Origin of the sequence: Bremerella cremea (assembly GCF_003335505.1) — a bacterium.
GTDB lineage: Bacteria > Planctomycetota > Planctomycetia > Pirellulales > Pirellulaceae > Bremerella > Bremerella cremea_A.
The window spans coordinates 230687-461372 of sequence record NZ_QPEX01000045.1 but is presented as its reverse complement, the minus strand read 5'-3'; the positions used below and the strand labels follow the sequence as shown (position 1 = coordinate 461372).

General features: G+C 53.7%; 187 protein-coding genes and 1 tRNA gene (2 of these 188 cut by a window edge). 121 read left to right on the top strand and 67 right to left on the bottom strand.

Annotated features, from left to right (window positions below; all coding sequences use genetic code 11):
- The 10 genes from DTL42_RS22705 to DTL42_RS22660 form a co-directional block, all read left to right on the top strand.
- Positions 1 to 448: the 3' portion of a motility protein A gene (locus DTL42_RS22705; RefSeq protein WP_114372499.1), read on the top strand. Its footprint begins 329 nt before the window's first position; only the last 448 of its 777 coding nucleotides appear in the window; its start codon lies off the left edge, out of view; its stop codon occupies positions 446 to 448.
- A 12-nt stretch (positions 449 to 460) separates the two neighbouring features.
- Positions 461 to 1228, top strand: coding sequence for an OmpA/MotB family protein (locus DTL42_RS22700; RefSeq protein ID WP_114372498.1), 768 nt, complete (start codon positions 461 to 463; stop codon positions 1226 to 1228).
- A 76-nt stretch (positions 1229 to 1304) separates the two neighbouring features.
- Positions 1305 to 1862 carry a hypothetical protein gene (locus DTL42_RS22695; protein WP_114372497.1) on the top strand — a complete coding sequence of 186 codons (558 nt, stop codon included), beginning with the start codon at positions 1305 to 1307 and terminating at the stop codon, positions 1860 to 1862.
- A gap of 33 nt (positions 1863 to 1895) precedes the next feature.
- On the top strand, positions 1896 to 2537 hold the full coding sequence (fliN, locus tag DTL42_RS22690; RefSeq protein WP_114372496.1) for a flagellar motor switch protein FliN: 642 nt from the start codon (positions 1896 to 1898) through the stop codon (positions 2535 to 2537).
- A gap of 309 nt (positions 2538 to 2846) precedes the next feature.
- Positions 2847 to 3542 carry a FliO/MopB family protein gene (locus DTL42_RS22685; protein WP_158545519.1) on the top strand — a complete coding sequence of 232 codons (696 nt, stop codon included), beginning with the start codon at positions 2847 to 2849 and terminating at the stop codon, positions 3540 to 3542.
- An 11-nt stretch (positions 3543 to 3553) separates the two neighbouring features.
- Positions 3554 to 4480: a flagellar type III secretion system pore protein FliP gene (locus DTL42_RS22680; protein ID WP_234824320.1), complete on the top strand. Its 927-nt coding sequence runs from the start codon at positions 3554 to 3556 to the stop codon at positions 4478 to 4480.
- A gap of 15 nt (positions 4481 to 4495) precedes the next feature.
- Positions 4496 to 4771: a flagellar biosynthesis protein FliQ gene (fliQ, locus tag DTL42_RS22675; RefSeq protein WP_114372493.1), complete on the top strand. Its 276-nt coding sequence runs from the start codon at positions 4496 to 4498 to the stop codon at positions 4769 to 4771.
- Between the two features lie 20 nt (positions 4772 to 4791).
- Positions 4792 to 5592 carry a flagellar biosynthetic protein FliR gene (locus DTL42_RS22670; protein WP_114372492.1) on the top strand — a complete coding sequence of 267 codons (801 nt, stop codon included), beginning with the start codon at positions 4792 to 4794 and terminating at the stop codon, positions 5590 to 5592.
- Positions 5593 to 5595: 3 nt separating this feature from the next.
- Complete coding sequence (gene flhB / locus DTL42_RS22665; RefSeq protein ID WP_114372490.1) at positions 5596 to 6705, top strand: flagellar biosynthesis protein FlhB; 1110 nt, start codon at positions 5596 to 5598, stop codon at positions 6703 to 6705.
- A gap of 252 nt (positions 6706 to 6957) precedes the next feature.
- Entirely contained in the window at positions 6958 to 9651 is a 2694-nt protein-coding gene (locus DTL42_RS22660; RefSeq protein ID WP_158545518.1) for a tetratricopeptide repeat protein, read from the top strand.
- 21 nt (positions 9652 to 9672) lie between these two features.
- On the opposite strand, the gene DTL42_RS22655 is transcribed toward DTL42_RS22660, so the two are convergent.
- The 3 genes from DTL42_RS22655 to DTL42_RS22645 all read right to left on the bottom strand — a co-directional run bounded on the left by DTL42_RS22655 (position 9673) and on the right by DTL42_RS22645 (position 13790).
- Complete coding sequence (locus DTL42_RS22655; RefSeq protein ID WP_114372486.1) at positions 9673 to 10035, bottom strand: hypothetical protein; 363 nt, start codon at positions 10033 to 10035, stop codon at positions 9673 to 9675.
- Between the two features lie 206 nt (positions 10036 to 10241).
- Entirely contained in the window at positions 10242 to 12596 is a 2355-nt protein-coding gene (gene rnr / locus DTL42_RS22650; RefSeq protein WP_114372484.1) for a ribonuclease R, read from the bottom strand.
- A 225-nt stretch (positions 12597 to 12821) separates the two neighbouring features.
- Positions 12822 to 13790, bottom strand: a complete 969-nt coding sequence (locus DTL42_RS22645; RefSeq protein WP_114372481.1) for a 3'-5' exoribonuclease YhaM family protein — start codon at positions 13788 to 13790, stop codon at positions 12822 to 12824.
- Positions 13791 to 14187: 397 nt separating this feature from the next.
- Here DTL42_RS22645 and proS point away from each other — a divergent pair, with 397 nt between their 5' ends.
- Entirely contained in the window at positions 14188 to 15711 is a 1524-nt protein-coding gene (gene proS, locus DTL42_RS22640; protein ID WP_114372479.1) for a proline--tRNA ligase, read from the top strand.
- Between the two features lie 124 nt (positions 15712 to 15835).
- Here the strand turns inward: proS and DTL42_RS22635 are convergent, their stop codons facing one another.
- Complete coding sequence (locus DTL42_RS22635) at positions 15836 to 16933, bottom strand: DUF1559 domain-containing protein (RefSeq protein ID WP_114372938.1); 1098 nt, start codon at positions 16931 to 16933, stop codon at positions 15836 to 15838.
- A gap of 563 nt (positions 16934 to 17496) precedes the next feature.
- Here DTL42_RS22635 and DTL42_RS22630 point away from each other — a divergent pair.
- The 7 genes from DTL42_RS22630 (at position 17497) to DTL42_RS22600 (ending at position 26642) form a co-directional block, all read left to right on the top strand.
- Positions 17497 to 18861 carry an outer membrane beta-barrel protein gene (locus tag DTL42_RS22630; protein ID WP_114372477.1) on the top strand — a complete coding sequence of 455 codons (1365 nt, stop codon included), beginning with the start codon at positions 17497 to 17499 and terminating at the stop codon, positions 18859 to 18861.
- 175 nt (positions 18862 to 19036) lie between these two features.
- Entirely contained in the window at positions 19037 to 19576 is a 540-nt protein-coding gene (locus DTL42_RS22625) for a DUF4416 family protein (protein WP_114372475.1), read from the top strand.
- Positions 19577 to 19699: 123 nt separating this feature from the next.
- The gene (locus DTL42_RS22620) at positions 19700 to 20866 is read left to right on the top strand and encodes an MraY family glycosyltransferase (protein WP_114372936.1); all 1167 of its coding nucleotides are present in this window, start codon (positions 19700 to 19702) and stop codon (positions 20864 to 20866) included.
- Positions 20867 to 23125, top strand: a complete 2259-nt coding sequence (locus tag DTL42_RS22615; RefSeq protein WP_114372473.1) for an O-antigen ligase family protein — start codon at positions 20867 to 20869, stop codon at positions 23123 to 23125.
- A gap of 99 nt (positions 23126 to 23224) precedes the next feature.
- A complete protein-coding gene (locus DTL42_RS22610) occupies positions 23225 to 24403 on the top strand; it encodes a DUF1573 domain-containing protein (RefSeq protein ID WP_114372470.1) in 1179 nt (392 codons plus the stop codon).
- 98 nt (positions 24404 to 24501) lie between these two features.
- Positions 24502 to 26157 (top strand): multiheme c-type cytochrome, encoded by a 1656-nt coding sequence (locus DTL42_RS22605; protein ID WP_158545517.1) that lies wholly within the window; start codon positions 24502 to 24504, stop codon positions 26155 to 26157.
- Between the two features lie 80 nt (positions 26158 to 26237).
- A complete protein-coding gene (locus DTL42_RS22600; protein ID WP_114372466.1) occupies positions 26238 to 26642 on the top strand; it encodes a zinc ribbon domain-containing protein in 405 nt (134 codons plus the stop codon).
- A 47-nt stretch (positions 26643 to 26689) separates the two neighbouring features.
- Here the strand turns inward: DTL42_RS22600 and DTL42_RS22595 are convergent, their stop codons facing one another.
- From DTL42_RS22595 to DTL42_RS22580, 4 genes are all read right to left on the bottom strand, one after another.
- Entirely contained in the window at positions 26690 to 27235 is a 546-nt protein-coding gene (locus DTL42_RS22595; protein ID WP_147274409.1) for a hypothetical protein, read from the bottom strand.
- Between the two features lie 364 nt (positions 27236 to 27599).
- Positions 27600 to 28565, bottom strand: coding sequence for a c-type cytochrome domain-containing protein (locus tag DTL42_RS22590; protein WP_114372461.1), 966 nt, complete (start codon positions 28563 to 28565; stop codon positions 27600 to 27602).
- 188 nt (positions 28566 to 28753) lie between these two features.
- Entirely contained in the window at positions 28754 to 29743 is a 990-nt protein-coding gene (locus tag DTL42_RS22585; RefSeq protein ID WP_114372459.1) for a DHH family phosphoesterase, read from the bottom strand.
- Between the two features lie 29 nt (positions 29744 to 29772).
- Entirely contained in the window at positions 29773 to 30723 is a 951-nt protein-coding gene (locus tag DTL42_RS22580; protein ID WP_114372457.1) for a bifunctional riboflavin kinase/FAD synthetase, read from the bottom strand.
- 297 nt (positions 30724 to 31020) lie between these two features.
- Here DTL42_RS22580 and DTL42_RS22575 point away from each other — a divergent pair, with 297 nt between their 5' ends.
- A complete protein-coding gene (locus DTL42_RS22575) occupies positions 31021 to 32226 on the top strand; it encodes a hypothetical protein (RefSeq protein ID WP_147274408.1) in 1206 nt (401 codons plus the stop codon).
- 16 nt (positions 32227 to 32242) lie between these two features.
- Here DTL42_RS22575 and DTL42_RS22570 read toward each other — a convergent pair whose 3' ends face one another.
- The gene (locus tag DTL42_RS22570; RefSeq protein ID WP_114372453.1) at positions 32243 to 33553 is read right to left on the bottom strand and encodes a Gfo/Idh/MocA family protein; all 1311 of its coding nucleotides are present in this window, start codon (positions 33551 to 33553) and stop codon (positions 32243 to 32245) included.
- Between the two features lie 207 nt (positions 33554 to 33760).
- Between DTL42_RS22570 and larB the strand changes: the two genes are divergently transcribed.
- The 6 genes from larB (at position 33761) to DTL42_RS22535 (ending at position 40044) form a co-directional block, all read left to right on the top strand.
- Positions 33761 to 34558 (top strand): nickel pincer cofactor biosynthesis protein LarB, encoded by a 798-nt coding sequence (gene larB, locus DTL42_RS22565; protein ID WP_114372934.1) that lies wholly within the window; start codon positions 33761 to 33763, stop codon positions 34556 to 34558.
- A 28-nt stretch (positions 34559 to 34586) separates the two neighbouring features.
- Positions 34587 to 35474: an NAD(P)H-hydrate dehydratase gene (locus DTL42_RS22560; protein WP_114372451.1), complete on the top strand. Its 888-nt coding sequence runs from the start codon at positions 34587 to 34589 to the stop codon at positions 35472 to 35474.
- A 295-nt stretch (positions 35475 to 35769) separates the two neighbouring features.
- Positions 35770 to 36003, top strand: coding sequence for a hypothetical protein (locus tag DTL42_RS22555; protein WP_114372450.1), 234 nt, complete (start codon positions 35770 to 35772; stop codon positions 36001 to 36003).
- A 174-nt stretch (positions 36004 to 36177) separates the two neighbouring features.
- On the top strand, positions 36178 to 36960 hold the full coding sequence (locus tag DTL42_RS22550; protein WP_114372448.1) for an MBL fold metallo-hydrolase: 783 nt from the start codon (positions 36178 to 36180) through the stop codon (positions 36958 to 36960).
- 490 nt (positions 36961 to 37450) lie between these two features.
- Complete coding sequence (locus DTL42_RS22545) at positions 37451 to 38962, top strand: ammonium transporter (RefSeq protein ID WP_234824319.1); 1512 nt, start codon at positions 37451 to 37453, stop codon at positions 38960 to 38962.
- A 734-nt stretch (positions 38963 to 39696) separates the two neighbouring features.
- Positions 39697 to 40044, top strand: coding sequence for a P-II family nitrogen regulator (locus DTL42_RS22535; RefSeq protein WP_105330529.1), 348 nt, complete (start codon positions 39697 to 39699; stop codon positions 40042 to 40044).
- Positions 40045 to 40074: 30 nt separating this feature from the next.
- Here the strand turns inward: DTL42_RS22535 and DTL42_RS22530 are convergent, their stop codons facing one another.
- Positions 40075 to 40746: a TlpA family protein disulfide reductase gene (locus tag DTL42_RS22530; RefSeq protein ID WP_114372444.1), complete on the bottom strand. Its 672-nt coding sequence runs from the start codon at positions 40744 to 40746 to the stop codon at positions 40075 to 40077.
- Between the two features lie 274 nt (positions 40747 to 41020).
- Here DTL42_RS22530 and cyaB point away from each other — a divergent pair, with 274 nt between their 5' ends.
- Both cyaB and DTL42_RS22520 read left to right on the top strand, forming a co-directional pair.
- Positions 41021 to 41569: a class IV adenylate cyclase gene (cyaB, locus tag DTL42_RS22525; protein ID WP_114372442.1), complete on the top strand. Its 549-nt coding sequence runs from the start codon at positions 41021 to 41023 to the stop codon at positions 41567 to 41569.
- A 251-nt stretch (positions 41570 to 41820) separates the two neighbouring features.
- Positions 41821 to 43191 carry an MFS transporter gene (locus tag DTL42_RS22520; protein WP_114372440.1) on the top strand — a complete coding sequence of 457 codons (1371 nt, stop codon included), beginning with the start codon at positions 41821 to 41823 and terminating at the stop codon, positions 43189 to 43191.
- A gap of 103 nt (positions 43192 to 43294) precedes the next feature.
- On the opposite strand, the gene DTL42_RS22515 is transcribed toward DTL42_RS22520, so the two are convergent.
- The 3 genes from DTL42_RS22515 to DTL42_RS22505 are packed head-to-tail and all read right to left on the bottom strand — an operon-like array spanning position 43295 to position 46052.
- A complete protein-coding gene (locus tag DTL42_RS22515; RefSeq protein ID WP_114372438.1) occupies positions 43295 to 44152 on the bottom strand; it encodes an ABC transporter permease in 858 nt (285 codons plus the stop codon).
- 9 nt (positions 44153 to 44161) lie between these two features.
- Positions 44162 to 45010, bottom strand: coding sequence for an ABC transporter permease (locus tag DTL42_RS22510; protein ID WP_114372435.1), 849 nt, complete (start codon positions 45008 to 45010; stop codon positions 44162 to 44164).
- Positions 45011 to 45026: 16 nt separating this feature from the next.
- A complete protein-coding gene (locus DTL42_RS22505; protein WP_114372433.1) occupies positions 45027 to 46052 on the bottom strand; it encodes an ABC transporter ATP-binding protein in 1026 nt (341 codons plus the stop codon).
- A 170-nt stretch (positions 46053 to 46222) separates the two neighbouring features.
- Here DTL42_RS22505 and ispF point away from each other — a divergent pair, with 170 nt between their 5' ends.
- The 6 genes from ispF (at position 46223) to DTL42_RS22475 (ending at position 52049) form a co-directional block, all read left to right on the top strand.
- The gene (gene ispF / locus DTL42_RS22500) at positions 46223 to 46699 is read left to right on the top strand and encodes a 2-C-methyl-D-erythritol 2,4-cyclodiphosphate synthase (protein ID WP_114372431.1); all 477 of its coding nucleotides are present in this window, start codon (positions 46223 to 46225) and stop codon (positions 46697 to 46699) included.
- A 66-nt stretch (positions 46700 to 46765) separates the two neighbouring features.
- Positions 46766 to 48307: a cysteine--tRNA ligase gene (gene cysS / locus DTL42_RS22495; RefSeq protein ID WP_114372429.1), complete on the top strand. Its 1542-nt coding sequence runs from the start codon at positions 46766 to 46768 to the stop codon at positions 48305 to 48307.
- A gap of 258 nt (positions 48308 to 48565) precedes the next feature.
- A complete protein-coding gene (ruvC, locus tag DTL42_RS22490) occupies positions 48566 to 49060 on the top strand; it encodes a crossover junction endodeoxyribonuclease RuvC (protein WP_114372427.1) in 495 nt (164 codons plus the stop codon).
- Between the two features lie 13 nt (positions 49061 to 49073).
- A complete protein-coding gene (gene ruvA / locus DTL42_RS22485) occupies positions 49074 to 49703 on the top strand; it encodes a Holliday junction branch migration protein RuvA (RefSeq protein ID WP_114372425.1) in 630 nt (209 codons plus the stop codon).
- 193 nt (positions 49704 to 49896) lie between these two features.
- Positions 49897 to 51024, top strand: a complete 1128-nt coding sequence (locus tag DTL42_RS22480; RefSeq protein ID WP_234824318.1) for a zinc ribbon domain-containing protein — start codon at positions 49897 to 49899, stop codon at positions 51022 to 51024.
- A gap of 32 nt (positions 51025 to 51056) precedes the next feature.
- On the top strand, positions 51057 to 52049 hold the full coding sequence (locus DTL42_RS22475; protein ID WP_114372423.1) for a hypothetical protein: 993 nt from the start codon (positions 51057 to 51059) through the stop codon (positions 52047 to 52049).
- Positions 52050 to 52399: 350 nt separating this feature from the next.
- On the opposite strand, the gene DTL42_RS22470 is transcribed toward DTL42_RS22475, so the two are convergent.
- Positions 52400 to 52906 carry a TspO/MBR family protein gene (locus DTL42_RS22470; RefSeq protein WP_114372421.1) on the bottom strand — a complete coding sequence of 169 codons (507 nt, stop codon included), beginning with the start codon at positions 52904 to 52906 and terminating at the stop codon, positions 52400 to 52402.
- A 138-nt stretch (positions 52907 to 53044) separates the two neighbouring features.
- Between DTL42_RS22470 and ruvB the strand changes: the two genes are divergently transcribed.
- A complete protein-coding gene (gene ruvB, locus DTL42_RS22465) occupies positions 53045 to 54037 on the top strand; it encodes a Holliday junction branch migration DNA helicase RuvB (protein WP_114372419.1) in 993 nt (330 codons plus the stop codon).
- 20 nt (positions 54038 to 54057) lie between these two features.
- Here ruvB and DTL42_RS22460 read toward each other — a convergent pair whose 3' ends face one another.
- Positions 54058 to 55224: a hypothetical protein gene (locus tag DTL42_RS22460; protein ID WP_114372417.1), complete on the bottom strand. Its 1167-nt coding sequence runs from the start codon at positions 55222 to 55224 to the stop codon at positions 54058 to 54060.
- Positions 55225 to 55550: 326 nt separating this feature from the next.
- On the opposite strand from DTL42_RS22460, the gene DTL42_RS22455 reads away from it, so the two are divergent.
- From DTL42_RS22455 to DTL42_RS26445, 3 genes are all read left to right on the top strand, one after another.
- Complete coding sequence (locus DTL42_RS22455; RefSeq protein ID WP_114372415.1) at positions 55551 to 56264, top strand: ZIP family metal transporter; 714 nt, start codon at positions 55551 to 55553, stop codon at positions 56262 to 56264.
- A 299-nt stretch (positions 56265 to 56563) separates the two neighbouring features.
- Positions 56564 to 58501, top strand: a complete 1938-nt coding sequence (locus tag DTL42_RS22450) for a hypothetical protein (protein WP_114372413.1) — start codon at positions 56564 to 56566, stop codon at positions 58499 to 58501.
- A gap of 166 nt (positions 58502 to 58667) precedes the next feature.
- A complete protein-coding gene (locus DTL42_RS26445) occupies positions 58668 to 60770 on the top strand; it encodes a membrane dipeptidase (RefSeq protein ID WP_158545516.1) in 2103 nt (700 codons plus the stop codon).
- Here DTL42_RS26445 and DTL42_RS22440 read toward each other — a convergent pair.
- Positions 60760 to 62166, bottom strand: a complete 1407-nt coding sequence (locus DTL42_RS22440) for a sulfatase-like hydrolase/transferase (RefSeq protein WP_114372411.1) — start codon at positions 62164 to 62166, stop codon at positions 60760 to 60762. The two genes, DTL42_RS26445 and DTL42_RS22440, sit on opposite strands and share 11 nt — an antisense overlap.
- Positions 62167 to 62846: 680 nt before the next feature.
- Between DTL42_RS22440 and DTL42_RS22435 the strand changes: the two genes are divergently transcribed.
- The 7 genes from DTL42_RS22435 to DTL42_RS22405 all read left to right on the top strand — a co-directional run bounded on the left by DTL42_RS22435 (position 62847) and on the right by DTL42_RS22405 (position 69341).
- Complete coding sequence (locus DTL42_RS22435) at positions 62847 to 63791, top strand: DUF1559 domain-containing protein (RefSeq protein ID WP_114372409.1); 945 nt, start codon at positions 62847 to 62849, stop codon at positions 63789 to 63791.
- 56 nt (positions 63792 to 63847) lie between these two features.
- Positions 63848 to 64339, top strand: a complete 492-nt coding sequence (locus tag DTL42_RS22430) for a carboxypeptidase regulatory-like domain-containing protein (RefSeq protein ID WP_114372407.1) — start codon at positions 63848 to 63850, stop codon at positions 64337 to 64339.
- A gap of 16 nt (positions 64340 to 64355) precedes the next feature.
- Positions 64356 to 65555, top strand: a complete 1200-nt coding sequence (locus DTL42_RS22425) for a PepSY-associated TM helix domain-containing protein (protein WP_114372405.1) — start codon at positions 64356 to 64358, stop codon at positions 65553 to 65555.
- A 145-nt stretch (positions 65556 to 65700) separates the two neighbouring features.
- On the top strand, positions 65701 to 66753 hold the full coding sequence (locus DTL42_RS22420; RefSeq protein WP_234824317.1) for an ABC transporter substrate-binding protein: 1053 nt from the start codon (positions 65701 to 65703) through the stop codon (positions 66751 to 66753).
- On the top strand, positions 66746 to 67816 hold the full coding sequence (locus DTL42_RS22415) for a FecCD family ABC transporter permease (protein ID WP_114372400.1): 1071 nt from the start codon (positions 66746 to 66748) through the stop codon (positions 67814 to 67816). Before DTL42_RS22420 ends, DTL42_RS22415 begins: the two co-directional genes overlap by 8 nt.
- Positions 67807 to 68601 (top strand): ABC transporter ATP-binding protein, encoded by a 795-nt coding sequence (locus DTL42_RS22410; protein ID WP_114372398.1) that lies wholly within the window; start codon positions 67807 to 67809, stop codon positions 68599 to 68601. Before DTL42_RS22415 ends, DTL42_RS22410 begins: the two co-directional genes overlap by 10 nt.
- A complete protein-coding gene (locus tag DTL42_RS22405; protein ID WP_114372396.1) occupies positions 68598 to 69341 on the top strand; it encodes a class I SAM-dependent methyltransferase in 744 nt (247 codons plus the stop codon). The genes DTL42_RS22410 and DTL42_RS22405 overlap by 4 nt, the downstream gene beginning before the upstream one ends.
- A 276-nt stretch (positions 69342 to 69617) precedes the next feature.
- Here DTL42_RS22405 and DTL42_RS22400 read toward each other — a convergent pair whose 3' ends face one another.
- A complete protein-coding gene (locus tag DTL42_RS22400) occupies positions 69618 to 70214 on the bottom strand; it encodes a hypothetical protein (RefSeq protein WP_147274407.1) in 597 nt (198 codons plus the stop codon).
- Between the two features lie 323 nt (positions 70215 to 70537).
- Between DTL42_RS22400 and DTL42_RS22395 the strand changes: the two genes are divergently transcribed.
- The 3 genes from DTL42_RS22395 (at position 70538) to DTL42_RS22385 (ending at position 73390) form a co-directional block, all read left to right on the top strand.
- Positions 70538 to 70948, top strand: a complete 411-nt coding sequence (locus tag DTL42_RS22395; protein WP_114372392.1) for a hypothetical protein — start codon at positions 70538 to 70540, stop codon at positions 70946 to 70948.
- A 309-nt stretch (positions 70949 to 71257) separates the two neighbouring features.
- A complete protein-coding gene (locus DTL42_RS22390) occupies positions 71258 to 73003 on the top strand; it encodes a sodium-dependent bicarbonate transport family permease (RefSeq protein WP_199590199.1) in 1746 nt (581 codons plus the stop codon).
- Between the two features lie 57 nt (positions 73004 to 73060).
- The gene (locus DTL42_RS22385) at positions 73061 to 73390 is read left to right on the top strand and encodes a hypothetical protein (RefSeq protein ID WP_114372390.1); all 330 of its coding nucleotides are present in this window, start codon (positions 73061 to 73063) and stop codon (positions 73388 to 73390) included.
- Between the two features lie 278 nt (positions 73391 to 73668).
- On the opposite strand, the gene DTL42_RS22380 is transcribed toward DTL42_RS22385, so the two are convergent.
- A complete protein-coding gene (locus tag DTL42_RS22380; RefSeq protein WP_114372388.1) occupies positions 73669 to 74244 on the bottom strand; it encodes an HdeD family acid-resistance protein in 576 nt (191 codons plus the stop codon).
- A 237-nt stretch (positions 74245 to 74481) separates the two neighbouring features.
- Complete coding sequence (locus DTL42_RS22375; RefSeq protein ID WP_114372386.1) at positions 74482 to 75411, bottom strand: acyl-CoA desaturase; 930 nt, start codon at positions 75409 to 75411, stop codon at positions 74482 to 74484.
- 591 nt (positions 75412 to 76002) lie between these two features.
- Here DTL42_RS22375 and DTL42_RS22370 point away from each other — a divergent pair.
- The gene (locus DTL42_RS22370; protein WP_234824316.1) at positions 76003 to 76461 is read left to right on the top strand and encodes a ferritin-like domain-containing protein; all 459 of its coding nucleotides are present in this window, start codon (positions 76003 to 76005) and stop codon (positions 76459 to 76461) included.
- 78 nt (positions 76462 to 76539) lie between these two features.
- On the opposite strand, the gene DTL42_RS22365 is transcribed toward DTL42_RS22370, so the two are convergent.
- Positions 76540 to 76896 carry a hypothetical protein gene (locus DTL42_RS22365; protein WP_114372384.1) on the bottom strand — a complete coding sequence of 119 codons (357 nt, stop codon included), beginning with the start codon at positions 76894 to 76896 and terminating at the stop codon, positions 76540 to 76542.
- A gap of 339 nt (positions 76897 to 77235) precedes the next feature.
- Between DTL42_RS22365 and rpmF the strand changes: the two genes are divergently transcribed.
- The 5 genes from rpmF (at position 77236) to fabF (ending at position 81063) form a co-directional block, all read left to right on the top strand.
- Positions 77236 to 77442: a 50S ribosomal protein L32 gene (gene rpmF, locus DTL42_RS22360; protein WP_114372381.1), complete on the top strand. Its 207-nt coding sequence runs from the start codon at positions 77236 to 77238 to the stop codon at positions 77440 to 77442.
- A gap of 131 nt (positions 77443 to 77573) precedes the next feature.
- The gene (fabD, locus tag DTL42_RS22355; protein ID WP_114372379.1) at positions 77574 to 78482 is read left to right on the top strand and encodes an ACP S-malonyltransferase; all 909 of its coding nucleotides are present in this window, start codon (positions 77574 to 77576) and stop codon (positions 78480 to 78482) included.
- Between the two features lie 67 nt (positions 78483 to 78549).
- Positions 78550 to 79320, top strand: a complete 771-nt coding sequence (gene fabG, locus DTL42_RS22350) for a 3-oxoacyl-[acyl-carrier-protein] reductase (RefSeq protein WP_114372377.1) — start codon at positions 78550 to 78552, stop codon at positions 79318 to 79320.
- 215 nt (positions 79321 to 79535) lie between these two features.
- Positions 79536 to 79772: an acyl carrier protein gene (gene acpP / locus DTL42_RS22345; RefSeq protein ID WP_105350808.1), complete on the top strand. Its 237-nt coding sequence runs from the start codon at positions 79536 to 79538 to the stop codon at positions 79770 to 79772.
- A gap of 49 nt (positions 79773 to 79821) precedes the next feature.
- Entirely contained in the window at positions 79822 to 81063 is a 1242-nt protein-coding gene (fabF, locus tag DTL42_RS22340; protein WP_114372374.1) for a beta-ketoacyl-ACP synthase II, read from the top strand.
- A 106-nt stretch (positions 81064 to 81169) separates the two neighbouring features.
- On the opposite strand, the gene DTL42_RS22335 is transcribed toward fabF, so the two are convergent.
- A complete protein-coding gene (locus DTL42_RS22335; protein ID WP_114372372.1) occupies positions 81170 to 82378 on the bottom strand; it encodes an MJ0042-type zinc finger domain-containing protein in 1209 nt (402 codons plus the stop codon).
- A gap of 281 nt (positions 82379 to 82659) precedes the next feature.
- Between DTL42_RS22335 and DTL42_RS22330 the strand changes: the two genes are divergently transcribed.
- The 10 genes from DTL42_RS22330 to DTL42_RS22285 all read left to right on the top strand — a co-directional run bounded on the left by DTL42_RS22330 (position 82660) and on the right by DTL42_RS22285 (position 97336).
- Positions 82660 to 83592 carry a hypothetical protein gene (locus DTL42_RS22330; RefSeq protein WP_147274406.1) on the top strand — a complete coding sequence of 311 codons (933 nt, stop codon included), beginning with the start codon at positions 82660 to 82662 and terminating at the stop codon, positions 83590 to 83592.
- A gap of 143 nt (positions 83593 to 83735) precedes the next feature.
- The gene (locus DTL42_RS22325; protein ID WP_114372368.1) at positions 83736 to 84998 is read left to right on the top strand and encodes a hypothetical protein; all 1263 of its coding nucleotides are present in this window, start codon (positions 83736 to 83738) and stop codon (positions 84996 to 84998) included.
- Positions 84999 to 85208: 210 nt separating this feature from the next.
- Positions 85209 to 86555: a beta-ketoacyl-[acyl-carrier-protein] synthase family protein gene (locus tag DTL42_RS22320; RefSeq protein ID WP_338065631.1), complete on the top strand. Its 1347-nt coding sequence runs from the start codon at positions 85209 to 85211 to the stop codon at positions 86553 to 86555.
- 160 nt (positions 86556 to 86715) lie between these two features.
- The gene (locus tag DTL42_RS22315) at positions 86716 to 87942 is read left to right on the top strand and encodes an ABC transporter ATP-binding protein (protein ID WP_114372364.1); all 1227 of its coding nucleotides are present in this window, start codon (positions 86716 to 86718) and stop codon (positions 87940 to 87942) included.
- Between the two features lie 154 nt (positions 87943 to 88096).
- Entirely contained in the window at positions 88097 to 89311 is a 1215-nt protein-coding gene (gene nusA / locus DTL42_RS22310) for a transcription termination factor NusA (protein ID WP_114372362.1), read from the top strand.
- A gap of 260 nt (positions 89312 to 89571) precedes the next feature.
- On the top strand, positions 89572 to 92562 hold the full coding sequence (gene infB, locus DTL42_RS22305) for a translation initiation factor IF-2 (protein ID WP_114372360.1): 2991 nt from the start codon (positions 89572 to 89574) through the stop codon (positions 92560 to 92562).
- Positions 92563 to 92607: 45 nt separating this feature from the next.
- A complete protein-coding gene (rbfA, locus tag DTL42_RS22300; protein ID WP_114372357.1) occupies positions 92608 to 93045 on the top strand; it encodes a 30S ribosome-binding factor RbfA in 438 nt (145 codons plus the stop codon).
- A 62-nt stretch (positions 93046 to 93107) separates the two neighbouring features.
- Positions 93108 to 94001 (top strand): hypothetical protein, encoded by an 894-nt coding sequence (locus tag DTL42_RS22295; protein WP_114372355.1) that lies wholly within the window; start codon positions 93108 to 93110, stop codon positions 93999 to 94001.
- Between the two features lie 267 nt (positions 94002 to 94268).
- A complete protein-coding gene (locus DTL42_RS22290; protein ID WP_158545515.1) occupies positions 94269 to 96488 on the top strand; it encodes a tetratricopeptide repeat protein in 2220 nt (739 codons plus the stop codon).
- Between the two features lie 98 nt (positions 96489 to 96586).
- A complete protein-coding gene (locus tag DTL42_RS22285; protein ID WP_114372351.1) occupies positions 96587 to 97336 on the top strand; it encodes a YebC/PmpR family DNA-binding transcriptional regulator in 750 nt (249 codons plus the stop codon).
- Between the two features lie 6 nt (positions 97337 to 97342).
- Here DTL42_RS22285 and DTL42_RS22280 read toward each other — a convergent pair whose 3' ends face one another.
- Complete coding sequence (locus DTL42_RS22280; protein ID WP_114372349.1) at positions 97343 to 97669, bottom strand: Rieske (2Fe-2S) protein; 327 nt, start codon at positions 97667 to 97669, stop codon at positions 97343 to 97345.
- 133 nt (positions 97670 to 97802) lie between these two features.
- On the opposite strand from DTL42_RS22280, the gene DTL42_RS22275 reads away from it, so the two are divergent.
- From DTL42_RS22275 to DTL42_RS22260, 4 genes are all read left to right on the top strand, one after another.
- Positions 97803 to 100640: a tetratricopeptide repeat protein gene (locus DTL42_RS22275; protein WP_114372346.1), complete on the top strand. Its 2838-nt coding sequence runs from the start codon at positions 97803 to 97805 to the stop codon at positions 100638 to 100640.
- Positions 100637 to 100987, top strand: a complete 351-nt coding sequence (locus DTL42_RS22270) for a MazG nucleotide pyrophosphohydrolase domain-containing protein (protein ID WP_114372344.1) — start codon at positions 100637 to 100639, stop codon at positions 100985 to 100987. The genes DTL42_RS22275 and DTL42_RS22270 overlap by 4 nt, the downstream gene beginning before the upstream one ends.
- A 233-nt stretch (positions 100988 to 101220) precedes the next feature.
- Positions 101221 to 103494 (top strand): hypothetical protein, encoded by a 2274-nt coding sequence (locus DTL42_RS22265; protein WP_147274405.1) that lies wholly within the window; start codon positions 101221 to 101223, stop codon positions 103492 to 103494.
- The gene (locus tag DTL42_RS22260) at positions 103491 to 104444 is read left to right on the top strand and encodes an ABC transporter ATP-binding protein (RefSeq protein WP_114372340.1); all 954 of its coding nucleotides are present in this window, start codon (positions 103491 to 103493) and stop codon (positions 104442 to 104444) included. Before DTL42_RS22265 ends, DTL42_RS22260 begins: the two co-directional genes overlap by 4 nt.
- 26 nt (positions 104445 to 104470) lie before the next feature.
- Here the strand turns inward: DTL42_RS22260 and DTL42_RS22255 are convergent, their stop codons facing one another.
- On the bottom strand, positions 104471 to 105268 hold the full coding sequence (locus tag DTL42_RS22255; protein ID WP_114372338.1) for an HpcH/HpaI aldolase family protein: 798 nt from the start codon (positions 105266 to 105268) through the stop codon (positions 104471 to 104473).
- A gap of 212 nt (positions 105269 to 105480) precedes the next feature.
- Between DTL42_RS22255 and DTL42_RS22250 the strand changes: the two genes are divergently transcribed.
- The 9 genes from DTL42_RS22250 to DTL42_RS22210 all read left to right on the top strand — a co-directional run bounded on the left by DTL42_RS22250 (position 105481) and on the right by DTL42_RS22210 (position 115284).
- Entirely contained in the window at positions 105481 to 106704 is a 1224-nt protein-coding gene (locus tag DTL42_RS22250; RefSeq protein WP_114372336.1) for a protein-L-isoaspartate(D-aspartate) O-methyltransferase, read from the top strand.
- 243 nt (positions 106705 to 106947) lie between these two features.
- Positions 106948 to 108075: a TIGR03000 domain-containing protein gene (locus DTL42_RS22245; RefSeq protein ID WP_114372334.1), complete on the top strand. Its 1128-nt coding sequence runs from the start codon at positions 106948 to 106950 to the stop codon at positions 108073 to 108075.
- A gap of 151 nt (positions 108076 to 108226) precedes the next feature.
- A complete protein-coding gene (locus tag DTL42_RS22240; protein WP_114372332.1) occupies positions 108227 to 108895 on the top strand; it encodes a hypothetical protein in 669 nt (222 codons plus the stop codon).
- On the top strand, positions 108892 to 109863 hold the full coding sequence (locus tag DTL42_RS22235; RefSeq protein ID WP_114372330.1) for an HTTM domain-containing protein: 972 nt from the start codon (positions 108892 to 108894) through the stop codon (positions 109861 to 109863). The genes DTL42_RS22240 and DTL42_RS22235 overlap by 4 nt, the downstream gene beginning before the upstream one ends.
- 265 nt (positions 109864 to 110128) lie before the next feature.
- Positions 110129 to 111142, top strand: a complete 1014-nt coding sequence (locus DTL42_RS22230; protein WP_114372328.1) for an aspartate-semialdehyde dehydrogenase — start codon at positions 110129 to 110131, stop codon at positions 111140 to 111142.
- Positions 111143 to 111156: 14 nt separating this feature from the next.
- A complete protein-coding gene (gene truA / locus DTL42_RS22225) occupies positions 111157 to 111951 on the top strand; it encodes a tRNA pseudouridine(38-40) synthase TruA (RefSeq protein ID WP_114372325.1) in 795 nt (264 codons plus the stop codon).
- A gap of 24 nt (positions 111952 to 111975) precedes the next feature.
- The gene (locus DTL42_RS22220) at positions 111976 to 113151 is read left to right on the top strand and encodes a glycosyltransferase family 4 protein (RefSeq protein ID WP_114372323.1); all 1176 of its coding nucleotides are present in this window, start codon (positions 111976 to 111978) and stop codon (positions 113149 to 113151) included.
- A 36-nt stretch (positions 113152 to 113187) separates the two neighbouring features.
- The gene (locus DTL42_RS22215; RefSeq protein WP_114372321.1) at positions 113188 to 114240 is read left to right on the top strand and encodes a serine/threonine protein kinase; all 1053 of its coding nucleotides are present in this window, start codon (positions 113188 to 113190) and stop codon (positions 114238 to 114240) included.
- Between the two features lie 51 nt (positions 114241 to 114291).
- On the top strand, positions 114292 to 115284 hold the full coding sequence (locus DTL42_RS22210; RefSeq protein WP_114372319.1) for an acetyl-CoA carboxylase carboxyltransferase subunit alpha: 993 nt from the start codon (positions 114292 to 114294) through the stop codon (positions 115282 to 115284).
- Positions 115285 to 115677: 393 nt separating this feature from the next.
- On the opposite strand, the gene DTL42_RS22205 is transcribed toward DTL42_RS22210, so the two are convergent.
- On the bottom strand, positions 115678 to 116556 hold the full coding sequence (locus DTL42_RS22205) for a CvpA family protein (protein ID WP_114372317.1): 879 nt from the start codon (positions 116554 to 116556) through the stop codon (positions 115678 to 115680).
- Positions 116557 to 116807: 251 nt separating this feature from the next.
- Here DTL42_RS22205 and DTL42_RS22200 point away from each other — a divergent pair, with 251 nt between their 5' ends.
- Entirely contained in the window at positions 116808 to 117575 is a 768-nt protein-coding gene (locus DTL42_RS22200; protein ID WP_114372315.1) for a metal-dependent hydrolase, read from the top strand.
- A 3-nt stretch (positions 117576 to 117578) separates the two neighbouring features.
- On the opposite strand, the gene dtd is transcribed toward DTL42_RS22200, so the two are convergent.
- The gene (gene dtd, locus DTL42_RS22195) at positions 117579 to 118028 is read right to left on the bottom strand and encodes a D-aminoacyl-tRNA deacylase (RefSeq protein WP_114372313.1); all 450 of its coding nucleotides are present in this window, start codon (positions 118026 to 118028) and stop codon (positions 117579 to 117581) included.
- The gene (locus DTL42_RS22190) at positions 118028 to 118897 is read right to left on the bottom strand and encodes a hypothetical protein (protein ID WP_114372310.1); all 870 of its coding nucleotides are present in this window, start codon (positions 118895 to 118897) and stop codon (positions 118028 to 118030) included. Before DTL42_RS22190 ends, dtd begins: the two co-directional genes overlap by 1 nt.
- A gap of 300 nt (positions 118898 to 119197) precedes the next feature.
- On the opposite strand from DTL42_RS22190, the gene DTL42_RS22185 reads away from it, so the two are divergent.
- From DTL42_RS22185 to DTL42_RS22175, 3 genes are all read left to right on the top strand, one after another.
- Positions 119198 to 120352 carry a hypothetical protein gene (locus DTL42_RS22185; protein ID WP_425305531.1) on the top strand — a complete coding sequence of 385 codons (1155 nt, stop codon included), beginning with the start codon at positions 119198 to 119200 and terminating at the stop codon, positions 120350 to 120352.
- A gap of 202 nt (positions 120353 to 120554) precedes the next feature.
- Complete coding sequence (locus tag DTL42_RS22180; RefSeq protein WP_114372308.1) at positions 120555 to 121424, top strand: hypothetical protein; 870 nt, start codon at positions 120555 to 120557, stop codon at positions 121422 to 121424.
- A gap of 19 nt (positions 121425 to 121443) precedes the next feature.
- Positions 121444 to 122901 (top strand): DUF11 domain-containing protein, encoded by a 1458-nt coding sequence (locus tag DTL42_RS22175; RefSeq protein WP_114372306.1) that lies wholly within the window; start codon positions 121444 to 121446, stop codon positions 122899 to 122901.
- Positions 122902 to 122910: 9 nt separating this feature from the next.
- Here DTL42_RS22175 and DTL42_RS22170 read toward each other — a convergent pair whose 3' ends face one another.
- Positions 122911 to 125205, bottom strand: coding sequence for an ABC transporter permease (locus DTL42_RS22170; RefSeq protein ID WP_114372304.1), 2295 nt, complete (start codon positions 125203 to 125205; stop codon positions 122911 to 122913).
- 53 nt (positions 125206 to 125258) lie between these two features.
- Positions 125259 to 126212, bottom strand: a complete 954-nt coding sequence (locus DTL42_RS22165) for an ABC transporter ATP-binding protein (RefSeq protein ID WP_114372301.1) — start codon at positions 126210 to 126212, stop codon at positions 125259 to 125261.
- 272 nt (positions 126213 to 126484) lie between these two features.
- Here DTL42_RS22165 and DTL42_RS22160 point away from each other — a divergent pair, with 272 nt between their 5' ends.
- The gene (locus DTL42_RS22160) at positions 126485 to 126712 is read left to right on the top strand and encodes a hypothetical protein (RefSeq protein WP_147274404.1); all 228 of its coding nucleotides are present in this window, start codon (positions 126485 to 126487) and stop codon (positions 126710 to 126712) included.
- 153 nt (positions 126713 to 126865) lie between these two features.
- On the opposite strand, the gene DTL42_RS22155 is transcribed toward DTL42_RS22160, so the two are convergent.
- The 4 genes from DTL42_RS22155 to DTL42_RS22140 all read right to left on the bottom strand — a co-directional run bounded on the left by DTL42_RS22155 (position 126866) and on the right by DTL42_RS22140 (position 133001).
- Positions 126866 to 127717, bottom strand: coding sequence for a hypothetical protein (locus DTL42_RS22155; RefSeq protein WP_114372297.1), 852 nt, complete (start codon positions 127715 to 127717; stop codon positions 126866 to 126868).
- Positions 127718 to 127902: 185 nt separating this feature from the next.
- Positions 127903 to 130584, bottom strand: a complete 2682-nt coding sequence (locus tag DTL42_RS22150; protein WP_114372294.1) for a patatin-like phospholipase family protein — start codon at positions 130582 to 130584, stop codon at positions 127903 to 127905.
- A 292-nt stretch (positions 130585 to 130876) separates the two neighbouring features.
- The gene (locus tag DTL42_RS22145; RefSeq protein WP_114372292.1) at positions 130877 to 132109 is read right to left on the bottom strand and encodes a cytochrome-c peroxidase; all 1233 of its coding nucleotides are present in this window, start codon (positions 132107 to 132109) and stop codon (positions 130877 to 130879) included.
- Positions 132110 to 132407: 298 nt separating this feature from the next.
- Positions 132408 to 133001 (bottom strand): peroxiredoxin, encoded by a 594-nt coding sequence (locus DTL42_RS22140; protein ID WP_114372290.1) that lies wholly within the window; start codon positions 132999 to 133001, stop codon positions 132408 to 132410.
- A 233-nt stretch (positions 133002 to 133234) separates the two neighbouring features.
- On the opposite strand from DTL42_RS22140, the gene DTL42_RS22135 reads away from it, so the two are divergent.
- Entirely contained in the window at positions 133235 to 133702 is a 468-nt protein-coding gene (locus tag DTL42_RS22135) for a hypothetical protein (protein WP_114372288.1), read from the top strand.
- A gap of 8 nt (positions 133703 to 133710) precedes the next feature.
- Here the strand turns inward: DTL42_RS22135 and DTL42_RS22130 are convergent, their stop codons facing one another.
- Positions 133711 to 134829 (bottom strand): ADP-ribosylation factor-directed GTPase activating protein isoform b, encoded by a 1119-nt coding sequence (locus DTL42_RS22130; protein WP_114372285.1) that lies wholly within the window; start codon positions 134827 to 134829, stop codon positions 133711 to 133713.
- A gap of 309 nt (positions 134830 to 135138) precedes the next feature.
- On the opposite strand from DTL42_RS22130, the gene DTL42_RS22125 reads away from it, so the two are divergent.
- The 5 genes from DTL42_RS22125 to DTL42_RS22105 all read left to right on the top strand — a co-directional run bounded on the left by DTL42_RS22125 (position 135139) and on the right by DTL42_RS22105 (position 140212).
- On the top strand, positions 135139 to 135816 hold the full coding sequence (locus tag DTL42_RS22125; RefSeq protein ID WP_114372283.1) for a zinc metallopeptidase: 678 nt from the start codon (positions 135139 to 135141) through the stop codon (positions 135814 to 135816).
- Positions 135817 to 136034: 218 nt separating this feature from the next.
- The gene (locus DTL42_RS22120; protein ID WP_114372281.1) at positions 136035 to 137156 is read left to right on the top strand and encodes a hypothetical protein; all 1122 of its coding nucleotides are present in this window, start codon (positions 136035 to 136037) and stop codon (positions 137154 to 137156) included.
- A gap of 138 nt (positions 137157 to 137294) precedes the next feature.
- Positions 137295 to 138413 (top strand): leucine-rich repeat domain-containing protein, encoded by a 1119-nt coding sequence (locus DTL42_RS22115; RefSeq protein ID WP_114372279.1) that lies wholly within the window; start codon positions 137295 to 137297, stop codon positions 138411 to 138413.
- A 179-nt stretch (positions 138414 to 138592) separates the two neighbouring features.
- Positions 138593 to 139714, top strand: coding sequence for a leucine-rich repeat domain-containing protein (locus tag DTL42_RS22110; RefSeq protein WP_114372277.1), 1122 nt, complete (start codon positions 138593 to 138595; stop codon positions 139712 to 139714).
- Between the two features lie 9 nt (positions 139715 to 139723).
- On the top strand, positions 139724 to 140212 hold the full coding sequence (locus DTL42_RS22105) for an MEKHLA domain-containing protein (protein WP_234824314.1): 489 nt from the start codon (positions 139724 to 139726) through the stop codon (positions 140210 to 140212).
- An 8-nt stretch (positions 140213 to 140220) separates the two neighbouring features.
- Here the strand turns inward: DTL42_RS22105 and DTL42_RS22100 are convergent, their stop codons facing one another.
- Together DTL42_RS22100 and DTL42_RS22095 are read right to left on the bottom strand one after the other, a co-directional pair.
- On the bottom strand, positions 140221 to 141537 hold the full coding sequence (locus tag DTL42_RS22100; protein ID WP_147274403.1) for a hypothetical protein: 1317 nt from the start codon (positions 141535 to 141537) through the stop codon (positions 140221 to 140223).
- Positions 141538 to 141648: 111 nt separating this feature from the next.
- On the bottom strand, positions 141649 to 143205 hold the full coding sequence (locus tag DTL42_RS22095) for a UxaA family hydrolase (RefSeq protein WP_114372273.1): 1557 nt from the start codon (positions 143203 to 143205) through the stop codon (positions 141649 to 141651).
- A gap of 176 nt (positions 143206 to 143381) precedes the next feature.
- On the opposite strand from DTL42_RS22095, the gene DTL42_RS22090 reads away from it, so the two are divergent.
- The 9 genes from DTL42_RS22090 (at position 143382) to DTL42_RS22050 (ending at position 159178) form a co-directional block, all read left to right on the top strand.
- A complete protein-coding gene (locus DTL42_RS22090) occupies positions 143382 to 144467 on the top strand; it encodes a hypothetical protein (RefSeq protein WP_114372270.1) in 1086 nt (361 codons plus the stop codon).
- A gap of 217 nt (positions 144468 to 144684) precedes the next feature.
- Positions 144685 to 146079 carry a leucine-rich repeat domain-containing protein gene (locus DTL42_RS22085; protein WP_114372268.1) on the top strand — a complete coding sequence of 465 codons (1395 nt, stop codon included), beginning with the start codon at positions 144685 to 144687 and terminating at the stop codon, positions 146077 to 146079.
- Between the two features lie 227 nt (positions 146080 to 146306).
- Positions 146307 to 150200 carry a hypothetical protein gene (locus DTL42_RS22080; protein ID WP_114372266.1) on the top strand — a complete coding sequence of 1298 codons (3894 nt, stop codon included), beginning with the start codon at positions 146307 to 146309 and terminating at the stop codon, positions 150198 to 150200.
- Positions 150201 to 150336: 136 nt separating this feature from the next.
- Complete coding sequence (gene nadB / locus DTL42_RS22075) at positions 150337 to 151947, top strand: L-aspartate oxidase (protein ID WP_114372264.1); 1611 nt, start codon at positions 150337 to 150339, stop codon at positions 151945 to 151947.
- Positions 151948 to 152116: 169 nt separating this feature from the next.
- Positions 152117 to 152899, top strand: coding sequence for an ABC transporter ATP-binding protein (locus DTL42_RS22070; protein ID WP_114372262.1), 783 nt, complete (start codon positions 152117 to 152119; stop codon positions 152897 to 152899).
- 76 nt (positions 152900 to 152975) lie between these two features.
- Entirely contained in the window at positions 152976 to 155945 is a 2970-nt protein-coding gene (locus DTL42_RS22065) for a Gldg family protein (protein ID WP_158545513.1), read from the top strand.
- A gap of 69 nt (positions 155946 to 156014) precedes the next feature.
- The gene (locus DTL42_RS22060; protein WP_114372258.1) at positions 156015 to 157775 is read left to right on the top strand and encodes a DUF4340 domain-containing protein; all 1761 of its coding nucleotides are present in this window, start codon (positions 156015 to 156017) and stop codon (positions 157773 to 157775) included.
- A gap of 105 nt (positions 157776 to 157880) precedes the next feature.
- The gene (ahr, locus tag DTL42_RS22055) at positions 157881 to 158888 is read left to right on the top strand and encodes an NADPH-dependent aldehyde reductase Ahr (RefSeq protein ID WP_114372256.1); all 1008 of its coding nucleotides are present in this window, start codon (positions 157881 to 157883) and stop codon (positions 158886 to 158888) included.
- Between the two features lie 216 nt (positions 158889 to 159104).
- A tRNA-Arg gene (locus DTL42_RS22050) sits at positions 159105 to 159178 on the top strand.
- Between the two features lie 379 nt (positions 159179 to 159557).
- Here DTL42_RS22050 and DTL42_RS22045 read toward each other — a convergent pair.
- The 3 genes from DTL42_RS22045 to DTL42_RS22035 all read right to left on the bottom strand — a co-directional run bounded on the left by DTL42_RS22045 (position 159558) and on the right by DTL42_RS22035 (position 164537).
- Positions 159558 to 160367 (bottom strand): hypothetical protein, encoded by an 810-nt coding sequence (locus tag DTL42_RS22045; protein WP_114372254.1) that lies wholly within the window; start codon positions 160365 to 160367, stop codon positions 159558 to 159560.
- A gap of 246 nt (positions 160368 to 160613) precedes the next feature.
- Complete coding sequence (locus DTL42_RS22040; RefSeq protein WP_114372252.1) at positions 160614 to 161309, bottom strand: hypothetical protein; 696 nt, start codon at positions 161307 to 161309, stop codon at positions 160614 to 160616.
- Between the two features lie 3 nt (positions 161310 to 161312).
- Positions 161313 to 164537: an HsdM family class I SAM-dependent methyltransferase gene (locus DTL42_RS22035; RefSeq protein ID WP_114372249.1), complete on the bottom strand. Its 3225-nt coding sequence runs from the start codon at positions 164535 to 164537 to the stop codon at positions 161313 to 161315.
- Between the two features lie 632 nt (positions 164538 to 165169).
- On the opposite strand from DTL42_RS22035, the gene DTL42_RS27255 reads away from it, so the two are divergent.
- From DTL42_RS27255 to DTL42_RS22020, 3 genes are all read left to right on the top strand, one after another.
- Positions 165170 to 165391: a helix-turn-helix transcriptional regulator gene (locus DTL42_RS27255; protein WP_114372247.1), complete on the top strand. Its 222-nt coding sequence runs from the start codon at positions 165170 to 165172 to the stop codon at positions 165389 to 165391.
- Positions 165392 to 165955: 564 nt separating this feature from the next.
- Positions 165956 to 166198, top strand: a complete 243-nt coding sequence (locus DTL42_RS27250) for a helix-turn-helix domain-containing protein (RefSeq protein WP_114372245.1) — start codon at positions 165956 to 165958, stop codon at positions 166196 to 166198.
- 3 nt (positions 166199 to 166201) lie between these two features.
- Positions 166202 to 167752: a tyrosine-type recombinase/integrase gene (locus tag DTL42_RS22020; RefSeq protein WP_114372243.1), complete on the top strand. Its 1551-nt coding sequence runs from the start codon at positions 166202 to 166204 to the stop codon at positions 167750 to 167752.
- Positions 167753 to 167801: 49 nt separating this feature from the next.
- Here DTL42_RS22020 and DTL42_RS22015 read toward each other — a convergent pair whose 3' ends face one another.
- Entirely contained in the window at positions 167802 to 168698 is an 897-nt protein-coding gene (locus DTL42_RS22015; RefSeq protein WP_147274402.1) for a hypothetical protein, read from the bottom strand.
- Between the two features lie 310 nt (positions 168699 to 169008).
- Here DTL42_RS22015 and larE point away from each other — a divergent pair, with 310 nt between their 5' ends.
- A complete protein-coding gene (gene larE / locus DTL42_RS22010; protein WP_234824313.1) occupies positions 169009 to 169956 on the top strand; it encodes an ATP-dependent sacrificial sulfur transferase LarE in 948 nt (315 codons plus the stop codon).
- A gap of 122 nt (positions 169957 to 170078) precedes the next feature.
- On the opposite strand, the gene DTL42_RS22005 is transcribed toward larE, so the two are convergent.
- Together DTL42_RS22005 and DTL42_RS22000 are read right to left on the bottom strand one after the other, a co-directional pair.
- Complete coding sequence (locus DTL42_RS22005) at positions 170079 to 170981, bottom strand: sugar phosphate isomerase/epimerase family protein (RefSeq protein WP_114372239.1); 903 nt, start codon at positions 170979 to 170981, stop codon at positions 170079 to 170081.
- Positions 170982 to 171136: 155 nt separating this feature from the next.
- Positions 171137 to 172357 carry a DUF4912 domain-containing protein gene (locus DTL42_RS22000; RefSeq protein ID WP_199590197.1) on the bottom strand — a complete coding sequence of 407 codons (1221 nt, stop codon included), beginning with the start codon at positions 172355 to 172357 and terminating at the stop codon, positions 171137 to 171139.
- Between the two features lie 862 nt (positions 172358 to 173219).
- On the opposite strand from DTL42_RS22000, the gene DTL42_RS21995 reads away from it, so the two are divergent.
- From DTL42_RS21995 to DTL42_RS21935, 13 genes are all read left to right on the top strand, one after another.
- On the top strand, positions 173220 to 173408 hold the full coding sequence (locus tag DTL42_RS21995; RefSeq protein WP_114372237.1) for an AtpZ/AtpI family protein: 189 nt from the start codon (positions 173220 to 173222) through the stop codon (positions 173406 to 173408).
- Between the two features lie 36 nt (positions 173409 to 173444).
- Complete coding sequence (locus tag DTL42_RS21990; protein WP_147274401.1) at positions 173445 to 173894, top strand: hypothetical protein; 450 nt, start codon at positions 173445 to 173447, stop codon at positions 173892 to 173894.
- A gap of 3 nt (positions 173895 to 173897) precedes the next feature.
- Positions 173898 to 175109, top strand: coding sequence for a F0F1 ATP synthase subunit A (gene atpB, locus DTL42_RS21985; RefSeq protein ID WP_114372233.1), 1212 nt, complete (start codon positions 173898 to 173900; stop codon positions 175107 to 175109).
- Positions 175110 to 175269: 160 nt separating this feature from the next.
- Positions 175270 to 175512, top strand: a complete 243-nt coding sequence (gene atpE / locus DTL42_RS21980; RefSeq protein WP_425305533.1) for an ATP synthase F0 subunit C — start codon at positions 175270 to 175272, stop codon at positions 175510 to 175512.
- 70 nt (positions 175513 to 175582) lie between these two features.
- Positions 175583 to 176401: an ATP synthase F0 subunit B gene (locus tag DTL42_RS21975; protein WP_114372230.1), complete on the top strand. Its 819-nt coding sequence runs from the start codon at positions 175583 to 175585 to the stop codon at positions 176399 to 176401.
- 62 nt (positions 176402 to 176463) lie between these two features.
- Complete coding sequence (atpH, locus tag DTL42_RS21970) at positions 176464 to 177096, top strand: ATP synthase F1 subunit delta (protein WP_114372228.1); 633 nt, start codon at positions 176464 to 176466, stop codon at positions 177094 to 177096.
- Between the two features lie 20 nt (positions 177097 to 177116).
- Complete coding sequence (gene atpA / locus DTL42_RS21965) at positions 177117 to 178643, top strand: F0F1 ATP synthase subunit alpha (protein WP_114372226.1); 1527 nt, start codon at positions 177117 to 177119, stop codon at positions 178641 to 178643.
- Between the two features lie 36 nt (positions 178644 to 178679).
- Positions 178680 to 179579, top strand: a complete 900-nt coding sequence (atpG, locus tag DTL42_RS21960; RefSeq protein WP_114372224.1) for an ATP synthase F1 subunit gamma — start codon at positions 178680 to 178682, stop codon at positions 179577 to 179579.
- A 104-nt stretch (positions 179580 to 179683) separates the two neighbouring features.
- Positions 179684 to 181135 (top strand): F0F1 ATP synthase subunit beta, encoded by a 1452-nt coding sequence (gene atpD / locus DTL42_RS21955; protein ID WP_114372222.1) that lies wholly within the window; start codon positions 179684 to 179686, stop codon positions 181133 to 181135.
- A 2-nt stretch (positions 181136 to 181137) separates the two neighbouring features.
- Positions 181138 to 181536, top strand: a complete 399-nt coding sequence (atpC, locus tag DTL42_RS21950; protein WP_114372220.1) for an ATP synthase F1 subunit epsilon — start codon at positions 181138 to 181140, stop codon at positions 181534 to 181536.
- Between the two features lie 271 nt (positions 181537 to 181807).
- Entirely contained in the window at positions 181808 to 182344 is a 537-nt protein-coding gene (locus tag DTL42_RS21945) for an FHA domain-containing protein (RefSeq protein WP_114372218.1), read from the top strand.
- Positions 182345 to 182381: 37 nt separating this feature from the next.
- A complete protein-coding gene (locus tag DTL42_RS21940; protein ID WP_114372217.1) occupies positions 182382 to 182579 on the top strand; it encodes a hypothetical protein in 198 nt (65 codons plus the stop codon).
- Positions 182580 to 182646: 67 nt separating this feature from the next.
- Entirely contained in the window at positions 182647 to 185292 is a 2646-nt protein-coding gene (locus DTL42_RS21935; RefSeq protein WP_114372215.1) for a YfhO family protein, read from the top strand.
- On the opposite strand, the gene DTL42_RS21930 is transcribed toward DTL42_RS21935, so the two are convergent.
- The 17 genes from DTL42_RS21930 to DTL42_RS21850 all read right to left on the bottom strand — a co-directional run bounded on the left by DTL42_RS21930 (position 185289) and on the right by DTL42_RS21850 (position 207734).
- Complete coding sequence (locus tag DTL42_RS21930) at positions 185289 to 186263, bottom strand: serine O-acetyltransferase (RefSeq protein WP_114372213.1); 975 nt, start codon at positions 186261 to 186263, stop codon at positions 185289 to 185291. The two genes, DTL42_RS21935 and DTL42_RS21930, sit on opposite strands and share 4 nt — an antisense overlap.
- A gap of 364 nt (positions 186264 to 186627) precedes the next feature.
- Complete coding sequence (locus DTL42_RS21925) at positions 186628 to 188724, bottom strand: elongation factor G (protein WP_114372211.1); 2097 nt, start codon at positions 188722 to 188724, stop codon at positions 186628 to 186630.
- A gap of 263 nt (positions 188725 to 188987) precedes the next feature.
- Complete coding sequence (locus tag DTL42_RS21920) at positions 188988 to 189692, bottom strand: hypothetical protein (RefSeq protein ID WP_114372209.1); 705 nt, start codon at positions 189690 to 189692, stop codon at positions 188988 to 188990.
- A 14-nt stretch (positions 189693 to 189706) separates the two neighbouring features.
- On the bottom strand, positions 189707 to 190420 hold the full coding sequence (hisA, locus tag DTL42_RS21915; protein ID WP_114372207.1) for a 1-(5-phosphoribosyl)-5-[(5-phosphoribosylamino)methylideneamino]imidazole-4-carboxamide isomerase: 714 nt from the start codon (positions 190418 to 190420) through the stop codon (positions 189707 to 189709).
- Between the two features lie 115 nt (positions 190421 to 190535).
- Entirely contained in the window at positions 190536 to 191144 is a 609-nt protein-coding gene (hisH, locus tag DTL42_RS21910) for an imidazole glycerol phosphate synthase subunit HisH (protein ID WP_114372912.1), read from the bottom strand.
- Between the two features lie 221 nt (positions 191145 to 191365).
- Positions 191366 to 192166, bottom strand: coding sequence for an OmpA/MotB family protein (locus DTL42_RS21905; protein WP_114372205.1), 801 nt, complete (start codon positions 192164 to 192166; stop codon positions 191366 to 191368).
- Between the two features lie 63 nt (positions 192167 to 192229).
- Positions 192230 to 192835, bottom strand: coding sequence for a hypothetical protein (locus tag DTL42_RS21900; protein ID WP_114372203.1), 606 nt, complete (start codon positions 192833 to 192835; stop codon positions 192230 to 192232).
- 67 nt (positions 192836 to 192902) lie between these two features.
- Positions 192903 to 194198, bottom strand: coding sequence for a prepilin peptidase (locus DTL42_RS21895; protein ID WP_114372201.1), 1296 nt, complete (start codon positions 194196 to 194198; stop codon positions 192903 to 192905).
- A 25-nt stretch (positions 194199 to 194223) separates the two neighbouring features.
- Entirely contained in the window at positions 194224 to 194772 is a 549-nt protein-coding gene (locus DTL42_RS21890) for a shikimate kinase (RefSeq protein ID WP_158545512.1), read from the bottom strand.
- The gene (gene aroE / locus DTL42_RS21885) at positions 194769 to 196259 is read right to left on the bottom strand and encodes a shikimate dehydrogenase (RefSeq protein ID WP_114372196.1); all 1491 of its coding nucleotides are present in this window, start codon (positions 196257 to 196259) and stop codon (positions 194769 to 194771) included. Before aroE ends, DTL42_RS21890 begins: the two co-directional genes overlap by 4 nt.
- 91 nt (positions 196260 to 196350) lie before the next feature.
- Entirely contained in the window at positions 196351 to 198294 is a 1944-nt protein-coding gene (mutL, locus tag DTL42_RS21880; RefSeq protein ID WP_114372194.1) for a DNA mismatch repair endonuclease MutL, read from the bottom strand.
- Between the two features lie 39 nt (positions 198295 to 198333).
- On the bottom strand, positions 198334 to 199782 hold the full coding sequence (locus tag DTL42_RS21875) for a sigma-54-dependent transcriptional regulator (protein ID WP_114372192.1): 1449 nt from the start codon (positions 199780 to 199782) through the stop codon (positions 198334 to 198336).
- A 159-nt stretch (positions 199783 to 199941) separates the two neighbouring features.
- Positions 199942 to 200736: a two-component system sensor histidine kinase NtrB gene (locus DTL42_RS21870; protein WP_114372190.1), complete on the bottom strand. Its 795-nt coding sequence runs from the start codon at positions 200734 to 200736 to the stop codon at positions 199942 to 199944.
- A gap of 66 nt (positions 200737 to 200802) precedes the next feature.
- On the bottom strand, positions 200803 to 202044 hold the full coding sequence (locus tag DTL42_RS21865) for a hypothetical protein (protein ID WP_114372187.1): 1242 nt from the start codon (positions 202042 to 202044) through the stop codon (positions 200803 to 200805).
- A 118-nt stretch (positions 202045 to 202162) separates the two neighbouring features.
- Positions 202163 to 204418 (bottom strand): polyribonucleotide nucleotidyltransferase, encoded by a 2256-nt coding sequence (locus DTL42_RS21860; protein ID WP_114372185.1) that lies wholly within the window; start codon positions 204416 to 204418, stop codon positions 202163 to 202165.
- A 355-nt stretch (positions 204419 to 204773) separates the two neighbouring features.
- On the bottom strand, positions 204774 to 205043 hold the full coding sequence (rpsO, locus tag DTL42_RS21855; RefSeq protein WP_114372183.1) for a 30S ribosomal protein S15: 270 nt from the start codon (positions 205041 to 205043) through the stop codon (positions 204774 to 204776).
- Positions 205044 to 205283: 240 nt separating this feature from the next.
- The gene (locus tag DTL42_RS21850) at positions 205284 to 207734 is read right to left on the bottom strand and encodes a ComEC/Rec2 family competence protein (protein WP_147274400.1); all 2451 of its coding nucleotides are present in this window, start codon (positions 207732 to 207734) and stop codon (positions 205284 to 205286) included.
- A gap of 308 nt (positions 207735 to 208042) precedes the next feature.
- Between DTL42_RS21850 and DTL42_RS21845 the strand changes: the two genes are divergently transcribed.
- Positions 208043 to 209407, top strand: a complete 1365-nt coding sequence (locus DTL42_RS21845) for a sulfatase family protein (protein WP_114372179.1) — start codon at positions 208043 to 208045, stop codon at positions 209405 to 209407.
- Between the two features lie 23 nt (positions 209408 to 209430).
- Here DTL42_RS21845 and DTL42_RS21840 read toward each other — a convergent pair whose 3' ends face one another.
- Positions 209431 to 210129 (bottom strand): class I SAM-dependent methyltransferase, encoded by a 699-nt coding sequence (locus tag DTL42_RS21840; protein WP_114372177.1) that lies wholly within the window; start codon positions 210127 to 210129, stop codon positions 209431 to 209433.
- 111 nt (positions 210130 to 210240) lie between these two features.
- The gene (locus tag DTL42_RS21835; RefSeq protein ID WP_114372175.1) at positions 210241 to 211851 is read right to left on the bottom strand and encodes an FMN-binding glutamate synthase family protein; all 1611 of its coding nucleotides are present in this window, start codon (positions 211849 to 211851) and stop codon (positions 210241 to 210243) included.
- Between the two features lie 235 nt (positions 211852 to 212086).
- On the opposite strand from DTL42_RS21835, the gene DTL42_RS21830 reads away from it, so the two are divergent.
- On the top strand, positions 212087 to 212623 hold the full coding sequence (locus DTL42_RS21830) for a hypothetical protein (RefSeq protein ID WP_114372173.1): 537 nt from the start codon (positions 212087 to 212089) through the stop codon (positions 212621 to 212623).
- A 27-nt stretch (positions 212624 to 212650) separates the two neighbouring features.
- On the opposite strand, the gene pyk is transcribed toward DTL42_RS21830, so the two are convergent.
- Positions 212651 to 214117 (bottom strand): pyruvate kinase, encoded by a 1467-nt coding sequence (pyk, locus tag DTL42_RS21825; protein ID WP_114372170.1) that lies wholly within the window; start codon positions 214115 to 214117, stop codon positions 212651 to 212653.
- Positions 214118 to 214602: 485 nt separating this feature from the next.
- Here pyk and DTL42_RS21820 point away from each other — a divergent pair, with 485 nt between their 5' ends.
- The 5 genes from DTL42_RS21820 (at position 214603) to DTL42_RS21800 (ending at position 221512) form a co-directional block, all read left to right on the top strand.
- Positions 214603 to 216021, top strand: a complete 1419-nt coding sequence (locus tag DTL42_RS21820; protein ID WP_234824310.1) for a Gfo/Idh/MocA family protein — start codon at positions 214603 to 214605, stop codon at positions 216019 to 216021.
- A 102-nt stretch (positions 216022 to 216123) separates the two neighbouring features.
- Complete coding sequence (locus DTL42_RS21815) at positions 216124 to 216933, top strand: SDR family NAD(P)-dependent oxidoreductase (protein WP_158545511.1); 810 nt, start codon at positions 216124 to 216126, stop codon at positions 216931 to 216933.
- A gap of 223 nt (positions 216934 to 217156) precedes the next feature.
- Complete coding sequence (locus DTL42_RS21810) at positions 217157 to 218497, top strand: sulfatase family protein (protein WP_199590196.1); 1341 nt, start codon at positions 217157 to 217159, stop codon at positions 218495 to 218497.
- A gap of 61 nt (positions 218498 to 218558) precedes the next feature.
- A complete protein-coding gene (gene xylA / locus DTL42_RS21805; RefSeq protein ID WP_114372164.1) occupies positions 218559 to 219869 on the top strand; it encodes a xylose isomerase in 1311 nt (436 codons plus the stop codon).
- Positions 219870 to 219991: 122 nt separating this feature from the next.
- Positions 219992 to 221512 carry a PAS domain-containing sensor histidine kinase gene (locus DTL42_RS21800; RefSeq protein WP_158545510.1) on the top strand — a complete coding sequence of 507 codons (1521 nt, stop codon included), beginning with the start codon at positions 219992 to 219994 and terminating at the stop codon, positions 221510 to 221512.
- Positions 221513 to 221671: 159 nt separating this feature from the next.
- Here the strand turns inward: DTL42_RS21800 and DTL42_RS21795 are convergent, their stop codons facing one another.
- The 4 genes from DTL42_RS21795 to DTL42_RS21780 form a co-directional block, all read right to left on the bottom strand.
- The gene (locus tag DTL42_RS21795; RefSeq protein WP_114372160.1) at positions 221672 to 223861 is read right to left on the bottom strand and encodes a chemotaxis protein CheA; all 2190 of its coding nucleotides are present in this window, start codon (positions 223859 to 223861) and stop codon (positions 221672 to 221674) included.
- A 37-nt stretch (positions 223862 to 223898) separates the two neighbouring features.
- Positions 223899 to 224372: a response regulator gene (locus DTL42_RS21790; RefSeq protein ID WP_114372158.1), complete on the bottom strand. Its 474-nt coding sequence runs from the start codon at positions 224370 to 224372 to the stop codon at positions 223899 to 223901.
- Between the two features lie 146 nt (positions 224373 to 224518).
- Complete coding sequence (locus DTL42_RS21785) at positions 224519 to 225139, bottom strand: HAD family hydrolase (RefSeq protein ID WP_114372156.1); 621 nt, start codon at positions 225137 to 225139, stop codon at positions 224519 to 224521.
- Between the two features lie 27 nt (positions 225140 to 225166).
- Positions 225167 to 225799, bottom strand: a complete 633-nt coding sequence (locus DTL42_RS21780) for a 3-keto-disaccharide hydrolase (RefSeq protein ID WP_114372154.1) — start codon at positions 225797 to 225799, stop codon at positions 225167 to 225169.
- Positions 225800 to 226032: 233 nt separating this feature from the next.
- On the opposite strand from DTL42_RS21780, the gene ilvD reads away from it, so the two are divergent.
- Positions 226033 to 227712 (top strand): dihydroxy-acid dehydratase, encoded by a 1680-nt coding sequence (gene ilvD, locus DTL42_RS21775; protein ID WP_234824309.1) that lies wholly within the window; start codon positions 226033 to 226035, stop codon positions 227710 to 227712.
- A 48-nt stretch (positions 227713 to 227760) separates the two neighbouring features.
- Here the strand turns inward: ilvD and DTL42_RS21770 are convergent, their stop codons facing one another.
- Together DTL42_RS21770 and DTL42_RS21765 are read right to left on the bottom strand one after the other, a co-directional pair.
- Positions 227761 to 230112: an alpha/beta hydrolase-fold protein gene (locus tag DTL42_RS21770; protein ID WP_114372149.1), complete on the bottom strand. Its 2352-nt coding sequence runs from the start codon at positions 230110 to 230112 to the stop codon at positions 227761 to 227763.
- A gap of 339 nt (positions 230113 to 230451) precedes the next feature.
- A protein-coding gene (locus tag DTL42_RS21765; protein WP_114372147.1) for a DUF1559 domain-containing protein crosses the window boundary here: on the bottom strand, positions 230452 to 230686 show its 3' end. It continues 683 nt past the right edge of the window; only the last 235 of its 918 coding nucleotides appear in the window; its start codon lies off the right edge, out of view; its stop codon occupies positions 230452 to 230454.

The following is a 230686-nucleotide window of genomic DNA, read 5'->3' as shown; positions in this document are numbered from 1 at the left end:
CACCGGCCTGCAAATGGCCGTGGATGGTACGCGTCCAGATGCGATTGAGGACATCATGCGTACCGAAATGGATGCCGTGGCCACGCGTCATCGCGACGCTAAAGCCGTTTCCGACCAAATGGGACGCTTTGCACCGGCCTATGGAATGATCGGGACGCTGCTGGGGCTGATTATCATGCTGGGGAACATGAGCGATCCAAGCTCGATTGGCTCTGGGATGGCGGTGGCCCTGCTTACGACCTTGTACGGTGCAATTGTCTCGAATGTTCTTTTTCTCCCCTTTTCCGAAAAGCTAGGCTTTTTGAACAAGCAAGAACTCCTGGGGATGGAGATTATCATTCGCGGGATCATGGCGATTCAATCTGGGGAAAACCCCCGTGTGATCGAACAGAAGCTGCGTACATTCTTGCCGCCAGCCGTTCGGGCCAAGATGGACGCTGAGAAGTAATGGGAGCCAGCAATGGACGATGATGATGGAGATCCTGGCATCCCAGAATGGGTTGTGACCTTTGGCGATATGATGTCGCTTCTGCTCACATTCTTCATCATGCTGGTGTCGATGAGCGAAATCAAAAAAGATGAGCAGTACCAAGCTCTCGTCGAATCGTTTCGACGCCAATTCGGCCACGATTCTTCAATGGAAAGCGTGATTGCAGGCAACGCCAAACCACGCAATTCTAACTTGGCCAAACTAGCCACCATGGGACGCGCTAAACGTTTTTCGACCCATGCTGGCGGCGATAAAGTGAAAGCTCCGGTCGGAGATAGTCCGCAGGTACGGATTATTCGACCTGGTTCAAAAACAGCGGTGGGGACGGTTGTCTACTTCAAGGAAGACAGCGATAAGCTGGATGAAACCGCGATCCAAGCGTTACAAGCTCAGAGTCTCGAATTCGGCGGAAAGCCCCAGAAGATCGAGATTCGTGGGCATACGTCGCTCCGCCCGTTACCCCCCGATAGCCCCTTCAAATCGCACTGGGAACTGGCCTACGATCGCTGTATGGCCGTAAAAGAGTATCTGCTTTCGCTGGGCATCGACGAACGGAGAATTCGGATCTCGGTTTCTGGCAAGAACGAGCCATTTCATATCGGGACCGATCCGCTTCTGCTTAAACAGAATTCGCGGGTTGAAGTGTTTTTGCTGGATGAAGTGATCGACGACTTGGTCGGTACAAAGACCGAGCAAGCCAATCGCGAGGCTCCCCCCGTAGAAGTCCCGTCGAAGTAGCTTCGAATAGGCGCGCTTTTGCATGCTACGCTTTTTGAAGTAGACAACCACGCCCAACTTCATTAAAGCAATACTCATGGCTGATGCAGCCCCCAACAGCAATCAAGAAGCCACCAAGGGACCCTCTATGAAGGCCAAGATCCAAATCCTTGGCGGGATTTTAGTACTTGTAATTTTGGAATGTGCCGTAGCTTATTTGGTCATTCCCAGCCAGCAAGATGTTATTCGCGCTGCGGAATCCGAGGGGCAAGCTGGCGAGACGGCTGGTGTTGAAACGGCCAACGAGGTCGCTCCTTTGGCGGCTAACGAGGAAACGATCGAGGTCGATCTGGGCGATCCGTTTGGGATTACTGCCTATCGTCCTTTGAGCGAATCGACGATGCGGATCGATTTCCATCTGTATGCCACCATCCGGCTCAGCGATGAAGCGGATTTCAAGTCTTTGATGGAAAAGAATAAGAATCGTTTCCGTGAACAAGTGATTGTTACCGTTCGCAGCAGCGACGAAGGAGAGCTGACCGATCCCAGTTTGGGGTTGCTCAAGCGGAAAATTTTAGAGAAAACCAACCAAATCATAGGCAGACCGATGGTTCACTCCATCGTGTTCAGCGAATTTTCCTTCGTCGAACAGTAAGCGACGACGACCTCTCATCTGGAATGGAATCCGATGACCAACGACGATCAAATGGGACAGGACGAGATCGAGGAACTGCTTCGCCAGGCCCAATCCGGCGGCATGGGTGCTAGCGAGGCGGCTCCGGAGAAAGCATCCCAAGATCTCGAGGCACTCGACCAGAGCGAGATAGAAGCCTTGTTTTCGACCCCCGGAGCCTCTGAAGCACCTAAGCCCAAGCCAAAGCCCCAGGCCGCACCTGCCGCGACGGCAACCCAGCCAAGCGCAGCGCCAGCAGCCGGTGGTGAGGCGCACGACGATATGGAATATCTCCTGAATCAAGCCGAAGCTGCTTTGGCTTCACTCGATTCGCCCAGCCAAAACATGCCGGCGGGGATTTCGCCTTTCACGCTCCGCGATTTTGGTGGTTCCCCCGCGAGCACTGATAAGACAACAATCGATCTGGTTCGTGATGTTGAACTGGATGTCAAAATCGAACTCGGCCAGGCCGAAATGTACCTCGAAGAGGTGCTGCAGATGAAGAAGGGCTCGGTCGTTCCGCTGGACAAGCTGGCTGGCGATCCGGTCGATATCTTCGTAAACGGTCGCTTGATTGCCAAAGGGGAAGTCTTGATCCTCAACGACAACTTCTGCGTGCGAATCACCGAGTTGATCGTGGGCGATTCTGTGATCTAACGCCTCGGGGAACGAGGATGCATCCATGTCGATGTCATGCCGTCGTCTTCATGGGCATGGCTTTTCCGTTTTGCCTGGTCACCAAGAAGTGGGCCTTGGCACGCGCAAGCTGGAAATCAACTTTCACACTGCTTGCTAGCAGTTTCGGAGATCTTTGCTCCGATTCGTCTTGAGCCGTACGACGCTTGTTTCTAAGATGCCACCCCGTCAGTTTTGTGTGGGGCCAGGGAAGTGGCAGGAAGCTAATTCCCCATTGTCTTTTTCGGCAGAATCGATTTCGCGACTTGAGTGAAAATCAGGATGTTTTTCATGCGGAACGCCATCGTCATTGGATGCCTCGTTGGATGGGGGCTGGTGATTGCCCACGCAAGCCAAGGCTACGGCAATGGGCTTTCCGGCAGTCAAGCACCTCCGAACCAGCCGATGCAGATCCGCGCCCCGCAGGCCGAACCGCCTCGGTTCCCCCCGTTGGCTCAAGCGTTGCATGTAGAAGAAGTAGCCCAACAACCGGCGGCTAACCCGCAGCTTCCTGCGGTTGCACCGCCTGCCGATTCAGGCGAGGCATTGCCTTTGCCTCGCAAGCTCAGCCATGACACGGACGAAGCCTCTGCGATTCCTACGTTTAACTTTCAAAGTAATAAAACGGCCAGTATCGCGGCCAGCTTGTTTGTGGTGATCGGCTTGTTTCTGGTTTTTGCTTGGGTCGGCAAGAAGAACATGAAGCCTGGCAGTGGCCGGCTTTCCAAAGAGATTATTCAGGTGCTTGGTAAAAGCCAACTTAGTGGCAAGCAGCAGTTAGAACTTGTTCGCGTGGGGCAGAAACTTCTGTTGCTGTGCGTCACACCTCATAGTGTTGAAACCTTGACTGAGATCACTGAACCAACGGAAGTCGAACGCCTACTGGCCATTGTTCGCCAAGACTCGCCTGGCAGCATGAGCTCGTCCTTTCAGGAAGTGTTATCGCAGATGGGGCATAAACCAGCACGCGGATTCCTTGAGGCTTAACCATGCGAAACATGCGATCTAAAACGCTCGCACTGCTGGGGCTGGCCTTGGTTGTTTGGGCAATGGCTCCGAGTTGGGGCTTGGCTCAGCAAGCGACTTCACTGCCCGACGTCCTTATCGACACGCCGCTCGATCGACCTGTGCAAAAAGAGGTCGAGCAGTTCAGCGACTTCGTGAAAGCAGGCCCCGAGCATTGGACTAGTCCTCAGGGGCTTTCCAGTACGATTCAAATCATGGTCTTGCTAACCGTGATCAGCCTGGCTCCGGCCTTGTTGATCATGACGACCAGCTTCATCCGTATCACGATTGTGCTCGGGTTGCTGCGGCAAGCGATCGGTACACAGCAGCTACCTCCAGGCCAGGTGATTACCGCCCTGGCAATGTTCATGACCTTCATGGTAATGCACCCGTACTGGCAGGAAGTTTACGACGAAAGCATTCGCCCTTATACCCAGCAAGAGATTAATCCCGAAACAGGCGTTACTTTCAAACTATTCGCCGAGAAAGACCCCGTCACTGGGATTGTCGGGCCAGACGAAGCTTGGGAGCGGGCGGTCAAACCGATCCGCCGTTTTATGTCAAAGCAGATCGATATCGCCGGCAACAGTGACGACGTTTGGATGTTCTTCGAGTTTCTCCCGAAGAAAACCCGCGACGAGATCGGCGAGCCCAAGTCGTACGACGATGTGCCGCTGCAGGCCTTGGTTCCGGCGTTCATGTTAAGCGAACTGAAGACGGCATTCTTGATTGGTTTTCAGATCTACTTGCCGTTTCTGATTCTCGACATTGTGATTGCCAGCGTGACCATCTCGATGGGGATGATGATGCTGCCGCCGGTGATGATTTCACTTCCTTTTAAAATTTTGCTCTTCGTGCTGGTCGACGGTTGGACGTTGATTATTGGCATGCTGATGCAAAGTTTTGCTCCTACCTTGTAACGGAAGAATCTCCCTATGGACCCCACAATGGTCATCGACCTGACTCGCAACGCGATGATAATGTGCCTGATCATTGGTGCCCCGGTGCTGATTGTGGGGATGTTGGTTGGTCTGTTGATTGGCTTTCTGCAGGCGTTGACGCAAGTGCAGGATCAAACGGTTTCGTTTGTGCCCAAGATCTTGGCCATGGCGGTGACATTGGCTTTCACGTTACCGTGGATCTTTCAAAAGCTGGTCAGCTACAGTGCTGAGTTGTTCTCGAACATTCCCGATCGCATCGCAGGCGGTTAAGCCGAAAGAAGAGCCACGCGATGGAATTGCTTCGCTATCTGGAGCCAACCCTTGAGCAACTGCTGATCTTCGCGGCGATTGTCACGCGGGTTGGTGGTTTGATCGCGACCGCCCCGGTCTTGGGGGCAAACTATGCTCCGATGCGAATCAAAGCCTTTCTGGCGGTCGCCATCTCGTTGATGCTGACACCCGTGTTTTGGGAGTACGACTTCCCCATGCCGGGCAATGCGGCAGCGTTGCTGGTAGTGATGGTGGGCGAACTGTTGATCGGTTTGTCGCTGGGACTGGGAATCAAAATTCTTTTTGCTGGGGTACAGATCACTGGGCAACTGTTAGGGCAGATCGGTGGTTTGTCGATTGCCGATGTCTTTAACCCGGCGTTCGACGACAACGTGCCAATGCTGTCGATCATTTTCGACTTGGTAGTATTGGCCGTGTTCCTCGTGATTGGCGGACATCGTTTTCTGATGGCGGCGCTGCTAAACACGTTTACAGAGATCCCGCCAGGCATCGCGGCGGTGGATGTCAACATTGTGTCGGTCATTCGCGAAACATTGTCCACCTCGTTGGTTCTCGGCGTGCAAGCTGCTGCCCCTGGAACGGTGGCGCTGCTGATTGGCGTGCTGGTGATGGGCGTGATCAGCCGCACGTTGCCGCAGTTGAATTTGATGGCGATTGGTTTCAGCATGAACACGATGCTGCTGATGGCCTTCATCATGCTGACGATTGGTAGCGTGGTTTGGATCTTTCAAGATTCGGTCGAGCCAACCGTCGACAAGATTCGGTCGATGTTTCATACCATCGAGGCGGTAGCGACTTAAGCGATGTCGGATCAGGAAAAAACAGAAGAAGCAACCCAGCATCGCCGCGACCAGGCTCGGGAAAAGGGACAGATTCCCAAGAGCCAGGACTTGGTCTCGGCAGTCATGCTGACCGTCGCTTTGGGCGCGCTGATGTATCTTGGCCGCGACCTGATCGATTTTCTGGGGCAGCTTACCCGTGACGAGCTGGGAACTGTGCCCCCTTTGAATCCCACGCAAATGTGGGCAACCCATCACAGCGCGTTGGTGGTGTGGCGGTTGGCGACGGTGATGGCGCCGATATTGCTGGTCCTTTTTATTGCCGGCATCGTGATCAACATGGCCCAGACTGGCGTGATGTTTCTGCCAGATAAGTTGGGCTTCGATTGGAACCGGGTGAATCCGGCATCTGGTTTTAAACGGCTCTTTTCATTAACGAACTTGATGAAGCTGATCTTCGGGATCGGCAAAGTCGCGATCATTTCGATCGTGGCTGGCGTGACCATCTGGTACGAGATGGACGAAATTCTTGGGCTCGCCGCACTGAGCACCATTGAGGTGGCCAGTTACTTGCTGGACACGGCCTTGTGGACCTCGATGAAAATTGCGATCTGTCTGGTGGTTCTCGCTTTGTTGGACTACGGCTACCAATTGTGGAAGGCTGAGCAAGACCTGATGATGACCAAGGAGGAGATTCGCGAGGAAATCAAAAACATGCAGGGTGATCCTCAGGTCGCCGCTCGGCGTCGCCAGGTTGCTCGGCAACTGGCCATGAGCCGGATGGCAAACGATGTCCCTAAGGCCGACGTGGTCGTGACCAATCCCACGGAACTCGCGATTGCCTTGAAGTACGATCCCTACGAAATGTCTGCCCCGGTAGTGGTGGCCAAAGGAGCCGGCTCGGTTGCGCAGCGTATTCGACGTTTGGCCCTAGAGAACAACATTCCGGTGGTCGAACGCAAAGAACTGGCCCGGGCCTTGTACGCCGAAGCGGAGCTAGGCCGACCCATTCCTGCCGAACGATACGCTGCCGTAGCCGAAGTGCTGCGTTATGTTTACGAACTACAAGGCAAACAAATGCCAACCATGTCGGACTTGGAACGCGCCGACCGCGAACGGGGTAGGGCGGCTTAGTCGGAGCGTTTGCTTGGGATGTTAGCCGAGCTATAAAGCCAAGTATTCGCGTATGGAGTGCTTGAAGGAATCTCAACCGAATTCAGCGGTAAGCCCTTAGTGCAATCTTGGTCTCGCTACTGCGGCTATCTTGCCGCGCTGGGGAGGTTGCTCCAATTTAAAGCCTCATTTTTTGTTTGCTGCGTAGGATAGAATCCGCTACTTTGGGGACTTCCTTTACTCTCTCTTTAAATGCTTCGGGAGTCTTCTCTGGTGGGTGATTTTCTACGGCTGCCGTCGTTGGGGTTTGTGCTGTTACTGGGTTTGTTTCTGGGGGGCACCAACTTTGTGGATTGCACGGTTGTGCTTGGTGCCAACTGCGAGGCTGACCTCGAGACCACCGCGCCGATTGAAAAGTTGTTTGGGCCCGTCGATCCCATTCGCCAGGAACGCGCCCCAGAAGAAAAGGAAGCGGCCAACCAGAAACGGATCGCCGAGCAGAAGGCCAAGCAAGAGGAAGAGGAGCTTCAACAGGAGTTGAAGTCGGTAACCGATCAGTTGCAAGTTTCGCTTGACGATGTGAACTTGTGGCTACGGCGGGCAGAGCTTTATGAACAGCTCGACAAACGCGAAGCGGCGATAAGCGACCTGAACGAAGTGCTCAAACGCCAAGGGGAATCGGCGAGCATCTTGCTGCGGCGAGCCCGACTTTGGCTGAAGATGAACGAAAACGAGAAGGCCGAGACCGACGCCAAGCAGGCCATCAAGTTAGAGCCAAAAAACGTAGAGACCTATTTTGCGTTAGGAGAAATCTACCGCGAGCAATGGAAGCTGGAAGAGGCGTACAAATGCTTTGCGTACGCAGTCAAACTAGCCCCTGAGCATGTCCAGGCTCGCTACAACCGTGCTTATGTCGTTTCCGGAGCCAACTATGGCAAGCCGGGCTTAGAGCTTGCTGCCAATGATCTAAAAAAGGTCTTAGAGCTTGATCCGGAAATGGACAAAGCGCACTATCGCTACGCCGAAGTCCTGCATGCTTTGGGACGCTATGAAGAGGCTGAACGAGAAGCGACTTACGTGCTTACCAAACACCCGGACCTCGAGTGCATGGTACTGCTGCGCTGGAAGATCTACATGATGCAGCAAAAATACGATCCAGCCCTGGCCGATGCCCAACGCTGGATGGAATTCGCCCCCGCCAGAAAAGGACGAATCGAGTTGCGGGCCAAAGCGTACGACGGCCTACGAAAATATGAAGAAGCGATCGCCGATTGGAATGTTTTCCTCGAAATCTACCCCGAAAACATCAACGGTCAGCAGATGCGTGCGCAAGCCTATCGAAGATTGAAACGCTACGAAGAAGCCGCCGCTTGCTATACGAAGTTGATGGAGCTAGATCCTGAGGAAAGCCGGTGGCTGCAGGATCGGGCCCAAGCTAGGATTAAATTAGGCCAGTTTGACGAGGCGATGGCCGATATCAACGGTGCCGCTGCGCTGCAACCAACCTACCCGCAGTTCTACTCCATGCGGGCCGACCTTTACAAAGCGATGGGGGAACCGGCAAAAGCGCGAGCGGAAATGATCGCCTATCGAAAAGTGATCGCCACACGTTCGCTACGCAATTCGGATTCTTCCAAGTATGACCAGCAACGGACTGAAATCGAAAATAATATCACCGAGCAATTTGCCAAGATCCGCTCAGGCGAAACCCCATTTGGATCGAAGTTTCGGTTGCGGCTAAACGATGAGCACGAGGACTGGGGGAAGCTGTGGTTAGCGGCACTGGCTCAACTGCTGGCAGAGCCTGGCGAAGCGACCTTGGAAAACCGCTTGAAGTACATTCGGGTCTTTATCGAACAAATGGATACCTATCCGTTACCGAAGCAGGAAACGGATGAAGTGATCGCGCAGCTCAACGCCATTGCCGCCAGCGAGGAGCCAGAAGCACTACGGGAAAAGGCCCGTACGGATGCCATTCTGCTGGATGTTTTTCAGAAGGCGAATGATCCTACCCAAAGCATCGGCGAGCCAGGAAGTCTTACGATCGATCGCGTTAACTTTGCGACCGACGCGTTAGGCAGCGATCAAAGCTTCCGCCGGCACAACCAGCCCCATCAATGGTTGAAATACAACCAAGAAAGTACATCGGGAACGTTCTATTATCGAGAAATCAAACGAACGCCAGAGTACATCGAATTGATAGCGATCCGGGACGCCACGCGGGTGCGGATTAGCCCCGATCAAGTCCTTCAATCGCCTGACGGGAAGGCTTGGTTTTCGATTAACGAGTTTCCTGGCCGTTTGGCAATTGTGGAACGGAATGAGCTGACCAAGCACGTTCAAGAGCAAGTCGCCCAGCTCAAACAAGGTAATTCGGTCGATCGCAAGGCCCTTTATGTCCAATACACAAATCCCATCTGGGTGCGGTTGTGGCTCGATGGATTGACATCGGTTTTGGCCACCGAGAACCAACCGGCCCAAAAACGGGCCCTAGCTGCTTTGCTGCTGTTGACCCAAAACGTCAACTACAACATTTTGCCTGCTGCTGAAACCAGCCACGCACAAGACGCATTGGCTGCCATCGTTAAGGGCCAATTCCCTCAGGAAATGAAGAACGATGCGAAGCAGGCATCCAGAGTACTAGAGGTTTTATCGCGCGTGAATGCGCCGGGCTATTCCGGCGACGAACCGAACGCCTTGAACGGAACGCAGTTTAGTTATCCCGCTGATGAGCAAGGTCGGCCGGGAATGCTGAAAAAACTTCGATCTAGAACGCCGGTATGGCAGTCAACCAAGAATGATCGCTTTTGGGCCAGCTTGCGAGAAGTTCGCAGAACGAGCGAATTCATCGAGTTGTTCGATCCCAACCGAGGCCTTTGGACCCGCATCGAACCAACCCAGGCTTTCTGGTCGTTCGATCAGGAGAACTGGCAACTGATTGGTAAGGGGGAGCTAACCGAGCAATAGTCGCTGGCCTCTATGGGATGACTAATCGTGATGGCCATGCACATGCCGAATGACGCGATAGATCATCAAAAAGATACCGCTGGCGAAGACCCCCAGGACCATCCCAGCGAAACCGCCAATCAAAGCGCCACCATACCAGGGCAATTGCCACGAAGGATTGGCCCCAGTAGCAACGGCACCCATGATCGCCACGATCAGGGTGGCGACGAAGGTGAATTTCATCTGAAAAACATTGTCTGACTTACGGACATTTACGCCGACGACCGTATCCGAAACAAGGTTGTACGCCTCTTTCAACTCGCTATGGCGGTTGGAAGAACCGGCGGAAGTCTGGCTTTCCGATTCTTCTGGTGGATCGGAGAAGATGTTAGGTTCGTTTTTCATGAGAGCTTCGAAGTCAAACTGGCGAGATAAAACAATTCCGCCGCTGGAATAGAATTAACGAATGGCAAATCAACATCGTAAATCAACCGCCGGTCTGTCGGTTAACTCGGGGTGTTGCTGGGTTACGCTGCGCAAACGCCAGCCTGGCAGACGGCGTAAGATTTAAGACGCCGTCTAAGCGAATCTGTAAAACGGCTGCGGTCAGGTTATCGACCGCGGCGTTTCGAGCGTTTGTCTTTTTTCGGCTTCGAGGGGGGCGTTCCCTTTTGTGATTTAGCTTTTCCGCGATCAGAGCTCTTTTTGGGGCGGCTTGATTGGGCTGAGAACTTGGTGCTCGAACCTTGCACTTTGGGCTTCCAGCGGCCACCACCACCTCCTCCGCCAAGCGATTTGGCAGGAGGCTTGGTGCTTTGCTGTCCGGTCTTCTCGACGAATTGGTAATCGAGTTCCCGGCGATCGAGATCGACCCGGGCGATACGAACGGTGACCACGTCGCCGAGGCGGAACGAGTTCCCTTCGTGGTTGCCGACCAGGCTATGGGTTGTCGCATCGTAGTGATAATAGTCGTCACTGAGCGAGTCGATGCGGACCAGCCCGTCGGCAGGAATGTCGAGCGATTGCACGAACAGTCCGAACGGTTCGACGCCGGTAATGACCGCGTCGACTTCCTCGCCGATGCGAGTGCTCATGTAGGTGAGCAGTTTGATCTTGATCAGCTCGCGCTCGGCATTGGCGGCTCGTTGTTCGCGTTCGCTACAATGTTCTCCTTCGACCTGCATCTGACCGAAGTCTTGCGGTGGGCGGACGCCTTGTTCGATCAGGTCGAACATGCGGTGGATGGTCAGGTCGGGGTAGCGGCGAATGGGGGACGTGAAGTGACAATAGTTGTCGCTGGCCAGGGCGTAGTGACCAATCTCTTCCGGGCTGTAAACGGCCTTCTGCATGCTGCGGAGCACGGCGTAATTAACGGCGGCCTGTTCCGGCTTGTTCTTCACTTCGTTCAGCACGCGGATAATCTCGAAGCGGCTATTGAGGCTTTCGCATTCGATTCCTAGCTCGCGGACAAACTCGGTCAGGTTGGCCAGCTTCTTCGGATCAGGCGAGGCGTGGGCGCGGCGAAGGAAGAAGAGCTCGCGATCGACTAGCGCTTCGGCGACCGCTTCGTTGGCGGCCAGCATAAACTCTTCAATGATTTGGTGGCTCTCGGTGTTTTCGACCGTGTGAGCGCCAATCACTTCACCGTCAGTATTTAGATCGAGCTTGACTTCCGGCATGCTCAGTTCCATCGAACCGCGGGCAAACCGGCGCTGACGAAGCATCATCGCCAACTCGTGCATACGCCCCAGCAGGGCATGAACCTCTGGCGTCAGCTTTTCTTTCCAGGGTTCGCGATCGGCGAGGTACTCGTCGACTTCTTCGTAGGCGAAGCGGCGTTTGCTGCGAATCGCTCCTTTGCAAACTTCCGTATGAACGCGGGCACCTTCCGGCGTGAACTCGATGATGGCCGTCCGCGTGTAGCGAACCCGGTCGGGCTGCAAGCTGGCTAGGTTGTTGCTAATGGTTTCCGGCAACATCGGAATCACTTTGTCCGGCAAGTAGACGCTGGTCGCTCGGTTGCGGGCTTCATCGTCCAGGGCACTTCCTTCCGGGACGAAGTGCGACACATCGGCGATATGGACACCTAAGACCCAGTGGCCGTTTTCTAAACGTTCCAAACTGATTGCGTCGTCGAAGTCGCGGGCATCGATAGGGTCGATGGTAATGACCGTGTCGGCGGTGAAGTCGCGGCGACCTGCGGGAATCGATTCGTCGAACGCATCGGCTTGATCACGCGCGACCTGCAGGGCTTCTTCAGGGAATTCGCGGGGAAGATCGTATTCGACGATGATCGAAAGGAGATCAACGCCTGGCTCGCCACGCTTACCGAGGACTTCGGTAATGACTGCCTCGCCATCGTGGGCGTGCGAAGGAAAGCGGACCATTTCGATCACGACTTTGTCTTCCGGCTGAGCGTTCTTGGCGCCAGGATCGCCCACCGAAATCGGCTGAGCGAAAATGCGACCGTCGACTTGGACCAACGCCATGCCGTGTGTTTCGTGGTAGGTACCAACGAAACGATGCGTTTCGCGCTCGACGATCTCGACGACTTCGCCGCAGAGGCGTTTGTCGCCGCTCGGTCCGCGTCCAAAGTAAGTGCGGATCAGCACCAAGTCGCCGGTGGCCGCGTCCATGCCACGTCGCGGTGGGATGAAGATATCGTCCTGCTTGTCTTTCGACGCCGCAGCATATTGCGGGCGGACGAAGCCAAATCCCTTGGCATTGCGTTGATAGCGACCGGTAATCCGTTTATCGCCATCTTCGACCGAAGGTTTCTTGACCAGATGGTTGGAACCGTAGCGAACCAACCCTTTGCGAATGAGACGTTTCAGAGCACGTTTGAAAGGTCGCTTGTCGTCGTCGGTAATGCCAAGCTTCTTGGCGATGACTTTCGGTTTGACCGGTTGGTAATTCGGTTGATTAACGTGAGACAGTAACTTTGCTTCAATTTCTTCTATTTCCATAATCCAAAGTGTACGATGGGCGCGATGGGGGGGCAATCGGCAGAAATGCCAGAAGTGGCAATTTTTATGCCAAGATCACGAAGGGAATGATTTATTGGGCAGATTACGGGGAAATCGATGAGACCCGGGAAGACGTTTCGCCAATGGGCATAAAAAAGTGGCCCCTCGCGAAATTGAATCGAGAGGGGCCACCGAGATGCTGGAAGGGTAACTGGTTTGATCTGTTTAGCTGCCAGAGCCCTTATACAACTTGCGACCGAACTGCGGGCTGTACGACGTCCAGTTGCTATCCGAGTTGGCGTCGTCGGCCAAGAGCTTGTCGAAGCCGTGCATATGGGCATCGAGGCTATCGAGATAGTGCAGGGCCAACGCTTCGGCGGTCATCGGAACTTTGGGGCTGCCATATTCCAGGCGGCCATGGTGGCTGACGACCATGTGTTTGATACGCAGGGCCAACTCTGGCGGGAAAGGTTCGCCGGAGAATTTTTCTGCTTCGACGATCAGGCGATCGACAATGCTTACGCCACTGACCAGGTGCCCGATCAGCTGTCCTTCGTCACTGTAGGCAAGCCCTTTGTCGGTGCTCAGTTCGTCGACCTTGCCCAAATCGTGGAAAAGAACGCCCATCACTAGCAAGTCTTCATCGACCTGAGGGTAAAAAGGAGCGATTGCTTTGGCGATTTGAATCAGGTTGACGACATGCTCCAGCAAGCCACCTTCGTAAGCGTGATGGTTTTTGATGCCGGCTGGTACCGTGCGAAAACGGGAAATCAGCGGCTCGTCGATCAAGAAGCATTCAGCCAGGTTACGCAGGTGAATATTGCGGATCGCACGTAGTTGAACGGCCAGATCTTTCAGTAGTTCTTCAACCTGTTGCGGCCCAAGCTGCATGAAATCGGATTCGTCCACTTGGCTTGGGTCGACTTTTTCGACCTGGGTAACGATGACCTGCATCGAACCGTTGTAGAACTGGGAAGTTCCTTGAATGCGGACGTAATCGCCATCCTCGAAACGTTTGTAGATGGAATCGTTGGCGTTCCACATCATCGCGTTGACGATGCCGGTTTTGTCGGACAATTGCATCTGCAAGTAAAGATTGCCCTGGCGATTAGGACGTAATTGCTTGCTGGAGGCGATGTAAATTTCGTTGACGCTTTCGTTCTCTCCCAATTGCGAGACGCTTCTTCGAGCCATTCCTGTTATCTTTCCAATTATCTTATCGATCTTCGTAGTATTGCGTATTTGCAATACGCCCCCACGGTCGGGATGCCGGTGCGATTCTAGAGGGCACCTGAAACTACAACAAGGACCCACGCTGTACGTTACCCAGAACCACATCGCTACCTCGGCTGTCCCCACTATCGAGATTTTTTTAGAATGCGACTCTGAAGTTAACAGCCTGTTGAATTTCTCAGATCGGCTACGTTATTGAGCTTGGGCCGATTGCGGCGTTGTGAATTCCTCGACATATCTTGTGGATATGCCTGCGGATTCACGCCTTGCACTCGCTCCAATCTCAATCACTCGCTCACGAAGCAGAAAATCAACAGACTGTTAGACGAGTTAAAGTTACCCCAACTTAGGCAGAATCATGGCCAAAGCGCCGCAAAATGCGATTTCCCCGACCCGAGAGGTCGACTATCCCGAATGGTATCAACAGGTCATCAAAGCGGCCGATCTGGCTGAAGTGTCACCCGTTCGGGGGTGTATGGTGATTAAACCCTGGGGATGGGGTATCTGGGAAAACATGCAGCACGTCCTCGATGGCATGTTTAAGGATACGGGGCACGAAAACGCCTATTTCCCTTTGTTTATCCCGATGAGCTTTCTGGAAAAGGAAGCCGAGCATGTCGAGGGGTTTGCTAAAGAGTGCGCGGTGGTAACGCATCACCGTTTAGAGCCTGGCCCGGATGGCGGGCTGGTACCGGCGGGCAAGTTGGACGAACCGTTGATCGTGCGCCCTACGAGCGAAACGATCATCGGCGCAATGTACGCCAAATGGGTTCAGTCTTACCGTGATTTGCCGATCTTGATCAATCAGTGGGCCAATGTGGTTCGCTGGGAATTGCGCACGCGGATGTTTCTGCGGACGGCCGAGTTTCTGTGGCAGGAAGGGCACACGGCCCACGCGACCAAGGAAGAAGCCTTGGCTGAAACCCGCCTCATGCTCGACGTCTATGCCGACTTCGCCGAAAACTACATGGCAATGCCGGTTATCAAAGGGGAAAAGCCTTCTTGGGAGCGGTTCCCCGGGGCGGACATGACGGTCAGCATCGAGTCGATGATGCAAGACCGCAAGGCACTGCAAGCAGGCACCTCGCACTTCCTCGGACAGAACTTCTCGAAGGCGCAGGAAATCAAGTTCCAGTCGGCGGAAGGAACCGAAGAGTTTGCCTGGACGACCTCGTGGGGTGTTTCCACGCGGCTGGTCGGTGGGCTGATTATGACCCATAGCGATGACGACGGGCTGGTGTTGCCTCCGCGTTTGGCACCCAGGCATGTGGTGATCTTGCCGATTTACCGTAACGACGAAGAGAAGGCGACCGTTTTGGCGTACTGCCAAGATCTGGAAGCGAAGCTGAAAGGCCAGATGTACGATAGCTCGGCAGTCCGCGTGATGATCGACGATCGTGACCTGCGTGGCGGCGAAAAGACCTGGCACCACATCAAGCGGGGCGTGCCGATCCGCGTGGAAGTGGGACCGCGTGACGTTGCTTCTGGCAGCGTGTTTGTTGGGCGTCGCGACCAGGGCCCCAAAGAGAAGAAGGGGATTCCAGTCGAGCAATTCGTCACCGAGATTGCCGTCACGCTGAAGGAGATCCAAGACGGACTCTTCGAGAAGGCCAAGCAGCTACGCGAAGAGAACTCGCGCAAGATCGACAATGTCGAAGAACTCGCCAAGTGGTTTACACCCAAAAAGGGTGGTGATAAGCCAGAGATTCACGGCGGCTTTGCCTATGTCCATTTGGCTGACCTGCCAGAAGTGGAAGAAGAACTGAAGAAGTTGAAGCTAACAGCCCGCTGTATTCCTCTCGATGGTGAGGATGAGCCTGGTAAGTGCCTGTTCACCGGGCAAGAGGTGGCTCGCCGAATGCTGGTTGCCAAGGCATACTAAGACAGGCGAAGCGATTTCAAGCTTCACTATGATCAACAAAAAAAGCGGGTGCGATTATTCGCACCCGCTTTTTTTTATATCTTGTTTGGGAATCGAAAGCTGAAGTTGCTTTCGTGTGCCGCCACTAGTTCGAGTTCTGAATGACGGTACCGTCGTTCATGGCACACATTTGCTTCCAGACGGTGTTGTCGATCGTCAGGCTGACGCCTCGGACCGAGCGATCACCCATCACGCACTGCATGGTGCTGTGCGCAGTCGAAGCACCACCCCAGTCACTATTGATTGCCCAGTACGATTGAAACACTGGGGCAAACAATTGAGCCGAAGCTCCCTGCGGTTGGAAACCGTTTGCTTGATACATCAAGCCGAGCCCCAGCGAGCTTGCATTTGGATTCTTGCCGGTGTCGCCGTAGTAGCCGATCAAGGCGGCGCGTGTTTTACCGGTGGTAATGAAGCGAGGTTCGCCCGAATTCGTTTTGCTGGCATTGAATTCAGTGCGATCGATATTGCTAGGCAGCGTGTAGCCACCGCCAGTTACTTCTGCCACAAACACGGTGTTGGATAGCCCGTCACGAACTTTAGCCAGCTTGGTCGAGCGACCTGGCAAAAATGGACCAGACATATCGAGCGGCTTGGTATTGTTAGCCGTAAAACCAAGGGGACGTGTGTTGGAAGTGCCGTCGGCCGAGTCATTTGAGCCAGCGTTCCACTGTTGCCCTTGAATGTGCGAAATCCAACCTTCGTTGCCAGCATAGTTGGTAATGCCAATGCCACCGACGGAATCAGGGTCGTCGTTTTCTGGGTCGCTGGGGCAGGTCAAGAGTTCAATCTGATTTTTAAGGTAGGCGAAATTTTGAGAGCTGGCAGTGTCTTCAGCGGCATAGCTGAAATTGAAATTGTCGTAGATGTTGCCTTGTTCCATCTGCGGCAAGATCTTGGCAATCCAGGTGAAGTGATTCGTCACCGGTGCAGCTTTTGTGCCGAGGTTGGTCGGATCGACGGCAGGAGGCAGCGAGCCTTTGGACGTCTCGAAGTTGATGAGAGCCAAGCCAATATTGCTGAGATTGTTCTGACATTCAGCACGGCGTGCGGCTTCCCGTGCCATTTGCACGGCAGGAAGGGTAAGCCCGACCAAAATACCGATGATCGCGATCACGACCAAGAGTTCCACAAGCGTAAAGCCACGACGAACGCCGGTGGGGCGTGGGAGAGAGTGTTTCATAACTAGTTAGACCTTCCGGGCGAAACGAGAGCCGGCACAGACAAGTGGTTTTGGTGCGAAAGCTGGCATGTTCCATTACCAATCGCAATTCTTACCTATAGGCGCCCAAAACTCAAGTGATTTGTTGGGTTGTACAAATTTCGAGCTAACTTTATCGGAAATACGGGGGGTGGTAGCCACTGTGAGGGGGTTTCCATAGCAAGGTGGGTGTTAGAGCCCGGCTTTACGGATGAATGGGGTAAATGGGTTGAGAATGCCGGTATGGCAAAGCTACCGGCCCAAAGATTCCGTTGTGAATTCTAGCGATGCTTGTATCGATAAAGCAATTAAACCTGGACTAGCTGCGAACGCTACGCAGGCCATTTCGTATCTCTGGCGGCGATGGGTCACCTTGGGCTGCTCTAACCGGCGGATACCAAGTTGATCAATAAGAGATGCGATTGGGCGGCGTCAGTTTTTTTACCCGCTCCGACGGACACGGGCGATTAGGCAACTGAGCGGCGGGTTGGGTAATTCGCGTCTAAGACGCTCACGAATTCCTGGGAATTGGAGGGATTTTAACGATGAAAATGGATTGGAAGGCCGCCATGTTGGCAGCCGCAATGATGGTGGGCGGTTCGTCCGCTGCATCGGCTCAGGAAGCTGGATACTACGGTGCCAGCCCCGTGAGCTATAACGCAATCGCATCGGATTGCGGTGATGCCACTGTGTGTGGCGACGACGTACTTTCCTGTGGTTCGGCTTGTGGAGATGGTTGTGGCTGCGGAAGCGGCTCTAGCCTGTTTGGATGCTGTGACCACGGCGATCCTTGGACTTTATTCGGTGAAAACGACTGTGGCGTGACCATTGGTGGTTGGCTCTCAGGTGGTTACTACGGTAACTTCCGCGGTGTCTATACCAACAACGGTAATGCTCCGGTTCCTTTCCGCCAGATCTCGAACGCCCCGACGCTCAACCAAGCTTGGTTGTACGCCGAAAAGGTCGCTGACGCTGAAACCTACTGTTTCGACTTAGGTTACCGCGTTGACGCCATGTTCGGTGCCGATGGTCCTGATACGCAGGCTTTCGGTTACGGTGCTCGTCATCGCTGGGACAACCGCTGGGATTCGGCTGTGACTTCTGACGGAGAACAGTTGTACGGTTCTGCGATTCCTCAGGCTTACCTCACCGCTGCTTGGGGTGACTGGGAAATCAAAGCTGGTCACTTCTTCACCATCATTGGTTACGAAGTGGTTGCTGCTCCGGACAACTTCTTCACCTCGCACGCCTACACGATGAACTACGGCGAACCGTTTACTCACGGTGGTGTTCTCGCTACCTACAACGGTATCGAAAATACCACGGTTTGGGGTGGTTACACCAACGGTTGGGACACGGCTTTCGACAACTGGGAAGGTCAAGCGACGTTCCTGGGTGGTTTCAGCCGCAACCTGTCTGACAGCACCACGTTTACTTGGGCCGTCAACACCGGCGACTGGGGTAAAACCAACCTCGGTGGTGGCAACATCCAAAACAACGGCAACATCTACATGAACAGCTTCGTGCTGACCCACGACATGGGTTGTGGATGGAGCTACGTTTTCCAGCATGACTTGGGCGTTCAAATGAACCTGCCAGGTGGTGCTACGAACAACTACTGGTACGGCGTGAACCAGTACCTGTTCAAGGAAATCAACGAGTGCTGGAGTGCTGGTGTTCGTGCTGAATGGTTCTGCGACGAAGACGGTGCTCGCGTTGGTTTCGGTCCTGGTAGCTACTACGCTACGACCGTCGGTTTGAACTGGAAGCCAACTGCGAACCTGATTGTTCGTCCTGAAGTTCGCTTCGAGAAGTTCGACGGCATCTACGGCAATACGGCTACCCCGTACGCCGATGGTACACACGACGATTGTGTGTTCGCCGGTTTCGACGCGATCCTCAAGTTCTAAGACTTGAAGCACGTCGAAAGACGAAAGTTACAAAAATGCCGCAGGTGGCAACGCCTGCGGCATTTTTTATTTCTTGTAAAATAAGGTTTCAATTGCGAGATACGAAACGTGACGCTCGTAAGAGACTTGCAGCCATAATGCTAGATCGACTTGATTCAACCGTGGGAGAGTTCATTTGGGAGACCTGACAACGCCTAAGCCAGTGCTGCGGATCGTGGCTGCGTTTAGTTGCTATCCGGAATCTTTGGCATGGGGAGCAGCCCAGGCCGAAAGTTGCTGGGGGGCGATCGCCCTCAAGAGCGAACCTTTTCTGTTGACCGAAACGACCTATTACGACCAAGAGATGGGACCTGGGCAGAGCAAGCAGTTTTGGGCGTTTGCCGATCTGCAATCTCCCGGAGACCTGCCTGATTGGAAGCGGCAAACGAACCAATGGGAACAACAGCATGCCGAGGAGCAGTCGTGGCCCGTCGCCCGTCCGTTGAATCTGGACTCTGGCTACATCTCGGAAGCGAAGCTCGTTTTGGCGACCACGAAGGATCGTGATCATCGGATATATCTCCGCGATGGCATCTTTGCCGAGGTGACTCTGCATTACCGCCGCAAAGTCTGGGAAGCCTGGCCTTGGACCTACCCTGACTACCAGCGTGCTGAATTTCACGAATTCTTCAATCGCTGCCGTGAATATTTGCGAAAGTCGTTGCAAACGCTTTAATCGCCCCAATCGGGCGGGGGATTTCCTCGGGGGAATGGTTGGGCTCTTCGCTCGTGCCGATCTTGAAATAGAATGGCGGTTTTACTGCCTGCTTCTCGAACCCCTAATCAAACGGGAAATTACGTGGCCTGGAGCCCCTTTATCGCGTGTGTCTTTGTTCTGGCGGCCATCCTGCCTGGTCTGATTATCGCCGGGATTTCAACCGCAGTGATAAGACGCTTAGCCCCTCGGCTGGGATTGGTCGATCAGCCTGGCGCGCGAAAGGTACACGTCGTTCCGACTCCGCTAGGAGGGGGCATTGGAATTTGGTTGGGGCTGGTCGTTCCCTTTGCTCTCGCCCAGTTGCTGGTTTGGTACGGGGCGAATCATCCCGAATTGAGCTTTGGTTGGCCGCCGCTGGAGAAGGCCTGGCAGTTCGCTCAGCCGCACTTGTCTGGCTACTTGGCCAAGACGGTTTCTCTCTGGATTTTATTGGCGTTAGCAACCGTTTTGGCTGTGGTTGGCTTGTTGGACGACCTGCTGGGGCTGGGCTGGAAGATTCGTCTTGCGATTCAATTTATTGTGGCAGGCGTGGTTGTGTGGGGGCTGGGCTGGAAGCTTAGTTTCTTCGTCGATATTCCAGTGATTCCTGACATTGTCACCGTTTTTTGGATTGTCGCGTTAATTAACTCGTTCAACATGCTCGACAACATGGACGGACTCTCGGCGGGGATCGCGGGCATCGGTTCATTTATGCTGGCCTCGGTATTGCTTCTCGCACCTGACCCAATCACGGCCGGCCCCCAATTGTTTGTTGGTGGCTTCTTATTGGTGCTGACTGGGTCGATTCTCGGTTTTCTGTTTCACAATCGCCCCCCGGCTAAGATTTTTATGGGGGACGCCGGTAGTTATTTGATTGGTTTCTGCATGGCAGTGATGACCATTCTGGCGACCTTTGGTAGCTACGAAGAGAACCGTCAGCATGCGATTTTGGCCCCACTGTGCATCTTGGCAGTTCCGTTGTACGACCTGGTGACGGTGCTTTACATTCGAATTCGCCAAGGCCGCAGTCCGTTTCAGCCAGATAAGTGTCACTTCTCGCATCGCCTGGTCGAGATCGGTTTCTCGAAGACCACTGCTGTGCTGGTGATTTATTTGTTAACGGTAACATGCGGATTGGGGGCGTTGCTGCTGCATCGTGTCGACGGGATTGGGGCTGTTCTGGTTTTGCTGTTAGTATTTTGCGTGCTTTGTTTGATTGCCCTGATCGAACAAGCTGCACGCCGTAAAGAACGGGATCGAACCGAATAGATGGCCGCCAAAAACAAACGCGAAAAACGTCCCGTCTCGCCCGAGCCTAATTTGTTGGACAAGGTGATTGCTGGTGGGATCGCGTTTCTGGCGGTGACCGCGCCACTGGTCTCGAGCGAAGGCTCGCCCGAGCGAGGGGCCGAACTTTGGTTGGCAGTTGCGTGGTGCTTTTTGCTTGTGTTATGGGGAGTTCGCGCGATCGCGCAGCCGAAGCTTGAGGTCCGCTGGACGTGGATCGAAAGCTGCTTGGCCGCTTTTCTGGTCTGGCTGGCCCTGTCGACCTGGATGGTCTCTGACGACATCAACCTCCGGGCTGCTTTCAACGGATTTTGGGATTATGCCCAACTGCTGGTGGGCTATTTTCTGATACGCCAATGCATCATTACTCCGCAGCAACGTCACGCGTTGTTGACGTCGATGGTGTGCGTGGCCGTATTGATTTCCGCGTATGCGCTTTATCAATACCGAGAAATCATCCCCGCGAACCAAGCCGCCTACCGCGCGAACCCTGAGCAGATTCTGATCGATAACGGAATCGACACCACCGAAGGTAGTCCGGTACGAACCTTGTTTGAGTCTCGTTTGAACAGCACCGAGCCGACCGGAACGTTCACGCTGACCAACTCGTTGGCTGGCTTTCTAGTGCCGTGGTTCTTGCTGGCGGTTGGCTGGCTGAAGTGTTCGTATGGTGCATCCATCGATTGGAAGCGAGTGGGCGGTTTGACCTTGGTGATTATGTTGGTCGGTATCTGCTTGCTCCTAACCAAAAGCCGCACGTCATGGTTAGCGGTCTTGTTTGGGCTTGGCTTGATCGGGTTTTATGGTTCGTCGATCGGGAAACGGATTTCGTGGGTGATTCCTGCGATTACTTTGAGCGCGTTTCTGCTGCTGTTCATGCTGGCGTTTGTCACCGGTGTGCTCGATGTCGAAGTGCTAAGCGAAGCCCCGATGTCGGTTTTGTATCGACTTCAGTATTGGCAAGGGGCGGCTGAAATCATTGCGCATCATCCGATTTTCGGTTGCGGGCTGGCCAATTTTCAGGGGTACTATCCCCAGTTCATGTTGCCGATGGCCAGCGAAACGGTTGCCGATCCGCACAATTTTGTGTTCGAAATCTGGTCGACCGTAGGCACCCCAGCGATTTTATTGTTTTTCGCCGCGATGGTGCTTTGGGCACGGCAGATTGGTCAGGCCAGGGGGGCCGAAGAAGCGGAGTCCTCAGGCGATGCAAACGTGTCCGTTGAGGCGGAACGCTCGGATCGCCCGATTTGGCTCGGTGCGTTGATCGCGCCGTTTGTCGCTCCTTTTCTGCAGATGATCATGCAGGAAGTGATGCTTGATTTCACGCCACTGCTGATCGGCTTGGTTCCGGCAGTGGTGGTGGCCGCCGTGCTGGTTCAATCCCCCATCGTCCAGCAGCAACGGTTGTGGTTGGTGATTGCCGTTACGGCGATGGTGATTAACTTGATGGCCGCCGGAGGTATTAGCTTCCCCAGTGTGGGCGGCTCGCTCTTTTTGTTGTGCGCGATTGCCTTGCCTGCGCGGCCGGTGGTTGTCTGGGAAGACATCAAGCCGAAAGCCGCAGGGTTATTGATCGGCCTAGCTGCTTTGTGGGTGGTGTCTTACTGGGGAATTCAACCGATTGCGGATCGGCAAACGCAAATGGCTTTGGCAACCGATGCGGCACGACGCGGAGATTGGTTGCGGATGGAGCAGCATGCCCAAGCGGCGACTTCGGCCGATCCTTGGAGCAAAGATGGGCCGGCGATGTTGGCTAATGTTTACTTTCAAGGCTGGATGAACAACCCTGACGCGCCGCCAGAGGCGAGGCAGCAATTGCTGGATAAACTTGAAAAGGCGCTCGACGAAGAGTTCAATCGAGCTGGGCACTCTTTTCCGTTGCATTTTTCGACCGGCAATTGGTTTCTCGATATGTATCGGCAATCGGGCAATCCCGAGTTTTTGCTCGAAGCGATCGACCATTATCGCGAAGCCGTTCGCTTATACCCCAATCGAGCGATTCACCATGCTCAGTTAGCCTGGGCATTGCATTTGGCGGGAATGCCGCAAGAAAGTGCTACGGAAGCAGAAGAGGCGTTGCGTTTGGATGAACTCAACCCTCACGCAGAACGGAGGTTAGAGATCTTGAAGATTTATGATGTCCCGGTCGGCAAAGCGGCGACCGAAGAGCTACCTCCCCCCGATCCTGAACTTTCTGCCAAACAAGTCATGGAAAATTTGCGTACAATAAAAGACTGAAGCCATTCCCTGCGCGGACGGGGCAATTTTCTTTCCTCCGCGTAGCTCGATTTCGTTTTCAAATCTTATCCCTTTCATTATCTTCCCCCCCTGACAACCATGAAACCTATTGTCTTGCTTCTGGTTTGTTTGTTGGTTGGTTCTGCCGCTGGTTACGCAATCGCCGTGCGGGACATCAACACTCCCAATGATTTTGGTGCGATCACCGATCCATCTTTGATGTGGAAAGATGTCGAGATCAAAGAAGACTCGCCCATGGCAGTGGTCGAGGGGGGAAGCGTTTATGCGTTTGGCCGAATGGAATTGAATTCGGTCGGCAAACATACGTTTTTCGTGAAGAACGAAGGGAAGCAAGAGTTGGAATTGACCATGGAAGGAACGACTTGCAAATGCACCATGGCTGATTTGAAAGAAGGGGACATTCTGAGGGTTGCTCCTGGTGAGACAACCGAGATCAAATTGGAATGGCGTCCCAAGGCATACCAAGAAGACTTCGCTCAAACGGCGACCATTGCCACGAACGATCCACGCAAGCCTACGCTCGAACTACGGATCACCGGTTCGGTGGTTCAGGCCGTCGTCCTTGAACCTTCGGAGATTCGGCTTTCGAACATGGCTGCTGGCGAGACGCGTAAAGCGGCTACCAAGGTTTTGTCGTACAAGGATGCCGACTTTAAGATCAACGATTTGAAGGTGACCGGTGACGGAGCCGATTTGTTCACCGTGACCCAGCGCCCGCTGACGACGGAAGAATTGGAAAGCTCTTCTGGGGCCTTGGCTGGCTACCTGGTGCAGTTGGAGGTCAAGCCTGGCCTGCCTTTGGGGACCAATCGTAATAGCATTGTGGTTGACACCAACAGCGAGTTCGCCCCAGAGCTTGATATCTCGGTGGTGAGCTTTGTCGTGGGCGATATCTCGGTCATCGCGATTAAGAAGTACGATCGCGACAAAGGGGTGCTTTACCTGGGCAAGTTAAAGCAAGATCAAGGGATTTCCACCAAGCTCTTCTTGATTGTCAAAGGTTCCCACCGCAACGAGGTTTCAATCAAGCCTAAGCAAACGATTCCAGACTATATGAAGGTGGAAGTAGGCGAGCCAGAATCGATCAACAACGGCAACGTTCGTAAGTTCCCCATTACGCTGGATGTTCCCGAAGGGGTTCCTGCGGGGAACTACCTGGGGCCAGGCCGAGAAAAGCTGGGCAAGATCGTGCTAGCGGTGGAAGGGCATCCCGAGATCAAAGAGGTTGATATTTTCGTTTACTTCTCGGTCGAGTAGAGTTTGGCATTGGATACTCACTTCATCATGGGCCGCTTTGCGCAGGCGGCCCATGCATTGTCCGTACCAACTTCCCACCCCACACAGATAGAATGCGAATGGTTTCTGGAAATTCGACCGTCGGTCTCGTCACTGCATGTTTCATCTTGGGGAGCGTGCTGGGCTGCTCGGAAACCAAACCGGCTTCGGTTAGTCGAGCCGAGGATACGCAAGTCGAGTCCTCTTCGCATACCACAGCGAACCAGCAGCCAGGTCAATTGCCTGCCCTGCAAGACGACGCGGCTCGGTTAGCCAAGCCAGCCGCAGGGGAAGCCGCGTCCACAGACGTTCGCCAGGTCGCGCACGAAGAACCTAGCAACGGCACCAGTACCGTGGCCATCGAGCGTGAATTGTTTCAAGGGTGGCCCAAGCCTGACGTGGCGTTGTTTCTCACCGGCGAGCAGCATGGCTACATCGAGCCTTGCGGTTGTACCGGCTTGGCCAATCAAAAAGGGGGCCTGATGCGTCGGCAAACGTTCCTCAATCAGTTGCGAGACGATCGTGGCTGGGACGTTGTGGCCTTAGATGTCGGTAATCAGGTGCGCCGCTTCGGTCGCCAGGCGGAAATCAAATTTCAGACAACCGCCGAAGGCCTGCGCAAGATGAAGTACGACGCGATCGGCTTTGGGCCGGATGACCTGCGACTTTCGATTGACGAAGTTTTCGCCGCCGTCGCTTCCGAAGACCCCGACAATATCAAGTTTCTTTCCAGCAATGCCGTCTTGCTCGACTACACGCCACGTTATCGCGTGATCGAAACAGGGGGCAAGAAGATTGGTGTGACTGGGGTTCTGTGCGAGAAAGAACTACAACGTATCTCAAACAGCGACGTGGGCCTTTCGGACCCGGTCGAAGGTTTGAAGGAAAGCTGGCAAGCGCTGAAGGCCGAGAACTGTGATTTGTACGTTTTGTTGTGTGAAGGAACATTGAGCGAAAGCCGCGAAATCGCTCGGCAGTTTCCTGGTTTCCAACTTGTGGTCACCGCTGGCGGAGCTGGCGAACCAGAACTGAAGCCGGAAGTGATTGAAGGCACACAAACGCGTTTGATTCAAGTGGGTACCAAGGGAATGTACGTGGGGGTCGTGGGCCTGTTTAACGATCCACGTAATCCAATCCGTTACGAACGTGTAGCCCTGGACGATCGTTTCAAAGATTCAGATGAGATGTTCAAGCTGTTGGCTTCGTATCAGCAGCAATTGGAAACGCTTGGTCTGAGCGGGCTTGGCATTCGCCCTCAGCCCCATCCCAGCGGGCACAAGTTTGTTGGTTCCCAATCATGTGCCGAATGCCACGAAGACGCCTACGAGGTGTGGAAGGGCTCGAAGCATAGCCATGCTACCGAAACGCTCGTTCATCCTCCGGAACGCTTCCAGGTTTCGCGGCACTTTGATCCTGAGTGCTTAGCCTGTCACGTTACCGGCTGGAATCCTGCGACCTATTTGCCGTACGAGTCAGGCTACTTAGGCCTAAAGGAAACGCCCAAGATGCACAACGTCTCGTGCGAAAACTGCCATGGGCCGGGCTCGGCTCACGTGGCCTCTCAAAATGGGGACGGCAACTTTACTGCCGAGCAAACGGCTCTTTTCACCGAGCAAATGAAGCTTCCTTTGGATAAGGCCCGCGATACCTGCCTCAAATGCCACGATCTGGACAACAGCCCTGATTTCCACGTGCCAGGGGCGTTCGACAAGTATTGGGACCAGATCGCTCATTAATCCGTTGTGAAAGCGTTTCATGGAAAGGTAAACTGGTAGGGTGGTTGGGACCTTACCTTTCTTGTTGGGCGGCATTTCCCATGGCGACGACAACTTGTCGAGATTGTGGCAACGAAGTTAGTTTTTCCGCGAGAAGTTGCCCTCAGTGCGGCGCTCCCGAGCCAGCTAAGCCCAATTGGGATGGTTACGGCTACGAGTATAAGTCGAAGACGACTTTGTTTGGTTTGCCTCTGATTCACATTTCGTTTAAGTATCGCCGCAATCGTACGCCCGTGGTGGCCAACGGTGTTATTGCGATTGGGCAGTTTGGCTTTGGCGTGATTACGATTGCCCAGTTCGGCATGGGGCTAGTGACGCTTGGCCAGTTTACTTTCGCCGCAGCCACCATCGCCCAGATTACGCTGGCCGCTTATGCGGTCTGCCAGGTCGGAGCGGTTTATGAAGGGATCGGGCAGAAGCTGTTTTTTCTCGATAAGATTCTTTGAACCGTCGTCACCCGAAGGCGAAAACGAGACAACGACTCTCCAGAAAACTAGCGAGAACGTGATTCGTTTAGACGACGTCGAATCTCTTTCAGCCGCTCTTCTGATTGAGCGAGTGAGTTGTTCGCCGGGGAAGAGGCCGACGTTGGTAGTTCGGGGATCGAACCGAGCGGATGCCGGCTGTCGGCGGCAATCTGGCGGATGCCGCCTAATTGGTTTTGAACATCGGCCAGCCACTTTTGCGTTTCGGCTTGTTTGCCGGAAGCGTCTTGAAAAAACAAACATGCGGCCAGGGCCATGCACGCCAGCGAGATAACCGAGATCGGAAATCCAATGCTGAACAAGTCCGGCCGCCGAGCAATGACGCTCCAGACGATTAAGAAACAGCCACAGACCAGAAGCATGACACCAGCGGCAAGGCTTAACGTAGCCAGCCAGGGAAAGCTTGTGACAGGGGTGATCGGTTCTGCCAAATTCTCGCGGGCAGAGGAAGATACAGAGGAACTCGCGGTGCCAATGGGTTGCTCTTCCTCGAACAGATCCGGTTCGCCAAAGCGTTGAACCAAACGTTCGATCCGGCTCAGGGTGGCTTGCATGCGGTGCGAATCTAATTGCAGGCCTGGCAGTGGTGCTGAAGTAGACGCAGACGCCGTTTTTTTCGGCGATTTCGTCGCTTCTGGGTTCATATGCGTTTGGCACTTCGCGCAGACCAAGCCCGCACGCTTCTTCTCAGAGGCAACTCCGGCAACTTGGGTCTGACAATTGTGGCACCACATCTGCTAGCACTTTCCAGGGAATCAGAACTGGGTTTGTCATCTTATCGGCTGCGTAGGAGATGCGGATTGAATTGTTTTGGGTAAATAGAGAAAGATTGCCGGGGTCGATACGAAAAAAGCGAGCCTTGTTCTAAGACTCGCTCTTGAGGTTTTGCGGGTTGTTCGGATTAGGAAGACCGAGGGCCTATTCCGAGTCTTCGGCTGGGGCTTCTTCCTCGGCCGTGGCGGGATCGGCGTCCGCTTTTTCTTCGGTTGGTTTTTCGTCGAGATCGAACAGGCGATTGAATTCCTTGGCGTAGTGATCTTCGCCGTAGGTCAATTCTCCACCTTGATAGCCGACAATAGAAACGCCCAAGCCAATCACGAGGGCCCCGATTAACCAGATTGACTTCATTTTGCCTTCTTCCGACTTAACGGTCGTGCGAGCAAATGGAATCAAAACCAACGCTCCGATAGCGACCAAAATGCCAAGCCAACGGTGACGGGCGATATTGCTGTTGGCCAAATCGAATGACAAACCGACATAGCCTTCGTCGGTGGCATAAGCCCAGCCCATCACGCACGCGCCTACGGCAGCCAAGGCACCGCAGCAGAGGCAGTAGTAAGCGGCCGTTTCAAACGATTTACCGGCAAAAAACGAAACCAGTAGGAAAGCCATCGAGATCGACAAAAGGGCGATCGGGAAGTGCGTCGAGGCGGGGTGGAACAAGCCTTGGAAGAGCCACAGTTTATAAGCGGTGCTCATTTCCGGTGGGGCTTCCACAGGGATATTGTCGACCGGCGTTTCTGCCTGCCAGTCGAAGTTGGCTCCCTCTTCGATCCATAGCTTCACGGTTGCCAGTTCGGCGGCCGTCATGCCGGTGGGATTTTCTGGAGTGACCGGAGGCATCTTCATCTCTTCGTCATCGGTAATCAGATAGTCGGCCCACAGCGAGCTTGATTCCACATCGCCGGCTTCGATGTAATCGGCCATCGAATCGGCGTCGTCAACGCGAAAGTCGTTTTTGGCTTCGTCGGGACCGTGGCAACTTAGACAGCGTGCTTTTAGGATCGGCTGCACGTCGAGTTGGAAATCAACGATCTCTTGGGCACCTGCCAGGTTCAACAGACAGGGACTAAGCAATAAGGCAATTAATAGGCGAAGGTGCATAAGTCTTTCCAGAATGGGATTCGGATATCGCGATTCGAAATCGAACACAATCGTTTTCGCAGAAGCGATACGTCGATTCCTTACCTTAAAGGGTTGGCCTGGCCAGGGGGGACCGATCGCAGGCTACGATTGGCGCGGCCGAGGCAGAAGGTTTTCGTTCCATGCTTAATGTAATCCATCTCAATAAATTATCCCATGGCCTTTTCGGTCGCGTCAAGCAACAGCGGGACGACTTCGTCCAGCGGTTGAGTTAGCAGCGCACCCGCCGCAGCGACGTGACCACCTCCCCCAAACTGTTGTGCCAGGTTGGCGACATCCAGTTGGCTGCGGCTGCGGAAACTGGCTTTAACCCCTTCGTTATTGGGAAGCTCGACAAACAAGATCGCTGCTTCCACTCCGGCGACTGCCATGGTCATGTTGATGGCATCTTCGGTATCGGCTGCGGATGCCCCTGTATCTATAAAGTCTTGCTTGGTTGCCATGCTGTAGGCCAGCTTACCGTTGTGAATAATTTTGGCACTTGCCAGTATCCGCCCCCTTAAATTGACGCGTTGGATCCGTTCTTTTTCAAACAACTTCGCATAAACTTCACTGGGGACCGCCCCTGCTTCAATCAAATCCCCAATTGCGTGGTAGGTGCCGCCGCTAACCGAAGGGAAGCGGAACCAGCCGGTGTCGGTGGCAATTGCGGTAAATAACACGAAGGCTGTCTCTGGGGTAATTTTCAAATCCCAAGCTTTAGCCGCTTCGTACACCAAGCGGCCGGTTGCTTCGCACTTCGGGTCTTTAAACATCTCGCCCCCCAGGTCGTCCTGGCTGACGTGATGATCGAGAACGAGCTTGGCGCCGTGGAACTGCTTCATGACCGATGCCATCTCGCCCAGCTGAACCCAAGCACTGGTATCGACCACCAAAAAACCATCGTAATGGGCCACAACTTCTTCCGCCGAGATATCTTGGCCCAGCTGTTTGATCTCGTTCTTTGGATCGATAAACGCCAAGTGGGGAGGGGTTTCCGAGGCGTTGACGATCGCCACTTCTTTACCGAGCTGCCGTAAGAGGGCGGCCATGCCTAATTCGCTGCCGAGGGCATCGCAATCGGGGCGAACATGGCTGGTAAGAACGAAACGTTTGGGGCTTTCAATCGCTTGGCGAAAAGCTGTCCAGTCAATGTTCATGAAGTGATCTCGTTAGGCGGTTGGCAAAACTAGGGGGTGGAGTTTGCTTGATAGTCTTGAAAGATTTGTTGGGTGGTTTCGATATCGAGTGCCAATTGTTGCTTCAAAGCGTCGATACCGGAAAAGGCCGTAACATCGCGCAGGCGAGAGAGGAACGAGACCTCAAGCGGTTCGCCGTAGAGCGTTCCTTGAAAGCCGATCAAATGGACTTCGATCTTGCGTGCTTTCTCGCCGAAGGTGGGATTCGGCCCGATGTTGATTGCAGCGGCGTACGTTTGACCGTTGCGATAAGCCATGCCGGCGTAGACACCAATGTCAGGAACCAGAGTATCAATTGCTTCTAGATTGGCGGTGGGAATGCCCAGCGAGGCACCGCGGCCAGCGCCATGGGTGACCATGCCACGGATGCGATACGGTTGAGTGAGCATATCGCGCGCTGTTTGAACTTCGCCAGCGGCAATTAGCTTGCGAAGACGACTGCTGGAAACGAACTCGGATTCTCCCTCGCGGGTGAACGGCGTGAGGATATCGAGCTGAATGTCGTGTTGCTGGCACAAACTAGCCAGGGTGGTGGTGTCGCCGGCCCGGTTTTTTCCGAAATTAAAGTTCGGGCCTTCAATCATCGCTTTCGCGGCGATTTTTTGTACGATGATTTGTTCAAAGAACGCTTCCGGCGAAAGATCCAAAAGGTCGTGCGTGGTGGGATAGGCGATAACCGCGTCGATTCCCAGTTCCCCTAAAAGCTCGACTTTGCGACGAGTCCAAGTCAGCGGAGGGGGGGCCAACTCGGGGCGGAGCAAACGCACTGGATGTGGATCGAAGGTAAAGACGACCGCCGGGCCACCGACTTCGTCGGCTCGCTGACGAACCTGGCGCACGATCTGCGCGTGACCAAGGTGCACGCCGTCGAAGTTGCCAATCGTCAACGCACCGTGGCGATATTCAGAGGATAAGGGCTCCAAATCCCGAAAAAGCTGCACGATATGCCTTTACCCAAGGAAGACACAGCGGGCCAACTTACGGGCCTCGCCGTTATCGTAAAACCTCGTATTTTGCGTTGTTCGTTCTCGGATGACAACCAAACCTAGCTTAGAATTCTAGCTAAGTTGGCTAGTTGCTTGACGTTAAAACAAGACAATCATTAAAAATGTAACGGCTTAGACGATCTTTTCGCTGCCAAACGTCCAAGATTGAGTGCGGCAACCGGAATATCCGTTTATTACACTAGCAGTTCCTTCTCACCCTCTCCTGCGATTATCAACCGGAAAGTTTGCCTTGTGACTGAGTCAGCGAATCCGCAGCGAACGCATGTTGTGACTTGTCCTGTGTGTGCCACTCGGATGTCGGTGCTTACCGCCGATGTTGGTCGAAACACCGAATGCCCCGATTGCGGACATGTCTTTGAGATCAAGAAGGCGGAAATCAAACTTGAGATCCCTGAGGAGATTCTGCTGGAAGATGAATACGGCCTAAAAGATGTTAGCCACGACCAGGACGACGCCCGGAAGAAAATGGGCCAAAACATCATGTCCCAGGCCGAACGGGAAATCAAAGAACAGGCTGAACGCAAAGACCTGAACAAGAAAACGCAAGGTGCCTTCGAAGAACGGCGTCCTCGCGATTACCAAATTGAAGATGAGGACGGCGAGAAGAAGCCACGCGAGAGCCTTACGCCGGAAGACTATCAACCGCGGGCCGAGTTGGTCGACTTTCCGCTTAACTTCACACCCAAGGAGCTTGCCCGCGATGCGATGTTGTTTAGCGATGTGGGCTTGTTGATGCGGTGGGTGTTCCTGTCGATCTTTGCGGCACTGTCCCTTTATTTCACCGTTACCGCAATCTACAACGGTTCGCTCCCCACGCAAAACATTGTTACCTTTCTGACGACGTTCATGTGTACCGTGTTTGCCGTGGTTATCGGGACTGGAACAGTAGCGTTTCTGGGCAGCTTCTTTCTGTTCCTCGTGATGACGGTTTCCTCCGGCATGGACGAATGGGAGTGGCCTGAACTGGGCATTTTTGATCGTGTGATGGAAGCGTTGTTTTTGATCGTGGCGATGTCGCTAACCATGGTCCCATTCGGAATTATGGTGACCATTGATAAGTCGATGGCCTGGCCATTTCTGCTGCTGCCTGGCGTAGCGTTTCCCGTGGTTTACTTGGCAATGCTTGACCAAGGAAATATCTTTGCGCCGTGGAGCAACACGATCATGGCTTCGCTTTTTCAAATCCCTGTGAAGTGGCTGCTGTTTTATGCCGCAACGTTGGGCTTGCTGGCGGTGTGCTGCTTGCTGGGATACGGTCTCTACGCGATGGCCGGAATCGAACGCCTGGCGTACATCGCGTTGCCTGGCGGCGTGATCGTGGTGGGATATTTCTTTGTCTATGCCATCTGGCTAGGACGGCTCAGTTGGGAAATCGCCGAGCTGAACTCAGAATACAAAGAGGAAGACACCAGCAATAAGGTGTCTTCCTCTTCCTAGTTCTTAGAATCGTTGGTTAGACATTCCAGACGCGATCGGCGCGCGAGATCAAGCCGTTCGCGTCGGGATCGTTAACGAAGGTCTCGGTTTGCGGATCGATGGTTAGCTTTCGCTGGAAGATCCAAGCCAACGCCGCCGCGTGACAAGCGATGTGTGACTTACGCATCACGTTTTGATTGGCTGCCGTTAGCTCGCGCGAACGGATGCAATCGAGGAAGTTACGCGAGTGCGAAGCGACATCGAGCCCGCGCACACGCGAGGTGTCTTCGGTAATCTCTTTTTGCAGGGCAGGGGAGGAGCAAACGATTTCGCCATTGTCCCCGGTTTCGACCCACCCTTCAGTTCCGATGAACCGAACCGGGCAAGTCCCCAAGCGTGTGATGTAATGTGGATCGCGATTGCCAAACGGATCTTCCAGGAAATCGATGACTAGTTTCACGCCGTTTTCGTACCGGCAGTAGATGCCGTTTTCAGTGGGTTGGAACTCGACCGGCATGGTCCCATCAGCTTGGTTGGCCCATTGGCAGAGATCGACCGTATGAGCGCCCCAATCCAGCAGGCGTGCCCCTGAATCGAAATCCCATTGGCCACGCCATTTGCCTTGGACGTAAGCCAAGTTGAATGGTCGCCAAGCAGCGGGGCCGAGCCAGAGATTCCAATCGATTTCCTCTTGAGCTGGCTGCGTCTGGGCTGGTAGCCAACTATTGTCGAGCACCGGGCGATAGACCGAAGCATGCATCGTTTGCAGTTCGCCGAGCTTGCCAGAGTGGGCTAGTTCGACCGCCTTTTTGAAATTCGGCACACTGCGACGCTGCGTGCCGGCCTGGAATACACGTTTCTCTTGGGTGATGGTATCGGCCAGGTTTTGGCAATCTTCAATCGTGATGCCACAAGGTTTCTCGCTATAGACATCTTTGCCCGCTTTCGCAGCAAGAATCGAAGCCGCCGCGTGCCAGCGATCGCCGGTCGCGATGAGCACGGCATCGATGTCGTCTCGGGCGAGCAACTCGCGAAAGTCACGCATGGTTTCGCAATCGTGGTTGCCGTAGTGCTTGTCGACGATGGCTTTGCCGGCTTCACGGTGCTTGTCCCAGACGTCGGCAATGGCAATACAGCGAACATCCTCGTGAGGCAGTGTGCCTCCCATGACGTACTTACAGCGGTTGCCGAATCCGATGACACCGAGATTAATTTTGTCGTTAGGGGAAGTCTTCCCCTCGGCGGCCAGTGCTTGGCCGGGAAGGTATTGAGCAGCGGAAGCAATTGCGGCTGCGGTGCCGGCCGTTTTCAAGAAGCTACGGCGCGACGTGTTCTGCGGAACATTCATGGGGGCAATTCCTTATGGCAGAGCAGGTGGGTAGGAATGAGAGGTGGGGGAGATCGTGCGATCTCTTCTATTTATTAAACCACAAAAAGTCCCCAATACCGCTCCTTTTTTTGAAAAGAAATCATGCCCGGTCCCAAGCTCGGTTGGTTTCGTATAATGAACCGTTTTCCCGTCAACAATCATCGATAGATAAACGCTGCTATGACCATGAAACGACACGAACTCGAACGCCTTGCCAAGTCGTACCGTGCCGGAAAAGTTCCTTTGGCTGATTTTTGCGCGCAAGTTCTTCAGGCCCAAGCAGCCCCGGCGAAAGAGTCGCGAGCCGCGAAGCCTGCCAGCGCGATTCTCGACGATACCACGCTCGATATCGAACGCGCCGAACGCTGTGGTTTTCCTGAAGTGGTTTACGGCGAAGGGAAGTCTGCGGACAGCATTGTGCAAATATTCGAGAAGCAGCGCGAGCATGGCGATGGGTCGCTGGCTACGCGAATCGATGCCGAAAAAGGTGCCGCTTTGCAAGCCGCCCTACCTGAGGGAACCTATCACCCGCTTGGTCGTACCTTTCGCATGCCCAACAAATTGCAAACGTGGGGAAATGTCGGTTTGGTTACGGCCGGCACCAGCGATTTGCCTATCGCAGAAGAGGCCCGCGAGACGTTACGCTGGATGGGAATCGAACCGGTCTTCATTCAAGATGTCGGCGTGGCTGGTCCGCATCGCTTTACCGAGCAAGCAGGCAAGCTGAAAGGCGCGGACGTGGTGATTGTTGTGGCTGGCATGGAAGGTGCACTGCCAAGTGTGGTCGGTGGTTACTTGGCTTGTCCAGTGATTGCTGTGCCGACCAGTGTAGGCTACGGAGCAAGCTTTCAGGGGGTTGCCGCACTGTTGGGAATGTTGAACAGTTGTGCGTCGAATGTCACCGTGGTGAACATCGATGCTGGCTTCAAAGGCGCTTATCTGGCAGGTTTGATTTCACGACGTGTCCGACAAGCGACCAAGTAATTTGTTGCTTCAACCAGGAAGGACTCTGATGTCATCCATTTCGCTACCTGCTGGACTCCCCATTCTGCCGCGACGCGATCAACATTCTCACAAAGGAACGTTTGGTCGGGCGTTGTTGATTGGTGGCTCGGTGGGCATGGCTGGCTCGATTAGTCTTTCAGCACGTGCTTGTCTGAAAGGGGGCGCAGGGTTGGTAACAGTGGCCGTGCCCGACGCCATTCTCGATACGGTCGCTACATTTGATGCGGCCTACATGACCTGGCCCTTGCCAACAGACCGTTCCGGTCACTTACCTTTTCATGCGAAATCAAAAATATCAGAGAAACTTGAGCATGCCGATTGCGTGGCCATTGGGCCTGGGCTGGGGCAATCACGCGGGCTGTTTTTTCTGGTGAATGATTTAGTCGATCGTTTTTCTGGGCCGATGGTGATCGATGCGGACGGGTTGAATCTAGTTGCTCAACGAGCTGAAAAAACGGAACCGTTCGCTGCTCCACGTGTCTTAACACCCCATTTGGGCGAGTTTCGAAGGCTTGTCGGCAAGCCGCAGCTGACCATGGAAGAAGCAACCGCATCTGCCATCGAGTTTGCGGACAAACGGAAATGTGTCTTGGTGCTTAAGGGATCGCAGACACTTGTCACCGATGGAACACGCCAGTGGAAAAACCCTACGGGTAATCCAGGGCTCGCAACAGGTGGCTCTGGGGATGTTCTAACTGGCTTAACCACCGCCATGCTTGCTCAACGATTAAGTGTCTACGATGCGGCGGTTCTTGCGGTCTATCTGCACGGTTTAGCTGCCGATCTTGCGGTGCAGGAAACTTCGCAGCCAGGTTTGACGGCATCGGACTTGCTCGACTTCTTAGAGAGTGCTTTGTGTCAGTACACACAAGCACGCGACGCTAACTCTGCGTGATGTAAACGTCGATTCAACATTGATTGTTAGGACGTTATTCGTTTCCGTTTTCGGTGCGAGAACGTAGCGAGAGTTGTTCTTGTTGCGTCTAAAGTCTTGCGTTCGGAAACCCACAAGAATTTTGGAATTGGATCGGGTGCTTTCAGTGAGTATTCTTTGACAGGGAATTAACGGAACTCGTAGACGAAACTTCTCGTCAGAGTGGTTCACCGAGGCATCGTTCAACAACTTTTATTAAACGTGATCTTGCTGCTGGAACAGAGGCCAAGAGGCAGGACGCGAGGGAGGGCGACCTATGGTAACGATGAATGCTGTGGTTTATGAAAAAAATGGTCAGACGTATGTCTGGGCATTTCGCGAAGGAGAAGAGCAACGCGCCTTAGAAGCGATTTGCCAAGCGGCGAACAATAGCGAGCTTGACTTGGATTGGATCGATGCCAACGTAATTTGGCAACGCATGGGGGAAGCCCCAGAGCAAGTCGAAGTTCGAGAAATGGCGTCGTATCTGGCTCGTAATTCGCGGCGCTAATAAAATAAATTCTCTGCCCCCAGTAAACGACACATCTTGGGGGCAGCAGGGCCTCACTCTTTCTTCATTGAGGCCATAGGACACAACCAGATTCCTCTGGTTGTGACTATCCCAGGCCGCCGGTTAAGATGTGGTGGTACTGTCTTAAAAAATCCCCGAACATATACCGCCGACATGCAGCCCCGAAAAGAAATTTTCCCTAACGTAATTGAATTGAATTTCCAAGCCGGCGAGTTGCTGGGTTGTAATGTGTATCTCGTTTTCGAAGGGAACGAGTGGCTCCTGATCGATATTGGCTTTGAGGAAACAGTCGAAGACTATATCGATGTGATCCGCAGCATTGATTTCCCTTTGGCGAATTGCAAAACTCTGGTCGCCACGCACGCCGATGTCGACCACATTCAAGGGCTGGCCAAGGCCAAGCAGATTCTGGGAACCTCGGTCACTTCCCATCCACTGGCGGTCAAAGCGCTAGAAACCGGCGACAAACTCCACACCTTCGCGGAAATCGCCCTGCAAGACATTCATCTAGACATGCCACCGGTAAAGATCGAGCACCAGATCAACGATGGCGACATTTTAGAGGTAGGCAAGCTCAAGCTTGAGGTATGGCATACCCCTGGGCATACCGATAGTCAGCTGAGTTTTCGCTTGGGCGATTTATTGTTCTCAGGCGATAATATCTACCGCGACGGCTGTGTTGGGGCGATCGACGCACACCACGGCAGCGACATCCCGGCGTTTATTAAGTCGCTCGAGCGAATTCGGCAAAGTGACGTAAAATGGCTCCTGCCTAGTCATGGGCCGATCTTCCGCAAGGACGACGCATTGCTGGATAAGACCATTGCCCGCTTGAACACCTATCTCCACATGGCCGACTTTGGGACGTGTGCGATTGATTGGCCGTTGATGGATGAATGGGAAGACGAGATCGTCAAAGGGGAGCTTCCCAAGTAACGCGACGACGCCAAAGCTGTAATTTTAGGGCCTTTAACGGCCCTTTTTTTATGCGCCGAGCTCACCAAAAAGGGGAGCACGGAAAAACTTTGCGCCGTTTCGTATGCCGTTATTTGGGGATTAACGAGCTGCAAGGGCATTTCGCTCAGGCCATAGCGCGCCAAGCAAAACTGCTGAGATTCCTAGCAAGCATCATGCGCGCATTCTTTGCATACGGCGGACAGCCGGAAAACGTCTACTGAAAAGCATAAATTCCCACAAGTGTTTAAGTTGTTGTTTCTTCAGTAGATACAGCGACATCTATCTCGCTTGCCAGCTTTTCAATCCTCGTTGCGGAACTAATGGCACAACGCTTGCAAACAGGGGGTTTTCGTGCACACGACCTTACGTGGGAAGGCGCACTCAAAGATATCCCACGTTGGATCGATTCCTGGCCCTGGCATATAGCTGGCTGATGTTTATTCCATCTTCTGAAAAAGGTACGAATCACATGGTAAGTTCCCTCTCCCTCCCCAACCGAGCGTGGTTCGCGGTACTCGCGATCGCCCTCGGTCTCATGGTCTCTTACCCGCTTTCAGCGCAAGACGCTGGAACGGAAGCTTCGGCAGAAGCTCCGACGGCGGAAGCCCCGATGGATGAACCTGGCGATCTGAAAGCGGAAGAAAATGCTGAAGGGGAAGACGCAGAAGCAAATGTAGCTCCTACCGTTCCTGGTATTACCGAGCCTGGTGGCGACCTTGACGCACTCTGGACCTGCTTGGCGGCATTTCTCGTGTTCTTCATGCAGGCCGGTTTTGCCTTGGTGGAAGCGGGTTTCACGCGTGCCAAGAATGCCTGTAACATCATCATGAAAAACCTGATGGACTTCGCGATTGGGTCCTTGGGCTTTTGGTTGATTGGTTTTGGTCTGATGTTTGGAACGACCAATGGTCTTTTTGGGACCGACCAGTTCATGTTCGATGGTACTAGCCCGGAAGCACTTGCTGTTAAGCCAAATCCGACTTTCAACTGGGCCTTTCTGATTTTCCAAACCGTGTTCTGTGCTACTGCCGCGACGATCGTTTCTGGTGCGATGGCCGAACGAACGAAATTCTCGGCTTACTTGGTTTACTCGGTTCTGATCACCTGCATTGTCTATCCGATTTTTGGTAGCTGGGCATGGGGCAGCCTCTACACGCAAGCTGGCTGGCTGGACGCAAAATGGGGCTTCCTTGATTACGCTGGATCTACAGTTGTGCATTCGATCGGTGGTTGGTGTGCGTTAGCCGGAGCGATCACGATCGGCCCTCGCATTGGAAAGTACACTGCTGACGGTAAGGTGAAGCCAATCCCAGGCCACAATATCACGCTGGGGGCTCTGGGCGTGTTCATTCTGTGGTTGGGATGGTTCGGTTTTAACGCCGGTTCGACCACGGCCATCACCGATGGTGCTCCGTTCGCCTACATCTGTATTACAACCAACTTGGCCGCCGCTTCTGGGGTTGTTGGTGCGTTGATTACTTCGTGGATCATGTTCGGCAAGCCTGATACTTCGTTCACCCTCAATGGTGCGTTGGCAGGTCTTGTCTCAATTACGGCTGGTTGCGATTGTTTGAGCCCAGGTTGGGCAGCGATTGCAGGTTTGATTGGTGGCGTGATCGTTGTTTTGTCGTGCGTCATGTTGGACAAGCTAAAGATCGACGACCCGGTCGGAGCCGTTTCTGTTCACGGTGTGTGTGGTGCTTGGGGAACTTTGGCAGTTGGTCTCTTCATGAAAGAAACCGGCTTGGTCAACAGTGGTGATCCGTCGCAACTGATTGCTCAGCTCGTCGGCATCGTGACTGCATTTGTCTGGGCATTTGCGTTAAGCATGATCATCTTCAACGTCATCAAGTTCACCATGGGCTTGCGTGTTACTGCGGAAGAAGAAATGCAAGGGCTCGATATTCACGAGCACGGCATGTATGCCTACCCGGCACACTTGGTCACCGAAGGGACCAGCCAAGCGGGGCATGTCTCGTAAGGGCAAGTTAAGCGAAAGCCAACCTCGCGGGTTTCGCCTCGGTGAAGCCCGCGAAGTTCACGAAGATACTTCGGCCTTTGCCTGGGCCAGAAGTTCTACCCCAATGACTTGGAAGAGTGTTCCGCCTCGCTCTTCCAAGTCGGGGTTTTTTTATGCGCTGCGCTTTAGTTTGAAGTTTGAAGTTTGAAGTTTGAAGTTTGAAGTTTGAAGTTTGAAGTTTGAAGTTTGAAGTTTGAAGTTTGAAGTTTTCAGTTTGAAGTTTTCAGTTTTCAGTTTTCAGTTTTCAGTTTTCAGTTTTCAGTTTTCAGTTTTCAGTTTTTAGTTTTCAGTGAAGAGTTACTGGTGGATACCTCAAGACGCTTTTTTGCTCATCTTGTTTCCTCGCCCCTGCGGGGAGAGGGGGTAGGATGAGGAGGCGATTCGGGTACACGCTGCCTATACTCTCCCTTGGAGGGGAAAGGGGGAACTGATGGTGCCGTTGGGCTTTGTAGCCAGGCTCAGACGGTTTCCTCCTCTTGAAGGGGGCAGGGCCGAGTAGCTCGTTTGGTTTACCAACGGCCGCTTTTCACTGAAAACTGAACACTGAAAACTTCAATCTAGCCAGGCCATATATCCGTAACCTGCTAATATCCGCTTCACTGACCTGGCTCTTTCCTCTCCTTGTCCCCCCAAGCTTGGCCGTTTACATTCGGTAGTGGATAATCTCTCGCACGTTCCCTTGTGGATCTTTCCTTATGAAACTCGTGATCGCGATCATTCAACCCAGCCGCCTGGAAGCGGTGAAAGAAGCCCTGACCGAAGTGGAAGTTTTTCGCTTGACCGTAATGGATTGCCAGGGATTTGGCCGGCAAAAAGGGCATACCGAGGTTTATCGCGGGCACGAATTCACGGTCAATTTGCTGCGCAAGGTGCAACTACAAATTGCCGTGAACGAAGACTTTGTCGAGCCAACGATCGATGCCATCGTTAAAGGGGCTCGCACCGGCGATAAGGGAGAGATCGGGGACGGCAAGATCTTTGTGGTGCCGATGGACGATTGCATTCGTATCCGGACCGGCGAGCGAGGCCCCGAGGCGATTTAAGCTGCTGCCCCGGGCGGATTGCGAACCAAGTTAGCCACCAGCAGCAGCCGACTGAGCAGAGGTTAGTTGCTCGCGAATGATCTTGCTCGCCTCTTTGCCCAGGCTTGGGGAATAGCCAAGCCAAACGGCTGCCGTCTTGCCGTCTGGGCCCACGAGAATGGTCGTCGGATAACCGGTGAATTCGGCGGTTTGAATCAGTTTCTGGCGAAATTCCCCGTCTAGGTCAACATAGATCGGCAAGTCCGAGTTGTATTTGGCCAAGATCATTTTCGATTCGTCTTTGAGGTATTCCTCGTTTTCTTGATACCCGACGCCACTGGGCCCCCAACCGCCATCCGAGGCGATGGAAACGAACTGAAAGCCAGGTTCGTTCGCGAAGTTTTCACGCAATTTCAGCAATTCGGGGAATTCCATTAGGCAAGGTGGACACCATGGCCCCCAGAAGTTGATCAGGGTTGTCTTCCCCTGAAGGCTCGCCGTATCAAACGGGGTATCGGTGTTGAGCAGCGGTTGAAGGGTAGCCGCTGGGATTGGCTTGCCCACCCAGGGATGTGGTCCGCCTGGTTTCGGACCCAGAATCAGGGTCGAAGCCATAACACCCAGGCCAACCAACACACAGAGGAGAAGGAGCAACTGAACTTTGCCAGAGCGAGCGCGACGAACAGTGGGCCGAAGATTGGGCTGTAGGGTAGGGCAGGGCATAGCAAAATCGTATGAAAAAGAGGTTAAGACTCACCGGCAGGAAATCACAACCTAAATTCTAGTGATCCGTGGTCCGGTTGTCGGTGATATTCCCCACGAAATCCGCTGAGAAATTGGCGGTTACGGGGTAGGTACAATGGATCGCTCTGGTCACATTCCCTCTGCAACGAAATAATAGGTTATTGTGTTGGAAACAGGCGAGTGCCAAACTCGCAACGGGAGAGCCTTGCCGGAAGAGAAAGGGCTCACGCTGCTTGAAGGATTCTATTGAGCGATGAAGTTTGAGGTTGAACTAAAATTTCCGGTCGACGATTTGTCGGACGTAGAGTCCCGTGTCGAAGAGATGGGGGGGATTATTGAAGTCCCTAAACGCCAAGCCGACAAATACTATAGCCATCCGTGCCGTAACTTCGCCGAAACCGACGAAGCACTGCGAATTCGTCGTGTGGGCGATCAAAACTTCATTACCTACAAAGGCCCAAAGGTCGACGACTCGACCAAAACACGCCGAGAAGTAGAAGTCCCGCTCGTTTCTGGGGCGACCGGTGCGGCCAATATTGTGGCCATGTTCGAGTCGCTGGGCTTTACGCCGGTAGCCGAAGTGATCAAAGATCGCCGCAAGTCGGAGTTCGCCTACGAGGGATTTGAAGTCCTGGTGGCCATGGACGAAGTGCTGGAATTGGGCAAATTCGTCGAATTAGAGATTACCGCCGAGGAAAGCGAGATCGAAGGGGCCAAAGCCGTTCTCGAAAAACTGGCTGAACAGCTCGGATTATCTGCTAGCGAACGCCGTAGTTATCTTGAATTGATACTGGGCAGTTAATAAGGCGGGATTCTTTTCCGTTAGACTTTCTAGGAAATTCTCCGTTTCCACCAAAACCTTAGCCGGTTTCCGGGGTTTCTAGTTTCACCAAGATATTTATCTACGTGAAAGGTGTCTTTTTCACGTGATGATCTTTAGGAAGCCCTGGGTCGTTAAGTTACCGCGCACTCGGCCTGGGGCTTCCGCCTTTTCTTGGTCGGGATGGGGGCCCCTAGTCGTCGGTCGAAAAATGGACTTCTATAATGGGATAAATGAATTCGAATTCCCGTTCTTCCACTTCGATCGAGTTGGCTAAGTCAGCCTCAGCTACCTCTAAGCAAGTCGCGCCCACCCAGGTTGAAGGCGTTTCTCGCAATTTCTTTCTGTTGACGCTCCAGCAAATTGTTTTGCGGTGCGGCTGGATTTTCAAAACGGAAAGTATCATCATTCCGGCGGTTTTAGACTTGATTGCCGGGTCAGGGTGGGTCCGAGGATTTCTACCCATCTTGGGAAGGATTGGCCAAAGCTGCCCTCCGCTTCTATACGCCGATCGCTTACGGCATTTGCCCCTGAAAAAGTGGTCGCTGGTCGGAACTTCGCTGGGCATGGCCGCTGCCTTTGGAAGCTTGGCGGCGATGTTTATCCCCGGCGTCGATACGGCCATCGGCAAAACAGCGATGGTGGTTGGCTTTCTGTGGTTTTACTTTTTGTTCTTCTGTGCGACAGGGCTCAACCAGTTAGGCTTCGGAACGGCACAAGGCAAGCTGATACCGCCACCTCTACGAGGTCGATTGATGTTGGCCTCGAATGTAGTCGGAGCGGTTATCGCGACTAGTCTGGCGGCCTGGCTGTTGCCTAAGTGGCTTTATGGAAACACGATCGAGGTCCATTGGATCTTCGGCTTCGCGGCATTCGCATTCATGGGGAGTGCTCTTTCGGTTGTAGGACTTCACGAGAATCGCGACAGCTCGCAGGCCAGCGCATTCTCGCCCAAGCGTTTAATCTGGCAGTCGTACCGCGTGCTGCAAGACGATCATCGGTTTCGCTTGGTTTGTATCATTGCCGCCGCGTTTGGCTTTTCGCTGATGTTGTTTCCCCACTACCAGGCCCTCGCGCGAGATCGTTTGGATGTTGATCTTTCGCGGATGATTTTCTGGGTGATTGTCCAGAACGCAGGCACCGCGATTTTTAGCTTGCTGGGCGGGCCGTTGGCGGATTGGAAAGGGAACCGACTCGTCTTGCGAATGATGTTGTTTGGTGTGATGATTTTGCCCCTGGGCTCGATCTTTCTAGTTCACTCTGGCGAGTTCGGTATTCGCGTATTCGATTGGCTGTTTCTCTTTGTGGGTATCACCCCAATTACTTTCCGGGCGTTCACCAACTACACGCTAGAGCTTGTTCCAGCAGAACTACACCCTCGTTACCTGGCCACACAAAGTTTGTGTATCGCGTTGCCGATGGTGCTCTCGCCGCTGATCGGTTTGCTGATCGATCTGACAAGCTTTGAAGCCGTTTTTATGGGGGTTACCGTCATCTTGTTTGGCGGCTGGGTAATGACTTATTACCTGGTAGAACCCCGTCATGAACCAGGGCACCACATTGCGTACGGCGAGATGGATGTTGATCCGGACGATGAAGTTTAGCGCCCAGGTTCAGCAGAACCGACTGGTAGACTGCGTCTCGGCGATTTCAGCCTTATCGGTGAGTTCTGTAAGCTCTCAGAGAAGAGAAGGGAGCTAAGTGGCCTTAGCTGCTGGCGCTGCGATAGCTTCTTAGCGACTTTTTGAAGACCCAGCGCGAAGCCACTAGGCTCAGTGCGGTGGCGGCCAGCATGTAGATTGGAAGAAACCACATTTGCTGGTCGCTTACGCCAAACGGTTGGGCCATGATCCGGGCCGGGACGTTCACCACAATCAGAATGGGGATGACGAAGGTAAAGATCAACTGCAGCGAGATTCCCAGTCCGCCAGAGTTGTAGATCTCCATCGGGTAACGGGAAAAGCTGGTGATGTAGAACCAGAAATCGTAGAGCGACGTATTGCGGCCAAGCCAAATGCTGGACGCGGCGAGCACGATCATCAAACTGTACAGAATCGCGACGCCGCAAAGCAAAAACAGAACATACAACGCCACCATGCCAGCGTGCAGTTCAATGGGGTTGGTTTCGCGATGGGTCAACTGGTATAGGCTCACGCTCATCAACACCAGGCCAAACAAAAAGTTGGCCATCGACGGGAAGTTCACCTTTTCAAAGCTGACTAGAAACTGTGTGTCGATCGGTTTCAGCAGGGCGAAATCGAGTTTGCCGGTACGAATCAGTTCGGAAAATTCTTGGATGTTCGGCATGAAGAACATCTGCACCAAGCTGTTGACCAGCAGTGTCGTGGCTAAGAAGACGAAGAACTCGTACTCACCCCAGCCGGTATTGTTTCCGATGGAGTTGGTGTATCTAAAAATGAGCAGGTAAAAGCCCAAATTCATGATCACCCACGACAAGCTCGAAATACACTCAATCCAAAAGTTCGAGCGAAAGCTGAGGTCGCGGACCATGCTGTTTCGCAGGAACATGAGGAAGACGGCGACGTAAGATGGTCGGTCGTTCATGGTGTGGGCTTAACCTCCATACGCGCTGTACTGCTTCACGCCGTAATGAAACGCCAGGCGAGAAGCGATGATGAAGAACACAACCCACGCAACCTGAACGATCATGCCCCACATTAATTCTGCCCCGGTGATCTTTTCCAGGAAGACCGCAGCGGGGAAGTAAGCCAGGTACATTAGCGGCAACGATTTAATGATCATCGCCCAAGGGCCACCCAACTCGTTCAGCATATCCAGCGGAAACATGTGCCCCGACAGGAAGAACGAGAACAGCATATAAACAAACAGCAGCGAACGGACTTCCAAGAACCAAAACCCGATCATGCCGATTGTGGCTTCCATGAAAAAGCCGAGCATAAACGAGAGGAACAGCGAACAGAAGTAACAGGCCAGCACATTGCCTGGCGGCCAGCCAGCGAAGTAGCCGCGACACATGATAAACACAATGACGAACGGGACGAGCGCTACAATGTAATAGGTCAGCTTGTGGGCGATACGATTGAGCAGGAAGAACGAAATCAGGTCGAGCGGTTGAATCAGGTACTTTTTGATTTCCCCTTCGCGGATCTGCAAAGCGATCCCTGAAGCCAAGCCAGGCATGCTAGAAAACGCCCGAGAGATGGTCGACAGCAAGTAGTAGGCGACGATGTTGTAGTAGGTGTAGCCGGCGATTTGTTCCCCGGCGCTTTCCCCGCCCCCTTTGGCCGAAAAAATCGCCGACCACAAAAAGATTTGCGTCAGGATGGGCAGGAACCGCATCAAGGTTCCTAGCATGAAGTCGCCTCGGTAGACGAGCTTCTCGTGAAAGTTGATTTGAAAAATGGCCCACCAGGTCGAGGCCTTTGCGGCTAGTTCCGCCATTTGCTCTCTCCCAGGTTTAGGATGATACTTCGGCCAGCTTTTCGTTCTTCGATTTATCGCCCATGTGCGTCAGGGAGAAGACATCCGCAATCACTTCTTCCAGCGGCGGATCTTCGACGCCGACGTCTTCCAGTTCGTATTGGTCGAGCACGGCGGCCAGCACTTCGCCCACTTTAGAGCGATCGACCCGCAGCTTGGCTTTGGGGGGATCTTCAGAAATCACGTCGCCAAATCGAGCCAGCCCAGCCGAAGGAACGTCGCCAACGAAGCTGAGGGTGACAATCTTGTAGCCACCAAATCGGTCGACAATCCCGCTCAACGAGCCATCGTAAATGATGACACCATGGGCAATTACGACCACTCGCTGGCATAACGCCGCGATGTCTTTCATGTAGTGGCTAGTCAGCAGGACGGTGATTTTACGTTCCTGCTGATAATGTTTGAGGAACTGCTGAATGTTGTGCTGGGCGACCACGTCGAGGCCGATGGTCGGTTCATCCAGAAATAAGACATCGGGGGAGTGGAGCAAGGCCGCGATAAGCTCCATCTTCATCCGTTCGCCAAGCGAAAGTGCCCGAACTGGCTGTGTCATGAGCTCTTTGACGCCCAGCAAATCGACCAGTTCGTCCTGGCTACGCTGGAATTTATCTTGGTCGATACGATAAATTTTCTGATGTAGGCGGAAGCTATCTTGCGCGGGCAGATCCCACCAAAGCTGGTTTTTCTGCCCCATCACCAGGGCAAAACGGCGACGATAGGCGTTCTCGCGTAGCCAGGGGACATGCCCCATGACGGTTGCGTTACCGGAAGTAGGATTGATCACGCCTGAGAGGAGCTTGAGTGTTGTCGTCTTACCCGCCCCATTGGGGCCCAGGAAAGCGACGAATTCCCCCTGATCGACGGTTAAATCAATCCCGCGAACCGCTTCCACGGTCTTGTATTTGCGGTGAAACAGGCCCTTGATCGAAGCCAAAAGGCCTTCCTGCTTCTGATAGACTTGGTAAGTCTTGGTCAGCTTGTCGAGTTGGATAATAGGTGCCATGTGCAGATTATAGACCAGGGTGGCAAAGCCGGACAGTTGACAGCTCCCCCTCGCGTTGTGGCAATATGGGGGATTCGCTATAATCGCCGCGCTTTCGGGCATGTCTACCGATTTTGCAAAATCGGCGTGGGGCCCACATACGGATTTGGTTGCGACGGGAAACATTACGGATGATACGTATCGGGCTCGGACACGATACCCATCGATTAGTCGATGGCGGTCCGCTTATTCTGGGTGGCATCGAGATTCCTCACGATAAACATCTTGAGGGGCACAGCGATGCTGATGCTTTGATGCACGCGATCACCGATGCGTTACTGGGGGCGGCCAATCTTCCCGATATCGGCCAGCTTTTTCCCAATACCGATGAAGCGAACCGGGATCGGCCTTCCAGTGACTTCTTGAAGTTGGCCTATCAAAAAGTACAGGCCGAAGGCTGGGAACTGATCAATTTAGACACCGTCATCCATGCCCACCGGCCCAAGCTGGCCGATTTGAAATCGTTGATGCAAATCCGCATTGCCGAAATGCTGCATGTCTCGCCGGAAGAAATCGGCATCAAAGCAAAAACGGGCGAAGGCGTCGGTATCATTGGTCGCGAGGAAGCGATCGAGGTGCAGTGCGTTTGTCTGTTACGAAGAAAATAGTATTACTCGATTCAAAATTCCTACCATCGACGCCCAGCTGCGACTGCGATTAAAGGCACAAGTCACATGAGTAACCTAAGGGTCTACAACACGCTAAGCCGTTCCAAGGAAGATTTCAAAACGGTTGAGCCTGGCAAGGTCGGTATTTATCTGTGCGGTCCGACCGTCTACGCCGAAGCCCATATCGGTCACATGGTGGGGCCGGTCATCTTCGACACGGTTAAACGTTACCTCGAACACAGCGGCTACGATGTTCGCTTGGTGGTCAACATCACCGATGTCGACGACAAACTTATTTTTAAGGCGAACGAACGCAAGATGTCGATGCTGGAAGTCGCCGAAGAGAACATCGCCGATTACCTGGGCAATCTGGCGGCACTTGGCGTGACGACCATTGACGACATGCCCCGCGCAACGGCCTGCATGGACGATATCATTCAGTTCGTTAAAGATCTGATCGATAAAGGCTTTGCCTACGATGTCGATGGTGATGTTTTCTTCGAAGTTAGCAAAGATCCGCAGTACGGCAAGCTCACCAACCGCAGTGTTGAGGCGATGCAGGGAGAAGGGGGCGGCGCGGCAGCCAGCAAGCGTTCGCCTGGGGACTTCGCCTTGTGGAAGAAAGCCAAGCCGGGCGAACCATCGTGGGATAGCCCCTGGGGCAAAGGCCGCCCCGGTTGGCACATCGAATGCTCGGCGATGAGCAAGGGGATTCTAGGCGAGACGTTTGATATTCATGGTGGTGGTCTCGACTTGACCTTCCCGCATCATGAAAACGAAATCGCTCAAAGCGAGTGCTGCCACGGTAAGCCGATGGTGAATTACTGGATGCACAACGGTTTGTTGCGCAGCGATCCCAGTGCTGGCAAGATCGGCGGCAAGGCCGAACGGGAAAAGAAAGATGGGGCCGAAGAAGCCAGTGCCGGCGGTAAGATGAGCCGCAGTGCCGGTGCAGGCGGTTTGGCTGACTTGATCGGGCGCCAAGGGGGAGAACGCATACGTTTCTTCCTGCTGCGAACCCATTACCGCAGTACTATTTTGTTCAGCGAACCGGCCATTGAAGAAGCTGGCACCGGGCTCGATACGTTCCATCGCTTGTTCGAACGCTACGAGCGGATCACCGGAAAGTCGTTCTACGATATTGTCCCGGCCAAGACCCGCAAAGAAGGTGAGTTCGAAGCAGGCGACGACTCGCTGCTAACGTTGATTAAGAAGCATCGTGACGCCTACCTCGAAAAGATGGACGACGACTTCAACACCGGTGGCGGTGTGAGCGAGTTATTCGAGATCGTGCGTGCGATCAACAAGGCGATCGACCAACAGAAACTGGAAGAGACCAAAGGGGCCGATACCAGTTCGCTCGATCAGGCCATGGCCACGCTCCGCGAATTGAGCGCCATTTTGGGGCTGTTTGCAACAAAGCCAGAGGCAGACAGCAGCGAAGATGCTGGTCTGGTAGATCAACTGATGAGCCTGGTGATCGAGATTCGGGCCAACTCGCGAAAGAAGAAAGACTTCGAGACCAGCGACCTCATTCGCGATCGCCTCACCGAGTGTGGCATCACCCTGGAAGATCGCAAAGACGGCACCCTGTGGCGCAAAGGCTAAGGATATTTGCGTAGGGCGCGTCTCGACGCACCAAGCCCTGCGTAACATGCCAGAGTTTCGGATCGCGTGGGAACGCAACGTGAAGGCATGCTGCGTTGGCATATAATGTTGTCGTAAGGCGTCCAAGCAAACTTTGGTGCGTCAAGACGCACCCTACTTCCGTTGGCTAGGTTAACCATTTAGGCCCATGGCCCAGGGGCTACTCCCTGACTAATTCATTTCGCCCTGCAGGGCTGAGGCAGAGACCGGCAAAGGATTATGCGGCAAAGAATTCTCGGCATCGACCCCGGTTTGAACATCACCGGTTATGGCGTGATCGATATTACTCCGACCGGGGTGGCGATTGTCGAGGCAGGCGTCGTACGGGGGAAGACTCGCGGCGACGTGCCGGCCCGGGTGATGGAGATCCATGAAGGGATCACCGACGTCATTACTTCGCTTAAACCGACTGTGATGGCGATGGAAGAGTTGTATTCCCATTACGATCGTCCCAAGACGGCGATCATTATGGGGCATGCCCGTGGCGTGCTTTGTTTGGCTGCCGCGCAGAATTCGTTACCGCTGAAACATTACTCGGCCACGCAGATTAAAAAGATTCTGACCGGCAGTGGGCGAGCCCCTAAGAACCAGATGCAGGAATCGATCCGTCGCGAGCTAGGGCTTTCCGAAGTGCCGGAACCTGCCGACGTGGCCGATGCGTTGGCTGTCGCACTGTGTCATCATTACCTCAGTAAAGTTGCCTCCGCCTTTTGATGGATCTCCTGAATTGATTACAAAAATCACTGGTAAGCTTGTTGCGGTCGATCTGGCCAGCGTGACCCTGGCCTCCGATCCGTTCGAGTACGAAGTGCTCGTCCCGGAATTTGTGCGTCGCCAGGTTCAAGCTTCGGTCGGAAAGACGGTTTCGTTTCATACGATCCACCACTTGGATGGCGACCCAACCCGCGGAAAGATGTCGCCTCGGCTGGTTGGTTTTTCCAATCATGTCGAACGGGAATTCTTCGAGTTGTTTTGCTCGGTCGACGGCGTAGGGGTAAAAAAAGCTTTGCGAGCAATGGTCCGTCCGGTCCAAGAAGTCGCCCATCAGATCGAACAACAGGACGTCAAAGGTTTATCGGCGCTGCCTGGCATCGGTCCAGCGACCGCCGAGCGCATTGTGGCGAAGCTGCGCCGCAAGGTGCCGAAGTTTGCGTTGCTCATTACCGGAGCCGACGGCGAAAGCCCGGCAGCTTCTCGCGATGTGGCTACTGAAACCTTCGAGGTGTTGCTGCAGCTCGGCCACTCCGAAATTCAGGCCCGCAAGCTGATCGAAAAGGCTTTGGCCGAGAAAAAGAGTTACAAGGACGTGGATTCCTTGGTCCAGGCAGTGTACAAAATCGCTCATCAGGAAGGCTAAAGCTTGGATTTTTGCCACGGATTTCACGGATGAGTCCGAATAAGAGAGGTGACTAAGAGGGGCAACCGTGACGCATCAAGCCCTGCCCGGCAGGCGATTGCCTGGAAACGGGTTGTCCATTAAGTCCCATCGGTGAATTCGGTGGAAAAGCTCTTCCGCTCATCGTTTTTTCCCAACCCCCATCGTGAGTTCCGTGGATAGTTCAACTTCTGAACAGCCGTTGGTTTCCGCTGAGGTCGTCGAAGACGAGGCGCTCGTGGCGGCTGAGATTGCTCAACCGCAAGGCGAGCCTTGCCCAAGTTGTGGGTGCCCGGTCGAACCGGATGATAAGTTTTGTCCTGCTTGTGGAACGCCTCACGAGGTCAAAGTTGTCGAGGAGTCGCCGTTAGCAGAACAGAGCGATAAGAAGTACTTTCATTGTCAGACATGTGGGGCGAATGTCGCGATCGATCCGCAAGAGCTGAGTTATGTCTGTCCTTTCTGCGATTCGACCTACGTGGTCGAGTATTCGCCCGATGTAACGGGACGGCAGTTGCCTGAGTTTGTGATTGCTTTTCGTGTGACGCCTGATCAGGCGATGGAAAAGTTCCGCGCGTGGATCAAAGGCAACGATTGGTATCGGCCGGGCGACTTGCACATGGCCGAGATCGAAGACAAGTTGCGTGGCGTTTACTTGCCGTTCTGGAGCTTCTCGATGCTGGCCGAAAGCCGCTGGGAAGGGACGATTGGCGAACACTACTATGTGACCGAAACATACACCACGCGAGAAAACGGCAAGACCGTCACCAAGACACGCCGTGTACAAAAGACCGAATGGTGGCCGTTGGCTGGTAAGCATCACAAGTATTACAGTGGCTACATGATCTCGGCCAGCAAAGGGCTTTCGCAAGCCGACGCCGACCGAATCAAACCGTTCTCGCTGTTGGCTGCCAAGCGTTATGCGCCTTACTTCTTGGCCGGTTGGGCGGCAGAAGAGTACCAGATGGAGATCGAAGAGGCGAAGAAGGTCTGCTACGAAGAGTTCTATCGTCGCGAACGATCGAACATCACGCAGTTCTTGCCGGGCGATACCAACCGAGGGTTGGTGGTTCATACCGAGTTCTCGTTCGAGAATTCCGACTTGTACTTGTTGCCGATTTACTTGCTGACCTATCGCTATCAAGACAAAGTGTTCCGTTTCCTGGTCAATGGCCAAACGGGGCTAATCGCTGGCGATAAGCCGATATCGTGGAAGCGAATTTGGGGAGCGATTGGAGTTGGTTTGGCAATTGTGGCTTTGATTGCGATTGTGATCATGATTTTCTCTGCCGCTACGCGGTAACCAACTTGCACAGCGGAGAACATCCAGCACCCATGAGTGACTTGCTCGAAAAATGTACCGTCTGTGGCGGGTTGATCGACGAAGAGGATTTGTTCTGTGGCAATTGCGGCACCGAAGCTCCTCTTCGGCAAGCGGCACATACCCCGTCGACAACAATCTCGACGCATAGCTTTACGTGTGCTGGCTGCGGCGCGGCGATGAGCTATTCCGCTGAAGTCAGGGCGTTGCGATGCCCCTTCTGTGGTTCGACCAAGCTGGAAAAGGGAGAAGATCATAAGATCATCGCGCCGTCGAAAGTGCTTCCATTTCACATTCACGAAGAAGATGCTCGGCGAATCATGCGCGAGGCGATTGGCAAAGGGTTTTGGCGTCCGCCAGATCTTTCTGAGAGAGCCGTGATTCGCAATATGGTGCCCGTTTACGTGCCTTATTGGGTATTCGCCGCCGAAGTGTTTACCAATTGGACGGCCGATACCAGCCAAACACCCTACGGGGCAAGCGGAGATTGGTACCCATTGTCAGGCGAACATCGCGCTCGTTACGAAGGGGTGTTGGTCGGAGCAAGTGGGGCGTTAACCCCGAACGAAACTTCGCAGCTTTGCCCATTCGACATGGATCAAGCTGTCTCGCCCGAGGAAGTCGACTTAGATAACTTCACGGTCGAACAGTTCAACGTGGCCCGTAAGTACGCGCGTCCTATGGCGCTCGCCGGGCTAGAAGCTTTGGAACGTCGTGCCGTGGATGCGAAGTTTGTTCCTCCGCGCAGTCGCAACGTTCAAGCTAACCTGCGGGTACAAAACATGAGCAGTGATCCGATGTTGTTGCCTGTCTGGATCATGGCCTATCAATACCAAGAGCAGACTTATCGTTTTCTTATTAATGGCCAGACCGGCAAATCAACAGGGCAGGGGCCAATCTCTTATCAGCGATTTGTGAAGGTGGTGGGGATCGTTGTTGCGGTAGCGGTAGGAATTGGCATTTTGGCTGCGATGTGCGGCGGGCTAGGCAACCTGCTAGCACATTAATAGCCTGTTGAATTCCTTGGTGGCCATGCGGCCCAGCCAGAAAATCGACAGGCTATTAAAGCAATCAACACGCACTGCTTTTATTGCACATACTTATCGTAGAGCATTCCTTCGAGGATCACCTCGGTTTCCAGCATGTCTAAGTGAAGTTGCTCGGAAACGTCATGGACCATGTCGTAAACTGCGATTTCCGCCATCGTTTGGGTTCCTTGAGTAAATTGAGATGGGGTGGCAGTCATTGCATATGCAAAGCGAGTGCCATTTCGCAGGATTCGAGTTGCTTCTAGTAGAAGAGGTGGTTTTTCCTGCAATTAGGGCAGGCAACGATGTCTCAATCGACCCATGTCTGATCAATTTAGAGCCACAATGGAAAAGTTTAGTACGGCGGCGAAACTTACCCAGGCTAAGTAGGGGGTGAGAAGCAAAGCCGCGATGCGTGAGTGTCGCCAGAACGAGACAATGGTCGCTCCGATTGTCAGCCAGAGAAAAACGATCTCGATGGCGGCTGCTGTGGGGTTTTCGAGTCCAAAGAAGAGAACCGACCAGGCTGTGTTGAGCAACAATTGAAAGCAAAACACACCCAAAGCCCCAGGGGCATCGAGCCAGCCAGAGCGAAGCCAAACCAGCCAGGCCGAGATTGCCATCATCAGATAAAGGGTGGTCCAAACCGGGCCGAAGATCCAATTTGGGGGATTAAACGCCGGCTTATTGAGTTCCGCGTACCAAGCCGGAATCTGAGGGAGCGTGACCGACGAGCCGACGCCTGCAGCGGCAAAACAGAAAACTAGCCAGCCTCCTAGTCCGGCAATTTGAAGCCAATAGGGCTGCGGATGGTGACTGGCGGACAAATTATCCATCTTGCTTACTCTCCGGATTCCGAACTTTCCGACCCTGGGGGGCATTTGTTATAGTGAACCGCGATAGTCCACACTTGTTCACTGACTCAGCGGTTTAGCGCGACTACGAAATCTTCAAAGGGATACAAAGGTTCCAGGATGGGCAGGGAAACGGTTTTGCGTGGCGATGATGGTCCCAGCGAGGAAGATCGTAGCCTCCGCCCGCAATCCATTTCGGAAATGGTCGGCCAGCTAGAGGTTCGCGAGCGTCTGAAGGTGGTAGTCGATGCTGCTGTCAAACGGGACGAACCTCTGGGCCATATCTTGTTTGATGGCCCCCCCGGGCTGGGCAAAACCACCTTTGCAACTTGCATTCCGAAAGACCTGGGGGTCAATTTTCAATTGACGTCGGGGCCTGCCTTGCAAGCGCCGAAGGACTTGGTGCCTTATCTGACCAACGCCGACGAGCGTTCCATCTTGTTTATCGACGAAATTCATCGGTTGCCCAAGGCGGTAGAGGAATATCTTTACACCGCCATGGAAGATTTTAGGATTGATATCGTGTTGGGGGAGGGGACCAACGCCCGGACGATCAATTTACAAATCAAACCGTTCACGCTTATTGGTGCGACCACTCGCAGCGGCATGTTGACGGCGCCCCTGCGTGATCGTTTCCCGTTACGCGAACATCTCGATTTTTACACCAATGAAGAACTGGCCGAAATTATCCGCCGTAATGCGGTGAAGCTAAGTGTTACGATCGAAGATGATGCCTCGTTAGAGATTTCAGAGCGAAGTCGAGGAACCCCACGTGTAGCGAATAATCGTCTCCGCTGGATCCGCGATTATGTTACCAGCAAGGCCGACGGCCACATCACATTGCAGCTGGCCCGCGACGCGATGAAGATGCAAGAGATCGACACGCTGGGGCTTGATAATCAAGACCGTAAGTATTTAAGTACGATCATCCGCGTTTTCGGTGGTGGCCCGGCCGGCCTCGAGGCGATCGCTCATACAATGAACGCCGCCCCGGAAACCTTAGCCGATGAAGTCGAGCCGTTTCTCTTGCGGACTGAACTGCTTGTCCGAACGCCGCGTGGCCGTGTGGTGACGGCTAAGGCGCTAGAACATGTTCAGAAGTATAAGAAATAACGGCCTGACGCTTTACATTTTTACGGCGTGGTCGCTTCAATCGCAAAACGCAGCTTGGCAACCGCCGAGCTTTTTTCGGAAGGGAAGTCTTCGTCGCGCACGACGAACACATCGCCTCCCTTGTCCAGCGTTTCGACGGCTGCTTCGTCGAGCAGGTCGAGGCTGCCTTCACTGGGGGCTTTATCTTGCTGCACGTGTCCCTCTTCGTCGAGATGACCCCAGATAGGCGTCTTTTCTCGAATCAGAAGTGTATCGACCGCCCCCATCTGTGCGGCTTGCAGGATCGTTTCCAGGTCGTCCGTGGCACAGTTGCGACCATGGGCATCGTTGTAGTTTTCAATCGCTTCGGTAATTTCCTGGCGGAAATAAGGCTCCACGACTTCCAATGCCTTCTTGTGCAACTCTTCGGCTGACGTTTCGTCGAAGTTCCCCTCGATCGGATCGGGCAACAACTGTTTGTAGCTAGTTGCTTCCTTGAAGATCGGGAACAAGTATTCGACGCCTGCAAAGATGAGCGGATCTTCGCGCCCCTCGAGGTATTCCGATAAGGGAGCGTCGATCCGGTGGAAGAACTGCAAGATGTTCGCCTTGTGGTCGTCTTCGCCAGCCCCATGTCCGTGATACATCGTATCGACCTGATTGCCGGCTGCGTAGCTGAAGTGCTGAATCGAAGTCATATAGTCATCGATATTCAGAGCCTCTTTCAAGCTTTCCGGCAGGTCCTCGGGGAAGCGTTCTTCCAAGCCATCGCGATTCCCTTCAAACAAACGCACATGCTTCTGGCTGATGGTTAAGACAACAAAGCTGCCGTCTCCATGCAAGGTAGGAAGCAGAGGACGCAGGTAAAAGCGTTCGCCCACGTGCGCCTGTTCTTCGCACGTGTAGTTCATGGAATGAACTTCCAACGAATCTGGCGTAACGAATAACGCTAGGCCTGAGTGCGGATGCTTCCAGGCATCGTGATCCGGTTCGTTGATAAAGTTCTGGAGTTGTGCGAGCACGCCCTGCCGCGATTCTGATGTGGCGACCTCGTCTTTATCAAGTAATTGCTCGGTATCTTTGAGAAGGTTCTTAAAGCGAATTTCGTTCTGGCGAACTTCTCTTCCCCAACGAACCATCGGCATATAAAGGGAAACACAAACGTCATTTGACTCGTTTAGTAGCGATTGAATCAATTGCGATGACATGGCAATGACTCTCCTTTCTGAAGTGCGAACTGCCTTGATGGTCAGTAAAAAACCACTTTGACCGTCGATCGCTCTAGGATTGCGCATCACGAGAGCCAGAAACGATATGCAGTTGCTGGATTGATCGATTGGATTGAATTGCGGAAACTATCGCTGTCTGCAAGGCAGCCGACATGGAAGCAAAACCGTTTTTCTAGGGATTAAAGAGCTACCACTGGCTGTCCGCGTGCGATTGACAACGCAGACTTAACTAAGAAGCAAACACCGCGCCGAAACGCCCGGTGCCTCTTTTCAGAATTTCTTACACCTTCAAAAGACAATGCCACATGGCAACTTGGATAACCGTCGCTTTGTTGACTCTGTTGGCTGGCTTATCGATGCCGGCAGGGGCTATTTTGGCCCGTTTTGAACGGATTCACCCTGATTGGTTGGAGGAAGAATTTCGGCATGCCGTCTTGGCGTTTGGTGGCGGGGCGTTGTTTTCTGCCGTCGCGTTGGTTTTAGTGCCGGAAGCTAGTGCCGTGCTAAGCCCGATGGCGTCAGTTTCTTGGTTCGTTGTTGGGGGGCTCGCGTTTTGCGGGCTCGATATCGTGTTGGCACGCAGGAAAAGTGCGACCAGTCAATTGGTTGCGATGCTGGCTGATTTCATTCCAGAAGCAATGGCCCTCGGAGCCGTTTTCAGCACCGGCGGCGATTCTGGATTGCTGCTGGCTTTTCTGATTGGCTTGCAGAACTTTCCGGAAGGCTTTAATGCCTATCGCGAAATGAATCGCGGACCAGGGCTGACCGGTTTTAAGATCGTGGTTGTTTTCGCAGGTCTGGCGATGCTTGGGCCAATCGCCGGACTGAGTGGCTACTTTCTGCTGGCCCAATTTCCGACGCTGGTAGCAGTGATCAAGATGATTGCCGGAGGCGGGATTTTGTTTCTAGTGTTTCAAGATATCGCACCCGGCGTACGACTCGAAAACGCCTGGGCGCCGCCACTGGGCGCGGTGCTGGGGTTTGCCTTGGGAATTATGGGCCACGATTTGTTGCATTAGTGTTGTAATCTTGTTTATGAGTTACTTCAGAGCGGGGGAAGCCTTGGCCGCTTCTAAGCGTCGGACGTTTCTCGAAGGCTCGGTATTTTGAGTCGTGGGCGTATTTCGTTCTCGATAAGCTAACTAACTATTAAAGCCGCCCTAACGCGCCGGGGCTGGGCGTTTTTTTCTCTGCTGTGAGGATTCTTCGTGCGGTTTTTTGCTAGAAAGAGGGAAAAGTGGTTGTTGGAGTATCGGTTTGCGCCAAAATATAAGGATCGAATGTCCTGCCTGCTTTTATCTATTCGTAAGCAAAGATCATGAAGCTCTCTCGACGTATTTGGCTGAAGCTTTCTTCCCTGTTTGCCTGGGGAGGCCCAGCCGCTCTGGTTTCGGGGCAAGACCGTGCAGCCCCTGCGAAAATCGATCCGGCGATGCCATTCGGTGCAGACCACAAACGGTTGGACTCGTTGGCTGTGGGCAACTGGTGGGAGAAGAAAGCGAACGGTAAGACTCCCCCTCCGCCGATGTTGGTCCCGCGCGACGAAGTGGTTGCCTTTGCGGTGTACACCCAAGATCGCGGTGTGCTGAAAATGACCGCCCAGTTGTTTCCGTTGAAACCAGACGAAGCACGCGAAGCTCGATTGGAAATCAAGCCAGACGGCGAGTGGATTGAGATTGCCAAGGAGGAAGTTCTGTTCCCTGGTTGGAGTGCCCACTTCCGCGTTGAGAACTGGGATGGATCGAAAACCGTGCCGTATCGTGTGCGGCATGGCAAGCAGGCGATGTTCGAGGGGACGATTCGTAAAGATCCGATCGACAAAGAAACCATCGTCGTCGCCAACATGTCGTGCAATTCAAGCCGCACCGTGGGGGCTCGTCCAGAGATCTTGGAAAACTTACTGCTGCAAGATCCTGACCTGCTTTTCTTTGCCGGGGATCAAACCTATCGACATACCGAGCACACCGCTGGCTGGATTGAATTTGGACTTCAGTTTCGCGATGTCATTCGCGATCGGCCGGCCATTTGTACGCCAGACGATCACGATGTCGGCCAGCCCAACTTGTGGGGCGAGAATGGACGGCTTTCGACACTGCCTGGCAACGCGGATGGTGGGTTCATGTATCCCGCTGAATACGTCAACATGGTGCAGCGGCAACAATCGTGGCACTTGCCCGATTCGCCGGACCCCGCCACCATCGAGCGAGGCATTACCGTTTACTTTACTAGCATGAAAGTCGGTGGCGTTGATTTCGCCATTCTGGAAGATCGCAAATTCAAGAGCGGGCCAGCGGGTAAGATTCCGCAGATGGGCCCGCGGCCTGATCATATTAACGATCCTAGCTACGATCCCAACTCGATCGACTTGCCGGGGTTGGTTTTGCTGGGCGAGCGTCAGCTCAATTTCCTCAAGCAATGGGGGGAAGATTGGAGTGACGTGCAAATGAAGTGTGTGCTTTCGCAAACCGCATTCTGCGGAGCCGTTCACATGCATGGTTCCGAAACAGGCCGCCTGCTGGCCGACCTCGATTGCAACGGTTGGCCACAAACGGGGCGTAAGAAGGCGCTCGAAGAGATCCGCCGTGCCAAAGCGATTCACTTGTGTGGCGATCAACACTTGGCCGTCGTGGTAAAGCATGGCATCGACGACTTCGGCGACGGCCCTTATGGTTTCACCAGTCCGGCGTTGGTGAATACCATTTACGGACGCTGGTGGCATCCGCTCGACGAGAAGCCAGGGCCCAATCCGGTGGCTGATAGTCCGTTGCCGTGGACCGGCGACTTTAAAGATGGCCTGGGGAATAAGATTTCGATGATGGCGTATGCCAATCCGCCGAACATTCGGGACGAAAAGCAGCGTGCCGACGGCTACGGCATCGTGCGATTCAACAAGAAGACGCAAGAGGTGACCATCGAGTGTTGGCCACGTTTCTCGGATGCGAAGAAGGGAGACAGCGAACAGTTTGCTGGCTGGCCGCTCAAAGTGGCCGTGGCCAATTACGATGGACGCAAGGCGGTGGGTTTTCTGCCGGAACTCAAGTTCGACGAGGCGACCAATCCGGTCGTTCAAGTGGTGCATGACGAAACAGGCGAGATTCTTTATACCCAGCGGGTTACCGGCACTTCGTTCCGTCCGCCAGTGTTTGCCGAAGGAAGCTACACCGTGCATGTCGGCAAAAAGAAAGCAGGAGAAGTCAGTTTTACCCACCTGGCGATCGCCTCTGCCGAAGAAAGCCTCGACGTCGTTTTGGCGTAAGGAAGCGAGATCCAACTAAGTTCCCTCAAGGGAAAAAGAGAAGGCAACGAAAACTGCGCAAAAAAGATATCTATTTGCGCAGTTCCTCATTGCTGGGACCGGAGGCAGAGAATAGGTTGAACAGCATATATCTTGCCTGCTATTCCCCTGAAAAGGATCCGCACCGATGCCTTCAACCTACCTTTGCCGTCGCCTGAATCTGGTGGCGTTGCTTCTTGGGAGCGTGTTCTGCGTCGCTCCGCTTTCCCTGGCAAATGCCGACTCGCCTGATGCCAAGGCCAAAAAGGTCGATCCCTTGGATGGCCCGCCGGTGGTATCCTGCAAGGCGTGGATTGTGGTCGATGCGGACACAGGCAAACGGCTGGATGGGGCTAACGATACCGAACGTCTGCACCCGGCCAGCGTCACCAAGATGATGACTGCTTTGCTGGTCAGCGAGGTCATTGAGAAAGACCCTGACGCGATTAACGAGATCATTACGTTTTCGGAAAAAGCGGATAAAACGATCGGCTCGACCAGCGGCGTCAAAGCTGGCGAGAAAGTCTCGGTAGGGGAACTGTTGTACGGTTTAATGTTGCCCTCGGGAAATGACGCCTCGGTCGCTTTTGCCGAGCATTTTGGCGATCGCGTGGGCGAAGCGTCGGAAGCCAAGGGATACGATCGATTTATCGAAGCGATGAACCAGCGCGCTAAGTCGTTGGGGATGAACAGTACCGGCTATCGCAACTCGCACGGCTTGGATAACGACGAGCATCTAACCACGGCAGCCGATCAGGCGATCTTGGCTCGCGAAATCATGAAAAGCCCGATTCTGTCCAAGGTGGTGGGGACGTCGACTTACAAAACCAAGGTGACCCAACCGGACGGAACCAAGCGGGAAGTCGAGTGGAACAACACGAATCGGTTGCTCCAGTACGAAAACTACCTAGGAATTAAGACCGGCACCACCAGCAAAGCAGGAGCTTGCTTGGCTTCCTGCTGCGAGCGGGATGGTGATCGTCGAATCATGATCGTCCTTGGTTCCAGCGGAACGGATGCTCGTTACGCCGATTCTCGGAACCTGTGGCGTTGGACTTGGAACCAAACTCCTCCTAATTCCGCCAAGACGGACAAACAAATGACGCTCAGCCCCGAAGCAAAACGAATCCATGAATCAGCCTTGGTGATCGACGGCCACAACGACTTGATGTGGGAAATTCGCGAAAAAGGAAGCAGCAGCTTCGAGAAGATCGACATTCGCCAACCCCAGCCCAAGATCCATACCGATATTCCGCGTCTCAAAGAAGGGAATGTTGGGGCTCAGTTTTGGTCGGTCTATGTGCCAGCAACTTTGGGGGATAAGGGAACCGCGTTTCTCACCACGCTCGAACAAATCGCGTTGGTCAAGAAGATGGTAGAGATTTACCCCGATCAGTTTGAACTAGCGACCACCGTGGACGACATCGAACGGATTTCCAAGACCGGAAAGGTTGCCTCGTTGATCGGCGTGGAAGGGGGGCACTGCATTCAGGAATCGCTGGCCAACTTGAATCATCTGTACGATCAAGGGGCACGCTACATGACGTTGACCCACAGCAAGAATTTGAGTTGGGCCGATTCAAGCACCGACGACGAACAGACTGGCGGCTTGAGTCCGTTTGGTGTCGAGGTGGTACAGCAGATGAACCGGCTTGGCATGATGGTTGATATCTCGCATGTCTCTCCCAAGACGATGCATGCTGCGATGGATGTCAGTAAGGCGCCGATTATCTTCTCGCATTCATCGGCTCGGTCGGTGGCCGATTCGCCCCGCAATGTCCCCGACGATGTTTTGAAGCGGGTCCACGACACGGAAGGGTTGGTGATGGTCAACTTCTACTCGGCGTTTGTTGTGCCGGAATCTGCTGCCCGCTATTCGGTTCGATTCGACTTGAAGCAGAAGTTGATCGAGGAAGTCGGCCAGGCCGAAGCCGATGTTCGCATGGCCAAATGGGACCGCGAGAACCCGATGGACTTGGGCACTATCAACGATGTGCTCGATCACATCGATCACTTGGTAAAGGTGGCTGGCTGGGAGCATGTGGGGCTCGGTGCCGATTTCGACGGAGTCGACGCTTTGCCGGTCGGTTTAGAGGACGTTAGCCGCTATCCTTACATCACCCAAGGCTTGCTCGAACGAGGTTACACGGAAGAGCAAATTCGCGGTATCTTGGGCGAAAACCTCATGCGTGTCATGCGAAAAGTGGAAGAGGTGGCTGCCGAAATTAAACAAGCGGGGACTAATCCTTAAACGCTTGCCGACGTTTCTTTTGAATCGGATCGGACGCTACCGTAACTGCGACATGCTTATTTAAAGCTGCGCGGAGGCGTTCGATCCGCTCGGGCTCTGGAACCTGCGCAGAGCCACTGGCCAAGTTGATTTCTTCCGCCGGGTCTTCCTGTATGTCGAACAGCCTACCGTCGGCGTACAACTTGTAGCGAGCGTCACGCACGTGCTGCGAAGCTTTGCCACGCATACCGTTGCGTTCGTACCAACAATAAATGTAAGGCTTCTTTCGCTGCTTACCGATAAACACCGGGGCTAAGCTGACTCCGTCGATCTTCAACTCGTCCGGGACTTCGAGGCCTGCAACTTCCAAAACCGTCGGGAAGACATCGCTGAAATCGACTAAATCTTCGACCACTTTCCCAGGCTCGATTTTGCCAGGCCAACTGGCCAAGAAGCCCACGTGCGTTCCGTTGTCTTTGGGGCTGCCTTTGCCGCCCCGATAATCTCGACCCTGAAACGGTGTCACGATACTGGTGTAGGTGCCGTTGTCGCCGGTCCAGATGACAAGCGTGTTCTCGCGCAGTTTTAGCTCGTCGAGCTTGTTGAGAACTTTGCCGACCATTTTATCGGTATATCGAACCATCGCGTCCCAGTATTCCGGTCCCTTGAACCCACCAGGCTCGGTTTCTTTGTCTCGCCACATCGTGGGATCCCAATCGGGATGGTCAGGCGTTGGCAGAAAGGGCCAGTGCGGGGCGATCATCGGATAGTAAACCAGGAACGGTTTGTCTTGGTTCGTCTCGATGAAGTTGCAGACATAATCACTTACCACATCCGGCCCAAACTCGCCGTTCTTGAAATCGACCTCCTTGCCGTCGATTTCCAGGCCAGGGTTCGGATAGCGACTAGGACGCCGCGTCAATTGCCACAAGCAGTAATGATCGAACCCGAACTTCGCCGGGCCTGCTAAACCGCCTTGAAGTTGCCACTTCCCGGCGATGCATGTTTCGTAACCGGCATCGCGTAGGAGGTTGGCAAACGTTGTTGCTTGGGGATCAAGCAGCCCGAACTGAATGTAGTTCCGGTTGTTGTAGATGCCGGTCATGATCTGCACGCGCGAGGGTGTGCAAATGGGCTGCGCATGGGCATTTTCAAACCGCATCCCTTCCGCTGCCAGGCGATCGATGTTGGGAGTAGGATACGCCTTTGAGCCGTAGCAGCCTAAGCACTCGTAGCCAATATCGTCCGCCATAATGACGACGATGTTGGGCTTGCGGGGAGACGCTGCCTGTGCGGGGACTGGCGAGAGCAGGGGGAGGAGACCAACGAGCAGGCCAAAAGCGATTCGAGTGGTCAATCGGTCGCAAGAGCACCACGGGCGGCAAACGATTTGCGCTACGGCAAGGAATCGAGACATGGCAGACCTTCGTGTGAATGCTGTGATTGGGCTGCGATAAGATCCGGCTGCATTTTGATCCCTCGATTTCCCGGCGTCAATTCATGCGAACGTCGTCACTTGGCTACCATCGCTCATGTAATGGTGGTGACATTCAGAACGACATCGATGTCGTGAGAATCGACAGTGGGGTGCGGCTTGCCTGGGGGGTAAATCGTAGCGGATGAATTTCTTTACTGGGTTACGGGTATTCAAGCCGCGTTGATGTGGGGTAGTGGTTCATTATCCGCCATGGCGTGGTGCTCTTCAGGGAAGCAATTTTCGTCGCAGTTATTTTGGCATTAGAGATGCAAATGCAGCTCCTGTCCGTTTGTTCGGATGGGAGCCCTTGTGATAATCTCGCCTCTTGTTACCATGTTTTTAGTGGTACTGAGAATTAGTATCTGGATTCGGCGTTGAGTGATCCACAGAATCGTCTTTGAACAACTCAAGCGAGCGCGGCCAAGGCTGCTCTGTTCTGCCGAAACTCGCGTCTCTCAGGCAATTGCCTGGCAGGTGGGGCGTAAGGGCTGTTGATTTGCGTTTGTGCCCCCTTGATTAGCGGCGTGAAACAATTGCCTGTGTTCCCTGGCACGAGCCCAAAAGAACACATTTCATCAGTGCATATCAAACATAGATTTCCGTGGGAAAGCGATCGAACCATGAAGCGTCGTGGGTTTACCTTAGTCGAGTTGCTCGTTGTCATCGCGATTATTGGTGTTCTGATTTCCTTGTTGTTGCCAGCTGTTCAGCAAGCCCGGGAAGCGGCTCGGCGAATGCAATGCACCAACAATCTCAAGCAACTCGGATTGGCCGTCCACAACTACCACGATACGTTTAGCTCGTTGCCCTATCCGGATCTGGGGATTACCTACAACAGCAATTTAAAGTGGATCAATAGCTGGGGCTTGGCCTTGCTGCCAATGATTGAGCAAGGTGCTTTATGGGATCAATTTGATCCGACGGCTACGAATGGTATTTCGGACCAAACCAATCAAGATATCGTGACGGTCCAGCTTTCGGCTTTCGTGTGTCCCTCGACGCCGAGAAGTGGATTGATTCAAGGCATTATCGAACAAGAGGACAGCAGCTCTTCGTTCAACAAAAACCTGTCAGCTGCTGCCGGCGATTACTTTCTTCCGCGTAGCTTTCGGGATGACACGCTAACTCCCAAGGAAGTGCCGGCAGCTTTCTTTGACGGTAGTTTTTCTAAGCCGGTCCGTTTCAGTGCGATCACCGATGGGCTTTCGAATACCATGTTTTTCTTTGAACGAGCTAACTTTCCCAACGTTGTCGTCCGTGGTAATCGCCAGAAGGATCCGGCGGACTACAGTTACGCTTCGGTTGTCGATACCAACTTTCAAGGATGGTGGGCATCGACGCAGCACGACCGAATCCGAAGCTGGACGTACGACGGCAAGCAGTACTATGGACCATGCGTCATCAACTGCACCAACGACTGGGGTGGCGCCTATTCGTATCATCCTGGCGGTATGAATGCTTCGGCGGGGGATGGTTCGGTGAAGTTCATCGCCGAGACCGTCGACAAGGGAGCGTTTCGCGCTTTCGTCGGTCGTGCCGATGGCTTCGTGCAAGGCGAACTCTAAGAAGAGCAAACGGGCCCGCCTCGATCCTCTTTGCATGTATGACAAGGTACCACTGGATGAAGTTGAACAATCTTGCATTGTTACTCCTCGCAGCGACGACTTTGCCCGGGTGTTTTGGTGGTAATCAAAGTTATGACACCATCGAGACTTTTCCCGTTGCTGGAACCGTGCAGATTAATGGCGTCCCAGCCCGGGGAGCCCTTATTCGCTTCTGGCCGAAGCAGGAGCAAGCAGGAGTGAAATATCCGATCACGCCGTCAGGGCGAGTCGACGCACAGGGAAACTATCAGTTAACATCGTATGAAGGGCCTGATGGTGCTCCGCCGGGCGATTATTCGATTACGATTACCTGGCCAGATCCCGACTGGCGACCGCCCGGTGGTGGAATGCCCCCGCCTCCGCCTGATCGATTGCAGGGGAAGTTCGCTGACCAAAGCAATGCGATTCGTGATTTCACGGTGGTAGCAGGAGAAAACAAAGTTGAGCCAATTATTCTAAACGATGTGAAGATCCTGAAGGGATCGAAGTTGCCTTCCGCTTCCCACTGAGGTCGTATCAGGATCGATGTCGAAAAATCGTCGCGTCCGTTGGCGCAATCTTTGGCTTAGAATTCACCGGTGGCTCGGGCTCGTTGCCGGTTTATTGTTTGTCTTGATGGGGCTAAGCGGAAGTTTCCTGGTGTTTCATCATGCCATAGATGCTTGGCTCAATCCTGACTTGCTGATAAGCGAAGTTGCGGACGTTTCTCACTCACTGGACGAGATCATGGCCGTGGCCAAAGAGCAGGGGGAAACGGAGGAGCATGTTCTGAAATTCGCCGATGCCCCGCGCGAAGCATCCGGTGTTTGGACCGTCTGGTTCCAACAGCCAATCCAAGACGCACCATTTCGGCAGGTCTATGTCGATCCCTATTCGGCTCAAGTAACCGGGAAGCGGGTGCGTGGTGAATACCTGACAACGTTCATCTACCTGCTTCATATGAAGCTTCTCGCCGGCAGGGCAGGGGCAAATATTGTTGGCATTTCCGGTATCTTGCTGCTGATTTCCTTCGTGTCGGGAATCTATCTGTGGTGGCCCATGTGGAGGCACAGCTGGCGAGCTGCGTTTGCGATTCGAGGGGGCTCACGTTTTGTCTTTGATAGCCATAAGGTGCTCGGCCTGGGAAGTCTGCCGTTGTTGCTGGTGATTGCGTTTTCCGGGGTTTACATGGTTTTTCCGAGTTGGTTTGAAGCGGTGCCACGTCTTCTAGCTGACGAGAAACGCCCAAGCAGCCCGTTGATTTCGCAGGTAACGCCAGGGGCAAAGACAATTTCGGTAGACCGAGCTGTCGAAATTGCTCAAGAGATCTTGCCTGCTGCAGAGCTAAACCGGATTCACTTTCCCACGAATGAAAAGGGTGTGTACTCGATTCGTCTTCGTCAGCCAGGCGATGTACGCCAACACATGGGCAATAGCCGTGTCTGGTTAGATCGATATAGTGGTCAGGTATTGGCTGTGCGCGATTGGAATGAGCACAGCGCAGTCGATACTTTTTTCGCTTGGCAATTCCCCTTGCATAATGGTGAGGCTTTGGGGCTTGGGGGACGCTGGTTCGTTTTCCTGAGTGGCGTTGTGTTAGCGATTCTTTATTTTACGGGGTTTTGGCTGTGGTTTCGCAAAAAGCGGGCGCACTGGAAACAGAAACAAAAGCAGCGTGTGCTACGTGGCAAGCAAACGGTGGTTAGTGATTTCATACCCCCCAGCCCGAGCCAGATCTCTCGTTGATTTTTGTGGAGTTGCTTAAATCCAAATGTCGTCTCAGATTTCGCGACTTCTCGCTGTCCTGCTCGTGGCGTGCTGCTTCTCTGCTTTCGGGTGTACCTCGGAGAAGCAATCGAGAGGGACCCCCGCAAGCGAAGCTTCCATCGTCGTGACGGACCTGGCGGGGCGTGAAGTGACCATTGCGCAGCCAGTCCGACGGATCGTCTTGATGCGCAGCCTATGCATCTACGAACTCGCAACCGTCCTAGGAGATGAAACGGCGGAGCGTTTAGTTGCGTGGGATTCGTCGCTAAAGACGGGAGATCGAGATACATACGATAAGTTCGTAGAACGTTTTCCTGAATTGAAGGAAACGAAGGTCTTGGGAGATGTCTTGAAAGATGCCGTAAGTGCCGAGTCGGTGTTGGCACTAAAGCCGGATCTGATCATCATGAACACGTACATGCAGCAGAGAAAATCGAACGGGCTGCAGCGGTTGGAGGATGCCGGTGTACCGATCCTATACCTGAAATTTGACGATCCCTTTCAAGATCCGCAGAAGAGCATTCGTTTGTTAGGTAAGGTGCTCGGTAAAGAAGAACGGGCCAAGGAAGCGGCAGACTGGGTAGATGCTCAATTGGCAGAAGTGCTGCAGCGACAAGAATCCATCCAAGGGGCTGTCCCGACCGTTTATATCGAGGCGGGCACTCATGGAAGTGGTCAGTATGGAAACACCTTTGGTAGCAACGAGGAGGGCCGCGTTGCGAATTGGGCTGGGGTTATGGCGCAGCTACGCTGCAAAAACATTGCGGCGGGCGTCGTATCGGGGCTTTACGGAATGGGGGTGATTCGCCCCGAGTATCTGTTTACACAAGACCCCGATGCGGTGGTGATTACTGGGGCAAGTTGGTCTGCTTTCCCCGATAGCCTGCGGTTAGGGTATTTCGCCGAACAGCAAACGGCGTCAAGAACGCTTCGCAGCTTTACAGAGCGTACCGGATGGAAGAATTTAAAAGCGATCCAAAACGAAAAGCTCTACGGAATCCATGCCCGCTTCGGTAGCCACATCACAAGTTTTGCTGCGGCTCAGCAGATCTCAAAGTGGTTATATCCCAACGAATTTGGGGATTTGCGTCCTGGCGATAATCTGCGAATCTTTCACGAGAAGTTTCTGCCGGTTCAGTTCAGCGGTACTTGGATGGTTGGTCTACCGAATGAGTAATGAGTCGACCGAATCGGCTGCTTCAAGCGGGCAAGGGTATCGACGGCGATCTGCCGTGCGAGTGGCAATTCTGGGGGCAGTGTTCGCAGGTGTTGTGTTTGTGGCACTGCTTGATATGGTCTTGGGGCCGGCGAATTTAACCTGGTCCGAGATGTGGTCGACCGTGTGGCATCCAGCCGCGTCTGATCCAATCCATCGCACGATCCTTTGGAGCTTTCGGCTTCCGACGATGCTGCTCGCGATTAGCGTGGGTGCGGCATTGGGGGTCGCGGGAGCAGAGATGCAAACGATTCTAAACAACCCTCTCGCCAGCCCTTTCACCTTGGGAATCTCTGCCGCTGCAAGTTTTGGAGCGGCCATTGTTCTGGTGGGTGGCGCGTCGACGATGGCTTGGGGCGGAGCTTGGTTGGTGCCAATCAGCGCGTTTGTGTTTACGCTTTTATGTGCCTTGGCAATCTATTTCATTGGCAGACGAAACGGGGCTTCGACCGATACGATCGTCGTAGGGGGTGTCGCCCTGCATTTTTTGTTTAGCTCTGGCGTTGCCTTCTTACAGTTTGTTGCGGCCGAGGACGCGCTTCAAGCAATCGTTTTCTGGATCTTCGGCAGCCTTCAAGGGGCGAACTGGACGAACGTAGCGATCGTCTCCGCTGTTTTGCTTGTGGTTTGTCTCGTGTTGAGCCGCAACGCTTGGCAGCTTACGGCTTTGCGACTGGGGGACGAGCATGCCCAGAGCTTGGGTGTGAACGTTGCCCAGGTACGGCTTCAAACGTTGGTGCTTGTTTCAATTGTGACAGCGACGGCGGTTTGCTTCACCGGAACCATTGGTTTTGTCGGCTTGGTGGCCCCGCATGTCGCTCGATCGCTGGTTGGCGAAGACCAACGTTTTTTCATGCCGTTGTCTGGCTTGCTGGGGGCTATCTTGGTTTGTGCCGCCGATGTGATCAGCAAGTCGTTGGTGCCTGAGACGACGTTTCCGATAGGTATCGTCACCGCCGCAATTGGCGCGCCTTGCTTAGCGTTCATTGCCTTGGCAATGCGGAGGGCCTATCAATGCCCTTAAAAGCCAAGCAGCTTTCTTTTCGTTACGGTACGCACCCGATCTTGCAGGATATCGATTTTCAGGCAACCCCTGGGATTACCGCATTGATTGGCCCCAATGCAGCAGGCAAGTCGACCTTACTGAAGTGTCTTTGTGGTGTGTTGCGTCCGGAAGGCGAGGTGGAGCTAGATGGAAAGTCGATTGCTTCCTGGACGCATCAACAAGTTACCGCGCAAATCAGTTACCTGCCGCAAGCGTTTGCCCCTCAAGCCGCGCTGACGGTCTTTGAAACGGTGTTGCTGGGAAGGCTACCACACTTGAGGTGGAAAGTCGCGCCCGAGGATTTACAGATCGTCGAGCAGGCACTCGGCGAGTTGGAATTATCGATGTTGGCCGAACGACGACTGAACCAATTGAGCGGCGGGCAAGTTCAGGCGGTGGCCATTTGTCAGGCGCTTGTTCGTCACCCGAAGGTTCTTCTGATGGACGAGCCGACGTCGAACCTTGATCTGCGACGGCAATTTGATGTGATCCAATATATTCAGGCCAGCACCCAACGAGACCGCATTGCCACAGTTGTGGCGTTGCACGATTTGAACCTGGCGGCACGCTTCGCTGACCAGGTCTATGTTCTTCACCAAGGGCAACTCCATAGCCATGGTAAGCCTAAAGATGTACTTACTCCCAAGATGATCGCCCAGGTTTATGGCGTCGAGGCACGCGTTGTCGAAGATGAAGGGGAGTTGTTGATTAATTTCCTCGGACCAACCAATTCGCACTGTAATCGCAGAGATACCAGAGAATGAAGCCGGAACAGCTTAAAAGAATCTTCCGCGAAGGATGGACAAATCAGAGCGTCGTCGATCACCGAGTTGCTCGTTTCATCCGAGGAGAATTTGGCTTCGAACCGTTGCGACGTGCTTGGAAAGAAGCGTTGGAAAAAGCGGCTTCTTATGGTAACGCCAAGCAGGCCATCGACATGGGGACAGGGCCAGGCACAATTGCCCAGTTTTGGGCCGAGATGGGTATGGACACGATTGGTGCCGATTTCTCCTCCACAATGCTCGCCTCGGCTCGCCAAATTGCTGCCGAGAAAAAACTGGACATCACGTTTATCGAGGCGGACGTTGAAACGCCTCCGTTTGCTGACGAAACGTTCGACTTGGTATCGAGCCGTGCCGTCCTGTTCACGTTGCCTCATCCTGGCTATACCGTGGCACGTTGGATGCGGCTGCTTCGCCCCGGGGGCTTGCTGGTGTTGATTGGCGAGCTTTCGCCAACCGATCCTGAAAAGCAGAAGAAAGCATTTCGTCCTGCCCCTGGCTGGAAACCGAGTGACGTCTATCGCGAAGCAATGCAGCAACTTCCCTTTCGCGAACATTCCGACAAGATGTTGCGCGTAGTGATGGAAGCAGCAGGCCTTCAAGAGATTACCAGCATTGCTATGGAGGGCGTTGTTGCAGCTCGCCACGAATACGAAAAGTTAGAGCCTGCGTGTGGAGTTTTGCAGGGAACCCCGTACGTGCTTGTCGGTCGACGCCCCTAACAGCCTGTTGAATTTCTCCGATCGGCTACGTTATTGAGATTGGACCGATTGCGGCGTTGTGAATTCCTCGACATATCTAGTGGATATGCCTGCGGATTCAAGCCTTGCACTCGCTCCAATCTCAATTACTCGCTGACGAAGCAGCAAATCAACAGCCTGCTAATGCCAGCCGTCGCTTGTGTGAACTGTCATTCAGCTTAACAGCAACCAGGCGAACAACGCGGTTAGGCTTGTCGTTCTCTGCCAATCGCCAGGGCAGGGCGGTTGGTTGGCGGGCTAGTCTATAAGAACGCCTTCGCCGACCATTTTGGCGACTTCGTCTTCGCCGCGATAAACCCACGCCTCTAAGTCGTGCCCATGTTGGGTTTCGATTTGCTCGCCAATCTCGTTCACACGGGCCAACGCGGCTTCAAAGGTCGCTTCCGTTTTGGCATCGGCCGGAAGAAAGCCTTTCGCTTCACGGTCTTCTGCATCGGACTGGGCAATCCAAGGATCGAAGATCAAATTGACTTGGTGATTGGGCGCATCTTTATCGTAAGCGGCTTTATCTTCTGGAGTTGGTTGTCGGCCGCCAAAGTCTGGTACGGGTGATCGAAGGGCAGTCCACTGCATTTGGCCGCCAGGAGAGAACTTGATCACAATCATCCCAGGCGTCCATTCGACGCACCAGTAAACATCCTGGCCATCTAAGATATAGCTATAGCGGGCTAGCATGTGCAAGATTGCGGCAGGGCCACGCATGTAGTCTTCGGAGGAAAGTGGACGCATCGTCTTTGCGGCCGCCTGTAGATAGGCCGCGTCGTCTTGGTCGATTTCCGCCGTATACATAGCTGGCGCTTCGCGTTTTCGTTCGACGAGAATAACGTACCGCATCGTGCCTGGGTCTTACTTGTAAGTGAAGTTCAGAGGTTGGGAATCCTCTATTTTATGGCCGGAAAAGAAATTACGCGATAACCCGCAAGTGGCTTTGCAAAGCCTTGTTAAGACTTAGGGAAAACTAGTAGCCATCTTCCTGGGGAAATTGGCGTAACGCTTTACCATAGTACTGAAACAGGTTTTTTACAGGCATTCTGATCAACTGAAATGCCGATTTTTACCGATGAATTAGTCCTAAAGACCTTGTGTTCTTGAAATTTGCAGGATAGTATTCAACCAACCTCTTAGATAAGACATTTCGTTCTCAGGAACGCTGGCCTGTGTCTCACGATACCCTCAAAACTTGCTTCCGGAAAAATCCCTGTAAACGGGATCGGTCGAAGCGTTCGTGGGGCCGGCAATATCTAGAGTTCAACCTTTCTGACTCGATCACTCCGCTTCACGCGTTTCTGGTGATCTTCTATGCCATGTGGGTTGTGGGTGGTTTATTGCAAACCGACCTCGGCCGAACAGGCAAGCCAACCAGTCCGCATTCTCAAGAGAGCGGTTTGGCTGAAGTTGTAGAGTTCGAATCGGAAGGCATGGCCGAGTTACAGCTGTTTGCACTGACGACGACATGGGTTATGCCGGTCGTGGAAGTCACTGCAGTGCAGGTCGTAAACGACCGCACGCCAGTTGTATCTATTTCGTCGCATACCGTCTCTTTCTTACGTGGCCCTCCCGTAGCCTAACTTGTCTCGGGTTCTCTCCCCACGATCATGCTCCGTTGTTTTTGCGGCACGTTTCCTGCTGTTTCGTAGGCATAGGCTAACCTTCGTGTGGCCCATTGTCTAACGGACATTGCTTGGTACCTGCTGTGGTTGTAGCACCTAGGCTATGTGACGATTCGATTCTCGTCGTTGCGAGAATCTTGCAAAAATACCCATGCCAACCCGTGAGTGATACTCAGAATAAGGTGAAATATGCGCGAGTTTCTCGAAGTTAACACTTCAAGGACTCTCCAGCAGTGCCTTCTAAAAGGCCATGTCTGGCGGGCAACCATGTTGATAGTGCTTGTGTTGATGGTGTCCGTTGCCGGTCAAGCGTTTGCACAAAATGCTGACACCTCAGCAATACCGATAATTCTCGGCCAATCTCTTAAATCAAAAGACAACAAGGTCGAGGCAGTTCCTAACGGAGGAGCTGAAAAGGGGGAAAAGTCCGAACTGAAAACGCTGCCAATTGGTAGCCGGATTTTCAAGGCGGTCGTGGAAGTTGCCCATCCAGACGAGCTGAAAGTTGGTGAAAGCGTCGACGTGTCTGTCGTCGCGATTGGCAAAGAAGGTTCGCACGCCACTGCGGTTTTGAAAAACGTGCGTCTGCACTCGGTCGAATCTTTGCCCGGTACGACTGATCAGGTTCCGCCAGAAGAATCGGACGAAGCAGAAACCGTGGTCGAGCATGGTCATGAGTTGCCTGCCGTTTTTCCGACCCGGATTGTTGGGTTGGTGGTGAAGGGTGGAGAGGTCGAGAAAATTCGCCTAGCCGATGCTCAAGGCGTGTTGCGTATCTCGGAGCATGTTCACAAAGCAACCGGGGGCATGTTGGGCGAAATTGCTAATAATTTTGTGTCGAATTTGTTTCAACCTTTGTTACTGTTCTTTTTCATGGGATTTGCGATTCCGCTGCTGCGTGTCCCATTTGAATTTCCCAAAGCACTTTATCAAAGTTTAACGATATACCTGCTAGTCGCGATCGGCTGGCATGGTGGCGAGTTGATGGCCGAGTTGCCATCTTCGGAACTGGCGGTCGCCGGCGGGTTGGCCGCAGTGGGGTTCATCGTGAATGGTACCATTGGATTGAGCGCAACGTGGATTCTGCGTGCGTTCACTCCGATGCGCCGGATCGATGCGGTGACCGTCGGTTCCTATTATGGATCAGACTCGGCAGGCACGTTTGTGACCTGCCTGGGGATCCTCGCTGCCTTGGGGCTTCATCACGATAGTTACATGCCGGTCATGTTGGCCGTCATGGAAATTCCTGGCTGTCTGGTGGGGTTGTTTTTGATTTCGCGTTTGCGTGGAAGTGGCATGGACAAGTTGGGCAACATGCCTGACGAGCCTGGTTACCTTGGCGATGCAAACGCATTAGTGGCTGACGCCGAGAGTGGTGATGTGCATAGTGAAAGCTATGAAGATACGCATCATAGCCCGCCGGTTGCCAAGAGTGTTGGGGCCGCTGTCGCGGGTCACAGGAGCGGTGCTTTGAACCTGAAGATCCTTCACGAGGTCTTCTTGAATCCTGGTTTGTACATGTTGTTCGGCGGCATCATTGTGGGTTTTATTAGTGGCCGTCAGGCACTTGTTGACCCGCACGTGGTTGAAGGTCCGAATAATTTGTTTCTCACGATGTTCAAAGGGGCTCTTTGCTTGTTCCTGTTGGAAATGGGCATTACGGCTTGCCAGCGTTTAAGTGACTTGAAGACGGCGGGCATTGGCTTTGTGTTGTTCGGTGTTTTGGCACCGGTGTTGTTTGCCACTTTCGGAATGTGCGCCTTGCATGCCTATAGCATGGCTTTGGGGCATCAGTTTGAAACAGGAACCTATGCGTTGTTCGCGGTGCTTTGTGGTGCGGCTTCCTATATCGCGGTGCCTGCCGTTCAGCGAATTGCTATACCCGAGGCCAGCCCCACGTTGCCGTTGGCAGCCTCGCTTGGTTTGACTTTTACTTGGAACGTTACGCTCGGCATTCCGATCTACATCGAAATCGCCAAGAAGATCATCGAATTCATGCCAGTTACTGGCTAAGCTACCGGTGACAATTTTGCGATTTTATTACCCATCGAATGCTCGAGGAACAACCTGATGATTACTACCAAGAACGCGCGTCGCGTCACCATTGTTCTGGATGCGGCGCTAAAAGATATTGTGTTTGAGAAAGTCCAGCAGTTGGGCGCTACCTGCTTCAACTACAACGAGTGCAGTGGGCAAGGCCATCATGCTGTGACAGGCAATCCTTACAACGGCGAAGGACTTCTGCGAATGGAGATTGTCACTACGCCGACAACAGGAGCCAAGCTGCTCGATTGGATTCATGCAGCCCAGTTTGCTCAACTGAGCCACTACGCACTGTTCGCGTTTGCGGACAATGTTGAAGTGGATGAACGAGATCAATCTGTTACGAAGTTGGGCTAAGTCCAACTCGCAACATCATCGTCCTCCCCCGAAGCCTGTGTAGAAGTTCGCTTTTGCGCAGGCTTTCCCTTTTCTTGGCGTAGCCCAGGCCTTGAGGTCTTGGACTGGGAAGTGCAGGGAAGAGGCCGGTAGTGGCCCAGGTAAATGGGCAGCTATTTGTTGTTCGCTGACCCAAGGCAAGCAAAAAGCAACCGTCTGCTAAGTGTCAAGCAAAACAGCCACCCGCTTTTCGTTTGCTGGTGGCTGTTGGTTGTTCGCATGTTGTTTCGTGCCGGCGGTTAAGCTGGTGCTTGCCCGTCGTGTAGTTGTTTGTCGATTTGATCGCTGACCTTGCCGACAGTTGCAGCTAGGGCAAGTAGGGCCATACCGGTCATTAACAGGTCGACGCCCACCAAAATTCCGACCGCCCAGAGGCCAGAGGCAGGCCATTGCAGCCAAATCAACGCACCTAGTAACCAGGTGACCACACCGCTAAAGAGCATGGCCATCCAGCCTTGGGCTGGGCGAAAGTTGAACGAAGCGATCACTTTCCAGATTCCTTCGGCCACAAAGTAAGCTGCCAGGAACAAGGTAAGGACTTCCAGACCAAGCAGCGGGTGAAACAGTGCTGCCAAGCCGCCTGCGGTTGTCACCACACCCAGGATTAGGGCCATAAGTTTATGCGACATGGTGTCGTCGGCATGGATGCCACCAATCACCTGCGTAATACCTACAACCAGCATTACTGCGCCAACTAGGAAAATAACTGCAGCGCCTGCGATTAATGGCGATGCTAATGCCACCACACCCATTGCGACGGTAAGGAAACCGATGAGGTAGAGCCAGGTTACGCTTGGCTGTTTGGCGGTTGTCATTGTGAAAGCTCCGAATTGAAGAAGGCGGTATTGGCCATAGACTACCGGTCAATATAGCACCCTATTTCTGACATAACGTCCCGCAACTTCTGAACGTTATAGGGATTAGGCAGATCGAGTGACTGGCGTCTTGCCTATTTTTCCTGGCTTTTTCAATCGAACCGGAAAAGCAGGGGCCTTCTTTGTTGTCAGACAAGGCTTGCACTTAACTCACCACAAGAAGCATCGTGAGATGGGCTATTTGGGGGCAGATTTCTTTTCTGGACGTAAAACGTTCCAGGCCAAGCCCACGTATTCCAGGCTGCAAATCAAACGATACGAGAAGTCGACTTCCCACCATGCTCGGCCATGTGCGGCTGCGGTGGGCAGGGCGTGGTGATTGTTATGCCAGCCTTCCCCGTGGGCGAGTAGGCCTACGAGCCAATTGTTACGGCTGTTGTCACTGGTCGAATAAGTGCGATAGCCCCATAGGTGCGTCAGCGAGTTTACGGCCCAGGTCACATGCCAAACGACAACCGTTCGCACGGCAACTCCCCACACCAGCAGGCTTAGCCCCATTCGCCAAGCTTCTTCCCTGCCACCGGTTATTGCGCCGATGCCTGCTCCTAGCAAAAAGATGACAAGCACATGCAAAAGGAAGATGATCAGACCGTTTTGCTTCCGTTCCAGCCAGCGATAGAACGGATCTCGAATTAAGTCACGGGCATAGCGATCGACATGAGCTACGTGGCCGACATCCCGGTTCTTGACCATGAGCCAGCCCATTTGTCCCCAGGTAAAGTTTACCAGTGGGCTGTGGGGATCGGCTTGTTGGTCGGAATGTTGATGGTGATGGCGATGCGTGGCAACCCAGCGAACCGGAGTGTCTTGTAGGCAGCAGACTCCGAGTACGGCAAACGTGTATTCCAGCCAGGCTGGGCACTGAAAGCTGCGATGGGTGAGCAAGCGATGATAGCCGACGGTCATGCCAAGCATGCCGAACAGGTAATGCCCAACGAGAACGGAAGCGACACCAGTCCAGCTGAACAACCAAGGCCAAAAGGCAAGCAACGCCAGCAGGTGCATGCCGACGATGCCCAACGCATAGGGCCACCAAATTTGAAGCGGAAAAACGCCAAGGGGTTTCTCGTGGCAGGCTTGGTGCTCAGTAGCAGAGCGATTGGGCATTTCCTATGCTTCCGTTTCGGGGATCCACCCCAGTGAATTCGCCTTTGGGCAGCAGCGCGAAGATTGAAGAGAGGCTGAGCGAATGCTTAGCCTAGCGTATGAACCACTGAATGCCCATCTATTTTCTTTTGTGAGTTCATTATTCGGTCGATGTCATCTGTACCCCCGGTTAGGTCAAAAGGTTCATGCTTGGTCCGCCGTGTTGTCTGAATCGATTCGCGATGGAGGGTTATTCTCCTCGTTATTAGGGAATCCAACAGATTTCTAATTTTGGCTGCACTATTGAGACCTGATTGCCGCAGCTCACTGGGGATGACGAGGCCTTCTTGAGAGTGACTATCTTTTGGCAGAAAATGCAAGTTGATTGGCTGTAATGGGTTATTGCTCCCTAGATTTCCCCGATACCAGTGGTAGGATTGGCTGTGTAGTTGAGACTGAAAGCGATAAGTAGCTGCCGCCAAGAGATCGTTCAGGCTCGGTATTTGCACTGTGTTGGGATGTTTGCGGATATCCCTCCCACCGGGCATACGAGAAACAAAACAGACGTCCAGCGGGCGTTTTTCACCCAGGATGAAAGAAAAGGAGACAATCATGGATCAGGCAATGATTGATAAGCTGAACGAGATTCTACGGCACGAGTGGACTGGCGTTGCTCAATATTCGCAAGCTGCGTTTGTAGTGACCGGATTGTGGCGAGAAGTTTACAACGAAATCTTCTTGGAAAGTGCCAAAGAGTCGTTCGGGCATGCTCAAATAATTGGGCAGAAGATCGCCGCGCTGGGAGGCGTTCCTACAATCGAACGAAATCAAGTGAAGCAAACAGACGATCTGCATGAGATGCTGAAGAACGCCCTCGAGTTCGAGTCGATGGCCGTGAAGCATTATGAAGAAGCATTGGCGATGGCTGATGGCAAAAATCGCCCACTGGTGGTGCTGCTAGAAGAAGTTCTGCTGCAAGAGCAGGATGGCGTCGATCAGTTTACGATGATCTTGAAAGACCCTGCCGTCGCCGCCCAAGCCAAGGGTGGAAATGCCTCGAAGGTTGGCTAAGGCAATTTCTCGCTCCAAAGTGGGAGCGTCGGTAGTTGCTTCTGATTAAGCATCGCCGAGGGTTTCGCCGGGTCAGGGTTATGCTGACTCGGCATGCCAAACGCGAAGAGCAGGGGCTTGGGGCGAAGGAATTCGACCCGTTACCACATAATCTTCTTCCATGCGGGCTGCCTTAAGGGTGGCCCGTTCGCGTTTGGCGGAAACCATTTCTGGTAAAGCACTTGCGATTCCAAGTGCGGTCCGCATTGCCGCCAGGGCTTCCGGTGGAACTTGCACACTAGACTGGGTAAACCATCCCACGCGTTGACCGCCGTAGTTCTGCTGGCGAATCTCCACAAAGACACAACCTGTTTTATCAGTGCAGTTTACGATAAGCGTACGATCGCTGTCGCCGGTCGAAATCGATTCAACTACATGTTCTTTTGGATAGGTCATAAGCGAGAAAGCTGCTGAGTGGCGGGGCGTGAAGTTGATATCAAGTCTCAGTTCGTTGTTATTCTGCGAGGTTCGCCTGCCTGCGTCAATAAGGAAAATTGTAAATAGGCTAAATGACCGGGCTATTGGTAAGAGGGGCTGGGCTTATTGACGGTTCCTGTGAATACCATTATCATTTCGCGTTTCCCCCGGCATATTGTGCCTCGATTAAAGAGGCTTTCATCGGACGCTCGCTACGAAGGCCAACTAATCCACTCGGAAAAGCTTGGCCGGGATGAGCCCTAAAGCGAGGCAGGCCAGCGATTTACGTTTTGGTGACGCCTCTTTGGAACCACGGTCATGGCAGTACCTAAGAGAAAACAATCGAATTCCCGTACCGGCATGCGTCGCGCTCACGACGGCCTCAAGGCTCGTCAGTTGACCTTGTGCCCGAATTGTTTGCAAGAACGTCGCGTTCGCGTTGCTGTTCCGACGCATGTGGTGTGCCCAGAATGTGGTCACTACATGGGACGCAACGTGATCCCTTCGGACGAAGTCGCTGAATAAGCCCTCCTGGCCTTCCAAGCGAGCAAGACCGCTGGCAAAATGCGCCGTCGGATAATTTTATTCGATCAGGCCAATGATAAGTCAGCGGTCTGTCGTCTTCGAAGAACGATCGATAGAAGGATATCCCTGCGATGAGCAAGATCGCATTCCTCTTCCCAGGACAGGGTGCTCAGAGCGTTGGCATGGGGAAGGTCCTCTACGACTCTCTGCCGGCCGCCAAAGAGTACTTCGACCGAGCAAATGAAGTTTTGGGTTACGACCTGGCTTCGGTTTGCTTTGAAGGTCCTGCGGAAAAGCTTGATTCGACCGTTCATAGCCAGCCAGCGTTATTTGTGACCAGTATCGCCGCGTTGGCGAAACTACGCGATCAATCGCCAGATGTGCTGCTCTCGGCGGAGGCTACCGCTGGGTTGAGCTTGGGTGAATACACGGCGATGGTATTCGCTGGGGTGATGGAATTTGAAGATGCCCTGAAGGTTGTTCAGGTGCGTGGCGAAGCCATGCAAGCCGCTTCGGATGCTGTTCCGAGTGGAATGGTTAGCATTCTGGGGCTCGAACCGGATGCGGTCGAGAAAATTTGCGACGAAGCCCGCGAAGATGGGATTCTGCAAATTGCCAACCTGCTTTGTCCTGGCAATATCGTGGTTTCTGGCACCAATGACGCTTGTGAGCGGGCTGCCGAGATTGCTGAGAAGAGCGGGGCAATGAAAGTCATTCCGCTGGCCGTGGCGGGGGCTTTTCATACCGAGATCATGCGACCGGCAGTTGAAAAACTGGCGGAAGCACTTGCCGGCGTCACGCTTTCGGCGCCGAAGATTCCCGTTATTTCCAACGTTGATGCTCAGCCGCACGACGACGTCGAAGAGATTCGGTCGCTTTTGCAGCAGCAGGTTTGTTCGCAGGTTCGCTGGGAGCAATCAATGCGATATTTGTTGGATCAGGGGTTTGATGAGTTTTACGAGATTGGTGCCGGTAAGGTGTTGCGTGGCTTGATGAAACGCATTAACCGCAAGGTTTCTTTTAATGGTGTGGAAGCCTAGGTTAACGTTTCCTTGGGCTCACCTTTCTCACTCTTTGTTGGCATATTTAAATTAGGCAAGATTTCTCATGAGCGATGCTGTCTGGAATGCACTTCCCGTTGATTTGACTGGAAAGGTGGCCGTGGTTACGGGGGCCTCGCAGGGGATTGGTCAGCAGATCGCGATTGGTTTGGGGGCTCGTGGCGCTAAGGTCGCATGTGTCGCTCGCAGTGCCGACAAGCTGGCCGAAACCGTAGCGGCCATCAAAGAGGCAGGCGGCGACGCGGAAGCGTTTCCGTGCGACGTGACCTCGCGAGAGAGTGTCGAGCAGTTAATCGACAAGATCGCCGACGATTGGGGTAAGGTCGATATTTTGGTGAACAACGCTGGTGTCACCCGCGATAACTTGCTTCCTCGTATGACTGATGAAGAATGGGACACGGTGATTAACACCAACCTGCGTGGTATGTTCCTGTTCTCGCGTGCTGCCTCAAAATACATGATGCGGGCACGCTTTGGCCGGATTATCAATATCAGCAGCGTGTCGGGCATTATGGGGAACCCTGGCCAGACGAACTACTCTGCCTCGAAGGCAGGCATGATTGGCTTCACGCGAAGCCTCAGCCGCGAGCTGGCAGGCCGTAAGGTAACCATCAATGCGATATGTCCTGGCTTTATCGAGTCGGACATGACCAAGGCCCTGGGGCCTGCCGTCGAAGACGAGGTCAAAAAACGTATTCCAGCCAAACGCATGGGCAAGCCGCAAGAGATTGCTGATGCCGTGCTGTTTTTGGCCAGCGACAACGCCGCATACGTCACCGGTCAGGTGTTGACCGTCGATGGTGGCATGACCGGCTAATAAATCATGGAAACATCCTAGTGGCATTGACTTAGAGGAATGAAATTCTCTAAGAGCATGTTTCCTGAAAATATAGGATGGATCGGGTGGTGTCCACCTTGACCCTTTTTACTTGGGTCATCTATCTTGTTGAGCTTGAACCTTAATAATAAATCAACTTAGGCCATCTAAAGAGACCCTCAACCAGTCTCTCGCCCCAAAACGGAGGACACGTCGTGTCGGTAGAAGAGCGTGTAATCGAAATTGTTGCTAGTCAGCTAGGTGTTGATAAGGAAAAGGTTTCTCGCGATAGTTCGTTTGTGAACGACCTCGGTGCCGATTCCCTCGACATGGTCGAGCTAGTTATGGAATTGGAAGAAGAATTTGATATCGACATCCCGGAAGATTCCGCGGATAAGATTGAAACGGTTGGTCAGGCAATCGATTACTTGGAAGAAGCCAAGAATTCGTAAGCTGCCGATGCTTTTTCTTCTCGCTAGAACCCCAAGCGTTCACTGAATCATGAAACGTCGCGTTGTCGTTACCGGAATGGGGATTGTCTCCTCGCTAAGCTGTCACTTGGATACCTTTTGGTCCAAGTTGATCGCTGGCGAGAGCGGCATCCATGATATCAAGATCCTGGATACCTCCCGTTTCAAGGTGAAGTTTGCGGCCGACGTTCATGATTGGGCGCCTGACGATTACATCGACTCGAAAGAGCAGAAGCGACTTGATCGTTTCTCGCAATTTGGAATGGTCGCTGGAATCGATGCGGTCAAAAATTCAGGCTTGGATTTTTCGCAAGAAGATTCCTATCGCTGTGGTGTTATTCTCGGTTCTGGCGTGGGGGGCATTGCCACCATCGAAGAGCAAACCGAGAAGCTGCTAACCAAGGGTGCTGATCGTGTCTCTCCGATGACGATTCCGCGCCTCATGCTAAACGCAGCCGGGGGAAATATCTCGATTCGTTATGGCTTGCGTGGCCCTAATTACACGGTTGCCACGGCATGTGCCAGTGCGACCAATGCCTTGGGCGACGCACTGAAAGCAATTCAGTACGACGAAGCCGACGTCATGATTTCTGGCGGGACGGAAGCTGGCATCACGCCTATGGGGATTAGTGCCTTCTCGAACATGAAGGCCCTTTCGTTCCGTAACGACGATCCTGCTAAAGCAAGCCGGCCGTTCGACTTGGACCGAGATGGGTTTGTCATGGCGGAAGGTGCTGGCGTGGTCGTGCTGGAAGAACTTGAGCATGCCAAGGCTCGCGGTGCTACCATTTTGGCTGAGCTAGTAGGATTTGGCTGCAGTGGCGATGGGGGGCACATTACCTCGCCTGATCCCGAGGGACGTGGTGCAGCCCGGGCAATGCAAAATGCCCTGAACGATGCCTCGCTGGCACCAGAAAAAATCGACTATATCAACGCCCACGGCACGAGTACTCCTCCGGGGGACAAGGCCGAAACAACGGCGATCAAAACCGTTTACGGCGACCACGCTTACAAGCTGGCTGTTTCCAGCACCAAGAGCTCGCTGGGGCACTCTTTGGGGGCCAGTGGTGGTATCGAGTTGATTGCTTGCATCAAAGCGATCAACGAAGGCATCATTCCCCCGACGATTAATCTCACCAAGCCAGATCCGGCTTGTGACTTGGATTACACCCCGAACGAAGCTAAGAATCGCAAGGTTTGCTATGCGATGAGCAACAGCTTTGGTTTCGGTGGGCATAATGCTTGTGTGATTGCCAAAGAGTACACCGAGTAGTTCTTTTGCAATCCGTGATTGCCGAGCAGCAAAGTTCAAACAGAAAAAAAGCCCCGGTGAGTTTGCTCGCCGAGGCTTTTTTCTGTGTTGTCTGTGATGGGCAATGTTACGGGAAGTTCACCGAATTCAGGTAGATGGTTCGTTCATTCTCATCGACGCTTTTGATCTCACCAAACGTGACATGGGGCACTAGGTCGCTGATTTCACCTTCGTAGTGCAATTCGACCACCCCACCGGTATTGCTACTCGAACTCGCCGCCGATGCTGTATCGGCCAGCATTGGTTTCAGGTGTTCCGTAATCATCTGTCCGTGTTTGACCTCCAATTCTTGACCTCGGAAGGTCACCGTATTCTCGAAGCCGTATCTCGACTGGAAGTTGGTTAGCGGTTTGTTGGATCGACGACGCGTAGGAGTCGGGCTTTGGCGTTTCGGGGCAGGGGAGTTTGCCAGTCGTGTACGGGCAGACGAAATCGCGTTACTAACCTCTTTGCCAGCGGCTTGGAAGTCGAGCATGGCGTTGGTCACCTCAGCGTTACGGTTGTACTGAGCCATTCTCTGGCCAGCTGCTTTCATTCGAGGCAGGAACTCTTTGGTGCGGCGTTCCGCCTCTTGGCTGAGCTTCTTGTTGTTCTCGGATGAGATCTTAGGAAGATTGGCAACCTGAGTGGCTAGGCTTCGCAGTTCGGAAGAAAGGCCGTTCACGGTGCTAACAAACTGAGGTAGGTCTTGTTCGCCATTCACCCCTTCCATGGCATCGATGAAGCGGTTCATGAGCTTCATTTGGGTGTCGAGAACTTCGTGATGCTGCTCGAAGTTGGCTTGGTCGTCACCCGGAGCGCTGCTCGCGAACGAGTTTCCCGCAGGCGAGCCGTTGCTCGGTAGTGGCGGGATGCTCGAACCGCCCCAGTCGCCTGCACTGTTAGCAATCGAAATCCCGACCATGACAATCACGGCCACAAGTGCAATGCCCCCAACACCTATGACAATCGGGGCAATGGGGATTGATCGCGACGCGGCTTTTTTGCGGGTCATCGGCGGAAGCGAGCCTAGCGTTGGCGCTGGCGAACTGGGGGATGCCAGGTCGGCAAAGATGTCCTCCTTTTCTGGGCTATCGCCGAAAAGGTCGCTATCGCTGAACCCGACGGGGCTTGGGGCTGATCGAGCTGCGGTTGGTTTCGGCGACGAGGCGGCATAGACCTTGGCAGTGAATTTTTGAGAGCATTTTTGACATTTTACTGACTTGCCCGCGATATCTTCGTTTGCAACGGAATATTTTCCTTTACAGTTCGGGCAGACAACAAAGAGCTTTGGCATAGGAAATAATTATCCGGTTAGGGGGGACGTTCTCGGGTCGATTTTATTCATCAGTAGGAGCGAATGCCACGTTAAGCAGCCCACTTCACGAGGTTAATAAAAGTTAGGTTCGCAGTTTTTTTGACTAGTCGTTATCAGCACTGACCTATTCGTTCTGGGGACGGTTTCCTTGGGATAAACCTTGCGTTTTCGCCGGTTTTGGGGAAAAATTTGTTATTGAAGTGATTCGCCTCGGCGAGTCGCTAAGCGAGTTGAAGCCTTTCACGCATGAGCCCTTTTCCATGATTCGAATTACTTGTCCTTGCTGTGGTGTCGGCATTAAGGCCGAAGATCGCTTGATGGGACAGGATGTTCGTTGTCCGAAGTGCTTGAGCCCGGTCAAGGTTCAAAGCCCCGGCAAGGCTGACTTGGCTAAGATTGTCGAGCCGAATTACGAGCCGCAAACGCAAGAGGACGATCAGCCAAAGGCAATCGACTGTCCCAAGTGTGGTAATCACCTGCGAATTGGCGAGTACCTTTGCAAGCGTTGTGGGTATCACGTCAAGTTAGAGGCATTCTTCGAGGTGCTTACCTCCGAGGCTTTGGCTGCCGGGACCGAGCCGAAAACCAAAATGGAACGCTGGCTGGAAACGCAATTGCACGAATTGTCGACGCCGCGCGACTTTATGATCATTTCGGCTTTGTGTGCACTCTTTTTTTGCTTGGTAGCTGTGGTAGTGGGGAGGATCTTTGCTGGCCCACTGATCGGAACCATTTTGGGGCTCATTGCCTCTGCTGGGATTGCCCTGATTTGGTATGTGTTGATGCAGCGTTTGGGGGTGATGAACGATCCAAAACGCGAGGAGCGGCTCGTCCGCGAGCGGAATAACGGCCTGGAAAAAGTGGTTCGTGACCCAGGTAAGGGGAGGGTGGTAAGTGAGCAGCGATCGAAGCCTGTGCCGGTCGGTGTGAAAGAAAAGGCGTCAGCTTCGCCAGAGCCACAGATGCTAGCGATCCCGGAATACGAGGTCGATGATATCGATTTATTTAGCGATGCGCCCCCGAAGCGAGCCAAGCCGACGCCAGCTCGACCGGTGTCGAGTCCGAGTCCTCAGAAGGAAACGGCGACAAGGGCTTCTTCTACGTCGCCTGCCGCACCCTCGACGCATCGTCCTGCGGCTCCTACCAAAAAGCCGGCACCGAAAGATGATGATTGGCTAAACGATCTTCTTTAGGTGAATCCCCGGGTGCTATCGCTCGATTCGTCTTGCTACGACTTTAACGCGTTTCTATACTCCGGCGACTTTCGGCGATAATTCTCAGCCAAATCATGGAATCGGCGAGGCTGTATCGACGTAAAATCACGGAGGATTGAATCATGGCACTTCGATGCCTGTTTAGCATGCTATTGGTCGCTTGTGTCGCTCAGGTGGCGTTTGCCCAGTCGGCGCCCCGCCCTATGCCGATCAGTGGCGGCGGATCAAGCGGCGAGAATTCCTCCTTGCAGTGGCGAAACCCAGGGGCTTCGGTACCGGGTCGGCCAGTTGCGAGTGTTCAGCCTGCCGCATTCTCGACCGAACCGAGCGTTCCGCCAAAAGAGAATGTTTCGTCCTCTGGTACGTTGCTCAAGGTAACTTCCGGCTTAAAGGAATTGCCCAATGATGCCGGGCAAGTTTGGCGCGATTATGACATCACGCCCTATACCTCTCGCGTGACGACAACTGCGAAGCCAGAGCAGGCCATCATCGATTGGATTTTGCGTGAAACAGGTACGGATGTCTGGTTCGGCGAACCTTTAGGGATGTTGCACGCCAGTAAAACGACTTTGCGTGTTTACCACACACCTGAGATGCAAGAGGTGGTTACCGAGATTGTCACCAAGTTTGTGGACAGCCAAGCCGAAGTGAAAAAAATGGGGGTGCGGATGGTGACCGTTACCAGTCCTAACTGGCGACGTTTGGCTTACCGCATGATGCAGCCCGTTTCGGTGAAAACGCCGGGGATCGAGGCCTGGCTGATGAGCAAAGAAAATGCGGCTGTCTTGTTGAACGAATTGCGACAGCGGAGCGATTTTCGCGAGCATCACGCGGCCGATCTCTTGGTGCATAACGGCCAGTCGAGCACGATTTCGATGTTGCAGCCGCGAACGTTTGTTCGTGGAGTGCGAGCCACGCAGACGTTTCCTGGGTATGAGTTGCAAAGTGATCAGATCGAAGAAGGCTTTGCAATGGAGGTCAGTCCCTTGCTCACACCGGACGATAAGATGATCGATGCGGTGCTAAAGTGCAGTGTCGATCAGATCGAGAAGTTTGTGACCGTCGACGTCGATGTTCCCACGGCGGGAAGGCGGCAGGCCGTGGATATTCAAATTCCACAAATGGTTAGTTGGCGATTGCACGAGCGATTTCGCTGGCCATCAGACCAGGTACTGCTGATTAGCTGTGGCGTCGTTGCTCGTCCGCAGTCAGGCATGGCTGGAACGGCTCCGCAAATTCCAGGTTTGGCGGCATTGTTGCCGGAACGACCCCCCAGAGCGGATGGGTTGATGTTTGTTGAGTTCAAGGGGGATGCCAAGACCGGAGCGGGGCAGCCAGTAACCACGGCTCAGCCAGCAGCGGTCGATAGCCGCGGGCGATATTAATAAACCGAAGCAGCTCTTATGGGTGGCTTGATCTTGTGTTTGGCTAGTTGGCTGAGGGTGTGGGATCGACTTGCGAGCAAAATCTAAGGTTTTGGGCGGTAGAATTTTGCTTCCTACGTACAACGCGGCAGGGGCTTGGCTCCCATCGACATTGTCGCGATGGTGCCCTAAAATTTTGGGTCACTATTAAGAATCCCCAGCACCCACGGCATGGACTCTTTTGCCCTGGTGTCGATAGGCGTACGAATGCAACCGAGACGAGTAGTCATAACCGGTATGGGACAGATCAGCCCGCTTGGGATCGATCTGGACTCCTTCTCTAGTGCCCTGCAATCAGGTACTTCAGGAATTCGCAAGATTGAGAGCTTGCCAGCCGAAGCGCTGCCAAGTCCGTACGCTGGCGAAGCACGTGAATTTACCGGCAATATCGCCGACTTTGGCGAAGTTGGCAAAGAACAGACACGTTCGATTCGTAAGAATTTGAAAGTGATGTGCCGCGATATTCAGATGGGCGTTGCGGCGGCGCAGCGAGCTCTGCAGCACAGCGGCTTGGCGATGGGAGATTACGATCCTGTCAGGTCAGGCGTCATCTTTGGTTCGGACTATATGATGACCCTCCCCGAGGAGTTCGACAAAGCCACTGCGGCTTGTTTGAATGACGAGGGTGAGTTCTCGTTCGAAAAATGGGCAGAAAAGGGTTTACCAGAGATTACCCCGCTTTGGTTACTCAAATACCTGCCCAACATGCCGGCCAGCCACGTGGCTATTTTTAATGATATGCGTGGCCCAAATAACTCAATTACCTTGCGAGAGGCCTCGGCTGGGGCCGCGTTGGGTGAAGCGATGATGACAATCGCGCGTGGGCACGCCGATCTAATCATTGCTGGATCAACAGGGACGCGGGTGCATGAAACGCGCACCGTTCATTCGTTTTTGCAAGATCCTATTGCCGAGGGGACCGACGAAGGGGCAGGGCAGTGTCTGCCGTTCGATTTGAATCGTCGGGGCATGGTGATCGGCGAAGGAGCTGGTGCATTGGTCCTGGAGTCTCTAGAGCACGCTGAGGCGCGAGGGGCTAAGATTTTAGGGGAAGTCCTTGGCCAGTCCATTTCAACAGGGTGGAATGCCGATCGTTCGCCGGATCGGCCGACGGCAATTGCCAATGCCATGGCAATCGTCTGCCGTGATGCAGGGATCGGGGCGGGCGAGATTCAGCATATTAACTCCCACGGTCTGGGGGCTAAACAGTCAGATTGGGACGAAGCGGCCGGTTTGACGAAGTTTTTGGGAGAACTGGCAAATAAAACGCCAGTGGTCGCCATGAAGAGTTACTTTGGTAACCTGGGGGCCGGTGGTGGCATCGTAGAAGTGATTGGTAGTCTTCTCGCTCAACAGCAAAAAATGCTTCCTGGTACGCTTGGTTTTACCACGAGAGACCCAAAATGCGATTTGAATATCGGCTGCGAACCGCAAGAGATCTCGTCGGATGGCGTGTTCGTCAGCTTGAACTTCAGCCCGCAAGGTCAGGCTTCGGCAATCGCCATTCGCGGGGTTTAAGGGGGTGTGCTAGCAGTGCAGTTGGTTGACACTGCGGCCTCTGACCGGTATCTTAGCGGGATTGTGACTGCCACTAAGTTCAGTACGTAACACGGCTTTCATTTTGAGAGCCGTTTTCCGTTTGGTAAGTAAACCAGTCGGCAGGCAGCAGCAATTAATCATGGCGAAAGTCGTTCTAAACCAAGTTGATAAACGATTTTCCGATTCAATCGCTGCGGTTTCCGAGTTGAATTTAGAGGTTGCCGATCGAGAGTTTTTAGTCTTGGTAGGTCCCAGTGGTTGTGGAAAAACGACCACATTACGGATGATTGCCGGGCTAGAAGAAGTTTCGAGCGGGCAGATTGCCATTGGGGGGCGAGACGTAACACACGTTTCGCCAAAAGATCGCGACATCGCTATGGTTTTTCAAAACTATGCGTTGTATCCCCATATGACAGTCAGGCGGAACATGGCGTTCGGCTTGCGACTTCGCTACGGTGGGAATTTCGTTTCCCGGTTGTGGCGGCGCTGGCGAGATGCCGAAAACGCCGCGAAGCGTGAAGAGCAGTATCGACAAATTCCTGAAAAGGTCGACCAAGTGGCCGACACACTAGGAATTCGCAAACTGTTAGATCGTTATCCGCGTGAGCTTTCGGGTGGCGAACGTCAGCGGGTGGCATTGGGACGCGCGATTGTGCGTGAACCGGCTGCTTTTTTGTTTGACGAGCCTTTGTCGAATCTCGATGCAAAATTACGTGTCGAGATGCGACGAGAATTAAAAGAACTCCATCGCCGCCTAGGGGCGACGATGATATATGTCACACACGATCAGGTCGAAGCGATGACGCTCGGAGACCGGATTGCGGTGATGGATAAAGGGGTTTTGCAGCAAGTTGGTCCTCCGGGCGAGGTTTATCATAAACCCGCCAATCGGTTTGTGGCCAGCTTTCTGGGAACGCCTGGTATGAATTTGCTTGAGGGAGAATTGGTCGAGGAAAATGGCCGATTCCAGTTCCGCAGTAGCGGATTGCAACTGGATATCGCGGCCAACCAACGCCCTCAGCAAGAACCAAGCGGCGCGAGGCAAGTTGTTCTCGGCGTCCGACCGGAAGATATCCTCTTTGCTGAGGCATCTTCCGCCGATTGGCTGGCGGCTGGCCACGGTCAGGTAGAACTGATCGAATCGCTGGGAGATGTGGGCTTTGTTCACATTCGGCTCCCAGGTGACGGGGTAAACGATGCCGTTTTGCCTCGGCTGACTGCCAAAGCTGGCATCGACTCGGCGGACGGTATGTTCTTGGGCTCCGGCCTAAAAGAGCAAACCGTGCCGATTGCGTTTCGGGCTGCGGCGTTGCATTGGTTTGATGGAAAAACAGGTCTGCGTCTTTCGTCCCCCGGACGAAACTGACTCGGCCGCCTTGTTTAGGTGGCCGGAAGACCGACTTACAATTTGGTAAAATACGGCAGACCATTGCCGAAAGTAAGCCTGCTCTAGGTCAATGGAAGGGAGTCCACCGACTCGCCAACCCAGAGCAGCAATTATCGTTGAAAGTGAAGGACTCATGAATCCGTCTGAAGTCTTGCGAATCGTAGATGCGATTCACCGGGACAAAAAGATCGACAAAGAAATCGTCTTCCTGGCGATCGAATCGGCATTGGTATCCGCTTCGCGGAAGTACCATTCCGAGGACGCCGAGGTCGTGATCAATATCGATCGAAAAGACGGGACTATTAGCGGCCATATCGATGGCGTCCCCATGGACCCGGAAGAAACCGTCGGTCGCATCGGGGCTCAAACGGCCAAGCAAGTCATCATTCAAAAAATCCGCGAAGCGGAACGCGATGCGCTGCACGAAGAATACGACGATCTAATTGGCCAAATGGTCAATGGAATCGTTCATCGCAGCGAAGGTGGAGCGACGATTGTCACGCTGGATAATGTCGAGGCGATCTTGCCTCGTAGCGAACAAATTCCAGGGGAATCGTTCCATGCAAATGATCGCGTTCGCGCGGTAATTTTCGAGGTGCGTAAGCAAGGCAGCCGCGTGAAAGTGGTGCTGAGCCGTACCAATAAGAAGTTCGTGGAACGCCTGTTCGAACAGGAAATCCCTGAAATCACGGAAAGTGTGATCGAAATCCGCAACATCAGCCGCGAACCTGGCTACCGCAGCAAGGTTGCCGTCGATAGTTCTGATCAGCGAGTCGATTGCGTTGGTGCGTGTGTGGGGGTGCGTGGTAACCGCATTAAAAACATCGTGGATGAACTTGCCGGAGAACGCATCGATATCGTGCGTTGGAGCGAGAATCCACAAGAATTGATTACAAACGCCTTGCAACCGGCTGAAGTCGAGGAAGTCATTCTGTGCCAAATGATGGGTCGCGCCATCGTTCTGGTACGTGAAGATCAGCTTTCTCTGGCAATTGGTCGGCGCGGGCAGAATGTCCGTCTCGCCAGCAAATTGTGCGGATGGGACATCGAAATCATGCTTCGCGAAGAACTCGAGGAGCAAATTGAGCGAGCCGTGTCAGGCTTCAGTACCATTGAAGGTATTACCGAAGAAGTGGCCGAACAGTTGGTTGGCGAAGGCTTTTTGTCTTACGACGACCTTTCGGTGATTGAAACGGATGCCATGATGGAAATGGGCGAGTACACGGAAGAGCAAGTCGAACAGATACGCGATCTGGCCGAACAGCAAGCGGAAAAGGCCGAAAGGGCCATGGAAGCTGAACGTCGACGAATTCGCGAGGAAAAACTCAAGGATGGCTCCGCACAATGATTAAGCGGAGCCTAATTTTCGTATCACCTCGGCGGCGAGGCCTTTCCCGATGAGTTCCCAATAGCGAAACGAATCGGGCGGAGGTCGCACTCGTGTGCGGGCTGCCGGATTCACCGAACCTCTGGTTATGACAATCGGGCGTTTGGTTCGTGGTTGGCAAGATATTTGGCGGGACATAGGATGATTAGTCCCGGTAAACCGATGATTCGTGAGGTGATCCTACCTCCGTCATCACCAGAGAACTCAGCAGGAAGGCACAAGTGCCCATACGAATTTACGCGTTAGCTAAAGAACTTCAGGTAGATAGCAAGCAACTCGTCGACATTTGCAATCGCGCAGGTGTTACCGGTAAAGGGTCTGCACTTGCCAGCCTGGACGATGACGAATTAGTCAAAGTCAAAGCATTTCTTAACAAAGACTCCGGCGGAGATGACTCGCGCCGTGGAAGTCAGGGGCGGTCTACCGTCGAAGAACCCATTCGCCCAGAACGGCCTGTTCAGCCGGCGAAGCCCAAGCAAATTCGCACGTTAGGCGGACCTTTGGGGGGGCGGGTACGCACCAAGGACGAACAGGGGAACGAGATCGAGGAATCGGACTTGGCTGCCTCCTCGGTTGCTACCGAAGAAGAGGTTTCGCCCAGCGCGGAATCGCCCGAATCGTCTGCTCCTCCGGAAGTCGAAGCGGAAGTGGCGGCTCCTGCCCCAGCGGAAGAGGCGGAGGAGGTAGAAGATACCTCAGACGAGACGCCTGCCGATAGCCAGGAAGAAGAAGCCCCGGTTGCTGAGACGCAGGAAGTGGCTCAGCCGACCGAGGAAAAGCCACAAGAAAAAGAGCAGCCTGCGGCAGAGAAGCCCGACCCAGACGCACCGGTCCGAGGAATTCGCCGTGGTGACTACATCGCGATTGGTTCTCAGCGAAAGGTCCGCACCATAGGTGCTGGTGGTCCCAAGAAACCGGACGACGACCGGAAGGGACGCGAAAAGCCGAAGCCGAAAAAGGCTGGACCGGTCGTTAAGATTGCCAAGATGCCAACCGCTCCGGCGCCAAAGCAGACTCCTGAAAAGAAAGAGCCTGCCGCGCAAAAGCCAATCATGCAGTTGCCCAAGGAGGCCATCAAAGGGGCCAAAAAAGGGCAGAAAGCTCCTCTCGAAGAGTTCACCAAGCTGCATGAAAAGAAACGCAAAACGAAGGATCGTAAGTCGGTCGCCGACATCGAAGAAGTCGTAGAGGTTCGCGAGGGTGACGAAGCCACACCACGTGGCAAGAAAGGGAAGGGCAAAACAACCGGCATGGCCGGGATGGCCGGAAGCCGCGATGCCCGCACCCAAGGGCGTAAGCGTAACCGAAACGTTGGCTCGATTTATGGTGGCGACGATGGTGAAACTCGTGGTCGTCGCTCGCGGCCACGTCGCGAAAAGTCGAGCAACAAGGTTTCGACTGCCGCACCTCGAAAGACCGATGTCGCCCTGGAGTTGCCGTGTTCCTTGCGAGAGTTCTCGGAAGCGACCGGGCTGCCAGTCCAAGCCGTTCAACGCACGCTGATGGGGCTGGGCCAGATGGTCACGATTAACGCCAGCCTTGATGCCGAGACGGCTGAATTGCTATGTGCTGAACATGGTATCGATTTGCAAATCAGGGAACCAGAGTCGATCGAAGATACGCTTCTCAACCAGATCGACGATAAGGTGGATGCCGACGAAGATCTCTTGGAACGTCCGCCGGTTGTCACCTTCCTGGGGCACGTCGACCACGGTAAGACGTCGCTGCTTGATAAGATCATCGGTCTCGATGTCGTTTCAGGTGAAGCAGGCGGTATTACGCAACACATCCGAGCTTACATTGTGGACAAGGGCGAGAAGAAAATCGCCTTCGTCGATACGCCTGGGCACGAAGCATTTACTGAAATGCGTGCTCGTGGTGCCAATGTTACTGACATTGCTGTGTTGATTGTGGCTGCCGACGACGGTGTGATGCCGCAAACCGAAGAAGCGATCAGTCACGCCAAAGCGGCCGGTGTACCGATCATCGTGGCTCTGAATAAGATGGACGTTCCCGGGGCGAACCCCGACAAAGCTCTCCAGCAGCTTTCGCAGCACGGTCTGCTTCCGGCTGAATGGGGTGGCGATGTCGAAGTGGTGAAAACCAGCGCCATCACCGGCGAAGGTGTCGACACCTTGCTGGAAACGATCTTGTTGACTTCGGAAATCCACGAATACAAGGCCAACCCCAGCCGCGAAGCGGTGGGCGTGTGCCTGGAAGCGGAACAAGAATCCGATCGCGGTGTTCTGGCCAAGTTGATTGTGAACAACGGTACGCTCAAAGTGGGCGATGTGGTTGTGTGCGGTTCGACATTTGGTCGCGTCAAGGCGATGTACGACACGCTGAACCCACGTATTCGCTTGGAAGAAGCGCCTCCGTCGACTCCGGTGAATGTGACCGGTTTCGATGAAGCCCCTGCTGCGGGCGAACGTTTCTACGTTCTGGACGATATCGCCGATGCCCGTGAGATCGCAGAAATGCGAGCGAGCCGTAATCGCGAACAGCATTTGGGTGGTCACACCGTCAAGATTTCGTTCGAGGACTTCCAGGCTCGTCTGCAATCCGGCAATTTGGCTGGTGACGAAGCAGGGATTGTTTACCTCAACATCATCTTACGGGCCGATACCCGTGGTTCGATCGAAGCCATCCAGAAAGAACTGGACAAGCTCGATCACCCCGAAGTCAAGGTCCGCGTCATGCAGGCCACCGTGGGTGGAGTTACTGTGGCGGACGTAACGCTCGCTTCGGCTTCCGATGCCGTGATTGTGGCGTTCAATGTCATTCCGGATGAAGCCGCGCGTAGCTTGGCCGATGATCGTGGCGTCGAAATTCGTCGTTACAGCATCATCTACAAGGTGACCGAAGACATCAAAATGCTGTTGGAAGGACGTTTGCGTCCCGAATCACGCGTTACCGAATTGGGACGTGCTTTGGTTCAGCGAACGTTTACCGTCAGCCGTATCGGTACGATTGCCGGTTGCCGTGTGTTGGGTGGCATCATCGAACGAAACTGCCGTATTCGTGTGAATCGCGATGGCCGTGGTATCGGTGAATATCCGCTCGACTCGCTGAAACGCGAAAAGGACGACGTCAAGGAAGTTCGCGAAGGTTACGAGTGCGGTATCAAACTCGGCGGCTTCAACGACATCAAGGATGGGGACATTTTGGAAGCGTTCAAGGTCGAGGAATTCGCTCGAACTTTGGAAAGCTAAATTTATTCCCTCCTAGAGTTAGCCCCTTGATTGGGGAAAGGACTTATGACGTCACGTCGAACATTAAAAGCCGCATCCGCGATTCGGGAAGTTGTCAGCATGGCAATCCTGACTCGCTTGCGCGATCCCCGCGTTAAAGACGTTACCGTGACGAAAGTGGAAGTGGCCGGCGACATGCGCAGTGCCAAGGTCCACGTTTCGATCATGGGGGACGAAAAAAAACAGTTGCAGTGCCTTAACGGCCTGCGACGATCGGCAGGTTTTCTTCAAGCCTGTATCAAAGACCGCATCGACACACGCTATATCCCTAAGCTCGAATTTGAGATCGATAAGGGAGTGAAGCAGTCGTTGGAGGTTAGCCGCATCCTGAAAGAGGTTCTGCCTCAGGAAGAAGACGCCGAAGATCCTTCGCCAGAGAATGTGGCGGAGGATCTCGATTCTGAAGAGGATGACGAGCCGGTCGACGAAGGTGATCGCTCGTAACGTTTTTCTTTCCGTTTGCCATTCAATCAGCCAAGAACCACATCAGAGAATCCACAAAGAACATGGCCGCCGCAAACCGAGCAAATGTTTTTACCGCTTCCCAGAAGGTAATCAAAAAGCACTACTCTTCTGCGGGTGCGGACAAGCGGAACATCGTAGAACAGTTGGTCTTCGCGGCGATCCTAGAAAACGCTCCTCGCAAAGTTGCTGACGAGTGTTTCGAGGTGATGCAGAAAGAATATATCGACTGGAACGAAATCCGCGTGACCAGCATTGCTGAGTTATCGGAGATGTTCACCAAGCATCCCGCCCCCGAAGCAGCTTCTTCGCGTGTGAAAACCCTGCTGCAAAATATCTTCGAGTCGGTCTACGGATATGACTTAGAAGGAATGAAGAAGGGAAACCAAGGGAAAGCAGTTGCTCAGATCGAAAAGTATGGCGCTACACCGTTTGTTGTGGGTTACGTCACGCAGCACGGTTTGGGTGGGCATGCGATCCCGGTCGATAGCGCGCTGGTCAATCTGATGTTCGTTCTGGGGGCGCTCAGCGACAAGGAAATGGACAAGTTGGCAGTCCCTGGAATTGAGCGGGCGATCCCTAAGACCAAAGGGGTTGAATATGCCGACATGATCCATGAGCTGGCAGTCGACTTTCAAGGAGCTCCGTTCTCGAAGAAAATTCGCGATCTTCTGCTCGAGATTTCGCCAGATGCGAAGACACGCTTCCCCAAACGTGTTGCAGAAGAACCAGCATCCGAGTCCAAAGAAGACGTAGCGAAGAAGGAAGCCGCGACGAAGAAGGCGACCACCAAAAAGGGGGCCGCCAAGAAGGAAGAGCCTGCCGAAGCCGACGCTCCCAAGAAGACGACGAAAAAGTCCACCACCAAGGCAGCTGCTAAGAAAACCACGACTACCAAGAAGTCGTCGACCCGGATCACCAAGAAAAAGCCTAAATAGGCTCCCTGCTAAACTCCGATGGGGGCCGCTGAGACAGGAAATTGAATTCGTCTTGGACGAGAATTCACTCGCAGGATAAAATTCAGGACGTACCTTTCGGGGGGAAGCCGACTTGGCTTCTGCAATGGCAACGGCGCTCATTTGCGTGGCGTGCAGAGAAAGACTGTTCTCTGCCGTTTCGTTAACGCTCGATCCAAGCCCTCGCTCGTTTTCGTCTCTCGCCGCCCGATTGGGGGTTTCATGATATTCCGGTCGTATCGATCTGTCTTGTTCTTATTGCTCTTTCCGCTCTTAGGAATGCTGTCTCAGCCGAGTACCAGTTCGGCAGACAATGCCGCTTCTGGCAAGTCTCCTCCAAAGACGTCTACCAAGGATGACGTTCCTTTTGATCTCCTGCCCGAGCCGTTCACGGCGCAGACCGGGCGAAATGAAGCGGCCGATAACCGCTTAAAGTTGACCACGCTGCTTACCAAAGCTCGACTCCAAGATCATCGTGGCGATCTAGAAGGTGCTTTGCAAACCTACCAAAGGGCCTCTCGACTTAGCCCTGGTTCCCCGAGCATTTTGCAAGAGATCGTGCGGCTTGGATTCATGCTCAAGCGTAATGAAATTGCCTCACGATATGCCATTCTGTTGGCAGAGAATCAGCCCACAATGTCTGCGGACGCGCTTTTGCGGATCGCTAATTATTGTCTGGAAGATGCCCAAGCGACGCGTGCTGCGGAGTTGTACCAGCGCGCGGTGAAAATGCTCGCACAAGAGGATGCCCACGCTCAGGAATTGGGAACGCAATTTCGTTTGCTAGGGCTCTACCTTTCGCATGGCGAACCGAAGAAAGCGGCGCTGCATGCCGACGAGGTCAGCAAGATGATCGCCGACCCAAAGAAGTTTGGTTTAGAAGAAGTGATCGAGCAGTTTAGCGAAGGTGGCATCCGGGCGACCTACGACCAGCTTGGTGAAACTTATTTAGCGGCTGGCGAAGCAGACAAAGCAGAGAAGATGTTTGCGAAGTCAGAAGAAACCGAGTCGCGGCCTGCCATGGCGTTGGTTCATGCGGCAGAGGTCGCAGCCGTGCGTAAGGATTGGAAGGCGGCCGAGGAAAAGCTGAATGAGTATCTAGCGGCCAACTATCAAGATGCCGGCAAGAGACCTTACGAGCTTCTGCTGAAAGTCACGCGTGAGACCGTCGGTAGCCCTGAAGCTGCCCTGCAGAACGTTATCGAGCGGCTACGTCCGCTTCATGATCAAGCACCGGAATTTGCTCCGCTGGCTTACTTTCTCTCTGATTTGTATGCCGAACAAGATAATTGGGACGAGGTCGTGCTGACCGCAGGGCCGTTGATCGAAGCCGATACAAATTCAGCGGCCCTGGCAAACTTGTGCCAGGCCTATACTGCCCAAGCCGATTGGGCAGCGTTAACCACATTGCTGGCGACGGGGCTCGATGCTCAGTACGAGTTGACAAGGCTAACCACACCCCTGGCGAAGCTGATTGCCGATCCAGAAAAGTGGGCTGCTTATCAGGCGTATCTCAAGTCGCTGAAACCGGAATCGTTGGCATTGAACGAGCGAATCGGTGTAGCTCGACTCCTGCAAGAATCGGATGAAAGTGAGCTGGCCTGGGATTGGTTGCAGACGGCGTTGCCTGATCTCGACAAGCAGGAACAATCTCGTCTATTGATGCAGTTCGGCTTAAAGGCGTTTCGCAGCGATCAAGAAGTGGTGGCCGAAAAGGCACTTCGCGCGGCAATCAAGCTGGGCATGCCAAAATCGCAGACCTCACTTTTCTATTTCTACCTAGCAACCATTCTGGAAATGCAAGGCAAAACCGACGAGGCCTTGCGAACGGCCAAGCGGGCAGCGTTGTTAGATGAAGAGTCGGCTTTGCTGCGTAGTCGAATCCCCTGGATCTTATATCACGCTGGCCGAACCGATCAGGCAATTGAAGAATACCAGACCTTGCTCAACAAGTTTGCCAGCGATTACGACAACCAGCAAACGCGTCAGGTTGTCCGCGAGGCCAAGCGTTTGCTTTCTAGCTTAGCCAGTCAAAATGGAGACCTAGATATCGCTACCGAATGGTTAGAACAGGTGCTGGATGAATATCCCTACGATACCGGCGCGATGAACGATTTAGGGTATCTGTGGGTCGATAACGGACAGAACTTGGGACGCGGCTTCGATATGATCCGTCAGGCGGTTGCTGACGAGCCCGGCAATTATGCTTATCTCGATAGCCTGGGTTGGGCGTATTACCGCCTGGGACGTTACTCCGACGCAATCTATCAGTTGGAAAAAGCGGCCGAGATTGCCGGCGACGATGACGGCACCGTGTTCGATCATCTCGGAGACGCCTACATCGGGGCAGGGCAACCACAGAAGGCGATCGAAACCTGGAAAAAGGCTCTCGAATCGCTAGACAAAGAGAAAGAAGCGGACATCTTAAAACAGGTGCAGGAAAAACTTCAGCAGCAAAGTCAACGTTAGTTGCTTGGGCCCTGATTGTATTTTGAAAAGCTTGTTCCGTTGCTAAAAACCGCGTTGCCGATAGACGGCACATAGCTGACAGATGAAAGATTGAGGCGATGGCCGGACATTCCCACTGGGCGAATATCAAAAGAAAAAAAGAGGCAGTCGATAACAAGCGGGGAAAAATTTGGACCAAGCTGTCCAAAGCGATTTCCGTAGCCGCTTCAATGGGAGGGGGAGACCCCGATGCCAACCCGCGACTTCGCTTGGCCATCGCTGACGCAAAGAGTGCCCGTATGCCGAACGATACGATCGATCGGGCTATCAAACGCGGCACTGGCGATTTGAAAGGTAGCTCGATCGAAGAGATCCTCTACGAAGGATATGGTCCGGCGGGAGTGGCGGTGATGGTCGACGTGTTGACCGACAATCGCAACCGTACAGCTTCGGAGCTTCGAAAAATCTTTGATACCAGCGGCGGCAATCTCGGCGCAACTGGCTGCGTGGCTTGGAACTTCGACCGCAAAGGAGTGATCAACATTCCGTTAGAGCAAATCAGCGAAGACCGCTTGATGGAAATCGCCTTAGAGGCTGGTGCCGATGATATTCAGCGCGAGGAAGATGGCTTCACGGTCACTTGTCAGCCTGAGGTCTATTCCGACGTGCAAGAGGCGTTGGAAGCAGCGGGAATCGAAGTCGATAGCTCCAGCGTGACTCGCTTGCCGAAAGATTCTGTCGAGGTAGAAGGAAACGACGCCCGCAAGCTAATGAAGCTGATGGCCGCTCTGGACGATCACGACGACGTCCAAGGTGTCTCGGCCAATTTCAATATCTCGGACGAAGTGCTGGAGGAAATCGAAGGCTGAGCAATTTCAGGCTTTTTCGCTTTTGGATTCTACTCGGACTTGGATTTCGTCGCCAACGACACGCACTTCGAAGCAGTCGACCTTAATCTTGGGATTATCGAGCCAGGCTCCATCGCATAGTTGGAAGCCCCAGGCATGCCAGGGACAGACAACCACGCCATCTTCCAGTGGGCCAGTAGCAAGCGACGCTCCCATGTGAGGGCAAAAGTCGTCGATTGCCTGGTAGCCTTCTGGGGTGTTGAAGACGGCGACCGTGCGACCTGCCACGTTAAACGCTTGGCCTTGTCCTTCAGGGATGTCTCCGACTTTGGCTACGGTATGAAAATCAGACATCGGCTTGTCGCTTCTCTGGGCGAAAGTCTTCGCTCTGGGGGCTTGGTGAGACTAGAATAACATCTGTTTTGCATTCTAGATTTTTCCCTCTCGGCATGACAGGGCAGAGCAGGGGAAGGAGCCAGTTGATTTGATGATACGCTTGGTTGTTGCCGTAATGGCTTGTCTCGCTTTGTTGTTGGTGACAGACACTTTGTCGGCCGCCGACGTCAAGGCGTTGCGTACCGATTACTTGCGTGGACGCTATGCCGAAGTAATCGAGAAGCTTGGCGAGCAGCCGGCCTCGGCGGAAGAAGCCAGGCTGGCCATCCAAGCCTTTGACGCTCAGGGTAAACGAGACGAAGCGTTGGCCCAGGCGGAAGCCTATCTCAAAGAGGGGGCCGGCAATGCAGATATCTGGGCCGAGACCGCCCGATTGCATTTCGAGCGGGGCCAGCACGACGAAGCGACGGAAGCGGTTAAGCGTGCATTGGCGTTAGATCAAGAGCAAACGCTCGCCCGTTGGCTCGGTGCCGAGCTTGCTCGTACCCGTGGAGATTTGGACGAAGCCCTAGCTGGCTACGAATGGTTTATCGACTATTACAACGACAACGACCAGTTCGACCAGCCTGAAGACCTTTACTACGTAGGCTTGGCCGCAGCCCAATATGCACGTTGGACACGCAATAGCAGCCAGTTTCAATTTTTGGTGAACGAGCTTTTCCCAGAAGTATTGCAACGAGATAAAGAGTTCTGGCCGGCTGAGTTGGCCATGTCGCAGCTCTTCGCCGAAAAGTACAACATGGCCGAAGCCGCCAAGCATTTAAATTTGGCGGTGGCGATCAATGCGAACAGTGCCGACGTGCTCGCGCATAAGGGAGCGATTGAACTAGACGGCTATCAAGTCGACGCAGCACTGCGAACGGTCGAACAAGCACTAACGATCAATCCTCAGCATGTCGTGGCGAAACGTCTGCAGGGACAAGCCAAGCTAACCGACTTTCGTCCAGAGCAAGCGATTGAGCTTCTGCAAGAAGCGGTCACCCTGAATCCCCAGGACCAAACGACGCTCGGCTATCTGGCTGCGGCCATGTTGGCAGCAGATGGTGAGGCAACGGTCGATGCCGATTCCGACGAACCAACTCGCTTTGGCAAACTGCTGGGCGAAATCGAAGCCCAGCACAAGAACCCCGGCGAGTTTTATGCAGCACTAGGCGAAGGTTGTGACATCGTCCGCAAATATCCCGATGCGGTTAAGTATCTGCAGTTGGCCAGCGAAAAGATGCCGCAGTTGATCAGCGTGCATGGTGACCTGGGCATGGTTTTAATGCGGTTGGGAGATGAAGCAACTGCCAAGCAGGTATTAGACGAGGCTTTTGAGGTCGATCCATTCAACGTTCGCGTTAAGAACACGCTGCAAGTATTGGATGTCCTGGCCCAATACGAAACCATCGAAACCGATCACTTTTTAGTTCGCTTCGATCCCACCAAAGATCGTTTGCTGGCGGTTTACATGTCTCGCTTCTTGGAAGACGAAGTCTTTCCCAAGGTGTGTCAGGGGCTCGACTATACTCCGCAGGACAAGACCTTGATCGAGATTTTTAACGATGCCAAGAACACCAAAGGGCACGGCTGGTTCAGTGCCCGCATGGTCGGTTTGCCTTACATCGGCACTGTGGGGGCGTGTGCCGGGAAGATGATCGCCATGGCTTCGCCCGAATCGGTCAACGAACCGTACAACTGGGCTCACGTCATTCGGCACGAGTTTGTGCATGTGGTGAACTTGCAGCAAACAAAATTTAATATCCCGCACTGGTTCACCGAGGCACTCGCGGTTAGCTACGAAAGCGAACAACGCCCGCCCGATTGGAACCAGATACTCGCGCGCCGCTTGGCCGAGGACAACGTTTTTAATCTCGAAAGTATCAATTACGGATTCATTCGGCCAAAAGACCAAGACGACTGGACGATGGCCTACTGTCAGGCGTATTACTACTCGCAGTTCATCGTGCAAGAGTTCGGCGACGACGCGCTACAGCGGATGCTGACCGCATATCTCGAGTACCGTACGACCGATGAGATCTTGCAAGATGTTTTTCAGGTCGACAAAGCAGACTTCGAGCGTCGCTACCTCGCGTTTCTGCACAAGCAGGTCGAAGGTGTGAAGTTGGCTTCGTCCGATAAGCGTGCGTTTGCCGAACTGGTTCAAGCAGCGGAAGAAAACCCGGAGGATGCCGACGCCCAAGCCGAACTGGCTTACGTTTACTTTCAACGAAAAGCATACCCCGACGCCCGTAAGTTTGCGCTCCAGGCGGTTGAAGTCGATAACAAGCACCCCCTCGCCAAGTACGTGTTAGGGCGACTTTATCTAACGGTCGGAGATACCGAGAAGGGGCTGGCCCAGATCGAAGAAGCGGCCAATAGCGACCGCTTCGAGCGAAACTCGGTCGCTCTGTTAGCCGGGCTGCGGATCAAGCAGGGAAAGATCGACGAGGCCCTGAAGTATTACCAACGAGGGGCCGAGCAAGAACCAGCAACGACCGATTGGCAGGAATCGATTCTCCGCGTTTATCTGCTTAAGAAAGATAACGAGGCGTTGGCGAAACTGATTCCAAAGTTATCGGCCCTTAAGCATCACGACCCGCTGTTACGCAAGAAGATGGCCGAGATTCTGATACAACAGGAGAAGTGGGACGAAGCGGTCCGTTGGGCCTACGAGGCCATTGGAATCCGCGTTTCGGATGCCGATGCACACGCACTGCTTGCCCAGGCCTATCGTGGCCAAGAAGAATGGGAATTGGCTGCTCGCGAGTTTGAGGTTGCTGGTCAGCTACGACCAAAAACGGTATCGTGGTCGATCGAGGCGGCCCAGTTATATGCGAAGGTCGACAACCAGGAAAAAGCTCAAGCGATCGCCAAGCGTGTGTTGGAAATCGAGGCCAACAACGCTGCGGCGGAAGCCATTTTAAAGAACGCATCGGATTCCCCATGACCGACAAGAATTCCAGCGAAAACGATTCCGCGCCCTTGGCTGGGGACGTTGGGTTTCGTCAGCTTCAGCAACTCATCCGCGAGATGTACTTCGAGAAGGACGAGGCCCGCGGGATTGAGGGGACCTTCATGTGGCTGATGGAAGAGGTGGGGGAACTTTCTTCCGCCCTGCGAGGGGGTACCCATCAAGAACGGAAAGAAGAGTTTGCCGACGTCATTGCTTGGTTGGCAACGATCGCCAATGTGGCCGGAATCGACTTGGCGGATGCGTTAAACGAAAAATATGGCAGCGGTTGTCCTGGCTGCGGAAAGTTCGTTTGTACCTGTGACGATGCGGAAAAACCGTAACATTAGGCGTAAACTTCTGAGGAAATTCGGTTCGCTGGTCGTTTCCGCCGCTCGCCCATCACCCACGCGGCGACTATCCTAGAGGGTTTACCTTGTCTCAAAGAGTGATTCTTATGGGCAAGGCCGCGGGAAGCTTTAGCCGCCAAACGGATGAGGTGGCCGAACAAGCCGGTTGTTTGCCCGTAATAAACGTACCGCGAAGAGAACGGCCCCAGGCTTGTTTGGGAATCAAGATGCGGAGCTTATCCTACAACCTAATTTTCCGCTGGTTCGCTTCGTGTCTGCTTGCGCTCGTTTGTCTGGCGCATACTCCTTCTGGGTTCGCTGCGGAAGAAGCCGTGGCAGAGCAAACCCCGGGCGAAAGCGGTTTCTGGGTTGCTAACGAGCACAATATTCAAGACATTTCGGTCGAACTAGGCATCGCTGGTCGCTTCAAGTTAGGAAGCTGGACCGAAGTTCGGCTTTCTCTGCCAAGCGATGCGTTTGAATCCCAGGCCAACGTCACGGTTATCGCTCTCGATAGTGACGGGGTTCCGGTAGAAGTCAAAGCCCCTGTTCCAGAAACAGTTAACGGCCGGATGAACTACCGTGTGCCGGTGAAAATCGGTCGCCGAAGCTCGAACTTGCAGATCCATTTCGTCACCGGCGAGCCTGGGAACAGCCAGACAACCATTCGCGAGATTCCCATCGTCGATCTGGCCGAACCGATCCAAGCCACGCAGCGTTGGTTCTTGCAAATTGGTGCCGACCTGGGCATGGCCGATGCGCTCCAGCGTTACAGTTCGCGGCTGGGGGATACAACCGTGCTGCTGCCTTTGTCAGAACCGAGCCAATTGCCTGAGGCTTGGTACCTGATGGAAGGGGTCGATCTTGTGGTTTGGACTGCCAACGATTCTGCCCAGGTCGAAAAGTTTCAGCCGAAGCAGCTTGAGGCCCTTCAAGAGTGGCTCAAGCTGGGTGGCCGCATGGTAATGTCGGTGGGGGCGCGGGCACCTGAGTTGATTGCCGATTCGAAGCCATTGGCTCGTTTCGCTCCTGGCAAGTTCGATCGGATGGCCGAGGTACGCGATACCACCGAACTGGAAGCGTTGGTGGGGCGAGAAGCTCGCATCGATCGCGCAGTGGGCGGAGCACTAACCGTGGCCGTTCTTAAAGAAACGATCGGGGTTAGCCGTGTCGTGGAAGGTTCGCGACAAGCGAGTTACCCTTTGTGGATCCGCAGCGCTGTCGGTTTCGGCACGGTCGATTTCTTTAGTTTCGATTTCACGGCCGATCCAATCGCCTCGTGGGAAGGACGCGAACCACTGCTCAAGATCTTGTTGGAAGATATCAGCGACCGGCAAGAAGAAACCAAGAACGCGGCTCCTACTGGAAGGAGCGTGGCGCACTTTGGGTACACTGATATCGCCGGCCAGTTGCGCATGGCGCTCGATCAATTTCCTGGCGTACGGAATGTATCGTTCTTTATGATCGGGGCGATCCTCGTCGTCTATCTGGTGTTAATTGGTCCGGGGGATTACTTCTTTCTACGTCGCTTTAAATTGCGAATGGAATGGACTTGGGTGACCTTTCCGGTGATTATTTTGCTGGCCAGCATAGGGATCTGGCGGTTGGCAACCTGGTCGAAAGGAACCGCGTTGAAGTTAAACCATGTGGAAGTGTTGGATGTCGATATGGCTTCTAGCACGGTCCGTTCAACTTCCTGGTTTCATCTCTTTAGCCCAGAGACGAAGCGATATGACATTCGTATTCAGCCAACCCACATTCCGGCAACGGCCTGGAACCAGCTAGAAAGCTGGCAAGGGCTCGCAGGTTCGGGGTTAGGAGGCATGAGTGCTCGACAGTCAATTTCGACGGTACCCACGCCCTATGCGATTGATTTTGCACCTGGTGACCTTACGGACGCTTCGCTCAAGCAAGTGCCCATTCAAATCTGGTCGTCCAAAACGTTAATGGGACGTGGTTGGGGCGAGATGGACGAGTTTGAAGCTGAGCCACTCAATGAACGTGAAAGTGAATTGATCGACGGCGTGCTGCACAACCCGACCAACATGACGCTGACCGACTGCTACGTTTTTCACGGACGATGGGCGTACTTTGTAGCCACCTTACCAGCGAACGGGACGGCCCGTCTTGTGCCTGGGCAATCGGTGCAAAACACCGGTAAGGTGCTCAAGCGTCGACGTGTGCAAGAGTTGTCGGAAGGGGATTCTTTGTGGGATCGGCAAAGTACCGATGTGGCACGGATCATGGAAGTGGCCATGTTCTACAGTGCCGCTGGTGGTCCTGGCTTTACGAATCTATCGAATCGATTTCAAAGCTACGTTGATCTTTCCTCGCACATTCATGGCGACCGAGCCGTGTTGGTTGGCAAGGTCGAACAGCCAGCCTCGCAAGTTCAAATCGATGGTGCCCCAGCCGCAGAAGGGGATTCGCAAACGTGGTCGTATGTGCGAATCGTCTATCCGGTTCAACGACGTAGCGATAGTGAGACAGCACAACGATGATCAAGACCATCGACTTAACGAAGAAGTACGGCGATTTCTACGCGATCAAGGGGATCGAACTCGACCTCGCCCAAGGGGACGTATTCGGGTTCATCGGGCCTAATGGTGCCGGCAAAACGACCACCATGCGGATCATCGCCACGCTGCTGAATCCGACTTGGGGCGAAGCGTACGTCTGTGGCAACTCGATCTATACCAAGCCTAAAGAAATTCGCCGCTTGGTCGGTTACATGCCTGACTTTTTCGGTGTGTACGACGACATGAAGGTGATCGAATATCTCGAGTTCTTCGCCGCTGCGTATCGCATTAATGGAACTGCTCGTACCAAAGTTTGTAACGAGATGCTCGAACTGGTCGATCTCGAATTCAAACGGAACGCTTTCGCCAATACGCTTTCTCGTGGGCAAACGCAGCGTTTGGGGCTGGCCCGCGTGTTGCTCCACAATCCGCAAGTGCTGCTATTGGACGAACCGGCAAGTGGTCTCGACCCGCGAGCCCGAATTCAGATGCGGAACCTGCTGAAACGTTTGCGAGATATGGGGAAGACGATCATCGTGTCCAGCCATATTCTGCCGGAGTTGGCGGACGTTTGTAACAAGATCGGAATTATCGATCGGGGTGTACTGGAAGTAAACGCCTCGGTTACCGAAGTCATCAAGCAGGTCAAGCAAAAGACAACGCTGTTGATCGCAGTCGCCGGAGACAACGACGCCGCCGGCAAAACGTTAGAGCAATCAGATCTCGTCGAGTCGATCGAATCCCGCGTTGATCATCTGTTGGTGACACTCAAGAAAGACGTGGAAGACTATAGTGATCTGCCGACGCTTCTCATTCAAGCAGGGCATAAAATCACGATGTTCCGCGAAGAAGAGATCAACCTTGAGTCAGCCTTTATGGCATTGACCAAGGGAATGGGCCAGCAGATTTCCTCGGAACCGACCGCTGGTTGATTCTCCCGTTCGCGGGCAAGTAAGGATTAATAACGGGCCAGATCACGCTCGTCGCCATCAGGACGAATCTTCTTAAGCGACTGCTGAGCGTAAACCGTCATCATCCGCAGATCGCTTCCTACAGCCAAAAATTGCATCCCTTCGGCAGCACGTTGCAACGCTTCTTCTGGCTCCATCGTGTGCATGCCGGTCGGACAGTTGACCTTCTTGCCGGCCTCTATCACGCGTTGAATCATCGCTTCATGTTCTTCCGGCGTAGGGTCGGTTCCAGCGGCAGAACGCATTTGGGCTCGTAGGTCGTTCGGGCCGACGAAAATAGCATCGCAGCCAGGCAAAGCGTAGATTTCTTCCGCGTTCGCCACTCCGGTTGGGCTCTCGGTTTGCAGCACGACCAAAATTTCGTCGTTCGCTTTGGCGTAATAGTCGCCGGCAGTCGCGCCGAAGTTCATCGCGTGCATCCCACCACCAACACTGCGGTTGCCCAGCGGTGGGTACTTGGCCGCAGCAATGGCAGCTTGGGCTTGTTCGACCGTATCGACCATCGGCACAACTATCCCCCATGCGCCGGCATCAAGCGTTCGTTTAATGGTTGTGTGGTCGCCATCCGGAATACGTGCCAACGGGACACACCCGGCATCGGCCACCGCGCCGAAAATCATCGTGGCTTGGGCCCAATCGATGGCCGAGTGCTCAAGATCCAGTGTTAGCCAATCCCAACTCATGCGGGCCAACACCCGTGTCGCGTAGAGGTCGCCCAGCGTCAACCACGTTCCAAAGGTCGGTTCACCGGCACGCAATTTCGCTTTGACAGGATTTTGACGCATGTGTCAGTTCTTTCACTGGGGATATGGGGCAGGGGAGGGCGAGGCAAACGGTTCATTCTCGGTTTCTTCCCAACAGAAGCAAGTGACTGGGCTGCCGAGCATCTTGCTAGGCAAAAAAGTGGCGAAAAGTTCCGATTTTTAGAGCTCGGAACCTATAATAGGAAGTGCCCGTACCCCCAGAATATCTTCTCACCCTCCTCAAAAGAAGTGTGATGACCCGATCTATTTCTACGCTAGTTTGGTTGATTTCTTCCACGTTGTTTGTCTTGGGATACGCTCGTCCCGTGGAGGCACGCGACCCTTTCGAGGCCGCGCGAAATCAATTAGTTGATACCGCCATTGTGGCGAACGGGGTGAAGGATCCGCGGGTGATTCAATCGATTCGCGATACCCAGCGGCACGAGTTTGTATCTGCTCCGCAGCGTGCCCAGGCCTATTACGACATGGCGTTGCCGATCGGAGAAGACCAGACGATTTCTTCTCCGTTCATTGTCGCCTATATGACCGAGTCGCTTGAAACGAAGCCTACCGATAAGGTGCTAGAGATTGGTACCGGTAGTGGTTATCAGGCCGCTGTCCTTAGTCCGTTGGTGAAAGATGTTTACAGTATTGAAATCAAGGAAGTTTTGGGCCGCAAAGCAGCACGCACGTTGCAGCGGCTCGGCTACGACAACGTTCACACGAAAGTGGGGGACGGCTACCTCGGATGGCCAGAGCATGCCCCGTTCGACAAGATTATTGTGACCTGCTCGCCTGAGAATGTCCCCCAACCGCTGGTCGATCAATTGCGGGAAGGGGGACGGATGGTCATTCCTGTGGGAGAACGTTATCAGCAGACGTTGGTCCTGTTCACCAAGAAAGATGGCAAGCTCGAAGCCGATCCACTGCGACCAACATTGTTTGTGCCGATGACCGGGGAAGCGGAAGATCGACGCGAAGTGAAGCCTGATCCGGCGAATCCCCATCTGGAAAATGGTGATTTCGAACAACCCCTAGCAGAAAACGGCACCGTGCCAGGTTGGTACTACCAACGCCAGTTGGAACTTGTGGAAGATACCAGTTCGCCGAGCGGCTCGCATTGCTTGAAGCTTTCAAACCGCGACCCGGGACGGGTTGCTTTGGCTCTGCAAGGGTTGGCACTGGATGGCCGGCAAGTGCATCGGTTGACCATCAAAAGTTGGGTTAAAACCGATAGCATTGGGCTGGGGAACGATCGGACGCTAGCACCATTGCTGGTGATCAGCTACTACGACGAACAGCGGCGGGAAGTTGGCCGATCTGCCTTAGGCCCTTTTATAGGGACAAAGGATTGGCACGAGGTGGAGAAAACCTTTTCAGTCCCCCCCACAGCAAGGGAGGCTCTTTTTCGAATTAGCACTTTTGGGGCGGTTGGTACCATGTACGTGGATAATGTCAGCATTGAAGCCGTTCACTAGATGTCCACAACCGCTGCGCCAATTGCACTTGCGAGAAATGTTCTCGCTCTAAGTGCTTATCTGGCAACGTTTTTTCGAGAATGCGAGTTCCTTCCTCTAAATTCTCTGTATTCGGCAAAAATTACCCAATCTCCTTGAATTGAAGGCTACACTTGCTAAGTTCATGAAGGGTAGCTTGGTGCTAGCCACGCAATGAGTGCAAGATCACGTGTTTGGAAACGATAGTTTGGAGTTAATCCGGGTATGAAAAGCATTGGCCGAAAGTTCGCGTTGGCCGGAGCGTTGGCATGTGCGGTAATGTTTACCACCGCAGGCCAGGCAAAGGCAAATTGGGGTTCGTGGGGATCTAGCGGCGGGTCCAGTGGTGGATCGAGCGGCGGTTCCAGCGGGGGTTCAAGTGGTTCCTACTGGAGTGGCAGCAGCGGCAGCAGCGGTGCGAGCAGTGGCTCGTACGGTTCCAGCGGAAGCTGGCGCGGCGGGGTCTTCCAGCGTTGGTGGGATAATCACCGCGCCGCCAAGGTATACGGCAGCTCGGGTAGCAGCAGCGGAAGCTGGGGTTCCAGCGGCGGCAGCAGCGGTGGCGGTTTGTTCAGCCATCATGCAGCGAAACGCTCGTGGGGTTCCAGTGGCGGTAGCAGCGGCGGCTGGGGTTCCAGCGGTGCTTCGAGTGGCGGTAGCAGTGGTGCATCGAGCGGCGGCAGCAGCGGCGGTTCAAGCGGTATCTACCAGTATTACACCCCGATCGAAGCAGCTCCTGCGATGGAAGCTCCGATAACGCCGGGAACCGAAATGCCCATGACACCAATGACCCCGGCAGCGCCTGCGAGCTATCAAGCCAACGATGCGGTCATTAACGTCAATGTGCCTGCCGACGCCAAGATTTTCGTCAACAACCAAGCCACCACCAGCACCGGTAACATGCGTCGCTTTGTTTCCCGCGATCTGGAACCAGGCTACTCGTTCGAGTACGAAATTCGTGCCGAAATGCGTGTCGATGGTCGGATGGTTAGCGAAGTGAAGACCATCAAGCTGAACAGTGGCGATACGAAGAATGTCGAGTTCAACTTTGACCCAACGGCTACGCCAGACACCCAAGTTGTGGGCAAGCCGGTTGAAACCAAGGTTACGCTGAACGTTCCGAAGAACGCATCGGTTGTCCTCGCTGGCAACGAAATGCAAACGCTGGGCGAACAGCGGATCTTCAGCACTTCCACGTTGGCTCCTGGCGAAACTTGGAAGAACTACGACATCGTCGTGACCGTTCTTCGCAATGGGACGCCGATCACCAAGCGTAAGGTCATTGACCTGACCGGTGGTGACAACCAGGAAATCACCTTCGATTTCAGCACCGACTCGGTGGCTTCGCTCTAAGAAGAGCCTGATCGAAAAAGTTTGACTAAACGACAAAACCCTCGCGATGGGAAAACCTTTCGCGAGGGTTTTTCTATGGGTATATAGCAAGTTCAGGCGTACACCTTTTTCAGACAGACGCAGCCGCGTTTTGGTCGATAGGGAAAGTACCATGAACGATCGTCCCCAAAACAGTCCGCCGCCTCCCGCATCGCCCCCGCCCAAGCCAACTTGGAGTGTTGGCTTTCGCCGTTTGGTAAGTGTGCTGCTGCTGATTCATTTGACAGCACTGTTTGTGGGGCCGTGCGCTTCGCCGCCTCCCTCAAGCATCTGGGCCCGACAAGCCGAAGCGGTTCTCGAACCGTATTTAAACGCCACCTTTCTCAAAGATCACGGCTACCGCTTTTTCGCTCCCAACCCAGGCCCTAGCCATTTGATTCGGTACGAACTGCTAGACGAAGACGATCAGGAAATCGGCGAAGGAACTTTCCCGAATCTGCAAGAGCATTGGCCACGGCTGCTGTACCATCGCCACTTCATGATCAGCGAGTCGCTGTTCAACATGGCGAACATCTCGGATCAGCCACCACCGAAAGAGGCACCACCGGCAGTTCATGCCGATTACCAATCGGCGGTTAATTTGCGGAATGCCTACTTGGATTCGATCTCTCGCCATTTGGCCAGGCTGCATCCTGAAGCCGCGAAGATACGTATTGTAATGATGCAACATGCCATACCGCTGCCCGAGGATGTCGCCAAAGGGCGTCCTTTGAGCGACCCTAGTTTGTACGAGGAAGTGGTACTTGGCGTGTACACGGTTCAGCCGGAGGATCGCGAATGATTACTGTTTACTTTCGCGAACTTTATCGGGGTGTCGTCGACGGCTGGAACTGGTTTTGGTTTACACCAACCGACCCGGCCACGCTCGGTTTGATTCGGATCTTCGCCGGCAGCATGCTGTTCTATACCCATTTGGTTTGGTCGATCGACCTGAATGGCTTCATGGGAGAGCAGGGGAGGTTCACCCCCGACTTAGTAGATCGAATGCACCGAGGAAGCGACTTCGCGTTCAGCTATTTACCGGTATTCGATGGAAACCCATCGATGCTGTGGCTGGTGCATATCATTGGCTTGGTCGTGCTGCTGATGTTTGCGTTGGGGTTATGGTCGAAGGTGACCAGTGTGCTGGCGTTTATTATCGCCGTTAGTTACGTACATCGCGCGCCTGGGGCATTGTTTGGGCTCGATCAAATCAACGTGATGCTGGCGATGTATTTGATGCTAGGCGGGGCAGGGGAGGCGTTCAGCTTAGATCGCTGGCTCGAAAAACGACGCTATCCGAAACGTGACCTGCCAACCACCAGCACAGCCGCGAATGTGTCGATTCGCTTAATTCAACTGCACATGTGCGTCATCTATCTTTTCGCCGGAACCGGTAAGCTGCTGGGCGATACTTGGTGGGAGGGAACGGCATTGTGGGGAGCAGTCGCTAACAGCGAATATCAATCGCTCGACATGACCTGGCTGGCCAGCTACCCGCTGTTGATCGCGTTGATGACTCAGGTTTCGTTGGCTTGGGAAATCAGTTACTGCGCCCTGGTTTGGCCTCGGCTCACTCGCCCGATCGTGCTTGCCCTGGCGGTGCCGTTGCACTTGGGTATTGCAATCTGCATGGGGATGATCACGTTTGGCTTGATCATGTTGGTCGGTAATTTCGCGTTTGTGAGCCCGTGGGTAATTCGCGAAGTCGAAGCCGGACTCCGCAAACGGTTGGGCAAAACCGAATCTGCGGCAACGGTGACGGCCTAGTTGCTCGGGCAAGTGGTTGTATCTGAGGGAAAACGATAGAAATTCCCAAAAGAATTGGAATGGGACTGACATCGCGGTAATGCGATGAAAGGGCACCATTTACGAAATTTGAAATCCCCAAGCAAGGCAATGCAGGGCAGGGGCTAGGGCCCGAATGAACCCCATTACGCGTTGAAGTGTCGTGGTTGGGGAATCTATAATGTGGGTTTCGGATGCACGCATGCATCCGTTTAGGTAGTTTGTTTAACCTGATAGGTAGTTTCCCGTGTACGAAAATCTGGCCATTGTTGGAGCCACCGGAGCCGTAGGACGTCTGATTCGTCAGCTATTGGAAGAACGAAAGTTCCCCTACAAAACGATCAAATTCCTCGCTTCCAAACGTTCGGCAGGCACAGAAATCACGTTCAACGGTCAAACGCATACGGTCGAAGAACTGACGCCAGAGTCTTTTGAAGGGGTCGATATCGCGATCGGTAGCACTCCGGACGATGCCGCTGCCGAGTTCGCGCCTTGGGCGGTCGAACGTGGTTGTATTGTCGTCGACGAAAGTGGTTACTGGCGGATGAAGGAAGACGTGCCACTGGTTGTGCCGGAAGTCAATCCGGAAGCAATTCAAAACCATAAGGGCATCATCAGCAGTCCCAACTGCTCGACCACGCAAATGGTTGTGGCCATGAAGCCGCTGCACGACGCTGCCAAGATCAAGCGAGTGGTTGTTTCCACCTACCAAGCGACCAGCGGGGCAGGGGTGGCCGGCGAACAGGATCTGGTGGAAGGGGCTAAATCGGTTCTGAACCAAACCCCGTACGAGTACCAGGCCTTCAAGCACCAAATTGCTTTCAACTTGATTCCGCAGATTGGTAGCGAAAAGTACGAAGGCTACACCTCGGAAGAAATGAAGATGGTGTACGAGACGCAAAAGATCTTTGGCGACGATTCGATTCAGGTTTGCCCAACCTGTGTCCGTGTGCCGGTGACCAATTGCCATAGCGAAACGATCTTGGTCGAAACGGAGCGTCCCATTTCCGTCGCGGAAGCTCGTGAGCTGTTCGAGAAGACTGACGGGATTACCGTGGTCGATAATCTCGGGGCAGGGGAGTACCCGATGCCAATCAACTGCACGAACAAGAACGACGTCTTCATCGGTCGTATCCGCAAAGACCTTTCCAGCCCCAACGGACTGACGTTCTGGTGCGTTAGCGACAACCTCCGCAAGGGAGCCGCAACCAACGCTGTGCAGATCGCTGAACTGTTAGTTCGCAGCCAGGCTGCCGTCTAAAGATTGGCTGCTTGATGGAAGAATCGGGGCATGCGGCGGCCAAGTCTTCTGGCCGCTGCATTAAGCTAACGGTTGCCTACGATGGCACCAGATACCAAGGTTGGCAAACGCAACGCACGGGCCCGACGATTCAATCTGCGCTGGAAGCTGCCATTCAGAAAATCAGTGGCGAAGCAGTTCATATCAGTGGCAGTGGGCGAACCGATGCCGGTGTTCATGCGTGGGGCCAAGTTGCCAGTTTTCATACCGGCAGCAGCATGCCAGCCGACGTCTTTCGCAAGGCATTGAACGCCACGTTGCCGCATGACATTGTTGTGCGGCATGCGTGTGACGTGCCGACCTCGTTTCGACCGATCAACGATGCGCTCTCGAAGCGTTATCGTTACGTTCTTCAGCCAGGGCGAATCAACGACCCTTTTGCCTTGAAGCATGCTTGGTTCGTGAAACGTATTCTCGATGTCGAATCGATGCAAAACGCAGCCCAGGCGTTGATCGGGGAACATGATTTCGCCGCGTTTCAAGCAACCGGTTCACCGCGACGATCAACAGTTCGTACGATGTTGGATGCGACGGTTCAGTTGCACGACGCAGAAGAACGACGCAAGATTTTTATCGAGGTCGAAGCGACCGGGTTTCTGTACAACATGGTCCGCATCATTGCCGGGACGCTGGTTGAAATAGGGCAGGGGAAGCGCCCCGCTGATTCCATGGCTGCGATCATTGCTTCGTGCGATCGCCTACAAGCTGGCATGACCGCGCCGGCCCATGGTCTCTATTTGCTGCAAGTACACTATCCACCTCACGAATAGATCGAAACGAAAGTGGAGTCGCCAATGCGTGTTGCCCATGTGATTACTCGGATGATTATCGGCGGCGCGCAAGAGAACACGCTCTACAACTGCTTGGATCTTATTCGCGATTACGGAGACGATGTGCTGTTGATCACCGGCCCGAGTCTCGGCCCGGAAGGGAACTTGCTCGACCAGGCGCACGCCCAAGGTCTCCCGGTGAAAGAGTTACCGCACTTGGTTCGCAACATCCATCCAGTCACCGATTGGAAAGGTTATCGGGAAGTCAAAGCGGCCATTAAAGAGTTTCAGCCTGATGTGGTCCACACGCATAGCGCGAAGGGGGGCATGTTGGGGAGAAGGGGGGCGATGGCGTTAAACGTCCCGGCCGTCATTCATACGGTGCATGGTGCGCCATTTCATCCGTACCAATCCGCGCTCGCGCGAAAGTTCTTTATCGCCTGCGAACGCTACGCCGCGCGGCAGTGCCACAAGTTGGTCAGTGTGGCCGACGCCATGACCGATTTGTTGGTCGAAGCCAAGGTCGCGCCGCGAGAAAAGTTTGTCACCGTTTACAGTGGGATGGAAGTCGAGCCGTTCTTAGCAAGCGACCAACTGCGCGCAGCAACCAGAGCCGAGCTTGGCATCGGGGCAGGGGACGTGGTCATCGGAAAGATTGCCCGCTTGTTTCATCTGAAAGGTCACGAGTACGTGATCGAGGCAGCCAAACAGGTGGTTGCCCAATGCCCTCAGGCGAAATTTCTGTTTGTGGGGGATGGCATTCTGCGTGAGCAGTACGAGAGCGATATTCGTGCCGCTGGCCTGCAGGATCATTTCATTCTCGTGGGGCTGGTTCCACCAAAAGAGATTCCTAAGTACATCTCGGCGATGGATGTGCTTGTACACACTAGCTTGCGAGAAGGACTCGCTCGGGCATTGCCGCAAGCACTGCTGTCAGGCAAGCCAGCGGTGAGCTTCGATATCGACGGGGCCCGCGAAGTCGTGATAAACCGGGAGACAGGTTTTTTGATTCCGCCAGGGGATGTACCGCAGTTGACGTCGGCCTTGGTCGAGCTTTGTCAGGACCAAGAACTACGCCAGAAGCTGGGTGAAGAAGGGCGGGAACGTTGCCGCAAGGTGTTTCCACACCAAGTTATGACCCGCATATTGCGCAAAATTTATCAAGAAGTGCTTCAATCGAATGGGCGTGATATTGCGTAAACATGTAAATATAAAGCGGTTACGTCGTTTTGGGTGATGGTTCACTCTTTTGAAACCCGAACGATTAGGTTAAGATTAAGAAGTCTGTCGATTCGGCATGGCATTCGGAACAACAGGGGCAACTCCTCCGCACGGATATTCTCATCGGTGGCTACTGCAGGAAGAAACTTCATCGGTCCGTACCGCTTGGTGCGAATGCTACGCGCAAGCCAAACTTGCCAAGTCTGGGAAGCAATCCACGACATGGACAATCGCCGAGTCGCGATCAAGGCCTTGCGTGATAACTACCTTAAAGACAAAGCAGAAATCGCGGCGCTGAAGCACGAACATACGGTGGCTTCGACCTTCGACCATCCATACGTGATTCATGTCTATGAGTTCGATAGCTTTCGAGGGCTCTCTTACTTGTGCCTTGAGTTTTGTATCTCGCGAAATATGAAGATGGCCATTCGCGAAGGGGTGGAAGAGCTCGCCTATTGGACCCCCAAGATTGTCGAAGATGGGGCCAGGGGGCTCGGCTATATGCACGAGCAAGGATGGATTCATTGCGACGTGAAGCCTGATAATTTTCTGTTAGATACGGAAGGCAACGTCAAGCTGATCGACTTCTCGATCGCGCAGAAAAAGAAGACCGGCCTCGCTAAGTTGTTTGGCGGTGGTTCTAGGGTGAAAGGCAATGTGCAGGGGACGCGTAGTTATATGTCTCCTGAGCAGATTCGTGGTAAGACCTTAGATGGCCGAGCCGATATGTATTGCTATGGCTGTACGGTCTTTGAACTTATTAGCGGCAAAGTTCCCTATACGGCAACCAGCCCTGATCACCTATTAGACAAGCACTTGCGGGCAGCGGTCCCATCGCTGCAAGCAGCCAACAACAATGTCACGGCCGAGTTTTCGGCATTGATTGAGCGAACCATGGCCAAAGATCCGGCGCAGCGTCCGGATACAATGGAGGAGTTCGTTAAGTTGCTGAAGAACACCAAAATGTACCGCATTCCACCCCGCAAACCGGCTTCACTCGCTCAGCGAGAAAAGCAAGAAGCGGCGGCAAGTGGCGACGATTCATCCACGGAGTCAGGCGACGCATAGTCGCCAACTGACTTGGCATTTTTTCCATTGCCTGGAGCACTGAAAGCCTTCATGAGCACCTCGATCTATCTCGACTTTGAACAGTCGATCGAAACTCTCGAGAATCAACTGAAAGAGTTAGAGTCGTCTAAGAACGACTCGCCCGATCGCCATGACGAGATCCGTAATGTGCGTAAACAGCTAACCGACACCATTCGTGAAGTCTACGGCGACCTATCGCCGTGGCAAACGGTGGAAGTTGCGCGGCATCAGAAACGTCCGCAGTCGGCCGATTACTTGAACTTGGTATTCGACGAGTTTGTCGAGCTGCATGGTGATCGCAAGTTCGGTGACGATCGTGCGCTGCGAACGGGCTTCGCTAAGCTCGACAAGCACAAGGTGATGTTCATTGGTCACTTCAAAGGGCGTGACCTCAAAGAACGTAGCGAATGCTTTTTCGGTTGTGCTCATCCAGAAGGTTACCGCAAGGCGATCGAAAAGATGCAGCTCGCCGAGAAGTACAACTTGCCGGTGATCACATTCATCGACACGCCAGGCGCGTACCCAGGCGTCGGTGCTGAAGAGCGTGGCCAGGCCATGGCGATTGCCGATTCTATGTTCGTGATGTCTCGCTTGAAGACGCCCATCATTTCGGTCGTCATTGGTGAAGGCGGTTCCGGCGGCGCGCTGGGGATTGGCGTGGCAGACCGGACGGCCATGCTGCAGCATGCTTACTATTCAGTGATCAGCCCGGAAGGTTGTGCTGGCATTCTGTGGAAGAGTCACGAGTTCAAAGCCAAGGCTGCCGAGGCGCTGAAGTTCACCTCGAAGTATCTGCCAAAGTTTGGAATCGTTGACGACGTGATCGAAGAGCCGCTGGGAGGTGCCCATCGAGATCATCACCAGATGGCCGCACGGCTGAAGATGTATCTGACCAAGACGGTCAACGAATTGCTCGCCAAGCCGACCGATGAGTTGGTCGAAGGACGCTACAACAAGTTCCGCCAAATGGGCGTTTATCTGGAACGCGAAATGGAAGCCACCGAAGGTGAGCCGGCCAGCTAGCAGCAACTAGTTTCGGCAACGAAATTCATTTCCAAATTTAGCCGCCGCGAATCCTTTTCGTGGCGGCTTTTTCGTTTCGAATTCGGTCTTCGAAACCTGGGCTGAAATCGACGCAGCGAGAACGCGGACGATGATTGAGACACGAAATGATCTCCAACGCGCTAGAAGAGATTCTCGGAGGCGACTTCTTGCTCGTTGGCAATGAAGTTCATGGGAGAGTAGGGCTCAGCAGCAGATTACCTGGCCTCTATAGAACCCCCACTGCAACGTCCGATAATGTTTGTTATGTTCGGTTCGGCCCTTATTTTTACCGGGAGATACACATTTCCCGATTTCGGTCCCCTGCTTCCCTGATGTAGGGAATGGGGCTGGCGGAGGCTTGGTTGGCGTGGCTCATCGCTGTGGTGCGTAAGGTCCTGGTTGCTGGGGCTGACCATACTGCGGGTAGCCCGGTTGCTGGTTCGCCGGGACGTTCATCGCTGGCGGATAATAGCCTTGTGGCGGTTGCTGATATTGGCCTGAGTACTGCTGCCAATTCGACTGGATATTTTGTGGATTCTCGATCGACTGATTCACGAAATTCTGAACCTGATTGGCTTGGTTCTGAGCCTCGTTTTGAAGCTTGTTTTGAATCTGATTTTGGACGTTCGATTTGAAGTTCTGGAACTCTTGCTGGAGATTGAACTTCGCGGGGTCGATTGTGGTTGTGCCTCCCCCGCTGGAACCGTTTTCGGTGTCAGCGAACCAGTCTGGGTTCTGTCCGTTGATTCGTTCGTCGTATCGTTTGATAAACGGTCCCACAACTTCGTTTACCTCGGCTGGCATCACGCCGTGCAGTGTGTGGATGGTTTTGGTGATGTAATAGCCTGACTTCGATTGAACGATTTGCTGGCGGCTTTGATCTTTGGTCATGGCGACTGCGAACATGGTCACAATGATGCACAGAAGCACACCTTTTGCGAAACCAATGCCAGCACCAACCTGACGGTCCCAATCTTTCAGGGCCCAGTTGTCGAGTGTCTTCTTGACCAACGAGAAGCTCACCCAGATGACCATCGAAGTACCGATGTAGATCCCCAGCATCGCTGCCAGGTTTCCCCAAGGTGGTTGCAGGCCAAGTGCCGTGGCAACTTGTTCGCGGAAATGCATCGAAACGAAATAGCTCACGACCAGCGAAGCAATCGAGGCAATCTGCCAGGCCATCCCTTTGTACAAACCCCACAAGACGGCGCCTGTGAGAATTGCCAGCATGATGAAATCGTAGGTAACCATAATTCGCTGTTCCGTAGCCTCTGAAAACTTCGCCCATCGAAGTCGGGAAAGTATACGCACAAGCAACGGAAACCCGAAGGTCACTTTCCGCAGCTGCTAGCAGTTGGTGCGAAGCTGGTCTGGAATCGAACGACCGAATTTCGGTACAAGAGGCGAACTCTTGCTGAAGCAGCATCCGTATGGAAACCGGACCCCAAAAATGTGTGCTCTGGCAGGGGGGCTAGCAAAACTTTTTTTGAGGCAGAGAATCGATGGCCGACTTCAACACACACATTGCAACAAGCACCGTGGTGGGCGTTGGCGTTGGTTTCGCTGGCTACGCGTTGCTCGATACGCCTGAACCAGCACGCGTGATTACTTGCATGTTGGCGACCTCGCTTTGCAGTATCGCCGGCATCTTGCCAGATCTCGATTCCGGCTCAGGCCGACCACTTCGCGAGACGAGTTCGCTCTTGGCGGCTGTGGTACCGATGCTGATGGTCGATCGCTTTCAGCATATGGGGCTTAATGCGGAAGCCATCGCATTAGCTGGTCTGTTGGTTTACATCACCATCCGTTTTGGCGTCGTCGAGATTTTCAAACGCTACACGGTTCATCGCGGTATGTGGCACAGCATCCCGGCGGCGATTTCCTGCACGCTGCTAGCGTTCTTAGTTGTCTCTGGCGAGAACCTGGAAGTTCGCATTTTCAAAAGTGCCGCCGTGTTCATTGGTTTCATGGTGCATTTGATCTTAGATGAAATTTGGAGCGTCGAGTGGAAAGGAACCCACTTTCACTTCAAGAAGTCGTTTGGGACGGCAATTAAGTTCTGGTATCCCAAGAGTATATGGTCGAATGTATCAACCTATAGCAAGCTAATACTGCTTATTTTTATTGCTGTCGGTGATCCTGTTATGATGCAGCATTACCGCTTTCATCGATCGCCACAAGAAATGCAGCAACAGCTTGTTGAGGAACCTCTGCCTCAGCAGCAAACGCCTCAAATCGCTACCGAGCAGGTGCCAACATTCAATCGCTAGCACTTAGAGCGTCTTGGTGCTATCAAGAATCATCGTCACGGGGCCATCGTTCACCAAGTGAACTTTCATGTCGGCACGAAAGATACCCGTCTCGACCGCAAGGCCTTGCTCGCGAACTAGACGCACGTACTCTTCATACAGCGCGTTGGCCTCTTCCGGTTTGGCGGCGGTAATGAAACTAGGACGGCGTCCTTTCCGGCAATCACCCAGCAGCGTGAACTGACTGATCGCCAGAATGCTGCCACCGATATCTAGCACGCTGCGGTTCATTTTGCCATCTTCGTCTTCGAAGATCCGCAGGTGAATCGTCTTTTCGACGAGGTACTTCAAGTCGGCTGCCGTGTCTCCTTCGGCCACGCCTAGTAAGACCACCAGGCCCTGGGCGATCTGGCCGACGACTTGTCCATCGACTTTGACATGGGCTTCCGAGACTCGTTGAACTACGCCACGCATCAGTATCGCCCCCCTGCCCCGGACGAGACAGCCAGCCGATAGGTTTCGGTTTGGTCTTTGGCGTCTGGAACAATGGTCTTGGGTTGAAGAAGCTCTGTATTGGCGGAAACCTGGCCCCGGATGTGTATCAGATCGACTTTCACGATAGGCACGCGCCGTGAATCATGGAGCGTTTCCCACTGCAAGCGATGCGGAAAGCCGGTCGATGCGTCTAGCAAGATCGAGATGCCATCGGCTTCTGATTTCAGAAATGGCAAGAGGTTCATCTCTTGTTCTTTTCCGGCTTTCTTGATTCCTTGAAGCAGCAGGAACAGTTTCTCTCCCTGGCGAATGTGCTGGACCGTATTGAAGTCGTAGGTGTTTTGCAAACGCCAGATTAAGTGCGCGATGCCAGCACGGGGCATGTTAGGGTCGACCGAAGTGATTTCGTTTAAGCGAATCATCGATGCCGACTCTTCGATATTCGTTTTCCACTGAGTCCACAGCACCGGCGCAGTTGATAGCACTGCTTGCTGCAGTTGAATGGAACTCGCCGAATCAGCACCGCGCAGAGAAAGACCGTGACGTTGTGAACGTCCGCGCCCGGTCTGCGTATATTCACCGGTACCGTGAATCGTTTGACCGAACAAGTCAACTTGCCATACCACGTCGGCAGTCAGTCCATCTTGTTGCTGCCAGCGTTGAATGACGTTCGCAAGTAGCTGTGGGATGTTGAGATGCAAAGGGTTCTGGCTTTCGCTGCCCCCCCCTGCCCTGGATGTTGGGTTTGCTTCACCACGAAAACGTTGTGAAGCAGCCCCTAAACCGACGCCAACCGCTAGCAATGCTATTGCGGCGATGGCTGTTAATTTGAAGCGATTATCTTTCATTGCGGGGATTTGACGGTTTTCCCAAAGAAACCTGTCCTGCTGCGCCGAACAATATTGGCAACAGGGATATTCTTGCGCTGCGTAGGGTTTAGCACGGTTGCGAAACTCGACGCAGGGGATTGTAAGGGTTTCCCTGAGGCTGGGTCCACGTCATTCGTAAGGTTCCTTGGAACTAAACGGAGACGTAGTCCGAAACCGCTCGCAACCATTCGTCACGTATGAATACCTGAGAGGATCTCCGCTCTTGCCATGGAGAACGCCGCAAAGGCGCGGCAGCAAGGGTCTAGTGAGGGGGAAATCATGAAACAAACATTGTGGATGTGGACCTTGACGCTCCTGACGGCTGTAGCCGGTGTTGGCTGTCAGGCCGTCGGGGGACATAACCTGCCTCCGGCACAGCAACTTATGCAACCGGGCCCAGGTGTGGGTGGACCAGGACCAGGAGTCGTCGCACCGCCGCCGATTCAACAGGTCTCGGCCAACATGCCAATCGCTCCGGGAATGGTGCCTCAGATGCCGGCACCGAGTTGGACCAGCCAAGTGCGGTTCGTCTCGCCCGACGGGATGCAGGTTAGTTGGGATATTGGCGGAATTGGCATGTACGATTCGGAACCGAAAGTCGTGCCGTTCTCCAAGAACTTCCCACAAGGCGGTATCTATCGCCTGAAGATCTCGAACATCGAAGGCCAACCAGGCGTCGAGTTGTACCCGACTCTGGAAGTAGGTTTCGCCACGCCGCGAACCGAAGCCTTCCTGGCACACAACGCCATTCCGGTTCAGTTCACGGAAGATGACTTCGCTCAAGTGCGAAGTGGTACTTATGTGACCAAGGTAATTTACCTGCCGGATCCGAACTACCAAGAGCTGGCCCTGGCCAACGTCGAAACTTTGGTCTCGACTCGCTTGGATCCAGGCGTCGACCCGATTGTCGAAGCAGACCGTCGTGGTTCGATCATGGCCATCATTCGCTTGGGTAACAAAGACTTGGAAGTACCTGGTGAAGAACTGGAAGGCCTAATGGCTGGTGGAGTGCCGATGGGTGTTCCAGCGGCAGGGGCTGCTTACTGTGGTCCGATGGGTGCTGGTTCGCCTCCGCCTCCGGGAATGTCGGCTGCCACACCGAACCCATACGCGGTTCCTTATGTTGCCGGCGTGACCACGCCTTCCTACGGGATGCCGATCACCGGTACACCGATCGGATTGCCTGGCCCACCGCACATTCCGCTGGGTGGACCTGCTGGTCTGCAGAAGCATGTGATCAAGAATCACACGCACATGCACATTCCAGGACCGACGCCGAAAGTGGCTATCCACGTGAAGCAGCGTCCAGGTCTGAGCTACCCGACTCCGCCAAACCGTGCTTGGATTACCGAAGAGAATATCCATCCTTCGCCAAACATGAAGCAGCCGATCTCGGATATGCACCAATTCGTTCCCGCCCAGGGCGGTTACTAAGAAAAATGGTCAGTGGTGCCCTGCACCGCACAAGCTGACCTGACCATTCTCCATGGCAATGGAGCAGGGTCGCGGAGAAACATCCGCGACCCTACTTCCATGGAGCGAGAACCGGGCCTGGAAGGCGAATAAGCCTAAACATTCCAAGCCAACCGTTTTCCATCCCCCGATCTCACGCAGACCTTCAGGGAAGAAGATCGCCGTGAAACATATACGACAACAAAGCATCTTGCTGCTGGCCACCCTCATGGTGCTCGCCGCGTCGAACGTCGGCCGAGCTCAAACCGGAGCGGTGCCTCTCTTCACCGAGCGTCTCGCTCCTGGAGCGATTGGCCAACTGCAGAACATCAAGGGCCGCGGTATTCCTGGCTATGTTCAGCCAGTGAAGCTGGTCTTGCCGGAGGGAACGACCATTGCTCCGGTGGTTGATGGGAACTTTACCGAAGATATGCCTGCGCCACAAACGTTCGGTTGTTTGATTGGCGCCGTGTATCGCTTCCGCATCTCTCAAATTCCTTTACAGCCTGGCGCGGAACTTTTTCCGACGGTCGAAGTCATCGATCGAACCTATCCACCGGCTGGCTTGGAACTGCAATATCCCATTCCAATTCATATCACCCAGGAAGAACTTCAGTTTGCCCTGGACGGAAAATTTGTGACGCGTGTGGTTTATCTCGAAAACCCTCGTACGGCGATTCCCAATCGATACCAGCCCAGCTTTCAGCCGTGGTTTGAAGTAGAGGCCGGGCAAGATCCGATTGTCACTGCCGATGTCTTAGGACGCCCGGTCGCCATTTTGCGGTTAGGTTCGCGCCGCCCGACAGCGGACGATTTGCCGGGCGAATTCACCTACCAATCGCCACCGATTCAACTATTCGGCAACGTGCCAGAACCACCGGAAGGTGGCGTGCAGGTACCGATGGGCCCTGCCCCGACCGATGCCGCTGCCATGCAGGCTCGGCGAGCGATGATGCCGCAATATGCGGTGCCACCTACTGCGGGGCAGCCGTATCCTTATGCCGTGCCGCACACGAACATGCCTCCGCAAGCCATGTACCCTTCGCAGCGATAGATGACGGAAGCCACGCTCGATGAAAACAAACTTTGCTCTGCAAAAGATCGTTTCCTGCACCTTGCTGCTCACTTGCAGTGCGGCATTTTCGGCCTGTTCGCTTAATCGCCAGGCGAAGCAAAAGGAACAGAATCCGGGGCAACCGGAACCAGGGATGGTTTTTAATCAGCCCTACCCGGCCTACGAGTACAGTTCGGCCCCCTCCCCTGCTTCGGGGCAATCAATTCCCGATAGCGGATACAATGGACAGCCGAGTTTTCAGCCTCGTTTCCAAGGCGAAACGTTTCGGGCTCCTCAATCGGCCGTGAATACTGCTGGAGCAAGGCCTGCATATCCCGCGACCGGCATTCAGCGTACTTCTGCCGAGATGCCCGTTTCCGCTCAGCCTGCTGCGGCTCAAATGCCGGTTCCCACCCAGCCGATCAGCTATGCGTTTCCACGTGGGCAAGTCATGCCACAATGTGGTCCTGGTTGTCAGCATCCCAGTTCCATTTGCATGCATGGCGATACCGTTGGTGGATGCCAGGCTTGCCAAGCCGCTGGGGTCCCCTATCGCGCTGGGCCTTGTTGGCCCGAAGATGAATATTTGTACGACGGCGGCGACCGAAACTTGCGAGCCGAGGTTGACGGCGATTTCGGCGTGCATGGCGTCGACTTGGAAGACACCATTGGTCACTACGATACCTTGGATGGCAAACGTATTGTCACGCCCAGTAATCGCGTTTGCGTTTACTCGCCTCGTTTTGCTGCGGTGCGTAAGGTGACCGGGCTTAACGAAGACATCTTAGGACGTCAGCTCTCCGGGCTCGATGCTGATCTGAAGCTTAACAATCAGCAACACAACGGCACACCTGCCGGTGTTGTTCAACCGTTGGCCTTGCGTGGCCAGGTGGGTGGTAAGGCGGCAAACGCTTTGGAAGAAGATATTGCCGGCGTCTATCTCTACAACAACCAGCGTCTGGCTCGCTTTATCGAAGAATTCAAAGCTTACGAAAACCTAAGCGTCATTCGTTATGGTGTCTTCGAGCAAGGAGAAAAGGCTCGCCTTTCCTCCAGCCTGCAGAACGCAGTCGCCTGGACCAAGAACCAACGCGTTCAAGTCGTGTTAGAAGGGAGCCGAGCTTCCGAAGTTGCGGAAGGAGTCACGCCACAAGAGTTTGTGTGGTCTGAGATCCCAGGCGAGCCACGTCTGCGTGTGATTAAGGTCGCCGACAAGGGAGATGCTCAAAGTGGCGAGATCGTCGAGTTCACCTTGCGATTTGACAATGTCGGTACTCAGCAAATGGGTAATGTCACGATCATCGATAACCTGACGCCACGTCTGGAATATATTGAAGGCTCGGCCCAGTGCAGTATCGATGCTCAGTTCATGACACAGCCAAACGAAGCCGGCAGCCAGTTGTTGCGGTGGGAAATTGCTAACCCACTGGACAAAGCTGAAGGTGGTGTCATTCGCTTCCAGTGTCGCGTTCGCTAATTGGCTTGCTTACAGATCCAATCGACTGACATAGAAACAGGTGATTGCCAGCATCACAGCGATAAAGATAGCGTTGTGAATAACCGGCTGGAGCACATCGTTACTCGATTGGATTTCTCGGAGATCTCCTAGGCTATCCAGGCCTGCCAGCGAGGCCTTGCTCGACTGGTCGGTCAGCAAGTACTTCACCAGCTTGTTCAGCTCGCCAGGCTTAGGAAAGACAAAGTAAATCGGCTCGACGATCCAGTCATAGGTTAATCGCCAAGCGTCAGAGACCGGGGTGTAAGACTGCGTGACTTCTTGGGTGGCTAGGTTTTCGATACGAACATGCGTCGAGGCGTCGGCGATTAAGATCTGATCTTGGTCGAAGGCAACCGCTGAGGCATCGGAATCGATCCCCTTGCCCTCCCCTGCGGCAACATCGTATAGCCACAAATCGCCGCTATGAAACAGGATGGCAATCTGCTGTCCATCGGGACTTGTTTCCACCGCAGCCGGAGCCACGTTGCCAACGGGACGCAATGTTTCCTGTAGTTCCAACGTTTGGCCGTCGCGAAGTTCCACATAGCCATCTTCCTTGGCAATCACGGCATACTTCGGTGTTAGCCCGGCAATAACCGCCCCCTGCTCTTCCCGCGTGGTTTGCTTCTGCACGGTATAGTGGTGGTCCTCGTTGGGGTGAAGCAAATAAAGCTGGCTTTGATCGGCGACGAGGATTCGGTTGGAGGTGCGATCAATCGCGGCGGCAAACGGCATTAGATAAGGAACCCCTTCCTCAGGGCCCAGCCGTGAAAACGCATTCTTGCCACCGAAAGGAATATCGAAGCCGAGGAACTTGGGTTTTTGGGCTTTCCCCTGATCTTGATACAAGTGAACTCCGGTCGAACCTACCACCAGAATATTGTTGTCGCTATCTTGCAGGATCCACGAGGCACCAGTTGGAGGATTGGGGACGTCGTTCGGTACCCAATTGCCGGTCCATTGCGCCGTTTTGAACTGGCCTCCGCTGACTCCTAGACGCCGCATGCGACCTCGGCCAGCGGGTTGTTCCAGGTACATGAGCGATTGCGACGGAGCGTGATAGATGGGACCAACCAAAACCGACTGCATCACCAACGAAGCGGGGCCGCGTCGTTTTTCCGTCAACAGAACATCATCCCAAACTCGCAATCCTTCATTCCACTGAACGAAGTGACCGTTCTGCGTGACACCAACCAACGCTTCGTCTGTTGGCACCAAGCGGACCAGACGTGTCGGATTGATGGCCGTTTCTTCCATAAAGACCTTCGTCGTACCGACCGTAAAGCAAGCGAGGAAGAAAAGAACCGTTACCACAATCGAAACGATCGAATTGCGCCACACCACGCCGGCAAACGTTGAGACGGCGTAGTAGATGGCAAACTGAAACATAAAGATCGGAATGCAAAGCAGCAGAGGCTGGCTCCAGACATCGAAGCGAAAGCCGACGATCAGCCATAGGCCGACGATGAAGTAAATCACCGTTAATAAAATGAAGACGCAGCCACCCAAGTACTTGGCAAGAACCAGCAGCGAACGTGAGACGGGCTTACTGAGTAAAAGGTCGATCGCTCCCGGCTCGAACGTGCGGGGGATAATCGGTGCGGTAACGAGAATGGCGATGAAAATAGCCAGCATCCCCACGATGATATCGATGAACCCGGCCAGCGTCAGGTTCACGGCCATCGCGAACAAGTCTTTCGAGATAGGCAGTGGGTCGGGAAATTGGAAGACCGCATATTTGAGGTACAGCTCTTCACTAGGGGCAGCTCCGAGGTGAGTCGGAAAAGCCCGATGAAGAAGCAGGCGATTGAGTTCGAGAAGCTCGTCGGCGGAAAGCTTATCGGTCCCTTGGGCAAGGAGGTCTTGAGCCCGTAAGCTTAGAGGAAGCTTCTGCCAGGCTGCTTGATCATAAAGCTTAGGTTGGCTGAGTAGGTCGTTAAGGCCCGCCACGAACTGGTCGACTTGTGAGCCAGAGAGTCGATTCGGGGCGTCTCCCTTTTCCTGGTCGCCGCGCACAAGCGTTTGAAACGCTGGGTTCGCGATGGCCACGAGGTGCTTCCCCGGCGATGGTTTATCGCCCGCCTCTTGCTCACGCAGATCTGCTAAGAAAGCGGGGATATCGCGGACACTCATGCGGTGAAATTCGGCAGCTCTCTTTTCTTCGTAACCAAAAGGAGCAATCGCCAGCAGAACGACCGATAGGACCAACAACAAAATGTACAGCACGCGCGAAGCGAACGCTTCGTGGAAAGAATCGTAGATAACGGTCAGGTAGGGTCGCATGGAGAGAATTGCCTGGAATCGTGCTGAGAAAAAAGAAAAAGAGAAAGCGATCACTACTGAGCTGCGTCTTCGGAAACGATATGCAGGAAAGCATCTTCCAGCGACGTACGCATCCGTTTCATTTCGATAATATCGATTTGCTTGGCTCGCAGCCGATCGAGACAACGGTTGATGGTCGCTTGGTCTTCCGCCGAAACAACCACACGTGCTACGTCAGCAAACTCGACTTGCCATGGCTCGGTCTCTTCGTCGGTCAATGCATATTGCATTTCATCCAAAGACCCTTTCAAAGTGAACTCGATTCGCGCGTGAGGATGCTGCGTGATCTCTTCAATCGTGCCGTGGCGTTGCACGCGTCCTTTGGCCAAAATCGCTGCTTGATCGCAGATCAGCTCAATCTCTTGTAGCTGATGACTGTTCAAGAAGATGGTTTTTCCTTCGGCTTGCAAGTCTTTAAGCAGCCGACGTACATCAGCCCTGCCTACCGGATCGACCCCATCGGTTGGTTCGTCGAGGATCAATAAGTCTGGATTGTGAAGTAACGCTTGCGCGATACCTAACCGCTGCTGCATACCTTTGGAATATTTGTGAACCGGTGTGTCTCCCCATTTGAGCAGCCCGACACGTTCGAGGAGATCGGGACGCTTGGCGAGCACTTCTCGCCGGCTCATGCCGCTAAGGCCTCCGTAGTAGATCATCGCCGAGTTGCCGGTTAGGTGGCGAGGAAAGCGATGATGCTCGGGAAGGTAGCCCACCTTTTTCCGGCCACTTCGATCCCCCAGGGGACGGCTTAACATGGTCCCTTCGCCTGTGGTACGCCGGACTAACCCTAGCAGCACTTTAATCAGCGTGGTCTTACCGGCACCATTCGGCCCTAGTAAACCAAAGATTGAACCGCGAGGAACAGACAGCGAAACGCCACGCAGAGCGTTAACTTGCTTTCGGCCCAGCAAACCTTCTCGGTAAGTCTTATGAAGGTCGCGGACAGCGATGATTGGTTCAGGCATAAGGGAAATAACGCAGGTCGAAAGACGACCACTTAGACAGGAAGAAAGATATCGATGGTAACCATTTCTGTAGGGGTATACCAATTCGAATTCTCTTTTGCTTCAGAACTTACAGCGAATTAGCGAGATTCAGCGAAATCGTTAGGCGGAACAATGGCACGCCAATTGCTTTCTCGATATGGCAATGAAAAAAACGCCGACTGCGGGAATTCAGGTTGGAATCGAACCGAATTTTGGCAGGGCAGATCAAACTTGTAGAGGAGATACTTCCGATGACTCTTTGGATTATTTTGCTGATCGTTGTCATGCTGATTGCATTTAGTGGAGCCGGTTACGGTTACGCCTCGCGTCCGATGAATGGCCCCTACCCGGTTTACACGGCACCGCTGGGCGGCCTAGCCAGTTTGATTTTGATCGGGCTGCTGGTCTTGTTTGTCCTGGGCATGCTCAATGGCATGGATGGTTTTACGATCGATCTACCTCGGATCACGGTCGACTAACTCCGCCCCCCTGCCCTTTCAAAGGGAAGCTAATCCAAAAAGAGCCCCGTCGGCAACATCCGACGGGGCTCTTTTTGTGAAATCAAAACGATGTCTATACGCTTGAGTAAAACCAAGGCGGACGGCAGGCTGCCAACCAGTGGTGAGGCCGATTTACTTCTTTTCCTTCGGTTTGCCGGTGTTGGGGAAGACCGATTGCCAGTTCACTTCTTCTTCTGGTTTTAGTTCACCTTTGACAACCCAACGAGCCGCATCGACGATCAGCGGCGTGTTGCCTAACTTCCAGTGAAATTCTGGATGGGCGCTGAACAACACGAAGCGGCCTTTGCCAAACGTGCCACCCAGCACGGCGGGCGTTCCAGGCATGACGCCTCCTTGGTCGCCTTGCTTCTTGATGTCGGTTTGAAAGCTGCCAAGGGCCTTGGTTACTCCAAAACCAGGTTCATCGGTGATCTTCCAGAGAGGTCCGTTGGCATAAAACATGGTGACCTCAGGGGCTTGCTCAAAACCGGTGTCGATTTTTACATCGCCTTTGCCGCGTGCCCAGCGACCATTTTTGCTATCGACGATGATTGCGTTAGCAATTTCGATATAGCCGAGAGCTTCCGAGTGACCACGTACGAAGGAGTAGCCTCCGGCGCAACTGGCTAACACTCCCCCGCCCTGCTCGACAAATTGTTCGACCAACTTGCCTCCTTCTTCACCAAGCGACTTGTTGAATGCGGTACCACTTCCGCCGCCAATGATGAAGATATCGAGGTCGTCCAAAGCCCCAGCTCGGACCGCTTCGCCTGAGACCGCTTTGGCTTCCATGCCTGCTTCACGCAGAATGCGGATGTATAGACCTTGGCTGGTATTTTTGCCTGGCTCGGCGGCAGAGCTGAGCACGCCTACTCGGGTCGGTTGGCTTGAAGACGCTGGTGCCTCGCCGAAAGAAGAGCAAACGCCAGCGAAGAGAAAGGTGCCGGTCGTGACCAAGAAGGACAGAAGTCGAGGAAGGGTCATGGGAGGTTACCTGAAAGCACTCGGACGAATCAAAAGCCATTTGGTTTTATGATAGCCGCCGAAGGCAATAGAGGCCGCTGATAGAGGAGGTTTTGCGTGATTTGCCAATTCGCATGCGCAAAAGAAAAGCCTCCGGCAATTTCGCATTGTCGGAGGCTTTATGTCATACGCGACTTCAAAGCGAACTATCTTCGAAGGCGTGATTCGCCACGGAGATTTCGGTCGGCAATGGTTTCTACCGAGGATGCCCCGGCAGGTGGACCGAGCCAGTTTTCGATCTCTCGCAGCGGAGGAAGGTCGTCCATTTCGTCAGACTCTTCGCTGGACGTTGTCTTCCAGGCATTTGCTTCTTCGGCGAGGTAGTTCCAGGCCCGTTCGTAGGTCTTCATCTGCTCGCTGCTTAGCTTCCAGGAAAGTGGTGGATCGCTGTTGCCGTGGTAAGGAACCGTAACGACCTTGAATTGAATCGGATAAAGCCCGGGGCCACTGCCGCGACGTGGCGGAAGATTAACCGGTTGTTCCGCAACGGATGTCCCGGAAAGCTTGTGACTTACCGGAGACGTTTCGGCACTGGCATCCGCAGCGATGCCCATTTGCTGAATACGATTCATGGCTTTGCGGCGGGCTTGCGAGTTGAACTGGAAATCTTCCGTCGCATTGTCTTGCGAATCCGAACCGTTGTTTTGCAAACCTCGGTTCGCACGTTCGCTGAGGTGATGGAGCACCCACATCACTTCCTGCTCGGTCATCGTGCGATCTTCTAAAAAGCTGACTTCGAGTTGCCCACGTTCTGCTTGCGAGGCTCCCCGAACGTTGCTCAGGCCGAGTAGTGGCCCAATGATGGCATAGCTTAAAGCTTCAAACTGACCACCTGGCTTATCGAACGCGGCATGAGACGAAGCAGCGCCGTAGTTGTCGATGTTGATCAGCAGAATGCGATCGAAGGAACGCTCTTCTGGTCTGCGGCGGCTAAACTTATCGATCAGCTGACTAATGCTTTCCAAGGCTGTCATGATGCCGTCGTTGTCGGCATACGCTCCATCTCCTATGCGAACGGAAGGCATCAGTGGTTTGCCAAATTCGTCCAGCGATGGTCGGCTGATGGGGGTGACATAGGGGAAGGAAGCAGACAAGCGAACTGCTGTGGCTACTTTCATATCGAGTTGATTTTCTCGCAGGTCAAAAGCCGCACAAGTTTCTGCATGCTCGTGCTCGTCGGTTTGGGAATGGGCGTTGTGTTCCCAGTGAGCGGTTGAGCCGAGTAAGACACGCCGGCCCGATTTCACGTCGGTGGCGTTGAAAACGACAGCCGGCAGTTTCCCTTTGGCTGCGAGGCTACCCCACGAGCTGAGCTTAGGCGAGGGACGCCCGGTTGACTGAAGCGTGAAGTCCCAAAAATGCTCGGCAGCAGTACCTCGATCCAAGGGCGTAAGCGGAAGCACATCATGAAACGTGGTCGCGAAAAAGATCGGTTCGAGCGTCGATTGTTGAGCTCGGCGGCGCACTTCTTCTAGTGGAACGGCGGTGTCGGGATCGCTAATCCCATCGAGGTAATACATTGTGCCGACGCTTCCTCCCGAAACGGCACTGATCAGCCCCAAGGATTTGCGAAACGTATCGGGCCAGCGCTGATCGAGCCGGGTAAGTACTTCCGCCGACCAGGCCGCCGCATGGATACCACCGCCGGGAGCGGTAATCACAATCAGCGTGCGTTGGCTGCGCTGACGAGGATTGCGCGAGTTGACGGCAGGAATCTTTTTCGCTTCAACGGTATCGACAAGGCTAGGAGCCGGTTCCAGGACCTTCTCGACACGGAATTCGTAGTCGCGCACGACGAATAATGCCAATCCAAAGAACGAAGCTGCCAAAAGCGTCGAGATCTTGAAACGGTCGAGCCAAAAAGCCACGCCAGAGGCAATTGTCGTAAGGATGGCTACCATCAACGCGAAGTGCCCAATGGTGGGAATCACCTTGGTCAGGTTGCTACCGGGAAAGAGAATATGCTCGAAGATACCCAGGATAAACGTGATCAACAGCAACAAGCAAAGCAATAGAGCTAGTTCTAAATGGCCAGCCAATGGACGCTCGGTGCCGGAGGGATCTTTCATCGAGTAACCTGGTCCGCGAACCAAGCCGATTTTGGCCAGCATCACGGCAAACCCACGCGGTAGTTTCGCGACCTCGTTGGGGTTGTCTAACAGGTGGTCGTGATGATGATGCAGTGATTCAAAGGGAAAGATTCCTCGCAGTGGAATCACGCCAGGCAAGATGTATTTTCGTAAAAAGCTGAGCAGCACGAGCAGCAAAGTCGCCAGGATGCCTCCGAGAATGAACCCGCCGTACAGGCTTTCTACGGTGATGAGGCCGTGGTTGACGCGCAGGTTCAAGTCGGCAACCAGCGATAACGAGGGCATCGGCAGCAGCACCCATGTCAGGTAAAGCCAAGTCGGCCAGCCCACGCCGCGACGTTGCGAGTCTTCCATTAAGCCGGCCAGGTCGCGTGGTTGCCGCACCTGGACCTTCCCGTTGAGTTCGGTCCAGCAAGCAAACCGCTCGCCACCATGCACCCAGGCAGCTCGGATTTGAAGGATCAGCAAGGCAGCCGTGACATACCACGAGAACGACGCCAAGATAGCTTGCGAGAAGTTATCGATTAGCAGGCCATTTTCTAGCAGCGATGGCAGTACGTACCGCGAGACGGGCACGATGGCCACCATCAAAACCAAGCCAAAAATCGAGAAACGACAAGTGCCAGAGATATTGAAGAACTCGCCGAGTTCTTTCCACCAAGGAAGTTGGCCGTTTCCAATACGCGATGGTTTGTTGGGTTCTGACTTGTCTTGCGTTAATTCACTACCGGTACTCATACGTCATTCCGTCCATGGCCGCAGCGAAGTCGGGGGAAATACGATCGCTTTTCACGGGGCGCCTTGCCCTGGTGAGACAATTACGTATTTTCCTTATCGGCAAAGTGGTGGAACTTTAACGATCACGTTCTGTTTTCCGACACCCATTTTTTTGTAATTTGAACCTTCTTTCCTCGATTGCTTCATGCCAGCAGTGCCTGCTGCTATCTAGCGGGCTTTATACGCGCAAAAAAAGCCCCGCCAGAAATCGTTTCAAGCGGGGCTGGAATCGGTCGTTGAACGGATCCGCAATTTACTTCGGCAATCGCCCCGGCTCAATTTGGGGGAACTCGCCGGTGCAAGCCTTCATGAAGTTGACCAGGTCGGTCTTGTCTTGCTCGGTCAGGTTTAGTTTCTGGACCTTATCGCTTAGATACGGATTGGGATGACCTCCCTGCACATACCATTCAACGACTTCTTCCAGTGTCTTTTGACTACCGTCGTGCATGTACGGAGGTGATTGAGCGATGTTGCGGATGGTGGGGGTCTTGAAGGCACCTTTGTCCTTCTCGTCCTTAGTAACTTCGTAACGTCCCAAATCGGGTTCCTTGGCGTTCATGCCGACGCCTAGGTTGTGATAAAGTTCGTCGGTGAAGTTCGCTCCGGCGTGGCAAGCGGTACACTTCCCTTTCTCGCTGAAGAAGATTTCGCGACCGCGACGAGCACTCTCCGACATGCCGGCGGCCCCCTTCAGGGCATCGGCATACTTCTTGTAAAGTTCCGGATCGTCTTCGGCCAGGTATTTCAGTTCTTCTTCGGGGAACTGCTGTTGGAAGCTGCGGACCACTTCGTAGTAATCGTACGGAGCAGGACCGGTAACGATTGCTCGTTCAAAGGTGGCGATCGCTTTGCCGACGTTGTCGATGTTCACACCATCGTCAAAGATCTTCTCGAACTGCACTTTGTAGCCGGGGATCTTCTTGATGGTATCGACCGCGACTTCATGCGTGTTGGCCATTTCAATCGGGTTGGCGATGGGACCGACCGCTTGTTCTTCGAGCGTTGCCGCGCGACCATCCCAGAATTGCTTGCCGCTGAGAATCCGATTGAACGAAACCGGCGAGTTACGATTCCCTTCCTGTCCATCCACTCCCACGCCAAATTGTGTGTCGAAGGCCCAGCCTTTTTCAGGGTGGTGACAACTGGCGCAGCTTACCGTGCTGTCGGAAGAAAGACGCGTATCAAAATAGAGCTGACGCCCCAGTTCGATCTTGGCCCGCGTCATCGGGTTTTTGTCGAGCCCGGTGATTTGCCCTGCGGCGGCATCGAGCCCGAATGGAAGGGTGATTTTAAGTTCTTCATGATTGGCTGGATCGGCAAGCCACTTGTTGATTTGCTCGACGGTTAACGGCCCTTCGCCAGGAATACCCGCAGTTAATGAAGAATCACCAAGGGTGACGGTGTTGGACGGTGGTGCCGCAGAAATACTGCTGGCCAGGGTAAGCGAAGCGGCGGCGATCGCCAGTGCCAGGCACATCGATTTCATGGGTGAGTTTCTCCGTAGATTCAACAGGAAGATCGCCAAGGTATAGGTGGTGACTTTGACTAGGTTAAGCTTGGCGAACCTGAAGACCCCTAGCTGCGTTGCCAGGGGATATGGGTGGGTTATTGTTTTGAGGCCGGCGTGTGGGAATGACCGGTTCAAATCACATTCTTATTATGGCAGAAGATCGGAGCAGGACGAAATCAGATTAGCGAAATTCCAACGATTTTCGGGGACGCGCAAAGGAAAAGCCCCTAACCTAGGCTAAGGGCTTATCGTTTAAGGGGCGGCCAGCTGCGATTTAGCTGGAGTATTCCGCTTCAAAGAATTCCTTCGAGGCGTCGGGTGAAGCCTTGATGCTGCGAGCGCCTTCTTTCCAGTTGGCTGGGCAAACTTCGCCGTTGGCTTCAAAGAACTGCAGCGCTTGAACCATGCGGAGGGCTTCCTCAACACTACGGCCCAGCGGCAGGTCGTTGACCACTTGATGACGGACCACACCATCTTTGTCGATGAGGAACAAGCCACGCAGGGCGATGCCACCTGGAAGCAAAACGTCGTAGTTCTTGGCAATGCTCTTGTCCAAGTCAGCGACCAATGGATACTTGATTTCGCCAATACCACCTTGGCTGCGGGGCGTTTGACGCCATGCCAAGTGCGAGAAGTGGCTATCGATCGAGCAGCCCAGAACCTGGACATTCAACTGCTTGAAGCTTTCAATGGCTTCCGAGAAAGCGATAATCTCGGTGGGGCACACGAATGTGAAGTCCAGCGGATAGAAGAACAGAAGAACGTACTTTCCCTGGTAGTCGGATAGGCTGATCTTCTTGAACGAACCGTCTTCCATCACAGCTTCGGCGGAAAAATCCGGAGCTGGCTGCGTAACTAAAACACTCATCAAAATCTCCCTGGTGTTGGGGTACGGCTGAAATTATGGTAGCTGAGGGCTGGTTTGAGTTGGGACCAACATTTATCGTGCCACGTTCCCCCAGCGCTCGCAAGGGGCGGTTGGTTGTCGGTCGCGCAACATCACCGTGTGGGAGAAGAAGCCAGCGGCAGAGTAACTTTCTGCATCAGACTTCCGGTGACATCCTAACCATTATTAACAAATTCTTGCCATAGGCAATAGTGATGAATGTAAAACTTTCGATAGCTTGTGCGACTGCCTGTCTCGTGGTCTTAGCCGGCTGCTCTTCCTCGGCGGATCCCCTGCAGGGAAAATGGCAAGGAACCGTCGAAGTCTCTGGAAAGCTCTCGCTGGATGATTTAATGGCCCTGTCCACCGAGAAGGCCGACGAAGCGGACGGGCCACCCCGAACTGAGGTGGCGGTGTTGACGCTTGAATTTCTCGGCGCGAATCAACTTCGCTTGAAGACAGAGCCAATGCCCAGCAAAAGTCCGTTTGGGCCTGACGAGCAGACAGCGAGTTATGAAGTCGTAGAGGCTTTGCCAGGCGAATATAGGCTTATGCTTGATGTAAAAGGCAAGCCGTATACCCTGCAATTTCGTTTCAGCGATCAAGAGAACATGACGCTGACGCAAGAAGCGGGCTCTCCGCATTTGTTGCCCATTAGTATGACACGGATGGATTCGGCGTAAGGCGAACGCTATGGGGCTGGATCTGTACGATCACCGAACGCACGTTCGCGGTACAGCGCCAAACCATGGGCAGCGTGATAGAGGGCTCCACATTCAAGCGAAACTTCTTCTGTGCGTTCAAACACTTCACACAAATAAGAAGCAGCCCGGCTGACCCATTCTTCCTGCAATTGTTCGTCACTTAGCGAGATTGCCAGGAACTCAAGCGTGTGCCCTGTAGTGCCCAGGTTTTCGGCTAAGTCGGGTGAACTGCCGGGGCGGGCAAAGTAGTTTGCGCTGAGGGATCCGTTAGGGTTTTGGAACTTCCGGGCGTTTTCAATGCTTTGCTGAATCAATTGCTCGGCGTCTGCCCAGGGGCCGTCGATGGGCAGGCCGGCTTGCTTACGGCGATTGAGTGCCATCGATAATCCAATCAGCCGGTGCGTTCCTCCGCAAGCTCCGTTGGCCAGGCCTTGCTCGACTTCGATCTGGGCCAAGTCCCCGATGCTCCATTGCTTGCCGGTCGAGTCGGTCCAGGTGTGATCCGTGGGAAAATATTTTGTCAGCCCAATGAGTGTCCAACTGAATTCACGCAGGTGATTGCGGGAAATGTCTAATTGAACCTGTTGGACAAAGTTGGTCATGGTGAAGGTATCGGGGCCCACAATGAATGTTGCATCCGGCGGAACATCACATTGAGAAAGGATCGCCAACCACTGATCGAAGTGCCCCTGCCCTGCTCGGGTGCCTGGCTCGGTGACGGCGCGCATGCCGAACTTTGGTTTTTCAGGGTCTTCCGATTGCAGCTTGTTGCCTCGCTCGATCGTCCAGCCGTTCATTTTGCCTCCCTGGCTGAGGTAGTCGACTACCGAGATCGACTCCCCTTCGTGGGTCACCGGGAACTGACGACCGTAAGCTAAGCTCCCATGCAAAATCTGCCAGGCAGCGTGATCTTGCGTGTTGAGATGCCGATGCTTTAGCGTAAAGTCGAGCACGCTGTCGATCCGCTGCTTGAGCGTCTCTGGCTCAATATTATCCGCAGCCGAGATCGGTAGCGCCGTTTGTGAAAGCTCAGGCGGAACAGGCCGGCAACTGACCAGGGAAAAAACAACCAAAAGTCCTACCAGGCGTTTCGAGAAATCGAACATGGAGAAATGCGAGTCAGCTTCGGAAGGCTATAGCGAATAATAGGAATGGGCCGCATGGATCCTCTAATTTAACCCAGAACCTGCCTCTGGCGATGGGTATTTAGATGTTTTAGGGGAGATAGTTCTGTTTGGCTCTAAGGGAGCAGAACTTGCCGCAATGGCCCTTTTGTTGCGCCGGCCTATAATTCCTTGCGGTCCACATTTTGCAGTTAGATAGTGGATCTATCTTGTTATCTGCCAAAATTGCAGACGGTTTGTTCCGCCAAAGAGCTACAAGTCAAAGAATTCCTAGTTTGGAGTTGAGATATTATGTTTTTCGATCCTTGGTACTTCATTTACATCGGGCCGGCATTTGTGCTGAGCATGATTGCGCAGTTGTGGCTGCGAAGTGCCTACGCGAAGGCAACTAAACAGGCGGCTCCTTTGTCTGGTGCTGCCGCAGCGCGACATATTCTCGATTCGGCAGGTCTACACAATGTTGCCATCGAGCGGAGCCCTGGTGGTGAGCTTTCCGACCATTATGATCCTAGGGACAAGGTGCTACGGCTAAGCCCGCACGTTTACGCGGAGCGGACCGCAGCTGCCGTGGGGATTGCCGCGCACGAAGCAGGGCATGCGATTCAAGATGCGAGAAATTATGCCCCGCTTATCATTCGTAACCTTGCTGTGCCGGCAGCTGGTATTGGTTCGAATATGGGGATGTTGCTGGCCATTTTGGGGATCGTGTTCAGCTATCAGCCGTTAGCCTACCTCGGAATTATTTTGTTCAGCTGCGTGGTTTTCTTTCAGGTGATCAACCTGCCGGTTGAATTCGATGCCAGTAATCGAGCGAAAGCAATTTTGGTCGATCTAAATATCGTTCCTCGTGAGGAGATGCCAGCTGTCCGTAATGTGCTTAACGCTGCAGCTTTGACCTATGTGGCGGCTACCCTTCAGGCCATTTTGACCCTGCTTTATCTGTTGATGCGGGCCAATCAGAGGGACTAGTTATAACGATTCGGGGGGCAACGCAAACGGTCGTTCCCCCCAATTAGAGCCTTGAGACACGCCAAGGCTTCAAGCAGACTGGTGACATGCCAGATGCTGATTACAACTCGGGCGAGCCACCACCGTTCTGGTTCTATGTTACTGGGTTCGTCCTTTTCGTCGTTCTGTTATTCGCCCTGCGTAGTTGCTGACGCAGGGTGAAAGCAAGGATTCTGTTAATGTTTTTGCGTGCTGTGATTTCGCTAGGGGCCCTGCTGCTTTGTGCGGGATGGGCTGGCGCGGAATACGGAGACAAAGATCCCTACGAACTGAGTTCCGCGATCAAGGTCTTGGAAGCGAATGGGGGCAAAGTGCATCGTAACGGTCTCGTGCAGATCGATATCGTCGTGCCGGGGCTGGGCCAAGCCGATCATGTGACCAAAGAGCGATTGCCGGAAACTTACACCCTGAACGTAATGGGAATGAAGTCATCGCCTGAGAATCTAGAAGCGATGATTGTGCTGCCGGAAGTCGACAGCTTGTATCTTGGGGCAGAATTCAAGCGAACCGAGGCGGCTTGGGATACCCTCAACAAGTTCGGCGAGTTGAAGAATCTCTATATCATCGACGACCTGACCGATGCGGATTTCCCTCGCTTAGCCCAGTTTCAAGGGCTTAATCTTTTGGCGATTCGCTTAGGAAAGTTTTCGCCAGAGAGTTTGTGGTACTTAGAGTCGATGCACGAGTTGGAATCATTGTCGCTAACGATCGAGCGACCGCTGAAAGAAAGCTACATGCCAAGCCTGCCCCAGATTCCTAATCTGCGGCACTTGGAACTTGCGATCTTATCTGACCAGCACGTACCTCTGACAGGCATCGAAAACTTGGCATCGTCCCTGACTTCGCTCGAGGTGAACGCCAAGAGCCAGCCGGTGGGGCGGCTATGTGCGATCGGGCAACTCTCTCGCCTAGAACGCTTAAATCTTTCGGGGGTCGATTTCACCGCGGACGGCCTGTGCATGTTTGCAAAGCTAGATCAGCTACAGCATTTGACAATGTTTCAATGCGTGTTGCCCTCGACCGGTGAGGATAACCTCGCCCAGCTGCATAATCTCCAGCGGATCGATTTGAATGACGTTCCCCTCACCGACGCAATGTTGATCCAGCTTGCCAAGTTGCCGCATCTTACACATTTGTATGTGCGAAATGCGAAATTGACCGATGCTTGTTTGGCAGAGATTGCACGTTCTGACAGCCTAAAAATGATTCGATTCAGCGGAACGGAAGTGACTGTCCAAGGGGCAAAATGGCTTCAGGAAGAATGCCCCGACATGAACTTTATACTGGCTGATGGCCTGTAATTCGCTGAGCTGAGCGATGGCGAGGCACTGCGTGGTCATCGATTGGTGGCGAGATTTATTCGCATCTTTTTCGCTCATGGCGTACCATAGAGACTGCTTGGCACCAATCGGATTCTGGGCGCTCGCAGGGCTTCTACCATGATGAACACATTCACCCTTCCAGGGTACTGTTGCTTTTTTAGCGTGCTGTTTGCGGTACCGCTTTTGCAAGCGGAAGAGCGAAAGTACGAGTCGCCCGAGATACGCCAAGCGATTCTGCACTTGCAAGGGAACGGGGCGCGGGTTCATTTCAATATGCCGCGGACTGGGGCATTTCGTCCTGCCAACGCCCAGCGAGAGAAAGAGTATTCGGTTCCCTATACCGTGAATTTGTACGAGATGAAGGCCACCGCCGAGAATCTCTCGGCTCTGTTGGTATTGCCTCAGGTGGAGCGGCTTTACCTCTCGAATGAATTCGACCGGAGCGATAGGACATGGAAGACGCTTTCCCAGTTCGGTGAACTGCAACACTTGTCGATCATGGATAGCTTGAAGAACGAAGATATCGAGCACATTGCCGAGTTCTCGAATTTGCAGTCGTTGGAAATTCGCCTTGGAGATGTCGATTCGTCGTACCTCTGGTATCTGGAGGAGCTGAGAAACTTACAACGCTTGTCGATTCATGTCGATGGAGACGACGAAGCCTCGTTTACTTCGTTGCCGAACATGCCGAAGCTGAGTCAGTTGATCTTGCATCTGCATGGGACGAAACCGGTCTCTTTGGACGGCATTGAAAATCTGAAAGAATTACGATCGCTCAACGTCAATGCTCGCGCGATCCAGGGAAGTGAACTTAAAGGGATCGCGAAGCTATCTCATCTGCAACTGTTGACGCTTGCAAATGCCGAGTTTGCCGCGAGCGATTTGGAGATGATGTTTCAACAGCTCAAGGGCTTAGAGTATCTCAATTTCACGAACTGCAAGTTGGGAACAAACGATCTGTCAGCCCTTAAAAACCTCTCCAAGCTGCAGAGGTTGCAGGTCTACAACACGCCAATCGACGACGATTCGCTGGCAACGTTGGTCGATTTGCCTGAGTTGAACTACATGTACGTTCGCGGCTCAGACATTACCGACGATGGTTTAAAGCATCTGGCGAAGATGCCCAAGTTAAATCGAGTTTACTTGTACCATACGAAAGTAACGCCCGAAGGGGTGAAGTGGATCAACGAGCAGCGTCCTAAGATGAAGGTCTCGGCGCCGGTTCAAAATAATTAACGCGCTTTGCGGTTTATTTTCTCAGAATTCTCGCACTCTCAACGCGAATCGCCTACGATAAAAGTCGCTTCCTGATCGCGGGCATGGATCTGCGTGAGCAGAGTTTGCCCATGGATTGAAGTGTTCTCTTCTGACTACTGCCATAAGTAACTTGGCCACGCTCTTGCAAGGACTCGACCGTGAATTGCTTTCGTTCGTTGTTTCGCTGGGTGTTCTTGGCTGGCTGCCTGAGCGTGATCGGTTTTCTCCCTCCGCTGGCGCGGGCCGATGGTCAGCAATATGAATCTCCAGAAATCAAGCAGGCGATTGAGTATCTGCGGAAGCAAGGAGCCACGGTCAACTTCTACTCGACAACTCTAGGACGAATCGGAGATCCTTTCCGGATCAAACAAGAGGTCACTTATTACATCAATATTCATTCGATGGTTCCCAACCCTGAGAATCTCGCCGCGTTGTTGGTGGTGCCTAAGGTTGATCGCTTGTCGGTAGGTCCGAATTTCAAACGAGATCAGTTGGCATGGAACACTCTGGCTCAGTTAAGCGAGATTACCACGCTTTCTATCTCGGGGGATTTACAGGAATACGATCTACCTAACATTGCTCGCTTCTCGAACTTAAAAACGCTGACGCTGCAGCAAGCCAATAATTTGAATCCCGAAGACCTGTGGTACCTGGAAGAACTGACTTCCTTGAAACGCGTGTCCCTCTCGCTCGACGAAGACGGCGCACCGTACTTCGATTACTTGGCCAGGGTGCCGCATCTAGAGGATGTCTCTCTTTCCCTTTCTAGAGACAAGCCCGTTTCTTTAGCGGGCATACAAAAACTCGAGCATCTCGTTTCGCTCAGCATCGATGCCCAAGACGTTCCCGGGACCGACCTGCAAGAGGTCGGACAGCTATCCCAATTGACGTCGTTGAATCTGTTGCGAACTTTTCTCCGGCCGGAAGAAATGGAAATCTTTCGCGGGTTGAACAAGGTGACCTACCTCAACCTCTATCGCTGCCACTTCAAAGACAACCCGGTGGATGCCTTCGAGGGGATGACGTCGCTAGAACGAATTCAGCTTTCAAGCAACGACATGACCGATGCCGTCTTCTTACCACTTAGCAAGCTCCCCAAGATTCGCTATATGTATGTTCGTGGATCAAAAATCACGGACGAAGGACTAGCTCATTTGCATAAGGCCAAGTCGCTACGCATGATCCAGCTAAGTTCAACCGATATCACACAGGCCGGTGTCGACGCGCTTGCCAAAGCGCTGCCTACCCTGCAAGTGATCGCCCCTCTTAATAAGCAATAAGATTTTTTCGTGAACCAGCAGTACCCCGATGCGGCTCCTTGGATGAATCATGGTTGGCCGGAACTCTTGCCGATTCTTCTCGACTCTTTTCAGCATCGACTTGGCCAGCAACTGGTGCCCCGCAGTGGTGACCCTGCGTTAGATGCCAGGCGAGTTTATGAGGCCCCCTTTGTTGTCGTTTCGCACAACAATGCTGCCGACCCAATCTTGACGTTCGGCAACCAGACGGCTTTGCAACTGTGGGAGATGGATGCCGAGTCTTTCTTGCAGACGCCTTCCCGCCTGACTGCCGAACCAATGCACCGCGACGAACGTGCCCAACTGCTTGAGCGAACCACGCGCGATGGGTATGTCGATGACTATCGAGGCATTCGTATTTCTGCTTCTGGGCGGCGATTTCAAATCGAACAAGCGATTGTCTGGAACCTACATGACCAAGCCGGCAAGTACGTAGGCCAAGCCGCCACGTTCAATCATTGGACGTTTCTGGGGAAGTGATTCCCTGATTAGGAACCGGCAGCCTCGCGAGAATTTTCGTGCTGGCCGCCTTTCAGGACCTTACCCATACACCAAAGAAAGATGCCGCCAAAAGCAAACAGGATTGCGGCGGCGATGATGCCAACGTTTAGGTAAGGCACGCATGTCAGCACAATATAAAAGATCAGGCCAAAGCCGAGCATTACGATCAACGCCCAACGCGAGGTCATCCTTTGATCGGAAAAAACAACACACCCCAGCGTAATGCAGGTAACCACCGCCGCGCCGAACACAAAATAGAACGCCACGCTTCCCAGGTAGAGCACGGCGGCTAATGAGGCGATAAGCGAACCAGCGACGGCAAGGCCATCGAAGTGCAACCAGCCGAAGGCCATCGGAACGGCCACAATCAAAGCAAGCACGATCGCTGACAAAACTACCGCAAGTGGTACGGCGATTAGGCCAGCTAGAAAGCTCGCAATCGGGCGTTGAAGAATTTGTTCGACAATACCCCCGGTTGTGTGAGGGCAAACCACGATCATCAGCACCCCCATGGCCAAGATCGTCAGAAAGCGTTTCACTTGCTGCCAGAAGTAGTTCAAGTTTTCGTTTTCTGGCTTCAGCGGAGGCTCCGGCTCGATCCATTCGATGGGGCCGGTGATATTCGCCTGGGGAGCGATGTTGGCTTCCTCTGGCGAATGGTAGATCAACTTGCTGCCGATCGTGGCCCCTGCGTCAATGGTTAACCCTGGTTTGACTTGCGGTATCGAAACTAACGGCGTCCCCGGCCAAAATTGACCGAGCGGCTGCCAGTCTGGCGTGTGACTACTTGCGGTCGTAATGCTGAGTTCCTGCTTAACTTGGCCTAGCAGTTCCGCACGATTCACGGCAGCCCAAACGTCTTGCTCGATCTCACCCTTTAACATCGCTTGAAAGCCGGCATAAATCAGGTCGCCTGAGATAACCGCGTCTTGCTTGATCTCTAAGCTATAGGCTGCCACAACTAAGTCGCCCCCAAGTTGGGCCCCGGCCCCGACCTCAGCGGCCTGGCAAGCGATGCGGCATGTGCGTGCGCATTCCCCTTCCAGCAGAACTTGCTGTGCAGCCGCGAAGACTCCTCCTTCAATCTGACCGGTGACATGAAGTGCCTGACTGAAAACGACAAGGTCCCCTTTCACCGTTCCTGCAACGTTAACCGATTGGGCTGAGATGTAGAGATCGCCTTCCCAGATTTCGTCGGCAGCGACGGTGACTTCACGCCCGCTCAGAAACTCTGCGGCACTGATTTCTGAAAACGAAACAAGCATGGACAGAAAACTGGCAATCAGCACAAGCAGAATACGCAAGGGGCAACTTTCTGGAAAGGAAAATTGAAAAAGCGAGACCGACGCTGGCGAGGATGCCGCCCCCGGCATCGTAGATCGCCGCTGAGGAAATTGCAAAGCAACCAGCCGAGCTTACAGCGTGGGGCCAACCAGCCAAGGCACGAACTCTTCGTCGCCGATATTCTGCTGTTCGCTCTTGGTTGGCTTGCCGCTGGCAACCGCGAGGATTTCCTCGAAAATGCGTTCGCCGGCGGAAGTGATCGATTCCCCTTCGAGAACGCTGCCGGCATTTATGTCCATGTCAGGCAGCATGCGATCGTACATCGGGGTGTTCGTGGCGATCTTGATCGAAGGGGTTGGCTTGCAACCGAAACAGCTTCCTCGCCCGGTCGTAAAGCAAACCACGTTCGCTCCACCAGCCACCATGCCGGTGACACTGGCTGGGTCGTAGCCTGGCGTATCCATAAAGACCAGGCCCTTGGCTTCTACCGGTTCGGCATATTGATAAACATCAACCAAAGCCGTGCTGCCCGCTTTCGCGACCGCCCCTAAGGACTTCTCTGCGATAGTGGTCAAGCCGCCCGCTTTGTTCCCTGGCGATGGATTGTTATCTAGCTGCGCACCGAACAGCGAGACGTAATGCTTCCACCACTCGATCCTTTCCACCAGTTTATCGGCGACCTGAGGGCTGACGGCACGTCGGGTGAGTAAGTGCTCGGCTCCGTAGACTTCGGAAGTTTCGCTCAGAATTGCGGTTCCGCCGCAAGCGACAATTCGGTCGCTGGCAATTCCAAGTGCCGGGTTGGCGGTAACTCCTGAGTTACCATCGCTTCCGCCACATTCGAGCCCTACGCATAAATGACTGGCCGAAACCGTTTGTCGGCGAACATCGTTGACCTGGGGAAGCATCTGAGAAACCTGCGCGATGCCAGCTTCGACGGTCTTCAACGTGCCACCCATGTCTTGCATCGAAAGGACGAGCGGGCCTGGTCGGTCTGGCCCCCCTACCCCTTCGATCTGCACCAGATTTTGTTCCTGCAGCAAGTAACCCATCGCCCCCGTTTCGCAGCCCAGGCCAACCAGAAGAAAGCCACCCACATTGGGATGCCTGGCGATACCGGCCATCAAGCGATTAAGCGTATGATGGGCGTCCCCTTGGTACTGCATGGCGCAGCCCGCCTCGTGCTTGAAAGCGATCACTCCATCGATGTTGGGGTATTTCGCCAATTCTTCCGGCGGAAATCGCTGGGCAATGAACTTCGCGACACTGGCCGAGCAGTTCACCGTGCTGATTACGGCCAGATAGTTCCGCGTGCCGACCTTGCCGTTGGCTCGTACGTAGCCTTCAAAGGTCCGATCGGTAATGGGGGCCGGAGGATCGGGAATCTGAGAACAAGCGGCATAATCGGCGTGGACATCGACGATTGCCAAGTTGTGGCTATGGACGTGCTCGCCCGGCCGGGTATCGCTGGTTGCCTGGCCGATGATCTGCCCATATTTTTTAACCGCCTCGCCACGTTTAATGGGGCGAACTGAGATTTTATGGCCAGCTGGAACAGGATCTAGGGCCGCGAAATCGGCACCCCCGCAGGTCAAGGGCGTGCCTGCGGCGATATTAGTGCGGGCGACCGCGACGTTGTCCGAGGCGTCCAGCACGACGAGTTGGGCAGAAATTTGCTCGTCTGCCATACCATTTACCTTATAATTGAAAACGACGATCTGGATGTGACGACAGCCGATCGCCGATCGGGATATGCAGAAATTGTTGTGATTTCAGCGATTAACGCTGACACCCGCATGGTATCGGATTCGCTGCCGTGCGGAAATCGGCCCTTGGCCCCCCGCCTCCTTTGAAGGAACCCTTGATGTTCTTACTGCAATTCAAGATTCGATTGCTAATCGCAGGGGTGGTTCTTGGTTTGTGCGGCGGAAACCTTACCGGTTTACTAGCTGATGATCGCAATTACGAATCCCCCGAGATCCGGCGGGCAGTTGAGTTGCTGCAAAAAAATGGGGCCCACGTCGATTTCTACGAGAATTACGAAGAGCAGACGACCTATTACGTCAATCTCTACGGTACTCGCGCGAACGACGAAAATCTTCAGGCGTTGCTGTCTTTGCCACGTGTCGAGCGGTTATGGCTAGGGGCAGGCTTTGAGTTGAGCCCGCGAACTTGGAACGTTTTGACTCAATTAAGCGAACTCGAGCATTTGCATGTTTTCGGAAAAGCAACCGACGAAGACCTGATGCAAATTGCTCGCTTCTCCAATTTGATTTCGTTGCAACTCGATGGCAAACAGTTTACGCCGGTGGGGTTGTGGTACCTGGAAGAACTCACCCATCTCGAACAACTCTCGATTAAGGTCGATGCCGACTCTGGCGACTATTTCAGTTACTTGGCGCGGTTGCCGAAGTTGTCGCAATTGTCGATTTACGACGACAACGCCCAAGATGTCTCGTTAAACGGAATCGAAAACCTGCGCGAGCTGCATACCTTATCGATCAGCCTGGGTAATATTCCTGGTCGTACGCTGCAATCACTAGCCAGCTTATCCAAGCTAAAAACGCTTACCCTATCCAACGCCACGTTCCAGTCCGCAGACATGCAGCTGTTTCGTAAGCTTAGCGGGGTAGAGCATTTAAATCTGCATAACTGCGAATTTCCGGCGGATAACTTCGATGCTTTCGAAGGGCTGGAAAAAGTACAGCATGTGGCCATTTCCAAATCGAACCTAATCGACGCCGCGATGCTTCCGCTGAGCAAACTAAAGTCGCTGAATTACCTTTATCTTCACCTCACGCCGATCACGGATAAAGGACTAGAGAACCTACGCGACGCCCAACGGTTGGAAACTTTGCATCTGCGTAATACCGACGTCACCCAGGCAGGCATCGATTGGTTAAGCGAGAAGTTGCCCAACCTGCGAATCATTGCCCCGCTCGGTAATTGAGTGAATGATCCTTCGCGATGCGTTTGGGGGTTCGGTGTGCCAACTTTTTTGAGCAGTAACGAAGAGGTTCGCCGAAATCTGACGGTAAAGCACCTTCCGATATTGAACTTTCCCTGCTTCTGACGTTCAATGAGTTACTACATCTGGGGAATGTACAAGGACGGACAAATCGGGAAATGTTACATCGGTCGTTCCCGATCGGTCAGGAGGGTTTTCAATGCGGCACAGTTATCTTGCTTTCGTGACGGTTCTGGCTTCTCTGAGCGTGGTTGGCATGGCTGTCGCTCAGCCTCCTGGAATGCCGCCGATTCCTGCTGGCATCGGCGGTGCCGTCGATCCAGAATTGGATCGGATTGTCAACACGTTGGAACAAGGAGGTTGCCTGTTCGGTTATGGCGCTTCGCTTTCCGACGAGATTGTCAATTGGCCAGAGTACGGCTGCATTCGAGTGGATGGAGCGAAAATGCAAGACTCGCACTGGGAGTTGTTGCTGCAGCTTCCGTCGGTGAAATTGCTGGCCCTACACAACACCCCCTCTGCCGGCAAAGTACGAAATTGCTTGCGTCAGCTTTCGCAGTTGTCTGAATTGCAACTTGATAAAAGCTTAGACGACAGCGGCATGTCTACGGTGGCTGAAATTCCCAGCCTTCAAGCGATACGTATTGCCGAAACCAAGGTATCTGACCATGGCATTTGGTACTTGGAAGAACTGCAAAACCTCGAGCATATCGAGCTAGAGACGCTGCCGGTTACCCAACAAAGCTTTCATTACCTCAAGCGTCTCCCGCGATTGTCGACACTCAAGGTCTCGGATGCCGATTTAAGCGGGCCGTGGTATTTGCAGCAGGGTGACTTTCCGAATCTCGATAAGCTCTCGCTGCAAGGGGAAAAGATAAATGACGAAGTCGCCAGCCAGGTTTCGCAAATAACAAGCCTGATTGCCATCCGCTTTGAAGGAACGAAATTGTCGATGACCGGGTTGGCTCAACTAGCCGCCATGCCCAATGTGGAAGAGCTATCCGTGGCCAAATCAACATTTGCGGATGCTCCTTGCTCGATGCCTAGCCCGGCTTCCAAGTTGCAAAACTTAGATCTCAGCAATACAATGGCTGGCGATCAATTTCTTACTTCAGTCAGCAACTTCCCTCAGTTGGAAACGCTTGATCTTTCGTTTGCTAAGCCAACCGATCGTGGCCTCTCGCAGTTGAAGTCGCTTAATCAACTGCACGTACTGCGGTTGAATAATACCGATGTCACCAATAGCGGTATTGCGGAACTCGGTTGTTTGCCTGGTCTACGCGAGATTCACCTCAACGATACCAAGCTCGACGGAGATGTGCTCGATCATTTGGCCAAGATCAAGACATTAGAGTGGATCGACCTAAGCAATACGCAGGTTTCCGGCGAAAAGCTTACCAAGTTAGCGACGCTCCCCAACCTGCGGGGCGTGGCCCTCTTCAACACCCCCATCAGCTCAAGCGATTTGCCTTACCTGCGAAAGCTGGCCCGGATCGACGAAGTTTACGTTGACGGTAGCCAACTCTCGATTGCCGAACAGCAGCAGCTGCGCGAGTTCTTTGCCACCGCCAAAACCTTGCCGCTGCAACGGTAGTGTTTTTTGCCTATTTGAGGGGGATTGCCGGCCAGGTGTCGCAGACCTCGAATCGTACCGATTATCTCGGTAAAAACTCCCAGTAAACGGGCTAGAATGCCCAAATTACTGCAAAAAGGCTGCCTTCTGGGAATCGTCTCTTATAATAGGTAGGTTCCTACTTTTCCTCATTGTGCGCGCATTGTTACTCAATGCGGCGCTCCCGTGGCAATCGCCGAGAAGCATTCATGTCCACTGACGCTCCAAGCACCCTGAAACCGGCTGAATCGCGTCCTACACCATCGGGCGGGCAAGACTTCATTCGCCGGAAGATCAACAGTACCCGGCGTAGTGTGAAGCTGGCCGAACTAGCCGCTGGCTTGTTACTCTTTGCTGCTGGATCGCTGCTCTTTTTGCTGACGCTGGCTCTGATCGACCATTGGGTGATTGGCCTGGGATTTTGGGCTCGGCTGGCCGCTTTTCTGGTTTATGTCGGGGCGGCAGTCGCTTTCTTGTGGATCTATGTCGTCCCCCTGCTCTTTCATTCGATCAATCCGCTCTATGCTGCCAGGATCATCGAGCAAGGACAGCCTACCCTTAAAAACAGCCTGCTTAACTTTTTGTTTCTCAGCCAAAATCAGCAAGGGACGCGTAAAGCGGTTCTCGATGCGGTAGAAACTCAGGCGGCCTCCGATGTTTCGTCGCTCAAGTTAGAACATCTGGTCGACTACACCAAAGCCATTCGAATCGGCTATGTCTTGGCGGCGCTGGCGATTTTGTTTGGGCTGTATAAAGTTCTCTCACCGAAAGACCCTCTGCAAACGGTTGCTCGGGTGTTGCTCCCGTGGCAAGAGATCGCTCGCCCATCGCGCGTGAAGATTGAAGATGTTAAGCCTGGCTCGACTTCCATTTACCAAGGCGAAAGCCTGGAGATCACCGCCAAGATTTACGATTTCGCTTCGTCCGACAAATTGAACGTCGTCTATTCGACCAAAGATGGCCAATTGGTTGATCAGACGATGCCCCTGGAAGTGGGCGACGATGGTTTTTCATTTCGGACGCTCTTGAAAACCTCGGAGTCGGGCATCCAGCAAGACCTGACCTATCGCATCGAAGCAGGCGACGCGGTCACACGTGATTACGACGTGATCACGCTTGAAGCTCCCTCCATCGACATTGCCTCGCTACGCTACGACTTCCCCGCTTACACCCGTGAGCCCGGACGTGAGCAAGAAGGGGATGGCCATATTCGGGCGATCGAAGGGACGATGGTTACGCTACGGGCGGTTGCCAACCGTCCGATTCAAAAGGCATATATCGAGTTCGATCCAATCGAAGGTGGCCCTGTCGTCACGCTCAATACCATTCCCATGAAAGTCGATACCGAGGCACCGAATAAGGCCTGGGTTCGCTTTCCTTTGGAGCTTAACCAAGCGGGAACCACAGGCAAGTTTCGTTCGTACCAGGTCCGCTTTCGCACGGAAGATGGTGTGATGAACCCGCACCCGGTGCTCTATCACATTGATGTGCAGCGAGATTTGCCACCGGAGGTCGAGTGGATTGAGCCCAGGGCTTTCGAAGTGGAAGTCCCTGCAAACCAATCGCTACGTACCAAGCTGAGAGCGATCGACCCGGATTTCGGTATTCGCCAAATTCGCGTGGTCGCCAAGCAAAACGGTAAATCGCTGTTCAATGAAGCCATTCTCAGCGAACCGAAAACGGGACAGGCGATGGAAGCTTGGGACTTCGTGCCGACTAAGCATGGTTTGGCGGAAGGGGATGTCGTTAAGCTGGTTGGTGTCACTGAAGATACGCGGACTGACTTTGACGGTAAATTGAAGCCCAACACGGCTGAAACTCGCCCGCTTACCGTGCGGATTGTCGCTCCGGTTAAGGGAGCCGGGCAAGACAATTCGCAGCCCGGTCAAGCGAATGAAAACAACGCTGAAGGAGGAAACAACGCCGAAGGAGAAAAGAACTCCGACCAGCAAGCTGACAACTCCGGCAGTCAAGGCAAGCAAGATCAAGCTGGCGACAAGGGAGAAATGTCGGAGGAAGATCCAAAATCGGAAGGAGGCGAAGATGCTAAGGGAGAGGATGGTTCGCAGAGCAATTCCGGTCAGGATGGCGTGAAAGGCAAGAACGACCAGCCGCAGGAAGGCGAAAACGATTCGCAAAGCCAAGAGGAATCGGGCAAAGGAAGTACCGGTTCTGCCAAGCCTCAAGACGGTGAGCAGCAGCAAGACCAACAGCAACAACCTGGCGAAGGTGCCGATTCTCAGGAAGGCAACCAAGAGGGTGAACCGCAAGATGGTCAGTCGCAAATGGGTGAAGGTGGGTCTTCCGGTTCCGAGCAACAAGAGGATGGCCAAGAATCGCAGTCCAAAGGCTCTGGCGGCCAAGGAGGCAAGGGATCGACTTCTTCAGACGATCAGAACCGCGCACAAAATCAATCGGATCAAGCAGGAAGCCCCAGTGGCAAGGGGAACGGTAAGCCAGGCGATCCGAACAAGTCGGGAGAACTCCAAAAAGGAGATGCTTCGACTCAGCCTAACGAAAACTCCACCGTCGAGCGGAAGCCAGATCCCATCGCTTCCGATGGTTCGCAAGATGGTGATGCCTTCGAGCAATTGCAGGAGTATCTGAAAGAGAAACAGCAGCAACAAAACGCTGGTGGCCAAAAGCCTGGGGCTGAGCCACAAGCGAACCCTGAGCAAACCAACCAGGACGGCGATTCCCCGCAGAACGCTTCCCAAACTAACGGTGGCGAACCTAACGGCGAACAGAGACCATCCGATCAGGCCAAGCAAGACAACGCCGGCAAAGGCTCCGAGAACCAAAACATGGGCCAGCCCGATCAAAAGAACCAGGGCTCGGGCAAGAGCGAAAGCGAAGATGGCTCGAATGGACAGCAAGATGGGATGAAGCCGGATGGAACGGGCGTCGACAATGGAACCAAGCCAGAGAAATCGGCGGATGGCCAGAACGCAACTGATCAGGAAAAGCAAGACGGTCAGCCCGGCACCAAAGATAATAACGAAGGAGAAGCGGCCGAGCGAAACACGCAGAATAACGAAGAGGGGTCCGGCAAGAACAAGGGTGGTGCGGTCAACAAAGATACCGACACTAAGCTGTCGAACGAATCGGAACGCCCCGGCGACAAAGGGGTTGGAGACAACGGCGACTCTGGGGCTGGTAACGAAGGAAACGAAGGAGACAAGGGAAGTCCCGAATCGAGCGCCGACCGAAGCAACAAGCAGCGTAAGAACGATACCCATTCCGAAGACGGCAAAAAGGGTGAGCAAGGCGAGACTGCAAAATCTCCTTCCAACAGCAACAAGCAATCGCAAAGCAAGGGGGATCAACAAGGAGATGAAAGTGGTGGCGGCGGCCCTGGTGGTGGACAGCCTGCCAAGCAAGCCGGAAACGACAGTGCCGGCAGCACGAGTGCTGGGGACGAAGGAGCGGGTGTCGCCAATCAGCAAGGCATGGGAGAAACCGGCCAGGAAGGTGGCGACGGCCCCCAAGCCGAGCAGCAAACCGGCTCCAGCGGAAAAGAGCAAGGGCAAGGATCGCAGACTTCGCAAGCACCTGGAGGAGAGAAGCCTGGCGAAAATGGCGCTTCCTCGAAAGAAGGCCCGCAAGATTCCCAACAACAAAAATCGGATCCGAAGCAAAATGGAAGCGGTCCTGGCAATTCGGCCATCCCGCAAGGTGGCGGCTTGGAAGCGGGCAATTCAACACCAAACTACGACGGCCCAATCGTCGAACCAGGCGAAGATGCCGCAAACTTGGAATACGCCAAGAAGGCAACCGACATGGTGCTCGATAAGCTGAAGCATCAAGAAGGGAGCCCCGATCAAGAGATGCTCGACAAATTGGGCTGGACCAAAGACGATTTCCAGCGATTCATGCAGCGTTGGCAAAAGATGAAACAGGCCGCCAACTCTTCCGATACCGGTGCCAAACGCAAACTAAACGAAGCATTGCAGAGCTTGGGACTTTCTCGTGGGGCAGACACAACCCGCCGCGTTCAGTCTCGCGAGGCCACCGCTGGTGGTTCCGGAGATACGCAGCGCACGATGCCTCCACCTGCGTTTCTCGAGCAATATCGGGCCTACCTCAAGGGGGCTTCTCAATAGAGCCTCGGTTAATGAAAATAACGAATTCCCCAGAGTTTCAACTAACCGGGCATACTGTGCAGGGAACCGAACCCCACCCCACTGGCAACGTGGGTGGTGCTTTCTCTGCCATGCACGATGCAACCATGTAAGGCGCATGGCACCTCACGTCCCTCGATACCTCGTCCCTTTTCATCCGAAAAGTGTTTCCCATTACTTCACCGATGTGCTGATCATTGGCGGGGGCATCGCCGGTTTACGGGCCGCCTTGGAAATCGATCCGGATCTCTCGGCGTTGATTCTTTCCAAAGAGCAGATCCAAGAATCGAATAGCAACTACGCTCAAGGTGGCATTGCCGGTGTGTTGGATGAAGAAGATCGCTTCGAGGATCACGTCGCCGATACGATTACTGCCGGGGGTAGTTTGTGCGACAAAGAAGTGGTCGATCTGGTGGTGCAGGAAGGCCCAGAGTGTATTCGAGAGCTTATCCAATGGGGCACCGAGTTCGATCGGATTGATGGTCGTCTGGCCCTGACGCGGGAAGGTGGCCATGGTCGAGATCGAATTGTCCATGCACTAGGTGATGCGACCGGCAAAGAAGTGATTCGCTCAGTCGTCGAAATGGTCCGTTCGCTTCCCAACATTCAAATCTGGCAAAACGAATTCACCCAAGACCTAATCACCCACGACGGGGTCTGCCGTGGTGCGCTCGCTTCGGATGAGAAGCATGGTCGCACCCTGATTTGGGCCAAGCAAACGATTTTGGCTTCGGGCGGCGTGGGGCAAATATATCGCGAATCAACCAACCCCGGCGTAGCCACTGGCGACGGAATTGCCATGGCCTTGCGAGCCGGAGCAGAAACCCGCGATATGGAATTCATGCAATTCCATCCGACGGTTCTTTATATCGCTGGAAGCAGCCGTAGCCTGATTACCGAGGCGGTGCGAGGTGAAGGAGGCTACTTGGTCGATCGTAACGGTCGTCGTTTTATGACCGACTACGATCCACGTGGCGAACTGGCCCCGCGCGATATCGTCTCGCAGGCGATCGTTTCGCAAATGGAATTAACGCGGCATCCGAATGTTTATCTGACGATGGAACATCTCGATGCTGAATTCGTCAAACGCCGATTTCCAGGCATCGACGCCAGTTGCCGAAAATTTGGGATCGACATTACCACCGATCGAATCCCGGTTCGCCCTGGGGCACATTACATGATTGGGGGAATAACCGTCGATACAGATGGGCGGACCTCGATCCCCAACTTGTGGGCCGCAGGAGAAGTGACCAGCAGCGGTTTGCATGGGGCCAACCGTTTGGCCTCGAACAGTTTGCTGGAAGGGCTCGTATACGGTAAAAGGACCGGTCGCAACGCGTCAGAAGGTGCGCTCGCGATGCCGGACCGCTTCGAAGCGATCAATCTGCAGCATCCTGTCGCCGTCGAGAGCGAACCGCTCGATTTAGAGGACATTCGCAACTCGCTAAAAAGCCTCATGTGGCGGAACGTTGGTGTTCGGCGTGAAGCGCATGGGTTGGAAGACGCGATTGAAACAATCGAAGCTTGGTGCCGGTATGTCCTGCCGCAGCAGTTCGACCACCCCCGTGGTTGGGAATTGCAAAACATGCTGGTCGTGGCCCGAGTCATGGCCCAGGCAGCCTTTCTACGGCAGGAATCTCGCGGGGTTCATTTGCGGATGGATTTTCCTCAGATGGACAACCAGCAGTGGAATCGCCATCTCCCGCTGCGATTGTCCAATATGGTGTAACAAAGTCGCCTGATACTGCCGTCGGTTTAGGCAAGTCTTAATCAGACCGGAGTTTATGTCTTCCGGCGCTTGCGTTACACTACTTGTTTTGACTTTGCATAATAAGGTCGGACTCTCATTGGGAGTCCCCTGCCCTATTCTTTTCGGATAGCCCAGAAGAAGAACTGATATGGTTGATCAAAACGCCGATCTGCCGATGATCGAAGCGGACCGCCTTTCCAAGTTCTATGGAATCTTCGCTGCCTCGCGCGATGTCAACTTTAAGGTGCATCGTGGAGAAGTAGTGGCTTTTCTCGGTCCTAATGGTGCCGGTAAGAGCACGACCATGAAACTGTTGACCGGCTACCTGGCGCCTAGCGAAGGGGTTGCTCGGATTGCTGGCTACAACATGGCCACTCAGCGCCTGCAAGGCTCGGCCCTCTTGGGATACTTGCCTGAGAATGGCCCGCTTTATCCCGATGCTACTCCGCATAGCTTGTTGTGGTTCATCGGTGAAGCCCGTGGCATGTCCCCTGAGCGTCGCAAAGAGCGAATCGAGGCCGTGGTCGATTTGTGTAACCTGCATACGGTGCTGCACAAGCCGATCGCCAAGCTTTCTAAAGGGTACAAGCAGCGTGTCGGCATGGCTCAGGCCATTTTGCACGAGCCAGAAGTGCTGATCTTGGACGAACCGACTTCCGGGCTCGATCCCAACCAAATCCGCGGCGTGCGTGATATGATTCGCCGGCTGGGACAGGAGAAGACAATTCTTTTGTCGACACACATTTTCCAAGAGGTCGACGCCCTGGCAACCCGCGCTATTGTGATCAATGAAGGTCGCTTGATTTACGATGGCAGTATCGACGCCATGAAACAGTCTGGCGAAACGTTGGATGATGCCTTCTACCGCATGACCAAAGGGGTGAACGCTTTGACGACCCCGGATGGTGAAGAGCCAGCCCCAGCGAATTAGCCTCCCCTGCCCTGTTTGGACGATCGAATCCCCGACTCCTCAAGAAGCCATACGGTCAACATTCATGTATACCTCGATGCCTCCCGAATTTTATTTCAAACTTCTCACACTCGTTTTGTTTGATCTGCTGTTCGCTTTGGCATTTTTCGTGCTGCTGATTCCGCTATCGATGGTCAAAAAGGCGTCGTACGCGGTGATGAAGCGAAACTTTAAGGCGTACTTCAGCAACCCGACCGGGTACGTCTTTCTGGCGATCTTCGTGTTGCTGACCTCGATGGCCGCGTTTTGGCCGCACGAGTTCTTCAATGCTAATTTGGCCAACCTGAATGAACTCAACGGGCAGATCACGCTCATCATGCTGATCTTCATCCCAACCATCACGATGGGCTTGTGGGCGGATGAAAAACGATTGGGGACCGACGAACTGCTGCTGACCCTACCGGCGACGGACTTCGATATCGTGATCGGCAAGTATCTGGCCGCTGTGTCGGTCTTTAGCGTCTCGTTGATTTTCTCGCAGGTTTGTAACTTTATCGTGCTCGATAGCCTTTCTCTTGGCTCGATGGATGTGGGGCTGTTTCTCACGACCTACATCGGCTACTGGTTCATCGGGCTCACGATGATCTCGTTGGGGATGGTCGCTTCGTTCATGACCAACAACCTAACGCTGGGCTTTGTGCTAGGAATCCTGGTCAACGCTCCGTTTGTGCTGCTGCAATACTCCGATGCGTTCGTCACGCAAAACGATTGGGTTGGCTTCCTCAGCGAAGCAAGCATGGGTAAACAGTTTGCCGACTTTGGCCGTGGGGTGGTTTCGATCAGCTCGCTGGTTTACTTCCTGATGATGACGGTGGTGGGCATTTATTTATCGATGGTGCTCATTGGCCGCCGGCATTGGTTGGGGGGCAAAGATGGCGAATCGCTGCTGCTGCACTTTTTCATCCGAGCGGCCTGTTTGCTCGTGATTGCCTTTGCCGGAACGTTGGCCTTTGTGATTCATGACGTCCGCTGGGACTATACCGAAAACGGCACGAGCAGCTTGCTACCACAAACCAAAGAACTAGTCCGTAACCTTTCGACCGAACAGCCGATCCGGATCGAGGCGTTTGTCAGTGGTAAGGTTCCTAAGTCACACGCTCAGACAAAGCTCGATGTGATCAACTACCTGAATGAATTTCGGGCTTTGAATGGATCGAATATCAACGTCGTCATTCATGACGGGTTGGAGCCCTTTAGCGAAACGGCCGATATCGCTCGCGAGACCTACGGCATCGAACCACGTGTTTTACCTTCAGAAGAACGAGGAGCGTTGGCGCAGGAAGAGGTCATCCTCGGAGCCGTCGTGCAAAGCGGTTTAGAGAAAGTGGTTATCCCCTTCTTCGACGCCGGCGTGCCGGTAGAATACGAACTGGTACGTTCGATTGGTACGGTGTCGGAAAAGAAACGCAAGCGACTTGGCGTGCTGGCCACCGATGCCCAGCTTTTCGGTGGCATACAGCAGTCGCCACTCGGAGGCTTCCAAAACATTCCGCCGCAACTGATTATCTCCGAATTGGAAAAACAGTTCGACGTGAGCGAGATCGATCCCAATGTGCCGATCGATCCGGCGTCGTTTGACGTGTTGTTGGCAGTGCAGCCTTCGAGTCTGAACCCGACGGGGATGCAGAATTTGGTAGCTGCCGTTAAAGCAGGCATTCCTACGGCAATCTTCGACGATCCGGCGCCCACGTTAATGGGAGTTGCCACGCCGATTGGCCAGGAAAAGCGAAGTCCTTTCCCTGGCCGTCAACCGGCGGAACCGAAGGGAGACATTCGCCAACTGTGGGATCTGCTACACATTCAGATGCCTGGCAAGCAGTTGCCGACCGATCTTTATTATCAACCGTACATCGTTTGGCAAGATTACAACCCAGAAGTCCGCCTCAGCAAGCTGGGCGTGATTACCAAGGAATACGTTTTCGCCGATCCCTTTGTGCCAGGTGCCCCTGATTACACGGCCTTGAATAATCAAGTCGACGTGACCGCAGGTTTACGTGAAATGTTGTTTCTCTTCCCAGGGGCAATTCAGAAGCAGCCAGGGTTCCCCAAAACGATGACCTTTACGCCGCTCGTTTCGACCGGAACCAAGATCGGTACGGTTTCTTTCCAAGATCTGATGACCTATGCCCAAGATAAGCGTCGCCTGGACGCAAAACGCCAGATCGCCGTGGGGCCAACCGGCGGCTTGCCTGATCCGTTTGTCTTGGCCGCGTTGATCCAGGGCACACCCCCTTCCCTGGCTGCTAACGCTGCCGCAGTGGAAAATTCTGGCGAAGATGCCACGGACGAACAAGCAAGCGAGAGTGAAAAAAAGAGAGCGGATGCCAAGTCAGAGCTACCCCAAATTCATGTTGCCATGGTCGCGGACATCGATTTGCTGCATAGCGCATTCGTGCAGATGCGAGCTGTAAGTGGCGATCCTTCGGAAATGCAGTTGGATAATACCGTCTTCTTGCTGAACTTGCTTGATAAGTTGGCGGGAGAAGACGAGTACATCCCCATCCGCAGCCGTAGTGAACCGATTGCCCGTTTGGCATTGATGGAGGCATTGACCGAAAAAGCCAGAGCAGAAGGAGACGAAGCTCTGCGAGATGCCTCGCTGCGTGCCCAGCAGCAGCAAGACGAGTTGCAAAAAGAGCTACAACAACCGCTCGACGAGTTGAACAAACGCATCCGTGACTTGAACGCTCGGGCTACCCAAGGAGGTGAAATTCGAGCGGAAGAAGTCAAGGAAGTTCAAAACCTGCAATCGGAACTTGCGCAGCGTCAGGCCGACGTCGAGAACAAGCAGAAAGCGGCCGTCGCCAAAATCGAAGCCAATCTCCAACGTGAGCAGGAACGAATCTCGCGCGAGCTAAACCGTAAAGTTCTGGCCTACCAGAACGAAGTGAAAACATTGGCCGTCGCCTTGCCGCCGATTCCGCCGATTGTGATCGGAATTGTCGTGTTCGTGCTGCGTCGACTCAAGGAACGGGAAGGCTTGTCGAAAGACCGCATTATCAAGTAAGCCTGCTTCCCGATTACGTACGATTCCTCTCGATACAATCCATTGCACTTATTCGCCGAGCGAATTGCTATGAGTGAAAAAGCCAAAACCGCCATCTTTGTCATCATCGCCGCCATTGTTGGTGGTTGGGCCTACGCGTCACGCCCGGTCGCGATCAACGAGGCTCCGGAAGAAGAAGTCAACAAGCCTCTTTTTCCTGAATTCAACGATCCGCTCCTGGCTCAATCGATGGTGATCACCCGCTTCGATCCCGAGCGGGCCACGATCCGAAAATTCGAAGTTGCCAATACAAAAAATGGTTGGCAAATCGTCACCAAGGGAGGCTATCCCGCCAACGCGACCGAGCACATGACTAAGGCCGCCGTTAGCCTGGTCGACCTGAAAGTCCTGCGCGTGATCGAGGCTTCGCCGAGTCAGCAGCCCGATTATGGGGTGGTCGAACCAAATGCCAAATCGCTAACCGCTGCCGACGAAGGCGTGGGGCAGATGATCGCGATTAAAGACTCGGCAGATAAGATTCTGGTTAACTTGATTGTTGGCTATGCTGATAAAGAGAACCCTGCGCTACGCTACGTGCGTGTGCCGGGGCGTAATCGGGTTTACCTGGTTAAGCTCAATCCAACCGTCTTCTCGACGGAGTTCTCGGACTGGATCGACAAAGACTTACTAGAGGTCAATCCATTTGATGTCTTCGCCCTGCACTTCCGCAATTACTCGTTGCAGCTAACGCAGCAAGGTGGTGTCAGCTTTGTTCCGCAAATGGATGCGCAAGTCGCTTTCAACGAAGCGGCGAACTCCTGGGATCTGGTAGAGTTCGAGACGCCACCCGCAAATGATCCCGCTAAACTACAGCCTGCCGAACTTCCCGCCGGCACCGTGTTGAATAACGAGCGATTGAATGAGATTCGAGACGCACTTAAGAATGTGGCAATTGTCGACGTCGTGCCGAAGCCGGTTCATTTGGCCGATACCCTGAAGAAGGATTTCAAGATCCAGGATCTGCAACAGGAAGATTGGGGAACGCTGGTCGCCACTGGCTTCTTGCCGTACACCTTGCCCGGGGAAGATCAGGCCAGCATCTGTGGTGTGAACGGCGAAGTGATCTTTCAGACGAAAGATGCCGTTCGCTACCGCTTGCTGTTTGGCAACAAGCGTCTCGGTGGCGAAAACAAGGATCAGCGTCAGCAGTATCTGTTTGTTCAAGCCGAGTTCGCCCAAGAAATGGTGCCCATGCCTGAGCTTCAAGAAGTGCCAGAGATCAAGGAAGGCGAAGGGCAAGATGTGGAAGCCCAAGCCAAGGTTCGTAAGCAAATCAAAGACGCCAATGGCCGCGTCTTGGATATTTATCATCAACGTTTAGCGGACGCAAAGCTCAAGATTCTTGACCTGAATGATAAGTTTGCCGATTGGTATTATGTTGTCTCTGAAGAAGACATCGCCAAGATCCAGCTTAAGCGGGATCAACTGTCGGCTGCACCCAAGCAACCCGGTGCCCAAACAGGTGTTGGTCCGTTGAAGCCCGAAGTGATGTCTCCACGAGCGTTCTCGCAGCCCAATGTGCCGGCGGCTGAACCGGCGGATTCATCGAAGCCTGCTGCAAAACCAGAGGCCGAAAAGCCGATGACTGAAGAGCAGGAAGAGAAGCCGGCCGCGCCGATGTCAGAAGAAGCGGCGGAAACTCCAAGCGATGAAGATCAAGCGAAGGACCCTGCTTCCGAAGACGAAGCAGCGAAGTCTGAGGAGTCTGAGGAGTCTGAGGAGTCTGAGGAGTCTGAGGAGTCTGAGGAGTCTGAGGAGTCTGAGGAGTCTACCGAGAAACCGAAAGACTAGCTGCGTCTGATTGCCCTGCAGATAAATTCCGTGCGATAATTACCGCAGTACCTCTATCGGATAGGAGGTCTGCGTTTTTTGATCGCATTGAGAGGAGTTGATAGGATGGGCTTTCTCGCTTACGCTGCCACCGATATTGGCAAACCGCTTGAATCGTTTGAGTACGACCCTGGTCAGCTTGGCCTGGATGAAGTCGAGATCGATGTCGACTACTGCGGTTTATGTCACAGCGACTTGAGCATGGTCGACAACGACTGGGGCATGTCTCGCTACCCCTTAGTGCCTGGCCATGAAGTGGTGGGCCGAGTCGCGGCCCTAGGAGAGCAGGTCAAGCATCTTAAGCTTGGCCAGAAGGTTGGCCTCGGTTGGAGAGCCCGCTCGTGCATGGTGTGCGACCAATGCATGACCGGCAATCATCATCGCTGCCCCCAGGGTGTCGATACGATCGTCGGTCGGAATGGCGGCTTTGCCAATAAAGTTCGCTGCCAGGGTGCCTGGGCGATTCCGATTCCTGAGACGGTCGATTTTGCGAAAGCTGGCCCGCTGTTCTGCGGCGGTTTAACCGTGTTCAATCCATTGATCCTCAGCCATTTAAGTCCAATGGGGCATGTCGCCGTGGTGGGAATCGGCGGACTGGGGCATATGGCATTGAAGTTTGCCAAAGCGTGGGGCTGCGAAGTGACAGCCTTCTCGACTTCGCCGGACAAGGAAGCGGAAGCGAAATCGATGGGGGCTCACCATTTCCTCAATTCACGCGACGAAGAGGCTCTAGCATCAGCGGCTGGCAAGTTTGACATGGTGCTGGTGACCGTGAATGTAATGCTAGATTGGGACGCTTACGTGAACTTGTTGAAGCCTGGCGGTCGGCTTCATATTGTCGGTGCGATTTCCAAATTCGAGGCAACTTGGTTCCCCGTTATCGGCGGCGAACGAACGATCGGCGGCTCTCCCATTGGCAGCCCTGCCCTGGCCAACCAAATGCTCGATTTCAGCGGTCGCCACGAGATTGCCCCCAAGGTTGAGGAGTTCCCCATGTCCAAGATCAACGACGCCTTAGAGCACCTGAAAAGCGGTAAAGCCCGTTATCGCATCGTGTTGAAAAACGATTTCTAAAATCGCCTTCCTCCCGCAAGCATCTGTTACGGTAAAAATTCCATAATTTTCCCCAGCTAAGCGATCCTTCCAGCCGGGAACGTGTCGCTTAGCAGGGGTTCTTTGGTTACTCTAGCGGTGGAGTCGTGCAAAAATCCCCAACACCACTCCCCAATTCCCTTGGCGACCAGCCAGCTTCGGCTAGAATCAAGGAAACTGGTCCCCCCACAAGCTTTTGCGCCCATAGCTCAGTTGGATAGAGCAGCGGTCTTCTAAACCGCAGGTCGCAGGTTCGAATCCTGCTGGGCGTGCTGACTTACGTCAATTCGATTCCGCTGCATGTCCAAGGACATGTCCAGCGGAGTTGAATTTGCCTTCTGAACTAGTCGAACTGGTCGCTGCATGGCCAAAGCTAACGGCAGCCACCCGAAAAGCAATTCTAGCCGTCTTCGACGCAGCCAACTCGCTCGGTGAGTAAAGTTGTTTCTAGCGATTTGACTCATCGACACATCTACACCCCCTCTTGACAAAACACCGGAACATGCTCTCTGCCATGCTGGGTGGGTCAAATGGCTTCGTGTTTGTCAAGGCCAATTTTCAATTATCAAACGAGCCCCATGCACAGACAAAAGCTCGCTGCGAGCATAAGCAAATCTTGCGAGACACATTCTGTCGGCTCAAGCTTTACTTTCAATAGTCCAGCGGCTCTTGGTAAGTCTTGCTGTAGAAGTAGTCATTGTGAAACGTGATGAGAATATAGCCACCCCGTCTGCTTCGCCAAATGTACGTCTGAATTCGCGTATCCCCAACCGTGATGTCTTGGCGTAGTTCGTCATCGTAACCAAGAAGAACCTCTACTTCCAAATGGAACATGCCCCGCTTTATCTTCTCGTAATTATCTTTCGTTACGGTCGGAGGTTCCTCGGTAATTTCTTCTGGCATTCTGCCAACAGGTGACTGTTCCGCGTTGGTTCTCGGTGGATCGGGAAGCATTCCATGCTCGATCATTGCTTGTACGTTCAATACAGCTTCGATCTCCGAGAAGCCCTCTTGCATTAGCGTCTTCTTGGCAGCTTCTCTCCTCGCTTCCAAAGAATAACCCGGCTGTCCCGGTTGCCGGTTGATCCGTTTCAGCCACTCCTTGAGTTCGCGTTCTACTCTCGCAACTCTACGCTCTAATTTACCAACTTCCGAATCAGTAGCCCCCTCGGCTATCAACCGGTTGTATTCCTCAGTAATGGCCACCGCTTCGCGACGAGTATCCGCTAACACTTGGGCGTCGAGCTTCGTAAACCGCAATGTGTTTTCATCTATCTCACTTGCCTTCTCTTCGCCGAATTGCTCGGGGAGTTCGATTTCGTTTGACGAACTTGGCATAAAGAGCCAGATAAAGAACCAGATCACCAAACCCAACATGACGGTCACGCAACCGCATCCCGAATTTGCATTCTCGCTGTTAGCGTTATCCTCTGAATTTCTATTGGTGCTCTCGCTTGCCATGTCATTTCCCCAAAAAAAGAGGAGCGTCGAAACCAAGGCCACTCCCGAAACGCCCGCCAAGGCGCAGAGAAGAACAGCACCTGGCCCGACGCTCCCTTCCGGGAGCGCGGGTCCAAGTTCGCTGTTTCTTCTCTGAAAGGGCTTTCAGCCCAGTTTGGCGGTTCTTCGGGAAACAGTAACTAGACGCTCACGCGTCAGATCAAGTTGTCTATGCGTAATTTACTTAATCACTTGCCTTCCTAGCTCCTAATTCCAACTTCGCCCCACTAGATCCACCCATAAATGCCTAAGCGAAAACGGGCTAGGTGGGGTTGGACGATCAAATTGATGATCTAACTGATTAACGGAATTTGCCTGCAAGCCTCCGGCACTAGAAGGTACAAGCAGAGGCAATCGGTTTTCCTCTACGCTGCGGTTTACTTCTAGTAAAACGGAATCAAGATCTGTGTTCTGCACGTAACCAACCATCGCCCCAGACGCCCCTCCTTGCCCGTAGCCGTGTTCTCGCGATGAATAACGCACTATTCCATTTGCCAGATAGTTGACGTTCAGCACCCAGTCTGACCGTCCCGATTCGCCTAATCGCTTGCATTCCACAACGTATTGCTTGGCACTAGCCTGAACATTAGTTTCGTAATGGTCAATGTAGCCAAACTGAAAGTCAGGCCGCTTACCTTCTCGTGCTGCTCGCTCTACGTCATCCACCTGTGGCTGGTTGTTCGCCTCGTACATAGGATAAGTCGTAAATCGCATGCCTCGCTGGCTCATTTCTCGGATCGCCTCAAGGATGTAGAAATAGAGTTTGCGATTGAGACGATCTTCATTCTGCGGAAGCGTTTCTTCACGAGAAAGCTTATTAAGAGCCAGAGTAATCGCCTCTAGCACTCGTCGCTCGTGATTTTCCCAGTATCGAATATCAAGTAAGCTTGGCCGGCTCGGCATAACTTAGTTCATCTCCTGAAGCAACATCGCTTGCCTAATTGTGGCCTCAGCGTCTTCTCTGGCAGCACTAGCTGTCCATAGCCGGCGTTCATTTCGTTTAATAAGGAGAACTTCAGATTCTCCAACTGCTCGAACAATACCATCAACGTATACACGGCGAGAACCCATGGGCTGGGTTGAGTTCTCACTTAGCCATTCGAGAACGGCTGCCCAGTCCATACTCCACTGACTTTGGGTAATTTCAGACTGCGGACCAATTGCCTCTAGGAGCACTGCGATCATCGGTGACGGAGCAGGAGCTTGAATTACATGCCATGCAAACTCACCGGAATCGCCTAGCTCTTGATTCCAGTGCTCACACAGGGTTTTGACATACGGAAGAATGTCATTACGGTTCTTATCGGGAGAAAGATCAGCACATCGCCCCAGACAAAACGACTCAGGAATAATAAGGGGCTTGACTGCTTCACTGCTTGCGTTGCGGTAGAACAAGTTCAATCCCAGCGAACACATATCATTAATTAGATCGCGATGCATGTCGCTAAGGCTGTAGCACTCGAATACTAAGCTGTCTAACTCTTTCTCAAGAAATGCACGCTCACGCCAATGGATTGATTCTTCCTTTGGCCGCAAAGAAATGAGTTCATCGCCGTGGGCATAGGTTGAGCGTAAACGTTCAACTACTTCAATCAACCTGTTGCGTACTTCGTCATTCTTTGGAAATGAAATTGGCATGCGTTTTACGTCATCAAGGTGTATTTCGTGGTGCCACATTCCCCATGACCCCGATGTCATCCAATAGTAGTACCTTGCGACAGAAGACCAAAAAATAGCGAGGATTGAATACTGCTGCCATTTTTCTAGCTTGCCAGTCAAGACCCCATGAATCGAATTTGTGAAAGCAAATGATTCACGCTCAAGCCTGGACTCTATACGTCCATCACAACTTTTTGCCTGGACAATTCCCCGTTTCACAAGTAGCCGCCATCCACTATACACTTCACGGACGCCTCGGCGTTCTACATGCGATGGCACAGGGCAGAATTCATCTTTGGGAAGCGGTCCATATCGCTCGAACGACGCAAGAGGGAATTCGTCAAACTCTTTTAACCAGTCACTGTCGTGTTCTTGATTCGCTTTCTTAAATCCCTGACCGAAAGACTCGCTCCCCACGATGCTCTCTAAAGAGTCACATGACTCCAGCCCGCAGATTAAGGCATAGTCGTGATGGGACCCCCACCAGTAGACCTTCCAAACTCGATCATCGGCCAATGCCTGAAGCTGAGGAAGCAACTTTCGATCTGCAAGGCTTAGCACCACCGCCCGCATTTGCTTGGCTTGCAGGGTGGCTTTTGCAGACCAGTATTCAATTACATGGTCGACACCTGGAGCATCTTTTGTGAACACGACGCTTACAAATGGGGCAATACCACTATTAAAGTAAAGGTGTCTAACTGCCGAGAAGTTGACGACTCGATCAATTCGACCGTTTTTCAGCCATTGCTGGCGAAACGTCTTGCTATTGGGGTGATGCTTGAAGAAAACGCCTGTAGAAACAAGTAGAGCGGCCGCACCTCCCGGCCGAAGCAGATTCATCGCCCTATGTATGAATGCTTGCGACAACTCTTGGTCGCCAACTGCACATTCATTCTCATTACACCAGTCGATGGCAACTCGGGCAGCCTTGCGTCCCAACTGATCGTTTTTTTTGGGGTATCCCCAAGGCGGGTTGCCTACAATTACGTCGATTGTGCCAGCCTGAATGCGTTCCTTGGCTGCTGCACTATCTTGTTCGCCACCTACGGCGAATGCGTTTCCTTCAAAAAGAATATCGAAACGATTGGTATTTTTCGTACTGACTACCGGGTCGTGGGTAAGGTGCGGCAACCTCTTCTCTCGCCAAATGTCTGGCGGATCGAGATGATGAAGCAAAGCCAGATATAGACTGAACGCCGCAACGCGAATCGCCTCGCCATTAATGTCGATTCCCCTTAGCTGATCTCGAATGATTTTTCTCAGTTCAGGAAGACCAAGCCTCCGCTTCTGTTTTACTTGACGATATCGCACAACACGTCGAAAGGCTTCAACCAGAAAAATTCCCGAGCCACACGCCGGATCGAGAATTGTAGGGTTTTTCTTCAAGACGTCCGTTGTTAAGCAACTAGACAGAACGAACTCTACAAGTTCGATTGGCGTATAGTGCGTTCCATGATTGCGATCGACGCCTCTCTCTGTATTGTAAAATTCTTCATAGATGCTGCTGATCAACTCAATAGGGATAACTTCAAACTGGTAGGCGAAAAAGAAGAGCGGTCTTGTTGGGTCAGCGATTTCAGCCCTCAGAAAACGCTGAAGAACTTTCAAATGATCTTCGGTTACCGCTTCCTCTTCTTCTTCCGTAACCGGAAATAAGTCTCCATTGAAGTCTTCTGAGATCTGCCGGAAAAAGGCGTAAGTAAAGTCTTTGTCTGACAGCAGCTTTGTATACCGAATGTGTTGCATTGATGGCTCGATCGGAACCCCTTGGTTCGAGGCCAACAATTCCCGCCAGCGTTTTCGGCGACTTGCCACTGCTTCGAAGTCTGATTCGAGAAGTATCCGGCGATCTTCCAGATATCGAATGAAGATCGAGCGTCCAATTAACGAGTTGGCATGAACGGCATTCGGGCCATCTAGCCCAGCATCAAGTAAAGCATTGCGAACAAGTTTTAGATCACGGAGGAGAGACTTGTCTGCCCTTGCCTCACCTGGCGAGAAGTAACCTTGCCCCTCAATTGCAGTCCCTGACTCTAGTAGCTCACGACGATAAGCGGCGAGTTCCTCTTGAACCTTGGCAATTGAAACAACGCGACGAAGCAACCGTCCTTGGGCCTCAAGTTGTTCTGTCGTCCTAATCGGTGGGCGTGTTAGATCGAAAACGAGTAGCTCACCAGGGCATGCCAAGAACAGGCATTGTGGCCGAGACATGCACCAGATTCGGTTGACGACCGTCCGAATATCGTCTTGTGCAACGGCATTGGCCGTCGCAAACACCAATACAGGGTTATTCTGAACGAAGAAGATCTTTTCAACGCCTACCGAATGTGCGAGAGATAGCCACTCTCCTTTCTCGACCCAGTTTTCAGACGAGACCTCATCAAATGGAGTCGAAACAGCATTTAACAACTCGCCATTATTTAGGTCGAGTTGCTCATAGACGGAATCTAGGAATTCCTGAGGGGAAGCCATCGTTTGCTGTTGCCTGGATCAGAATCTACGCCTGGACTAACCGAATCCAATCAGTGTACATAAGTACACAGATGTCGCCAAGTTGCTATCGCTAGCACAAAAGAAAACTGTGCGTAATCATAGTGTAGTAATCGACTTACGATCAAGGTCGATCCAGTGCCAGCTGATGCCAAATAAATCTTGACGCCCCTACCGCCTTCGGTTTACGCTTTCAACGGTAGTCGATGACTGCTAAATGATGGCTTCTGCGATTTGCTTCGTGGCGTCCAATGAGCCGGCTGAGACCGTTGTCTCGCAGGAATGTCTTATTAACTGGACGCATCTCTTTTGCTTTCCGCATAGCGTCCACTTTTGGAGGCCATCTCAATGCTGGATTCAAAAAGACCAGAATACCACGTTTGGCGGCAAATGCGCCAGCGGTGCAACAACCCCAACAACAAAGACTTCAAACATTACGGTGAAAAAGGAGTTGTCGTTTGGTGGACTTGGGAACACTGGTTTCATGTCTTCATTTACGACATGGGACCAAGGCCAAGCCATGCACACTGGATCGACCGAATCAATCCAGAGGGAAACTACGAGCCGAGGAACTGCCGCTGGGCACTCCCTAGCGAGGGGCTGAAACGCAATCGATGAGCGAACGACTCCTGTTGTCCCAGACTGAACTCGCTCGCTTGCTTGAGTTGAGTAGTCGAACGATTTCACGCATGAACGCATCGCGAAAGATTCCACAACCAGTTCGCGTCGGCCGGTCCGTACGCTGGCGACGGGATGAAGTTGAGCAGTGGATAGCTGCGGGGTGCCCAGAGAGAAACGAATGGGAAGCTCGTCGCATCACTGTTAAGCACAACTAAGTCATGATGTCTAAGGGACACCGCTGACATTGCGTTCGTGGTGTCAACTAGACGCCATCGAAGAGCTGTCACTTCTCGACTTGGCAGTTTGGAGGCGACGGAAATAGCTTCCTGTGGGCTGGTTGCTCGACTCGACTAAATGAGTCGGGTTGAGCGTCAGCGTTCACGAGAAGCGAAGCCAGGGCGTTCAAACTCGACGTGTCAGTGTGTACCTGACCGTTCAGGCTACGCGACGGTACGTGCTCACTTAGTCGCCAACCTCGCAAGGTCGTTGCAACAGACTGAGTTACTGCCAGCGGGACAGCTTACAGTTCCTACCGTTCCCTATACCGGTAGTACAATTCCATTTCCTTCTACTTGAAATTGTACTAGACGTTTGAGAGTACAAAAATAGTAGTAGTATCCTAGTCCTTACGCATCAACACGTTACGACGAGCCGTAAAATAACGGTTCATTAACGATTATATCGATTGGCGAATTTCTCAAGCAGACGTGCTGTCACGTTGACACCACCATGCGTTCGATCAATCATGGCGTGGCTGTTATCTACACCCAGAGGGCAATATGACACCGAAGAGTCTTCATGAGTTTAGAGTTGTCAAGCAAGTAAAAGCTGCGTTAGAGCGTCGGCAATTAGGGCCACCTGAACGAAGCCTACGCGAACTCGAAAGAGAACTCGGCATAAGCCACGGAAACTTAAAGAGGTTTCTCGATGGCGATCGTGGCGTCAGCCTTGAAGCATTCGCTCGCATCTGCGAGATCCTTGAACTTGAACTCAAACCAAAGCAAGGCAACAAGAGGAAATAGCAAATGGCTTCCGTGTTCAAGAAATCATACACGCGCAAGAACCCGGAGACGGGAAAGAACGAGCTACGATACAATTCCAAGTGGTACATCAAGTACAAAGACGAGAACGGGGTTTGGCAGTGTGTACCAGGCTTCAAGGACAAGTCCGCAACCTATGAACTGGCGGCGAAGTTGGAGCGAGATGCTGAACTTGCTAGGCGTGGCGTTGTTGATCCCTTTGAAAAGTATCGTAAGACCCCCTTGGCCGAACACCTTCAAGAGTTCAAGCTCCAACTCCAAGACAAAGGCAATTCTGAAAAGCATGTCAACCTGATCTTTGATCGCGTAAAAGCGGTAGCGGACTCTTGCACCTTTACGTTTACTTCTGACATCTCGGCAAGCAAAGTCCAAAGCTACCTTGGTAAACTACGAAACAACGGACTCAGCATCGAGACGCGAAACCACTACCTTTCCGCATTCAAACAGTTTTGCCGCTGGCTTGTCAGTGACCGGCGAGTAAGTGAAAGCCCTGTTTCCCATCTGAGAAAAGAGAACTCCAAGACTGACCGACGGCATGATCGACGAGCCTTGTCCGATGATGAATTCCGACGGCTCATTGAAGCGGCAGAGACTGGTTCCGTCGTGGAAGCTGTCAGTGGCAAAGACAGAGCCATGATCTACGTCCTTGCAGCATGGACAGGCTACCGACGTGCTGAACTTGCTTCCCTTACGCTACGTTCGTTTGATTTAACGGGAGAGAACCCAAGCGTTCGGCTTCAAGCAATTGACAGTAAGAACCGCAAGGGAGGCGAAATTCCTTTGCACCCTGTTGTAGTCGAACGTCTGCAAACTTGGCTTTCAGGTCGCACCGTAGCTGATCGCAATGCCCTATTGTTTCCATTGCGAACCGAAAGCGGGAAGCACTTGCGAAGAACTTCCAAGATGATGAAGCGAGACCTTGAAGCAGCTCGCAAAGCGTGGCTCAAGGAAGCGGAGAAAGATAAGGAAGAGTATGACCGACGAGTAGCGTCCGATTTCCTAGCGTACTGCGACGAGGATGGCTTGTTTGCTGACTTCCATGCGAATCGTCATACCTTTATTTCTAACCTTGGGCGTGCTGGCGTTCCGTTAGCGACGGCTCAAAAACTGGCCCGACACTCTGACCCCAAGCTAACAGCTTCTGTCTACACTCACATCGACGTGAAGGAGCAAGCCGCTGCTGTGTGTGGGCTGCCGGCTCCTCCATTGTTTGCCGCAGCCACTCCGCAACCCACTGCTTATGGCTTGCATGACCAAGGGCATGTCCAAACTGCTCGCGAGACAAGTCCTGACATGGCCGCTGTTGGCGAAGTTGAAGACTCGACGCCGAGTGTGGGCGTTGCCGCCAAGCGTCCCCAGTTTTCTAGGGATGGCAAGACTAGACCGGTCATGTCATGCTATGACAATGCGAAGGGCGAGCAACGTAGCTCGTTCTCTTCTAAACCGCAGGTCGGAGGTTCGAGCCCTCCTGGGCGTGCTTCACATAAGCCGAGATTCTGTAAGGGTTTTCGGCTTTTCTTATTTCAGGTATCGTAGCCATTGGCTCAGCAGGTGTACCCAGGTACAACGTTTCCAGTTAGTTCGTCTAGGAATGGATCCGGCCCACTGCTTCTAAACTTGGTGATTTGAATAAGTCACCTGGAGTGACAAAGTCGGCGAATGCTGCAGTTGCCTTAGCCTCCAACGGTGCCGTGGCATAGGGCCCTACCTTAAAGAAACTGCGTGCAGGCGAAGTTAAGTTCGCAGCTAATTGAGCGGCCTCTACCTCCAGGTCTTCTTTTGAAATCTTGACCGAGGGAACCTTGGTTGCACCGACTGATTTCTCGAACTTCATCTCTGCCAAGCCCAGAAAGCCCGAGATCATGCTCTCTATCTGATCGGTTGAAACATCCAAGGCTTCCTTTTTAGATTTCGTTACCGCAGCGGTGAGCTTAGCTGGCTCTTTCAGAGCCTTACTAAGAATACTGTCAGGGTGAATCGTCGGGAGGTCTGATTCGGGTTGATCTGTAAGTATTCTTTCGCGTCGTCGAAAACGCGAGAATCGACGTCGCATTGTGCGACCAGCCTGTGACAAGACTTCGATCGAATATGGATCATCGTCACCTGGCTCTGCTTCGTCGTAACAACGGAACACAAACTCAGAGCAAATCATAGGCTCTCGCCCTTCCTCGAAGACGTCATTGATCCAATCGTTGACCTTACGGAAGGTGTACCACGCGATGCTTCCGAGGCGTGAGTCCTCTAAGTCAACTTTCCTAGTCATCAAGATCACCGCCAATAACAAGATCTCGACGTAGGCATATCGGTTACCATCTGCGAGGTAGCCGTCAGCGACTTCAAGCACCGACTTCAAATCGAGATCAGACTGAATCAATCGTCTTACTTCAACCCAGTCCGTTCCGGCGAACGAAGTTGAAACAGGGTTCCTATTGATCCCCGCGTTTCCAACCATTAATGCTTCGCCAACTTCTTCATTGCCCAAGTAGATGCCCGCGTGCGTTACGTCCGTTCCATCAAGGAATCGGATCAACTTGCCAATCACCGACTGGCTGCTGTAAAGCAAAACATCCCCGGCACGAAGATCACTCGCATCCATCACAACTTCCTCGGCTAAAATTCAGAATTGTACTCAATATTGAGTAGCTCTTTTGGGTGCCTTTTAGTATTGCGGTAGTAGGAAAACCTGTCAAATTCTTGCAGTAACTTGTAGGTTGCATTCACAAGATCTCAGATTACCAATGCCTTAAAATTAAATTTGTCACTAGGCTGACGTAATTGTTGGTTGTGTCTAAGTGTCTGACGCAAGCGTCGGTTTGCGACGGGCGTTGTTGTGGCTGTTGGGGGTGGCACTTAGAATTGACGGATTGTTGTTTGCTGGTCCGGGCTTGCCTATTTTCTTGTGCTTGGTATTCATGAACGCTCCCTCCCCTGCTTCGGCTGGCCAGCGGTTGTTGGATTGGTTTGCCAATTTAGAAACTTGTTTGGTCGCGTTTTCTGGTGGTGTCGACAGTAGCGTTGTCGCCAAGGCAGCGGCACTTGCACTGCGGGATGGCGCGTTCGCAGTCACGGCAAAGAGTCCTAGCGTAGCGCAGCGTGATTTAGCGATTGCTCGGGAGGTTGCCGCCGCGATTGGAATTCGGCATGAGGTGGTAGAGACGTCCGAACTAGCTCGGCCTGGCTATGTGGCGAATGCACCGGATCGCTGTTTTCATTGCAAGTCGGAATTGTACGATCACCTGACGGCTATTCGTGCTCGATATGCCACGGAAGTGATTGTGAATGGCGCGAATCTCGACGACCAAGGAGATCATCGGCCAGGCATGATTGCGGCAGCCAATGCCAATGTGCGTTCTCCCCTGATTGAATGCGATATCGATAAGCCAACTTTACGCGCGATTGCAAAACAATGGTCGCTGCCGGTGTGGGATCGCCCTGCTTCCCCTTGTTTGGCAAGTCGGATTGCTTACGGCGTGGAAGTAACGCCTCAGCGGCTGAAGATGATTGAACTGGCAGAAGCGTGGCTACGAGACCTAGGGCTACGCGATTTACGGGTACGTTATCACGAAGGTGATTTGGCCCGAATCGAAGTACCGCTGGAAGCAATTGCCGTTCTCACTGAAAACAACATTCGCCAGCGCGTGGAAACGGAGTTGCGGCAGATTGGCTTTAAATTTGTCACACTTGATCTGGGGGGCTTAAAGTCTGGCAGTTTGAATCAGCTTATTCAGGTTCAACTTTAGGCACGGTCAGTTATCCTTTCGTGCTCAATAGGTGACTTGCAGCGTAAGAGCCAAGCGACGGGCACAAAAAAGCCGCCCAGACGAAGGTGGGCGGCTTAATCGTTTATTGAAATGCGATTGGCTTAGCTGGCAAAGATGCGATCCATGCGATCGGCAATTTCAGCCAGCCGCTCGCGGGGGCCGCCAGAGATTTCTGCTGTGGCCCAGCCTTGGTAGTTGATTTCGCGGAGGTTGGCCATCACTTTTGGCCAGTCGACGTCCCCTTCCATCAGCTTGGCACCGAAGCCCTTGCCTTTGCCGTAATCTTTGATATCCAACTTCTTGATGCGGGTCCCGAGGATCGGAATCCATTCGTGCGGGGGCGAGTATTTCACCGTGTTGCCAACATCGAAGTAAGCACCGACCATGTCGCTATCGAGTTCATCGATGAACCGAGCCGTTTCTTTTGGGTCGGTCAGGAAGTTGTTCCAGACATTTTCCATAAGGATCTGGATGTTCTCTTGTTTGGCGACTGGAATGGCTTTCTGGATTTGCTCGATCGAGCGTTCCCAGCATTGTTCGTAAGTAACATCGTTGTTGACGACGCCAGGGACCAAAAGAACGCTGGTTCCGCCATACGATTTGCTGGCTTTGATTGCTGTAATTAGCCCTTCTAGGCCTTTCTCGCGAACTTCCTCGTCAGGGCTCGAGAGTTGCACATTCCAGTGGATGGAGTCAACCACGCCGTGAACAGGCAGCCCAGAAACTTCGATAGCTTTTTGCACTTCCTTCGGATCTGGGCCGCCTGGCGAGTTGAGTTCAACCCCATCAAAACCCAGTTCCTTGAGCACCGTCATCTTTTCGGCCAGTGTTCCTTTAACGCCCACCATGCCAATCTTCACAGCCTTTTTAATCTTGGTCTGTTTGGACTGGGGATCTTGCTCGGCTGCTAAAAGGGAAGTTGGGCCAGCAACAGCAAGGGAGCAAGCAGCCGTTCCTGCAGCAGCGGAACAGTTCGTAAGAAACTCTCGGCGGGAGCGATTCATGGATTAGACCTCAGGCAAGAAGTAAAAAGAGGTTGGTACGAAAAGCCATCGTACCAACCTTTTATGCGCGTTGAATGCTTTATCGCGGAGTTATTATGAAGGAAGTCTACGCAATTTACTACTTGATATCGCGTGTTTTTTCAGGAATTCAACGATTAGCTGTTGTTCGACTCGCGTGGGTCGTGCGAGATCGGATCCATGGTCTTGGTGTTCCGTTCGACTGCCAGGGCAATCGTGCGTTGTTCCAGGCCATCTTTCGAGCGAGCGACGATCGGGAAGATCTGACGCTTGTCGGGGAAGTCCATTTTGACAAGAAACGTTCCATCTTCCCGTACCTTAACGGGTTCGCCAGAGAGGGTTACGAAGGAGCCGTTCTTGGTTGATCCGTAGACGATCATTTCGACTTCAATTTTGAGATCGAAGTCTTGGTTCGACTTTCCATTGGTAAATTGATCGCCAACCAAGCCAAGCCGGGCTGCCATTGGCATGCCTACCGGGCGACGAAAGCGTTGTTCGAGCATTTCTCGCAGTTCGCCATCGGCGTGCTCTTCATCGGAACCACCGCTAAGGGCGTAGATTTTCTCCACGTTTTCAGCGACATCATCCCAGTTGCCGTCGATTTCCTCGCAAGAGCCAGGACGGGGAGTTGTCACAATATTGCTCCGTGCGATCGCATGGAAGCGGCCGTTGGCAGCCAGATAACCGAGATGGCAACGGTAGCTTTTCGGAGGGTCGGCGACGTCGATGTACCAATTCTTGACCCCGCCGTGGATTTCAATTTGCTTGACCAAGCGTTCCGAGCCACTCGTCATGATTTCGCCGTCGACCTGAGTGACCCGTAGTACGGGCACCGAGGTATGCCAGTCTTGGGCAAGAGCTGCCTTGGCACGATCAATCGACTTGCGGGAGACTTCCCAGCAGGCATGCAGCCAGTAGGAATCGCGGACCATTAAAACCAGGCGGTCGGCCCCGTTCTGCTCATCGCCGCTGGTGCCAATGTCTTTGGCGGCAAGTCGCTGCTCGTGCATACTTCGAATCGATTCCACGATCTTGGGATCCGACTTGATGGGGGACTTAGGAGCCGCCCCCCGCTTTTTGGTCGTGGTCGTCGTGGCTGGCTTAGACTTTGCCGGAGAGGTTTTGCGAGATTTGGTAGGCGCTGGCGTTGCTTTCGCAGTTGGCGCAGCGGGTTTGCTTTTTTTAGCCTTGCTGGCTGATTTGCCCTTGGTGCCGGAACTGGTGGCTTTGGCTGCTTTGATAAGCGCCTTAACAAGTTCATCCTTGCGCATCGCGTGCCAACCGGTCACACCACGGCGCTTCGCCATTTGAGCTAAATCCTTTGCTGTATATTCCTTCAGAGAAGCGGCGGTGATCAAGACTAGTTCCTCCTGGCTCAAAGGATGTGAACGTTTACATCGTCTTGGGGTTTTTGGTGAGAAGAACCCCGAGGCAAACTATTCAGGAGTCGTCCATAACGGCGTCGTAGTGACATACGCCCCGCTCGATCCCTGAGCAGAAGCTTCATCTGAAACGCAGATGAAAATGTAAGTGAAGTGCTGATAAGGCCTACGAGTTACCGGGGAGGTAACTAGCTATTCATCGATTAGGTGGGGCCGAGGTTTTTGGGGGGAGCCAAAAGCCTCGTTTGCTAAGGTGTAAATCACATCCTCTAATCACACGGAAGGGTGTTTAGGGGAGTGAAGTTTCACGCTGCTAATGAGTGTGGTGGTAACCGCTCTGCAGGGTGGCATCTTGAGCAAACAAACTTCTCTCGATTGTAGCTAAAGACCAGTCAAATTGCAATGTACTAACCACCCGTGGTACGTTGGTTTTCAAGGGCCGGTTTGCACTTTTTCGGAAAGTTTGTCGCATCTAGCGAAGATTACTGAAACAGAGAAGTTTGTGATGCCAAAACGTGAAATCATGCTACCCAGGCGAGGGGGTTGTCTTCTGGCGAGGTAGATCATAGCTCGGTGGTGATGTGACTTTGTGAAAAATTCCACGAATTCCCTCCCTGCGGCGGTCTGGCCTAATTGACCATGCCCAGGTGATGAAATAGATTGTCCCGCATGAGTTCGTGGTAGCACCCTCGATCTTACGTGAACAACGGCCTGGAGCCCTTCCCTTTACCTTTAGAGGGCTTACCCCTTGGCACCACCTCTTGAGCCGGATCTGAGTCCGATTGCAAGAGCCTACGTTTGGGTAGGGCGGATTTTTACAATCTGCGGCGAGATGGTTATGCCAGGAGTAATAGGATATTGGCTAGACCAATTTCTCGGGATTCCAGTTCCTGTTTTCGCGATGATTGGGTTTGTTGCCGGGCTCATCTTGGGCATGACGCATTTGGTGATCATGGCCAATTCGCCAGAAACTCGCGGACGTGTAGAGCACGACAAGGCCCATGGTGATGAAGAGCATCACCCCTAGTTCTCTCTGCAAACCCCAACGCCCCGCTACAAAGCGATGACAACTCCCAACGCCAACACTTCTGCAAATAGCAATGCTCCTAAGGCAACTGCGCACGACTTTTGGCCGTGTTTGTGGATGTTGCTAGGTGTGATGGGGGTCTTCCCATTGTTTGCGGCGTACGGTTACACCCGCTATGAATTGCTTGGTGTCTTCTCTGCCGCAACGGCCGCCACGGTCGTGCTGTTAGGCATGGAAGCGGCCCTTGTACTGACAATTCTGTTTCGCGAATCCGACTTCAAAATTCCATCGGTCCTGCTAGGAATGTTTTTTCGCACGGGAATTCCACTAGTTTTCGGAATGTTAATGCATACCGCTGGTGGTCCGCTTGCTGAGGCAGGATTGTTTGGCATGATATTGGTCTACTATCTTTTGACCCTCGCGGTCGAAACCGTATTGGCAGTCCAACTCGTATCGCAGACGTCCATATTTAAGAAAGCCGCTTAGCTAATGGCCGCCAACGAGGTCCTGCTCCACATTAAAGACAGTTTCTACTTCGAAGTTCCGAAGTGGTTGTGGCCGAAGAACCACGAGACCGTGCAAGACTTTCCGGATGTGTGGGTTCGTTTAGACCCCCAGTTTCAGGAATGGCAAGCCGAGCAGGTCTATCACACGCTCAGTAGTGAGGGAATTGAAGGTCTGCCAGGCGAGCATGACTTTCTGCACAACTACGAGCATTGGAAACACGAAGAAGGCAACCACGGCAAGCCTGTCCAGCGTTACTTAGCAGAACTTGCGGCACCGAAAAGTGAAGGTGGCGATGAGTTGGCTTGGGCCAAGAATGGCCTAGTGATCGCTAACGCGATTACCGCCGAACAATACAAATCGTCCAAAGAAGCCAAATGGGCGCCTGAGAAGATCGAAGGGTATAACCACGCATTGAGTGGCAAGATCCTGATACCTCAGTTGCCAGGCACAAAGCTGCGAAATCTGTATGAAAAAGAAGCAGGTTTTGCAATATCCAAGTTTATGGTGATTGAAGTGTTCGTCGCGATCATTATCGCGATAGTCTTTATCGCCTACTCACGCCGAATTGCTCATGGCAAGCTTCCCAAGGGAACGCTCTGGAATATGTTGGACGTATTTATCACGTTCATACGCGACCAGGTTGCCAAAGCGAATATCCATCATGGTGCCGACAAGTTTGTCGCCACGCTGTGGTCCCTGTTTTTCTTTGTCCTTGGGTGTAACCTCTTTGGTTTGATCCCGTGGATGGGGTCACCAACCGGGTCGATCAGCGTGACCATAACTTTAGCCGTAGCGGTCTTGTTTATTGGGATGATTGCTGGGGCAAAAGAGTTTGGTGTGATCGGGGTTTGGAAGAACCTGGTCCCATCGATGGACCTGCCGTTTGTTCTGGCAATTTTCATCCTGCCGATGATGTTCGTCATTGAAGTCATGGGGATGTTGATTAAGCATGCGGTGTTGGGCGTTCGTTTGCTTGCCAACATGGTCGCTGGGCACGTGGTGCTTCTAGCGGTGATGGGCTTGGCAATCGCCGTCCAAGATCAAGGATATTTGCTCGCATTGCCTGTGATGGTAATCGTCTTGGCGGGAAGTATCCTGTTGAGTTGTTTAGAACTTTTTGTTGCCTTCCTCCAGGCATACGTCTTCGCTTTGTTGGCTGCACTGTTCATCAATGCAGAAACACACAGCCACTAAGGTTGTGCCCCGCAAGATCGTTGACGTCGCCTTTGGATATAGAAACGTAGACCTTTTTTTCCCGAAACACACGTAAACGCATTTCGTTACGGTTGAGGAGACCTGTTCCGTGATCAATTTCGTCAAATTGAGCATCATGAGTGTTTTTGCCCTGCTCGCGATGGCTGTTCCGGCTATGGCCCAACAAGCTACGGCAACCATGCCCATTGCCACCAACTATCTCGGTATCGGCCTGGTCGTTATCGGTGCTGGTTACGGCATCGGTAAGTTGGCTGCCAGTGCGTTGGAAAGCATGGCTCGTCAGCCCGAAGTTGCTGGCAACATTCAAACCGCGATGATTATCGCCGCCGCTCTTATCGAAGGTTTTACCTTCTTCGCCCTGCTGTTGTGCTGGATCGCCTAGTCGTATTCAGCTTGCCTGTTGGTGCCGAGCCGAGTCCACCTTTCAAGCATTTTCCGGGATTGCATTAACGATGCGAAACGCATTACTTCAACCAAAGCCATGGAGCACGTTTGCAGGGGTTCTTCTGATTGGTTTCCTGTTTGCCCCTGCTTGGGCTCAGGATACTGAAAAAGAAGAGCCTGCCGCCGAGGCTCAGCCGATGGCAGCGGCGGAAGAAGCTGCCCCGGAGAAGCAAGAGGATCGTCGCGAGCGAGCCGAGAAGTTCAAGGAAATTGTCGCTGATGTCGCTGATGGCGATATTCAGGAGGCGGTTGCCGACGCTCATGGTGAGGAAGGTCACGCTGGTCACGGCAATCCAAACGACCTCTCGCACAATGACGCTTCGGCTTCGCTGGAAGACCCTTTGGCATTTCAGCTTGAATTGTCTCTGTTCACCTTGTTCGTGTTTCTCGGCTTAGTAACCGTTTTGGGTTACTTTGCCTGGGGACCAATTGTTGCCGCTCTGAAGGCTCGCGAAGAGTCGATGGAAGGCAAGATGAAGAAGGCAGAAGAGATGTACGAACAAGCCAAAGCTAAGTTGGACGAGTACACTCGGAAGCTCTCCGAAGCTCAACAGGAAATCAAACAGACGCGGGACGAAATGATCCAGCTGGCCGATCAAAAGGCAAAGCAGATCGAAGAAGCTGCTCAGAAGTCGGCCCATGCGACGATGGAGCGAGCAACCCGCGAAATCGAGGCCGCCAAGGGGGCCGCGATCAACGAACTGGCTCAGGCTTCCGTCAATTTGGCGGTCGAGCTGGCGGGACAGATCACACGCAAAGAGCTGACCGCCGAAGATCACGCCAATTTGATTCAGGATTCGATTTCCAAGCTGCCTAGCAAAAACTAGGTAGACACTGAAGATCGTTTTCCCTTACGCCCTAACCTTCGTCAGGATAATCCTTCCGAACCATGGCTGGACCATCTTCCGACAATTCGACCTTTGACCTCGGCCGGCAACGCATCGGCACCGTATACGCCAAGGCTTTGCTTGGGGCTGCGGATGACGCTGGCCAAACTGCGGTCGTATTGGAAGAGCTCCAATCGTTGCTCGACGATGTGATCGCCCAACGCGAAGATTTACGGCATGCACTCGCTGGCTCGATTCTTACAGAAGAACAGCGGATCGATGTCTTGAATAAGGCATTTGGTGACAAGATGAATCCGGTGCTGCTCACCTTCCTGAAGGTGGTGAATCAGCATGGACGACAAGATTGTCTTCGCGAGATTTATGAAGCGGCGAAGAAGATCGATAACGAGCGTCGTGGATTAATCGAAGTCACCGCCACAACCGCTGCTCCGCTTCCCGAGGAATTGGCCGCTAGTCTGACCGATCGTTTGAAAGAGAAGCTAGGGCGGGAAATCGTGTTAAAGACCGAAGTCGATCCCGATTTGATTGGCGGGCTAGTCTTGCACGTCGGCGATACCGTCTTTGATGGCAGCCTCGCTAATCGGCTGAAACAGCTTCGCCTCAAGGCACTCGAAAAAACGGCTCAAGAGGCGAAAGCCTCCCTCGAGCGATTCACCAATTCAACGCAGAGTTAACGCAGTAGACGGTAAGTTCCATGAAATTCAACGCGGACGAAATCGCTTCTGTCATCCAGCAGGAGATCCAACAGTTCGACACGCAAGTGGACGTGCGAGAAGTTGGTCGTGTCCTGGAAGTAGGTGACGGTATCGCTCGGGTCTATGGCCTCTCCGGCATCATGGCCGGCGAAATGGTCGAGTTCCCCAACGGCACGATCGGCCTGGCCTTCAATCTGGAAGAGAACAGCGTCGGTGTGATTATTCTGGGCGACTACCTCACCATTAAAGAAGGTGATGAAGTCAAAGCCCTCGGAACCTTGCTCTCGGTGCCAGTCGGCGAGGCCGTGCTGGGCCGCGTGGTCGATCCGCTGGGAAATCCTTTGGATGGCATGGGGCCGATTCAATCGAGCGAAACCCGCCCGGTGGAATTCTTAGCGCCTGGCGTTTCCGAACGTATGCCGGTGACCGAACCGATGCAAACCGGGATCAAAGCGATTGACGCGATGACCCCTGTCGGACGTGGTCAGCGCGAACTGGTTATTGGCGACCGTAAGACGGGTAAGACCGCGATTGCGATCGACGCCATTCTGAATCAGAAGAATACTGGCGTAAAATGTTTTTACGTTGCCGTCGGTCAGAAAGACTCATCGGTTGCCGGTGTTGTGGAAATCCTTCGCCGGAATGGTGCGATGGAATACACAACGGTCATCGTGGCTGGGGCCAGTGTCCCTGCCCCGCTGCAGTACGTGGCTCCTTATGCCGGTACCGCAATGGCTGAGTACTTCATGTTCAATGGCCAGCATGCTTTGATCGTTTACGACGACTTGTCGAAGCAAGCGGCTGCCTACCGCGAATTGTCGCTGCTGATGCGTCGTCCACCAGGACGTGAAGCTTACCCAGGTGACGTGTTCTATTGTCATAGCCGCTTGTTGGAACGCTCTGCCAAGCTGAGCGATGCCCTCGGTGCAGGTTCGTTGACTTCGCTGCCAATCATCGAAACGCTGGAAGGCGAAGTTTCTGCCTACATTCCAACCAACGTGATTTCGATTACTGACGGCCAGATTTATCTGCAACCCGACTTGTTCTTTGCTGGTATCCGCCCGGCTATGAACGTTGGTATTTCGGTTTCTCGCGTGGGCGGTAACGCTCAGATTAAGGCGATGAAGAAGGTTGCCGGTGGTCTCCGCCTCGACTTGGCCGCTTTCCGTGAATTGGAAGCGTTTGCCCAACTCGGTACGGAACTGGATGACGCGACGCAACGACGTCTCGATCGCGGTTACCGGATGGTCGAATTGTTGAAGCAAGGTCAGTACAAGCCGCTGGACGTCTACGATCAAGTGCTCAGCATTTACGCAGGTACTCGTGGCCACTTGGACGAAGTTCCTGTGGTGGACGTTCTTCGCTGGGAAGCGGAGTACCTCGAATTCGTCAAAGCCAAGTACGCCCAGATTCGAGAGAAGCTGGAAGAGACGAAGGATTTGACCGACGAAGTTCGCGACCTGATGGAAAAGTCGATTGCCGAATTCCAGAAGACCTTCGTCCCATCGGAAACTGCCGAAGTTTAGTCGCCCTCGCCGCGATCCTTTTAGCCACCAAAGAACATGGCCAATCCAAGAACCCTCGATAAACGCCGCAAGTCGGTTCGCAATATCAAGAAGATTACGCGAACGATGGAGCTCATCGCCACGGCCCGCTTTAAGCAGGCCATGGACCGAGCCTCTGCCGCTACGGCGTTCACGCAGCGGATCACGCAGTTGGTAAAGGACCTAACCGCGACCGATCTCGAATTCCAGCATCCCCTTTTGGAGAAGCGCGAATCGAAGAAGAAGGCCGTGCTGTTGGTGCTCACCTCGAACCGCGGTCTGTGTGGCGGCTACAACGGCAACATTTGCCGAGCTTCGTTCCCACGTTTGAAAGAACTGCGGGAAGAATACGGCGAAGTCGAATTGTGGATCTCTGGCAAGAAGGGGATTTCGATTTTCCGTATACAACGGAAGCTTAGTCCTACCAAAGCCTTCTTTAACTTTGAAGATAAGCCACGCTACGAAGAAGTTGAGACGATTGCGGTCGACTTGCTAGATGCCTTCCAAGGCAAGCAAATCGATCGCTTGGACGTCGCTTATATGAAGTTCGTCTCCACTTCCCGGCAACAGCCGGCTGTGGAAACATTGCTTCCTTTGAGTGGTTTGGAAGGTGCGGCCGAAACGGGTGCCCCGCAAGAAGAGCCTGCCACGGGGTCGATGTACGAGTTCATTCCTTCGGCCGAAAGCATCCTAGAAGAAGTCGTTCCGACCAGCTTCAAGGTGAAATTGTTCAAGTGCTTCCTTGATGCCGCTGTGTGCGAACAAATCGCACGACGTGTCGCCATGAAGGCAGCAACCGAGAATGCAAACGATCTGATCAAGTTCCTGTCTCGCGAATATAACCGCGCACGTCAGAGCCGGATCACCAACGAAATTATGGAAATCATCGGCGGCGTTGAAGCTCTCGCGAGCTCCTAAGATTCCGTCATGCTAAAGACATACCGCGGCTGTGAGGCGATTGGGTAGTTGCTACCTTGCCTTGGCAACGCGATCAGAAACCGATTCCTATCGAGACTAGAAAAATGGCGACTGCGACCGAACAGAAAATCGGAAAGATCACCCAGGTCATCGGTTCGACCTTCGACGCTGAATTCAGCGACGGCGCTCTCCCGGCGATCTACAACGCCGTGAAAGTGAACGGTGATTATAAGGGTGTCACGATCAACCTGACCGGAGAGGTGCAGCAGCACCTGGGTGGCAATCGCGTTCGTTGCGTTGCCCTGGGTAGCACGGACGGCTTGATCCGTGGTTTGGATTGTGTCGATACCGGCAAGCCGATTTCGGTTCCGGTTGGCAAGGCTACCCTTGGTCGCGTGTTCAATGTCACCGGTGATGCGATCGATGGTCGCGGTCCGGTTGACGCTGAAACCTACATGCCGATTCATCGCCCTGCCCCGGCTGTTGACGAGTTGTCGACCAGCACGGAAGTGTTCGAGACCGGTATTAAGGTGATCGACCTGCTTACCCCGTTCGTTCGTGGTGGTAAAGCTGGGCTGTTCGGTGGTGCTGGTCTGGGTAAGACCGTTATTCTCACCGAGTTGATCGCTCGTATCGCATCGGCTCACGGTGGTTTCTCGGTGTTTGCTGGCGTGGGGGAACGGACTCGTGAAGGGACCGACCTCTGGCTGGAAATGCAGGAAACCGAAATCGGTACCACCGGCCGTTACGTTATCGAACAAACCTGTATGGTGTTCGGTCAGATGAACGAGCCGCCAGGTGCCCGTCTTCGCGTGGCAATGAGTGCTCTGACCATGGCTGAGCATTTTCGCGATGCCACCGGGACCGATACACTGTTATTTGTTGACAACATCTTCCGCTTCTCGCAAGCAGGTTCTGAAGTGTCTGCACTTCTGGGACGTATGCCTTCTGCGGTGGGTTATCAGCCGACGTTGGCCACGGAAATGGGTGCCCTCCAGGAACGAATTGCTTCGACCAAGAAGGGGGCTATTACCTCGGTGCAAGCGGTTTACGTGCCGGCGGACGATCCGACCGACCCGGCCCCAGCTACGGCGTTCGGTCAGTTGGACGCGTTCATTTACCTGGAACGATCGATTTCGGAAAAGGGGATTTATCCGGCTGTGGATCCGCTGGCATCGTCCAGCCGTATTCTCGATCCGCAGTACGTGGGCGAACGCCATTACGCAATCGCTCGCCGCGTGCAAACTACCCTTCAGCGTTATCGCGAATTGCAAGACATTATCGCGATTCTCGGTATCGACGAATTGAGCGAATCGGACAAAATCATCGTCCACCGTGCTCGTCGTATCGAACGCTTCCTCTCGCAACCGTTCCTCGTGGCTGAAAAGTTTATCGGCAAGCCAGGTGAAATCACCCCGTTGGCCGATACGATCCGCAGCTTTGAAGAAATCTGCGATGGTAAGTGGGATCACCTACCGGAATCGGCATTTATGTACGTTGGTTCGATCGAACAGGCAGAAGAACAAGCCCGTAAGATGGCTACGGAGAAGCGTTAATCGTGCCTTCCATCCAATGCATCGTGGTCACCCCTGAGAAGACCGCTCTGGAAACAACGGCTGACTTTATCTCCCTCCCCTTGGCGGACGGCGAGATGGGGATTGGTGAAAACCATGCCCCTATGATCGGTCGACTTGGCTACGGCGAAATGCGATTTCGCTCGTCAGGCCAAACCCAGAAGCTTTATATTGACGGTGGATTCGTCCAAATTGCCAACAACGAGGTTACTATCTTGACCGGTAAGGCAATCCCCTGCGATGAGATCAACCTGGAACAGGCGGAGAAACAGTTGGAGGAAGCCTCGAAAGCGGTTGCTCCGACTGCCGAACTGGCTGCCATCAAAACACGAAATATCGAGCAAGCCCGGGCTCAAATCCGCTCGGCTAAGCAAGCTCGCTAATTTGATTTTGGGTGCTCGAAAAATCTCACCTGATAGCAACGCATCAATAACAGCGTTGCTATCAGAGGCGTTTCTGCTTTTCAGGTATTAGTCAGCTTGAGGGTTGTCTATCTTACCGAAACGCCACCGGCGGTAATCCTTGGGGGAAAACCGGACGGAACCTCCTAAATCGCCGCGAAATCTTGCCGCGCGTCTGTCGATCAATTCAGCAGTATCGGGAACTGTAACCGCACATTCCCCCAGATTGCATCGTTGGTCAAGGTAAGTCGGCATGGGGCGAGATTCTCTTAAACAGGCATCATCACGCGACCGGTTGTTACATAACCGGGCAGGTGACGCTGAACTGTTAATTACACGGGGACAAGCAAGTTTCCGAATTCGGCATATCGAGTCTTCGGTTTACATGCTGGGGTCTGGCTCGGAATGCGACCTCGTATTGGGCGACGACCAGTTTCCTGAACTGTACGCCTATATCCTGCGTACAAACGAGGGATATCAAATCCGTTGTTTAGATGCAGAGCCTGTGTTAACGGTCAACGCTGAAGACACCTTGCTGTGTCGGCTGAACAACGGCGATCGCATTCGGTGTGGTCCCTATGAATTCCGTTTTCATCAAGCGGCCGCTTCATCTAGTCGGCCCGCTGAGGCGAAGAAGTTGTCGCCTGCAGCTCAGGCCAAAACGAATTGGGTGGCAACCGACGGCCAAGGCCAAACGGGAGTTGCTGCCGTGCGACGCTTGATTCATGACATCCAAGCCAAAGTCGGTAACTCAGGCTGGCAAACATCCCAACACCGCCGATCCGCCTGAATCGGCAGAACCCAAACATTCGGGAGAGATTGGTTAGATGCATTCGACTGCCCCTATTCTCGGGAACGAGCCGTTGTCGCTCATTCACTTTGACGATGTCGTTCTGAAGTCGCTCCGAGAGACGCGAACTACGATCGAGAGCGACGGCGAGCCGGCCATCGTGATTTCGGCTCGCTGCGATTTGCTGAAGGACGAGTTACGAGATTTGTATGCTCGCTTGTTGGCGACCAATTGAGCCAAGTTTTCAGCAGGCATTTGCCCGCTTAGTAGCCAAGTTTCCGCTTGGCTATTAGCATGGGGAGATGCCCAGCCAGAAAGTACCTTTTGCCGACCGCCCTTTTCCGCTTCATCGTGTACGAAAGTGGCTAGGGATCTGGTTGCCGTTTATTCTCTTGTCGGTTTTCTTCTTTGGCGGCAGCTTTGTTCGCTTGGAACAGTTCGTGTTCCGCGATGCAGCGCACTTCTATTACCCTCTCTTCCATGAAGTAACACGTCAGTGGAAAGCGGGCGAGATTCCGCTTTGGTCCCCTTGGGATGGAATTGGAGCTCCTTTAGCTGCGGATGCCACCCCCAGTGTCTTTTATCCTGGCAAGCTGTTGTTGCTGATGCCGCTGGGATTTGATTTTGGAATGCGGATGTATCTGCTGACGCATTACTTCCTTGCATACTCTGGGATTTATCTTGCGGCGCGAACCTGGAAATGCTCGCAGTCGGCCGCCGTTTTAGCGGCGGTTGCTTATGCGTTCGGTGGTCCGCTGTTGAGTTATCACTCGAATATCATCTTCCTTGTCGGTTCTTCTTGGTTGCCCTGGGCTTTGCTGTGTGGCTGGAGCTTGGCTCGCCGCCCTGCCCTGCTGCCTGGCATCGGTCTCGCGTGCAGCTTGGCGATGATGGTACTGGGGGGCGATCCGCAGTTGGCATTTAATACGATGATGATGCTTTCTCTGGCGGCGGTATTTTTTGTGTTGCCGTGGCGTGCTCCAGGTAGTTGGCCTACTTGGTTCCGCTGGCGGACGTTTCGTCTGGCGGCGTTAATCGGCTGTGCTTGTTTGGCGTTTGGGCTCTCGGCGATTCAAATCTTGCCGACGAGCCAGTGGGCGACACGCAGCGTAAGGGGAACGAGCCATCAGCCACGTAATCTCTACGAGGTGACGTCAACCGCGATCCAAGGGAAGGAAGTGGCGTGGGATAATTTGCTGGGCAATCCGCACGCAGGACAGCATGCTCGGCACAGCTACGATTTCAGTGTTGCCCCATGGGCCTGGCCGGAGATGTTCAGCGCAAACTTTCGCGGCAAGTTGTACCCACGCAACGAGCGCTGGACGCGAGCGATTCCGGCTGAAGGACGAATCTGGTTTCAATCCGTTTTCCTCGGTTCGATGGTTTGTTTTCTTGCGGGAGTAAGTCTCTTTCGCCGGTCGTCGCAGCGCGTAGATCGGTGGTTGGCCGCGATCGGCCTATTCGGTTTTCTAACCAGCTTGGGCTGGTATGGCCTCGGATGGATCATTTTGGAAATCGGCTATGCGTTGGGTTGGGATGGGGCAGGTTTACCGGTGGGGGCACCATTTGGTGGGCTCTATTGGCTGCTCAACATCGTGGTACCAAAGTTCGCTGAGTTCCGTTATCCGGCTAAGTGGTGGATCTTTGTTGCCCTAGCAGTGCCGATCCTTGCTGGTCGCGGTCTCGATACCATTCGTCTCTCCAGGCGTGGTTTTCTCGGCATAGTGTCGCTTGCTGTGATAGGGGGCGTGCTGGGCGGGACTCTGTGGATGGTTGCCCCTGTGTTGGCCTCGGCATTGCCTGCGGTACCTAACGATGCTCTCTTCGGCCCGCTGGATGCTGCTGCTGGGATATCGCAGATGGCGACGGGAATTCTCCTGGCAATAGCCGCACTTAGCCTGGGAGTAGTGGCGATCTTCTTTCTTCCTCGGCGTTTGGCTGCTTGTTTGGTGATCGTGTTGGCATGCGCTGAACTGGCGCTTGGCAATCGATGGATTCTCGTGACGGCGCCGCAAAGCTTGTGGCATAACAACGGGTTTGAAAGAACCGCCGAGCCGTTCAATCCACGAGCGATGTTTTATGGTGGCTACTACGACCGGAAGGAGAACCACTATCCCGAATCGTTCGCGAGCACGGGTTCCGATAATCGGATGATCGAGGGGCTGAAGATCGATCGAAGTACCGAGTTTCCACGCTACCATCTGATTAGACCATCGCGGAACGCACCTGCTGTGGTGAGTATTCGTCCACGCGATTATGAAACGCTTTGGAATGTGGCGACGAAAGAGAAGTACAAAGATCTCGTCAGAAATATGTTCGCCATTTATCCCTATGGGATTCAGACCTATCCTCCTGTTTGGTGGCAAAACCAAGTCGCGTGGCATGTTCCGGTGGATGACACTTCCGCTGTTGACTGCCGGAAGGGAACGCATGAAATCCTCGATCAAATGCAAGCGATGAATATGCCTCAAGTCGGGCCAGCGGTCGACGTGAACTATCCGTCCCGCGAGTACACCGCATGGGATAAAGACTACTGGTATCCCACGGTATTAGAGGCGGAAGAAGAGGATCGCCTAACCGTGCCACCACAGCCGGCTAGGGCCATTGTTTTTTCTCGGTACGAGCGAAGCCGGGCCGGACAGATTGCTACCGAGTTAGTCGACAGCCAGGCGGGTTGGGTGGTGTTTCGCGAATACTATGATCCCGGCTGGCAGTGCGAAATCGTCGGTAGAAATGGCCAGACACGAACGGCGGTTCCGGTCTATCGAGCCAATCGCGTGATGATGGCCGTGCCGGTGGAAGCGGGGGACAGTCTTGTGACTCTGACTTACTGGCCCCGCGAGTTTGTTATCGGGGCCATCATCTCAGCAGTGTCTTGGCTGGCACTTCTAGTCACATTGATTAGCATTCCCCTATTTCGCTTATGGCCACGGGGTGGACGACGTTAGATCTGAAAGTTGAGTTCTTCCTCGATGTTGCCGACCGCTTCCGAGCGAAGCCGGAGGCGAGGCTTTTCTAGCAGCACGGTGGTGTGAGGATCAACACTGCGGGTCAGCCAGACGCTGGAACCGATCACGCTGTGATTTCCTACCGTGGTCCTGCCGCCCAGGACGGTGGCGTTGGCATAGATCACCACATGATCTTCGATCGTCGGGTGCCGTTTTATACCCCGGACGATGTTACCTTCGTTGTCAGTATCGAACGACAACGCTCCGAGCGTCACGCCCTGATACAACTTCACGTGCTTGCCGATTTCGCAAGTCTGGCCAATGACCACACCGGTACCGTGATCGATGAAGAAGTAACTTCCAATCGTTGCCCCTGGGTGGATATCGATGCCGGTTTGCTTGTGGGCCCACTCGGTCATCATGCGCGGAATGAACGGTACGCCTAGGCGGTACAGTGTGTTGGCAACACGATAAACGGTGATCGCTTCTAGACCGGGATAGCAAAAGATGACTTCGTCCAAGTTAGCACACGCTGGGTCGCCGTCGTAAGCGGCTTGGACATCGGTCGCCAAGATTTCACGTAAGTCAGGCACGCGGTTGAGGAACTCGATGGCCATGGCCTGGCCCTTGGCGTCGTAGTCGGTCTCTTCCAGTGGATTGCAGGGATCTTTCTTGGCGTTCACTCTTTCGTCGTGGCGCAGGGCCCGGGCGATTTGCGTGGTTAGCTTATCGTGCAAGCTATCGACGAGATCCCCCACATGGTAGGTGATATTCCCCATGTGCAACCCTTCGCGGCGTTGATAGCCAGGGTAGATGATCTCTTTCAGGTCTTCGACGATCGAGATCACCACGTCGTAGTTGGGCAGCGGGCAGTGCCCCAGGTGGTTGATCTTGCCGATCTGCTGATAGGTGCTGACGATGCGATCGGTCAGGGTGGGAAGATCTTCTTTTAAGCGAGCATCGGAAGCCATGACAGGTGTCCTTGAGTATTCAACCGAGGAGAGAGAGAGTTACTGTACGAATCGTGAATTTGGCCACGCGAAAAAGCGGCCCAGGATGTCGGTTAACGACAACAACAGAGGCAGGTTCGACAGTAACAAGTCGCCAGAAGATGCATGTCTCGGTTCAAGTTTGCCGGTTGCATGGACTTTTCCACGGGGTTATTGGGTTTGAGATGCCCGGCCTGACAAAATGGTCACCAATGTTTTCGTCGTTATAGGCAACGAATATGAACCCGAAAGGAACAATCCATAAAAAGGCCCTCGCTTTCGTATTTTCGCAAACTTGAAAGCGAGGGCAAGGTACTGCAATCGGTTTGATGAATGAAAACACGAACTAAACGAGTTCCTCCTCTTCTTGCAGGTGATATTGATGCTTCTCTTGTAAGTGAATCGGAAGTGGAGCGTAATGGGCGAAGTGCAAGCTATAGGTCCCCTGCCCTCCTGTGAGGCTGGAAAGCGAGCGAGCGTACGACGAAATCTCGGCCAACGGAGCGACGCAGACAATCGTTTGCATATTCGCGCCGGCGTCTTCCGTGCCGGAGATCTGCCCGCGACGCGTTGCCATGTCGCTGCAGATGTCTCCGACGCAGTCGATCGGGACCGTCACGTGCATTTCGACCATCGGCTCTAAAAGCTGCGGTCCCGCTTTTTTGCAAACATCGCGCAGGGCTGCCGATGCCGCAATGCGGAATGCCGTTTCGCTGCTATCGACCGGATGATGCTTCCCGTAGTGCACTTCCACACACACATCTTGCAGCGGGTAACCTGCCAGCACGCCCTTCTGGACACGTTCGATCAGCCCTTTTTCAACGGCCGGCATAAAGCCGCCAGGAATCGAGGCACCGACGATCGAATCGATCCAGAGGAAATTCATTGAATCGAAGTAATGGACATGCTTCAGATTCGGAAAGTTCGCCTTTGTGGCAAACGTAGCGATATCAGTCCCGCGCGGGAGCGGTTGCACCCGGATGTGGACCTCGCCAAATTGACCACGCCCGCCCGATTGCTTCTTGTGACGATAGAAACCATCTGCCCGATAGGTGATCGACTCGCGATACGGAATGCGTGGCTCGTACGTTTCAATTTCAAGATGGTCGCGCCGTGCCAGGCGTTCCTGAATGAGCGACAAGTGGAGTTCACTCATGCCTCGCAGCACCAGTTCGTGCGTCTCTTCGTCATGTTCGACACGGATGGTGGGATCTTCTTCAACCAGCTTGTGCAACGCCACGCTCAGCTTGGCTTCGTCGTTGTGGCTCTTGGGACGAATTGCCACGCCCACCATCGGTTGCGGAAAATCGATCTCAGGCAGTTCGACTGACCCCTCGTTGGTCCCGGTGTGAAGCTGTTCCATTTTAGCCACAGCGACGATATCGCCCGGTTTGGCCTCGTCGATGGGGACTAAGTGGTTTGCTTGCACGTCCAGCAGTTGCCCAATCCGGAGCCCTTTTTTGCCGTTGGAAGTTGGCAACGTCATGTCTTTGCGCAGCGTACCGTTGTAAACGCGGATATAGCTTAGCTTCTGCACGAAGGGATCGATCCGGGTTTGGAACACTTGAGCGACCAGAGGCCCGTTAGGATCGCCAGTGACCTCGATTTCGTTTCCGTCGTGCGTTTTCGCTGTGCGATGGACCATTGTGGGTGGCAACGAGCATAATGCCATCGCGTCCATCAACTGGGAGATGCCAACCCCTTTCTTAATGCTGCAGCAAACGATGGGAATCAGCGTGCCGGCGGCGACCGCTTGGGGAATCAACCCCTTCAGGTCATCGTTAGAAGGCACTTCGCCCTCGAAATACCGTTCCATCCAAGTTTCGTCCGCTTCTATTGCCGCTTCGACGAGCGACTCTTTATAGATGGCTGGATCGATGGGGGTGTTCGCAGTGTTGGCCTTTTCATCCAAAAGTTCAACGACACCAACGATCGAGCCATTTTCTAGTCGGGGGAAATTGATCGGCACACAAGCCTGGCCAAACGTCTCGCGGATCGATTGCATTAGTTCGGCGAAATCAACATGCTCGGCATCGATTTTGTTGATGACAATCATGCGACCGATGCCCGCTTTTTCGGCCTCTTGAAAGACCCGCCGCGTGTTGACGGCGATGCCGGCGTGCGCGTCGATGACGATCATGGCGGTGTCGGCGCCTCGCATGCCAGAGATGGTCTGCCCGATGAAGTCAGGGTAGCCAGGAGCGTCGATGACGTTAAAGCGAAGTCCTTGATGCTCGAAGTGGGCGAGAGTCGCCTCGATGGAAAGATGGTGAGCCTTTTCCTCTGGCTCGAAATCACAAACACTCGTTCCTTCATCCACGCTATGCGTGCCGTCCACCGCGTGGGTTATCTCAAGTAGGCGGTCAATCAGGCTCGTCTTTCCGGTCGAGCCATGACCGCATAGCACAATATCGCGGACGGTCTCTGAAACACAGGTAGCCATTGCAAAACTCCTTCCGTGTGAAAACACGAGAAAAGAAATTCCCGCGTGGGAAAGCCACGGGGAACCTCTTCTCCGTGGAATGACTGCTATTGGCTGTTCAGGCTTCGATTGGGAAGTCTAAGTAGCTGGTTGGGTAAGGTTGGTCTCGCTATTTGAAAAGGATGAATTACCTATTAGTTACTTCGGTATCTCTAGTATGCCGCGCAAAATCAAAACAGGAAAGTCACTCTTTAATCGTAGTTTACTGCGGCAGAATGCCCTGCTTACCGGTTGGGTTGGGTAGTGGTGCTAGATTGCTTATCGACCGGTTTAGCACTCACCAGAACGGCGTGATAAACGTCGTTGCTAATTGGGGCGATAAAAAGTAAATCCCCACCCGGCATGGCCCCTTCGTAAAATATTTTTCCTTCAGCCGTTTTGAGCTGAGGAAGATAATCTTTCGGGGCATTTGGGAAGTCGGGGTATTGGTGGCTGACGTTCAATTCGAGACGCAATTGCAAGTTCAAGCCTGCCTTTCTTGTCCCCATGAAACCAGTAAACTGCGAGGTCTCGATTACTCGCATGGGGCGCCCGTCTTCTGTCTGAGTATCAACAAAACGAATATCGACGTAGCTCGCGGCTTCCATCGGCCAGGATGAGATGGCCGTTTTCCGAACTGAAAACGGCTGCTGAGTCCGGTTGTCCTCTGGCGTGAACGTAGCAAGATCGAAGTCGTTGACTTCCGCCCAGCGATAAGGCGAGCCCTCAATCGCATTGAACGTGAGCCCAATCGCATCGAGCTGCTGCGTGGGGATGGTCGCTACCTGGTAAGAGACGATTGCCTGGGCTGGACGATAGTAACCGAGGTAGCCGAAGATTGCAGCGAGGATGGTGATGATACCCAGCATCGCAGCAAGGCTGAACCGTAGGCGAAACGATTGGCCTGACTCGTTGATCGTCGGTTCGGACTTTTCAGCGAGTTCAGGCATTCGTTTCTCCCAAGCTATTTAGCGGCGGCGACCGCTTCGCGAACGGTTAAGCGGTTTTCGTACAGAGCCCGACCGACAATTGCTCCGTCGAGCCCAGCTGCGGTGAGGTGCTTCACGTCCTCGACGGAAGTGACCCCGCCAGAGGCAACCACCGGCAGATTGACCGCTTCTTTCATCGCTTGCATGGCCGGGACATTGGGGCCGGCCAACATACCGTCGGTGGCGATGTCGGTGTAGATTAAAGCGGCGATGGGAAGGTGTTCGTAGGTCTTCGCTAGGTCGATCGCCGAGGTGGTGCTTACTTCCAGCCAGCCGTCGGTGGCGACCATCCCTTCTTTGGCGTCGATTCCCAGGACCAGCTTATTGGGGAAACGTTCGCACATCGCGGCGAACCACTCTGGCTCGCGGAGGGCTTTCGTACCGATGACTAAGCGGCTTAGGCCAAGGGAGAGAAGTTGCTCGATGGTCGCTTCGTCGCGAATGCCGCCCCCTACTTCACACGGAATGTTCACTGCATGAATGATCGCCGAGATCGCGTCGCGATTTTTGAGGCTACCATCTTTGGCTCCGTCCAGGTCGACCAGGTGGAGGCAGTCGGCACCTTCTTCGACCCAGCGTTTGGCCATCTCGGCGGGATCGTCCCCGTAAATCGTTTCGCGGTTATAGTCCCCTTGTTGCAGGCGAACACATTTTCCGCCGAGAAGATCGATTGCTGGCCAAATTTCCATCTTGGGGTCCTTTCTGGGCCAGCGACCGAAAACTGTGGCTCGACTGGCAATAGCTTGTATGAGTTAGCCGCAGCAAGAAAATCAGGCTACGGGAAGTAAAACGGGGATGCAATGCTTACGCCAACTCGGCGAAGTTCTTCAGAACGGCCAGCCCAGCATCTTGGCTCTTTTCGGGGTGGAACTGCGTGGCGTACAGGTTGTCTTTCCACACCGCCGCACAGAAAGGCCCGCCATAGTCCGCTTCAATCGCCACCACATCTTTGTCTTGGGGGACCACGTAGTACGAGTGAACGAAGTAGAAGTACGTTCCTTCGTCGATTCCATCGAAAATGGGGGGCTTATGGAGGAACTTGGCTTGGTTCCAGCCCATGTGAGGAACCTTATAGCCATGCGGCAGGTCGAACTTGACGACTTCGCCAGGCAATATGCCCAGCCCTTCGTGCTCGCCTCCTTCGTAGCTCACATCGAACAGCATTTGCAAACCTAGGCAAATCCCGAGAAAAGGGGTGCCAGATTCGATTTGATCCTTGATGGGGCTCACCAGGTCGCGACGGCGAAGTTCGTCAACGGCATCGCCACAGGCCCCTACGCCGGGCAGCACCAGTTTGGTGGCGGCGGCGATTTCTTTGGGGGCGCTGGTGATATGAGCTTCGTGTCCAGTTCGCTCGAACGCTTTCTGGACACTTCTCAGATTTCCCATCTGGTAGTCGACGATCGTGATCATCGGCGGACGAATTCTTTCAAAAGGGACAACGTCGAGCAGTGGATTCATTCCCACCACTAGGGACACTGGCTAAGGGGCGCGAGTTCGCCTGGGCACCTATTGTAATTGGTTTGTCCTGCTGCTGGCAGGTTAGTGGAATAGTTTGACGTTTTCAGGGTTCCATTTTCAGTGAAGAGAGAGCTATCTTCATCGAGAAGAAGCGGGAACCGGAAGAGAGGCTTTTATTCAGCCGATTCGGGGTAGATGACCAAATCGACGCGGCGATTGCGTTGTTGGCCGGCTGGGGTCGCGTTGGAGACGACCGGGTGGTTCGAGCCATGCCCGACGACAACCATCCGTGCTGGAGCAATCCCGTAGCGACCACTTAACTGATCGAAGACGGTCTGGGCCATGCTGGCCGAAAGCTGGTGGTTCGAGGTGAACGGGGCCCGAGCTGGTTGATTGTCGGTATGCCCCTCGACCCCTACTTTGTTGGTCGGAAAATCACGGCTAAGTATTCCGCTGACCTGAGAAAGGAGCACTTCTGAATTCGGAGTCAGCGAGTTGGTACCAGGCTGGAAGATGGCATCGGCCGAGATTTCCAGGCGAATGACGTCGCCATCTTGACGCGCATTGACCCCTGGGATTTGGATCTGGCTGAGGTCGGCAGAAAGGCTGTTGTTGGGCTTAATGACGGCTCCGCCCCGGTACTGGGTCGAGGCCATCAACGTTTGCACCTTTTGTTCCCGCTCTTTGGCCAGCTCTTGCGATTGGGCCAGCTGCTTGGTGGTATCCCCCAGTTGGCGACGCACCAAAACCAGTTCGTCCTGCAAGATCTTTTGCTGCTGCTGGGCTTGGGCTAGCTGCGAATGCAGATCTTGGTTCGAGGCATCCAGACCAGAAGCTCGGCGTTCGAATTCGGCGATTTGCGACTGCGTCTGTTGTTGCATCAGCGCTTGCTGCTGCCGCCAGGCGGCATTTTGATTGCAGCCCAAGCCAGCAACTGCTAGCGAGATCAGCATCAGCGAGCAAAAACGGAACATGGCAGGCCGTGTCGACAAAGGGCCGGGGAAACTTGAGGCAAAACGGAAATTTCACGGCGGATATTAGCAACCGACCTTTTCATCGACAAGGCCGATTCCGGCAACCGGTTGCTCGAAACTTGGTTGCTGTTCCAGAGATTCGCTCAGCGGAGGCAGGCCGTGGCGAAAATGGTGCGAGCGGGCCGGGACCTGCGGAAGCCACGCATATTGGGGATACTCGCCGTAATAGCGTTTGATGAAGTGCCGCCCAGGCAGGTGCTGGCAGTGCGTTTCCCAGTCTAAACGCTGCATCAATCGCGAGGTGATTTTTTCGTTGGAAAGTTCACAGACACTGGCATTTGCCCCCCGCACTTGAGCAATCCAGTCCAGCACTTCCACGCTGCGGCGCAAAGTTTTCCAGCTTGTTTGAGCCGTCGATTCGATATAGGCCAGCGTCAAAAAGCCTGGGGAAGTGACTGGGAAGTTATAGAACAACCGGCAGTCATCTCCCCGCTTGGCATGCTTCCAGCGGCCCAGAGTGACAATCTCGAACCGCGAGACAAGCTTCGGCCAGGGGCGAAATGTCAAACGGTGGAATTTCCCGCCGGTTACCTGGATGATGCCATATCGCCGCTGGCGAACTAGATTCGTTGCAGCGGTCAAATTGTCGGTCGTTTCAAACCAAAGCATGGGGTGAGCTCCTCTCTGCGAGAAGGATAGCTCACCATTTGCGAATGGGTAGTAGCGGTTTTACTGGTTACGCTTCGTCTGGATAGATAAAACGGAACTTGAACCAAACCCAGGCCATCAGCATCGCCCCTAGCAGCACCGGCAAGACCAGGAACAGCGCCGGCAAGATCCAGCCGAGCCCCATCAGAGGCCCATAGTTTTCCCACAGTGGGCTCCAGAAGATCATCGTGATCAACGTAGCAATGCACAGGTACGGGCCATAGGCGAGGTAGGCATCACCGGTCAACAGATAATTAACCAGGGCGAAAACGCAAGCGATGAACGGTGCCAAAAAGAAGATCACCATCACCGGTTGCCAGCCGATGTATACGCCAATCATGCACATCAACGTCACATCGCCAAAGCCCATCGCTTCTTGCCCCATCGCCACGCTGGCAAAAATGCGGACCAGCCAAATAAGCATGCCGGCGAACGCCATGCCAAGCAGACCGGTAAACACGGCCTGCCAAATCTCTGGTCCACCTAATCCCCAAGCCAAGCTGACGAAAGTCAGCAGCAAGGCAAGCAAACCTAAGTACTGCCAGTTGAGGGAATATTTCACGAAACTGGCAAGCAGGTAACGCAAAAACTTGACAGTGCCTCCGCGCCACCAAACGAGCTTCGGACACAACGCAAACCACCAGCCAGCGGCCAGGAATAGGCCGAAAGCCAAGCCCCCTGCTTCGTTCCACGATTCTGGCCAGGTCGAAAGAATGGCAGCATTCAGCGGTATCGCAGGGATTTGAGTGCCCGGATTGGCATAGCCGAAAAACGGCCCACTGGGAATGGGCAGCCCCACAAAAGGAAGCAGCCAGCACAGGACCAAGCCGATCAGAAAACCAGGCACCGTCACGTAGTCAGGGATGGTCCGCGAATCGAAATCGACAAACGTGGCAATCGTCATGAAGACAATGAGCACGAGATGCTGAAGGTAAATCGAATGAAGCTGCCCTGTTGTTAGGGGGACGTTTACTGTGAGAGGTACCAGCTTCTCGCTGATGATCCAGTGATAGTACCAGGCAAAGAAGAACGCGCAGCCCAGTTCGATCAGTAATGGTTGGATCCAGTGAATCGTGCCGTGGAGCTTGCTTTCGCGCGATAACCCTAGCCAGCCAAAGATCGGTACTTTGTCGAAGAGATTACGCTGGGGGGCTTCGGGGTGGGGAGGCGTCCAAGGATCGTATTGCTTGGGGTGCCAAGTCCAGCGATAAACGGCTCGATTGATCTGTCCGCCGACGACTGCGCCCACGATGAACAGTGAGATCAATCGAAACGGCATCGGAAGCCCGACCCACAATGCTACGAGGTTATCCCACCAAGCCACGTCACGGTTCTTTCTACGCTGGGTTCTAGGGAAGCTGTGCCATAATGGCGTCTGCGACGGCCTCAGGCGACTTCCCCTCGGTATCGATCGTTACGTTGGCACACTGTTTATAGAGTGGAAGGCGAGCGTTCAAGACCTCTTCGATCTCTTCCAGGGGCGACTTGCCGGTCAAGCTAGGCCGCCGGGCCTGGGTGGAAGGGTCTTGGCCCAGACGCTTAGCGATAATCGCAGGGGAAGCGGTCAGCCAGACCGTAAAGCAGTGCTGATTTAACAGCTGGCGATTTTCTTCCCGCAGGATAACGCCCCCACCCATGGCCAGGATTTGTTGCTCGCCAGTGGTAAGCTCGCGCACGGCTGCGGTTTCCAAGTCACGAAAACCAGCCTCGCCCGAAGCTTGGAAGATCTCAGCGATCGATTTGCCGGCTTGGGTTTCAACCCAGTCGTCGGCATCGATCGCTTGCCATTCGAGCCGAGCGGCTAGCAGACGAGCCACGTGCGATTTGCCAGTGCCGCGATAACCGATCAGGGCTAAGTTGCGTGCTGTGTGCCGCTTCATCGTGGGGTGACCGCTCAACTGGTTCGCACCGCTCCGGTGATTCGCTTGAGCGTGCTACGCATAAGCTCGCGCGAGGTGTCGACACCGGTGAAATGTTTGAATTGGAGAGCCGCCTGGCGAACGAACATCTCGACCCCAGTGACTACGCGAGCCCCGGTGGCCTTGGCTTCTTTGATTAGCAAAGTTTGTTCGGGGTTGTAGACGGTATCGAAAACGACCATGCTCGGCTTGATCCAACGTTTCTCGAAGGGGGTTTCGTTGACGTTGGGGTGCATGCCGACGGGTGTTCCGTTGATCAAAATATCTGGCACTACCGAACCGCGATCGTCCCAGCGGATCGAGCGGCATTGGAAGTGGTTGGCTAACTGCTCGGCGTTTTCCAGGGTCCGGCCGCTGATGGTGACGTTTGCCTCACGTTGCTTCAGAGACCAGACAATTCCACGGGAAACGCCGCCAGTACCTAACACCAGCACCGTTTTGCCTTTGAGTGAGCCCCCATGTAGTTCCGGCGGCAAGGCGGTGTCGAGGCTTTCCATGGCCGAGGCACAATCGGTGTTGTAACCGGATGGGCCGTTTTCATCGAAGATTATTGTGTTGGTTGCTCCCACACCCTTGACCGCATCGTCCGGGTTCTTCAGAAATTTGGCTGCGACTTCTTTGTGCGGAATCGTAACGCTCAGTCCGCGTACGCCTAGTTGCGGACAAACTTCGTTGAGGAAGACTTCCAGGTGCTCGCGAGGTACGCGAAACGGCAGATAGCGCCGGTTCATGCCTTGTTCGGAAAAGGCCGCGTTGTGTAGGTGAGGACTCAAGCTGTGCCCCACCGGATCGGCCACGACGCCGTACAATTCGGTCTCGTCGGTGATTTCTTCGTAGCGGTACAAATCGACCATTTGGCGAAAACCGATTTGCCCAGGGGCCAAGGTTCGCTCATTCGAACTCGTTGCATAGGTGAAAGGACAACCAAATCGCCCGCCTAAAATGCGAGAAGGCATCCCCATGTCGCCCATGCAGAGACCAATCGTGGGAACCTCGCTGTTGCGGACCAGTTCGAGAATTCGCACGTTGTCTTGCGGTGAGTTCGCCATCGTGGCAATCTTGACGATATCGGCATCAAGCTGCTGCATGCGCCGATGCAGACTTTCCAGGTCGGCAGGCGTTTCGCGAAAGTTGTGGTAGCTGATGATGCGTTTTGTCTTGCCGTAGCGTGGAACTGAGGAGGCAATGTCTTCTTCCAGATCGACGTAGTCGGCCCCTTCGGCGATTGCGGTACGCAATACCATCTGACGTGCTTGCTCGTCGCCGGAATAGCGACCACCATCTCGTTCGCGGCGGTAGGTGATCACTACCGGACCTGGGCGATTTTCTAGTAGGCGGCGGAGCTTAATGGAGCCGTTGATATAGTCGAGCCGTAATTCGCACAATAACGCACCTTGCTCGACTAGATGTTTATGCTCGGCAATGACATGTTTGTGCCGGCCTCGGCCAATACTGACGCAGATCATGAATCTATCCCGAAGTCATCTGGCGATGTTGGACATAATGGAGTGGATCGGTGTGTGGGGCATACCCCTCAGCCAGAGTAAACCTACTATCTTACGTCCGTTGGAATCGCCGGTCGAGTTCCTCTTTGGTAAACAGAAGCGAGGTGGGCCTGCCATGGGGACAGTGGTGAGCATCTTGGCAAAGGTGCCGCAAATCGAGCAAGGCATCGATTTCCTCGCGAGAAAGGCGGTCTCCGGCCTTAATCGCGGCCTTGCACGACATCATGTGCAGTAGTTCGTCCAGCAGGTCTCTTTTCTCTAAATTCTTTCCTTCGGTCAAAAGCTGATCGACGATTTCTCGGACGATTTCCACCGGTTTGCGGCGTCCCAAGATCGCTGGATAGCTGCGGATGAGGATCGTATCTCCTCCGAAAGCCTCGACTTCGATGCCGATTTGTGCCAGTGTTTCGGTCGCGGCCTCGACGGCGGCAAACTCTTGAGCCGAGAGATTTAAGGTTTCTGGGACCAAAAGCCGCTGCACTTCCAGGCGTCTCGCCAAAGCCTTTTCGCGCAGTTCCTCGTAAAGAATCCGCTCGTGCAGGGCATGCTGGTCGATGACGGCCATCCCTTCGTCGGTTTCGGTGATGAGGTAACGATTGTGCAATTGAATGGCCCGGTGGAGCGAACCGGTTGCTGAGCCATTTGAGGGGATCGCCTCGGCGGAGTCGGTTTCATCCCAGGAGGGAGGCTGTTGGTCCGCTGGTAGCGGCTGACCTTGCGAAGTCCCCCGAGGCAAACCGCTGGGGATCGGAGGCAACGGCAAGCTGCCTGCTCCAACGGCTGAACGGTTGATGGGAGTCAACTGCAATGGGGCCCGCTGATCGGAACGAAAGTCGAGGTCAAAATCGGTTTGGCGAGATTGCCGCGACTCTGCTTCGGACGAACTGCCAGGCACGGCTCCTTTCGCCCAAGCCACTAGTTCCTGACGCAAAGCATCCGCCGATTGAGGATCACCACTGCTGGCAGGGGCGTCGCCATCTTCCGCCGGACGATAGGTCGATGTTAGATCGGAGGCAAGGAATTTTTGCCGCAAGGTTCCTAGTAGTTGGCTATAGATTCGTCCGCTGTCTTGAAAGCGAACTTCTAGCTTCGTCGGATGAACGTTCACGTCGACCATCTCCGGAGGCATTTGCATCCGCAAGAAGGCAATCGGATAACGTCCATGCAGCAGCAGGCCGCGATAGGCTTCTCCCAAAGCGTGCTGTAAGGCACGATCTTTAATATAGCGACCGTTGAGAAACAGGTACTGCATCCGGTTGTTGCTGCGGCTGAAGCGAGGATTTCCCACAAAACCACGAAGCGTGACTTGGTCGTTGCTACTCTCGACGTCGATTAATTGATCGGCGATCTCGGCACCAAAGAAAACCCGCACCCGTTCTCGCAGATCGGCACTTGGTGGTAAATCGTGGACGAGCCGCGCGCCATGTTTGAGCGTGAAGTGAACTTCAGGATGAGCGAGCGCAATACGGGTGAACGCTTCGCTGATGTGGCCGAATTCGGTTTGCGTTGTTTTCAGAAACTTCTTGCGAACTGGTGTGTTGAAGAACAGATTACGGATCTCAATGATCGTCCCAGGCGGGCAGCCACATGGCTGCGATTCCTGAACATTTCCGCCATGGACCAACATTTCGCTGCCGCAATCGGCATCGTGGGGGCGACTGCGGAGGAGGAACTGGCTGACCTCAGAGATCGAGGCCAACGCTTCCCCGCGAAAGCCAAGCGTATGAACATGGAACAGTTCTTCCGCCGAACTGATTTTGCTGGTCGCGTGCGAAGCGATGGTCAGCGCCATATCTTCCGGAGCGATCCCGCAGCCGTTATCCGCGATACGGATCAGTTCGGTTCCGCCATGTTCGATGGTGACGTCAACCCGCGTCGCGCCGGCATCGAGCGAATTTTCCATCAGCTCTTTGACGGCGCTGGCCGGGCGTTCGATCACCTCGCCAGCGGCGATCTTGTTCACGACACTCGGAGATAGCTGTTGAATCTTCGGCATCCGCTGCCCACTCCCTTCGGTTAACCTCGGAACGACCCTTTAGTCGCCGCGAAGCCCGTATTCTTTGATCTTGCGATAGAGGGTTCGTTCGCCGATCCCTAGTAGCTTGGCCGCTTCTTCTCGATTTTGTCCGGTCGATTTGAGTGTCTCGACAATCAACCACTTCTCGACTTCGCTGAGTGGTTGTCCGACCATACTGGTCAGTTCGCCGTTGGCCGAAACGGTTGGCTTCGGTTCGTCTGGCGGGGTGAGGTCGTCGCCGTCTTGGATTAGCTCTGGCGGAAGATCGTCGAGCCCGATCGTTCCGTCTAAGTCGAGCACGACCATACTCTCGGCAAAGTTCCGCAATTGCCGCACGTTGCCTGGCCAATCGTACTCTAGGCAGCGTTGGTAGACGGTTCGATCGATGCCGCGAATCTTCTTGTCGTGCTTTTTGGCGAATTGCTTCAGGAAGTGATCGAACAGCGGCAGGATGTCGTCAGGGCGTTCCCTTAGCGACGGAAGCTGCACGGTCACGATCCTCAGCCGATGGTAAAGATCGGAACGGAAGGTGCCTGCCGAAATGGCCTCTTCCAGATTGCAATTGGTGGCGGAAATCAGCCGCACGTTGATTTTGATCGGCTTGTTTTCCCCTACGCGGGTAATTTCACTCGATTCGAGTACCCGTAGCAGTTTTACCTGAATCGACATCGGCATGTCGCCGATTTCATCAAGGAAGAGCGTGCCGCCGTTGGCATATTCCAGCCGGCCAATGCGTTCGCTGGCGGCGTCGGTATAAGCCCCTTTGGCATGGCCGAACAGTTCGCTTTCGAGCAAATGTTCGCTCAGCTCGGCGCAGTTCAGCGGGACGAATGGTTTCTTTTTGCGAGGGCTGTTTTGGTGAATGGCTTGAGCGACGACTTCTTTCCCGGTGCCGGTCTCACCCAGGATCAGCACGCTGGCGTCGGTCGGGGCAATACGCTGCAAACGCTGGACGACCTGACCCATCTTACTGCTGGAATAGATCAGCCCTTCAAAGCCGAATTTTTCGTCCAAACGGCGCATCAACTCCGAGTTTTGCCGTTTCAGCTGAATCGTCTCGGCGGCCTTCAACGCGGCAGCCCGGAGTTTATCCGGGGTGAGCGGCTTTTCAAGGAAGTTGAGGGCCGCGTGCTGCATGGCAGCCACGGCGGTCGAGACGGTGGCGTGGCCAGTGACGACAATCACTTCGCAGTTAGGGCGATGCTCTTTCGCCAGACGCAAGATCTCCATCCCGTCGATGTCATTCATTACCAGGTCGGTGACGACGATCTCAAACGGCTGCGAGCGGATCTGCTCGGCCCCTTCCGGGCCGCTGGTGGCAACGGTGCAGACAAAACCAATCCGCTCTAGGCTTTCCGCCATGGTCAGGGCATGGGCTTTGTCGTTGTCGACCACCAGCACACGGAACTGATCCGGCTGGATGTCTTGGGATTCGGATTGAGGCTGGGTTTGGGCTTCTTGCGTCATGCCACCATCGTACCGAAGATGCCCCGAATGCTCTAGAACCGTCCTGCTTCGAGGGGGTGAGAACAAGAAAAAGACTAACCCTGGGTGCCAGTTACACACACGTTTGTACAGGTCTTCCTGCCCTTGGTATTCTCTCTGCCCTCGAGGGAAAAAGTCTTCCTATTCTCCGTCCGGCAGCAAGGGAGCGTCGATCGTTGGTTGCTGTTTTTTGCGACCGATGCGGGGGGGTAAAGGGAATTCAAGGGTGAATTGAGTGCCTCGGTCGAGTTCGCTTTGCACGTCGATCGTGGCGTGGTGCGCTTCGATGATCTTTTTAGCCAGCGGTAAGCCGAGGCCAGACCCCCCTTCTTTGGTCGAATAGAAAGGGTCGAACATCCGCAACGCAGTCGTATCGCTCATGCCGCAGCCGGTATCGACCAGACGCAACAGGACGCCGTTGCGGAACTCGCGGGTTTGCACCATCAACGAACCCCCATCGGGCATGGCCTGGATGGCGTTGACCACCAGATTCAACAGTGCCGAGTAGAGGAGCTCGGCGTCGAGATTGATGCTCGGGAGTTCGGAATCGAGGTAACGAATGATGTCGATCCCTTGCTGGTTGGCTTGCGGTTCGACAAAGTTGAGCACCCGCTCGATCTGATCGTTGAGGTTGCCTGGCAGAAGGTTTAAGTCACGAATCCGAGCAAACCGCAAAAAGTCGTCCAGCAGCCCTTGCAGGCGTTCGCACTGCTCCTGAACGGTAGCCACCTTTTGCTGAGCCCGACGCTGCTGCGGCGTCTGCGGATCTTGCATATCCTCGGCCAGCAGTTCCATGTTCATCCGAATGACGGAGAGTGGCGTCTTGATCTCGTGAGCAAGCGAACCTGCAAGCCGGGCGATCTCGTTGTACTGATCCATCAAGTACTGATCACGCGACTTTTCGCTTGGGCTGGAGTTGGAAGTTTCTTGGGACATACGCGGTGGTTAAGCGGTAAAACACACGGAAGTTCAATGAGGAGACTTATTCTATCGCGCCCCTAACTAGAGTTCGCTAGGGGGATCTTGGTCGCTTGTCTCTTCCTGAGGAGGCTCTTTACCTGCGTTGAGAAGACGGCGAACGGTGGCGGAATAGGAAGATTCCTCGTCCCATCCGGTTTCCTCGTCGAAAATTTCCACCATGATAGGGCGTTCGGTCGGGGAAAACTGTTCGATCTGTTGGAATTGGCAATCATGGAATTGAATCTTCTTCAGCGCGGGAGCTGCCACAATGGCTTGCCAAACCGGGGAGTTAATCTCTTGCTGTTCGAGATAAAGACGCTCTAGCCCAGGGGTTTGAATCCAGCGGGCCAGCAATTCCGGCGGAAGTCGCTCGGCGAGGCTAAGTGACAGAAAACGAAGGGATTGCGGCTGGCACTGGGAAAGGTACTCGATGACTTTGGCCGGATCCCGTTTTTCGTGTGCGTAGGAACTAATGGATAAGTCGTCGATTCGAGTTAAGTCTTTTAATTGAAGAAGCATTTCAGTGGGAGGGGTTGCAATCGCAAGCGGGGCGAATTGCTCTAACGTTTGGAGATCGCTTGCTACGCCGGGATCGATTCGTGACTCATCTAGGACCGAAATGCGAAACCGAAATGAGGGGCCATCCTCTGACTGAGGTTTGAAAAGCGATAATACAAGCATATCGCGACGGTTCAGGGCTACGATTACTCGACGTACTTCTTCGTTGGAAACAGGGCGTTCCCAAAAGAGAGAAAGCCCGTGGTCACGTAGTCGTTTGGCACCTTCGCCGGTAACATGCGTATCCCATAATTTAACCTCTTTGAGCGATTTCATCGCCAACAAATCATCTACGCATTGATCCGTAACATTGCATCCGATCAGGTTAAGCGCTTCCAAATTGGGAAGCCCCGTTAACTGTTTGACTCCGTTGTCGGTAACCTCGGTCCATTTCAAGTCGATTAGTCGCAGGCTTGGGCAGTTCAGCAGAAAAGAAATCTGATGATCATGAAATTCGGTCGCTTCAAGGCCGATGTCTTGAAGGTGCTCCAGTGGAGAGAGGGCTCCGAGATCAAAAGTAGAAAGATCCACATGTGGTAGAAAGATGGAGATAACGGCATAAGGAGGGATGTCGTCGGGTCTTGCCTCGGCCTTTTCGGCCAGATAAGTGTATCCACCGGCATCCTCGACCATCTTGGTCACTTGCTCGTTGTAGATCTTTTCGGAAGAGTTAAAGCAGCCAGGCAAGGTGGCAACCCACAGCACAATTAAGCGTCGGAGTAGCATAGTTCTCCTTCGGACTTGATGACTTGTCTTGGAGTTGGGGTGTTCGAAAAGCGAAAATGGCCCCAAGTCGAAGTCGACCGGGGCCATTTTGTTTTAACACAGAATTGTCCGCGAAGCGTTAGTCTTCGCGACGTGGGCGACGTGGGCGTCCGCCTCGATCGCCACCACGGCCACCGCGGTCTCCGCCGCCACGACGATCGCCGCCGCGACCACCACGGTCACCGCCTCGATCACCACCACGCGAACCGGCAGCTTCCAGTTCGTCGTCACCGTCGCCGGCTGGGGCATCGCCGCCAGGGAGGGTGGCTTTGTGGCTCAGCTTGACGCGGTCATGTTCGTCGACCAGCAAGACCTTCACGGCCAGGATGTCGCCAACTTTGACGACGGAGTTGACGTCCGAAACGTATTCGGTCGAGAGTTCGCTGATGTGGCACAAGCCGTCACGACCAGGCAGGATTTCGACGAATGCACCGAAGTCCTTCACACTGGTGACACGGCCTTCGTAGATCTTGCCGACTTCGACTTCGCCGGTGATCGCTTGGACGCGAGCCATGGCAGCTTCGGCCCATTCGAGGTTACCGCTGGCAACGATGACCGAACCGTCATCGTCGACATCGATGGTGGCACCCGTTTCTTCCTGGATGGCACGAATCGTCTTGCCGCCAGGACCGATCAGCAGACCGATCTTTTCAGGGTTGATCTTGGTACGCAGCATACGCGGAGCCCAGACCGAAGTGTCGTCTTTCGGCTGGCTGATCGTGGTCAGCATCTTGCGGAGGATTTCGATACGGGCTTCGCGGGCCTGAACGAGGGTCTTACGAATGATTTCTTCGTTGATCCCCTTGATCTTCAGGTCCAACTGGATGCCGGTGATCCCGTTCTGGGTACCAGCGACCTTGAAGTCCATGTCGCCATGGTGATCTTCTTCACCCAGGATGTCGGTCAGCAGGACGAAGTCGTCCCCTTCCTTCACCAAGCCGATCGAGATACCGGCAACTGGGTTGGTGATTGGCACGCCAGCGGCCATCAAGCCGAGGGTCGCACCACAGACCGAAGCCATCGAGCTGGAACCGTTCGATTCCAAGATGTCGGAGATCACACGAATGGTGTACGGGAAATCTTCCGCGCTAGGCAGAACAGGGTTCACACTTCGTTCGGCCAACGCACCGTGACCAATTTCACGACGACCAGGGCCACGAATTGGACGGCATTCACCCACCGAGAACGAGGGGAAGTTGTAGTCCAACATGAACTTCTTCGAGTATTCGTCGATCAGGCCATCGACCCGTTGTTCGTCACGCGGGGTGCCCAAAGTCACCGTGATGAGCGATTGGGTTTCACCACGTTGGAACACGGCGGAACCGTGAACACGTGGCAGCACGTCTACCTTGCACAGAATCGGGCGTAGGGTCTTGGTGTCGCGACCGTCGGTACGGGTACCGCTGAGGATCAGGTCGCGGACGACGCGTTCTTCCAGGTCGTGCCAAGCAGTGCCGAAGGCGCCTTCGTCGAATGCGTCTTCCGCAGTCGGGTCGGGAATCAGCTCTTCTTTGACTTTGGCCTTCAGTTCGCGAACCTTGTCGGCACGATCTTGCTTGCCGGTGGTCTGCTTGGCAGCTTTGAGTTCGGCGTAGTAGGAATCAGTGAGCCGTTGGTAGAGGCCACCGTCGTTCGGTTCTTCGAATTCCATCTTCTGCGGGCCGATCTTTTCGATCAGTTCCTGCTGAAGATCGCAGACTGCTTTCACAACTTCGTGGGCTTTCATGATCGCGTCGGCCATCTCGTCTTCGGGAATTTCCCGCGAGAAACCTTCGATCATGAGGACCGATTCTTTGTTGCCTGAGATGATCAGGTCGAGGTCGCTCTGTTCCAGTTGGTCGAACGTGGGGAACGGAACGAGTTCGCCATCGATGCGTCCCATGCGGACGGCCGCCAGCGGACCTTGGAATGGCAGGTGCGAAATGCACAAAGCGGCCGAAGCACCGTTCATTGCCAAAACATCGCCGTCGTGCTGGCGATCGCTCGCCACAACGTTGGCTTGAATCTGAACTTCGTCGTGATACCCCTTAGGGAACATCGGACGGATCGGGCGATCCATCAGACGGGACGAAAGGATTTCTTTGGTAGTTGGACGTCCTTCTCGCTTGATGAAACCGCCTGGAAACTTACCGGCAGCAGCGGTTCGCTCGCGATAATCGCAAGTCAAGGGAAAGAAGTCAGTTCCCGGTCGAGAGGGACCAGAAACGGTGGCGACCAGAACGACCGTTTCGCCATATTGTACGAGCACTGCCCCGTGGGCTTGCTTGGCTAGAAAGCCAGTGGTGATGGATAAGGTTTCATTGCCAATCTTCTTCTCTACGCGAATTTCTTCCACTTTTTCCGTCCTACACAGCGCACCAGAAACTTTCCGTGTGGGCTTGCGCCAAGAAGGTATGGGCCTGGAGGAGAGAGGGGCCCGGCCATTTGGAACATCCAGTGCTTGGTTCAATATAAGTTGAGGTCCACCGCATTAAAAATTGATAGAGCGGTACCCCGTGAGGTTGCCTTGCCGGCCATTGTTTTTCCACCACCAGCAAAGCGTGGTAAAGACGCGTCGTGCCACCATTGGGCGCGCGTCTTCTGGGCTCATTCCATTTGCCTCTTAAAATTCGAGGCTCGCTGCTGTTTGCACGTGCGAGCCCCTTATCAATGGCCAAATCGCGGTAAATTGGACCGCTGTAGCAACAAAGCTACTTACGAATGCCGAGTCGGGCCAGCATGTCCAAGTACTGCTGCGGGTCGTGCCGCTTCAAATAGTCCAACAAGCGACGGCGACGGCTCACCATCGCCAAAAGACCGCGACGAGTCGCATAGTCTTTTTTGTGCTTTTTCATGTGCTCCGTCAGGCTGTTGATGCGACTGGTCAAAATCGCAATCTGAACTTCCGGGGAACCCGTGTCCTCGCCACCACGTTGGAAATCCTGGATGGCTTCGTTTTTCTTCTCTTTGGTAATCGACATGGGCGACTTTACTTACGTCCGCAAGTAGGGTGACTTCTTCTTAACCACAATAACGACAAGGACTTGTGAAATCAGGAGGTCTCCCGCGACTACCAAGACCGCGGCCACCAACGCATCAAACTCATCCTCAATCTTTTGATAAGACCGTTAATTTAGCAGTGAAAGCTGATTTTGCAACGCCTAATAGCCTGGTTCGGCACAGAATGGCACTTACTTTGCCTATAAAACCGCCCATGTTTCCTAATCTTGCCGTTTCGGTGGGCTGGGATGTAGAGATTGTACCACTGGGGAGAGGCCAGAGGGTCTCAGGCGAATCTCGATCTGTCCCAAGCTTGCCGTATTTAACCAGTGGCGAGTCCCCTGCTCTGCGGGAAGGCTCTGTATTGCTGGTGACCCACTGCTGACAACGATCCACTGAGGTTGGCACCAGGCGTAGAACTGCTCGGGGTTGCTTCCTCGGCTGCCATGATGCGGAGCCATCACCACGTCGCAGTTGATTGGCTGCTCTAGAACGACCGCTTCGGTGCCTGGCGATTCGAGATCTCCTGGAAGCAAAATGCGTCGGCCCTGGTACTCGATTAGCAATACCAGGCTGTTAGCGTTGTCGCGACCAAGCACGCCTTTGCGGGTTGGGTGCAGGACCAGTAGTTGAACGTCCGGCATGGTTTTCAGACGCTGGCCGGCGGAAAGTGGACGGACGGGAATTTGACGCTGCTGGATTTCGGTCAACAACGTTTCTGCCAAGTGACCAGGCGTCTTTAGCATCAACTCGGAGCAATAAACCGTGCCAACCGAGAATCGCTCTAGGATGCCAGGGAGTCCGTTGAAGTGGTCGGCATCGTCGTGCGAAATAATGATTGCTTCAAGATGTGAGATTCCTTTATTCCACAGTACAGCCGAGAGAGACTGCGTAGCCCGACGAGGCGAACCGAGACGTCCGCAATCGTACAGAAGGTTCTGTCCACCAGGCAATTCCACCAAGGCACAAGTTCCGTGGCCGACACTGACAAAGGTGCAGATCACTTCTTGCCGGGCTTGGGATTTTTGCGAGTGAACAATTCCCTGCCCGAAGCCCACGGCCAACCAAACGGCAACCAGGGCGACGCCCCAGCGGCGAGGAAACCTCCGACAGGCGATCAGGAAGCCCAATCCCGTTAACAGAAGATAGAACCCAATAACCCACCCCTGAGAAGGCCCAGCAGTCCAGAACGTGAGCTTGGCATGTTGTTGCGTGAGCGTGACAATTTGTTCGAGTCCTACCAGGGGCAAGGTAAGTAACTGGGAGAAAAAGGGAGCGATCACCGGAACGGCGATGCTCGTCCCCACTAGAAACACCAGACCGAACAGGGCGAACGACATCAGCACGCCCAAGATTGGTGAAAGGATAATGGCCCAGGGGGAGGCTGTATGGAAGTGAATGAGCACCAGGGGTAAAGTGACCAACCAAACTGCCAGCGATGCCAATAGGGCCATCCCGATCGTGCGTCCGGTTGCCTTGAGTAGCTTGACTGGCCAGGGCCTGGTTTCCGCGATTAGTTTTTTCAGTGGATCAATCGGACGAGAGCGATGCTGTAGATTGGCTAACCAGGCTAAGGTGGCCACCGCGACAAACGACAATTGCGTTCCCGCCTGAAAGATCTCTGTCGGGTTCCAACCAATGACCGCAATCCAGGCCAATGCCAGCGAGTTCCAGAAGGTATGCCGCCGGAAAAGGATGGTGGCAACGCAAAAGGTGCTAACCAAAATCGAAGCTCGCACGATAGGCGGCCTGGTGTCGACCAGCAGGACATAGGCGCATGTTAGTAGTAGCAGGGCCAGCCCTGGAAACCAAACAGGAGCAGGAATCCAACGCAGCAGCTGGTAGGCCAGAAATGCCAAGATGCCGAGATGAAGCCCAGAGAGAGCCAGCAAGTGGACGGTACCTGTCTGGCGAAATGCCTCGTCGGTTGCGTCTGCCAAGCGCTCGCGTCGTCCTAAGAAAATCGTTTCAGCCAGGCCGTCTAGTTTGGGGGGAACGGCTGCGGTGAGTTTACTGTCGATAAATTGCCGCCAGGCGAGAATCGGCGACCCAAGCGATTTTGAAAGAGGTTGGCCGGTTGGCTGAAGACATTCGGGAAAATTGCATCGCAGCAAAATGCGGTGCCCTTGCCCGCGCGACCAGTTCGCGAAATCGAACTCGCCAGGGTTCAAGGCCGCTTCCGGCTGCATCGCTTGAGCAAAGACGATAATGGACTCTCCTGGCCCAACCGATAGTTCGTCTCCCGAGACATAAATCTCGGTCTCGCCGCTGGCCGGCACCCAGGTTGTGCCACTGCGGACCTTGGTGACGCGGAAGGGAACTTTCCACTGATTGGGCAGCTTGAATTCGTAAGGAGACCGGTCGGTTTGAGCCGGTAAGAAACGTGGGTAATCGGTCACCTTACCTTGCAACGCGATCGGCTGCTTCTGCGAGTTGAGGGATAAGCTGAGGTCGGTCGAGCGGTCGAGATTCCAGTAGATGTGATGCCAAAGACCGCCCAGCGAGGCCACCGCGAGTAGCAACGTTAAGCTGCCCATCGCATCGCGCTGGGAAATCCACAGCAGCAACCAACCGGCAAGCAGGAGCCCAAACGCGACAAGCCATCCTGTTAGTGGTAAATCAACCAAAGCATCAACCAACACCCCGCCAGTCAGCGCGCAAGCGACCAGCACAAGCGGTCGAGCGAGTTTCCGCTTGTGGGGGGGAGGTCGATTTGATGTGACGGAATCCAACTTGATTTCAGACCCGTTCTCGACAAAGCTGAGAGAAAGCAATCTGTTATGGATGTCGACGCAACCGGCATGATTGGGGCGAACCGCGGAAACGCACGCCTGATGGTTCGTGCTGGTTGGCGGACGCAGGCATTCATATTATCGCAGCGGCAGTTGCAAGGCTCAATTGATTCGAGCCGAATTGAAGAACTTTTCAACTCTCGATTACCCTCCCCTGCTTCCCTTTCCCCTCAAGCTCATTGCCTATCATGCGAAACCGAACTCTGTTACTTGTGTTTTCTCTGGCGGTACTTCTTTTCTCGGCAACGAACCGACTGTCGGCTGCCGAGCGTCCGAATTTGATTTTACTGCTGACCGACGATCAGCGTTTCGATGCACTGGGGTGCATGGGCAACCCTGTGATTAAAACACCTAACATCGACAAACTGGCTGCGGAAGGGGTAACGTTCGACAACGCTTTTGCCACGACGGCCATTTGTGCGACGAGCCGGGCGACGTTCTTGACCGGGCAGTACGCTCGGCGGCATGGGGTAGTCGACTTCCGCACAGTCCTCACGCCGGAAGCCTATCAGCAATCGTTCCCTGCCCTGCTTCGTGCGGCCGGGTATCGAACGGCATTCATTGGAAAGTGGGGCGTGGGGAATAAGCTGCCGATCGACCAGTACGACTACTGGAAAGGTTTTGGTGGTCAAGGAGAGTATTTCGAGGAGGGCCACCCCCACATGACTCAGCGGCTGGAGAATCAAACACTCGAGTTTCTCGACACTTGCAAGGCGGATCAGCCGTTCTGTTTGCAGGTCAGCTTTAAGGCCGCACATTGCCAAGATGGCCCTGGCTGGCAATTTCGTCACGCCCCCAAATACGCTGACTATTACGCAGAAGATAGAATCACCCCTGCCGAGACAGCCAACGACGCGGCCTATGCCAAGCTACCTCAGCAACTGCAAGGAGGTGAGTCTCGAATTCGTTGGCAGCGACGTTTCGATGGAGACGAGATGCTGCAGAAGAACGTCAAAGATTACTATCGGCTCTTGACCGGTGTCGACGATTTTGTCGGAGCGATGGTTGCCAAATTGCAGGAAAAGAAGCTGGCTGAAAACACCGTGATTCTGTACACCTCCGACCATGGATTCTTTTTGGGGGAACATGGCCTGGCCGGCAAGTGGCTGATGTACGATCCATCGATTCGGATCCCGCTGATCATTTATGATCCGCGACTTCCTCAGTCGCTGCGTGGTCGTCACCTGAACGAGATGGTGTTGAACGTCGATATTGCCCCAACTCTTTTAGATTTCGGCGGCGTCAAGGTGCCCTCGGTTATGCAGGGGCGCAGTCTTAAACCTTTGGTGGAAGGAAAGCAAACCGAGCCTTGGCGAACGGAGTTCCTGTACGAACACCTATTCCCCCATGCGACCATTCCGCAAAGTGAAGGCGTTCGTACTCAGGATTGGAAGTACATTGTTTACGAGAAGACCGAACCCAAGCTGGAACAATTGTTCGATCTGAAAAACGATCCGAATGAGACGACCAATCTTGCGGAAGACCCGCAGCATGCTAACAAGCTGAAAGAACTACGGTCCAAGCTTGATCAAATGCGGACAGAGCTACAGTAGCGGCCATAAAGCTTGTTTCGCTTTTAGCTACGTACGGCATGCCAAGCATGAATTAAGCCGGCCTGGTAGAAGCAGGTCGGCAATGTAAATCCTGCCGTAGAGATCATGTGGGCGACTTCCGTCGGAGGAAGTACGCCCACATCTTTTTGGTAGGCGTCGCGCATTTTCTCCGTGGCTTCCCGGGCTACTCCACCAGATCGAAGCGTGCGCATCCAGATTTGCAGCAGACGTTCGTATTCTGCCGAGTTGGTGTCGGAAGCCAAGTCCGAGGTCACCAAGAGGCCACCGGGACGAAGGCGTTGGGCGATCTGCCGGAAGTAGTCAATTCTGGCATCACGATCCAAGAGGAACTGCGATACCAACAACGATGTTGCGGCGTCAAACGGTTGGGTGGCTGAATAGGTGTTGAGGTAGTCTTCGTGAAACTCACACCGATCAACCACACCGAGCTTTGCGGCTTTCGTCCGGCAAATCTGCAGCATGTGAGGAGAGGGTTCAACGGCAACAAATTGAAAGTCCGGAAACTGTTGGGCTAAGTAAAGGGTCTCTTCCCCCGTTCCGGCACCGACACACAAGATTCGCGAAGCCTGCGGTAAATCGAGAAAGATACCTCGGATGAGTAAGTGAATTGCATCGCGAAAGGGTGCCATTTCAGCCCATTGCCGATCGTAGCCAAGAGCACAGGCCTGATTGAAAATTTTCTTAGGATCGTTTTGAGGCATGGCTTACTGCGTGTTGGGCGTGCTTTGCTAAATCTTGAAACAACCTTATTGTAGGCAATCGCTGCCTTAGGCGTTTGTGTGGTACGCCACCAACGCGAGTATCGTGAACGATTAGTTCAATGAGATGTAGTCGTCGTTGACTTCTTTTTGTTTAAAGCTTTTGGCCAGCAGCAAGTCGGCTCGTTCTTTGGGCGGCGTTTGCATGATCGCTTGAATTGCTTCTTGATCCGGTTGCGAGGGGAGCCCCCAGTCAGCTCGCTGATCGAAAATTTCCGTGGCGGGTTGAGAGGGTTTGCCGGCGTTTAGCAGTTCGAAGTGATCGAGGTTCACCAATGCCGGATGCCACACCCCGCACGCATGACTCAAATAGGTCAGGTCTTTGCGAAGTGTCACGATGTAGTTTGCCGCACGCACGCCTTTCGAGGTTGGATCGAGCCCGCGTTTCAGCCAGACGTTTTGTGTAGCGACACCAGCCGGGCAGTGGCCGGTATGGCAGCGCTGAGCTTGAATGCAACCGATCGAAAGCATGGCCTCGCGGGCAATGCTAATCATGTCGCAGCCCAATGCCAGGGCGAAGAGCGCGCTCTCAGGAAATCCGAGCCGACCAGAACCGTTGAAGACCACATGCTCGTGCAGACCAAGTTCATAGAACTCGTGATAGACACGCGTGAAGCCAATCTTGAAGGGTAATGCTACGTGATCGGTAAACACCAACGGAGCAGCGCCGGTCCCCCCTTCTCCGCCGTCGATCGTGATGAAATCGACACCACGGTTGGTTTGCGACATTTGTGTGGCAAGCTCTTTCCAGAATTTGGTTTCTCCTACGGCCGATTTAATACCGACTGGCAAGCCGGTGGCATCGGCGATCCGCTCGACGAAATCGAGCATACCGTCGACACTGCTGAATTCGCGATGCTTGCCCGGGCTGGCACAATCCTTACCAAGGGGAATGCCACGAATCGCGGCAATTTCTGGTGTGATCTTGCTGGCCGGTAGCAAGCCTCCCACGCCCGGCTTAGCACCTTGGCTGAGCTTCACTTCCAAGGCTTTGATTGGGGAAGCGGCGCAGACATCTTTGAGCTTTTCTAGGTCGAAGCGTCCGTTGGCATCGCGGCATCCGAAGTATGCCGTGCCAATTTGCATGATCAGATTTCCGCCGGCCAGGTGATATGGGCTGACACCTCCTTCGCCCGTGTTTTGCAAACAGCCAGCTAGCGCGGCACCGCGATTAAGGGCCTCTACGGCGGGGCCACTGAGCGAGCCAAAGCTCATGCCGGAGATGTTGACCAGGCTGTTTGGGCGAAATGCATGCCGTCGATTGCGATACCCGCCCATCACTTTAGCGCACGGCAGGTGGTAGTCGGGATCGTACAGCGGATCGGTTGTCTGGGCCGAGTCGACTGGAAAAGCCGAATGTTTCACGATCAAGTGATTCGCGGTCGCTTCCAAATCGTTGTCGGTGCCGAAACCGAAGTAGTTGTTCTCGCGCTTCGACGAAGCATAGACCCAGCGTCGTTGGTCGCGGCTGAACGGGCGTTCCTCGTTATCGCTGGTAACAATATATTGACGCAGTTCCGGGCCGATCGCTTCCAGCCAGTAGCGGAAATGCCCGATAACCGGGAAGTTTCGCAGGATCGCATGGCGTTTCTGAGTTAGGTCGTAGATAAGCATGCCGACCAAAACGACCGCAAAAAGCCCCAGTCCGATCCAGAATAGCGTCATCGCTGTCTTTCCAAGAAGTTTGCCACACCTCGTTAATGGCGGGCTGTTTTATTTTACGTCGCTCTTATGGAGTTGATGGCGACGTTATGCCGAATTTTGCGGCTCCCCGTCCTTTTCGTCAAGGCGTGGCATGCTTCTTTAATTCGTACGGCCATCGGTAAGCTTTTGTTTGGCGAGTTGCCGTACGGTCGCTACGATACCGTTGATACTGGGATTCATTCATGAAGGGAATTGTATGACTGACCAAGGCCCGAATGTAGCCGACGCCCTGCCCCGCTTTTCGTTGTGGGCAATCGCCGTAGTGATTGCCGTCTGTGGAGTCGTGTTTGGTGTCCTGAGGCTATTGGGGCCCTTGGCAGCATGTTGGACGGTCTTAATGCTGTTGGTCGTCGGTGTGCATTTACTGGCCTCGTACGTTGGACGCCAGATGGACCGCAACCGGAAAGAGCAAAGCCGTAAGCCGTTTGAGGGCTTGCCGCCCGGCAAAGCGAGTTCGGTGGTCATGCCCCGCAAGAAAAATCCAAACCTGGCCGAGCGGACTAGACTCTCGGTCTGGCAGGTTTGCAGTACCGCTCAGGCAACCGTGATTGGCGGAGGGATGGGAATTGTAAGTGGTCGTTCCCTTCCGCCGCAAGAATTTAATTGGGCCGTGCTGACCGTCTGTATGATTAGCGGTGCAGCACTTGGTGGAATTTGGTGCTTCGTGATCGGTAATTTAACCGAACACGCCATCCGTAGCCTGATATCTGCCCATCAGGGGGAAATCTCGTAACCGGTGAGTTAGCTACCGAGTTTGCGACTAAGCTTGCTCGTGAGGCTTTTCGACGCGGTGAATCACTACAATGTACTCAGCCGATTGCATGATGCCGCCACCGGTAACAAAAACCACTCGATCGCCTTCTTCCAAGTAGCCGTTACTGAGGCCCCATTGATCGATGAAGCGACGCAGTTGAATGCCGTTATGGACCGGAGCATTGGAGATCGGGGTCACGCCCCAATAGAGACACATCCGTCGTAGTGCAGCGTCCGAGTCACTTACGCTGATGGTCGGAATGGCATCGCGAAGTTTGGCTTTGGTTAACGCAGTGCCACCGGTACGGGTCGCGGTCACCACGAGCTTTGCGTCGAGATGTTCGGCGGTAATCGAAGCTCCCGAGACGACCGCTTGGGTAACCGGGTGAACCTGGGCAACACGGTTGTCGATGCGACTGGCTTTGCCACGCTGCTCTAGCCACATCCGTTCGGTGGCCATCATGATTCGGTTCATCATCTTCACAACCGCCACAGGATGCACGCCCACAGCCGTTTCGCCTGAAAGCATGCACGCGTCTGCACCATCTAAAATGGCGTTCGCCACGTCGGTGGCTTCGGCGCGTGTGGGCCGATTCGAGGTGGTCATGCTGTCGAGCATTTGCGTGGCAACGATCACAGGGCGACCGATGCGCGAGCAGGTCGAGACAATCAATTTTTGAGCGGCAGCAACTTCTGCCACATCGATTTCGACCCCTAAGTCACCCCGGGCAACCATCACACCGTTCGACTCACGAACGATTTCGTCCAGGTTGTCGAGGGCTTCTCGTTTTTCGATCTTGGCAATAATGAAAGCCCGCGATTCGTGCTGCATGAGCAAGTCGCGTAGTTGACGCAGATCGTCAGGGGAACGCACAAAGCTGAGGCTCACGTAATCCAGATCGTTTTCTGCGGCCCATTTGACGTGTTCGATATCTTGCGGAGTCAGGGCTGGCACACTGAGTTTAGTGCCTGGCAGGTTGATCCCCTGCCGGCTGCGGATCGGCCCGGCTTGCACCACTTTGCAGATCGCCGAATCTGGCGTCTTTTCGAGTACCGACATCATGACCGTACCGTCGGCCAGCATCACATCGTTACCGACTTCCAGTTCGTCGATCAGAGGTTTGTAATTGCAGGTCAGTTGATTCGGTTCGGTCGTTTCTTCCCCTCGGACGAAGGTGAAGATTTCATCCTCGTGGCATTGAACGATTTCTTCTTGCAGAATCCCGAGACGAATTTTCGGGCCTGAGAGGTCGGCCAGCGCGGCGATAGGACGATCAACACGTGCGCTGATCTCGCGAATGTTCTTCACGACCTCGGAATGGTCTTTCAGGTCGCCGTGTGCCAAATTCACACGAAAGACGTCGACCCCTGCGAGGATCAATTCCTCAAGCATCTCAGGACTGCGGCAAGCAGGTCCCACGGTGGCGACGATCTTCGTACGGGCACGGTTCGGGTAGATTCGAGCGGCAGACATATTTCGCAGCCAGGGGTAAAACAACTCGGAAAAACGAAATCAACACGCATAAATCTAGCCCATCACTCGTGCCATGACGATGGGGTTTTTCAAAACCTTAACCATTCTTATTGCTCGTGCAGCGTGATTTATTTCCACTTACCACAATCTCGTGAGCGAGTGATTCCACGTGGTATTGGGTGGCAATGGGTATCTATTTAACTTTGGCACCTGATTACGGCGACTTATCCCGCTCAAGGCAAAAGGGGGGATATTTGCAAAAAGTGGCGTAAGTCCCACTCTTTTTTTGAGTTTCCTGGTATCTGACGGCTGGAAAGAATATTATAAAAAACTGAATCCCGTTAACCCTCTGCTAAGCCGTGCCTCTATTCCCTTGTCGGTCGCTGGTAATTGCGATGGCGTTAATCGAGTGGATTGGGTTGCTTGGTGAAGTACCGCCAGTTGTGCCACGACATGCCAGTTTTTCTTATGTGGAGTATCTCGCTTTGAGTCAACGAAAATCGGATCGGCGCCAATTTTTGAAGCATTCCGCTGCGACAACCGCCGCCGCTGCGTCTGTGCCATATTTCTTCACCGGCCAGAACGCGATGGCTGCGGACGAGCAGAAAGCGAAGGAAGCCAGTGATCGTCCGGTTGTCGGTTGTATTGGCACCGGCAGTCGCTGGCATGCCGTGGGCCCCAATGCGATGCAGTTGGGCGACGTAGCCGCCGTTTGCGATGTCGATGCCAATCATGCCGCTGGGGCTAAGAAGCGGGTGACCGATATTCAGGCAAAAAAAGGCGTTGACCGTCAGGTCGACGTTTACGAGGACTATCAGAAGATCCTCGATCGCAAAGATATCGATATTGTTACCATTGTGACCACCGACCACTGGCACTCGAAGATCGCCATCGAGGCCATGAAAGCCGGCAAAGATGTCTACTGCGAGAAGCCGTTGACCCTCACGATTGACGAGGGGAAGAAAATCTGTCAGGTCGCCAAGGAAACGGGTCGCGTATTTCAGGTTGGTACCCAGCAGCGAAGTGAAATGGGGCTTCGTTTCCTGCAGGCCGTCGCGTTGGTCCGTCATGGACGGATCGGCGAGGTGCAGAACATTGCCGTCGCGATCGGCGGAGCCCCGGCTTGCGATGCCATTCCCGTGGTCGATGTCCCCAGCAGCTTGAACTGGGAAAAATGGTTGGGACAAGCGCCCTTGGTCGACTATCGCTGGGGAAAGAACGGCAACACGGTCAACACGCGTTGTCATTACGAGTTCCGCTGGTGGTACGAATACTCTGGCGGTAAGCTCACCGACTGGGGGGCCCACCATGTCGATATCGCACAATGGGCGATTGGCCAAAGTGAAGACGGGATGGGGCCAAGTTCGATCGAACCTCTTTACGTCGAGCATCCTGTCGATTTCCAGGACGGCATGCCCGTGCAGGATGATCGCTATAACACGGCGACCCGTTTCCACGTCAAAGCGACGTTTGGTGACGGCGTGGTGATGGACATCAAGGATTCGCACCAAGACGAACTCGGTTTCGACAATGGGATCATGTTCATGGGAACGGAAGGACGTTTCCTAGTGAATCGTGGCAAGATCGTGGGGGCTCCGGTCGATGCCCTGAAGGATAACCCCCTGCCAGAGAATGCCATCGCCGAGATCTACGGCGGAAACATGCCAGCGCGAGGCAATGCCCATATGGTTAACTTCTTTGAAGCGGTGAAAGCTCGTAAACAACCGATTTCCGATGTCTTCACCCATCATCGAGCGTTGACGACGTGCCACCTGTCGAACATTGCCATTCGCTTGAATCGCACGCTCAAGTGGGATCCCAAAACCGAGCAAATCCTGGACGACCAGCAGGCCAATGCGATGCAATCGCGAGATGCTCGCAAAGGGTATGAAGTCACCGTATAATATTGACTCCCATCATGCACCCATCCCCTGGTTCGCTCTGCGCGGATCAGGGGTTTTTGTTGGACAACACGATTTCGCTTCTCAAGAGATAGAACGACAACGGTGACTTACTGGCGGGATAAAGTAGCGGTGGTTACCGGAGCCTCACAAGGTTTCGGGCGTATCCTCGCGGGACAACTTGTAAAACAAGGGTGCCATGTGGTTTTGGCTGCGCGTGATCTCGCTAAGCTGCAAATTGCGGCAGAGGCGATCGATCCTGGTGGTCAACACACAACGCTCGTGCCCACGGACGTAACGTGCGATGATTCGGTTGTCGAACTATTCAACGATGTTCGCGACCGTCATGGGAAGCTTGATGCGTTGTTCAACATTGCTGGGGCCAGTTCGCGAGGCCTTGTATGTGAAACCTCCATCGACGACTTTCTTATCTCGTTCGACCTGAATGTTCTTTCTGCCGTGCGTTGTATTCAATCTGCCAGCGAGATGCTTAAAGCATCGCAGGGGCATGTGGTGAATATGGGATCGCTGGCCTCGAAAAGTGCCTCGAAGTTTATTGGGCCGTATGCCACGTCCAAGTTCGCCCTGGCCGGTATGAACCATCAACTTCGGCTGGAACTGGCTGAAGCCGGCGTTCATGTCTTGCTGGTTTGTCCTGGCCCGATTGCCCGTGAAGATGCCGGCCAGCGTTACGAGGCTCAGGCTTCCGGTCTGCCCGAGGCGGCACGCAGCCCTGGGGCAGGCGTAAAAGTGAAAGCAATCGATCCAACCGACCTGGCCAAACGGGTGCTTGTTGGTTGTGAAAAACATCAAACGGAAATCGTCGTCCCAGGCAAAGCTCGGGTGCTGTTTTCGATCGCTCAGTTATCAGGAGCCTGGGGAGACTGGCTTTTGAAGCGGTTCACATCTTCATAAGCACGGCTTGTGAAGATGAAAAATTTCTCCGATTTGTGTAAGCCCTCGTTGGTTGAATGAAGCCTGCGGAGGCCTTATGATGACCATCAAGCCTACCTTTTCGCGCTCGTCGCTCTTCCGGAGATTTAACCTCATGCCCAAACTCCGCACCCGTCTGTCAGTGCCGTTGCTTGCAATGCTCCTAGGGGTTTTTGCGGGTTGGCAAACGTCTGATGCTCAAGAGGTGGCTAACACTCAAGTTAACGCTCAGAAGCGTCCTCCTAACTTCGTGGTTATTTTCTGCGATGATCTGGGGTACGGCGATCTGGGCTGCTTCGGTAACCCGACAATTCGCACCAAGCAGCTCGATCGGATGGCCGCTGAAGGAATGAAGCTCACCCAGTTTTATGTGGGTGCTTCTGTCTGTACGCCTAGTCGTGCGGCCTTGATGACGGGCCGGCTTCCTTGCCGAAGTGGAATGTGCGGTAACAAACGCCGTGTGCTTTTCCCTGATTCGAAGGGGGGGCTGCCTGCGGAAGAAATCACCTTGGCTGAAGCGTTGCAAGAAGGTGGCTATGCCACCGCTTGTATTGGCAAGTGGCACTTGGGGCATCACAAGCAGTTTTTGCCAACCAACAACGGTTTCGATTACTACTTCGGAATCCCTTATTCCAACGACATGGATCGCGTGCCGGAGGCGCCTAAGGGACGCGCTTCGATGTGGAATCCTAAGAGCGAGTACTTCAACGTTCCTTTGATGCGGAATGAAGAAATTGTCGAACGACCCGCCGAGCAAACCACCATTACGCGTCGCTATACGGAAGAAGCGGTTAAGTTCATCGACGAACATCAAGAAGAGCCATTCTTCATTTACCTGGCCCATTCGATGCCGCATGTGCCCCTGTTTCGTTCTCCTGAATTTGAAGGTGTCAGCCGTCGTGGTTACTTTGGCGACGTGATTGAAGAGATCGATTGGAGTGTGGGTCAGGTGCTGCAAAAGTTACGCGATACCGGGCTGGATGATAACACGCTCGTTGTGTTCTGCAGTGATAACGGCCCCTGGCTGCCTTATGGCGACCATGGCGGATCGGCGGGACCGTTGCGTGGCGGTAAGGGAAGTACTTGGGATGGTGGCATGCGAGAGCCCACGATCTTCTGGTGGCCGAAGACCATTCCGGCGGCTTCGGTCGCGGCGGATATCGGCAGCACAATGGATCTGATGGCGACTTTTCACTCGCTTGCCGACTTAGAGATGCCGAACGATCGAACTTTCGACAGCCATGATTTAACACCGGTGCTGAAGCAAACGGGTAAGAGTACTCGGGAAGCGTTCTTTTACTATCGCGGCTACGATCTGACGGCAGTCCGTTACGGTCCGTGGAAACTGCACTTTAAAACCCAAGCTGGTTACGGCCAGCCAAAGCCTGAAATTCATGATCCGCCGGTTCTATTTAACATTGAACATGACCCGGGCGAATCTCGTAACGTGGCCAAGGAAAACCCCGAGGTTATCGAAACCATCCTGGCCGAAGTAAAGCGTCACCAAAGTGAAATGGTGTTCGCCGAGTCTCAGTTAGAGCTCTAGATGCCGTCTAGGTCTCATCTCCTCCTAACGCAAACTCTCAACACCCCTTTTGGAAAGAGCCATGACCGCGTTCCCCAATGTTGGCAAAATTGAATACGAAGGCCCCGATTCACGTAACCCTCTGGCGTTTCGCTGGTACAACCCAGACGAAGTGATCGAGGGAAAGACCATGAAGGAGCATTTCCGCTTCAGCGTGGTCTATTGGCACACGTTCCGTGGAACCGGTGCCGATCCGTTTGGTCCTGGCACTGCCGTTCGTCCTTGGGATGACGGAACCGATTCTCTCGATAACGCGATCAAGCGGGTAAAGGTCGCTTTCGAGTTCATCGAAAAGTTGGACGCTCCGTTCTATGCGTTCCACGATCGGGACGTTGCCCCGGAGGGCGCGAACCTGGCGGAAACCTACAAGAACTTCGACGCCGTTGCGGCTGCCCTGCAGGAAGAGCAGGAACGGACCGGCATCAAGCTGTTGTGGGGAACGGCCAATATGTTCAGCCACCCACGCTTTATGCATGGTGCCGCTACAAGCTGCAACGCAGATGCTTTTGCTTATGCCGCCTGCAGTGTCAAGAAAGCGTTGGAAATCACCAAGCAGTTGGGTGGCGAGAACTATGTGTTCTGGGGAGGCCGTGAAGGTTACCAGAACCTGCTCAACACCGACATGAAGCGTGAACTAGATCACTTGGCTAAGTTCTTTCACATGGCAGTCGACTATGCCAAGGAGATCGGTTTCGATGGCCAGTTCCTCATCGAACCGAAGCCGAAAGAGCCGACCAAGCATCAGTACGATTTCGACACCGCCAACTGTCTGGCGTTCCTCAAGTCGTACGACTTGGACAAGTACTTCAAGATGAACCTAGAAACGAACCATGCCACCCTGGCCGGACATACCATGCAGCACGAGCTGGAGTACGCCGGGCAAAGCGGAATGCTGGGTTCGATCGATGCCAATACCGGCGACCTGCTGTTGGGTTGGGACACCGATCAATTCCCGACTAACTACTACCTGACCACCGAGTGCATGCTTTCGATTTTGAAGTATGGCGGTCTGGGAACTGGTGGCGTGAACTTCGATGCCAAGGTCCGACGCGAGAGCTTCGAGCCGCTCGACTTGTTCTATGCTCACATCGGCGGCATGGACGCTTTCGCCAAGGGGCTACGAATTGCTGCTGCTATTCGTGCGGACGGCAAGTTGGACGAGTTTGTCAAGCAGCGTTATAAGAGCTGGGACGAAGGGGTTGGATCTGAAATTGAAGCTGGCAAGCACGATTTCAAAACGCTCGAAGCCTACATGCTCGCCAAAGGGGAAGCCAGCCCGAACGAAAGTGGCCGCCAGGAACTGTTGGAACACATTTTCAATATGTACCTATAGGGCTTAGGCCGATTTTTCCCCTCGTTTGATGGGAAACAATAGCTAGAATGGATTGCTGGAGGGTCGACTTCCAGCAATCCTTTTTTTTGGGCTCATCTTCTTTTCGTGGAAGGCGGCGTATCTTGAATCCTGACCAAAAAGACACTTGCTATCGTGGCGATACGGCAGAGACGCTGGCCTGGCGCGTTGCGGAACTTGAGCAGGAAAACGCCCGACTGAAGCAAGAGAACGATCGATTCAATCGGATTCTTAAGTCGACGCCAGTGTTCGTCTTTGTCATCACGCGCGAATACCAAATCATCTATCTCAATCATTCCCGTGCGGACTGCCATGAACAGCCGACCGGAATGTATATACGGGACTTCGTCACTCTGGAAGACGCCAAGGTGCTCGAAGCGGCGATTACGCGAACCTTTGAAGAGCAACGCGAGCAGATGGTGCGCATTCGCAGCGAGACGACCGGACGGATGCTGCAGACTTTGTATGCGCCGATGAAGGCTTGCGAAGGAGAGCCGTTGGTCGTTGGTGTTTCGCTGGACGTGACCGAAGAGCATGAAAAGCTCGATGCGATCATTCAGAGCAAAGACAAGATTGCTGAGGAACTAGCCGAGAGTGACCGCCGACTTGAGATCATGGTGGATAATACGCCCGTGCCAGTTTCAATCTCCGATCTGGAGACAGGACAAATTCTCTACGGGAACAAGGCCTTGGCGGAAACCTTCGCGATCCCTTATGACAAGATCCAAGATCAGGTCGCCAGTAACTACTATGCGGATCCAGCGCAGCGACAATCTTTACTAGGTCGAATTTCCCGTGGCGAGCCTATACGGGGAAACACCCTCAGAATGAAGACGCACAATGGAGACATTCTTCATTTAGCGCTTTACATCGACAAGATTAAATATGCTCAGCGATCGGCGATGCTAACTTGCTTTTTGGATATCAGCGCTCATAAACAGCGGGAAGAAGGAATTCTAAGAGATCGCATGGCCCTTCGCCGCTTGCTGGATACCAACGAACGAGATCGTCGTTTGATCGCTTACGAAATCCACGATGGTGTCGTCCAAGATATGACTGGCTCGCTCATGTTTCTACAAACGGGGGTCAGCTTGATCCCAACCGATACGGACGGCCAAGTAGAGGTTAAACGAGGGACGCAGCTTTTGGCCAATGCGATTGGCGAGATTCGACGACTGCTCAACGGCTTGCGTCCTTTAAGCCTGGAAGAAGGAGGTGTCGTCGCGGCGATCGACGATTTAGTCACCCGCATGATGGAAGATAACTTTGCCATCGACTTCCATCACGACTTGGAATTTTCCCGCTTGGCTCCTTCTTTGGAGATGGCCATTTACCGAACCGTTCAGGAAGCGGTAAACAATGCGCGGAGACATAGTCAGGCCAATACTGCGAGTATTACAATCTTGCAGATAGACAAGGAGATTAAAATCTCGGTACGTGACGAAGGGTGCGGTTTTGATCCCAGCCAGGTCGATCCCCGACGCTGTGGTCTTTCTGGAATTTATGAACGGGCAAATTTGCTCGGCGGCGAAGCCCGGATCTTGAGTTCTCCTGGGCATGGCACGTTGGTAAAGGTGATCTTGCCGCTAGGAGACTATCTCGACAGCGACGAAGCTGGGCGCTAGTAGCCTGTTGGATTTCTCAGATCGGCTACGTTATTGAGATTGGATCGATTGCGGCGTTGTGAATTCCTCGACATATCGAGTGGATATGCCTGCGGCTTCATGCCTTGCACTCGCTCTAAACTCAATAACTTGCTCACAAAGCAGAAAATCAACAGACTGCTAGACCTCGCACATGGTCTTAACGATTTCTGGCACACTAACGACCAATGCCAAACGACCGCCGCCCATTTGGGCCACACCACCGATCCGGCGACAATTCTCGAGCACGTTTTGCATGTCGTTGACGACGACTTTGCGTTTGCCGATCACTTTGTCGACGAGCAAGCAAGCCAATCCTTTTTTGCTGGCAACCAACACGGCTGGATGGCGATTTTTGGACTCGAAGTTGTTTTCCCGGGATAGTTCCATCTGTTCTGCCAACGAGAGCACCGAGACCGTTTGGCCACGAATAACGGTCATGGGCAAGCCATGGCAAGTCTTGATTTCGTTGATATCGACTTCCAGCACTTCGCGAATGTTCTCGAACGGGAGCACAAATTGTTCGTGCTTGGCCCCAACCAGTAGGCCGTCGATCACGAGAACTGCTTGGCGAATCGGGATTTCGATGGTGAAAGTCGTGCCTTGGTTGACGACGGAAGTAACTTGTACGTCTCCGTCATGATCCCGAATCGTCGTCCGCACGACATCCATGCCGACACCACGACCCGAGACATCCGTAATTTGTTCCGCAGTGGAGAAACCTGGGTGGAAGATCAGGTCGATGACTTCCGCGTCGGACATGGCCTGGATCTGCTCGACGGGCATGATTTGTTTTTCGAGGGCCTTTTGGCGAATACGAGCCGCGTCGATGCCTCGTCCGTCATCTCGAATGGTAATCACGACGTGAGTGCGTGTTGTTTCGGCTTTGATCCATAGGTTGCCAGACTCGTTGACACCACGAGCAAGACGGTCTTCTGGCTTCTCGATCGCATGGTCGGCTACGTTTCGAATCATGTGCGTTAGTGGCGAATCGAGGTCTTCGATCAGAGACTTGTCGACTTCCACCTCATCCCCTTCGATATGCACGTCGATCTTCTTTTTCAGATCGGTGGCCAACTTGCGGGCCATCGGAGGGAACTTTGAAAGCAAAGAGCCAATGGGAACCTTGCGGAGGGAAATAACGCTCTTTTGTAATTCGTTGGCTTGAGTCGAGAAGGTTACATTGATCTGACGGAGTTCTTCTACCAATTCCGCAATCGATTCTGCTTCGACCATGCGGGTTTGTACGTCTTTCAAGCGTTCGCAAGTGATGAACAGGCCTGAGACGTCGTCGAGGAATCGATCGAGATGATTTTCGTTTACCCGAATTGAACGCGAACGTTTAGGGTTGGGGTGAGAGGTTTCTGCTGGTGTGGCTTCCGGGACAGGTGCTGTTTTCACCGCAGAAGCCAGGGGTTCGGCCACCGGCGGGGTTATTTCTGGGTGGAAGCGAGCGATGATGATCGCCAATTGGTCCCAGATCACAGAAATTAGACCTTGGTCGACACCGATTGGGCTTTCGTACAACGTTTTAAAATCTTTGATCGCCGCCTCGACTTTTCGGTGATCCTCATCACTGCTCTTTATCCGGCAGATCATTGAGAGATCAGACATTCGGTCCATGACGGTGCTTGAGTGGCTATCTTCCCATTTGCCATTCGAAGGCCAGAGGAAGGCAGTGGCCACTTCATGAATAAATTTCGAGACATCCTCCCCATCTATCATGAACTCTTTCGCGAGGACATCGTTAGGGGAAGGAACTATTTCGGCGCCAGAGGAACCCTCTTGGGGCTCTTCCGAGGAACTGCACACTAAAGCGGCAAGCTTTTCAGACCAACGCAGCGACTCGGGAAAACCAGCCGCATTCATTTCTTCGGCTAGTTCTCTGAGGTCTTGAAGCAATGCATGTTCGTCTGAAAGCCCATTGTTTGCCTGGGCGGCTAGTTCCGAGATGCGCTCGAGAAGTTTGATTTCATCAGCCGAGAGTTCGTTTTGCTGGGAGCCTCGTTCTACCTGTTCGAGAAGCGTGTTCAGTTTATCGAAGGCTTCGATTAAAACGCGATTCAATTCCTCGGTGAGGACGAGCTTTTGGTTGCGAATGTCGTCGAGCGTGTTTTCTACGGCATGGGCGAATTGTTTTATTACCGACAACCCAAAAAAACCAGCATTCCCTTTGATCGAGTGAACCGTTCGAAAAACGCCATTGATAGAATCTGCATTCGATGGTTCTTGCAGGAAAGCCGTGATCTGATCTGCAAGTCCATGGATTGAGTGAATGGATTCATCAATGAAGGCCAGCAGGAGTTCGTCGGTGTGATCAATGGTATTCATTTAGATTCCGCTTTCGAAGCATTCACTTCTAGGATTTCTAGAACTGAGTGAGAGTTGAGTGAGCATCACCTAGTTCCGTTTGTCTGCGATTCTTCAAGTCATGGAGACAATGCCACCACCGATCGACTTTGACGAAAGTGGCGCCCAACGCTTCCAATAAGGGGCCGAAATTAGGCATCGGCTTAAAGAAACAAGCTTCCGCTCCACCACGAAGCGACTCTAGGACCGTCATCTGCGAAACAAGTCCGGTCACCATGATGACTTGGATGCCACCGTCATACGATTTGATCTCTTGAAGCAACTCAAGCCCATTGAGACGTGGCATGTCAATATCGAGAATGCACACCCGACAGTTCGAGTTGAGCAAGTATTTAAGCGCATGTTCTGGGCGACTAAGCGAATCGACCGTGTAGCCTTCGTTCGCCAGGCGATGCTTTGTCAGCTTCAGAAAGTTTTCATCATCATCAACGTGTAAAACTAGCCGTTGCGAATCTGATGAATTTGATGTCATGGATCAGCCCCCATTTTTGAGTTCCATTAATACCAAGAACCTGGGCAAGACTAGCTCGAATTCAAAGCAGGGCAAACTAGCGCAGCTCTAAAGCAAGAACCTTTCGATGGGGGGAAAGACAAAATCTCCCGGAAAGTTGGGTTTCGTTAGAATCGGACGCCGCGAGAATTCAATTCCTGCCGCAGTTGGGCTGCAGATTGGAATAAAACAGCGTCATAACCGGCATTGGCCGCACCATCGATATTTTCCTGGCGGTCGTCCACAAAGAAAATATTTTCGGGAGGGACTTCACACAACTCTGCGGCTTTCCGATAGATCGCCAGGTCTGGCTTCATAAAGCCCAGACGGAAACTTAAAGCGTGAACGGGAAACAGCTTCGTCAGAAATGGAAAAGGCTTGCCCAGGCAATATTCCCAATGGCAATCACAAGTATTCGATAAAATGCCCAGAGGGTGTCCGGCTGCATGAAGTTGTTCGGCGAGTTCAATGGTATCTGGCATCGGATGAAAGATACTTGAAGCGGCATGAACGATATCTTCCAGTTTCGCTTCCACTTCGTAGCGGCTGCATAGCCAGTTGTGCAGATCGAGCGTCGTAATTTCGCCCCGTTCGTACTTCCACTGTTCGCCCGAGTGGAAGACATCTTGCCGGATGATCTCTGGCGTGGTGCCTAAGATATTGGCCAGTTGCCGGCAGGCAATATCGTGATCAAAGTCGAGCAGGACTTTGCCCAGATCGAAATAGAAGAACTTGATTCGAGAGCTCATCGGCGCTGCGTGTTTCCGTTTCGCAGTTTATAGCTTCTTCAAACGAATGTTTCGGTACCAGGCTTCGCACTTCGGACCGGCATGAATCTGAAGGCCGATGATTCCCGACTGAGGAATGTTGTCGTTTTCTTCGTGATAGTCCACCGTTTTCACTTCGTCGACCCAAATCTGAATGTGCTTGCCTTGGGCGCGGATTTTTAAGGGGATGAAGTCTCTCTTTTTCAGGACTTCTCTTACCTTATCGGCGTTGCCTTCTGCCAGGAAGGTGCGCCGTCGTGATTCGTCGTACAGCGATCCCCAGATCGGTTTATCGCCTGCCCAGCCCATGTCGCACTGATAACCAATCACTTCATGGTGATCAGGAATGCGTTTGCTGCGAAACTGAATGCCGGCGTTCTTCCCATCGCCAACCAACTTGGCTTCCAACGTTAATTCGAAATCGGCGAATTCCTGCTCGGTACAAAGGAATTCGTTACGCGGGATCTCTTGATCGAGGCGACCTGCGACGACCGATTCTTTCTCGACTCGGAACCAGTCCAGGTTGCCTTCCCATCCGGCGAACGAGTTACCATCGAACAGTAAGTCATCGTTCTCGGCCGCAGCAAGCGACGGGATACTTAAAGTGAACAGGCATATCGTCAACAGTAAACTGATTTTCATATCGGCGGTGGGCTCCCCGGCAGGGCGCGCGGATCATTCCGTAGGGTTGGTGGTTTGTCCTATTTTACCTCAAGGATAGGCGACAGATCAGACCAGAACTGCCGGTAATTCCATTGATAGGGCCGTTTTTCCGCAATCAGCACCGATCCTGGCAGCAATTGCGTTGTCTGGCTAGAATAATGGATTCGTTGATCTTTGCGCCCGCCCCCCTACTGACTAGCAGGAACTTTCGCGTGTCCCAGCCCCTGAACAAGTACAGTTCGCGTGTCACTCAACCGAAAAGCCAAGGTGCATCCCAGGCCATGTTGTATGGAACTGGAATGACCTCTGAAGACATGAACAAGGCTCAGGTTGGCATCTGTAGCGTTTGGTACGAGGGCAACACCTGCAATATGCACCTCAACAAGTTGGGGGACGAGGTTAAGCAGGGCGTGGTCGGGGCCGACATGGTTGGTATGCGTTTCAATACCATCGGGGTGAGTGACGGTATCTCGATGGGGACCGAAGGGATGAGCTACTCGCTGCAGTCCCGCGACCTGATTGCGGACTCGATCGAAACCATCATGGGAGGTCAATGGTACGATGCCCTGGTCGCGATTCCTGGTTGCGATAAGAACATGCCGGGCTGTTTGATTGCGATGGGACGCTTGAATCGTCCGGCCCTGATGGTCTATGGCGGAACGATCAAGCCTGGTTTCCGCAACGGTGAAAAGTTGGATGTCGTTTCCGCTTTTCAATGTTACGGTCAGTACCTTGCCGGCACGATTACCGAAGACGAACGCAAGGAAATCGTCCGTAAGTCTTGCCCCGGAGCCGGCGCTTGTGGTGGTATGTACACGGCAAATACTATGGCTTCGGCTATCGAAGCGTTGGGGATGGCCCTCCCCTTCTCTGCCAGCATTCCGGCGGAAGATTCCGGCAAGATCGACGAATGCCATCGAGCAGGCGCTGCGATTCGCAATCTGTTAGAAAAAGACATCAAGCCACGCGACATTATGACTCGCGCTGCGTTCGAGAACGCCATGGTTGTGGTGATGGCCTTAGGTGGGTCGACCAATGCTGTGCTGCACTTGATTGCCATGGCCCGCAGTGTTGATATCGACCTGACTCTGCAAGACTTCCAAGCCGTGAGCGATCGTGTGCCGATGCTGGCCGACTTCAAGCCGAGTGGTAAGTACGTGCAAGAAGATCTTCACAAGATCGGTGGCACTCCAGCCGTGATGAAGTACCTGCTGAAGGAAGGCTTGATGAACGGCGATTGCCTCACCGTCACCGGTAAGACCTTGGCTGAGAATTGTGCCGATGTCCCTGATTTGACTGAAGGGCAAGACATCGTGCATTCGTTGTCGAACCCAATTAAGAAGACCGGTCACTTGCAGATGTTGTTCGGTACCCTTGCTCCGGAAGGGGCGGTTGCGAAGATCACCGGCAAGGAAGGTCTCCAGTTTAGCGGACCGGCTAAAGTCTTCGATTCAGAAGAAGACATGCTGCACGCATTGGAAGACAAGAAGATCGTCAAGGGGGACGTCGTTGTCATCCGCTACGAAGGGCCCAAAGGTGGTCCTGGAATGCCGGAGATGTTGACTCCCACTTCGGCAATCATGGGAGCCGGACTCGGGCCGTATGTTGCCCTTCTGACCGATGGCCGCTTCTCTGGTGGTTCGCACGGTTTTATTGTTGGGCACGTGACTCCCGAAGCCCAGGTTGGTGGTCCGATCGCTTTGGCTCAGGATGGCGATATCATCACGATCGACGCTGATAAGCGGGTGATTGACCTTGAGGTCTCGGAAGAAGAACTGGCCCGCCGCAAAGAAGCCTGGACCGCTCCGCCGTTCAAGGTGAAACGAGGCACGCTTTACAAGTACATCAAGAACGTAAAGAGTGCTTCGCAAGGCTGCGTGACCGACGAATAAACGGGCACTTGTTAAGCATGGTTAGCGAACGACCGGTATCCGAAGCGATCACCGGTCGTTCGTATCTACCTTCGCCCAGAACGGATGCAAGCGATCGGCACGGGTTCTGCCATCTTCGAGCATTACTTCGGTCGAGGGCTCGACCCCGTTGCCGTAATTTCTCCCCTTGTAGGTGATCGTGATTCGCTCGTCAAAGTTCACCAGGTCTGGCGTCAGATAGACGTTCGCTTTGCCGGTGCCACTATCGATGTAAATTCCATTGGTATCTAGCACTTTACTGCGAATGGTTACCGGGGCTTTTTTCGGTTCTGGGTAATTCGAAGGAAGCACTAGGCTGCGTTCTGGAAAGTCGCTAACTTCGAGCCAGAAGAAGAAGTTGTCCCAGGGACGCATCGATACGACTTCAAACTCTTTGGGAAAGAACTGCCGCTTGTGCAGCCCCATCCAGGTAAAGAGATCTTGAATCTCGTCCTGGAAGTGCTCGTGACCTCGGCCACGATATTCGACCACAGTGGTATCGAATCTTGGTTTGGTCAGATAACGATCGAAGTCACGGGCATTCACCTCGCGTTTGTTGCCATCCAACTCGCCACACACAAAGTAAAGTGGAACGGTGCGGGCGTTCTCCCAGTAGCGGGCGACGTATTTATCGGCCTTGGCCACAATAGGGATCACACCAGCCCATAAATCGGGATGAGCCAAACCGATATCCCAAGCGGCGTCTCCACCCATCGAGTGACCGCTCAAGAAGACGCGGTCGCTGTCGATCGAGAAGTGTCGCATGGCATCGCGTAAGCTGAACAAGACCGAGGCGTGCTCGAATGCGGAGTAGTTGTATTCGTACTGATGCTCTTCAGCCCACATTGGTGCGATAACGATGTAGCCGTTTCGAGCGGCCTGACCCAGCCGAATCTTAGCCTTTTCACTATGGGAACCGGCCCACCAATCGATTTGCTGTTCCGCCGTCGTGCCAGCCCCGTGCAGCGTGACGATGGTGGGATACTTGCGGTAAGGGTCATACCCTTCTGGTAGCTGAACGTAATAGAAAAAATCGGAATGGCCTGGCACCCCTTTGGCACGCATCAGGTAATAACCACGAATCTCTGACGCCGTTTCTGGTTCGGCATTCCAAAGCGGTGGTTTCATGAACTGCATGATCTTGGCAACATAGGCAGGCGCTCCACCTTCCATCCCTTGCAGTTTTTCCAGAATTCCGCGTCGATCGACATCCAGCTTGTTCGAGATATACTCGCTAACTAAATCGCGCGATTCAAACACACTTAGCGCAACGGCCATGTTTTCTGTGGCATCGTTGGGCCCCAAGATCCAGCCGCTGATTGCCAACGACAACTTTTCTTCCCCATTTAACTTGGGGTCATCCGAGAGACGCAAATAGGGCCCCAGACGATCCATGTTGTTGATGTTCAATTCTTTTTCGATCTCATCGATCGCCGCATCGACTTGCGGCTTTTTGACGGGATCGTTGAACTCTTCGCGATGTTGTTTGAGCAGGGCGAACATCTTATCGCGTCGCTCGTAGGCGGTTTGGTAATCGGTCAGCATTGAACTGACCTTGAGCAGCGTGCTACTGGCGACGTTATCGCTGGGGAACTTATTGAGCATGCCATAGGCCAGGTTGTGCTGCCCGGTTTCTTTGCGTAGCTCCACTTCGTCAATCAAGTTATTGGCACTCAACTGCCAAAGTTCGTCGAGATGCTTCTTGTGTTCCTTAAGTTCAGGAAAGTCTTTTAACAACGATTGCAATTCGACGGCCGCATCACGATAGCGATTTGCCTGAAGATAGAGCCGAACAATCTGCAGCCGCTGTGACGCGTTTTTCGGATCGATGCGTCGCATTAAGATGGCACTTAACTTGTCGCGGGGGATTGTGCTGGTTTTAATCCGCATGTCCCAGACGTATTTACGTTCGGCCATAAGCCCCTGCACACGCGTCCAATCGGGCGTGATCTCGGTAATCCCTTGGATGACATCAATCGGGCCTTGGGCGGTCTGCATCGAGTAAATGCGTCGTCCGAATTCGTCGAATGGGGAAATTCGAATGCTTTCGCCAACGGCGTGAACGTTGCGCCCAGAATCGCTGACGCGCTGGTTAATCTTGATCCGTTCCACGGACATGGGGGCCGCTTCTTGCGAGTCTTGGACTTGGTACTTCGAGACAAAAGTCCGCTTTAGATCGTTATCGACCAGCAGAATCAATTGCAGGTCAACCGCTCCGGCGGTGGGAGTCTTCAGGGGGTCGTCGCTCATACTGGCGATCAGACCGACGGAACCTTCCAGCCGCATACCGTTTTTCAGTTCAACAATCGTGGCAGACGCGATGCCTGGCAAAGAGAACCAAGCGATACCAAGGGCCAAGATCGAGTAGGTCAAACGCTTCATCGGTTAATGCCGGAATGAGAAAAGGATGTGGGACGAGTGCGTATAGGGATAAAAAGGAATCACGCCCTAGCTTATCTAGATTAAGTCATACGCTAGAAAGCCCCAATAGCGTGGCGGACGCATCCTCTACCATTATCGAGGAAGTCGCTCAAAGGGCAACAAAATCGTTACAGATAGACCCAATGAAGCCGAATAGAATCGCGTTAAGGGAAAAATCATCGGCTGTAAGCTTACGACCAGGCAGCATCGAGGTCGTCTCAATAAAAAAGCCGACGCAGCGAAAGACGGTTCGGAACATTCCGTCTCGCTACGTCGGCTAACGTTGCTTAGATGATTGTATTAGAAGTCGGAAATAACTTCTTTTCCGTGGGTAGTGGCAAGGGAACGCCAGATGTTGATTTGAATGGTTTCCGCCACAAAACGAGTCGAGCCATCACACAATGTTACTTGGACACCACCTGGATGGCGGCTGCGCGAAGCGAACATGGTTGGTGCGGCCGTTGAAGAAACAGCACATGGCAGATTTAGCTGTGGCAGATTGTTGCAATAGCTGGACGAATAAATACGGTCTGGC

Excerpts from the sequence above, each read along its gene's own strand:
- DTL42_RS22700 (WP_114372498.1), top strand. The coding sequence starts at position 461 with ATGGACGATGATGATGGAGATCCTGGCATCCCAGAATGGGTTGTGACC.
- DTL42_RS22695 (WP_114372497.1), top strand. The coding sequence starts at position 1,305 with ATGGCTGATGCAGCCCCCAACAGCAATCAAGAAGCCACCAAGGGACCC.
- fliN (WP_114372496.1), top strand. The coding sequence starts at position 1,896 with ATGACCAACGACGATCAAATGGGACAGGACGAGATCGAGGAACTGCTT.
- DTL42_RS22685 (WP_158545519.1), top strand. The coding sequence starts at position 2,847 with ATGCGGAACGCCATCGTCATTGGATGCCTCGTTGGATGGGGGCTGGTG.
- DTL42_RS22680 (WP_234824320.1), top strand. The coding sequence starts at position 3,554 with ATGCGATCTAAAACGCTCGCACTGCTGGGGCTGGCCTTGGTTGTTTGG.
- fliQ (WP_114372493.1), top strand. The coding sequence starts at position 4,496 with ATGGACCCCACAATGGTCATCGACCTGACTCGCAACGCGATGATAATG.
- DTL42_RS22670 (WP_114372492.1), top strand. The coding sequence starts at position 4,792 with ATGGAATTGCTTCGCTATCTGGAGCCAACCCTTGAGCAACTGCTGATC.
- flhB (WP_114372490.1), top strand. The coding sequence starts at position 5,596 with ATGTCGGATCAGGAAAAAACAGAAGAAGCAACCCAGCATCGCCGCGAC.
- DTL42_RS22655 (WP_114372486.1), bottom strand. The coding sequence starts at position 10,035 with ATGAAAAACGAACCTAACATCTTCTCCGATCCACCAGAAGAATCGGAA.
- rnr (WP_114372484.1), bottom strand. The coding sequence starts at position 12,596 with ATGGAAATAGAAGAAATTGAAGCAAAGTTACTGTCTCACGTTAATCAA.
- DTL42_RS22645 (WP_114372481.1), bottom strand. The coding sequence starts at position 13,790 with ATGGCTCGAAGAAGCGTCTCGCAATTGGGAGAGAACGAAAGCGTCAAC.
- proS (WP_114372479.1), top strand. The coding sequence starts at position 14,188 with ATGGCCAAAGCGCCGCAAAATGCGATTTCCCCGACCCGAGAGGTCGAC.
- DTL42_RS22635 (WP_114372938.1), bottom strand. The coding sequence starts at position 16,933 with ATGAAACACTCTCTCCCACGCCCCACCGGCGTTCGTCGTGGCTTTACG.
- DTL42_RS22630 (WP_114372477.1), top strand. The coding sequence starts at position 17,497 with ATGAAAATGGATTGGAAGGCCGCCATGTTGGCAGCCGCAATGATGGTG.
- DTL42_RS22615 (WP_114372473.1), top strand. The coding sequence starts at position 20,867 with ATGGCCGCCAAAAACAAACGCGAAAAACGTCCCGTCTCGCCCGAGCCT.
- DTL42_RS22610 (WP_114372470.1), top strand. The coding sequence starts at position 23,225 with ATGAAACCTATTGTCTTGCTTCTGGTTTGTTTGTTGGTTGGTTCTGCC.
- DTL42_RS22605 (WP_158545517.1), top strand. The coding sequence starts at position 24,502 with ATGGTTTCTGGAAATTCGACCGTCGGTCTCGTCACTGCATGTTTCATC.
- DTL42_RS22600 (WP_114372466.1), top strand. The coding sequence starts at position 26,238 with ATGGCGACGACAACTTGTCGAGATTGTGGCAACGAAGTTAGTTTTTCC.
- DTL42_RS22595 (WP_147274409.1), bottom strand. The coding sequence starts at position 27,235 with ATGCAAGCCACCCTGAGCCGGATCGAACGTTTGGTTCAACGCTTTGGC.
- DTL42_RS22590 (WP_114372461.1), bottom strand. The coding sequence starts at position 28,565 with ATGCACCTTCGCCTATTAATTGCCTTATTGCTTAGTCCCTGTCTGTTG.
- DTL42_RS22585 (WP_114372459.1), bottom strand. The coding sequence starts at position 29,743 with ATGAACATTGACTGGACAGCTTTTCGCCAAGCGATTGAAAGCCCCAAA.
- DTL42_RS22570 (WP_114372453.1), bottom strand. The coding sequence starts at position 33,553 with ATGAATGTTCCGCAGAACACGTCGCGCCGTAGCTTCTTGAAAACGGCC.
- larB (WP_114372934.1), top strand. The coding sequence starts at position 33,761 with ATGAAACGACACGAACTCGAACGCCTTGCCAAGTCGTACCGTGCCGGA.
- DTL42_RS22560 (WP_114372451.1), top strand. The coding sequence starts at position 34,587 with ATGTCATCCATTTCGCTACCTGCTGGACTCCCCATTCTGCCGCGACGC.
- DTL42_RS22555 (WP_114372450.1), top strand. The coding sequence starts at position 35,770 with ATGGTAACGATGAATGCTGTGGTTTATGAAAAAAATGGTCAGACGTAT.
- DTL42_RS22550 (WP_114372448.1), top strand. The coding sequence starts at position 36,178 with ATGCAGCCCCGAAAAGAAATTTTCCCTAACGTAATTGAATTGAATTTC.
- DTL42_RS22545 (WP_234824319.1), top strand. The coding sequence starts at position 37,451 with ATGGTAAGTTCCCTCTCCCTCCCCAACCGAGCGTGGTTCGCGGTACTC.
- DTL42_RS22535 (WP_105330529.1), top strand. The coding sequence starts at position 39,697 with ATGAAACTCGTGATCGCGATCATTCAACCCAGCCGCCTGGAAGCGGTG.
- DTL42_RS22530 (WP_114372444.1), bottom strand. The coding sequence starts at position 40,746 with ATGCCCTGCCCTACCCTACAGCCCAATCTTCGGCCCACTGTTCGTCGC.
- cyaB (WP_114372442.1), top strand. The coding sequence starts at position 41,021 with ATGAAGTTTGAGGTTGAACTAAAATTTCCGGTCGACGATTTGTCGGAC.
- DTL42_RS22520 (WP_114372440.1), top strand. The coding sequence starts at position 41,821 with ATGAATTCGAATTCCCGTTCTTCCACTTCGATCGAGTTGGCTAAGTCA.
- DTL42_RS22515 (WP_114372438.1), bottom strand. The coding sequence starts at position 44,152 with ATGAACGACCGACCATCTTACGTCGCCGTCTTCCTCATGTTCCTGCGA.
- DTL42_RS22510 (WP_114372435.1), bottom strand. The coding sequence starts at position 45,010 with ATGGCGGAACTAGCCGCAAAGGCCTCGACCTGGTGGGCCATTTTTCAA.
- DTL42_RS22505 (WP_114372433.1), bottom strand. The coding sequence starts at position 46,052 with ATGGCACCTATTATCCAACTCGACAAGCTGACCAAGACTTACCAAGTC.
- ispF (WP_114372431.1), top strand. The coding sequence starts at position 46,223 with ATGATACGTATCGGGCTCGGACACGATACCCATCGATTAGTCGATGGC.
- cysS (WP_114372429.1), top strand. The coding sequence starts at position 46,766 with ATGAGTAACCTAAGGGTCTACAACACGCTAAGCCGTTCCAAGGAAGAT.
- ruvC (WP_114372427.1), top strand. The coding sequence starts at position 48,566 with ATGCGGCAAAGAATTCTCGGCATCGACCCCGGTTTGAACATCACCGGT.
- DTL42_RS22475 (WP_114372423.1), top strand. The coding sequence starts at position 51,057 with ATGAGTGACTTGCTCGAAAAATGTACCGTCTGTGGCGGGTTGATCGAC.
- DTL42_RS22470 (WP_114372421.1), bottom strand. The coding sequence starts at position 52,906 with ATGGATAATTTGTCCGCCAGTCACCATCCGCAGCCCTATTGGCTTCAA.
- ruvB (WP_114372419.1), top strand. The coding sequence starts at position 53,045 with ATGGGCAGGGAAACGGTTTTGCGTGGCGATGATGGTCCCAGCGAGGAA.
- DTL42_RS22460 (WP_114372417.1), bottom strand. The coding sequence starts at position 55,224 with ATGTCATCGCAATTGATTCAATCGCTACTAAACGAGTCAAATGACGTT.
- DTL42_RS22455 (WP_114372415.1), top strand. The coding sequence starts at position 55,551 with ATGGCAACTTGGATAACCGTCGCTTTGTTGACTCTGTTGGCTGGCTTA.
- DTL42_RS22450 (WP_114372413.1), top strand. The coding sequence starts at position 56,564 with ATGAAGCTCTCTCGACGTATTTGGCTGAAGCTTTCTTCCCTGTTTGCC.
- DTL42_RS26445 (WP_158545516.1), top strand. The coding sequence starts at position 58,668 with ATGCCTTCAACCTACCTTTGCCGTCGCCTGAATCTGGTGGCGTTGCTT.
- DTL42_RS22440 (WP_114372411.1), bottom strand. The coding sequence starts at position 62,166 with ATGTCTCGATTCCTTGCCGTAGCGCAAATCGTTTGCCGCCCGTGGTGC.
- DTL42_RS22435 (WP_114372409.1), top strand. The coding sequence starts at position 62,847 with ATGAAGCGTCGTGGGTTTACCTTAGTCGAGTTGCTCGTTGTCATCGCG.
- DTL42_RS22430 (WP_114372407.1), top strand. The coding sequence starts at position 63,848 with ATGAAGTTGAACAATCTTGCATTGTTACTCCTCGCAGCGACGACTTTG.
- DTL42_RS22425 (WP_114372405.1), top strand. The coding sequence starts at position 64,356 with ATGTCGAAAAATCGTCGCGTCCGTTGGCGCAATCTTTGGCTTAGAATT.
- DTL42_RS22415 (WP_114372400.1), top strand. The coding sequence starts at position 66,746 with ATGAGTAATGAGTCGACCGAATCGGCTGCTTCAAGCGGGCAAGGGTAT.
- DTL42_RS22410 (WP_114372398.1), top strand. The coding sequence starts at position 67,807 with ATGCCCTTAAAAGCCAAGCAGCTTTCTTTTCGTTACGGTACGCACCCG.
- DTL42_RS22405 (WP_114372396.1), top strand. The coding sequence starts at position 68,598 with ATGAAGCCGGAACAGCTTAAAAGAATCTTCCGCGAAGGATGGACAAAT.
- DTL42_RS22400 (WP_147274407.1), bottom strand. The coding sequence starts at position 70,214 with ATGCGGTACGTTATTCTCGTCGAACGAAAACGCGAAGCGCCAGCTATG.
- DTL42_RS22390 (WP_199590199.1), top strand. The coding sequence starts at position 71,258 with ATGTTGATAGTGCTTGTGTTGATGGTGTCCGTTGCCGGTCAAGCGTTT.
- DTL42_RS22385 (WP_114372390.1), top strand. The coding sequence starts at position 73,061 with ATGATTACTACCAAGAACGCGCGTCGCGTCACCATTGTTCTGGATGCG.
- DTL42_RS22380 (WP_114372388.1), bottom strand. The coding sequence starts at position 74,244 with ATGACAACCGCCAAACAGCCAAGCGTAACCTGGCTCTACCTCATCGGT.
- DTL42_RS22375 (WP_114372386.1), bottom strand. The coding sequence starts at position 75,411 with ATGCCCAATCGCTCTGCTACTGAGCACCAAGCCTGCCACGAGAAACCC.
- DTL42_RS22370 (WP_234824316.1), top strand. The coding sequence starts at position 76,003 with ATGGATCAGGCAATGATTGATAAGCTGAACGAGATTCTACGGCACGAG.
- DTL42_RS22365 (WP_114372384.1), bottom strand. The coding sequence starts at position 76,896 with ATGACCTATCCAAAAGAACATGTAGTTGAATCGATTTCGACCGGCGAC.
- rpmF (WP_114372381.1), top strand. The coding sequence starts at position 77,236 with ATGGCAGTACCTAAGAGAAAACAATCGAATTCCCGTACCGGCATGCGT.
- fabD (WP_114372379.1), top strand. The coding sequence starts at position 77,574 with ATGAGCAAGATCGCATTCCTCTTCCCAGGACAGGGTGCTCAGAGCGTT.
- fabG (WP_114372377.1), top strand. The coding sequence starts at position 78,550 with ATGAGCGATGCTGTCTGGAATGCACTTCCCGTTGATTTGACTGGAAAG.
- fabF (WP_114372374.1), top strand. The coding sequence starts at position 79,822 with ATGAAACGTCGCGTTGTCGTTACCGGAATGGGGATTGTCTCCTCGCTA.
- DTL42_RS22335 (WP_114372372.1), bottom strand. The coding sequence starts at position 82,378 with ATGCCAAAGCTCTTTGTTGTCTGCCCGAACTGTAAAGGAAAATATTCC.
- DTL42_RS22330 (WP_147274406.1), top strand. The coding sequence starts at position 82,660 with ATGATTCGAATTACTTGTCCTTGCTGTGGTGTCGGCATTAAGGCCGAA.
- DTL42_RS22325 (WP_114372368.1), top strand. The coding sequence starts at position 83,736 with ATGGCACTTCGATGCCTGTTTAGCATGCTATTGGTCGCTTGTGTCGCT.
- DTL42_RS22320 (WP_338065631.1), top strand. The coding sequence starts at position 85,209 with ATGGACTCTTTTGCCCTGGTGTCGATAGGCGTACGAATGCAACCGAGA.
- DTL42_RS22315 (WP_114372364.1), top strand. The coding sequence starts at position 86,716 with ATGGCGAAAGTCGTTCTAAACCAAGTTGATAAACGATTTTCCGATTCA.
- nusA (WP_114372362.1), top strand. The coding sequence starts at position 88,097 with ATGAATCCGTCTGAAGTCTTGCGAATCGTAGATGCGATTCACCGGGAC.
- rbfA (WP_114372357.1), top strand. The coding sequence starts at position 92,608 with ATGACGTCACGTCGAACATTAAAAGCCGCATCCGCGATTCGGGAAGTT.
- DTL42_RS22295 (WP_114372355.1), top strand. The coding sequence starts at position 93,108 with ATGGCCGCCGCAAACCGAGCAAATGTTTTTACCGCTTCCCAGAAGGTA.
- DTL42_RS22285 (WP_114372351.1), top strand. The coding sequence starts at position 96,587 with ATGGCCGGACATTCCCACTGGGCGAATATCAAAAGAAAAAAAGAGGCA.
- DTL42_RS22280 (WP_114372349.1), bottom strand. The coding sequence starts at position 97,669 with ATGTCTGATTTTCATACCGTAGCCAAAGTCGGAGACATCCCTGAAGGA.
- DTL42_RS22275 (WP_114372346.1), top strand. The coding sequence starts at position 97,803 with ATGATACGCTTGGTTGTTGCCGTAATGGCTTGTCTCGCTTTGTTGTTG.
- DTL42_RS22270 (WP_114372344.1), top strand. The coding sequence starts at position 100,637 with ATGACCGACAAGAATTCCAGCGAAAACGATTCCGCGCCCTTGGCTGGG.
- DTL42_RS22265 (WP_147274405.1), top strand. The coding sequence starts at position 101,221 with ATGCGGAGCTTATCCTACAACCTAATTTTCCGCTGGTTCGCTTCGTGT.
- DTL42_RS22260 (WP_114372340.1), top strand. The coding sequence starts at position 103,491 with ATGATCAAGACCATCGACTTAACGAAGAAGTACGGCGATTTCTACGCG.
- DTL42_RS22255 (WP_114372338.1), bottom strand. The coding sequence starts at position 105,268 with ATGCGTCAAAATCCTGTCAAAGCGAAATTGCGTGCCGGTGAACCGACC.
- DTL42_RS22250 (WP_114372336.1), top strand. The coding sequence starts at position 105,481 with ATGACCCGATCTATTTCTACGCTAGTTTGGTTGATTTCTTCCACGTTG.
- DTL42_RS22245 (WP_114372334.1), top strand. The coding sequence starts at position 106,948 with ATGAAAAGCATTGGCCGAAAGTTCGCGTTGGCCGGAGCGTTGGCATGT.
- DTL42_RS22240 (WP_114372332.1), top strand. The coding sequence starts at position 108,227 with ATGAACGATCGTCCCCAAAACAGTCCGCCGCCTCCCGCATCGCCCCCG.
- DTL42_RS22235 (WP_114372330.1), top strand. The coding sequence starts at position 108,892 with ATGATTACTGTTTACTTTCGCGAACTTTATCGGGGTGTCGTCGACGGC.
- truA (WP_114372325.1), top strand. The coding sequence starts at position 111,157 with ATGGAAGAATCGGGGCATGCGGCGGCCAAGTCTTCTGGCCGCTGCATT.
- DTL42_RS22220 (WP_114372323.1), top strand. The coding sequence starts at position 111,976 with ATGCGTGTTGCCCATGTGATTACTCGGATGATTATCGGCGGCGCGCAA.
- DTL42_RS22215 (WP_114372321.1), top strand. The coding sequence starts at position 113,188 with ATGGTTCACTCTTTTGAAACCCGAACGATTAGGTTAAGATTAAGAAGT.
- DTL42_RS22210 (WP_114372319.1), top strand. The coding sequence starts at position 114,292 with ATGAGCACCTCGATCTATCTCGACTTTGAACAGTCGATCGAAACTCTC.
- DTL42_RS22205 (WP_114372317.1), bottom strand. The coding sequence starts at position 116,556 with ATGGTTACCTACGATTTCATCATGCTGGCAATTCTCACAGGCGCCGTC.
- DTL42_RS22200 (WP_114372315.1), top strand. The coding sequence starts at position 116,808 with ATGGCCGACTTCAACACACACATTGCAACAAGCACCGTGGTGGGCGTT.
- dtd (WP_114372313.1), bottom strand. The coding sequence starts at position 118,028 with ATGCGTGGCGTAGTTCAACGAGTCTCGGAAGCCCATGTCAAAGTCGAT.
- DTL42_RS22190 (WP_114372310.1), bottom strand. The coding sequence starts at position 118,897 with ATGAAAGATAATCGCTTCAAATTAACAGCCATCGCCGCAATAGCATTG.
- DTL42_RS22185 (WP_425305531.1), top strand. The coding sequence starts at position 119,198 with ATGAAACAAACATTGTGGATGTGGACCTTGACGCTCCTGACGGCTGTA.
- DTL42_RS22175 (WP_114372306.1), top strand. The coding sequence starts at position 121,444 with ATGAAAACAAACTTTGCTCTGCAAAAGATCGTTTCCTGCACCTTGCTG.
- DTL42_RS22170 (WP_114372304.1), bottom strand. The coding sequence starts at position 125,205 with ATGCGACCCTACCTGACCGTTATCTACGATTCTTTCCACGAAGCGTTC.
- DTL42_RS22165 (WP_114372301.1), bottom strand. The coding sequence starts at position 126,212 with ATGCCTGAACCAATCATCGCTGTCCGCGACCTTCATAAGACTTACCGA.
- DTL42_RS22160 (WP_147274404.1), top strand. The coding sequence starts at position 126,485 with ATGACTCTTTGGATTATTTTGCTGATCGTTGTCATGCTGATTGCATTT.
- DTL42_RS22155 (WP_114372297.1), bottom strand. The coding sequence starts at position 127,717 with ATGACCCTTCCTCGACTTCTGTCCTTCTTGGTCACGACCGGCACCTTT.
- DTL42_RS22150 (WP_114372294.1), bottom strand. The coding sequence starts at position 130,584 with ATGAGTACCGGTAGTGAATTAACGCAAGACAAGTCAGAACCCAACAAA.
- DTL42_RS22145 (WP_114372292.1), bottom strand. The coding sequence starts at position 132,109 with ATGAAATCGATGTGCCTGGCACTGGCGATCGCCGCCGCTTCGCTTACC.
- DTL42_RS22140 (WP_114372290.1), bottom strand. The coding sequence starts at position 133,001 with ATGAGTGTTTTAGTTACGCAGCCAGCTCCGGATTTTTCCGCCGAAGCT.
- DTL42_RS22135 (WP_114372288.1), top strand. The coding sequence starts at position 133,235 with ATGAATGTAAAACTTTCGATAGCTTGTGCGACTGCCTGTCTCGTGGTC.
- DTL42_RS22130 (WP_114372285.1), bottom strand. The coding sequence starts at position 134,829 with ATGTTCGATTTCTCGAAACGCCTGGTAGGACTTTTGGTTGTTTTTTCC.
- DTL42_RS22125 (WP_114372283.1), top strand. The coding sequence starts at position 135,139 with ATGTTTTTCGATCCTTGGTACTTCATTTACATCGGGCCGGCATTTGTG.
- DTL42_RS22120 (WP_114372281.1), top strand. The coding sequence starts at position 136,035 with ATGTTTTTGCGTGCTGTGATTTCGCTAGGGGCCCTGCTGCTTTGTGCG.
- DTL42_RS22115 (WP_114372279.1), top strand. The coding sequence starts at position 137,295 with ATGATGAACACATTCACCCTTCCAGGGTACTGTTGCTTTTTTAGCGTG.
- DTL42_RS22095 (WP_114372273.1), bottom strand. The coding sequence starts at position 143,205 with ATGGCAGACGAGCAAATTTCTGCCCAACTCGTCGTGCTGGACGCCTCG.
- DTL42_RS22090 (WP_114372270.1), top strand. The coding sequence starts at position 143,382 with ATGTTCTTACTGCAATTCAAGATTCGATTGCTAATCGCAGGGGTGGTT.
- DTL42_RS22085 (WP_114372268.1), top strand. The coding sequence starts at position 144,685 with ATGCGGCACAGTTATCTTGCTTTCGTGACGGTTCTGGCTTCTCTGAGC.
- DTL42_RS22080 (WP_114372266.1), top strand. The coding sequence starts at position 146,307 with ATGTCCACTGACGCTCCAAGCACCCTGAAACCGGCTGAATCGCGTCCT.
- nadB (WP_114372264.1), top strand. The coding sequence starts at position 150,337 with ATGGCACCTCACGTCCCTCGATACCTCGTCCCTTTTCATCCGAAAAGT.
- DTL42_RS22070 (WP_114372262.1), top strand. The coding sequence starts at position 152,117 with ATGGTTGATCAAAACGCCGATCTGCCGATGATCGAAGCGGACCGCCTT.
- DTL42_RS22065 (WP_158545513.1), top strand. The coding sequence starts at position 152,976 with ATGCCTCCCGAATTTTATTTCAAACTTCTCACACTCGTTTTGTTTGAT.
- DTL42_RS22060 (WP_114372258.1), top strand. The coding sequence starts at position 156,015 with ATGAGTGAAAAAGCCAAAACCGCCATCTTTGTCATCATCGCCGCCATT.
- ahr (WP_114372256.1), top strand. The coding sequence starts at position 157,881 with ATGGGCTTTCTCGCTTACGCTGCCACCGATATTGGCAAACCGCTTGAA.
- DTL42_RS22045 (WP_114372254.1), bottom strand. The coding sequence starts at position 160,367 with ATGGCAAGCGAGAGCACCAATAGAAATTCAGAGGATAACGCTAACAGC.
- DTL42_RS22040 (WP_114372252.1), bottom strand. The coding sequence starts at position 161,309 with ATGCCGAGCCGGCCAAGCTTACTTGATATTCGATACTGGGAAAATCAC.
- DTL42_RS22035 (WP_114372249.1), bottom strand. The coding sequence starts at position 164,537 with ATGGCTTCCCCTCAGGAATTCCTAGATTCCGTCTATGAGCAACTCGAC.
- DTL42_RS27255 (WP_114372247.1), top strand. The coding sequence starts at position 165,170 with ATGAGCGAACGACTCCTGTTGTCCCAGACTGAACTCGCTCGCTTGCTT.
- DTL42_RS27250 (WP_114372245.1), top strand. The coding sequence starts at position 165,956 with ATGACACCGAAGAGTCTTCATGAGTTTAGAGTTGTCAAGCAAGTAAAA.
- DTL42_RS22020 (WP_114372243.1), top strand. The coding sequence starts at position 166,202 with ATGGCTTCCGTGTTCAAGAAATCATACACGCGCAAGAACCCGGAGACG.
- DTL42_RS22005 (WP_114372239.1), bottom strand. The coding sequence starts at position 170,981 with ATGAATCGCTCCCGCCGAGAGTTTCTTACGAACTGTTCCGCTGCTGCA.
- DTL42_RS21995 (WP_114372237.1), top strand. The coding sequence starts at position 173,220 with ATGCCAGGAGTAATAGGATATTGGCTAGACCAATTTCTCGGGATTCCA.
- DTL42_RS21990 (WP_147274401.1), top strand. The coding sequence starts at position 173,445 with ATGACAACTCCCAACGCCAACACTTCTGCAAATAGCAATGCTCCTAAG.
- atpB (WP_114372233.1), top strand. The coding sequence starts at position 173,898 with ATGGCCGCCAACGAGGTCCTGCTCCACATTAAAGACAGTTTCTACTTC.
- atpE (WP_425305533.1), top strand. The coding sequence starts at position 175,270 with ATGGCTGTTCCGGCTATGGCCCAACAAGCTACGGCAACCATGCCCATT.
- DTL42_RS21975 (WP_114372230.1), top strand. The coding sequence starts at position 175,583 with ATGCGAAACGCATTACTTCAACCAAAGCCATGGAGCACGTTTGCAGGG.
- atpH (WP_114372228.1), top strand. The coding sequence starts at position 176,464 with ATGGCTGGACCATCTTCCGACAATTCGACCTTTGACCTCGGCCGGCAA.
- atpA (WP_114372226.1), top strand. The coding sequence starts at position 177,117 with ATGAAATTCAACGCGGACGAAATCGCTTCTGTCATCCAGCAGGAGATC.
- atpG (WP_114372224.1), top strand. The coding sequence starts at position 178,680 with ATGGCCAATCCAAGAACCCTCGATAAACGCCGCAAGTCGGTTCGCAAT.
- atpD (WP_114372222.1), top strand. The coding sequence starts at position 179,684 with ATGGCGACTGCGACCGAACAGAAAATCGGAAAGATCACCCAGGTCATC.
- DTL42_RS21945 (WP_114372218.1), top strand. The coding sequence starts at position 181,808 with ATGGGGCGAGATTCTCTTAAACAGGCATCATCACGCGACCGGTTGTTA.
- DTL42_RS21940 (WP_114372217.1), top strand. The coding sequence starts at position 182,382 with ATGCATTCGACTGCCCCTATTCTCGGGAACGAGCCGTTGTCGCTCATT.
- DTL42_RS21935 (WP_114372215.1), top strand. The coding sequence starts at position 182,647 with ATGCCCAGCCAGAAAGTACCTTTTGCCGACCGCCCTTTTCCGCTTCAT.
- DTL42_RS21930 (WP_114372213.1), bottom strand. The coding sequence starts at position 186,263 with ATGGCTTCCGATGCTCGCTTAAAAGAAGATCTTCCCACCCTGACCGAT.
- DTL42_RS21925 (WP_114372211.1), bottom strand. The coding sequence starts at position 188,724 with ATGGCTACCTGTGTTTCAGAGACCGTCCGCGATATTGTGCTATGCGGT.
- DTL42_RS21920 (WP_114372209.1), bottom strand. The coding sequence starts at position 189,692 with ATGCCTGAACTCGCTGAAAAGTCCGAACCGACGATCAACGAGTCAGGC.
- hisA (WP_114372207.1), bottom strand. The coding sequence starts at position 190,420 with ATGGAAATTTGGCCAGCAATCGATCTTCTCGGCGGAAAATGTGTTCGC.
- hisH (WP_114372912.1), bottom strand. The coding sequence starts at position 191,144 with ATGATCACGATCGTCGACTACCAGATGGGAAATCTGAGAAGTGTCCAG.
- DTL42_RS21905 (WP_114372205.1), bottom strand. The coding sequence starts at position 192,166 with ATGTTCCGTTTTTGCTCGCTGATGCTGATCTCGCTAGCAGTTGCTGGC.
- DTL42_RS21900 (WP_114372203.1), bottom strand. The coding sequence starts at position 192,835 with ATGCTTTGGTTTGAAACGACCGACAATTTGACCGCTGCAACGAATCTA.
- aroE (WP_114372196.1), bottom strand. The coding sequence starts at position 196,259 with ATGATCTGCGTCAGTATTGGCCGAGGCCGGCACAAACATGTCATTGCC.
- mutL (WP_114372194.1), bottom strand. The coding sequence starts at position 198,294 with ATGCCGAAGATTCAACAGCTATCTCCGAGTGTCGTGAACAAGATCGCC.
- DTL42_RS21875 (WP_114372192.1), bottom strand. The coding sequence starts at position 199,782 with ATGACGCAAGAAGCCCAAACCCAGCCTCAATCCGAATCCCAAGACATC.
- DTL42_RS21870 (WP_114372190.1), bottom strand. The coding sequence starts at position 200,736 with ATGTCCCAAGAAACTTCCAACTCCAGCCCAAGCGAAAAGTCGCGTGAT.
- DTL42_RS21865 (WP_114372187.1), bottom strand. The coding sequence starts at position 202,044 with ATGCTACTCCGACGCTTAATTGTGCTGTGGGTTGCCACCTTGCCTGGC.
- rpsO (WP_114372183.1), bottom strand. The coding sequence starts at position 205,043 with ATGTCGATTACCAAAGAGAAGAAAAACGAAGCCATCCAGGATTTCCAA.
- DTL42_RS21845 (WP_114372179.1), top strand. The coding sequence starts at position 208,043 with ATGCGAAACCGAACTCTGTTACTTGTGTTTTCTCTGGCGGTACTTCTT.
- DTL42_RS21840 (WP_114372177.1), bottom strand. The coding sequence starts at position 210,129 with ATGCCTCAAAACGATCCTAAGAAAATTTTCAATCAGGCCTGTGCTCTT.
- DTL42_RS21835 (WP_114372175.1), bottom strand. The coding sequence starts at position 211,851 with ATGACGCTATTCTGGATCGGACTGGGGCTTTTTGCGGTCGTTTTGGTC.
- DTL42_RS21830 (WP_114372173.1), top strand. The coding sequence starts at position 212,087 with ATGACTGACCAAGGCCCGAATGTAGCCGACGCCCTGCCCCGCTTTTCG.
- pyk (WP_114372170.1), bottom strand. The coding sequence starts at position 214,117 with ATGTCTGCCGCTCGAATCTACCCGAACCGTGCCCGTACGAAGATCGTC.
- xylA (WP_114372164.1), top strand. The coding sequence starts at position 218,559 with ATGACCGCGTTCCCCAATGTTGGCAAAATTGAATACGAAGGCCCCGAT.
- DTL42_RS21795 (WP_114372160.1), bottom strand. The coding sequence starts at position 223,861 with ATGAATACCATTGATCACACCGACGAACTCCTGCTGGCCTTCATTGAT.
- DTL42_RS21790 (WP_114372158.1), bottom strand. The coding sequence starts at position 224,372 with ATGACATCAAATTCATCAGATTCGCAACGGCTAGTTTTACACGTTGAT.
- DTL42_RS21785 (WP_114372156.1), bottom strand. The coding sequence starts at position 225,139 with ATGAGCTCTCGAATCAAGTTCTTCTATTTCGATCTGGGCAAAGTCCTG.
- DTL42_RS21780 (WP_114372154.1), bottom strand. The coding sequence starts at position 225,799 with ATGAAAATCAGTTTACTGTTGACGATATGCCTGTTCACTTTAAGTATC.
- DTL42_RS21770 (WP_114372149.1), bottom strand. The coding sequence starts at position 230,112 with ATGAAGCGTTTGACCTACTCGATCTTGGCCCTTGGTATCGCTTGGTTC.